The 224,664-nt window shown below is 68.6% G+C and carries 223 protein-coding genes, 1 tRNA gene and 1 pseudogene (1 of these 225 only partly in view); 151 read left to right on the top strand and 74 right to left on the bottom strand.

The window, feature by feature from the left end:
* A protein-coding gene (locus ACIBL3_RS17460) for an asparaginase (RefSeq protein ID WP_396354410.1) crosses the window boundary here: on the bottom strand, nt 1-72 show its 5' portion. It extends 885 nt beyond the left edge of the window; 72 of the gene's 957 nt are visible here — the first part of the coding sequence; its start codon is at nt 70-72; its stop codon lies beyond the left edge, outside the window.
* 35 nt (nt 73-107) lie between these two features.
* On the opposite strand from ACIBL3_RS17460, the gene pcaD reads away from it, so the two are divergent.
* The gene (pcaD, locus tag ACIBL3_RS17455; protein WP_396354409.1) at nt 108-851 is read left to right on the top strand and encodes a 3-oxoadipate enol-lactonase; all 744 of its coding nucleotides are present in this window, start codon (nt 108-110) and stop codon (nt 849-851) included.
* A 206-nt stretch (nt 852-1,057) separates the two neighbouring features.
* Here the strand turns inward: pcaD and ACIBL3_RS17450 are convergent, their stop codons facing one another.
* Together ACIBL3_RS17450 and ACIBL3_RS17445 are read right to left on the bottom strand one after the other, a co-directional pair.
* Nucleotides 1,058-1,408, bottom strand: a complete 351-nt coding sequence (locus ACIBL3_RS17450) for a hypothetical protein (protein ID WP_396354408.1) — start codon at nt 1,406-1,408, stop codon at nt 1,058-1,060.
* A gap of 24 nt (nt 1,409-1,432) precedes the next feature.
* The gene (locus ACIBL3_RS17445) at nt 1,433-1,603 is read right to left on the bottom strand and encodes a hypothetical protein (protein ID WP_396354407.1); all 171 of its coding nucleotides are present in this window, start codon (nt 1,601-1,603) and stop codon (nt 1,433-1,435) included.
* A 262-nt stretch (nt 1,604-1,865) separates the two neighbouring features.
* Between ACIBL3_RS17445 and ACIBL3_RS17440 the strand changes: the two genes are divergently transcribed.
* Genes ACIBL3_RS17440 through ACIBL3_RS17425 form a run of 4 tightly spaced genes read left to right on the top strand, consistent with a single transcriptional unit; the run spans nt 1,866 to nt 7,210 of the window.
* Entirely contained in the window at nt 1,866-4,211 is a 2,346-nt protein-coding gene (locus ACIBL3_RS17440; RefSeq protein ID WP_396354406.1) for a M43 family zinc metalloprotease, read from the top strand.
* Nucleotides 4,212-4,219: 8 nt separating this feature from the next.
* Nucleotides 4,220-4,498, top strand: a complete 279-nt coding sequence (locus tag ACIBL3_RS17435) for a hypothetical protein (RefSeq protein WP_396354405.1) — start codon at nt 4,220-4,222, stop codon at nt 4,496-4,498.
* A gap of 18 nt (nt 4,499-4,516) precedes the next feature.
* Nucleotides 4,517-5,848, top strand: coding sequence for a M20/M25/M40 family metallo-hydrolase (locus ACIBL3_RS17430; RefSeq protein ID WP_396354404.1), 1,332 nt, complete (start codon nt 4,517-4,519; stop codon nt 5,846-5,848).
* 6 nt (nt 5,849-5,854) lie between these two features.
* Nucleotides 5,855-7,210: an HAD-IA family hydrolase gene (locus tag ACIBL3_RS17425; protein ID WP_396354403.1), complete on the top strand. Its 1,356-nt coding sequence runs from the start codon at nt 5,855-5,857 to the stop codon at nt 7,208-7,210.
* Here ACIBL3_RS17425 and ACIBL3_RS17420 read toward each other — a convergent pair.
* From ACIBL3_RS17420 to ACIBL3_RS17405, 4 genes are all read right to left on the bottom strand, one after another.
* Entirely contained in the window at nt 7,199-9,130 is a 1,932-nt protein-coding gene (locus tag ACIBL3_RS17420) for a TIGR03960 family B12-binding radical SAM protein (RefSeq protein ID WP_396354402.1), read from the bottom strand. The two genes, ACIBL3_RS17425 and ACIBL3_RS17420, sit on opposite strands and share 12 nt — an antisense overlap.
* Before the next feature lie 36 nt (nt 9,131-9,166).
* Nucleotides 9,167-9,343, bottom strand: coding sequence for a hypothetical protein (locus tag ACIBL3_RS17415; RefSeq protein ID WP_396354401.1), 177 nt, complete (start codon nt 9,341-9,343; stop codon nt 9,167-9,169).
* Nucleotides 9,344-9,495: 152 nt separating this feature from the next.
* On the bottom strand, nt 9,496-10,482 hold the full coding sequence (locus ACIBL3_RS17410) for a GNAT family N-acetyltransferase (RefSeq protein ID WP_396354400.1): 987 nt from the start codon (nt 10,480-10,482) through the stop codon (nt 9,496-9,498).
* Between the two features lie 41 nt (nt 10,483-10,523).
* The gene (locus ACIBL3_RS17405) at nt 10,524-10,979 is read right to left on the bottom strand and encodes a YcxB family protein (protein ID WP_396354399.1); all 456 of its coding nucleotides are present in this window, start codon (nt 10,977-10,979) and stop codon (nt 10,524-10,526) included.
* Nucleotides 10,980-11,177: 198 nt separating this feature from the next.
* Here ACIBL3_RS17405 and ACIBL3_RS17400 point away from each other — a divergent pair, with 198 nt between their 5' ends.
* Nucleotides 11,178-11,801, top strand: a complete 624-nt coding sequence (locus ACIBL3_RS17400; RefSeq protein ID WP_396354544.1) for a hypothetical protein — start codon at nt 11,178-11,180, stop codon at nt 11,799-11,801.
* A 259-nt stretch (nt 11,802-12,060) separates the two neighbouring features.
* Here ACIBL3_RS17400 and ACIBL3_RS17395 read toward each other — a convergent pair whose 3' ends face one another.
* Both ACIBL3_RS17395 and ACIBL3_RS17390 read right to left on the bottom strand, forming a co-directional pair.
* Nucleotides 12,061-12,939: a prephenate dehydratase gene (locus ACIBL3_RS17395; protein WP_396354398.1), complete on the bottom strand. Its 879-nt coding sequence runs from the start codon at nt 12,937-12,939 to the stop codon at nt 12,061-12,063.
* A gap of 39 nt (nt 12,940-12,978) precedes the next feature.
* Nucleotides 12,979-13,794, bottom strand: coding sequence for a lysophospholipid acyltransferase family protein (locus ACIBL3_RS17390; RefSeq protein ID WP_396354397.1), 816 nt, complete (start codon nt 13,792-13,794; stop codon nt 12,979-12,981).
* 150 nt (nt 13,795-13,944) lie between these two features.
* On the opposite strand from ACIBL3_RS17390, the gene ACIBL3_RS17385 reads away from it, so the two are divergent.
* From ACIBL3_RS17385 to proB, 8 genes are all read left to right on the top strand, one after another.
* Entirely contained in the window at nt 13,945-16,206 is a 2,262-nt protein-coding gene (locus tag ACIBL3_RS17385) for a M64 family metallopeptidase (RefSeq protein ID WP_396354396.1), read from the top strand.
* Nucleotides 16,207-16,306: 100 nt separating this feature from the next.
* The gene (locus ACIBL3_RS17380) at nt 16,307-16,807 is read left to right on the top strand and encodes a DUF1772 domain-containing protein (RefSeq protein WP_396354395.1); all 501 of its coding nucleotides are present in this window, start codon (nt 16,307-16,309) and stop codon (nt 16,805-16,807) included.
* Between the two features lie 99 nt (nt 16,808-16,906).
* Nucleotides 16,907-17,734 carry a TIGR03936 family radical SAM-associated protein gene (locus ACIBL3_RS17375; RefSeq protein ID WP_396354394.1) on the top strand — a complete coding sequence of 276 codons (828 nt, stop codon included), beginning with the start codon at nt 16,907-16,909 and terminating at the stop codon, nt 17,732-17,734.
* Between the two features lie 145 nt (nt 17,735-17,879).
* A complete protein-coding gene (locus ACIBL3_RS17370) occupies nt 17,880-21,014 on the top strand; it encodes a ribonuclease E/G (RefSeq protein ID WP_396354393.1) in 3,135 nt (1,044 codons plus the stop codon).
* 158 nt (nt 21,015-21,172) lie between these two features.
* Nucleotides 21,173-21,514 (top strand): 50S ribosomal protein L21, encoded by a 342-nt coding sequence (gene rplU, locus ACIBL3_RS17365; RefSeq protein WP_396354392.1) that lies wholly within the window; start codon nt 21,173-21,175, stop codon nt 21,512-21,514.
* A gap of 6 nt (nt 21,515-21,520) precedes the next feature.
* Nucleotides 21,521-21,781, top strand: a complete 261-nt coding sequence (gene rpmA / locus ACIBL3_RS17360) for a 50S ribosomal protein L27 (protein ID WP_132405181.1) — start codon at nt 21,521-21,523, stop codon at nt 21,779-21,781.
* A gap of 135 nt (nt 21,782-21,916) precedes the next feature.
* Nucleotides 21,917-23,494 (top strand): GTPase ObgE, encoded by a 1,578-nt coding sequence (obgE, locus tag ACIBL3_RS17355; RefSeq protein WP_396354391.1) that lies wholly within the window; start codon nt 21,917-21,919, stop codon nt 23,492-23,494.
* Nucleotides 23,495-23,499: 5 nt separating this feature from the next.
* Nucleotides 23,500-24,612, top strand: coding sequence for a glutamate 5-kinase (gene proB / locus ACIBL3_RS17350; protein ID WP_396354390.1), 1,113 nt, complete (start codon nt 23,500-23,502; stop codon nt 24,610-24,612).
* On the opposite strand, the gene ACIBL3_RS17345 is transcribed toward proB, so the two are convergent.
* Genes ACIBL3_RS17345 through ACIBL3_RS17330 form a run of 4 tightly spaced genes read right to left on the bottom strand, consistent with a single transcriptional unit; the run spans nt 24,609 to nt 28,028 of the window.
* Entirely contained in the window at nt 24,609-24,998 is a 390-nt protein-coding gene (locus tag ACIBL3_RS17345) for a universal stress protein (RefSeq protein ID WP_396354389.1), read from the bottom strand. The two genes, proB and ACIBL3_RS17345, sit on opposite strands and share 4 nt — an antisense overlap.
* Before the next feature lie 2 nt (nt 24,999-25,000).
* Entirely contained in the window at nt 25,001-26,521 is a 1,521-nt protein-coding gene (locus tag ACIBL3_RS17340) for a tripartite tricarboxylate transporter permease (RefSeq protein WP_396354388.1), read from the bottom strand.
* The gene (locus ACIBL3_RS17335) at nt 26,521-27,024 is read right to left on the bottom strand and encodes a tripartite tricarboxylate transporter TctB family protein (RefSeq protein WP_396354387.1); all 504 of its coding nucleotides are present in this window, start codon (nt 27,022-27,024) and stop codon (nt 26,521-26,523) included. Before ACIBL3_RS17335 ends, ACIBL3_RS17340 begins: the two co-directional genes overlap by 1 nt.
* Entirely contained in the window at nt 27,024-28,028 is a 1,005-nt protein-coding gene (locus ACIBL3_RS17330; protein ID WP_396354386.1) for a Bug family tripartite tricarboxylate transporter substrate binding protein, read from the bottom strand. Before ACIBL3_RS17330 ends, ACIBL3_RS17335 begins: the two co-directional genes overlap by 1 nt.
* Nucleotides 28,029-28,177: 149 nt before the next feature.
* Here ACIBL3_RS17330 and ACIBL3_RS17325 point away from each other — a divergent pair, with 149 nt between their 5' ends.
* A complete protein-coding gene (locus ACIBL3_RS17325; protein WP_396354385.1) occupies nt 28,178-29,794 on the top strand; it encodes an ATP-binding protein in 1,617 nt (538 codons plus the stop codon).
* Entirely contained in the window at nt 29,791-30,480 is a 690-nt protein-coding gene (locus ACIBL3_RS17320) for a response regulator (RefSeq protein WP_396354384.1), read from the top strand. Before ACIBL3_RS17325 ends, ACIBL3_RS17320 begins: the two co-directional genes overlap by 4 nt.
* Here ACIBL3_RS17320 and ACIBL3_RS17315 read toward each other — a convergent pair.
* Nucleotides 30,466-31,128 (bottom strand): GntR family transcriptional regulator, encoded by a 663-nt coding sequence (locus tag ACIBL3_RS17315; RefSeq protein WP_396354383.1) that lies wholly within the window; start codon nt 31,126-31,128, stop codon nt 30,466-30,468. The genes ACIBL3_RS17320 and ACIBL3_RS17315 overlap by 15 nt on opposite strands.
* An 80-nt stretch (nt 31,129-31,208) precedes the next feature.
* Between ACIBL3_RS17315 and ACIBL3_RS17310 the strand changes: the two genes are divergently transcribed.
* The 5 genes from ACIBL3_RS17310 (at nt 31,209) to ACIBL3_RS17290 (ending at nt 35,738) form a co-directional block, all read left to right on the top strand.
* Nucleotides 31,209-32,276, top strand: a complete 1,068-nt coding sequence (locus ACIBL3_RS17310; RefSeq protein WP_396354382.1) for an Ldh family oxidoreductase — start codon at nt 31,209-31,211, stop codon at nt 32,274-32,276.
* Nucleotides 32,273-32,596 (top strand): putative quinol monooxygenase, encoded by a 324-nt coding sequence (locus ACIBL3_RS17305; protein WP_396354381.1) that lies wholly within the window; start codon nt 32,273-32,275, stop codon nt 32,594-32,596. The genes ACIBL3_RS17310 and ACIBL3_RS17305 overlap by 4 nt, the downstream gene beginning before the upstream one ends.
* Nucleotides 32,597-32,668: 72 nt before the next feature.
* A complete protein-coding gene (locus tag ACIBL3_RS17300) occupies nt 32,669-33,082 on the top strand; it encodes a cupin domain-containing protein (protein WP_396354380.1) in 414 nt (137 codons plus the stop codon).
* Entirely contained in the window at nt 33,079-34,449 is a 1,371-nt protein-coding gene (locus ACIBL3_RS17295; RefSeq protein WP_396354379.1) for an aldehyde dehydrogenase family protein, read from the top strand. Before ACIBL3_RS17300 ends, ACIBL3_RS17295 begins: the two co-directional genes overlap by 4 nt.
* A 44-nt stretch (nt 34,450-34,493) precedes the next feature.
* Nucleotides 34,494-35,738: a glutamate-5-semialdehyde dehydrogenase gene (locus ACIBL3_RS17290; protein ID WP_396354378.1), complete on the top strand. Its 1,245-nt coding sequence runs from the start codon at nt 34,494-34,496 to the stop codon at nt 35,736-35,738.
* On the opposite strand, the gene ACIBL3_RS17285 is transcribed toward ACIBL3_RS17290, so the two are convergent.
* Nucleotides 35,723-36,355 carry a 4'-phosphopantetheinyl transferase family protein gene (locus ACIBL3_RS17285; RefSeq protein WP_396354377.1) on the bottom strand — a complete coding sequence of 211 codons (633 nt, stop codon included), beginning with the start codon at nt 36,353-36,355 and terminating at the stop codon, nt 35,723-35,725. The two genes, ACIBL3_RS17290 and ACIBL3_RS17285, sit on opposite strands and share 16 nt — an antisense overlap.
* Nucleotides 36,352-36,930 (bottom strand): helix-turn-helix transcriptional regulator, encoded by a 579-nt coding sequence (locus tag ACIBL3_RS17280; protein WP_396354376.1) that lies wholly within the window; start codon nt 36,928-36,930, stop codon nt 36,352-36,354. The genes ACIBL3_RS17285 and ACIBL3_RS17280 overlap by 4 nt, the downstream gene beginning before the upstream one ends.
* 65 nt (nt 36,931-36,995) lie before the next feature.
* Here ACIBL3_RS17280 and ACIBL3_RS17275 point away from each other — a divergent pair, with 65 nt between their 5' ends.
* Nucleotides 36,996-37,883, top strand: a complete 888-nt coding sequence (locus ACIBL3_RS17275; protein ID WP_396354375.1) for an alpha/beta fold hydrolase — start codon at nt 36,996-36,998, stop codon at nt 37,881-37,883.
* Here the strand turns inward: ACIBL3_RS17275 and ACIBL3_RS17270 are convergent.
* A complete protein-coding gene (locus tag ACIBL3_RS17270) occupies nt 37,858-38,736 on the bottom strand; it encodes a winged helix-turn-helix transcriptional regulator (RefSeq protein WP_396354374.1) in 879 nt (292 codons plus the stop codon). The genes ACIBL3_RS17275 and ACIBL3_RS17270 overlap by 26 nt on opposite strands.
* A 66-nt stretch (nt 38,737-38,802) precedes the next feature.
* On the opposite strand from ACIBL3_RS17270, the gene ACIBL3_RS17265 reads away from it, so the two are divergent.
* Complete coding sequence (locus ACIBL3_RS17265) at nt 38,803-40,026, top strand: MFS transporter (RefSeq protein WP_396354373.1); 1,224 nt, start codon at nt 38,803-38,805, stop codon at nt 40,024-40,026.
* Here the strand turns inward: ACIBL3_RS17265 and ACIBL3_RS17260 are convergent.
* Nucleotides 39,928-40,383, bottom strand: a complete 456-nt coding sequence (locus ACIBL3_RS17260) for an Lrp/AsnC family transcriptional regulator (RefSeq protein WP_396354372.1) — start codon at nt 40,381-40,383, stop codon at nt 39,928-39,930. The two genes, ACIBL3_RS17265 and ACIBL3_RS17260, sit on opposite strands and share 99 nt — an antisense overlap.
* A 150-nt stretch (nt 40,384-40,533) precedes the next feature.
* On the opposite strand from ACIBL3_RS17260, the gene ACIBL3_RS17255 reads away from it, so the two are divergent.
* The 6 genes from ACIBL3_RS17255 to ACIBL3_RS17230 all read left to right on the top strand — a co-directional run bounded on the left by ACIBL3_RS17255 (nt 40,534) and on the right by ACIBL3_RS17230 (nt 43,151).
* Complete coding sequence (locus ACIBL3_RS17255; RefSeq protein WP_396354371.1) at nt 40,534-40,662, top strand: hypothetical protein; 129 nt, start codon at nt 40,534-40,536, stop codon at nt 40,660-40,662.
* Between the two features lie 79 nt (nt 40,663-40,741).
* The gene (locus ACIBL3_RS17250; RefSeq protein ID WP_396354370.1) at nt 40,742-40,900 is read left to right on the top strand and encodes a hypothetical protein; all 159 of its coding nucleotides are present in this window, start codon (nt 40,742-40,744) and stop codon (nt 40,898-40,900) included.
* Nucleotides 40,901-40,957: 57 nt separating this feature from the next.
* Nucleotides 40,958-41,533 (top strand): nicotinate-nucleotide adenylyltransferase, encoded by a 576-nt coding sequence (nadD, locus tag ACIBL3_RS17245; RefSeq protein WP_396354543.1) that lies wholly within the window; start codon nt 40,958-40,960, stop codon nt 41,531-41,533.
* Nucleotides 41,534-41,543: 10 nt separating this feature from the next.
* A complete protein-coding gene (gene rsfS / locus ACIBL3_RS17240) occupies nt 41,544-41,927 on the top strand; it encodes a ribosome silencing factor (RefSeq protein WP_396354369.1) in 384 nt (127 codons plus the stop codon).
* Complete coding sequence (locus tag ACIBL3_RS17235) at nt 41,924-42,571, top strand: histidine phosphatase family protein (protein ID WP_396354368.1); 648 nt, start codon at nt 41,924-41,926, stop codon at nt 42,569-42,571. The genes rsfS and ACIBL3_RS17235 overlap by 4 nt, the downstream gene beginning before the upstream one ends.
* A gap of 507 nt (nt 42,572-43,078) precedes the next feature.
* Nucleotides 43,079-43,151: transfer RNA gene (locus tag ACIBL3_RS17230), tRNA-Ala, on the top strand.
* 162 nt (nt 43,152-43,313) lie between these two features.
* On the opposite strand, the gene ACIBL3_RS17225 is transcribed toward ACIBL3_RS17230, so the two are convergent.
* On the bottom strand, nt 43,314-43,910 hold the full coding sequence (locus ACIBL3_RS17225; RefSeq protein WP_396354367.1) for a macro domain-containing protein: 597 nt from the start codon (nt 43,908-43,910) through the stop codon (nt 43,314-43,316).
* A gap of 327 nt (nt 43,911-44,237) precedes the next feature.
* Here ACIBL3_RS17225 and ACIBL3_RS17220 point away from each other — a divergent pair, with 327 nt between their 5' ends.
* The 6 genes from ACIBL3_RS17220 to ACIBL3_RS17195 all read left to right on the top strand — a co-directional run bounded on the left by ACIBL3_RS17220 (nt 44,238) and on the right by ACIBL3_RS17195 (nt 48,312).
* Nucleotides 44,238-44,777, top strand: coding sequence for a hypothetical protein (locus ACIBL3_RS17220; RefSeq protein WP_396354366.1), 540 nt, complete (start codon nt 44,238-44,240; stop codon nt 44,775-44,777).
* A 162-nt stretch (nt 44,778-44,939) separates the two neighbouring features.
* Nucleotides 44,940-45,305 (top strand): nuclear transport factor 2 family protein, encoded by a 366-nt coding sequence (locus ACIBL3_RS17215; RefSeq protein WP_396354365.1) that lies wholly within the window; start codon nt 44,940-44,942, stop codon nt 45,303-45,305.
* Nucleotides 45,306-45,316: 11 nt separating this feature from the next.
* On the top strand, nt 45,317-45,856 hold the full coding sequence (locus ACIBL3_RS17210) for an AAA family ATPase (RefSeq protein ID WP_396354364.1): 540 nt from the start codon (nt 45,317-45,319) through the stop codon (nt 45,854-45,856).
* A 367-nt stretch (nt 45,857-46,223) separates the two neighbouring features.
* Nucleotides 46,224-46,640, top strand: coding sequence for a YciI family protein (locus ACIBL3_RS17205; RefSeq protein ID WP_396354363.1), 417 nt, complete (start codon nt 46,224-46,226; stop codon nt 46,638-46,640).
* Complete coding sequence (locus ACIBL3_RS17200) at nt 46,640-47,854, top strand: RNA polymerase sigma factor (RefSeq protein ID WP_396354362.1); 1,215 nt, start codon at nt 46,640-46,642, stop codon at nt 47,852-47,854. Before ACIBL3_RS17205 ends, ACIBL3_RS17200 begins: the two co-directional genes overlap by 1 nt.
* A gap of 104 nt (nt 47,855-47,958) precedes the next feature.
* Complete coding sequence (locus ACIBL3_RS17195; RefSeq protein WP_396354361.1) at nt 47,959-48,312, top strand: YciI family protein; 354 nt, start codon at nt 47,959-47,961, stop codon at nt 48,310-48,312.
* Between the two features lie 52 nt (nt 48,313-48,364).
* Here the strand turns inward: ACIBL3_RS17195 and ACIBL3_RS17190 are convergent, their stop codons facing one another.
* Entirely contained in the window at nt 48,365-48,961 is a 597-nt protein-coding gene (locus ACIBL3_RS17190; RefSeq protein WP_396354360.1) for a dihydrofolate reductase family protein, read from the bottom strand.
* 70 nt (nt 48,962-49,031) lie between these two features.
* Nucleotides 49,032-49,862 (bottom strand): DUF4097 family beta strand repeat-containing protein, encoded by an 831-nt coding sequence (locus ACIBL3_RS17185; RefSeq protein ID WP_396354359.1) that lies wholly within the window; start codon nt 49,860-49,862, stop codon nt 49,032-49,034.
* 164 nt (nt 49,863-50,026) lie between these two features.
* Here ACIBL3_RS17185 and ACIBL3_RS17180 point away from each other — a divergent pair, with 164 nt between their 5' ends.
* Entirely contained in the window at nt 50,027-50,968 is a 942-nt protein-coding gene (locus ACIBL3_RS17180) for an ATP-binding cassette domain-containing protein (protein ID WP_396354358.1), read from the top strand.
* Nucleotides 50,965-51,708 carry an ABC transporter permease gene (locus tag ACIBL3_RS17175; RefSeq protein ID WP_396354357.1) on the top strand — a complete coding sequence of 248 codons (744 nt, stop codon included), beginning with the start codon at nt 50,965-50,967 and terminating at the stop codon, nt 51,706-51,708. Before ACIBL3_RS17180 ends, ACIBL3_RS17175 begins: the two co-directional genes overlap by 4 nt.
* Here the strand turns inward: ACIBL3_RS17175 and ACIBL3_RS17170 are convergent.
* From ACIBL3_RS17170 to ACIBL3_RS17160, 3 genes are all read right to left on the bottom strand, one after another.
* Nucleotides 51,692-54,823 (bottom strand): BTAD domain-containing putative transcriptional regulator, encoded by a 3,132-nt coding sequence (locus ACIBL3_RS17170; protein ID WP_396354356.1) that lies wholly within the window; start codon nt 54,821-54,823, stop codon nt 51,692-51,694. The genes ACIBL3_RS17175 and ACIBL3_RS17170 overlap by 17 nt on opposite strands.
* 87 nt (nt 54,824-54,910) lie before the next feature.
* Entirely contained in the window at nt 54,911-55,912 is a 1,002-nt protein-coding gene (locus ACIBL3_RS17165) for a serine hydrolase domain-containing protein (protein WP_396354355.1), read from the bottom strand.
* 36 nt (nt 55,913-55,948) lie between these two features.
* Nucleotides 55,949-56,392 (bottom strand): iron chaperone, encoded by a 444-nt coding sequence (locus ACIBL3_RS17160; RefSeq protein WP_396354354.1) that lies wholly within the window; start codon nt 56,390-56,392, stop codon nt 55,949-55,951.
* Nucleotides 56,393-56,495: 103 nt separating this feature from the next.
* On the opposite strand from ACIBL3_RS17160, the gene ACIBL3_RS17155 reads away from it, so the two are divergent.
* The 9 genes from ACIBL3_RS17155 (at nt 56,496) to ACIBL3_RS17115 (ending at nt 62,980) form a co-directional block, all read left to right on the top strand.
* Nucleotides 56,496-56,924 carry a YybH family protein gene (locus ACIBL3_RS17155; RefSeq protein WP_396354353.1) on the top strand — a complete coding sequence of 143 codons (429 nt, stop codon included), beginning with the start codon at nt 56,496-56,498 and terminating at the stop codon, nt 56,922-56,924.
* Between the two features lie 3 nt (nt 56,925-56,927).
* Nucleotides 56,928-57,371, top strand: coding sequence for an ester cyclase (locus ACIBL3_RS17150; RefSeq protein WP_396354352.1), 444 nt, complete (start codon nt 56,928-56,930; stop codon nt 57,369-57,371).
* Between the two features lie 60 nt (nt 57,372-57,431).
* Nucleotides 57,432-57,911 carry a GNAT family N-acetyltransferase gene (locus tag ACIBL3_RS17145; protein ID WP_396354542.1) on the top strand — a complete coding sequence of 160 codons (480 nt, stop codon included), beginning with the start codon at nt 57,432-57,434 and terminating at the stop codon, nt 57,909-57,911.
* 145 nt (nt 57,912-58,056) lie between these two features.
* Nucleotides 58,057-58,752, top strand: a complete 696-nt coding sequence (locus tag ACIBL3_RS17140; protein ID WP_396354351.1) for a metal-dependent transcriptional regulator — start codon at nt 58,057-58,059, stop codon at nt 58,750-58,752.
* Nucleotides 58,752-59,777: a multicopper oxidase domain-containing protein gene (locus ACIBL3_RS17135; RefSeq protein ID WP_396354350.1), complete on the top strand. Its 1,026-nt coding sequence runs from the start codon at nt 58,752-58,754 to the stop codon at nt 59,775-59,777. The genes ACIBL3_RS17140 and ACIBL3_RS17135 overlap by 1 nt, the downstream gene beginning before the upstream one ends.
* Nucleotides 59,774-60,958 carry a ZIP family metal transporter gene (locus ACIBL3_RS17130; RefSeq protein ID WP_396354349.1) on the top strand — a complete coding sequence of 395 codons (1,185 nt, stop codon included), beginning with the start codon at nt 59,774-59,776 and terminating at the stop codon, nt 60,956-60,958. The genes ACIBL3_RS17135 and ACIBL3_RS17130 overlap by 4 nt, the downstream gene beginning before the upstream one ends.
* A gap of 147 nt (nt 60,959-61,105) precedes the next feature.
* Nucleotides 61,106-61,627 (top strand): NUDIX domain-containing protein, encoded by a 522-nt coding sequence (locus ACIBL3_RS17125; protein ID WP_396354348.1) that lies wholly within the window; start codon nt 61,106-61,108, stop codon nt 61,625-61,627.
* Between the two features lie 46 nt (nt 61,628-61,673).
* Nucleotides 61,674-62,111, top strand: coding sequence for a MarR family winged helix-turn-helix transcriptional regulator (locus tag ACIBL3_RS17120; protein ID WP_396354347.1), 438 nt, complete (start codon nt 61,674-61,676; stop codon nt 62,109-62,111).
* Between the two features lie 11 nt (nt 62,112-62,122).
* Nucleotides 62,123-62,980 (top strand): haloalkane dehalogenase, encoded by an 858-nt coding sequence (locus ACIBL3_RS17115; RefSeq protein WP_396354346.1) that lies wholly within the window; start codon nt 62,123-62,125, stop codon nt 62,978-62,980.
* A 46-nt stretch (nt 62,981-63,026) separates the two neighbouring features.
* Here the strand turns inward: ACIBL3_RS17115 and ACIBL3_RS17110 are convergent, their stop codons facing one another.
* The 4 genes from ACIBL3_RS17110 to ACIBL3_RS17095 form a co-directional block, all read right to left on the bottom strand.
* On the bottom strand, nt 63,027-65,024 hold the full coding sequence (locus ACIBL3_RS17110; RefSeq protein ID WP_396354345.1) for a PQQ-dependent sugar dehydrogenase: 1,998 nt from the start codon (nt 65,022-65,024) through the stop codon (nt 63,027-63,029).
* 71 nt (nt 65,025-65,095) lie between these two features.
* Nucleotides 65,096-65,920 carry a MauE/DoxX family redox-associated membrane protein gene (locus tag ACIBL3_RS17105; protein WP_396354344.1) on the bottom strand — a complete coding sequence of 275 codons (825 nt, stop codon included), beginning with the start codon at nt 65,918-65,920 and terminating at the stop codon, nt 65,096-65,098.
* Nucleotides 65,921-65,933: 13 nt separating this feature from the next.
* The gene (locus ACIBL3_RS17100) at nt 65,934-66,536 is read right to left on the bottom strand and encodes a cell wall protein (protein WP_396354343.1); all 603 of its coding nucleotides are present in this window, start codon (nt 66,534-66,536) and stop codon (nt 65,934-65,936) included.
* A gap of 15 nt (nt 66,537-66,551) precedes the next feature.
* The gene (locus ACIBL3_RS17095) at nt 66,552-66,785 is read right to left on the bottom strand and encodes a septal ring lytic transglycosylase RlpA family protein (RefSeq protein WP_396354342.1); all 234 of its coding nucleotides are present in this window, start codon (nt 66,783-66,785) and stop codon (nt 66,552-66,554) included.
* A 470-nt stretch (nt 66,786-67,255) separates the two neighbouring features.
* Between ACIBL3_RS17095 and ACIBL3_RS17090 the strand changes: the two genes are divergently transcribed.
* The 7 genes from ACIBL3_RS17090 (at nt 67,256) to ACIBL3_RS17060 (ending at nt 72,142) form a co-directional block, all read left to right on the top strand.
* Nucleotides 67,256-67,678 (top strand): SRPBCC family protein, encoded by a 423-nt coding sequence (locus ACIBL3_RS17090; protein ID WP_396354341.1) that lies wholly within the window; start codon nt 67,256-67,258, stop codon nt 67,676-67,678.
* Nucleotides 67,679-67,754: 76 nt separating this feature from the next.
* Nucleotides 67,755-68,096, top strand: a complete 342-nt coding sequence (locus ACIBL3_RS17085) for an ArsR/SmtB family transcription factor (protein ID WP_396354340.1) — start codon at nt 67,755-67,757, stop codon at nt 68,094-68,096.
* Nucleotides 68,097-68,099: 3 nt separating this feature from the next.
* Nucleotides 68,100-68,606: an SRPBCC family protein gene (locus ACIBL3_RS17080; RefSeq protein WP_396354339.1), complete on the top strand. Its 507-nt coding sequence runs from the start codon at nt 68,100-68,102 to the stop codon at nt 68,604-68,606.
* A complete protein-coding gene (locus ACIBL3_RS17075; RefSeq protein ID WP_396354338.1) occupies nt 68,606-69,271 on the top strand; it encodes a dihydrofolate reductase family protein in 666 nt (221 codons plus the stop codon). Before ACIBL3_RS17080 ends, ACIBL3_RS17075 begins: the two co-directional genes overlap by 1 nt.
* Nucleotides 69,272-69,303: 32 nt before the next feature.
* A complete protein-coding gene (locus tag ACIBL3_RS17070) occupies nt 69,304-69,915 on the top strand; it encodes a hypothetical protein (protein ID WP_396354337.1) in 612 nt (203 codons plus the stop codon).
* A gap of 77 nt (nt 69,916-69,992) precedes the next feature.
* A complete protein-coding gene (locus tag ACIBL3_RS17065) occupies nt 69,993-70,430 on the top strand; it encodes a VOC family protein (protein WP_396354336.1) in 438 nt (145 codons plus the stop codon).
* 719 nt (nt 70,431-71,149) lie between these two features.
* On the top strand, nt 71,150-72,142 hold the full coding sequence (locus tag ACIBL3_RS17060) for a TerC/Alx family metal homeostasis membrane protein (protein WP_396354335.1): 993 nt from the start codon (nt 71,150-71,152) through the stop codon (nt 72,140-72,142).
* Here ACIBL3_RS17060 and ACIBL3_RS17055 read toward each other — a convergent pair.
* Nucleotides 72,126-73,370 (bottom strand): MFS transporter, encoded by a 1,245-nt coding sequence (locus tag ACIBL3_RS17055; protein WP_396354334.1) that lies wholly within the window; start codon nt 73,368-73,370, stop codon nt 72,126-72,128. The genes ACIBL3_RS17060 and ACIBL3_RS17055 overlap by 17 nt on opposite strands.
* A gap of 327 nt (nt 73,371-73,697) precedes the next feature.
* On the opposite strand from ACIBL3_RS17055, the gene ACIBL3_RS17050 reads away from it, so the two are divergent.
* From ACIBL3_RS17050 to ACIBL3_RS17025, 6 genes are all read left to right on the top strand, one after another.
* Complete coding sequence (locus ACIBL3_RS17050; RefSeq protein WP_396354333.1) at nt 73,698-74,435, top strand: SDR family NAD(P)-dependent oxidoreductase; 738 nt, start codon at nt 73,698-73,700, stop codon at nt 74,433-74,435.
* 357 nt (nt 74,436-74,792) lie between these two features.
* Nucleotides 74,793-75,788 (top strand): ABC transporter permease, encoded by a 996-nt coding sequence (locus ACIBL3_RS17045; RefSeq protein ID WP_396354332.1) that lies wholly within the window; start codon nt 74,793-74,795, stop codon nt 75,786-75,788.
* Nucleotides 75,785-76,726: a carbohydrate ABC transporter permease gene (locus ACIBL3_RS17040; protein ID WP_396354331.1), complete on the top strand. Its 942-nt coding sequence runs from the start codon at nt 75,785-75,787 to the stop codon at nt 76,724-76,726. Before ACIBL3_RS17045 ends, ACIBL3_RS17040 begins: the two co-directional genes overlap by 4 nt.
* Before the next feature lie 42 nt (nt 76,727-76,768).
* Complete coding sequence (locus tag ACIBL3_RS17035; RefSeq protein WP_396354330.1) at nt 76,769-78,409, top strand: ABC transporter substrate-binding protein; 1,641 nt, start codon at nt 76,769-76,771, stop codon at nt 78,407-78,409.
* Nucleotides 78,410-78,414: 5 nt separating this feature from the next.
* Nucleotides 78,415-80,712 carry a glycosyl hydrolase family 95 catalytic domain-containing protein gene (locus ACIBL3_RS17030; RefSeq protein WP_396354329.1) on the top strand — a complete coding sequence of 766 codons (2,298 nt, stop codon included), beginning with the start codon at nt 78,415-78,417 and terminating at the stop codon, nt 80,710-80,712.
* Nucleotides 80,713-80,743: 31 nt separating this feature from the next.
* Nucleotides 80,744-81,751 (top strand): ABC transporter substrate-binding protein, encoded by a 1,008-nt coding sequence (locus ACIBL3_RS17025; RefSeq protein ID WP_396354541.1) that lies wholly within the window; start codon nt 80,744-80,746, stop codon nt 81,749-81,751.
* Between the two features lie 50 nt (nt 81,752-81,801).
* Here ACIBL3_RS17025 and ACIBL3_RS17020 read toward each other — a convergent pair whose 3' ends face one another.
* Nucleotides 81,802-82,461: a hypothetical protein gene (locus ACIBL3_RS17020; RefSeq protein WP_396354328.1), complete on the bottom strand. Its 660-nt coding sequence runs from the start codon at nt 82,459-82,461 to the stop codon at nt 81,802-81,804.
* Between the two features lie 107 nt (nt 82,462-82,568).
* Between ACIBL3_RS17020 and ACIBL3_RS17015 the strand changes: the two genes are divergently transcribed.
* Nucleotides 82,569-83,564: an endonuclease/exonuclease/phosphatase family protein gene (locus ACIBL3_RS17015; RefSeq protein WP_396354327.1), complete on the top strand. Its 996-nt coding sequence runs from the start codon at nt 82,569-82,571 to the stop codon at nt 83,562-83,564.
* Here the strand turns inward: ACIBL3_RS17015 and ACIBL3_RS17010 are convergent.
* The gene (locus ACIBL3_RS17010; protein WP_396354326.1) at nt 83,561-84,202 is read right to left on the bottom strand and encodes a response regulator; all 642 of its coding nucleotides are present in this window, start codon (nt 84,200-84,202) and stop codon (nt 83,561-83,563) included. The two genes, ACIBL3_RS17015 and ACIBL3_RS17010, sit on opposite strands and share 4 nt — an antisense overlap.
* The gene (locus tag ACIBL3_RS17005) at nt 84,195-85,322 is read right to left on the bottom strand and encodes a sensor histidine kinase (protein ID WP_396354325.1); all 1,128 of its coding nucleotides are present in this window, start codon (nt 85,320-85,322) and stop codon (nt 84,195-84,197) included. The genes ACIBL3_RS17010 and ACIBL3_RS17005 overlap by 8 nt, the downstream gene beginning before the upstream one ends.
* A gap of 202 nt (nt 85,323-85,524) precedes the next feature.
* Here ACIBL3_RS17005 and ACIBL3_RS17000 point away from each other — a divergent pair, with 202 nt between their 5' ends.
* From ACIBL3_RS17000 to ACIBL3_RS16975, 6 genes and pseudogenes are all read left to right on the top strand, one after another.
* Nucleotides 85,525-86,868: a GMC oxidoreductase gene (locus ACIBL3_RS17000; RefSeq protein WP_396354324.1), complete on the top strand. Its 1,344-nt coding sequence runs from the start codon at nt 85,525-85,527 to the stop codon at nt 86,866-86,868.
* 97 nt (nt 86,869-86,965) lie between these two features.
* Entirely contained in the window at nt 86,966-87,733 is a 768-nt protein-coding gene (locus tag ACIBL3_RS16995) for a phytanoyl-CoA dioxygenase family protein (RefSeq protein WP_396354323.1), read from the top strand.
* A gap of 91 nt (nt 87,734-87,824) precedes the next feature.
* Nucleotides 87,825-88,103, top strand: a pseudogene (locus ACIBL3_RS16990) (AraC family ligand binding domain-containing protein); the annotation flags it as partial.
* A 69-nt stretch (nt 88,104-88,172) separates the two neighbouring features.
* Nucleotides 88,173-88,571, top strand: coding sequence for a helix-turn-helix domain-containing protein (locus ACIBL3_RS16985; RefSeq protein WP_396354540.1), 399 nt, complete (start codon nt 88,173-88,175; stop codon nt 88,569-88,571).
* 44 nt (nt 88,572-88,615) lie between these two features.
* A complete protein-coding gene (locus ACIBL3_RS16980; protein WP_396354322.1) occupies nt 88,616-89,497 on the top strand; it encodes an LLM class flavin-dependent oxidoreductase in 882 nt (293 codons plus the stop codon).
* Between the two features lie 301 nt (nt 89,498-89,798).
* Nucleotides 89,799-90,659: a trypsin-like serine protease gene (locus ACIBL3_RS16975; RefSeq protein ID WP_396354321.1), complete on the top strand. Its 861-nt coding sequence runs from the start codon at nt 89,799-89,801 to the stop codon at nt 90,657-90,659.
* 57 nt (nt 90,660-90,716) lie between these two features.
* Here ACIBL3_RS16975 and ACIBL3_RS16970 read toward each other — a convergent pair whose 3' ends face one another.
* Nucleotides 90,717-91,169 (bottom strand): hypothetical protein, encoded by a 453-nt coding sequence (locus ACIBL3_RS16970; protein ID WP_396354320.1) that lies wholly within the window; start codon nt 91,167-91,169, stop codon nt 90,717-90,719.
* 85 nt (nt 91,170-91,254) lie between these two features.
* Here ACIBL3_RS16970 and ACIBL3_RS16965 point away from each other — a divergent pair, with 85 nt between their 5' ends.
* From ACIBL3_RS16965 to ACIBL3_RS16945, 5 genes are all read left to right on the top strand, one after another.
* Nucleotides 91,255-91,884, top strand: a complete 630-nt coding sequence (locus tag ACIBL3_RS16965) for a TetR/AcrR family transcriptional regulator C-terminal domain-containing protein (RefSeq protein ID WP_396354319.1) — start codon at nt 91,255-91,257, stop codon at nt 91,882-91,884.
* 175 nt (nt 91,885-92,059) lie between these two features.
* Nucleotides 92,060-94,528: a leucine--tRNA ligase gene (gene leuS / locus ACIBL3_RS16960; RefSeq protein WP_396354539.1), complete on the top strand. Its 2,469-nt coding sequence runs from the start codon at nt 92,060-92,062 to the stop codon at nt 94,526-94,528.
* Nucleotides 94,528-94,932, top strand: a complete 405-nt coding sequence (locus tag ACIBL3_RS16955; protein WP_396354318.1) for a YjbQ family protein — start codon at nt 94,528-94,530, stop codon at nt 94,930-94,932. Before leuS ends, ACIBL3_RS16955 begins: the two co-directional genes overlap by 1 nt.
* A 101-nt stretch (nt 94,933-95,033) precedes the next feature.
* Complete coding sequence (locus tag ACIBL3_RS16950; RefSeq protein WP_396354317.1) at nt 95,034-95,261, top strand: hypothetical protein; 228 nt, start codon at nt 95,034-95,036, stop codon at nt 95,259-95,261.
* A gap of 171 nt (nt 95,262-95,432) precedes the next feature.
* Nucleotides 95,433-97,994 (top strand): ATP-binding protein, encoded by a 2,562-nt coding sequence (locus ACIBL3_RS16945; protein WP_396354316.1) that lies wholly within the window; start codon nt 95,433-95,435, stop codon nt 97,992-97,994.
* Between the two features lie 946 nt (nt 97,995-98,940).
* Here the strand turns inward: ACIBL3_RS16945 and ACIBL3_RS16940 are convergent.
* Nucleotides 98,941-99,480, bottom strand: a complete 540-nt coding sequence (locus ACIBL3_RS16940; protein WP_396354315.1) for a pyridoxamine 5'-phosphate oxidase family protein — start codon at nt 99,478-99,480, stop codon at nt 98,941-98,943.
* A 114-nt stretch (nt 99,481-99,594) separates the two neighbouring features.
* On the opposite strand from ACIBL3_RS16940, the gene ACIBL3_RS16935 reads away from it, so the two are divergent.
* The 3 genes from ACIBL3_RS16935 (at nt 99,595) to ACIBL3_RS16925 (ending at nt 103,729) form a co-directional block, all read left to right on the top strand.
* Nucleotides 99,595-100,437, top strand: coding sequence for a DegV family protein (locus tag ACIBL3_RS16935; protein WP_396354314.1), 843 nt, complete (start codon nt 99,595-99,597; stop codon nt 100,435-100,437).
* Between the two features lie 63 nt (nt 100,438-100,500).
* Complete coding sequence (locus ACIBL3_RS16930; RefSeq protein ID WP_396354313.1) at nt 100,501-101,349, top strand: helix-hairpin-helix domain-containing protein; 849 nt, start codon at nt 100,501-100,503, stop codon at nt 101,347-101,349.
* On the top strand, nt 101,336-103,729 hold the full coding sequence (locus ACIBL3_RS16925) for a ComEC/Rec2 family competence protein (protein WP_396354312.1): 2,394 nt from the start codon (nt 101,336-101,338) through the stop codon (nt 103,727-103,729). Before ACIBL3_RS16930 ends, ACIBL3_RS16925 begins: the two co-directional genes overlap by 14 nt.
* Here the strand turns inward: ACIBL3_RS16925 and ACIBL3_RS16920 are convergent.
* Entirely contained in the window at nt 103,721-104,296 is a 576-nt protein-coding gene (locus ACIBL3_RS16920) for an isochorismatase family protein (protein ID WP_396354311.1), read from the bottom strand. The genes ACIBL3_RS16925 and ACIBL3_RS16920 overlap by 9 nt on opposite strands.
* 164 nt (nt 104,297-104,460) lie before the next feature.
* On the opposite strand from ACIBL3_RS16920, the gene ACIBL3_RS16915 reads away from it, so the two are divergent.
* Nucleotides 104,461-105,945 carry an MFS transporter gene (locus tag ACIBL3_RS16915; protein ID WP_396354310.1) on the top strand — a complete coding sequence of 495 codons (1,485 nt, stop codon included), beginning with the start codon at nt 104,461-104,463 and terminating at the stop codon, nt 105,943-105,945.
* 91 nt (nt 105,946-106,036) lie between these two features.
* Nucleotides 106,037-107,020, top strand: a complete 984-nt coding sequence (gene holA / locus ACIBL3_RS16910; protein WP_396354309.1) for a DNA polymerase III subunit delta — start codon at nt 106,037-106,039, stop codon at nt 107,018-107,020.
* A 113-nt stretch (nt 107,021-107,133) separates the two neighbouring features.
* Here holA and rpsT read toward each other — a convergent pair whose 3' ends face one another.
* Nucleotides 107,134-107,394, bottom strand: a complete 261-nt coding sequence (gene rpsT / locus ACIBL3_RS16905) for a 30S ribosomal protein S20 (protein WP_360532297.1) — start codon at nt 107,392-107,394, stop codon at nt 107,134-107,136.
* 208 nt (nt 107,395-107,602) lie between these two features.
* Between rpsT and ACIBL3_RS16900 the strand changes: the two genes are divergently transcribed.
* Nucleotides 107,603-110,533, top strand: coding sequence for an AAA family ATPase (locus tag ACIBL3_RS16900; RefSeq protein WP_396354308.1), 2,931 nt, complete (start codon nt 107,603-107,605; stop codon nt 110,531-110,533).
* A gap of 16 nt (nt 110,534-110,549) precedes the next feature.
* On the opposite strand, the gene ACIBL3_RS16895 is transcribed toward ACIBL3_RS16900, so the two are convergent.
* Nucleotides 110,550-110,741 carry an SRPBCC family protein gene (locus ACIBL3_RS16895; RefSeq protein ID WP_396354307.1) on the bottom strand — a complete coding sequence of 64 codons (192 nt, stop codon included), beginning with the start codon at nt 110,739-110,741 and terminating at the stop codon, nt 110,550-110,552.
* A 174-nt stretch (nt 110,742-110,915) separates the two neighbouring features.
* Here ACIBL3_RS16895 and ACIBL3_RS16890 point away from each other — a divergent pair, with 174 nt between their 5' ends.
* The gene (locus tag ACIBL3_RS16890) at nt 110,916-113,906 is read left to right on the top strand and encodes a S8 family serine peptidase (RefSeq protein WP_396354306.1); all 2,991 of its coding nucleotides are present in this window, start codon (nt 110,916-110,918) and stop codon (nt 113,904-113,906) included.
* Nucleotides 113,907-113,960: 54 nt separating this feature from the next.
* Here the strand turns inward: ACIBL3_RS16890 and ACIBL3_RS16885 are convergent, their stop codons facing one another.
* Entirely contained in the window at nt 113,961-114,860 is a 900-nt protein-coding gene (locus ACIBL3_RS16885) for a hypothetical protein (RefSeq protein WP_396354305.1), read from the bottom strand.
* Nucleotides 114,861-114,978: 118 nt separating this feature from the next.
* Here ACIBL3_RS16885 and lepA point away from each other — a divergent pair, with 118 nt between their 5' ends.
* The 4 genes from lepA to ACIBL3_RS16865 all read left to right on the top strand — a co-directional run bounded on the left by lepA (nt 114,979) and on the right by ACIBL3_RS16865 (nt 119,494).
* Nucleotides 114,979-116,865, top strand: a complete 1,887-nt coding sequence (gene lepA, locus ACIBL3_RS16880) for a translation elongation factor 4 (RefSeq protein ID WP_396354304.1) — start codon at nt 114,979-114,981, stop codon at nt 116,863-116,865.
* The gene (locus tag ACIBL3_RS16875) at nt 116,865-117,764 is read left to right on the top strand and encodes an aminoglycoside phosphotransferase family protein (protein WP_396354303.1); all 900 of its coding nucleotides are present in this window, start codon (nt 116,865-116,867) and stop codon (nt 117,762-117,764) included. Before lepA ends, ACIBL3_RS16875 begins: the two co-directional genes overlap by 1 nt.
* Before the next feature lie 43 nt (nt 117,765-117,807).
* A complete protein-coding gene (locus ACIBL3_RS16870; RefSeq protein WP_396354302.1) occupies nt 117,808-118,434 on the top strand; it encodes an MOSC domain-containing protein in 627 nt (208 codons plus the stop codon).
* Between the two features lie 118 nt (nt 118,435-118,552).
* Nucleotides 118,553-119,494 (top strand): UDP-glucuronic acid decarboxylase family protein, encoded by a 942-nt coding sequence (locus tag ACIBL3_RS16865; RefSeq protein ID WP_396354301.1) that lies wholly within the window; start codon nt 118,553-118,555, stop codon nt 119,492-119,494.
* On the opposite strand, the gene ACIBL3_RS16860 is transcribed toward ACIBL3_RS16865, so the two are convergent.
* The 3 genes from ACIBL3_RS16860 to kduI are packed head-to-tail and all read right to left on the bottom strand — an operon-like array spanning nt 119,476 to nt 121,836.
* A complete protein-coding gene (locus tag ACIBL3_RS16860; RefSeq protein WP_396354300.1) occupies nt 119,476-120,228 on the bottom strand; it encodes an IclR family transcriptional regulator in 753 nt (250 codons plus the stop codon). The two genes, ACIBL3_RS16865 and ACIBL3_RS16860, sit on opposite strands and share 19 nt — an antisense overlap.
* 19 nt (nt 120,229-120,247) lie before the next feature.
* A complete protein-coding gene (locus ACIBL3_RS16855) occupies nt 120,248-121,009 on the bottom strand; it encodes an SDR family oxidoreductase (RefSeq protein WP_396354299.1) in 762 nt (253 codons plus the stop codon).
* Entirely contained in the window at nt 121,006-121,836 is an 831-nt protein-coding gene (gene kduI, locus ACIBL3_RS16850; RefSeq protein WP_396354298.1) for a 5-dehydro-4-deoxy-D-glucuronate isomerase, read from the bottom strand. Before kduI ends, ACIBL3_RS16855 begins: the two co-directional genes overlap by 4 nt.
* A gap of 159 nt (nt 121,837-121,995) precedes the next feature.
* On the opposite strand from kduI, the gene ACIBL3_RS16845 reads away from it, so the two are divergent.
* From ACIBL3_RS16845 to ACIBL3_RS16815, 7 genes are all read left to right on the top strand, one after another.
* Nucleotides 121,996-122,592 (top strand): hypothetical protein, encoded by a 597-nt coding sequence (locus tag ACIBL3_RS16845; protein WP_396354297.1) that lies wholly within the window; start codon nt 121,996-121,998, stop codon nt 122,590-122,592.
* Nucleotides 122,513-123,070 (top strand): hypothetical protein, encoded by a 558-nt coding sequence (locus ACIBL3_RS16840; protein WP_396354296.1) that lies wholly within the window; start codon nt 122,513-122,515, stop codon nt 123,068-123,070. The genes ACIBL3_RS16845 and ACIBL3_RS16840 overlap by 80 nt, the downstream gene beginning before the upstream one ends.
* A 51-nt stretch (nt 123,071-123,121) precedes the next feature.
* Entirely contained in the window at nt 123,122-123,307 is a 186-nt protein-coding gene (locus tag ACIBL3_RS16835; RefSeq protein ID WP_360470570.1) for a tautomerase family protein, read from the top strand.
* Between the two features lie 156 nt (nt 123,308-123,463).
* Nucleotides 123,464-124,489, top strand: a complete 1,026-nt coding sequence (locus ACIBL3_RS16830; RefSeq protein WP_396354295.1) for an aspartate-semialdehyde dehydrogenase — start codon at nt 123,464-123,466, stop codon at nt 124,487-124,489.
* A gap of 179 nt (nt 124,490-124,668) precedes the next feature.
* On the top strand, nt 124,669-127,428 hold the full coding sequence (locus ACIBL3_RS16825) for a BTAD domain-containing putative transcriptional regulator (RefSeq protein ID WP_396354294.1): 2,760 nt from the start codon (nt 124,669-124,671) through the stop codon (nt 127,426-127,428).
* Between the two features lie 171 nt (nt 127,429-127,599).
* Nucleotides 127,600-129,435: an AMP-dependent synthetase/ligase gene (locus ACIBL3_RS16820; RefSeq protein ID WP_396354293.1), complete on the top strand. Its 1,836-nt coding sequence runs from the start codon at nt 127,600-127,602 to the stop codon at nt 129,433-129,435.
* 312 nt (nt 129,436-129,747) lie between these two features.
* Nucleotides 129,748-130,668, top strand: a complete 921-nt coding sequence (locus tag ACIBL3_RS16815) for a phosphotransferase family protein (RefSeq protein ID WP_396354292.1) — start codon at nt 129,748-129,750, stop codon at nt 130,666-130,668.
* Nucleotides 130,669-130,885: 217 nt separating this feature from the next.
* On the opposite strand, the gene ACIBL3_RS16810 is transcribed toward ACIBL3_RS16815, so the two are convergent.
* Nucleotides 130,886-132,676 (bottom strand): glycoside hydrolase family 9 protein, encoded by a 1,791-nt coding sequence (locus ACIBL3_RS16810; protein ID WP_396354291.1) that lies wholly within the window; start codon nt 132,674-132,676, stop codon nt 130,886-130,888.
* A 45-nt stretch (nt 132,677-132,721) separates the two neighbouring features.
* Between ACIBL3_RS16810 and ACIBL3_RS16805 the strand changes: the two genes are divergently transcribed.
* The 4 genes from ACIBL3_RS16805 to ACIBL3_RS16790 all read left to right on the top strand — a co-directional run bounded on the left by ACIBL3_RS16805 (nt 132,722) and on the right by ACIBL3_RS16790 (nt 137,807).
* Nucleotides 132,722-133,420 carry a response regulator gene (locus ACIBL3_RS16805; RefSeq protein WP_396354290.1) on the top strand — a complete coding sequence of 233 codons (699 nt, stop codon included), beginning with the start codon at nt 132,722-132,724 and terminating at the stop codon, nt 133,418-133,420.
* On the top strand, nt 133,417-135,990 hold the full coding sequence (locus ACIBL3_RS16800; RefSeq protein WP_396354289.1) for a DUF4153 domain-containing protein: 2,574 nt from the start codon (nt 133,417-133,419) through the stop codon (nt 135,988-135,990). The genes ACIBL3_RS16805 and ACIBL3_RS16800 overlap by 4 nt, the downstream gene beginning before the upstream one ends.
* A 288-nt stretch (nt 135,991-136,278) precedes the next feature.
* Nucleotides 136,279-137,211 carry a GTP-binding protein LepA gene (locus ACIBL3_RS16795; protein WP_396354288.1) on the top strand — a complete coding sequence of 311 codons (933 nt, stop codon included), beginning with the start codon at nt 136,279-136,281 and terminating at the stop codon, nt 137,209-137,211.
* Nucleotides 137,208-137,807, top strand: coding sequence for a TetR/AcrR family transcriptional regulator (locus ACIBL3_RS16790; protein WP_396354287.1), 600 nt, complete (start codon nt 137,208-137,210; stop codon nt 137,805-137,807). The genes ACIBL3_RS16795 and ACIBL3_RS16790 overlap by 4 nt, the downstream gene beginning before the upstream one ends.
* A gap of 21 nt (nt 137,808-137,828) precedes the next feature.
* Here the strand turns inward: ACIBL3_RS16790 and ACIBL3_RS16785 are convergent, their stop codons facing one another.
* Complete coding sequence (locus ACIBL3_RS16785; protein WP_396354286.1) at nt 137,829-138,629, bottom strand: NPP1 family protein; 801 nt, start codon at nt 138,627-138,629, stop codon at nt 137,829-137,831.
* Nucleotides 138,630-138,922: 293 nt separating this feature from the next.
* Here ACIBL3_RS16785 and ACIBL3_RS16780 point away from each other — a divergent pair, with 293 nt between their 5' ends.
* The 7 genes from ACIBL3_RS16780 to ACIBL3_RS16750 all read left to right on the top strand — a co-directional run bounded on the left by ACIBL3_RS16780 (nt 138,923) and on the right by ACIBL3_RS16750 (nt 145,945).
* On the top strand, nt 138,923-139,972 hold the full coding sequence (locus ACIBL3_RS16780) for an LLM class flavin-dependent oxidoreductase (protein WP_396354285.1): 1,050 nt from the start codon (nt 138,923-138,925) through the stop codon (nt 139,970-139,972).
* Nucleotides 139,973-139,984: 12 nt separating this feature from the next.
* A complete protein-coding gene (locus tag ACIBL3_RS16775) occupies nt 139,985-141,190 on the top strand; it encodes a (Fe-S)-binding protein (RefSeq protein ID WP_396354284.1) in 1,206 nt (401 codons plus the stop codon).
* Complete coding sequence (locus ACIBL3_RS16770) at nt 141,187-142,689, top strand: FAD-binding oxidoreductase (protein ID WP_396354283.1); 1,503 nt, start codon at nt 141,187-141,189, stop codon at nt 142,687-142,689. The genes ACIBL3_RS16775 and ACIBL3_RS16770 overlap by 4 nt, the downstream gene beginning before the upstream one ends.
* A 1-nt stretch (nt 142,690) precedes the next feature.
* Nucleotides 142,691-142,951, top strand: a complete 261-nt coding sequence (locus ACIBL3_RS16765) for a hypothetical protein (RefSeq protein WP_396354282.1) — start codon at nt 142,691-142,693, stop codon at nt 142,949-142,951.
* A 268-nt stretch (nt 142,952-143,219) separates the two neighbouring features.
* Nucleotides 143,220-143,819 carry a cytidylate kinase family protein gene (locus ACIBL3_RS16760; protein ID WP_396354281.1) on the top strand — a complete coding sequence of 200 codons (600 nt, stop codon included), beginning with the start codon at nt 143,220-143,222 and terminating at the stop codon, nt 143,817-143,819.
* A 142-nt stretch (nt 143,820-143,961) separates the two neighbouring features.
* Complete coding sequence (locus tag ACIBL3_RS16755) at nt 143,962-144,939, top strand: Gfo/Idh/MocA family protein (protein ID WP_396354280.1); 978 nt, start codon at nt 143,962-143,964, stop codon at nt 144,937-144,939.
* 4 nt (nt 144,940-144,943) lie between these two features.
* Complete coding sequence (locus ACIBL3_RS16750; protein WP_396354279.1) at nt 144,944-145,945, top strand: Gfo/Idh/MocA family protein; 1,002 nt, start codon at nt 144,944-144,946, stop codon at nt 145,943-145,945.
* Between the two features lie 53 nt (nt 145,946-145,998).
* Here ACIBL3_RS16750 and ACIBL3_RS16745 read toward each other — a convergent pair whose 3' ends face one another.
* Nucleotides 145,999-146,283 (bottom strand): SelT/SelW/SelH family protein, encoded by a 285-nt coding sequence (locus ACIBL3_RS16745; RefSeq protein ID WP_396354278.1) that lies wholly within the window; start codon nt 146,281-146,283, stop codon nt 145,999-146,001.
* 190 nt (nt 146,284-146,473) lie between these two features.
* Here ACIBL3_RS16745 and ACIBL3_RS16740 point away from each other — a divergent pair, with 190 nt between their 5' ends.
* Complete coding sequence (locus tag ACIBL3_RS16740) at nt 146,474-147,367, top strand: LD-carboxypeptidase (protein WP_396354277.1); 894 nt, start codon at nt 146,474-146,476, stop codon at nt 147,365-147,367.
* On the opposite strand, the gene ACIBL3_RS16735 is transcribed toward ACIBL3_RS16740, so the two are convergent.
* On the bottom strand, nt 147,368-148,240 hold the full coding sequence (locus ACIBL3_RS16735; RefSeq protein ID WP_396354276.1) for an SDR family NAD(P)-dependent oxidoreductase: 873 nt from the start codon (nt 148,238-148,240) through the stop codon (nt 147,368-147,370).
* Nucleotides 148,241-148,386: 146 nt separating this feature from the next.
* Nucleotides 148,387-149,433, bottom strand: coding sequence for an Lrp/AsnC family transcriptional regulator (locus tag ACIBL3_RS16730; protein ID WP_396354275.1), 1,047 nt, complete (start codon nt 149,431-149,433; stop codon nt 148,387-148,389).
* Between the two features lie 107 nt (nt 149,434-149,540).
* Between ACIBL3_RS16730 and ACIBL3_RS16725 the strand changes: the two genes are divergently transcribed.
* Nucleotides 149,541-149,915, top strand: coding sequence for a VOC family protein (locus tag ACIBL3_RS16725; protein ID WP_396354274.1), 375 nt, complete (start codon nt 149,541-149,543; stop codon nt 149,913-149,915).
* A 9-nt stretch (nt 149,916-149,924) separates the two neighbouring features.
* On the opposite strand, the gene ACIBL3_RS16720 is transcribed toward ACIBL3_RS16725, so the two are convergent.
* A complete protein-coding gene (locus tag ACIBL3_RS16720; RefSeq protein ID WP_396354273.1) occupies nt 149,925-150,332 on the bottom strand; it encodes an Atu4866 domain-containing protein in 408 nt (135 codons plus the stop codon).
* A gap of 117 nt (nt 150,333-150,449) precedes the next feature.
* Here ACIBL3_RS16720 and ACIBL3_RS16715 point away from each other — a divergent pair, with 117 nt between their 5' ends.
* The 7 genes from ACIBL3_RS16715 to ACIBL3_RS16685 all read left to right on the top strand — a co-directional run bounded on the left by ACIBL3_RS16715 (nt 150,450) and on the right by ACIBL3_RS16685 (nt 160,091).
* Nucleotides 150,450-151,274 (top strand): helix-turn-helix domain-containing protein, encoded by an 825-nt coding sequence (locus tag ACIBL3_RS16715; RefSeq protein WP_396354272.1) that lies wholly within the window; start codon nt 150,450-150,452, stop codon nt 151,272-151,274.
* A 163-nt stretch (nt 151,275-151,437) separates the two neighbouring features.
* Nucleotides 151,438-152,598 carry a phospholipase D-like domain-containing protein gene (locus tag ACIBL3_RS16710; RefSeq protein ID WP_396354271.1) on the top strand — a complete coding sequence of 387 codons (1,161 nt, stop codon included), beginning with the start codon at nt 151,438-151,440 and terminating at the stop codon, nt 152,596-152,598.
* Between the two features lie 77 nt (nt 152,599-152,675).
* A complete protein-coding gene (locus tag ACIBL3_RS16705; protein ID WP_396354270.1) occupies nt 152,676-154,451 on the top strand; it encodes a S8 family peptidase in 1,776 nt (591 codons plus the stop codon).
* A 1-nt stretch (nt 154,452) separates the two neighbouring features.
* Entirely contained in the window at nt 154,453-154,797 is a 345-nt protein-coding gene (locus ACIBL3_RS16700; protein WP_396354269.1) for a hypothetical protein, read from the top strand.
* Between the two features lie 129 nt (nt 154,798-154,926).
* The gene (hemW, locus tag ACIBL3_RS16695; RefSeq protein ID WP_396354268.1) at nt 154,927-156,132 is read left to right on the top strand and encodes a radical SAM family heme chaperone HemW; all 1,206 of its coding nucleotides are present in this window, start codon (nt 154,927-154,929) and stop codon (nt 156,130-156,132) included.
* A 123-nt stretch (nt 156,133-156,255) separates the two neighbouring features.
* Nucleotides 156,256-158,631: a polysaccharide lyase 8 family protein gene (locus tag ACIBL3_RS16690; RefSeq protein ID WP_396354267.1), complete on the top strand. Its 2,376-nt coding sequence runs from the start codon at nt 156,256-156,258 to the stop codon at nt 158,629-158,631.
* A gap of 95 nt (nt 158,632-158,726) precedes the next feature.
* On the top strand, nt 158,727-160,091 hold the full coding sequence (locus ACIBL3_RS16685; protein ID WP_396354266.1) for a M60 family metallopeptidase: 1,365 nt from the start codon (nt 158,727-158,729) through the stop codon (nt 160,089-160,091).
* Nucleotides 160,092-160,156: 65 nt separating this feature from the next.
* Here the strand turns inward: ACIBL3_RS16685 and ACIBL3_RS16680 are convergent, their stop codons facing one another.
* Genes ACIBL3_RS16680 through ACIBL3_RS16670 form a run of 3 tightly spaced genes read right to left on the bottom strand, consistent with a single transcriptional unit; the run spans nt 160,157 to nt 163,973 of the window.
* Nucleotides 160,157-161,416 (bottom strand): alpha-L-fucosidase, encoded by a 1,260-nt coding sequence (locus tag ACIBL3_RS16680; RefSeq protein ID WP_396354265.1) that lies wholly within the window; start codon nt 161,414-161,416, stop codon nt 160,157-160,159.
* Complete coding sequence (locus ACIBL3_RS16675) at nt 161,413-163,071, bottom strand: hypothetical protein (RefSeq protein WP_396354264.1); 1,659 nt, start codon at nt 163,069-163,071, stop codon at nt 161,413-161,415. The genes ACIBL3_RS16680 and ACIBL3_RS16675 overlap by 4 nt, the downstream gene beginning before the upstream one ends.
* An 8-nt stretch (nt 163,072-163,079) precedes the next feature.
* On the bottom strand, nt 163,080-163,973 hold the full coding sequence (locus ACIBL3_RS16670) for a carbohydrate ABC transporter permease (RefSeq protein ID WP_396354263.1): 894 nt from the start codon (nt 163,971-163,973) through the stop codon (nt 163,080-163,082).
* A 74-nt stretch (nt 163,974-164,047) separates the two neighbouring features.
* Here ACIBL3_RS16670 and ACIBL3_RS16665 point away from each other — a divergent pair, with 74 nt between their 5' ends.
* A complete protein-coding gene (locus ACIBL3_RS16665; protein ID WP_396354538.1) occupies nt 164,048-165,229 on the top strand; it encodes an RNA-guided endonuclease InsQ/TnpB family protein in 1,182 nt (393 codons plus the stop codon).
* A 36-nt stretch (nt 165,230-165,265) separates the two neighbouring features.
* On the opposite strand, the gene ACIBL3_RS16660 is transcribed toward ACIBL3_RS16665, so the two are convergent.
* Entirely contained in the window at nt 165,266-166,273 is a 1,008-nt protein-coding gene (locus ACIBL3_RS16660) for an ABC transporter permease (RefSeq protein ID WP_396354262.1), read from the bottom strand.
* 151 nt (nt 166,274-166,424) lie between these two features.
* Here ACIBL3_RS16660 and ACIBL3_RS16655 point away from each other — a divergent pair, with 151 nt between their 5' ends.
* From ACIBL3_RS16655 to ACIBL3_RS16635, 5 genes are all read left to right on the top strand, one after another.
* Complete coding sequence (locus ACIBL3_RS16655; protein WP_396354261.1) at nt 166,425-167,456, top strand: hydroxyacid dehydrogenase; 1,032 nt, start codon at nt 166,425-166,427, stop codon at nt 167,454-167,456.
* Nucleotides 167,453-169,330: a DUF2264 domain-containing protein gene (locus ACIBL3_RS16650; protein WP_396354260.1), complete on the top strand. Its 1,878-nt coding sequence runs from the start codon at nt 167,453-167,455 to the stop codon at nt 169,328-169,330. Before ACIBL3_RS16655 ends, ACIBL3_RS16650 begins: the two co-directional genes overlap by 4 nt.
* A complete protein-coding gene (locus ACIBL3_RS16645; protein ID WP_396354259.1) occupies nt 169,290-170,390 on the top strand; it encodes a LacI family DNA-binding transcriptional regulator in 1,101 nt (366 codons plus the stop codon). The genes ACIBL3_RS16650 and ACIBL3_RS16645 overlap by 41 nt, the downstream gene beginning before the upstream one ends.
* Before the next feature lie 174 nt (nt 170,391-170,564).
* Nucleotides 170,565-171,884 carry an extracellular solute-binding protein gene (locus ACIBL3_RS16640; RefSeq protein ID WP_396354258.1) on the top strand — a complete coding sequence of 440 codons (1,320 nt, stop codon included), beginning with the start codon at nt 170,565-170,567 and terminating at the stop codon, nt 171,882-171,884.
* A 60-nt stretch (nt 171,885-171,944) separates the two neighbouring features.
* Nucleotides 171,945-172,952 carry a LacI family DNA-binding transcriptional regulator gene (locus tag ACIBL3_RS16635; protein WP_396354257.1) on the top strand — a complete coding sequence of 336 codons (1,008 nt, stop codon included), beginning with the start codon at nt 171,945-171,947 and terminating at the stop codon, nt 172,950-172,952.
* A gap of 3 nt (nt 172,953-172,955) precedes the next feature.
* On the opposite strand, the gene ACIBL3_RS16630 is transcribed toward ACIBL3_RS16635, so the two are convergent.
* Complete coding sequence (locus ACIBL3_RS16630; protein WP_396354256.1) at nt 172,956-173,792, bottom strand: hypothetical protein; 837 nt, start codon at nt 173,790-173,792, stop codon at nt 172,956-172,958.
* A 4-nt stretch (nt 173,793-173,796) separates the two neighbouring features.
* Nucleotides 173,797-174,396, bottom strand: coding sequence for a hypothetical protein (locus ACIBL3_RS16625; protein ID WP_396354255.1), 600 nt, complete (start codon nt 174,394-174,396; stop codon nt 173,797-173,799).
* A gap of 140 nt (nt 174,397-174,536) precedes the next feature.
* On the opposite strand from ACIBL3_RS16625, the gene ACIBL3_RS16620 reads away from it, so the two are divergent.
* Complete coding sequence (locus tag ACIBL3_RS16620) at nt 174,537-177,116, top strand: DUF3376 domain-containing protein (RefSeq protein ID WP_396354254.1); 2,580 nt, start codon at nt 174,537-174,539, stop codon at nt 177,114-177,116.
* On the opposite strand, the gene ACIBL3_RS16615 is transcribed toward ACIBL3_RS16620, so the two are convergent.
* The 4 genes from ACIBL3_RS16615 to ACIBL3_RS16600 form a co-directional block, all read right to left on the bottom strand.
* A complete protein-coding gene (locus ACIBL3_RS16615; protein ID WP_396354253.1) occupies nt 177,091-177,915 on the bottom strand; it encodes a DUF3097 domain-containing protein in 825 nt (274 codons plus the stop codon). The genes ACIBL3_RS16620 and ACIBL3_RS16615 overlap by 26 nt on opposite strands.
* A gap of 110 nt (nt 177,916-178,025) precedes the next feature.
* Nucleotides 178,026-179,561 carry an NCS1 family nucleobase:cation symporter-1 gene (locus ACIBL3_RS16610; protein ID WP_396354252.1) on the bottom strand — a complete coding sequence of 512 codons (1,536 nt, stop codon included), beginning with the start codon at nt 179,559-179,561 and terminating at the stop codon, nt 178,026-178,028.
* 104 nt (nt 179,562-179,665) lie between these two features.
* Nucleotides 179,666-180,436: an MBL fold metallo-hydrolase gene (locus tag ACIBL3_RS16605; protein ID WP_396354251.1), complete on the bottom strand. Its 771-nt coding sequence runs from the start codon at nt 180,434-180,436 to the stop codon at nt 179,666-179,668.
* A gap of 90 nt (nt 180,437-180,526) precedes the next feature.
* Nucleotides 180,527-180,871 (bottom strand): EF-Tu/IF-2/RF-3 family GTPase, encoded by a 345-nt coding sequence (locus ACIBL3_RS16600; RefSeq protein ID WP_396354250.1) that lies wholly within the window; start codon nt 180,869-180,871, stop codon nt 180,527-180,529.
* A gap of 139 nt (nt 180,872-181,010) precedes the next feature.
* On the opposite strand from ACIBL3_RS16600, the gene ACIBL3_RS16595 reads away from it, so the two are divergent.
* The 5 genes from ACIBL3_RS16595 (at nt 181,011) to ACIBL3_RS16575 (ending at nt 185,757) form a co-directional block, all read left to right on the top strand.
* Entirely contained in the window at nt 181,011-181,652 is a 642-nt protein-coding gene (locus ACIBL3_RS16595; RefSeq protein WP_396354249.1) for a ThuA domain-containing protein, read from the top strand.
* Nucleotides 181,649-182,740: a Gfo/Idh/MocA family protein gene (locus ACIBL3_RS16590; RefSeq protein WP_396354248.1), complete on the top strand. Its 1,092-nt coding sequence runs from the start codon at nt 181,649-181,651 to the stop codon at nt 182,738-182,740. Before ACIBL3_RS16595 ends, ACIBL3_RS16590 begins: the two co-directional genes overlap by 4 nt.
* A gap of 106 nt (nt 182,741-182,846) precedes the next feature.
* Entirely contained in the window at nt 182,847-183,869 is a 1,023-nt protein-coding gene (gene hrcA, locus ACIBL3_RS16585; RefSeq protein WP_396354247.1) for a heat-inducible transcriptional repressor HrcA, read from the top strand.
* Between the two features lie 25 nt (nt 183,870-183,894).
* The gene (gene dnaJ, locus ACIBL3_RS16580) at nt 183,895-185,037 is read left to right on the top strand and encodes a molecular chaperone DnaJ (protein ID WP_396354246.1); all 1,143 of its coding nucleotides are present in this window, start codon (nt 183,895-183,897) and stop codon (nt 185,035-185,037) included.
* A 3-nt stretch (nt 185,038-185,040) separates the two neighbouring features.
* Complete coding sequence (locus ACIBL3_RS16575; RefSeq protein ID WP_396354245.1) at nt 185,041-185,757, top strand: 16S rRNA (uracil(1498)-N(3))-methyltransferase; 717 nt, start codon at nt 185,041-185,043, stop codon at nt 185,755-185,757.
* A gap of 44 nt (nt 185,758-185,801) precedes the next feature.
* Here ACIBL3_RS16575 and ACIBL3_RS16570 read toward each other — a convergent pair whose 3' ends face one another.
* Both ACIBL3_RS16570 and ACIBL3_RS16565 read right to left on the bottom strand, forming a co-directional pair.
* Nucleotides 185,802-186,929 (bottom strand): Gmad2 immunoglobulin-like domain-containing protein, encoded by a 1,128-nt coding sequence (locus ACIBL3_RS16570; RefSeq protein WP_396354244.1) that lies wholly within the window; start codon nt 186,927-186,929, stop codon nt 185,802-185,804.
* Nucleotides 186,926-187,435: a SigE family RNA polymerase sigma factor gene (locus ACIBL3_RS16565; RefSeq protein ID WP_396354243.1), complete on the bottom strand. Its 510-nt coding sequence runs from the start codon at nt 187,433-187,435 to the stop codon at nt 186,926-186,928. The genes ACIBL3_RS16570 and ACIBL3_RS16565 overlap by 4 nt, the downstream gene beginning before the upstream one ends.
* 281 nt (nt 187,436-187,716) lie before the next feature.
* On the opposite strand from ACIBL3_RS16565, the gene ACIBL3_RS16560 reads away from it, so the two are divergent.
* The 9 genes from ACIBL3_RS16560 to ACIBL3_RS16520 all read left to right on the top strand — a co-directional run bounded on the left by ACIBL3_RS16560 (nt 187,717) and on the right by ACIBL3_RS16520 (nt 193,449).
* Nucleotides 187,717-188,640 (top strand): PhoH family protein, encoded by a 924-nt coding sequence (locus ACIBL3_RS16560; protein ID WP_396354537.1) that lies wholly within the window; start codon nt 187,717-187,719, stop codon nt 188,638-188,640.
* Nucleotides 188,637-189,110, top strand: a complete 474-nt coding sequence (ybeY, locus tag ACIBL3_RS16555) for an rRNA maturation RNase YbeY (protein ID WP_396354242.1) — start codon at nt 188,637-188,639, stop codon at nt 189,108-189,110. The genes ACIBL3_RS16560 and ybeY overlap by 4 nt, the downstream gene beginning before the upstream one ends.
* Before the next feature lie 30 nt (nt 189,111-189,140).
* Nucleotides 189,141-190,445, top strand: a complete 1,305-nt coding sequence (locus ACIBL3_RS16550; protein ID WP_396354241.1) for a hemolysin family protein — start codon at nt 189,141-189,143, stop codon at nt 190,443-190,445.
* Nucleotides 190,446-190,515: 70 nt separating this feature from the next.
* The gene (locus ACIBL3_RS16545) at nt 190,516-190,848 is read left to right on the top strand and encodes a cytidine deaminase (RefSeq protein ID WP_396354240.1); all 333 of its coding nucleotides are present in this window, start codon (nt 190,516-190,518) and stop codon (nt 190,846-190,848) included.
* The gene (gene era / locus ACIBL3_RS16540) at nt 190,832-191,761 is read left to right on the top strand and encodes a GTPase Era (RefSeq protein WP_396354239.1); all 930 of its coding nucleotides are present in this window, start codon (nt 190,832-190,834) and stop codon (nt 191,759-191,761) included. The genes ACIBL3_RS16545 and era overlap by 17 nt, the downstream gene beginning before the upstream one ends.
* On the top strand, nt 191,762-192,430 hold the full coding sequence (locus ACIBL3_RS16535; RefSeq protein WP_396354238.1) for a GNAT family N-acetyltransferase: 669 nt from the start codon (nt 191,762-191,764) through the stop codon (nt 192,428-192,430). It abuts the gene before it with no gap.
* Nucleotides 192,427-192,603 carry a hypothetical protein gene (locus tag ACIBL3_RS16530; RefSeq protein WP_396354237.1) on the top strand — a complete coding sequence of 59 codons (177 nt, stop codon included), beginning with the start codon at nt 192,427-192,429 and terminating at the stop codon, nt 192,601-192,603. The genes ACIBL3_RS16535 and ACIBL3_RS16530 overlap by 4 nt, the downstream gene beginning before the upstream one ends.
* Before the next feature lie 255 nt (nt 192,604-192,858).
* Nucleotides 192,859-193,164: a helix-turn-helix domain-containing protein gene (locus tag ACIBL3_RS16525; RefSeq protein ID WP_396354236.1), complete on the top strand. Its 306-nt coding sequence runs from the start codon at nt 192,859-192,861 to the stop codon at nt 193,162-193,164.
* 45 nt (nt 193,165-193,209) lie between these two features.
* Nucleotides 193,210-193,449, top strand: coding sequence for a hypothetical protein (locus tag ACIBL3_RS16520; RefSeq protein ID WP_396354235.1), 240 nt, complete (start codon nt 193,210-193,212; stop codon nt 193,447-193,449).
* 36 nt (nt 193,450-193,485) lie between these two features.
* Here the strand turns inward: ACIBL3_RS16520 and ACIBL3_RS16515 are convergent, their stop codons facing one another.
* The 3 genes from ACIBL3_RS16515 to ACIBL3_RS16505 are packed head-to-tail and all read right to left on the bottom strand — an operon-like array spanning nt 193,486 to nt 195,502.
* Nucleotides 193,486-194,475, bottom strand: a complete 990-nt coding sequence (locus tag ACIBL3_RS16515; protein ID WP_396354234.1) for a GNAT family N-acetyltransferase — start codon at nt 194,473-194,475, stop codon at nt 193,486-193,488.
* A gap of 57 nt (nt 194,476-194,532) precedes the next feature.
* Nucleotides 194,533-195,165, bottom strand: coding sequence for a hypothetical protein (locus ACIBL3_RS16510; protein ID WP_396354233.1), 633 nt, complete (start codon nt 195,163-195,165; stop codon nt 194,533-194,535).
* 52 nt (nt 195,166-195,217) lie between these two features.
* Nucleotides 195,218-195,502: a S8 family serine peptidase gene (locus tag ACIBL3_RS16505; protein ID WP_396354232.1), complete on the bottom strand. Its 285-nt coding sequence runs from the start codon at nt 195,500-195,502 to the stop codon at nt 195,218-195,220.
* Between the two features lie 65 nt (nt 195,503-195,567).
* On the opposite strand from ACIBL3_RS16505, the gene ACIBL3_RS16500 reads away from it, so the two are divergent.
* From ACIBL3_RS16500 to katG, 4 genes are all read left to right on the top strand, one after another.
* Nucleotides 195,568-195,798, top strand: coding sequence for a hypothetical protein (locus tag ACIBL3_RS16500; protein WP_396354231.1), 231 nt, complete (start codon nt 195,568-195,570; stop codon nt 195,796-195,798).
* A complete protein-coding gene (locus ACIBL3_RS16495) occupies nt 195,783-196,079 on the top strand; it encodes a hypothetical protein (protein WP_396354230.1) in 297 nt (98 codons plus the stop codon). Before ACIBL3_RS16500 ends, ACIBL3_RS16495 begins: the two co-directional genes overlap by 16 nt.
* 183 nt (nt 196,080-196,262) lie before the next feature.
* A complete protein-coding gene (locus ACIBL3_RS16490; protein WP_396354229.1) occupies nt 196,263-196,691 on the top strand; it encodes a Fur family transcriptional regulator in 429 nt (142 codons plus the stop codon).
* Between the two features lie 22 nt (nt 196,692-196,713).
* Nucleotides 196,714-198,900 (top strand): catalase/peroxidase HPI, encoded by a 2,187-nt coding sequence (katG, locus tag ACIBL3_RS16485; protein ID WP_396354228.1) that lies wholly within the window; start codon nt 196,714-196,716, stop codon nt 198,898-198,900.
* Here katG and ACIBL3_RS16480 read toward each other — a convergent pair.
* Entirely contained in the window at nt 198,890-199,306 is a 417-nt protein-coding gene (locus tag ACIBL3_RS16480) for a PPOX class F420-dependent oxidoreductase (protein WP_396354227.1), read from the bottom strand. The two genes, katG and ACIBL3_RS16480, sit on opposite strands and share 11 nt — an antisense overlap.
* A 112-nt stretch (nt 199,307-199,418) precedes the next feature.
* Here ACIBL3_RS16480 and ACIBL3_RS16475 point away from each other — a divergent pair, with 112 nt between their 5' ends.
* Entirely contained in the window at nt 199,419-200,699 is a 1,281-nt protein-coding gene (locus tag ACIBL3_RS16475; RefSeq protein WP_396354226.1) for a DUF1800 family protein, read from the top strand.
* Between the two features lie 9 nt (nt 200,700-200,708).
* The gene (locus ACIBL3_RS16470; RefSeq protein WP_396354225.1) at nt 200,709-201,959 is read left to right on the top strand and encodes a DUF1501 domain-containing protein; all 1,251 of its coding nucleotides are present in this window, start codon (nt 200,709-200,711) and stop codon (nt 201,957-201,959) included.
* A 95-nt stretch (nt 201,960-202,054) separates the two neighbouring features.
* Here the strand turns inward: ACIBL3_RS16470 and ACIBL3_RS16465 are convergent, their stop codons facing one another.
* Both ACIBL3_RS16465 and ACIBL3_RS16460 read right to left on the bottom strand, forming a co-directional pair.
* On the bottom strand, nt 202,055-203,347 hold the full coding sequence (locus tag ACIBL3_RS16465) for an ATP-binding protein (protein ID WP_396354224.1): 1,293 nt from the start codon (nt 203,345-203,347) through the stop codon (nt 202,055-202,057).
* Nucleotides 203,344-204,012, bottom strand: a complete 669-nt coding sequence (locus ACIBL3_RS16460) for a response regulator transcription factor (protein WP_396354223.1) — start codon at nt 204,010-204,012, stop codon at nt 203,344-203,346. The genes ACIBL3_RS16465 and ACIBL3_RS16460 overlap by 4 nt, the downstream gene beginning before the upstream one ends.
* A gap of 328 nt (nt 204,013-204,340) precedes the next feature.
* On the opposite strand from ACIBL3_RS16460, the gene leuA reads away from it, so the two are divergent.
* From leuA to ACIBL3_RS16405, 11 genes are all read left to right on the top strand, one after another.
* Nucleotides 204,341-206,014 carry a 2-isopropylmalate synthase gene (gene leuA, locus ACIBL3_RS16455; protein ID WP_396354536.1) on the top strand — a complete coding sequence of 558 codons (1,674 nt, stop codon included), beginning with the start codon at nt 204,341-204,343 and terminating at the stop codon, nt 206,012-206,014.
* Nucleotides 206,015-206,055: 41 nt separating this feature from the next.
* Nucleotides 206,056-207,519, top strand: a complete 1,464-nt coding sequence (locus tag ACIBL3_RS16450) for a GNAT family N-acetyltransferase (RefSeq protein ID WP_396354222.1) — start codon at nt 206,056-206,058, stop codon at nt 207,517-207,519.
* Nucleotides 207,516-207,974 carry an NUDIX hydrolase gene (locus ACIBL3_RS16445; protein ID WP_396354221.1) on the top strand — a complete coding sequence of 153 codons (459 nt, stop codon included), beginning with the start codon at nt 207,516-207,518 and terminating at the stop codon, nt 207,972-207,974. The genes ACIBL3_RS16450 and ACIBL3_RS16445 overlap by 4 nt, the downstream gene beginning before the upstream one ends.
* 64 nt (nt 207,975-208,038) lie before the next feature.
* A complete protein-coding gene (locus tag ACIBL3_RS16440; RefSeq protein WP_396354220.1) occupies nt 208,039-208,317 on the top strand; it encodes an SAV_915 family protein in 279 nt (92 codons plus the stop codon).
* A gap of 67 nt (nt 208,318-208,384) precedes the next feature.
* Nucleotides 208,385-209,374 carry an aldo/keto reductase gene (locus ACIBL3_RS16435; RefSeq protein ID WP_396354219.1) on the top strand — a complete coding sequence of 330 codons (990 nt, stop codon included), beginning with the start codon at nt 208,385-208,387 and terminating at the stop codon, nt 209,372-209,374.
* A complete protein-coding gene (locus tag ACIBL3_RS16430) occupies nt 209,371-210,195 on the top strand; it encodes an SDR family oxidoreductase (protein WP_396354218.1) in 825 nt (274 codons plus the stop codon). Before ACIBL3_RS16435 ends, ACIBL3_RS16430 begins: the two co-directional genes overlap by 4 nt.
* 12 nt (nt 210,196-210,207) lie before the next feature.
* On the top strand, nt 210,208-210,948 hold the full coding sequence (recO, locus tag ACIBL3_RS16425) for a DNA repair protein RecO (protein WP_396354217.1): 741 nt from the start codon (nt 210,208-210,210) through the stop codon (nt 210,946-210,948).
* Between the two features lie 407 nt (nt 210,949-211,355).
* Entirely contained in the window at nt 211,356-211,913 is a 558-nt protein-coding gene (locus tag ACIBL3_RS16420; RefSeq protein ID WP_396354216.1) for a hypothetical protein, read from the top strand.
* Nucleotides 211,914-212,395: 482 nt separating this feature from the next.
* Nucleotides 212,396-212,920, top strand: a complete 525-nt coding sequence (locus ACIBL3_RS16415; protein ID WP_396354215.1) for a hypothetical protein — start codon at nt 212,396-212,398, stop codon at nt 212,918-212,920.
* Between the two features lie 85 nt (nt 212,921-213,005).
* Complete coding sequence (locus tag ACIBL3_RS16410; RefSeq protein ID WP_396354214.1) at nt 213,006-213,404, top strand: hypothetical protein; 399 nt, start codon at nt 213,006-213,008, stop codon at nt 213,402-213,404.
* 254 nt (nt 213,405-213,658) lie between these two features.
* On the top strand, nt 213,659-214,207 hold the full coding sequence (locus ACIBL3_RS16405; RefSeq protein WP_396354213.1) for a hypothetical protein: 549 nt from the start codon (nt 213,659-213,661) through the stop codon (nt 214,205-214,207).
* 68 nt (nt 214,208-214,275) lie between these two features.
* Here the strand turns inward: ACIBL3_RS16405 and ACIBL3_RS16400 are convergent, their stop codons facing one another.
* Entirely contained in the window at nt 214,276-215,040 is a 765-nt protein-coding gene (locus tag ACIBL3_RS16400; protein ID WP_396354212.1) for a PIN domain-containing protein, read from the bottom strand.
* Nucleotides 215,037-215,465 (bottom strand): hypothetical protein, encoded by a 429-nt coding sequence (locus ACIBL3_RS16395; RefSeq protein WP_396354211.1) that lies wholly within the window; start codon nt 215,463-215,465, stop codon nt 215,037-215,039. Before ACIBL3_RS16395 ends, ACIBL3_RS16400 begins: the two co-directional genes overlap by 4 nt.
* 71 nt (nt 215,466-215,536) lie before the next feature.
* Between ACIBL3_RS16395 and ACIBL3_RS16390 the strand changes: the two genes are divergently transcribed.
* From ACIBL3_RS16390 to ACIBL3_RS16380, 3 genes are all read left to right on the top strand, one after another.
* On the top strand, nt 215,537-216,373 hold the full coding sequence (locus ACIBL3_RS16390; RefSeq protein WP_396354210.1) for an isoprenyl transferase: 837 nt from the start codon (nt 215,537-215,539) through the stop codon (nt 216,371-216,373).
* 152 nt (nt 216,374-216,525) lie between these two features.
* The gene (locus tag ACIBL3_RS16385; protein WP_396354209.1) at nt 216,526-216,681 is read left to right on the top strand and encodes a hypothetical protein; all 156 of its coding nucleotides are present in this window, start codon (nt 216,526-216,528) and stop codon (nt 216,679-216,681) included.
* Complete coding sequence (locus ACIBL3_RS16380) at nt 216,681-217,556, top strand: hypothetical protein (protein ID WP_396354208.1); 876 nt, start codon at nt 216,681-216,683, stop codon at nt 217,554-217,556. The genes ACIBL3_RS16385 and ACIBL3_RS16380 overlap by 1 nt, the downstream gene beginning before the upstream one ends.
* A 3-nt stretch (nt 217,557-217,559) precedes the next feature.
* Here ACIBL3_RS16380 and ACIBL3_RS16375 read toward each other — a convergent pair whose 3' ends face one another.
* Genes ACIBL3_RS16375 through ACIBL3_RS16360 form a run of 4 tightly spaced genes read right to left on the bottom strand, consistent with a single transcriptional unit; the run spans nt 217,560 to nt 221,158 of the window.
* Complete coding sequence (locus ACIBL3_RS16375) at nt 217,560-218,201, bottom strand: response regulator (protein ID WP_396354207.1); 642 nt, start codon at nt 218,199-218,201, stop codon at nt 217,560-217,562.
* Nucleotides 218,198-219,403, bottom strand: a complete 1,206-nt coding sequence (locus ACIBL3_RS16370) for a sensor histidine kinase (protein WP_396354206.1) — start codon at nt 219,401-219,403, stop codon at nt 218,198-218,200. Before ACIBL3_RS16370 ends, ACIBL3_RS16375 begins: the two co-directional genes overlap by 4 nt.
* 34 nt (nt 219,404-219,437) lie before the next feature.
* The gene (locus ACIBL3_RS16365; protein WP_396354205.1) at nt 219,438-220,283 is read right to left on the bottom strand and encodes an ABC transporter permease; all 846 of its coding nucleotides are present in this window, start codon (nt 220,281-220,283) and stop codon (nt 219,438-219,440) included.
* On the bottom strand, nt 220,280-221,158 hold the full coding sequence (locus ACIBL3_RS16360) for an ABC transporter ATP-binding protein (RefSeq protein ID WP_396354204.1): 879 nt from the start codon (nt 221,156-221,158) through the stop codon (nt 220,280-220,282). Before ACIBL3_RS16360 ends, ACIBL3_RS16365 begins: the two co-directional genes overlap by 4 nt.
* 135 nt (nt 221,159-221,293) lie before the next feature.
* On the opposite strand from ACIBL3_RS16360, the gene ACIBL3_RS16355 reads away from it, so the two are divergent.
* On the top strand, nt 221,294-222,388 hold the full coding sequence (locus ACIBL3_RS16355) for an S-(hydroxymethyl)mycothiol dehydrogenase (protein WP_396354203.1): 1,095 nt from the start codon (nt 221,294-221,296) through the stop codon (nt 222,386-222,388).
* Here the strand turns inward: ACIBL3_RS16355 and ACIBL3_RS16350 are convergent.
* From ACIBL3_RS16350 to ACIBL3_RS16340, 3 genes are all read right to left on the bottom strand, one after another.
* A complete protein-coding gene (locus tag ACIBL3_RS16350; RefSeq protein ID WP_396354202.1) occupies nt 222,385-222,873 on the bottom strand; it encodes a GNAT family N-acetyltransferase in 489 nt (162 codons plus the stop codon). The two genes, ACIBL3_RS16355 and ACIBL3_RS16350, sit on opposite strands and share 4 nt — an antisense overlap.
* 79 nt (nt 222,874-222,952) lie before the next feature.
* A complete protein-coding gene (locus ACIBL3_RS16345; RefSeq protein WP_396354201.1) occupies nt 222,953-223,933 on the bottom strand; it encodes an aldo/keto reductase in 981 nt (326 codons plus the stop codon).
* 73 nt (nt 223,934-224,006) lie between these two features.
* Nucleotides 224,007-224,495, bottom strand: a complete 489-nt coding sequence (locus ACIBL3_RS16340) for a MerR family transcriptional regulator (protein ID WP_396354200.1) — start codon at nt 224,493-224,495, stop codon at nt 224,007-224,009.
* Nucleotides 224,496-224,664: the final 169 nt, after the last annotated feature.

Raw genomic sequence — 224,664 nt, 5'->3', positions numbered from 1 at the left:
GACGAAGCCACCACGTACCACCGTCGCCAGCTCGCCCACAGAATTGATGCCCGGCACACCACCGTTGGTCATGCCGCGGAGAGTAGCAGCGTCCGTAGGGTGGGGGTATGCGACTCAACTATGCGGAGACCGGTCCCGCCGACGCGCCCGTGGTTCTGCTGGGCTCGTCGCTCGGGACGACGCACGCGATGTGGGCGCCGCAGGTCGGCGTACTGTCCGAGCGGTTCCGGGTGATCGCCTTCGACCACCGTGGGCACGGCGAGTCCGAGGTGCCGGCCGGGCCGTACACGATCGACGACCTGGGCGGCGACGTACTCGAACTGCTCGACACCCTCGGCGTCGAGCAGGCGTCGTACGTCGGGATCTCGCTCGGCGGCGCGGTCGGTCTGTGGCTGGCCGAGAACGCGCCCGACCGCTTCCACCGTTTCGCGCTCCTCTGCCCGCCGTGCAGCCCGGCCGACAACGCGCAGATGTGGACCGAGCGAGCCGCCACCGTGCGCGCCGAAGGAACCCAGGCGATCGCCGACGCCACGTTGAGCCGCTGGTTCCTCCCGGACTTCAACGACACCGACGACGTGCGGCAGCAAGTGCTCGATACACCCGACGAGGGGTACGCCGCCTGCTGCGAGGCTCTCGGTACGACGGACCTGCGCGCCAAGCTCGGCGACATCACCGCACCCGTCCTACTGATCACCGCGGAGCAGGACACCTCGATCCCACCCGAGACCGTCATCCCGTTGGCCTCGGCCATCCCCGGCGCCCACCTCGAAATCATCGAGCACGCCGCTCACCTCGTCACCTACTCCCACCCCGACACGATCAACCCGTTGTTGCTGGCCCACCTGAGCTAGTAAGCATCCACAGAGGCCGAGGCCAGCCGAGCCGGTTTGCGGATATTTGGTGCCTCCCAGTGGCAGCAAAGCTCCGGAAAGCACAGCCGAACGCCGCCGGCGGAAGGCGCTTCGGTGATCGACGAGTTGGGGGAAGTTGCTCGACGCCTACCGCGCCTGGCTCCGCAAGTCCACTCGACCCGATCAGCGACAGGGCGCGCGCTGACTTACTCGAAGGACCAGTCGGGGCAGGTTTTGTGGAGTACGGCGTGATGGCCGGACCAGTTGCTGTGGTCGAGGCGGGCCGGGTCGAGGACGTCGGGATGGCCGCCGACGAGGCGGTAGCCCCAGGTGAACGCGGCGACGGGCCGGACGGATCGCGTCCGGATGACGTCGGGCGCGATCACGAGGAAGGTGTCGGCACGCCAAGTGCCGTCAGGATGGCCAGGGTTGGCGGGTGCGTCGAAGAAGGTCGGCAGGTGGCCGTAGCTGTAGAGCGGTGTCCCGGCGAAGTACGGGAGTACGTCGACCGAGACGTCGCCGTCGAACTCGCGGGTGAGCACCTGGATCCAGCCCATGATCGCGTTGATGCCGTAGCCGTGCTACCGCAGCGTCGCCGTACAGACGGGGAATCCCCGGAACGCCTCGGCGTCGAGGTCCGGGACGACGAGTTGGTGTCCGGAAGCCCACGGGTCGTCGTTCGGGACGACGCGGATCGCGATCAGGCCGCGGTGGTCGCGGGCTTCGAACGGGACGGATAGTTCTCGGCGCATGCGCGTCTCCTCTTGATTGTTCAAGCAATTCTCCAACGGGGGTTGGGGATGGTGGGAAAGTTGACTGCCTCGGGGTGAAGGCTTGTGTGGGTGGGGTGATGGGTGGAAGGTGAACGCAGAGCAGTGACTTGGGGGCAGGCTGTTCGGTGGGGGAAGGCGGGCGGGACCGCCTTCGATCGAAGGGCTGGTCTGGGGAGACCTTTTCGGTCCGGGATCGCGCTGATCCCGACCTGCTCGTAGCCCCCGTTGGGAAGGGGGAGAGATGCCGAGAAAGGCGAACGGGCGGGCGGACAAGCACCGCGACGACGACTTTCGGATGCCCGGCGAGGCGCCGGCGGCCGGTTCGGGAGCGAACGGGATGCCGCAGGCCAACGGCATGCCGGGTGGCGACCGGATGTCGACGGGTGGGTCCGGTGGCGCCGGTGACATGCCGGCGGGGATGGGCGGGGGAGCAGGTGCAGGGGCAGGTGGTGGCGCGGCCGGGATGACTGGCGGCGGCCAGGCCGGTGGCGCCGGGATGAGCGGTGGTGGTCAAGCGGGCGGTGCCGGGATGGGTGGCGGAGCCGGAGCCGGTGGTGCAGGTATGAGCGGCACGGACGGGCGAACCGAGACTCCGAACCGGCGGCAGTGCGGCGTGATGGACGTGCACCGCAGGCTGCTGTCCACCTCACCCGAGTACGCGGCCGCCCGATCGGCACTCGAGAACGCGACGACGCAGTACGTGGCCCGCCAGGAACGTTTTGCCGGTATAGCGCGGATTCCCTGTGTCGTGCACGTGATCTGGAAGACCGCCGCGCAGAACATCTCGCAGGCCCAGATCGACAGCCAGATCGACGTGCTGAACCACGACTTCCGGGCCACCAACGGCGACCTCAACATCGTGCCGGCGGCGTTCACCGGGCTGATCGCGGACGCGCGGATCGAGTTCTCCCTGGCCACCAAGGACCCGGACGGCAACGCGACCACCGGCGTCACCCGGACCCAGACGACTGTCAACGGCTTCGGCTCCGACGACAAGGTCAAGTCGTCGGCGACCGGCGGGCACGACCCGTGGCCGACCGACCGGTACCTGAACATCTGGGTCTGCCAGCTCAGCGGCGGCCTGCTCGGGTACGCGCAGTTCCCCGGCGGCCCGGCCGACACCGACGGCGTCGTCATCCTGCACAGCGGGTTCGGCACCAACGGTACGGCGGCCGCGCCCTTCGACCTGGGTCGCACCACGACCCACGAGGTCGGGCACTACCTGAACCTGTTCCACATCTGGGGCGACGACGGCACCGGCTGCAGCGGCAGTGATGAAGTCGCCGACACACCGAACCAGGCCGGCCCGAACTTCGGCGTACCGACGTTCCCGCACGTGACCTGCAACAACGGGCCGAACGGCGACCTGTTCTACGACTACATGGACTACACCGACGACCGCGGCATGGTGATGTTCACCGACGACCAGGTGGCCCGGATGGAGGCCTGCCTGGACACCGTGCGATCGAGCCTGATCGCCGGCGCGGTCGGTGCCGGAGCGACACCGGAACCGGCCGGCTCGGTGGTGGCCTGGGGCGCGAACCGGCTGGACGCGTTCGTGCTCGGCACCGATCTGGCGATGTATCACAAGTGGTGGGACGGGTCGTCCTGGGGACCGTCCGTCGGCGGCTACGAATACATGGGTGGTATCTGCATGAGTGCTCCTGAAGTCGCGTCCTGGGGGCCGGACCGGCTGGACGCGTTCGTCCTCGGCACCGATCACGCGCTCTACCACAAGTGGTGGGACGGCTCGAACTGGGGGCCGTCGGTCACCGGGTACGAGTACATGGGCGGTGTCTGCATGAGCCCGCCGCGGCTGGCCACCTGGGGACCTGGCCGGCTGGACGCGTTCGTGCTCGGCACCGACCGTGCGCTGTACCACAAGTGGTGGGACGGCTCGAACTGGGGACCGTCGCTGACCGGGTACGAGTACATGGGCGGAATCTGCATGAGCCCGCCGGAAGTCGTTGCCTGGGGCGAGAACCGGCTCGACGTGTTCGTGCTCGGCACCGACAACGCGGTCTATCACAAGTGGTGGGACGGCTCGAACTGGGGACCGTCGCTCACCGGGTACGAGTACCTCGGCGGCGTCTGCGCTTCGCCGCCGCGGGTCGTTGCCTGGGGCGAGAACCGGCTGGACATGTTCGTCATCGGCACCGACTCCGCGCTGTACCACAAGTGGTGGGACGGCTCGGCCTGGTCGGGCTGGGAGTACATGGGCGGTGTCTGTACGACGGCCCCGACGGTCGTCTCGTGGGACTCCGACCGGCTCGACGTGTTCCTGCTCGGCACGGATTCCGCGCTGTACCACAAGTGGTGGGACGGGTCCGCCTGGGGACCGTCGGTCACCGGGTACGAGTACCTGGGCGGCATCTGCACCGACGAGCCGAGGGTCGTCTCGTGGGGCCCGAACCGGCTCGACGTGTTCGTCACCGGCACCGACAAGCAGCTGTACCACAAGTGGTGGGACGGCGCGGCGTGGGGACCGTCGGTCACCGGCTACGAGCCGCTCGGCGGCGTCATCAGCGACTTCAAGGTGACTGTGCCTGAGACCCCGGCCTCGATCGAACAGGTGGTGCTGAGCTGACCGGTCACGTGAAAGGGCGGTGGACGCATTCCTTCGAGGAGGACCATGACGGGATCAGCGTCTACCGTCCCGACGACTTCGCCTTCCCGCCGGCCCGAGGCCGGCGGGGGGTGGAGTTCCGCCCGGACGGCACGCTGGTGGAGTGGGCGATCGGCCGCGGGGACGCACCCGAGGCCCGCCCGGACGGCCGCTGGGACGCCAGCGGCCGGATCACCGGCGGCTTGCAGGGCGCCGGCCGCATCGTGACGGCCGAGCCCGGACGGCTCGAGATCATCTGGTCCGACTGACTCTTCTGGCAGGCACTCATGACTAAGACGACGACCCCAGTCCGCTATCTCGTGGTGCCGACCGCGGATGCGGCTGACGCCACGCAGTCCGCGCGCTTCGGCGATCGCACGATCCTGTGGGGCCCACAGGAAGAGCACCTCGGTCGCGCATCGCGGACCGCGCCCGGGCTGTTGCTGGTGACGCAGGTGGGCGGCAGCTTCCAGCACGACTACCCGGACGTGAAACCGCTGCTCGACCACGGCCGGCATCTCGTGATCTCGTCCGCCGACCGGCCGCGCCGTAGGTCCAACAACTGCTGGCGGGTCGAGACACTCCGCGCCGGTACGACGGTCGTCGACGTGGCGGCGCCGTCCGCGGCCCGAGTGGATCCCGCGGTCGCGGCGCTGGTGGCCGAGCTGTCGCCGACGTCGTACCAGGCCGATCTGACCTGGTTCGCGAGCCTGCCGACGCGGCACTCGCTGAGTACGGGGTTCACTACGGCGCTGGACTTTGCCGCCGCCCGGATGATTGCCCTCGGCTACGGAGTCACCCGGACGTCGGTCACGGTCGGGGCGGGCCAGTCGCAGAGCCTGATCGGCGACCGGCCGGGGACCGGAGGTGGGGGAGTCGTGCTCATCACCGCCCACCTCGATTCCGTGAACCTCTCGGGTGGACCGGCCGCGAACGCGCCCGGGGCGGACGACAACGGGAGCGGTTCGGCCGGCGTACTCGAGCTGGGCCGGTTGTTGTCGACGCGGTCCTGGCGGCACGACATCCGGCTGATCCTGTTCGGTGGCGAGGAGCAGGGACTGTTCGGCAGCAAGCAGTACGTCGCTTCGCTGCCGCAGGCGGAGCGGGCCCGGATTCGCGCCGTACTGAACATGGACATGATCGCGAGCAAGAACTCGGCGGCGCCGACGGTGCTGCTCGAAGGTGCGCAGGTGTCGTCGAGTCAGATGGCCGACCTGGCGACCGCGGCCGCGACGTACACCGGGCTGAAGGTGGAGACCTCGCTGAACCCGTTCGCGAGCGACCACGTGCCGTTCATCAACGCCGGGATCCCGGCGCTGCTGACGATCGAGGGCGCGGACAGCGCGAACGGGCACATCCACACCGCGACCGACACGCTGAACTTCCTCGACTGGGCGCTGGCCGCCGAGATCCTGCGGATGAACGTCGCCGCCCTGGCCGGCTGGCTCGAGCCGACCGTCACCATCCGTACCCGGCCGCGCCCCGCCGGCTCCGTGGTCGCCTGGGGACCGGGTCGCCTCGACGTCTTCGTGGTCGGCGTCGACTCGGCCATGCACCACAAGGCGTACGACGGAACCTGGCACGACTATGAGTCACTCGGAGGTGTTGTACTAACCTGACGCCCTGTGTGGAGCGGATGCCTGAATGCGCGTGACATCGGCGGACTTCCGACCAGGTACGGCGTACCTACCCGCCACCGGACCGTGTTCCGGACGGACTCACCGGACAACCTGGACACCGAGGGCCGAACCGCGTTTGTGGAGACCGGCGCCGGGCTGGTGCTCGACCTGCGCTCGGACTGGGAGCTGACGCAACCACATCTGCTCGACGGCTCGGCGTCGTACCAGCGGATTCCGTGGATCGACCCGGTGGCCGACGAGGCCCGGGATGCCTCGGCCGAGCGTGTGCTCGCCGACATCTACCGCGGCAGTCTGGACCGCAACAAGGCGCAGGTCGCCAAGGCGTTTCGCGCGCTGATCGACGCACCGGCGGATGCGCCGGTGGTGGTGCACTGCAAGTCGGGCAAGGACCGGACCGGGCTGCTGATCGCGCTGTGGCTCGACCTGGTCGGCGTACCTCGGGACGTGATCGCGGCCGACTACGCGGCGAGCGAGGAACGGCTCGGCCTGGTGGCCCGGCTCGCCGACCTGTCCGACGACGAGCGGCCGAGCGCCGAGATCCTCTGGCGGACACTGCCGTCGACGATCCTCGACTCGCTCGACCACGTCGACCGAACCTACGGCGGCGTCGGGTCCTACCTGGCGGCATGCGGGCTGACGGAGGTGGAGATCCATCGGCTGGCGTTTCGGCTCGTGCCGGTCGACGTGCGGGCAGTGGTGTTCGACTTCGATGGGTTGTTGATGGACACCGAGACGACGATGGTGGAGAGCTGGCGGGCGGAGTGGGCCCATCACGGGCTCGAGCTGGATCTCTCGGACTTCTGGCCCGGTCATGGTGGCGACATCACCGAGACGCGGTACGAGTTGCTGGCCGCGGCGGTCGGGGCCGGCTTCGACCGGGCGGCGAGCCATGCGCGGCGGACTGCTCACCGGGATGAGATGCACCGGGAGCTGGACTTCCGGCCCGGGATCCGGGCGTGGCTCTCGGCGGCGCGGGAGCTCGGGGTGCAGGTGGCGATCGCGAGCAGCTCGCCGCGGCCGTGGGTGCAGGGTCACCTGGAGCGGGTGGGTGCTCTCGGGTGGTTCGACGAGGTCGTCACCGGCGACGAGGTGGCGGCGCACAAGCCGGATCCGGCGATCTACGAGTTGGCGTTGCGGCGTCTCGGCGTACCTGGTTCGGCGGCGATCGCGCTCGAGGACACCGCCCACGGCGTCGCGGCCGCCCAGGCGACCGGCATGTTCGCGGTCGCCATCCCGAACCCCTACGTCACCCCCGCCGCAGTCGAATCCGCCGACCTGGTCCTGGGCAGCGCCGAGCAACTCTCCCTCAGCGAGCTACTTCTCCGGACGTCAGACCACTGACAGCGGGAGGAGTTTCTTGCCAGTGGGGCCGATTTGGATTTCGGTGCCCATCTGGGGGCAGACGCCGCAGTCGAAGCAGGGCGTCCAGCGGCAGTCCTCGACCTCGATGGCGCCGTCCTCCTCGAGCGAGTCCTGCCAGTCCTCCCACAGCCAGTCGCGGTCCAGACCGGAGTCGAGGTGGTCCCACGGCAGCACTTCGGCGTACTCGCGCTCGCGCGTCGTGTACCAGGCCAGGTCCACGGGCTCGTCGGCCAGCGCCTTCTCGGTCGCCTCGACCCAGCGGTCGTAGGAGAAATGCTCGCTCCACCCGTCGAACCGGCCGCCGTCGCGCCAGACCGCCTCGATCACCCGGCCGACCCGGCGGTCGCCGCGGGACAGCAGGCCCTCGATGATGCCGGGCTTGCCGTCGTGGTACCGGAATCCGATCGCCTTGGCGTAGTTCTTGTCCGAGCGGATCGCGGCGGCGAGCTTCGACAACCGCGCGTCGGTCTCCTCGGCGCCGAGCTGGGACGCCCACTGGAACGGCGTGTGCGGCTTCGGCACGAATCCGCCGATCGACACGGTGCAGCGGATGTCGCGCCGGCCGGCTGCCTCGCGACCGGTCGCGATCACCTTCTTGGCCAGGTCCGCGATCGCCAGCACGTCCTCGTCGGTCTCGGTCGGCAGGCCGCACATGAAGTACAGCTTCACCTGCCGCCAGCCGTGGCTGTAGGCCGCCGCGACGGTCCGGATCAGGTCTTCCTCGGTGACCATCTTGTTGATCACCTTGCGCATCCGGTCCGACCCGCCCTCCGGGGCGAAGGTCAGGCCGCTGCGCCGGCCGTTGCGGGAGAACTCGTTGGCCAGCGTGATGTTGAACGCGTCGACCCTTGTCGAGGGCAACGACAGTGAGACGTTGCTGCCCTCGTACCGGTCGCCGAGGCCTTTGGCCACGTCGGCGATCTCGCTGTGGTCGGCGGAGGACAGGCTGAGCAGCCCGACCTCCTCGAACCCGGACTGCTTCAGCCCGTTCTCGACCATGTCGCCGATCGTGGTGATGCTGCGCTCCCGCACCGGCCGGGTGATCATGCCCGCCTGGCAGAACCGGCAGCCGCGGGTGCAGCCGCGGAAGATCTCCACCGAGTACCGCTCATGCACCGTCTCGGCGAGCGGGACCAGCGGCTTCTTCGGGTACGGCCAGGCGTCGAGGTCCATCACCGTGTGCTTGGCGGTCCGCCACGGGACACCGGCACGGTTCGGCGCGACCCGCTTGATCCGGCCGTCGGCCAGGTACTCGACCGTGAAGAACTTCGGGATGTAGACGCCGCCGGACGCGGCCAGCCGCATCAGCACCTCGTCCCGCCCGCCCGGGCTGCCCTCGTCCTTCCACTCCCGGATCACCTCCGAGATGGCCAGCACGATCTCCTCGCCGTCACCGAGGACGGCGGCGTCGATGAAGTCGGCGATCGGCTCCGGGTTGAACGCGGCGTGCCCGCCGGCCAGCACGATCGGGTCCTCGTCGGTCCGGTCGGCGGCGTACAGCGGGATCCCGGCCAGGTCGAGCGCGGTCAGCATGTTGGTGTAGCCGAGCTCGGTGGAGAACGACAGCCCGAACACGTCGAACGCCCGGACCGGCCGGTGGCCGTCCAGGGTGAACTGCGGGATGCCGTTGTCGCGCATCACCTTCTCCATGTCCGGCCACACCGAGTAGGTGCGCTCGGCCAGGATGTGGTCGCGCTCGTTCAGCACCTCGTAGAGGATCTGCACGCCCTGGTTGGGCAGCCCGACCTCGTACGCGTCCGGGTACATCAGCGCCCACCGGACGCTCACCGAGTCCCAGTCCTTGCTCACCGAGTTCAGCTCACCGCCGACGTACTGGATCGGCTTCTGCACCTGCGGCAGCAACGCCTCCAGGCGCGGGAACAGCGATTCGACAGTCATCGGGCACTTCCGGTCGGGATCAGAGCGCCTACCAGACTAACGCTCGCCTGCCGATATCCCCGCATCGCTGCGTTCGCCGCGGCTCCACTCGCGGTACTCGGCCAGGACGGCCACGATCGCGCTGTCCAGCTCCTCCTCGGTGGTCGCGCCGCTGGTGTAGAGGGCGATCTCCGCATCCAGGTGGCCGATCAGGTGCGCGGGTACTTTGTCCACCTTGAGGTGCAGGAGCAGGGCCTGGGCCCGGGAGAGGGCGTCCCGCCGCGAGGCGAGCCGCTTCCTCCACCATCGTCGGGCGACTGGTCACCCATTGTCGCCGGTCGAGTACAGCGAAACCACTCGGGGCGAACTCGCGCCGGGTCCAAGCGCTAGAGGGGCAGTTCCCACAAGGTGCGCTGGGCGACTGGGCGGAAGCCGAGTTTGTCGTTGATTGCGATCATCGGGGCGTTCTCCGGAGCGTTCCAGGTGTGCAGCACGGCGGGCTCGGCCAGGTCCGCCTGGATGGCGCGGAGGTTGGGTGCCTTGACCGCCATGCCGAGGCTGCGGCCGCGGTGCGAGCGGCGGACGTAGGTGTCGTGCTGGTTCAAGCGGCCCGGTGTCGCCGGCGTCCCGCCCATCTGCGTGTACGCTGCGAGCTCGCCGGAGCCGGTGTGGATGGCGGCGGTCGTGTAGGTGAAGCGGCCTTGGGTGATCTGGCGCTCGTCGGCCTCCCGCACGAGCTCAGGCGTCCACCGGATCGCTTCGACCGTGCGGTCGCCGGTCGGGACGTCCTCGGCCATCCCGCTGAGCAGTCCGGCAAACTGCTCGATCCATTCCTCCGGTGTGTGCTCACGCCACACGACAAGCTCGTAGCCGGATGGGATGGAGATGGCGAGTTGGTCGTCCGGCACCGGCAGCTCCAGCACCTGGTGCAGCTCCGCGTGCTTGCGGACGAACCCGCGCGCGGCGGCGAACGCCGTACCCGCGCTCTCTCCGGTGACCGGGTCGCCGGTCAGGTCGAAGCCGGACAGGACGCGCCGCCCGTCAGCCCGGGCGCGATCGATCACCGCCTCCAGCAGCCGGGTCGCGACGCCACGACGCCGGTGCGCCCGGTCGATGGCGATCTCGACGTCGACCGTCTCGGTGTTGCTGAGCAACCACCAGTCGAGCCAGGCGATCCCGAGCCAGGTGTCGCCGTCGACCAGCCCGAGGCCGTCGGCGCGTACGTCGGAATGCTGCCCGGCCATCAGCACCCGGGCCTCCTCCAGCCCCATCCCGACCGGGAACTCGAGCTCCTCCCGCCGCACGGCTTCCCGCACCTCGAAGAACTGCTTGAAGACGTCGGGATCCTGCCCGTCAACCGTGACAATGCGCATCGGGCGACCCTACGCCGCCCGACCTGCCACCGCCTCCGAATTCAGGCTCGCGCTGGCGCGCGCCTGGCCAGGAACGCCTGCCACTCCTCGGCCTGTTCCGGCGTGAGGTCGTCCTTCAGGATCGCGAAACCACCGGCGCCGGGCAGCCGGATCGTCCAGACGTGCCCGCGCTGCCGGACCGACTTCACCGCCGACCAGGGGAGCTCGAGATTGGTGATCGCGGTCCGGATCGCGATCTGTTCCTCGGTGAAGGTGTACGTGTAGGTGGACCCGTACCTTCTGCCGAGCAGGTGCCGGATGATGCCCAGCAGCTCCGGCATGAACAGGTAGAACATCGCCAAGATGACGGACCCGAGGTCGATCGGCGAGTCTGCGACGGCCATTGCCAGGAAGACCAGGCCGGCCGCCCGGAGCAGCCAGGCGAACCACCGGAGCTGCACGCGGGTGTTCCGCAGCCGTCGTTCGAACGTCAGCTCGACCGGAACCACGATGTTCATTTCGATGTCCTCCCCAGTGCGCCGGCCCCCTCGACCGGCCGGTGCACTGTACAGCAGCCAGTCGGGCATCAACAGCCTCCAGCCGGGGCGTGGGCCGGCGCTGCCCCGGATCCGTACGGCCATCGCCTGCACTCCGGCAAGACGGTGATTCAGCACATCTACGACACGCACTGGCAAGGTCGCGACAACGCGTAGCGTCTGCGGGAGCTGTGGCGGTTGCTGCAGTCCCGAGTCGACCGCAGCCGCTACGCGACCACCCTGGAACGCTTCGACCAGCAGGCGATCCAGGCAACCCTGTGGCGAGACTCGATCGTCAGCTACTACTTCGAGGCGCGCCGCGTCCTGGATCAGTCACGGTCCTGGGCTCAGGTCAGGCAAGCCGGTGATGGACTGTTGCTGGGTGGGACGTCGAATCTGCTGCGGCTCACCGCCGGCAACGCGTCTCCACAGCCGGTGGAGATGACTGCGCGAGTGGCCGGTTGGACCAGCGAAGCGACCACGGTGTCTATACCGTCGCGGGAGTTCGTGTCCCTCGACGTACCGGTGACTCCGCCGCACGCCGCAGATCACCAGCATCGACATCGCTGCCGCTGCGGGAGGTCTGCCGGTGCTCGGCACGCGGACCCCGGTCATCGTCACGCCGGATGGCGCGCAGTGCAGACTCGCGCTGGACGCCGGCTCTCCCACAAGTCCGGTCCTCGCCGGCTACCGACGACTGTCGCCTTCGGACCGCTGGGATCCGGCGAAGGGCTTCGGCTGGGTCGGCACTGGGCCTCAGTCCCGCGATCGCGCCCGGCTCGACGTCCTACGCCGCGACTTTGACAACGACACCCGCGCCCGCACCCTCCGCCTCCAGGTCCCACCCGGCGGCGCCGACGCCTACCTGTTGATCGGCGACGCCAACGTAGACAGCTGGCCCACCTTCATCCACTCGCAGGCAAGCTCCTCGCCCAGAGCCAGTTCCTACTCGGCGGCCAGTACACCTGGCTCAAGCTCCCCCTCGCCGCCGGCGAGACCGACCTCGAGTTCACCAGCCTCCCCAACCAACACTGGCACCTAACCGCCCTGGTGCTGCTGTAGGTCAGTGGTGGGGGCGGAGGGCTCGGTTGGCGGCTGGTTCGGCTATTTGGGCGCGGAAGGGGTGGGCCGGGTAGACGCCGAGGAGGCGGACCTCGACCGAGAAGAAGGCGAGTTCTTCCAGGGCCAAAGCGACGTTCGGCTCGTCCGGGTGGCCTTCGATGTCGGCGTAGAACTGGGTGGCGAAGAACATGCCGCCCAGCTGGTACGACTCCAGCTTCGTCATGTTCACGCCATTGGTCGCGAACCCGCCGAGCGCCTTGTAGAGCGCGGCCGACACGTTGCGCACGCGGTACACGAAGCTGGTGATGATCGGGCCCGAGCCGACCGGAGGTACGTCGGGCTCCCGGGACAGCACCAGGAAGCGGGTGGTGTTGTGGTGCTCGTCCTCGACGTCGCTGGCCAGCGTCTCCAGGCCGTACAGGTCGGCAGCGGCCCGCGGCGACAGCGACGCGACGGTCGGGTCGCCGAGCTCGGCCACCTCGCGGGCCGACCCGGCCGTGTCGTCGGCGACCACGGTCGCCCAGCCGTGCTCGCGGATGATCTTGCGGCACTGTCCGAGCGCGTGGACATGGCTGCGGACGGTCCGGATCTGGTCGATCGACGTACCCGGAACGGCCAGCAGTTGGAAGTGGATCGGCAGGAAGTACTCGCCGACGATGTGCAGCCCGGACTCCGGCAGCAGGTGGTGGATGTCGGCCACCCGGCCGGCGATCGAGTTGTCCACCGGGATCATCGCCAGCCCGGCCCGGCCGCTGCTGACCGCCTCGAGCGCGTCCTCGAACGTCGTACAGGGCAGCTGCTCGCGGTCCGGGTACATGTCGGTGCACGCCATCGCCGAGTTGGCGCCTGGCTCACCCTGGTAAGCGATCGGTCCGTCCACGATCTCCCAGGGTAGACCCCGGCCGTCTCGGCAACCGGATCAGGTGTCCGACTTGCGGACCTTCTTCGGTGCCCCGGTGACCGCGCGACCCTCCAGCGCCTTGGCCTTCGTGGCGTACATGTCGATGTACTCCTGGCCGGACAGCTCCATGATCTTGTACATGATCTCGTCGGTGACCGCGCGCAGGATCAGCCGGTCGCCCTCCATCCCCTCGTACCGCGAGAAGTCCAGCGGCGCGCCGAACTTGATCGTCGGCGGCGCCATCGAGGCGACGATCTTGCCGGGTGGCGCGACCCTGTCGGTGCCGATCACGCCGCACGGGATGACCGGGACCTTGGCCTCCAGCGCCAGCCGGGCGACCCCGGTCCGGCCCTTGTACAGCCGGCCGTCGTGGGAGCGGGTGCCCTCGGGGTAGATGCCGAACAGTTCGCCGCGCTCCAGCACCTTCATCCCGGCCCGCATCGCGCCCTCGGACGCCGAGCCGCCGGACCGGTCGATCGGCACCTGGCCGGTGCCCTTGAAGAACCCGCGCTGGAACCGGCCCTTGATCCCGGCGCCGGTGAAGTAGTCGGACTTCGCCACGAAGGTGACCCGCCGGCGCAGCACCAGCGGCATGAAGATCCAGTCCGCGTAGGACAGATGGTTGCTGGCGATGATCGCCGGGCCCTCGGCGGGGATGTTCTCCGCGCCGACCACGTTCGGCCGGAAGATGCGCTTGACCGGCGGGCCGATCAGCACGTTCTTCAGCACCCAGTAGATGCCCTTGCCATCGCCGTCCCCGGCCCCGTCCACACCACGGTCCGCCGGTGGCACCCGGTCCTCCTCGGGCCGCGGTGGCTGCGCCGGTTCCGTCATCGATGTCCTTTCCTCACAGTTCCCCGAGTGCTCATGATGCCGCACGAGCGCCCCGATTGGCGTGTACCGCGGCACGCGTGAACTCCTGACACGAGTCGCCGTCGCTCCGTAAGCTGCTCACGCCAGTGTCGCCCGGCTGGGGGAGGTCTTGTGAGGACAAGAGGACTGACGGCAGTGCTCGGCGTGGTCGCGGCGGTGTTCGCCGGCCTTCCAGCGGTCGCCGGAGCCAGTACGACGACCGCCGTCGAGGCCAAGGTGGTCCCGCTCCAGGTCACCGGACCGGCGGCGTCGAGGTTCAACCTGGTGGTGATGGGCGACGGCTACACCGCCGCCGAGCTGCCGAAGTTCCGGGAGCAGGTCGACAAGCACCTGAACGTGCTCTGGAGCATCGAGCCGTTCAAGTCGTACCGGAACTACCTCAACGTCTACGCGGTCGAGATCCCGTCACCGCAGAGTGGCGTCGACTGTGATCCGGACCTCAGCTCGCCGAAGGTCGACACCCCGTTGCAGATGGGCTTCTGGGGCGGCTGCAACCCGAACAGCGTCCAGCGCCTGCTGACCGTCAGCTCGACCGCGGCGATCCAGTACGCCGACCTGGTCGCCGGGACCACGACGGCCAACCGCCAGATTCTTGCTATCGGCAACAGCGACACGTACGGCGGCGCCGGCGGGACGTACGCGACGGCCTCCGGCGGGAACGCCCTGTCCGCCCTGATCACCCCGCACGAGCTCGGTCACTCGCTCGGCGGCCTGCAGGACGAGTACGACTACTACGCCCGCGGCGAGCGTGGAGCGCCGTACCAGGGCGGTGAACCGTCGTCGATCCACCACACGTTGCTGACCGAGCAGCAAATGCGGGACCAGCAGCAGAAGTGGTTCCGCTGGCTGGGTGAGCCGTCCGAGTCCGGCGGCACCATCGGCCGCTACGAGGCCGGGATGTACGCCGGTTCCGGGGTTTGGCGGCCGAGCAGGCACTCGATGATGAAGACGCTCGGCTACTACTTCGACCAGGTGTCACGGGAGCGGATGACGCAACGCATCTCGTCCCGGGCATCGCTGTTCCAGGGCAGCACTCCGGTCGGCCAGGTCGCCGCGGACCAGGTGGTCTGGCTGCAGACGCTGCACCCGGTCAGCCACGAGCTTGACGTGACTTGGACCGTGGACGGTACGGCGCTCTCGACCGGCAACCGCCGTGCCGTCGACCTCTCCACGCTCGACCTGACACCTGGTCTGCACACGCTGACCGCGAAGATCGTCGATCCGACCACGTTCATCCGCGATCCCGCCGTACGGCCGACTGCTTCTCGCACGTGGACGATCAACACGTCGCTGACGGCTCAGGCATCGGCGGAGCCGGTCGAGTTCACCGGGTCGACGTCGACCGAGCATCCGGTGAGCGCGGACGAGGTCGTGTACGCCGAGACGACTCAGTCGGACACGGTGCAGCCGGCGATCGAGTGGAAGGTGGACGGCAAACCGGTCGCGAACCCGGGCAACGACCTGGACTTCGACCTCGAGCCGCTGAAGCTGACCGGACGGCACACGCTGACGGCGACGGCAGCCGGCCAGACGCTGACCTGGTCGGTCGACGGGACCGAGCCGGTGGTGACGTCGACGCTGTCGAAGCCCTTGCTGACGGTGCAGAAGCCGACTGGGCCGGAGTACGTCTTCAACGACGCGTTCACCATGCAGTTGGCGGCGACGGACGACAGCGACGGGTACGTCGTACCGGAGTTCCGGGTGAACGGGGACGGTTGGTACAACTACTACGGCTGGCCGACCGATGCGTCCGCGCCGTTCCGGTTCACCGCCGAGGGGACCGCGATCGACCAGCTGGTCTACGGCAAGCTCGGAGTGCCCCGGGTGGTGCCGTGGGACGATGTGCCGAGCGGGTATGGGCGCCATCAGGTCGAGTTCCGCGCCATCGATGCCTCCGGCAACATCGGGACCCCGCGCCGGTTCGCTGTCACGCTGCTGCGGCCGGCCCCGGCGTGTACGACCACGGTGACCGGAGTGCACGGGCCGCTGTACCTGCGGTCCGGCGTGACCTGCCTGACCGGCGCCACCATCAACGGCCCGGTCGTGGTCACCGCTGGCGCGTCCGTGGTCGCCACTGACAGCCGGGTGCTCGGTCCGGTCCGTGCGGACGGCGCGGCCGATGTACACCTGCTGCGTAGCCGGATCGACGGGCCAGTGAGCGCTGACGGAGTGACCAGGAGCCTGGTCGCGGTCGGGACCACGGTCGACGGGCCGGTGTCCGTGACCGGATCGCGTACGACGGAGGCCGCCGTACTGGCTGGGAACACGGTCGACGGACCGCTGAGCTGCTCGGGCAACACACCGGCTCCGGTCAACCTGGAGGCCCTCAACCAGGTCGCCGGGCCGCGGTCCGGCCAGTGTGCGCGGTTGTGAGTCCCGCAGACATGGAGATGAGTTTCGGCGACATGTCCGTGGCCTGTCCGGTGCCCTAGCTTTTCGGTGCGGGATGGTCCCGCCGTATCGGAGGGATGAAATGAACGGACTGCGGGTGGCGTCGTTGCTGGCGGCGACGATGACGACCGGGCTGATGGCGGGCGTGTACGGGATCTACTCGAACGCCTTCATGCCCGGGCTGGCGAAGACCGACGACAAGACGTTCGTCGGCGCGTTCCAGGCGACCGATCGAGCCATCACGAACCCGCTGTTCCTGCTGGTCGGGTTCCTCGGCGCGGCGGTGTTCACGGCGGTCGCCGGTCTGCTCAGCCTGCGCGAGGACGCGCTGCCCTGGATCGCGGTGGCGTTCGTGCTGTACCTGGTCACGATCATCCTCACGATGGCGGTGAACGTGCCGCTGAACGACGCGCTCAAGGCAGCCGGCGACCCGAACACGATCGACGTCGCCGCCGCCCGAGCCGCCTTCGACGAGACCAAGTGGCGAGCCTTCAACCTGGTCCGCGTCGTCCTCAGCACCGTCGCCTTCGGTCTCCTCGCCTGGTCCCTCTACCTGACCGGCAAATCAGCCGCCCAACCCTGACACGCCCCGGCGCAACCCCAGCGGAGCCGCCGATCGACCGGAAACCGCTTCCCGTCGCACCGTGTGCTACCGGGCGGGGGTGCCTGAGAGGATGGGCGGGTGGCACCAGTTCAAGCTCCGCCGTCGCAGCAGTTGCCCGCGATCCAGAAGTTGCGGGTCCGGTTCGCCAAGCGCGGGCGGCTGCGATTCACCTCACACCGCGACTTCCAGCGGGCCTTCGAGCGCGCCGTCCGGCGGGCCGAGTTGCCGGTGGCGTTCTCGCACGGCTTCAGCCCGCACCCGAAGATCTCGTACGCCGGTGCCGCGCCGACCGGAGCCGCTTCCGAAGCGGAGTATCTGGAGATTTCGCTCACACACGAGCGGGACGCCGAGCAGGTCCGCGCCGCCCTGGACGAGGCGCTGCCGCCCGGCCTGGACGTCCTCGAAGTAGTCGTCGCCGGTCCTGGGTCGCTGGCCGAGCGGCTGGAGGCCAGCGAGTGGCAGATCGCCCTGCCTGGCGCGGATGCGGCCGCCGCGGAGGTCGCGGTGGCGGCGTTCCTGGCCCGGGACGAAATCTTGGTCGAGCGCATGACCAAACGGGGAGTTCGCTCGTTCGACTGTCGGGACGCCGTTCTCCGACTCACCGTCGCGAGTGAACCGGCCCAGGTTGCGACGTGTGCGATACTGCAAGTGGTGTTACGGCACGGAACCCCGGCCGTGAGACCCGACGACGTTCTCGCCGGCGTGCTCGAAGTAGCGACGCTCCCGGTGACGGGCCCGGCTCTTTTGACCAGGCTCGCCCAGGGCCCGCTCATCGCGGCCGCAGGCACGGTGGACGACCCGCTCGCTCGTGACCGCGACGCCACCCAGGCGACCGCGACCGGCCAGGCGGACGACCACCAGACGCACACAGCGGAGGGCGACGCCGCCGCTCCCTCCGAGCCCTGAGCACGGGCGGAGCGGATCCAGCAGGCTTCCGCCCGTGCCGGCACCGACGCCGGCGCGTGGCGAACCGTGACCGCCTTGTGGCTGCGTCCGGACCCGTGACAGGGGTCGCAGGATGCGCCAGAGGGCTTGAGGAGACCCGCACCACATGCTCGACAACGAGCCGACCACCGAGGCAGCCGACACGGCTGCACCAGCCCAGCAGCCACCCGCTCGCAAGACAGCGAAGAAGGCGCCTGCTGCGAAGAAGACCACGACCACCCGCAAGCGGACGGCCAAGAAGGTTGCCGCCGAGGAGGTCCCCACCCAGTCGGACGGCGAGACCGCCGACCCGGCTCCGGTGAAGAAGGCGGCCGCCAAGAAGGCAGCCGCCGCCAAGAAGACGACGGCCAAGAAGGCCGCCCCGGCGAAGAAGGCAGCGGCCAAGAAGACCGCCACCAAGCGGCCCGCGAAGAAGGCCGCCGCCCAGGACGCGTTCCCGGAGCTGAGCGAGGCGGAGACCTCCACCGCTGACGCCGGTCCGGTCGTCGAGAACGCCCCGGCGCCCGCCAAGAAGACCACGCGGAAGCGTACGGCGAAGAAGGCGGCCACCCCTCCGGTGGACGACCTGGTCGCCGAGCAGTCCCCGGTCACCGACGGCCCGGTCGTCGACGCCGAGGTGGAGACCGACGAGGCTGACGCCGGTGCTCCGGCCGAGGTCGCCGTACAGGAGGAGGCTCCGCAGCGGCGGACCCGGCGACGGGCTCCGGCTGCGGCCGCGGTGCTGTTCCAGGCGCCGACCGACGTACCGAAGCAGGCGCCTGCGCAGGCCGCGGCGACCAGCCCGGTCGAGGCGACGCCGGAGACCACTGAGACCACTGAGCCGGGTGCCGACGAGCAGCCGACCACCACGCGGCGCCGCCGCAGCCGTCGCGGCCGCGACACCGAGGCCCGCGAGCCCGAGGCGCGCGACGCCGAGGAGGTCGCTGCCGACCGCGCCGAGCCGGTCAAGGAGGCGGCCGCGGCCGTCGCCGAGACCACCGAGGATGCCAAGGCTGCCGAGGCCGACGCCGAGTCCGAGGACGGCGACGACAGCGGTGAGGGCACGCGCCGCCGTCGCCGGCGCCGTGGTGGCCGTCGCCGCCGCAAGTCCGGTGACGCCGACGGCGCCGAGGACAGCTCGGACGAGCAGTCCGACGACGACGAGCACGACGAGCAGGACAGCGCGGCCGGCTCGGACGACGAGCAGGACGCCGCGGACGGTGACGACGACGAGGGCTCGGGCAGCTCCTCCCGCCGTCGGCGCCGGCGTCGCCGCCGCCGTGGCGAGGACAGCGGCGCCTCGCCCGACGACCCGGACGAGACCGTCGTCCGCGTCCGCGAGCCGCGCAGCAAGAACACCGCCAACGAGATCACCGCGGTCGAGGGCTCGACCCGGCTGGAGGCGAAGAAGCAGCGCCGCCGCGAGGGCCGCGCCGCCGGTCGCCGCCGGGCGCCGATCGTCACCGAGGCCGAGTTCCTGGCCCGGCGCGAGTCGGTCGAGCGGACCATGGTGATCCGGTCCCGCGAGGACCTGACCCAGATCGCCGTGTCCGAGGACAACGTCCTGGTCGAGCACTACGTCGCCCAGGCCGAGCAGACCTCGCTGATCGGCAACGTGTACCTCGGCCGGGTGCAGAACGTGCTGCCCAGCATGGAGGCCGCGTTCATCGACATCGGCAAGGGCCGCAACGCCGTCCTGTACGCCGGTGAGGTCGACTGGGCCACGCTCGGCGGGGCCAACGGGCCGCGCAAGATCGAGCAGGTGCTGAAGTCCGGCCAGTCGGTGCTGGTCCAGGTGACCAAGGACCCGATCGGCCACAAGGGCGCCCGGCTGACCAACCAGATCAGCCTGCCCGGCCGGTACGTCGTCTACGTCCCACGCGGCGGCAACGGCGGAATCAGCCGCAAGCTGCCCGACACCGAGCGGAACCGGCTCAAGACGATCCTCAAGGACATCGTCCCGGACGAGGCCGGCGTGATCGTCCGGACCGCGGCCGAGGGCGCCTCGGAGGAGGAGCTGACCGCCGACGTCAGCCGCCTGCAGTCGTTCTGGGACGACATCGACAAGAAGTCCAAGAACGGCCAGGCCCCGAACCTGCTGTACGGCGAGCCGGACCTGCTGATCCGCGTCGTCCGGGACCTGTTCACCGAGGACTTCGCCAAGCTGGTGATCTCCGGCGACCGGGCCTACGACCAGGTTCGCGACTACGTGAGCAGCGTCGCGCCGCACCTGGCCGACCGGGTCGAGAAGTGGTCCGGCGAGGGCGACGTGTTCGCCAACTACCGGATCGACGAGCAGATCAAGAAGGCGCTCGACCGCAAGGTCTGGCTGCCGTCCGGCGGCTCGCTGATCATCGACCGGACCGAGGCGATGACCGTCGTCGACGTGAACACCGGCAAGTTCACCGGCTCCGGCGGCAACCTCGAGGAGACCGTCACCAAGAACAACCTGGAGGCGGCCGAGGAGATCGTCCGGCAGCTCCGGCTCCGCGACATCGGCGGCATCATCGTGATCGACTTCATCGACATGGTGCTGGAGTCGAACCGCGACCTGGTGCTGCGCCGGCTGGTCGAGTGCCTGGGCCGGGACCGGACCAAGCACCAGGTGGCCGAGGTCACCTCGCTCGGCCTGGTCCAGATGACCCGGAAGCGGATCGGCACCGGGCTGCTCGAGGCCTTCAGCGAGAACTGCGACCACTGCGGCGGCCGCGGCCTGATCCTGCATGACGAGCCGAAGGAGTCCCGCCGGCGCGACAGCCGCGGCGGTGGCGGTGGCGGCCAGGAGCAGAAGCCGGCCGCCCAGGCCGACGAAGGCGGGCGCAAGAGCTCCCGTCGTCGCCGCGGCAAGGGCCGCGCCGAAGAGGAGCAGGCCGAGCCGGAGGCGTCGCAGCACAACGGCGACGCCGCCCAGCGCCTGGCCCAGATTGCTGCGGCTTCGTCGAAGAAGGAGCACGGCGACGACGGCGCTGAGGTGACCGCGGACACGTCCGGTACGCCGGAGCCGACCGGCTACCCGGTCTCCGCCGAGGCCGCCGAGCAGGTCAGCCCGGAGGCCACCGGCTTCCCGGAGCCGGCCGAGACCGCTGCGGCGACGACCGCGGTCGATGCATCGGACGCGGCGCAGGACGAGGCGACGCCGAACGGCGCAGCGAAGACCACCCGGCGCCGGCGTAGCAGCCGGAGCCGGAGCAAGACAGCTACCGAGGGTGATGCGGCCAAGGGCGAAACCGAGGCCGCAGAGCTCGTCACAACCGGCAGTTGAGTGGCGTGTCCCCGAGCAGATGACCCGGTTTGACCCGTCTGTGAGGGGACCCGTAAACTTGAGCGTCGGCGCGCGTTCCGCGTGCCATGTTTGTGTGGGCCGCCAGGTCTGTGCAGGCCCCCGTTAGTTTCCCGAACCAGCAGAGAGTGAGATCCACGGTGTACGCGATCGTGCGCAGTGGCGGCACCCAGCAGAAGGTCGCCGTCGGCGATGTCATCGAGATCGACAGCCTGACGGACAAGGTGGGCGACACCGTGTCCCTGCCGGCGGTCCTGGTCGTCGATGGCGACACCGTGACGACCGACGCCGAGGCGCTCGCCAAGGTGGCCGTGTCGGCCGAGGTCCTGGGCCGCACCAAGGGCCCCAAGATCAACATCCTCAAGTACAAGAACAAGACCGGTTACCGCAAGCGCCAGGGGCACCGTCAGCACTACACCCAGGTCAAGGTCACCGCGATCGACGCTAAGAAACTGTCTTCCTCTGAGAAGAGTGGGAGCTGATCTGAGATGGCACACAAAAAGGGAGCTGCGTCGACCCGTAACGGTCGCGACTCCAACGCGCAGCGACTCGGCGTGAAGCGGTACGGCGGCCAGCTGGTCAACGCCGGCGAGATCATCGTCCGGCAGCGCGGCACCCACTTCCACCCGGGCAACCTGGTCGGCCGTGGCGGCGACGACACCCTGTTCGCGCTCGCCGAGGGCAAGGTCGAGTTCGGCACCCGGCGCGGTCGCCGCGTCGTCAACATCGTCCCGGCCCCGGCGGAGTAACACCGCCACCCGGACGTATTTCAAGCTCTGTCGAAGGGCGGGTCGCGGAATACCGCGGACCCGCCCTTCGGCTGTGTAAGAGGCACAGGTCTGCTGTGCCGGACAGCAACTCCTGCAGGAAGTAGAGAACCACCGATGGCGATTCCCAGCTTTGTCGATCGGGTCACGGTGCAGGTTGCCGCGGGCCGCGGCGGAAACGGGTGCGCCTCGGTGCACCGGGAGAAGTTCAAGCCGCTCGGCGGCCCGGACGGCGGCAACGGCGGTGACGGCGGCAGCGTGATCCTGCGCGTCGACCCGGACGTGACCACGCTGGTCGACTACCACCGCTCCAGCCACCGCACCGCCACGAACGGTGCCCAGGGCAAGGGTGACCACCAGGCCGGCAGCAACGGCGCCGACGTCGTCCTCCCCGTCCCGGACGGCACCGTCATCAGTACGGCGAGCGGCGAAGTCCTCGCCGACCTCGTCGGAACCGGCGCGGAGTTCGTCGCGGCCCAAGGCGGCAAGGGCGGCCTCGGGAACGCCGCACTCGCCAGCAGCAGCCGCAAGGCGCCAGGCTTCGCGCTGCTCGGTGAGGACGGCGACGAGCGCACCCTGGTCCTCGAGCTCAAGGTCGTCGCCGACGTCGGCCTGGTCGGGTTCCCGAGCGCCGGGAAGTCCTCGCTGGTCGCGTCGATCAGCCGGGCCCGGCCGAAGATCGCCGACTACCCGTTCACCACGCTGATCCCGAACCTCGGGGTGGTCGTTGCCGGTGACATCACCTTCACCGTGGCCGACGTACCCGGGCTGATCGAGGGTGCGAGCGAAGGGCGCGGGCTCGGGCACGACTTCCTGCGGCACGTCGAGCGGTGCGCGGCGCTGGTCCACGTGATCGACTGTGCGACGTACGAGCCGGGCCGTGACCCGTTGAGCGACCTCGACACGATCGAGGCCGAGCTGGAGGCGCACGGTGGGCTGGAGGACCGGCCGCGACTCGTTGCCCTGAACAAGATCGACGTACCGGACGCGCGAGAGATCGCGGAGATGGTGCAGGCCGAGCTGGAGCAGCGCGGGCTGCGGGTGTTCCCGATCTCGACCGCGAGCCACGAAGGTCTGGAAGCGCTGAAGTACGCCATGGCCGAGATCGTCGGCCAGCGGCGGGCCGCGGCGGAGAAGCCCGACACCACGCGGATCGTGATCCGGCCGCAGGCGCAGGGTGGTCCCGAGTTCAAGGTGAAGAAGCTGCCGGAGGACGGCGGCTGGCTGGTGCAGGGCGACAAGCCCGAGCGCTGGGTGAAGCAGACCGACTTCGCGAACGCGGAGGCGACCGGCTACCTGGCCGACCGGCTGAACCGGCTCGGGGTCGAGGAGGAGCTGCTCAAGCTGGGCGCGAACGCGGGTGACGCGGTGATGATCGGCGACGGGCCGAACGCGATCGTGTTCGACTTCGCGCCAGACGTCCAGGCCGGCGCCGAGATCCTGGCCCGGCGCGGTGAGGACCACCGGCTCGAGGAGGTCCGCCCGGCCGCGCAACGGCGCCGGCAGAAGGACACCGACTACCACGCCCACCGGTCCGGCGAGGTCGTGACGGACCGGTCCGAGTACGGGCAGGGCTGGGTCGAGGACGAGGTCGACATGTCCCCGGCCGAGGCCAAGCGAGCGGCAGAGAAGGCGGAGAAGCTGGCGCGCAAAGAGGCGCGGGAGCTCGAAGCCAAAAGCACAGAAGACGGTTGAACCTGATGAAACATCGCGCGGAGGCCGTGAAGGCCACGCGGATCGTGGTGAAGATCGGCTCGTCGTCCCTGACCCAGCGCGGCAAGATCGATGTGGCACGCCTGCGGCTGCTGGTCGATGCCATAGCCGCGCGCCGGGTCGAGGGGACCGAGGTCGTGCTCGTCTCCTCCGGCGCGATCGCGGCCGGGCTGGATCCGATGGGCCTGCGCACGCGACCGCGTGACCTGGCCACGCAGCAGGCGGCGGCGTCGGTCGGGCAGGGCCTGTTGATGGCTCGCTACAGCGATGCGTTCGCGGCGCACGGGCTGAAGGTCGGTCAGGTGTTGCTGACCGTCGACGACGTGACCCGGCGAAGCCACTACCGCAACGCGTACCGGACGTTCGCGCGGTTGCTCGAGCTGGGCGTCGTACCGATCGTGAACGAGAACGACACGGTGGCGACGACCGAGATCCGGTTCGGTGACAACGACCGGCTCGCTGCGCTGACCAGTCACCTGGTGCACGCCGACTTGCTGCTCCTGCTGTCCGACGTCGACGGCCTGTACGACGGAGATCCGCGCAAACCTGGTACGTCGATGGTCGCCGACGTCCGCGGACCGGCGGATCTCGAGAGGCTGAAGATCGGCCGCTCCGGTGCGTCGGGGGTCGGCACCGGCGGCATGCAGACGAAGGTGGAAGCGGCCGCAATCGCCACGGAGGCAGGGATTCCGGTCGTCCTGACGTCGGCCGCGCGGGTCGGCGACGCCTTGAAGGGCCTGCCGGTCGGCACGCTCTTCCACCCGACCGGCCGCCGCCGCAAGACCCGCCTGCTCTGGCTGGCGCACGCTACCTCGGGCCAAGGCCGCCTCCGCCTCGACGAAGGCGCGGTCCGCGCGGTGACGGAACGGCGTACGTCGCTCCTGCCCGCCGGAATCTCCGGAGTCGAAGGGACCTTCTCCGCGGGGGATCCCGTCGACCTGGTCTCACCCGCGGGAGTCGTCGTCGCCCGCGGTCTGGTCAACTACGACGCCACCGAGCTCCCTGACCTGCTGGGCCGATCGACCCGCGACCTGGCCAGGGAACTCGGAGCGGCGTACGAGCGCGAGGTAGTCCACCGCGACGATCTCGTCCTGCTTTAGGGCTTGACCGCCAGGACTGGGCAGTCGGACTGCAGCAGGATGGTTTGGGCCTGGCTGCCCATCAGGAGTTTGCCGACGGGGGAGCGGCGGCGCAGGCCGATGACGATGAGTTCGGCGTTCAGTTCGTGCGCCAGGCTGAGGATCTGCTCGGCGGCGTCCTTGCCGTCGACGAGTTGCTTGAGCTCGTGCTCGACGCCGGAATCGGCGAGCCGATGCTCGACCGAGTCCCACTGGTCGTGACTCGCGTACCGTTTGTCGACCAGGGCCTCGCCGCGGCTGGAGTTCACCACGACGAGCCGCTGGTCGCGCAGCCTGGCCTCCTCAATGGCGCTGTCGAGAGCGGCCACGCCCTCCTGGGTCGGCACGTATCCGACGATGATCGCCACGGCTACTCTCCCTTCTCGGCAGGCTGGGGTACGGCGGCTTCCTTGCGGGGCCGCAGCCGGCCGACCAGCGGCGGAACCACGAGCACCAGCAGGATGACGACGTACACGGTCTTGGAGAACCAGGTGTTGTAGAGACCGCTGACGGCGCCGTCGCTGATCTGCAGCGCGCGCCGCATCTGCTCCTCCGCGGTCGGGCCCAGGATGATGCCGATGATCGCCGGCACCACCGGCAGCCCGTAGCGGCGCATCCCGAAGCCGAGCGCGCCGAGTACGAACAGCAGCCACAGGTCGAAGGTGGACAGGTTCGCGGCGTAGGCGCCGATGCTGGCGAAGAACAGGATGCCGGCGTACAGATACGGCCGGGGGATCCGGAGCAGCTTGGCCCACACTGGCGCCAGCGGCAGGTTCAGCGCGAGCAGGATCGCGTTGCCGATGAACAGGCTGGCGACCAGGCCCCAGACCAGCTCCGGCTGCGTGTCCAGCAACCGGGGGCCGGGCTGGATGCCGTACACCCCGAAGGCGCCGAGCATCACCGCGGCGGTCGCGGTGGTGGGGATCCCCAGCGTGAGCAGCGGAACCAGACCGCCCGCGGCCGACGCGTTGTTCGTCGCCTCGGGACCGGCGACGCCCTCGATCGCACCCTTGCCGAACTCCTCGGGGTGCTTGGTCAGCTTCTTCTCGGTCACGTAGGACAGGAAGGTCGGGATCTCCGCGCCACCGGCCGGTACGGCGCCGAACGGGAAGCCGATCGCGGTCCCGCGCAGCCAGGGCTTCCAGGATCGGCGCCAGTCGTCCCGGTCCATCCGGGCGGCGCCGACCGGGATGATCTCGGCCGGGGCACGACGTAGGTGCGCGGCGATCCACAACGCTTCGCCGACCGCGAACAGGCCGACCGCGACCACCACGACATCGATGCCGTCGGCAAGTTCCGGGATGCCCAGCGTGAGCCGCTGCTGCCCCGAGGTCGGGTCGATCCCGATCAGGCCGATCAGCAGTCCGATCGCCAGCGAAGCCAGGCCGCGGATCTTCGACGAGCCGAGCACCGTGGTGACGGCGACGAACGCCAACACCATCACAGCGAGGTAGTCCGGCGCACCCATCTTGATGGCCAGCTTGACCACCGTCGGGGCCAGCAACGCGAGGCAGAGCGTGCCGATGGTGCCGGCCACGAACGACCCGATCGCCGCGGTTGCCAGGGCGGCGGCCGCGCGGCCTCTTCGGGCCATCTTGTTGCCTTCGATCGCGGTGATGACCGAGGCACTCTCACCTGGTGTGTTCAGCAGGATCGAGGTGGTCGAGCCGCCGTACATGCCGCCGTAGTAGATGCCCGCGAACATGATGAAGGCCTGAGTCGGCTCGAGCGCGTAGGTCAGCGGCAGCAGCAGCGCGATCGTCATCGCCGGGCCGATGCCGGGGAGGACGCCGATCGCGGTGCCGAGCAGGACGCCGACGAAGGCGTACAGCAGGTTGGTCGGTTGGGCCGCGGTGGCGAATCCGTTCAGCAGTTCGGAGAATGCGTCCATCACAGGATTCCCTTGAGGATGCCGACCGGCAGGGCGATGCCCAGCGCGAGGTTGAACAGGTACCAGGTGCCGACCGACAGCGCGATCGAGATGATCGCGTTGCGGATCAGGTGCCGGCTGCCGAGCGCGTACGTCGTACCGAAGAACAGCACCGCGCCCGAGACCGGCCAGCCGAGGCGCTCGATCAGCAGGATGTTGGCCAGGAACGCCGCGGCCAGCAGGCCGAGCGTCTTCCAGTCGCTGCCGTGCCCGAGGTCGACGTCCTCGCCGGCCTCCTGCTCACCCCGCCCGCCGCGCAGGATGTTGATCGCGAGCAGTACGGCAGTCAGGATCAGCAACCCGCCGACTGCCAGCGGGATCGTCTTGGCGTCGACCGGTCCGCGCGCCTGCAGCTCGGGGAGCCGCAGCGCGTCGACCACGGCCCAGGCGCCGAGGATCAGGAGCAGGAGGGCCACTCCGAGTTCGGAGCGGCCCTGCTGCGCGCTCGTGGCCGGGGTGCTCATCAGGCCACGAGACCCAGTTCCCGCAGGACGCCGGCGACCCGGTCGTTCTCCGCGGTCAGGAAGGTCTTGAACTCGTCACCGGTCTGGAACGCGTCGGTCCAACCCTGGTCGGCCAGCGTCTTCTTCCACTGCTCGGAGGCGTGCATCTTGGTCAGCAGGTCGACGTACTGCTGCTTCTTCGCGTCCGACAGCTCCGGTGGCGCGACGATCCCGCGCCAGTTGGTGAAGACCAGGTCGACGCCCAGGCTCTTCAGCGTCGGGGCGTCGACGCCCTCCACCGGGGTCTCGGTGGTGACCGCGAGGATCTTCACGTCACCGGTCTTGGCCTGCTCGGCGACCTCGCCGATCCCGGTCGCCGCGAACGCGACCTTCTTGCCGAGCACCGCGGTCAGCAGCTCGCCGCCGCCGTCGTACGGCACGTAGTTCACGTCCTTCGGCTGCACGCCGACCGCCTTGGCCAGCAGCATCGGGGTCAGGTGGTCCGGGCCGCCCTGGTTCGACGCGCCGCCCACCGGCACCTTGCCCGGATCGGCCTTCCAGGCCGCGACCAACTGGTCCAGGCTGGTGTACGGCGATCCCTTCGGCACCACGATCGCCTCGGCCTCCTCGATCAGCTTGGCGATCGGGACGGTGTCCTGCAGGGTGGCCTTCGACTTGTTGGTGTAGACGGCCCCGACCACGCCGAGACCCATCTGCATCAGGATGTCTTCCTTGCCTTTCTCGTTCACCAGCCGCTGCAGGCCGACGGTGCCACCGGCGCCGGCGGTGTTGAACACCTCGACGGTGTCGGTCAGCTTGGCGTCCTGCATCGCCTTCCCGGCGGCGCGGGCGGTGGTGTCGTAGCCGCTGCCGGCGGAGTTCGGCACCAGGACGCGCAGGCCCTTCACCGGGCCGCTGTCGGTGCCGCCGGAGGCGTTGTCGTCGGCGCTGACGCCACAGCCGGTGGCCGCGACGGCGAGCGCCACCACGGTGGCGATGCTGGTGAACCAGGTCCGTGCTTTCACGGCGGTCTCCTTGGTTGCAGGGGGTCCGGTCGCCGTCAGCGTCCCGCGCACCTGCTGAGGGTGTCACCGTTGTGAACGCAATGTGCGTTGTGTTCATTGTGCTCACGCCAAAGATGGCGCGATCCGGCGCTCCCGAGCACAATCGAGCCGTGAAACCGAGGTGGCGAGCACTCCTTGGCCGGCGTCGCTGGACGCTGGCCGGGCGGATGCTGGCCATGCAGCTGCTGATCGTGCTGGTCGTGCTGTTCGGCGTCGCCGCGGCCTCGGTGGCCCAGTCCAACGCGCGGTTCCGCGACACCGAGGGCCGACGCGCGCTCGCCGTCGCCGACTATCTGGCCGTGACGTCGGGCGTGCGGAAGGCAGCTGCTTCGAACGGCACCGAATCCGTCGGCCAGGCGCAGGCCCAGGTCGATTCCGTCCGGACGTACTCCGGTTCGACGTACGTCATGGTCGCGCTGCGCGACCGGCGCGTCATCGCCTCCACCGATCCGTTGCCAAAGAATTCGGTGGTTCGGGTGCAGGCGACCGACGCGTTCCTCGGCCGCGGCTGGGTGGGGCAGGACGAGACGACCGGTGCCGCGCTCGCGATGGCGCCGATCCTCAACGACCCGAGCGGAGCAACTGATGGTGTGGTGGTGGTCGGCCGGCAGTATCCGTCCCTGCTGGACAACCTGCGTGAGGCAATTCCCAATCTGCTGACGTATCTGGGCATCGCGAGCCTGCTCGGCGTAGTGGGCTCGTTGCTGCTGGCAAGAACCGTCAAACGGCAGACGCTGGGCCTGGAGCCGCGGGAGATCACCGGGCTGGTCGAGCAGCGGGAGGCCCTCCTGCACGGCATCAAGGAGGGCGTGCTCGCGGTCGACCTGCAGTGGCGGATCACGATGGTGAACGACCAGGCCGCCCACCTGCTCGGCATCCCGGTGGCCTCCGCCGGGCAGGCGCTCGGCGACGTCGACGACACCGGCCGGCTGGTGGAGATCTTCGACGGGCCGCAACCCGTGACCGACCGGATCCTGCCGCTGCACGGGCGGGTGCTCACCTCGAGCCGGATGCCGGTCCGCAGTCACGGCCGGCAGATCGGCTGGGTCGCGACGTTCCGGGACCGGACGGAGCTGCTCGAGTTGCAGCGTGAGCTCGACCTGACCCGCAACACCACCGACACACTGCGTGCCCAGGCTCACGAGTTCAGCAACCGGATGCACATCGTCAGCGGTCTCGTCGAGCTCGGCGAGTACGACGAGGTACTGCGCTACATCCAGCAGGTCGCCGCCGATCAGACCGAGCTGACGGCCGGTGTCACCGCCCGGGTCGCGGACGCGGCAGTTGCTGCCCTCCTGATCGCCAAGTCATCGCAGGCCGGCGAGCGTGGAGTGACCTTCGTGATCGAGCCGAGCAGCCTGCTGCCACGGCTGGACGAGCGGCTCGCGACCGACGTCTCGACGGTGCTCGGCAACCTGGTCGACAACGCGCTCGAAGCCGCCGCCGGAGCACCGGATCCCTTCGTGTCCGTCGAGGTGCTCGAGCGCGATGGCGCCGTACGGATCCAAGTGCGGGACTCTGGGCCGGGGGTCGACAGTGCGATGCAGCATCGGGTCTTCGCGCATGGGTACAGCACGAAGAACAGCGAGCCCGGCGACCACGGGATCGGGCTGGCGCTGGTCCGGGTGATCTGCCGCAAGCGGGGTGGCGACGTGACCGTGCACAACGATGCGGGTGCCGTGTTCGTGGCGACCCTGCCGATGCTGGCCCCGGTGGTGCGGACATGATCCAGGTGCTCGTCGTCGACGACGACTTCATGGTGGCGCGGCTGCACTCCAGCGTGGTGTCCCGGCAGCCCGGGTTCGAGGTGATCGGTGCCGCGCGCAACGGTCATGAGGCGCTGGCCGCCGTACGCTCGCTGCGTCCGGACCTCGTCCTGCTCGACATCCATCTGCCGGACATGAGCGGTCTCGAGGTGCTGCGGCGGTTTCGCGAGTCGTCGGGCGACTACCCGGTCGACGTCATCGTGATCAGTGCGGCGCGTGATCTGGAGAGCGTGCGTACGGCGTTGCGCGGCGGCGTGTTCCAGTACCTGGTGAAGCCGTTCGAGATCGAGTCGCTGCGCGGGAAACTGACGGAGTACGCCGAGCACCGGGAGGAGCTCCAGCGGTTGACCGACGTCGATCAGGCGGAGGTCGATCGGGTGTTCCGCGCGCAGGGGAGTCGTCCGGTGGCGCCGAAGGGGATCAGCCCGGAGACCACGGATCTGGTGATCCAGGCGCTCGGGGACGCTGCGGACGACGGTATGTCGGCCAGCGACTGTGCGTCGGTGACCGGGCTGTCCCGTAGCAGCACGCGGCGGTATCTCGAGCATCTGGTGACGATCGGGCGCGCAGAGATGCGGCCGCGGTACGGCGTCGCCGGTCGGCCGGAACGTCGATACCGGCTACTCAAGCGCTCAGGCGCTGGGTAGGCGCTCGCCGATTGCAGACAAGGCGGTGTCGCGGGCGGTCAGGACGTGCTGCTCAGCGAGCTGACGGGCTCGGGCGGCGTCGCGAGTCACCAACGCGTCGAGGATGCCGCGGTGCTCCTCCAGCGCGGCGGTCCGGCGGAGCTGCGACTGGTTCGTGAACGCCCGGTACCGCGCCATCTGACCGTCGACCTGCTGGTGCAGCCGGGCCGCCCAGCCGTGCGCGGCGATCTCGGCGATCTCCAGGTGGAAGTCGTGACCGGCGTTCATCGCGTCCTCGGCGAACTCGACCAGCCGCTCGTTCCGCGCCACCAGGCGGGTGAGCGCCTCGGCCCCCTCGTCGGTCATCCGCTCGGCCGCCTCCGCCGCCATCAGCCCCTCCAGCGCGGCTCGGACTGTGTAGAGCTCGTCGATTTCTTGGGCCGACAGCGACCGCACGACCATCCCGCCGGTCGGCAGCTGGTCGACCAGGTCCTCGGCCAGCAACAACCGGAGGGCTTCGCGTAGCGGCGTACGGCTCACCTGCAGCTGCTGGGAGAGCTCTGGCTCGAACAGCCGCCGACCGGGCGGCAGCTCGAGCGAGAGGATCTGCCGCTTCAGCTCGGCGTACACGACCTGGCCGCCGGAGGCGCGCCGCAGTTTGTCCGTCATCTGGTCTCTCCCTTTGCACACTTGTATACAAGTATGCTTCCGTAGTCTCAGTCATCGTAACCGCCAGATCGGAGCAACGGATGGCGTCAGCCCAGCGGACGCGCCCGGAGGCGCTGCTGTCGTTCACCGAGGCCGTGTTGCGCGCGGAAGGTGTGCCCGGGCCCGACGCGCACCTCCTGGCGGACACCCTGGTCATGGCCGAGCTGTGGGGGCACGCGTCCCACGGCATGCTCCGACTGCCCTGGTACGTCGCCCGCCTCCGCAGCGGCGCGATGGAGCGAGTCACCCGGACCGAGCGCGTCCGTGACACCGGCGCGCTGGCGGTGCTCGACGGCGGCAACGGCATCGGCCAGGTGATCACCGACCAGGCTGTGGACCTCGGCATCCAACGGGCCCGCGAGTACGGCGTGAGCGCGATCGGCATCCGGAATTCGGGCCACTTCGGCACCGCGGCGTACTTCACCCGCAAGGCCGCCCACGAGGGCTGTGTCGCCTTCCTCTGCACGAACGCCAGCCCGGCGATGGCGCCGTGGGGCGGCCGGCAGAAGAGCGTGGGCACCAATCCGTGGTCGATCGCAGCGCCCGCCGGACGGCACGGGACGGTCGTGATGGACCTGGCCAACACCGCGGTTGCCCGCGGCAAGGTCTATCTCGCCGCCGAGCGCGGGACCGAGATCCCCGAGGGCTGGGCGGCCGACTCGGACGGCAACCCGACCACCGACCCACGGAGCGCGATCGAGGGCCTGATCCTGCCGATGGCCGGGCCGAAGGGCTACGTGATCTCGTTCATGTTCGACGTACTCGCGGGCGTCCTGACCGGCAGCGCCTTCGGCGGCGACGTCGCCGGGCCGTATCAGCCGGATGCACCCAGCGGAGTCGGGCACCTGCTGCTCACGATCGACGTCGCCGCAATGGGTGATCCGGCGGCGTACGCCGAACGGGTCGAGGCCCTGGTCGACGCGACCCGATCGGCCGAGACCGCCGCTTGGGCGGACCGGATCCTGGTCCCGGGCGAGCTCGAAGACCAGAACCTGGCCGCCAACGCCGTCGCCGGCATCGCCTTGACCGCCACCACCTGGACCAGCCTGGTCACCCTCGCCGCCGAGACCCAGGTCGACCTGCCACCCACGGAGGAACTCGCAGCATGATCAGCCTCACCGTCTCCCTCCAGGTGGTTCCTGGACATCTCGACAAGTTCGTCGACGCGATCCGGACCCAGGCCGAGCGCTCGTTCAGCGACGAGCCGGGTTGTCTGTACTTCGACGTCAGCCAGGACCAGGCCGACGACCACCACTTCACGCTGTACGAGGTGTACGTCGACGACGCCGCCGTCGAGGCACATCGCGCGGCCCCGCACTTCAAGGTCTGGCGGGAGGCCGTCGCCGCGCACGTCGTACCGGGCAGCCAGGCCAACACCCTGGCCAACCGCCTCATTCACCACTCTTCTGAGGACAACCACAATGAATGAGCGAAGCGAATTCATCATCAAGCACAGCACCGTTCGCGCCTCATCCGCGCCCGGAGCGAAGCGAGGACGTGGATGAGCTTGCTGATCCGTCCGGGCGAGGTCGAGCCGTTCGACCGTGGCAACGGGGTCGTCACGCTGCCCTACGTCGGCCGCTGGAACTCCGAGACCAACCGGATCACCACCGGGCAGACCGTGTTCGCGCCGGGCACCGGGCTGCCGCTGCACAGCCACAACGTCGAGGAGTCGGTGCTCATCCTCGAAGGGGACGCGGTCGCGGTGATCGACGGCGAGGAGTTCGACCTGGTCGCCGGTGACGCGACCTGGGTCCCAGCTGGCGTCCCGCACCGGTTCTACAACCGCAGCACCACCCCGATGCGGATCTACTGGGTGTACGGCGGCCGCGAAGTGACCCGGACGATGACCGCGACCGGCGAGACGTTCGAGCACCTGTCGGAGAACGACCGCGGTGGGTTGAGCGCCCGATGATCACGACGATCAATCCCGCCAACGGGAAGACACTGGCGACGTACGGCGCGATGACGCCGACCGAGCTCGAGCAGGTCGTCGTACAGGCCGCCGCGGCTGCTGCCGAGTGGGGAGCTGTGCCGGTCTCTGATCGCTTGGCAGTGTTGACGCGGCTTGCTGCCGAGCTTCGGGCGGCTGACGGCTTGGCGGACCTGATCACCGCCGAGATGGGCAAGCCGATCCGCGAGGCTGAGGGGGAGATCGAGAAGTCGGCCGTCACCGCGGAGTACTACGCGGCGCACGGTACGGCGATCCTCGCCGACGAACCGGTGTCGATCGACGGCGTGCGGGCGTGGGTGTCGTACGAGCCGATCGGGCTGGTGCTCGCGGTGATGCCGTGGAACTTCCCGGTCTGGCAGGTGCTGCGGTTCGCCGTACCGACGCTTGCCGCTGGCAACGGTGTGCTGCTGAAGCACTCGCCGAACGTGACCGGGTCCGCGCTGGCGATCGAGGCGGTCTTCCGCGCGGCCGGGTTCCCGGAGCACTTGGTCCGCACGTTGGTGGTGGAGGAGGCCGACGTACCGGAGACGATCGAGCGGCTGATCGCGGACGACCGGATCGCGGCGGTCACGTTGACGGGCAGCAACCGGGCGGGAGCCGCGGTGGGTGCGGCCGCCGGGCGGGTGTCGAAAAAGTCCGTGCTCGAGTTGGGTGGCTCGGACGCGTTCGTCGTACTGGCTGATGCGGATATCGGAGCAGCCGCCGCCGCGGCCGTGCGGGCTCGGTTCACGAACTCTGGCCAGAGCTGCGTGTGCGCGAAGCGGTTCATCGTCGAGGCGGCGGTGGCGGACGAGTTCATCGAGCGGTTCGTGGTCGGGGTGAAAGGGCTCGCGGTCGGGGATCCGACGGATCGCTCGGTCGCAGTCGGGCCGTTGGCGCGCGACGATCTGCGGGCCGCGTTGCAGCGGCAGGTGGAGGCGTCGGTCGCGGCTGGGGCAGTGCTGGTTGCGGGTGGCCGGAGCGTTGTCGGGCCTGGGTACTTCTTCGAGCCGACGGTGCTGACGGGGACTGCGCCGGGCATGCCGGCGTTCGACGAGGAGACGTTCGGTCCGGTCGCCGCGGTGACAGTGGCTCGCGACGCCGATCATGCGGCCGAGTTGGCCGGGGCGACGCAGTACGGGCTGGGGTTGAGCATCTGGACGGGCGACCCCGAGCGCGGCGTCTGGCTTGCGAAGCGGATCACCTCTGGCGCCGCCTTCGTCAACGCGGTCGTGGCCTCCGACCCGCGGGTGCCGTTCGGCGGGACCAAGCGGAGCGGGTACGGGCGTGAACTGGCCGCGGTCGGCCTTCGCGAGTTCACCAACACCCGCACGTACTGGGTGGCTTGAGACGGGGAGGCGGGCCCGCTCGCGGGCACCCTACGATAGGAAGGGTGAGCGAGATCATCGAGCTGGCCCGCCGGGCGCGCGAGGCGTCGTACGCGCTGGCGGAGGCCTCCCGGGCGACCAAGGACGCGGCGCTGCACGCGATGGCGGCGGCGTTGCGCGCGAATACGGACACGATCGTCGCGGCGAACGCGAAGGACGTGGCGGCCGCCCGCGAGGCCGGTACGCCGGAGTCCACGGTCGACCGCCTGGCGCTGAACCCGGCACGCGTGGACGGGATGGCCGCCGGGCTCGAGCAGCTCGCCGGGCTGACCGACCCGGTCGGTGAGGTCGTCCGCGGCTACATGCTGCCGAACGGGCTCGAGCTCCGTCAGGTTCGGGTGCCGTTCGGCGTGGTCGGGATCATCTACGAGGCCCGCCCGAACGTGACCGCCGACGCGGCCGGCATCTGTCTGAAGTCGGGCAACGCGGTGCTGCTGCGCGGTTCGTCGTCGGCCGCCGCGTCCAACGAGGCGATCGTCGCCGTACTGCGGGAGGCTGCCTCGGAAGCCGGTCTGCCGGCCGATGTGGTGCAGGGCGTGCCGACGGACCGGGCAGCGGTGAAGGAGCTCATGCAGGCGCGCGGACTGGTCGACGTACTGATCCCTCGTGGCGGCGCCGGCCTGATCCAGACCGTGGTGTCCGAGTCGACCGTGCCGGTGATCGAGACCGGGGTCGGCAACTGCCATGTCTACGTGGATTCCGAGGCAGATCTCGATCTCGCGTTGACGATCCTGCTGAACGCCAAGACCCAGCGGCCGAGTGTGTGCAACGCGGCTGAGTCGTTGCTGGTGCACTCTTCGGTGGCCCCTGAGTTCTTGGCGCGGGCGCTGCCGGCGCTGGCCGAGGCGGGCGTGACCGTGCACGGTGATCCGGCGGTGGTTGCTGCTGGCAAGGATGTGGTCGCGGCGACCGAGGAGGACTTCGGAGTCGAGTACAACTCGCTCGACCTGTCGGCCGCCGTGGTCGACTCGCTGGAGGCGGCGGTGCAGCACATCCGCCGGTACAGCTCCGGCCACACCGACGCCATCATCACCCGCTCGCAGGCCGCGGCCCGCCGGTTCGTCGCCGCGGTCGACTCGGCGGCGGTGGTGGTCAACGCCAGCACCCGCTTCACCGACGGCGGGGAGTTCGGGTTCGGCGCCGAGATCGGCATCTCCACCCAGAAACTGCACGCCCGCGGCCCGATGGGTCTCCCGGAGATGACGTCGACCAAGTACGTCGTCATCGGCGAGGGTCAGATCAGGACCTGAACCGACCGGCTGCGGATGACGGGCGGCTCGGGCGAGACGATCGCCAGAGCCGCCGAGTAGCCAGGATCCACGGTCAGCTCGATCACCTGCATCCCCGTCGGGACACCGGTGATCGTTCGTAGATCCTCGCGGAGCCCGGCGCCGGTCGCCTTCACGACCGCCTCCTTCCGCGTCCAGTACGTGGTGAACGCCCGGGCGCGGTCGTCGTGGCGCGACAGCGCCTCGAGCTCCTCCTCCGCGAGGCTCAGCCTCGCGACCCCGTCGACGTCGAGCGCCGGGTCGATCTTCTCCACATCGAGGCCGACCGGGCGATCGCTCACCGCGACCCCGACCAGGTCGCCGGAGTGCGTCACGGACAACTCGACGCCGTCGGCCCGCACCTTGCCATGCGGCTTCCCGCAGTCCGGGCAGGTCCGGTCGAGGGAGATGCTTGCTGCCGGCAACGCGAGCCGGCGCGCGAGCACCCGCCGTACGATCGTGCACCCGAGCAGGAACCGCGCCTTGTCCTGTGGCTGCACGTAAGCCTGGTGGCGTTGACGTTCGACCGGATCCAGATCGCCGATGAACTCCGCTCGCACCTGCCCGATCCGCCCCCACCAGACCTCGACCTCCGTCATACCGGCCCGGGTTTCCACGTCAGGGCGCCGTTGTGCAGATCGTCGACGATCGACACGATCCAGCGCACCTCGGCCTCGGCGATCGCCTTCAGGTACTCGGTTTCCAGCAACGCCCAGCGCGGCACCGGCTCCCCGTCGTTCTCGGCGCCCAGATCCGCGTCGTAGTCCCGGATCCGTTGCTGCAGCCGCTCCCGGCGTTCGGCGAGCAATTCGCCGGCTGTCTCCGGCGGCAGCAGCATCACGAACGACAGGGCCGCCGGGAACTCGGGGAACTCGTTGCGTGGCGTGGTGATGATCTCGGTCAGCCACTGCCGGCAGACAGTCCGCCCTTCCTCGGTCAGGTGGTACGTCGTCCGCTCCGGATAGCGCTCGTCCCGCTCGGTCGCGCCGACCGCGATCAGTCCGCCGTCCTCGAGTCGGTCGATCATCCGGTACAGGCTGGTCCGCTGGCCGACGTTCACGACCTGGTCCTTGCCCCACTGCTTGATCAGCCGCTGCATTCCGTACGGGTGCAGCGGGCCGTTCTCGAGCAGACCGAGGATCGCGAGCGCGAGCGGGGAACGGCGGTGGGTCATGGACTCAGCCTACGTGTTCCAGATACTAGTTGCAATGTAACTAGATCCTGTGTGACTATCGAGCCATGATGACAACTGAGCTGACACAGGGCGCGGTGGAATCCCGCGACGGCACCCGGATCGGGTACTGGAAGACCGGCCGCGGTCCCGCGGTCGTGCTGGTGCACGGCAGCATGGAGTCCGGACGCAGCCACACGCTGCTGGCTGAGGCGCTGGCCGACGACTTCACCGTGTACCTGCCGGACCGGCGTGGGCGCGGGTTGTCCGGTCCACACCGGGCTGACCACTCCGCGCGTACCGAGGTGGAAGACCTCGATGCGGTGCTGGCCGAGGCCGACGCCACGATGGCGTTCGGTGTGAGCGCCGGGGGAGCGGTGGTGATGGAGGCGGCGCGGACCTCGCCGGCGCTGCACAAGGTGGCGGTCTACGAGCCTGCGCTGGTCGCGGACGGCGCTGCGCATCGGGTCTGGCTGGCTCGCTTCGATGAGGAGATCGCCCGCGGCGACCTCCCGGGCGCGATGGTGACGAGCATGTTCGGGCTGCAGATGGCGCCGGCGTTCCTGAAGGTGTTCCCGCGGCGGATGCTGGTGCGGATGACCGAGAAGATGCTGCTCAAGGAGGAGCGAGGCGCCGCTGCCGACACGGTCACCATGCGCCAGCTGGCTCCGACGATCCACCAGGAAGGCGTGATCATCGCCGAGCTGGCCGGCAGCTTCGACAAGATGCGGGCGGTCGACGCGGACGTCCTGCTGATGGGTGGCAGCAAGGGACTGCCGATACTCAGGCCGGGTCGAGACACGCTGGAGAAGGTGCTGCCGCACTGCCGGCGGCTCGAGTTCGACGGCCTCGACCACGGTTCGTCCAGCGATCCCGGCGGGGTCAATCCGCGCGGAAGTGCTCAGGCGGTCGGCAGGATTGCGGCCGAGGTCAAGGCGTTCTTCGAGCAGTCGTGAAGGCCCACTCGACGGCTCCGGCGATGTCGGTGACCGGGTACTTCACTGCCTGTACGACGCGATCCGGCCCGACTACGAGGACGACACGCTTCAACCGCTCGTACCCGCCGGCGCGGAAGGTCGGCAACCGGAGCGCGGCGGCCAACTCCAGGTCCTGGTCGGACAGCAGTGCGTGCGGGATCTCCTCCGATGCCGCGAACGCGCGCTGTTCGTCCGGGCGCTGGGTGCTGACGCCGCGGATCGCGATCCGTTGTGCGGCGAAGTCGTCGTACCGGGCTCCGAAGAGGCGGTTCTCCAGGGTGCAGCCGCTGGCGCCGGCGATCTCGCTCCAGCCGTCCGGCAACGGGGTCGGGCGGCCGGTCGCGGGGTAGCCGAAGAGCACGGTTGCGTGGGTGTCTGCGTCGACCACGTCGAGCGTCGTACCGGATGTGGAGGGCAACTCGATCTTGGGGATGCGTTGGCCCTCGAGTTGATGGATCCGGTGCGCGGGCGGCTCGTCGTCCTGGTTGGTGCCGGTGAGTGAGCCGTCGCCGAGCAGCCAGCGGTCTCCCCAGTCCTGGAGCGCGACCAGCACCGGGAGCAGGGCGCGGCCGCGTGGGGTGAGCCGGTAGGCGTAGCGGGTGGGGCGGTCCTGGTACGGCGACCGCTCGACGATCCCGCTGTCGAGCAGGCCGGTCAGTCGCTCGGTCAGCACCTTGCGGGAGATGTGCAGCGACTCCGCGAGCTGGTCGAAGCGATCGACACCGCGGGCCAGGTCGCGGACGATCAGCAGCTCCCAGCCGTCGCCGATCACGCGGAGGGACTGCGCGATCGCACAGTCCGCCTCGGGTTCGAAACTGCTTCGACGCACCACGAGCTCCAGGTTAGAGTAAGTTCCTGTCGGGAACTCACTCTACCTGTGTTCGTACCTGGGGGTGTCATGTACTGGCGACGGATCGCGGACCTGCCGGGCTGGCTCAAGGCGGTGATGGTCGGGCAGTTGGTGAGCTCGGCGGGGGCGCTGGCCTGGATCTACCTGACGCTCTACCTGGTCGAGGATCGCGGGATGTCCGCGCAGGAGGCCGGCTTCGCGGCGGCGGCGTACGGGGTCGGTCTGCTCGGTGGGAACCTGGGCGGCGGCTGGTTCGGCGACCGCTTCGGATTGCGAAGCGCAGCCGTGGCCAGTCAACTCCTGTGGGCCGTCAGTTGTGCGGCGATGCCCCTCGTCCCGACTGCGGCGCTCGCTCTGGTCGCTGTGTTGGCCGGGCTGTTCGGCGGAGCGAGCCGGCCCAACCTCAGTGCGCTGGTCGCGACCGCGCTGCCTGACGATCGACGGCGGGAGGGCATCGCTCTCTCGCGTACGGCGAGCAACGCGGGCTTCACCATCGGACCGCCGTTGGGCGGGCTGCTGGCGGCGTACGACTTCTCGCTGGTCTTCGTGCTCGATGCGGTGTCGAGTCTGGTGCTGGCCGCGGTCGTCTGGCGGTTCGTCCCGGGTGGTCGGCGTACGGCGGGGGTCACGTCGTCCGGGATGTGGCGGGTGCTGCTGCGGGATCGCGCGGTGTTGGTGCTGTTGGCAACGATCGTGGTGGTCGACACGGTGTATCGGCAAGTGTTCGCCACCATGCCGCTGCTGTTGCGGGACGCCGGTTCGCCTGCGGTCGCTTACGGCGTGCTGATCGGCCTGAGTTCGGTCGTGATCGTGTGCTGTGAGGCGCCGCTCGCCGTACGGCTGCGCGGTCATCGGGCGCTGCGTGTGATCGCGGTCGGGTTCGGGTTGGTGGGAGTCGGTCTGGCGGTGCTCGGGGTGTGGCCGGCGCTGGGCGGGGCGACTGTCGCGATCGTGGTGATAACGGCGGGGGAGATGCTCTACAAGCCGACTGCCACCGCGCATGTCGCCGACGCCGCGCCGGACGGGATGGTCGGGCGGTATTCGAGTCTGTACGCCGCCGCGTCGATCAGTGGGATGTTTCTCGCGCCGGCGCTCGGTGGGTCGGCGTACGAGCATGCACCGGGGCTGCTCTTCCCGGTCGCAGCCGCGCTGGCGCTCGCGGCGGGCGCCGTACTAGTCCTGCTCGGGGAGCGGCGCGGGGCGGCCCTCCCAGCGGGTCGAGAGGACGACCGTCGTGCGGGTGCGGACCACGCCGTTGACGCGGCGCAGTGAGCCGACCACCGCCTCCAGGTGGGTGACGTCGGGCACCCGGACCTTCACGACGAGCTCCTGATCGCCGGCGACGAACCAGCAGTCCTCGACCGCGGCGATCTCGCGGACCTGGTCGACGATGTCGTCGGTCTCCACGTCGTCGCGCTGGAACAGGCCGATCAGCGCGCTGGTGCCGAGCCCGACCTGCTCCGGCGCGACCATGGCGCGGTAGCCGAGCAGCACGCCGCGTTCCTCGAGCCGGCGGACCCGTTCCTGGACGCTCGGGCCGGACAGACCGACCACGCGACCGAGCTCGGCCCAGCTGGAGCGGCCGTTCGCCCGGAGTGCCTCGAGCAGCTGCCGGTCGATTGCGTCCATCGGCGTCAACCTCCCCCTTTGCCACAGATTCGTAGGTCTGCGGCCTAGCCTACCTTTAATTCGTTTGTACGCCCTGGGTTAACGGCATAGAATGTGTGGTATCGGGATTCGTTCGTCCCGCTACCGTCCTACCTACCCAGTGAAGGAATCATGATCACCCCCGAAGTTGCTCGTGCCCACATCGACGAGCTGCACCGCGTCGCCGCGCAGCGCCGGCGCGCCGCCGCCGTACCGTCTGCCTGGCGCCGGCGACTGACCCGTTACATCCGCCACAGCTGACCCTCCCTCCGCGCGACCGGTGCCCCGCCCGGGTGCCCGGTCGCGCTCGTCTGTGCGATCACGAGATAGGCTCTGCGTCATGCAAACGCACCTCCTGCCGCTGCTGGCGGCCGTCGAAGAGGCCGCTCCCGAGGCTTCGCACATCTCGCCGTGGTGGTACGGCGGGTTCTCGCTGTTCGTCCTGCTCCTGCTGCTCGCGATCACGGTCATCATGGGCAAGGGCCGGCCGCACAGCTGAGCGGCTGGACGAAGGGCTGACGTGGCTTCTGCGGAGCGGGTACGGCGCCTCGGGGTGATGGGCGGCACGTTCGACCCGATCCACCACGGGCACCTGGTCGCGGCCAGCGAGGTGCAGTCGTACTTCGACCTGGACGAGGTGATCTTCGTCCCGACCGGCCAGCCGTGGCAGAAGTCCGAGCGGAAGGTCTCGCCCGCCGAGGACCGCTACCTGATGACGGTGATCGCCACCGCCTCGAACCCACGGTTCTCGGTCAGCCGGGTCGACATCGACCGGCCGGGACCGACGTACACGATCGACACCCTGCGCGACCTGTCCAAGCTGTACCCGGACGCCGAGCTGTTCTTCATCACCGGCGCCGACGCGCTCGCCCAGATCCTCACCTGGCGCGACGTGGACGAGACGTTCAAGCTGGCCCAGTTCGTCGGCTGCACCCGGCCCGGGACCGAGAGCCTCGAGCTGCCGCTGGACAAGCTGCCGATGGACCGGATCACGCTGCTCGAAGTGCCGGCGCTGGCGATCTCGTCGACCGAGTGCCGGCAACGGGTCGCGAAGGGGAACCCGACCTGGTACCTGGTGCCGGACGGGATCGTGCAGTACATCGCCAAGCGTGAGCTCTACACCAACCGTTAGAAGGAACCAGATGCCAGCCAGCGAACGTGCCATCGAGCTGCTCACCGCAGCCGCCGAGGCGGCCCACGACAAGAAGGCCGAGAACGTGCTCGCCTTCGACGTCTCCGAACAGCTCGCCATCACTGACGCCTTCCTGGTCGCGTCCGCCTCCAACGACCGCCAGGTCCGCGCCATCGTCGACGCCGTCGAGGAGAAGCTCCGGGTCGACTTCGACGCCAAGCCGGTCCGCCGCGAGGGCGCCCGCGAAGGCCGCTGGGTGCTGCTCGACTACCTCGAGATCGTCATCCACGTCCAGCACTCCGAGGAGCGCAGCTTCTACTCCCTCGAGCGACTCTGGCGCGACTGCCCCACGATCCCGCTGCCCGCGCCCGTTCCGGGACCCGCCGCCGAATGACCGCCGGTCGACTGATCGTCTGGCGCCACGGCCGGACCGAGTGGAACCTGCAGGACAAGATCCAGGGCCAGGCCGACATCCCCCTCGACGAGGTCGGCATCTCCCAGGCCCGCTCCGCCGCCGCCCGCCTGGCCTCGCTCGCCCCGACCCGGCTCTTCGCCAGCGACCTCCAGCGCGCCGCCGAAACCGCCGGCGAACTCGCCGCGCTGACCGGCCTCAAAATCGAGTACGACGAGGCCCTCCGCGAGATCGACGTCGACGACTGGGCCGGCATGACGATGGCCGAGCTCGCCGCCATCCACCCCGAAGCCGCCGCCCGCATCCGCGCTGGCGAACCCCAGCGCCGCGGCACCGCCGGCGAAACCGTCGAAGAAGTCGCGCTGCGCTTCTCCGAGGCCCTGGGTCGGATCGCCGCGCAGGGCTTCTCCGAAGACACCGTCGTCGTCGCCACCCACGGCCTCGCCGCCCGCGTCGGCATCTGCGTCTTCCTCGGCATCCCACCCGCCCACTGGCCCGCCTTCGGCGGCCTCGCCAACTGCAACTGGGTCTCCCTGCTCCCGAGCCGCAACCAGCGCTGGCGCATCGAAGAATGGAACGCCGGCTCCCTCCCCGAACCAGTAATGAGCGACGACCCCCAACGCTGAACGACCTGCAGACGCCCAAAGGACACCGCTCCGCGGCGGCTGTTCCTTTGGCCGGCTCCGCCGGCGTGCGCGAACTGGTGACCCGGACCAGCGCAATCGGCGAGGGCCCGATGCGCGGCTTGCGGCGTCGCCGAGTCGTCGAATTCGGTTCGCTGGCGAGTGGATCTGCAACCAAGATCGACGACTCGGCGAACTGACCTCCGGTCGGATGGCGCCGTGGCCGGGACGGGGACGCGGGAGGTGGCTGCTCGCCGGAGAGGTCTGTGGATGGTGGGGCGGGTGTGGTCAAGGACACGTCGCGGCGGTGTGCCTCGCTGCCGTTGAGTGGCTGACGCAGACTGGCGTCCGCCGTACCCCAGCAGGGCTTGCGAGGCGTGCTGGGGAACGGTGACTGAAGGCAACATTGATGCTTCGGCGGCCGCCTCCGGAGCCTGCGCGCGCAGGGGCTTATCCGATTTTTCTTTGGAGGCACTCATCCGCTAAACTTCCGGAGTCGCAAGACACCGCGGGGCTTTGGCGCAGTTGGTAGCGCGCTTCCATGGCATGGAAGAGGTCAGGGGTTCGAATCCCCTAAGCTCCACCGCAGGTCAGAGGCCGGTTTCCCCTCGGGAGACCGGCCTGTTGCACTACCTGAGTGTCTATCGATTCGGGCGGCAATTCGTCTATCGGGCCGAGTCGGTTCTGGGCCGATCATGTCAACCGACCCCGACCCGCGGCCGTCGCATGACCGCCCAAGCGGCGTTCAGCTGGCATTCCTCGACTCAGCTCGGTGAAGCAGTTCCTCGCGTTGTGAGATGCGTGTGGCGGCCGGCAGACGCCACATGGTGTAGGCGGCGGCCATGAGCTGTGCGGCCCGGCTGGGTAGCACGCGGCCGTATCCCGTACCGAAGCCCGGCGCGGCGAGCCTCGTGACTGTGTTGGTCGCCGGATGACGGCCGATGGCCAAGAGGGCGGCCCAGAAAGCGTCGTGCACGGCGATGTCCATCCCGCCTGACAGCGGCATCGGCACGCGCATGGTCGGTGCATAGATGAGCCAACGGCAGGGCTCATCGCCAGTGGGGACGACACTCGCTGCCCCGACCGGTTGGTAGCCGTGATATTCGTCAGCCACCGCTGCCCAGACCGACCTCTGAACATCGGGCCAGTACCCGGCGAGTGCTCGATCGACCCCGCCGTCCATCTGTCCGTAGCTGTTTCCTGCCGTCAGTACGGCGTCGACGTCGGGTAGCACGTCCAGCAACGATCCTTGCTGCACCTCGATGACACCCTCGTCGATCTGCGTGGCGAAGACATCGTGCCAGGCTGAGACGAGATCGGCGTCGAGGTCGACAAGGAGCAAGTGAGGCGGCGTCATGCCGACGTCTCGCGGGTGGAATCGTGCCTCGCTTGCGTTGATGATGTGCCGGGACTCGCGTCAGGGTCTCGGCTGGTGTTGACGACTCCGATGCGTACTTCATAGAACATGCGCCGACGTTACGACAGGCCTCCACTCTCCGGTTGCGTGGTGTTGCCGTCAACGGGTGTTGCGAGATGTTGCGACAGCTTCCCCGGGTTGCTTGTTCGAACGATGTTCCCTTTGGCCTGCGGGGTCCTGCACACCAGGACTGGCTACTCTTCAGGCGTGCGTATGTGCATCGGGTACTGAATGAGTCCCAACAACTGGACCATGGGCACGGACAGCTCCTCCGCGGAGCTGTCCGTGCCGCCTGGCCGCACGGTCGTCGCCGAGATCGCCTCGACGGGCGCCATCGCCTACGCGCCAAGGACACTTCGACTGCTTCTGAGTCAATCTGGTCTTGCGGTACGCGAGTTTGACCGTCTGCTTTGGCTGGAGACTGATCGGTTATCCGCGTTCACGGGCGCCGATGGCCAAGTCATGGTCGTTCGGCACGAGGGCGAAACCACCCTCGTGCCTCGTGATACCGGCACGGAGGCGAGAGCGCTCGCGAGTCTCGGTGCACTCCGTGCCTGGCTTGACGCTCGCAGCCAGTCGGATTCACCGGTTCCGACAGCGCCCTATCTTGGTCGCCCCTCGGACTCACTCACGCTGCACACACAAGACGGACGGTCGACAACCATCACCCGCGACCGTGAAACAGGCATCATCCTGGCGGCCCGTGGCCGGTCACTCCAGGGAACCTTTGAACTGCGGATGACGTCGGTCGAGATCACTCAATCGACGCCTGAGCAGTTCGCCCCAATCTGACCTCGGGGACCCGATACCTTCGGCTGGACGTAGGGGCCCGGGCGGGCACTACTCGTCCCGCACCATCGGCCAAATCGGGCCGTGACGCTGCGGCCCACTCAGACTGAGAGGGCCAGACTAGGGGGTTGGGGCAGTCGCCTTGGCTGCTGAAGGGGGATCGTTGTGGACGAGGACGCAGGTCTTATCGTCGCCGTGGTTCATGACTACTTTGAGGGCTGGTTTGACGGGGATGTTGCGCGGATGGGGCGGGCGTTGCACCGGGATCTGGTCAAGCGGTCGGCTGGGGAGGATCGGGGGGCCGCGCTTTCGTTTGTGACGGCTGAGCAGATGATTGGGTGGACGGGGGAGGGCGAGGGAGTGCAGGTCGCCAGTGGGCTTGCTGACCGGGCGATTGAGGTCGAGGTGCTCGACGTGAGGCGCGATATCGCTTCGGTGGTTGTGCGTTCTGAGCCGTACTACGAGTACCTTCACCTGGTCCGTACCCGCGATGGTTGGAAGATTGCGAACGCGCTCTGGTGCACACCTTGATGCTGGTTCAGATGTCTGGGGTTCCTGGTGCTGGGAAGTCGACGATTGCGCGGGCGATGGCGCGTAGCAAGCAGTTCTCGGTTCTCGATGTCGACGTGGTCAAGAGCGCATTGCTGGACACCGGGATCAGCCTCGACCAGATCGGTCCGGCGAGTTATCGGACCACCCTGGCTCTTGCCGGGGAGCTGCTCGGCATGTCCCGCTCGGTGATCATCGACAGTCCCTGCCAGTACGACGAGTTGCTCGAGAGCGGTCAGCGTCTGGCCGAACGGCACCAGGCCGCGTACCGCTACGTCGAATGCTTCGCCGACGACTTTCCGCTCCTGGATCGGCGGCTCCGAGAGCGGCGACCCATGCGCAGCCAGCGGCCATCCATTGGTACGCCGCCAGTCGACTTTCCCGATCACGGCGACGACGGCGCAGTCGGTTTCCGGGACTGGAAGAACCGGGCGAAGCGCCCGGAGAACGGCTACCTGCGCTTGGACACCTCACGGCCGGTCGACCTCTGCATCCAGGAAGCGATCGCCTTCCTCGACGGCGGCAGCGCGTGACGAGGTCCGCTCTCACTGGCGGCTTGTTGTGCCGCTGGCGTGCTGTAGAGCCTGTTGCAAAATGGATTTGGGGCTCTCTGTCCACACCAACACGCCGCGACTTTTCTCGCCGATCGGCCGTCCGCGCTCCACTCAGACAGTGAATTCGGGGTCGATCGGCGCACTGTCCCCACTGAGCTCGATCGGTCGGTGATTCTGCAACAGGCTCTGTAACCCGGCAGTGGTGACGTAACCCGCTAGCGAGGCGGGCCTGGCCAGGGAGGGCGGCGGTGGGAGATTCTTACCGGGGGTTGTCGATCTGGGGGCCGCTCGTTCGACCTGTGGGTGCGCGGGCCGAGAGGCGGTCCCGCCGGACGAGGAGAGCGCGATGTCGAAGTACATGCTGATCATGCGGGGCACCGACGAGTCGAACGCAGCCATGATGGCTTCGATCGACGAGATGATGGCCACGACCCGCCAGTACATCGAGGACCTGTTCAAGGCCGGCGTCTACGTCGCGGCCGAAGGACTGGACGATCCGAGCCAGAGCGTCGTGGTCGACTTCAGCGGCGAGGTCCCGGTCGTCACGGACGGGCCGTACGGCGAGACCAAGGAACTGTTCGGGGGCTACTTCCTGATCGATGTCGCCTCGAAGCAGGAGGCGGTCGAGTGGGCCAAGCGGGTGCCGGCAGCCCCCGGGTCCAAGATCGAGGTCCGCCGGGTGCCCGAGGAGGACGAGGTCCCGCAGGTCGACGGGACGTTCGTCAAGGAAGGGGACGTGCGCGAGAGCACCGGCCAGATCTGATGGATGCGGCCGACGTCGAAGCCGTCTGGCGGATCGAGTCGGCGCGGATCGTCGCCACGTTGACCCGGTTCACCGGCGATTTCGGGCTGGCCGAGGATGCCGCCCAGGAGGCGGTGGCCGAGGCGCTGGTGTCGTGGCCGCGCATTGCTCCGAACGATCCGGCCGGCTGGCTGATGGCCACGGCGCGGCGGCGGGCGATCGACGCGATCCGCCGCCGTACCGCTCTGCGGGACCGGTACGCCCTGCTGGCGGCCGACCCGGTGGTCGACGAGGACGTCGACCCGGACCGGATCGACGACGACATTCTGGCGCTGATGTTCGTCAGCTGCCACCCGGTGCTGTCGCCCGAGGCCCGGGTGGCGCTGACGCTGCGCGTGGTCGGCGGCCTGTCCAGCGAACAGATCGCCCGCGCGTTCCTGGTACCCGTACCGACCGTGCAGGCCCGCATCACCCGGGCGAAGAAGACGATCGCGGCGGCCGGGGTGCCGTTCGAGCTGCCGCCGGCCGACGAGCGCCGGCAACGGCTGGGCGGCGTGCTCAGCGTCATCTACGTGATCTTCACCGAGGGGTCGACGGCCACGTCGGGCGACCTGCTGGTGCGCACCGGCGTCGCGTACGAAGCGATCCGGCTGGCCCGCACGCTGGCCGCGCTGCAGCCGGACGAGCCGGAGGTGCACGGTCTGCTTGCGCTGTGCGAGCTGACAGCTGCGCGCTTCCCGGCCCGGACCGGCCCGGACGGTTCGCCGATCCTGCTGGAGGACCAGGACCGGCAGCGGTGGGACTACTCGGCGGTCCACCGTGGGCTGGCCGCCCTGACCAAGGCATCGGCTCGCGGGCTCGGCCCGTACGGTCTGCAGGCTGCGATCGCCGCCGTACATGCAACGGCGCCGTCGGTGGATGCTACGAACTGGGACCGGATCGTGGTGCTCTACGAGGCGCTCGGCCGGGTCGCGCCCTCGCCGGTGGTCGAGCTCAACCGCGCCGTCGCCGTCGCCATGGCCTCGGGACCTGCACAGGCCCTGGCGATTGTCGACGAGCTGATCGCCTTGGACCGGCTTCCCGGTTCGCACTTGGTCCCGACCGTACGCGGAGAGCTGCTCGCCCGCCTCGGTCGCCGACCCGAGGCCCGCGCCGAGCTGGAACTGGCCGCCCGCCTATGCGCCAACCAACGCGAACGCTCAGTCCTCCTACGCAAGGCAGCCGCCCTGGACTGACGGATCTGGAGAATTCTGGCGGTGGGGTGTCGGAATCGGGGGATGGGGTTCGTTGCGGGGGTGAGAGGCGGTCGGTGCAGACCGTCGGGATGAGGAGTGATTCGATGTCGAAGTACTTGATCTCGTTTGAGAAGGGGGCGATGGATCACATCGCCGAGGAGGACTTCCAGCAGGTGTGGGACGACTCGCATGCGGTGGTTCGGGCGGCCAAGGACGCCGGCGTGTACGTCTTCGCCGGCGGGTTCCGGTACGACGACGGCGACGCGGACCCGGCCGTGGTTGCCGTCGACGGGATGGTCACCGACGGTCCGTACCCGGAGAGCAAGGAGCTCATCGGCGGCGTCATGATCGTCGACGTACCCACCCGCGATGAGGCCTTGGCCTGGGCCGCGAAGATCGGAGCCGCCTGCCGCTGCGCCCAAGACGTCCGCAAGTTCTTGGACAACCCGGAGTCCTGATGCGAGTGGCGCCCATTCCCTTGCCAGGAAGGGAATGGGCGCCGGCCAGCGGTCAAGCCGGGGCGTAGTGGGGGCGACCGGCGGGGTGGTAGGTGTGGATGGTGATGCCCTGGGGGGTGGGGTGGGTGTTGACGAGGGTCAGGGCTGTGTCGGGGCCGGTGGTGGGGAAGAGGCGGGTGCCTTGGCCTACGACGACGGGGTAGGTGAGGAGGGTCAGTTCGTCGACCAGGTTGTTGGCGAGCAGCCAGCGGACGAGGTTGCCGCTGCCGTGGACCTGGACCTCGCCGCTCAGGTCGCGAATCGCGGTGGCGAGGTCTCCGGAGAGGACGGTCGTACCGGCCCACTGCGGGTCGGTGAGGGTGGTCGAGGCGACGTACTTGGGGCGGGAGTTCAGCGCCGAGCCGATCGGGCTGGTGCTCGGGTCGTCCATCACGCCCCAGGACCCGGCGAAGATCTCGTAGGTGCGGCGGCCGAACAGGAACGCGTCGGCGCGCTGGTAGACCTCGCCGAGGTACTCCTCGGCCTCGCCTTCGAACAGCGGCAGCGCCCAGCCGCCGCGCTCGAATCCACCGCGGCGGTCCTCGTTCGGCCCGCCGAGGCCCTGGATCACGCCATCGACGGAGACGTTGGTGACGGTCGTCAGTCTCATGGTCGTAGTTCCCTTCGAGTTGAGCTTGTCAACTCTGCTACGAACCCGAGTACCCCAATCCGACATCAGGTCAGGCGCTGCGGACGATGATGTCGCCGCCGTGGCTGCGGGCGCGGAGCTTGACAGTACGGCGCGACTCCGCAGGGGCCTCCACATAGTCGAACACCCGGCCGGCGGTGGTCCGCGCGTCCAGCTGGACGGCGGTGCCCTGCGGGACGGTCACCTCGACCTCGCCGGTGGCGGTGTACAGGTCGACGACCCCGCTGCCGACCTCGCGGACCCGGACGTCGCCGATGGCGGTCCGGGCGTCGACCGCGGCCCGCGCCACGTCGACGGTGATGTGGCCGTTGGCCGAGCTCACTCGCAGTTCGCCGGCCACCTCGCCGACCCAGCTGTCACCGCCGATGTTCTTGAGTACGGCGCCACCGTCGACCCTGCGGATCCGGATCTCCCGGTTCCCCCGGACTTCGGCCCGGCCGCGCACGTGGTCCACGACGACCCGGCCACCGCTGGTCTTGAGCTCCACGCTGCCGGCCTGCTCGACCCGGATGTCGCCGGTCGGCGTCTTCAGCCGGCACGAGCCGACCACGCCCTCGACGACATAGTCGCCCTTCGCGGTGTCACCTTGTACGTCGGACCCGGCCGGCAGTTCCACCACGACCTCCACGGAGCCGTACCTCTTGGCCAGCACCGTCCGCAGCTTCGGGTGCTTGACCACGAGCTTCCCGTCGGCGTACTCGATGACGGCCTGCTCGGCGGCCTTGACGTCCAGCTCCCAGGTCGGGTCGACCGGGCGGACCTCGACCACGGTGTCGGCGCGGTCGCCGGCGGTGAACCGGATGTTGCCGAAGATGATGTCGACGGTCGCGGAGATCGGTGCGGGAGTCTCGAACGTAGCCATGGCAGTACCTTCCTGAGGCGTCGGGTGGATGTCGTCCACGGCACCTACGGTCGCCCGCCGTACTGACACCGCCCAGCCACTGCCCTGACGCGGCCCAGCGCGTGTCAGACCCCGTGTCAGGACGGTGTCAGCGGGGTGTCTGGGCGGCCGCTGACAGTACTCACATGACAAGTTCAGCGATCACGGCCTCCGGTCTCCGGAAGGCTTACCAAGACAAAGTCGTGCTCGACGGCATCGACCTGGAGGTCCCCGCGGGGACGATCTTCTCGCTCCTCGGCCCGAACGGCGCCGGCAAGACCACGACCGTGAACGTGCTGACCACGCTGCTGAAGGCCGACGGCGGGGCGGTCAAGGTCGCCGGGTACGACGTCGCGACCGACGCCAAGGCGGTCCGCGCGGCGATCGGCGTCACCGGTCAGTTCGCGGCAGTGGACGAGCTGCTGACCGGCCAGGAGAACCTGCAGTTGATGGTCGACCTGAGCCCGGTGCCGACCAAGGACGGCAAGCGGATCGTCGCCGAGCTGCTGGAGCGCTTCGACCTGGTCGAGTCGGCCCAGAAGCCCGCGTCGACGTACTCCGGCGGTATGCGCCGCAAGCTCGACCTGGCGATGACCCTGGTCGGCAACCCCCGGATCATCTTCCTGGACGAGCCGACGACCGGTCTGGACCCGCGCAGCCGGCGCACGATGTGGACGATCATCCGCGAGCTCGTGGCCGACGGCGTCACCATTTTCCTCACCACGCAGTACCTGGACGAGGCCGATCAGCTCGCCGACAAGGTCGCGGTGCTCGACCAGGGCCGGATTGTTGCCCAGGGCACCCCTGACGAGCTCAAGCGGCAGATCCCCGGGACGCACGTCCGGTTCCGGTTCACCACGCTCGAGGAGCTCGACAAGGCCGCGGTGATCTTCGCCGACTCCACCCGCGACGACGACGCGCTGACCCTGCGGGTGCCCAGCGACGGCGGCACGAAGTCGGTGCGCGGGCTGCTCGACCGGCTCGACGAGTACGCGCTCAGCGCCGAAGAGTTCTCCGTCCACACTCCTGATCTCGATGACGTCTTCCTCGCCCTGACGGGCCACACCACGGAGGTGGTAGCGAAATGAAGTCCAAGTCGACGGTGATGTTGCGCCGCAACCTCAAGCACATCGCCCGGAACCCGACCACGGTGTTCAACGCGGTCCTGATGCCGATCGTGGTCATGCTGATGTTCGTGTACGTGTTCGGTGACGCGTTCAGCGTCGGGGTCGACTACGTCGACTACGCGACACCGGGCCTGCTCCTGCTGGCCGTTTGCTACGGGCTCGGGTCCGTGGCGGTGTCGGTGAACTCCGACGCGACCAAGGGCATCATCAACCGGTTCAAGGTGATGGACGTCCCGCGCAGCGCGGTGCTGACCGGCCACGTGGTCGCCAGCGTGCTGACCAACCTGCTTGCCGTCGCGGCCCTGATCGGAGTCGCCTTCCTGCTCGGATTCAGCCCGTCGGCGAGCTTCCTCGACTGGCTGGGCGTGATCGGTCTCGTCGTACTGCTCAGCTTCGCGGCCGGTTGGCTCACGATCGCCATGGGGCTGTCTGCGAAGTCGCCGGAGACGGCGGGTCTGGCCTCGCTGCCGCTGGTGATGCTGCCGTTCTTCAGCAGCGCGATCTCACCGACGGACAAGATGGGTCCGGGTGTCCGGCAGTTCGCCGAGTACCAGCCCTTCACGCCGATCATCGAGACCCTGCGCGGGCTGTTGAACGGCGCCACGGCTGCCGGTGACGTGATCCCCGCCCTCGCCTGGTGCGTCGGCATCGCGCTGGTCGGCTACCTGTGGGCGAACTCCACGTTCACGAAGCGAGCGTGACCTCCGCCAGCTCCGGCCAGCTCGCCTGTGTCCCTTCCCGCGTCGCCTCGGTGAACCCCACGTCACCGAGGCGACGTCGCGTTTCCTCCTCGATCCGGGACGCGTCCGGATGGGACCGATCCGGCAGGCCCCGTACGCCGGCGCTCGCCGCGAGCAGCCGGGCGGCCTGCTCGTACTGTTCGTTGCGCAGGGCAAGGTCCGCGATCCCGACGAGCATCGTGGCGATCCCGGTCGGGTGCCCCGACTCGGAGGCCGCCTGAAAAGCGGCGACGCGGTGCTCGCGGGACTCGGCCGGATCTTCGGCCAAGTAGCCGAGCAGGTCGTGCCGCATCGCGCGGAGGTTGGGTCGCTCGGCCTCGTTGCCCAGCAACGCTGTCGCGACGCCGAGCTGTCGGCGGGCCTCCTCGCGGTCGCCGCTCCAGCGCGCGAGTTCTGCTTTGCACAACGCCAGCTCGATCAGCGCTTCAGGCCAGGCGACCCGTTCGGCGCACCGCTGCGCCTCGGCGATCGCGTCCGCGCTCGACTTCTCGTCGCCCAGCAGCCAGTACAGCTGCGCCTGCCGCGACCGCATCCGTACGACGTCCTCGATGGCGCCGGCCTCTGTCACGACCTTGATCGCCTGGTCGTAGTACTCGCACGCGGCCGCGAACTGACCACGTACGGCGATCCGGTCAGCCAGCTCGGTGAGGGCGAACGACATCCCCCACCGTTCGCCGAGCGCACGGAACTCGGCGAGGGCCTCCTCGAGATAGATGTCCGCCTGCCGCTCGCCGGAGCCGAGCAAGATCCGCATCTTGCCGAGCTGCAGCCGGGCCAGCGCCCGGACCCAGGGGTCCTCGTCGGCGAGCAACGGCTCGAACGCGGTCAGGAACGCGTCCGGTCCTTGCAAGAGCTGCTCGAGGGTGGCGGACATGCGCACTGCCGGGTGCGAGATCTTGGCACGCTGGCTGAGCGCGTGCGCCTTCCGGATCCACTCCTCGGCCTGGAACTGGTCCCGTCCCCGCCCCGAGGTCATGAACCCCGTGATGAACGTGTACACCAGGGCCTGGATGTCTTCGGGCACCTCACCGGGTACGGCGGTGGCCGCCATGAGCAGCTCGTTGCCCTCCACCTTGTGCCCAGCGAGCCACCAGTACCAGCCGGACCACGCGGCGAGCCCCATCGCCCCGGCCGCGTCCTCGGCCGCGAGTGCAGCGCGCATCGCAGCAGCGATGTTGTCGTGCTCGACCTCGAGCGCCGCAAGCCATTCCAGTTGCTCGGCGCGGCGCAGGTGCGGCTCCGCCGTCTTCGCGAGCTCGGTGAAGTAGGCGAGATGGGTACGGCGGGTCAGCTCCGACTCACCCGCCTCCTCCAGACGCTGCTCGGCGTACTCCTTGATTGTGCCGAGCATCCGGTAGCGCGGCGCCCCCTGGCCCACGGTGACCACCAGCGACTTCTCGGTCAACGCGGTCAGGAACTCCAGCACCTCCCACGACTCGACCGCACCGCCCGCGCAGACCTGCTCGGCCGCCTCCAGGCTGGCGCCGCCGGCGAACACCGAGAGCCTGCGCAGGACCATCCGCTCGGGCTCGCTGAGCAGCTCCCAGCTCCAGTCGACCACTGCACGCAGCGTGCGGTGGCGCGGCAACGCCGTACGACTGCCACCGGTCAGCAACCGGAAGCGGTCGTCGAGCCGATGGGCGAGCTGATCGAGCGACATGGTGCGCAGCCTGGCCGCGGCGAGCTCGATCGCGAGCGGCATCCCGTCCAGCGCCCGGCAGATGCGGGCCATGGTCGCCATCGTGGCGGCGTCGGATGTGAGGTCGTTGCGCACTGCGGCGGCTCGGTCCTGCAGCAGCCGGACCGCCGGCGAGTCGCCGGGATCGGCGCCCTCGGCGGGCAGGACCAGCGGGGCGACGGGCCAGAGCGCCTCGCCGGTGATGCCGAGCGGTTCGCGGCTTGTTGCGAGGATCCGTAGCCGCCGGCACTCGCCGAGCACCCGGTGGGCGAAGGCCGCGGCCGACTCGACCACGTGCTCGCAGTTGTCCAGGACCAGCAGCATCTCCCGCTCGCGGACTGCGGCGATGAACCGATCCACCGGCTCTGCGTCCGGGGCCTCGCCGACCAGCGCATCGCGCAGCCGGAGTGCGTCGAGCGCCGCCTGCGCCACGTCACCGTCGGCGCCGATCGCCGCGAGCTCGACCAGCCAGACTCCGTCAGGCAGGTCGCCGAGCAGTTGGCGCGCGGTCTCAGTGGCCATCCTGGTCTTGCCCGAGCCGCCAGGCCCGATCAGGGTGGTGAGCCGGTGTTCGGACATGAGGTCGCGGACCGCGGCGACATCGCTTTCCTTGCCGATGTAGGAGGTCAGCTCCTCGCGGAGGTTGGTCTGTCGCTTCTCCTCCCGGCGTACCAACTCGCCTCGCAGCAGCGCAACGTGCAGAGCGGACAGCTCCGGGGAGGGGTCGACACCCAGCTCGTCGGCCAGGGTCTCTCTCGTACGCTCGTACACCAGCAGCGCCTCGGTGTCGCGGCCGCTTGCGACGAGGGCACGCATCAACGCGGCAACGAGCCGCTCCCGGACCGGATGCGCGGCGACCAGGTCGGTCAACTCGGTGACCAGCTCTGCACCGTGGCCGAGGCTGACCTCCGCGTCGTACCGATCCTCCATGGCGGCCAGGCGGAGCCGCTCGAGCCGGGTGACCGCCGCGTCGAACGCCGCACTCTCCTCGAGACCGACGTCCTGCAGGGCCGTGCCACGCCACAAGGCGAGCGCCTCGCGCAGCCGCCGTACCCCTTGGGAATCCTCGTCGTTGCGGGCCTGGGTGACCAGGCGCTCGAACCGGACCGCGTCGACGGCGTCGGGCTCCACCTTCAAGCGGTAGCCGTCCGGAAGCCCCTCGACCACACCCGGCGGGAGCACCTTCCGCAGTCGGGAAACCAGGCGTTGCAGGGCATTCGCCGCGTCCGAGGGCGGCTGCTCGCCCCAGATCCAGTCGACGAGCGTCGCCTTCGGGACCACCCGGCCCGGCTCGAGCGCGAGGGCGGCCAGCAGCCCACGGAGCCGCGCGCCCGGCACGTCGGCGAGAACGCCGTCGTCCGTGCGAACCTCGAACGATCCCAGCATCCCGATCTGCACCCGGCTGATTGTGCCATCAGGGTTGGCGCACCCGGCACGGCACGTGGAACGGCCACGCCGAGCTCGGCGGCTCGGCGTGGCCGGGGATTACTTGCAGAAGGCCGCCTTCAGGAGCTTGGTGAGTGCGGGAGGGAACGCCGTCGCCGGGTCGATCGGTGCGTCGCCCATCGTGATGCCGGCGGTCAGGGTCCGGCTGCCGTCGGCGTTGCTGTACATCAGCGCGCCGTACCCGGCGGGCGGGCTGCCGTTGTGCTGGTACACGACGCCGCCGCAGTCCGGACCCAGATCCTGCACCCACAGTCCGAAGCCGTAACCGTACGGACCGTACGGCGTGCGCATCTCGGTCAGCAGCGGCTCCGGCACGAGCTTGCCGCGCATCAGCGCGCTGATGAAGGTCTGCAGATCCTGCGTGGTCGAGAGCATGTCACCGGCACCCGCCAGCAGGGAGAGGTTCTGCCGGCTGACGTCGACGACCTTCCACTCGCCGTCGACCTGGTAGCGGTAGTAGCCGTGGGCGTGCGGACCGGGGAGCTGCGACCGGTTGCCTGGTACGACGGTGTGCTTCAGCCCGAGTGGTCGGATGATCCGCCGCTGCACCTCGTTGGCGTAGGAGTGGCCCGTGACCTTCTCGATCACCAACAGCGCGAGCGTGTAGTTGGTGTTGGCGTAGCGCTGTTCCGCGCCCGGCGCGAACACCGGCGGCTTCGACAACGCCAGCCGCACCAGTTCCTCGGGCTGGTAGTTGTGGAACCGGTTGTCCACCCACTCCTGGCCCTGGATCGGGATCCCTGGCGAGAAGGTCCCGTCGTAGTAGTCGCCGGTGTAGTTGAACAACCCGCTGGTGTGCTGCAGCAGCATCCGCGTGGTGATCCGCCGGTCGACTCCGAGCTTGGGCAGGTAGTCGGCCACCGGGTGCTCGTCGTGCAGCCGCAACTGGATCCCACCGAACCCGGCATCCACGAACTCCTGCAGAGCCTGCTGCAGCTCAGGAGCCTGAGACGCCGCGGCTTTCTGCGTCGCCGTACTGTCGGCGGTCGCCACCCCGGGCGCGGCCACTCCGACCAGCACCGTGGCTGCCAGCGCAGCCACTGCCAATCAGTCACCGCCCCCGACACGGCGGTTGGATCAGCTGACGGCCTTCTTCACCAGGGCGGTGATCCGCTTCTCGACGGCCGGGGTCAGCTTGGTGAGGGCGTAGGCGGTGGGCCACATGTCGCCGTCGTCGAGGTTGGCGGGGTCGTTGAAGCCGAACGTGGAGTAGCGCGACTTGAACTTGCCGGCGCTTTGGAAGAAGCACACGTTCTTGCCGTCCTTGTAGTACGCGGGCATCCCGTACCAGAGCTTCGGCGACAACTCGGGCGCCGCGTCCTTGATCAGCTCATGGATCCGCTCCGCCATCGCCTGCTCGTGCTCCGGCAGCTCGGCGATCTTCTCCCGTACGGCGGCCTCCTCGTTCGCCTTGCCGCGGGCGGCCTTGAGCTCCCGGGCGCGCTGCTTCATCGCGTCCCGCTCGTCTTCGGTGAACCCGTCGTACGACTTGGCCTTGGAGGTCGAGCGTTTGGTCGCCATCAGAGTGCTCCTTGATCGGATCGAAACGAACACCTTCAGCCTAAGAATCCAGCTGCCACCGGCGCTTCTCGAAAACTGATCGATCCGGTCGCCGGCGGGCTTAGTGTGGAGGTGGGGCCTGGGGGAGGTCTACGGGGAGGGGTTGGTTGCCGTGGGTGCGCTGGAGGCTACGGTCCGGGACGTCATGGGGGCTTTCGACCGGCAGGAGTACGACGGGATCCTGCGGCTCGCGATGCCGGACGCGCAGGGGGTGGACGAGATCGCGCGGCGGTGGTTGCGGGACGCGGACGAGGTCGAGGCGTACTTCAAGCAGTTGGAGGGCGCGGTCGACGATGTGAGCTCGACGCTGTCCGACGTACGGGAGGACGACTGGGGTGACGTCGGGCTGGTGACGTGCTGGCTCGAGCAGGACTACACCCTGAACGGCGAACCGCAACACGTCTCGGCCCCGTCGTCATTCGTCCTGCGCCGCCTCGACGGCGAGTGGCGAATCGCCCTGATCCACACAGTCCCACTACCCGAGGAGGGGTGAACCATGTCCAAGGACGACGTGGCGAGGGTCGACGATCGGACAATCGCGGCCTGGAGTGATCACGATCTGGACGGAATCCTGGCGATGCTGGGCGAGAAGTTCGTCTGGTCCGACGTCAGCCTGCCGGAGCCGATGCACAGCCTGGACGAGGTGCGGGCTTACGTGCGGGGCTGGTTCGAGGCGTTTCCGGACCTGGGATTGCGGCAGACCAATCGGGTACTGGCCGACGACGCGGTGGCGGGGGAGCTGGTGTTCACCGGAACGAACACTGGGCCGCTCGTTGCGGCCGGCAATCAGATTCCAGCGACCGGCCGAAGCGTGATCGGCCGCGGCGCGTACTTCGCCCGGTTCCAAGGGGACAAGGTGATCGAGTTCAGCGCCTACCCCGACCTGGCCGGCATGATGACACAACTCGGCCTGATGCCGGGCGCGGAGGGCTCGGCATAGGGTTTGGGCGTGGTGGAGTTTGGGGTGTTTCCGGAGAGGCTTGAGACTGAGCGGTTGTGGATGCGGTTGTGGCAGCCCGCGGATGCTGAGGTTTATCGGGGGTTGTGGTTGGAGCGGGACCACCGGGCGGTTCGGCGGGTTGGTGCTGACGGGCGGCCGAGGCTCGAGGAGATGCGGGGGTGGCTGACGGAGAATCCGCGGGCGGCCGTCGAGGGGTTGGGGTTGCTGCCGATCGTGCGGCGGCGGGAGGGGGACGTGATCGGGTACTGCGGGCTCACGGTCGGGCAGGCGAGCTTCGAGGAGCCCGAGATCGCGTACGAGTTGGCCAAGCACGCCCACGGATTCGGCTACGCGACGGAGGCGGCGCAAGCCGTGCTCGAGGCGGCGGTCGCGACCGGGCGGAAGCGGTTGTGGGCGACGGTCAGAGAGTGGAACGCGCCTTCGTTCCGCGTCCTGGAGAAGCTGGGGTTCCACAACAGCGGTCGCGTCACCCCGGACCCACACCGAGGCGACTCGATCTGGATGACCTATGAGTGCTGAAGAGACAGAACTGGCAGGACTTGGGTACGACGCGGTTGGCGTCAGCGGTCTCGTCGTTCAGGTCGACCACAGGCCGTAGTGGTCTCCGGCGCCGGGGGGTTAGTGCCGGCTGGCGGTGAAGGTTAGATGGCTCTAACCTGGCTGTGTGAAACCTCAAACCGGCCGGTCGGACAGGTGCTGCGAGATTCCGCATACGGAGGCGGTCGAGGACTGTCTGCGGACGATCTTCAAGCTGGCCGGGCGCGGGTTGCCGGTGACCACCTCAGGGCTCGCCGAGTTGCTCGGGGTCGCGCCACCGACCGTGTCGGCGATGCTCAAGCGCCTCGAGGCGGGGGAGTTGGTGACGCGGTCGGCGACGCACGAGATCAGGTTGACGGCGCACGGCGAACGGCACGCCATGGGAGTGACACGGCGGCACCGCCTTGTCGAGACGTTCTTGGTCCAGGTGCTCGGGCTGAGCTGGGACGAGGTCCACGAGGAGGCCGACGTCCTGGAGCATGCGATCAGCGAGCGGCTCGAGGACCGGATCGACAGTGTGCTCCGGCATCCGACCCACGACCCGCACGGGGACCCGATCCCGCCGCGCAACGGCAGTCATGTCGAGTCGTGGGCCGCTCCGCTCGCCGGCGTCGAGGCAGGCAGCCGGTTCCGGGTGCAGCGGGTGTCGGACGACGACAGCGGGGCGCTGCGGTACCTCGCCGAGCGCGGGATCACGCCGGGGGCGACACTCGAGGTGGTCGGCCGTGAGCCCTTCGGTGGTCCGGTCTGGGTGAAAGTCGGTCCGAAACGGCACGCCCTCGGGCCGATGCTCGCCGAGGTCGTGCACGGGGAGATCGCCTGATGCCGGGCGCGTCCCGCCGCGGTTTCCTGCTCGGTGGCGCTGGGGCCGCCCTCGGCGCCGTGCCCGGCAGCGCCGCGGCTGCTGGTAGGGCGGACCCGAACCCGCACGCGAACCACACCGGCGCTGTGCACGGTGGCGGCGTGAACGGTCCGACGTTCCGTGGCACCGTCGATCACGCCGCGAACGGCTTCAACCCGACCGAGACCCTCCGCACCTTCGACTACGGCAAGACCTCGAAGCTCCCGGACGGCCGGACGCTACGGGAGTGGACGATCTCGGCGATCGACCGCGAGATCGAGGTCGCGCCCGGCGTGAAGTTCCCGGCCTGGACGTTCAACGGGAGCGTGCCGGGGCCGACGCTGCGCTGCCGGGCCGGGGACCGGCTGCGGGTGCGGTTCGTGAACGGCTCGGAGCACCCGCACACGATGCACTTCCACGGCATCCACCCGGCCGAGATGGACGGCGTACCGGGGATCGGGCGGGGAGTCATCGAGCCGGGCGGTGACTTCGTGTACGAGTTCGACGCGGAGCCGTTCGGGATCCACCTGTACCACTGCCACGTCGGCCCGCTCGCCGAGCACATCGCCCGCGGTCTGTACGGCACGTTCATCATCGACCCTCCCGAGCCGCGGCCGAAGGCCGATGAACTGGTGATGGTGATGCACGGCTACAACACCACCTTCGATGCTGAAGGCAACCAGTTGTACGCCGTCAACGGCATCCCGTTCCACTACATGCACGAGCCGGTACGGGTGAAGCGCGGCGAGCTGGTCCGGATCTACCTGGTGAACGTGCTGGAGTACGACCCGATCAACAGCTTCCACCTGCATGGGAACTTCTTCGACTACTTCCCGACCGGCACCCGGAGGGAGCCGTCGGAGTACACCGACACCGTGGTTCAGGCCCAGGGACAACGGGGCATCTGCGAGCTGCGGTTCCCGTACCCGGGCCGGTACATGTTCCATGCGCACAAGAGCGAGTTCGCCGATCTCGGCTGGATGGGCTTCTTCGAGGTGACCGAATGAGCACCGCCGGACTTCGTGGCCGCGCGCAGGTTTGGCTCCTGATGATCGTGACGGTCGCCGTGGCTGCGGTCGTTCTGACGGCACTCGCCGTACTGGGTGGTCGCAGTCTGCCTGAGCGGACCGGACCGCCGGTGGAGGAGTTGGCGGTCGAGCGAGTCGTGTTGTCTCCGGGCACGATCGAGCTCACTCTGCGCAACACCGGTCCCGACCCGGTGCAGGTCGCGCAGATCTCGGTCAACGATGTGTACGTTGCCTTCACCGGCGCGACCGAGCCCCTCAGCCGGCTCGCCGACGAGACCGTGCGCCTCGACTACCCATGGTCGGCCGGCCAGCCGTACACGGTGTCGATGCTGACCTCGACCGGCGCGGTCGTCGAGCACGAGATCCCGGTTGCGGTGCAGACACCCTCAGCCGATGCCGGGCTGCTCGCACTGATGGTCCTGCTCGGCACCTACGTCGGCATCATCCCGGTCGCAGTCGGGATGGCGTTCCTGCCCGTACTGCGACGCGCCCGGCCCGCCGTGATCCGCGGACTGCTGGCGCTGACGGTCGGCCTGCTGGGATTCCTGGCCGTCGATGCGTCGCTCGAAGGCCTCGAACTGGCTGAGCTGTCCGGCGGCGCCTTCGGTGGCCCGGTTCTCGTCGTCCTGGGTGCCGTCCTCGCATTCCTCTTGCTCACCGCGGTCGACCGGTTCTTGAAGAGCCGCCGAGACCGGGGCGAAGCAGGCCCGGATGGTGGTCGGCTGGCCTTGATGATCGCCATCGGCATCGGGTTGCACAACCTCGGCGAGGGCCTGGCCATCGGCTCGGCGTACGCGGTCGGCGAACTCGCCCTCGGTACGGCGCTGGTGGTGGGATTCGCCCTGCACAACACGACGGAGGGTCTCGCGATCGTCGCGCCGATTGCGCACCATCGTCCCTCGGTGCTCCGGCTGCTCATGCTCGGCCTGGTGGCCGGCGGCCCGGCGATCGTCGGTGCGTCGGTGGGTGCGTCGGTGAATGACGCTGCACTCGCCGCGGTGCTGTTCGGCGTCGGTGTCGGCGCCATCGTCCAGGTGATTGTCCAGCTCGTCCCGAGCCTGCGGGATCAGGCCGGCAAGGTCCTCGATCCGACGGTCGCGGGCGGCATGTCGGCCGGCCTCGTGATCATGTACACCACCGGCCTGCTGGTCGCAGGCTGAGCTGCTCGGCGCGGAATCCTGGAGTTCTGGGCAGACCTCGTGGCGCATTCAGCGCCGGGCGTCACTTCAGGAGTGGTTCGGCGCCGACCACTGCGACCTGGCGGCCCGGATTGCGGATCGCCGGACCCGCTGGGAGGGTGCTGAACCGTGGACGACGACATCCGCCGCGGTGATCTGGTCGCCGAGGGCGAGCCGGAGCAGGAGTTCAATCCCGGGATCGCGGCCCGGTTGCCCCGCAAGACCGTGGCCGGCGGCGCCCTCGTGCGCGACGAGGCCGGCCGGATCCTGTTCCTCGAGCCGACCTACAAACCCACCCTCGACATCCCCGGCGGCATCGCCGAGTACGACGAGTCGCCGTACGAGGCCTGTGTCCGCGAGGTCCAAGAGGAGATCGGCCTCGCGCTGCCCATCGGCCCGCTGCTCGTCGTCGACTGGGTCCCGGCGCTCGGCGTCTGGTCCGACGCGCTCGCTTTCGTCTTCGACGGCGGCATCCTCGACCAGCCCACGATCGACCGCCTGGTGCTCGACCCCAGCGAAGCCCGGGCCCACTACTTCCTCACGCTCGAGGAGGCCGCTCCCCGTCTCCGCCCCTCGATGGCCCGCCGCCTGGCCCGCGCCCTCCAAGCTCTCACCACAAGCCGCCCGACCTACACGGACTTCGGTCGCTGAGGTCAGATAGTAGCCATGTACTTAATAGCCATGTACAGTATTTGGCATGAACGAACCGACTCCTGGTCACCTCGTCTGGCGGCTGTCGATGAAGTGGCGAGTGGCCGTCGATCGGGCGCTGGCGCCGCGCGGCCTCACGCACGCGCAGTACGTCATGCTCTCCTCCCTCTACGGCATGGAGCGCGCCGGTCAGTCGCCGAGTCAGCGTGAGCTGGCCGACCACACCGGTCTCGAGGCGCTGTACGTCTCCAAGCTCGCGCGCAGTCTCGACGCCGACGGGCTGATCCAGCGCGCCCGCGACACCCGTGACACCCGGACGGTGCGGCTGCAGCTCACCGACAAGGGACGTACGACGGTCGAGCCGGCGATCGCGGAGGTCGCCGGACTGCTGGACCGGTTGCTGGAGCCGCTCGGTGGTCGCCGCGGAGACCGCACGAAGGCGTTCGTTCGTGACCTCAGCGAACTGCTCGACACTCCACTCTGAAGGGGTCCGCCATGCCTACGATCGACGTACTCGACTCCACCATCCACTACGAAGACACCGGCAGCGGGACGCCGATCGTCTTCCTGCACGGCAATCCGGCCTCGTCGCGGATCTGGCGCAACGTCATCCCGTACGTCGGCAAGGGCCGGTTCCTCGCCCCCGACCTGATCGGCATGGGGCAGTCCGGCAAGCCGGAGGTCGGCTACGCGTTCGCCGACCATGCCCGCTACCTCGATGCCTGGTTCGACGCGTTGGGGCTCGACCGGGTGATTCTGGTCGGTCACGACTGGGGTGGCGCGCTCGCGTTCGACTGGGCGGCGCGGCATCCCGAACGGGTCCTCGGGATCGCGTTCTTCGAGAGCATCGTGAAGCCGATGGCGTGGGAGGACCTGACTCCGCAGGCGCGAGAGCGGTCCGAGCGGATCCGCACACCCGGCATCGGTGAGGACCTGGTGCTCGAGCAGAACCTGTTCGTCCGGCAGGCGTTCACCGCCGGCGTGCTCCACCCGGTCGGCGACGACGAGCTCGCGTCGTACCTGGCGCCGTACCCGACCCCGCAGAGCCGGCGTCCGATTCTCGCGTGGGCGCGCCAGCTCCCGCTGGGTGGTGATCCGGCCGAGTTGGTGACCCGGATCGAGGCGTACGACGGCTGGCTCGCGGCCAGTGCCGACGTACCGAAGCTGTTGCTGACGTTCGAGGGATCGCCCACGTTGCTGATCGGGCCCGCGGTGGCCGAGTGGTGTGCTTCGAATATCGCAGCGCTCGAAACCGTCCACTGCGGGGAGGCCGGTCACCACGCGCAGGAGGATCGTCCCAAGGAGATCGGCACTGAGATCGCGTCCTGGATCGACCGGCACGCACTGCGGTGAACGGCGCCGGCTCCCCGCCCAGGGCTGGGAGCCGGCGGCCGCGCGGTCAGGAGAACTTCAGCCGGACGATGACGTTGTCGATGACGGTCGGGGTGCCGCCGTTCTTGTCGTTGTTGGTGGACGTGAGCCAGAGGCCGCCGTCGGGCGTCCGGGTGATGCTGCGCAGGCGACCCCACCGGCCGGAGAAGACGGCTTGCGGGGTGCCGACGCCGGTGCCGGACGAGTTGATCTGCGTCACCCACAACTGCTGGCCGGTGACACCGGCGATGTAGATCCAGTCGTTGACGATCTCGACTCCGCTCGGTCCGGCTTGGGCGGTGGACCAGGTGCGCTTCGGCGGGATGTAGCCGCCGCAGTCGCCGATGGTCCCCTCGCAGGCGGGCCAGCCGTAGTTGCCGCCCTTCTGGATCAGGTTGAGCTCGTCCTGGCTGTTCTCACCGAACTCGGCGGCCCACAGCTGCCCGCGCGAGTCCCAGGCGAGGCCTTGCGGGTTGCGGTGCCCGAGGCTCCACACGTAGCGGGCGTTGCCGCCGGTGCTGAAGAACGGGTTGTCGCCCGGCGGGGTGCCGTCCGGGTTCAGCCGCAGGATCTTGCCGTTGAGCGAGCTCCGGTTCTGCGAGTTGGCGGAGTTCTTCGCGTCGCCGACGGTCGCGTAGAGCTTGCCGTCCGGACCGAACCGGATCCGCCCGCCGTTGTGGTAGCGGTTCTTCGCCAGCCCGGTCAGCACCGGCTCCGACGTCGTACCGAGGAGGCCGTTCTCGTACTTCATCCGCACGATCCGGTTGTCGTTCGCGGCGGTGTGGAAGAAGTACACCCAGTGGTCGGTCGCGAAGTTCGGTGACAGCGCGAGGCCGAGCAGCCCGCCTTCGCCGGTCGTCGTGACGGCGCCGGGCACCTTGCCGAGCGTGGTCTTCTGCCCGGTCGACGTCACCCGCAGGACCTCGAACCGATCTCGCTCGGTGACCAGAGCGGACCCGTCCGGCAGGAACGCGACACTCCAGCCGAGGTCCACCTTGGCGATGTCCCGGTCGTACGCCGGGATGCCGCCGGCGCCGCCGGTCGACGTACGAACCGTCACGGCGTTGCTCGCCGCGGACGCGTTGCCGTCTGGATCACGTGCCTTCACGGTGAACGTGTACTCCGTGTTCGGCGCCAAGTTGGTCACTGTCGCGGTCAATGAGTTGGTGGACGAGACCTTGGTCGCGCCTTGGTAGACGTCGTACCCGGCGATGCTGCCGCTGTTGTCGGTGGACGCGTTCCAGGCAAGCGAGACGCTGTTCGCGGTGACGCCGGTGGAGCGCAGGTTGCCCGGCGCGGTCGGCGGTTGCGTGTCGCCGCTAGGGGGAGTGGTGAAGGTGACCACGTTGCTCTGCTGCGAAGCGTTGCCCGCGGCATCGAACGCGCCGACCGAGATGTCGTAGGCCGTGTTGGCCGTCAGCGTGTCCACGGTCGCCGTCAGCGTGTTGCCGTCGACCACCTTCAGGACGTTGCCGCCGCGGTTGATCTCGTACCGGACGACGCCGACGTTGTCGGTCGCGGCCGACCAGGTGAACGTCGCCGCGTTCGACTTGATGTTGCTGACGGCAAGGTTGCTCGGCGGCGCCGGCGGCTCGGTGTCGTCGGTGGTGAGGGAGACGGTCAGCTTGTCCGCGTTCGGGCAGCCGTCCGCGGTGGTGGCGCGAGCCCGGATCGTGTTGGTCCCGGCAACGAGTTGGAGCCGGACGGTCTTGGTCTGCCAGGTGGTCCAGGCGCCGGTGCCCGGGAAGGTGATCCCGACCGCGCCGGCGACCCCGTTGACCGTGAAGTCCATCGGGCGGGCGGCCGTCGTACCGGTGGCATATCGCAGCGTGACGTCGGCTGGGCCCGCCGGTGCGGACACGGTCCACTCGACGTAGCTGCCGACGACGTTGTCGTAGTTGATGAAGCCGGTGCCGGTGTAGCCGGCGTGGTTGGACTCGACCACGCCTTGCGAGATCGTTGCGTTCTCGGCCTGGTAGTCGGTCGGCGCCGCGGTGGCGGGCGGTGGTGATGCGGCGGCGAGCACCGGCGCGCACCGGGTGTCAACAGCACGAAGCCCTCGCGGATCCGATCCGCGAGGGCTTCCTGGGTTGTTGCTCAGCCGGTTGTGGCCAAGTCCGTCGGCCGGTAGAGGGTCAAACCGGACGTCTCGTCGACGACCGCGACCCGGATCGACTCCGGCGTGGAGTCGTGATGTGGTACGGCGAACACGGCAGTCGCCGGCCGGCCGTCGTACCTGGCGGAATAACTGACGAACCGCCAGTCCTCGTCGTCCCAGTAGTCGCGGATGTCGGACCGCAGCAGCCCGTTGACCGAACGGTACGCCGGACTGAGGATCAGCCGCCGCTGAGTCGCCGCCAGCGGTACGCCGTCCGTCGCGGTGCCGCTGAGCGGATGCGTGATCCGCAGCCGCAGCCGGCGCAACGGCAGCAGCCAGTACCGATCCAGCTCGGCAGACAGCATCACGAACAGCGCCGCCTCCGGGATCAGGATCAGTGCTCCTGCTGACCACCATCCGGTGCTTGCCGTCGTCGCCGCCACGGCGGTTGCCAGTAGCAACAACGCTCGGGCGATCGCTCTGTAGCCGATGGGTTTCGCCGACGCGCCCATGCAACCGCAGGACGCCTCCGGGACGACGATCTTGGCGTAGATCAGGTACCCGGTGAAGCCGGTCGCCAGCGTCGCGGCCGCGATTGCCTCGACGGTCGCTACGGGCGGCGCGAGCAAGGCTAGTGCGATCACCGCCTCGACGACTCCGACCGCGCGATACGCCGTCGCCGTACGGTCCTCGCCGACGAGTTGCGGCAACGCCGTACGCTTCGCCTGCTCTGCGCTGTCCTTGCCGAACTTGCTGTACGACGACCAGAGCAGGAGCAACCCGATGAGCAGCGGCTGGGCAGCCGCCACCTGTTGTGCGAACATCGCGGCCTCCCGGTCAGTTCGACGCGTAGATGGTCGCGATGTCGATCTCGTTGGTCCCCGGCCGCCAGGCGCCGATCACCTGCGCGTGCCGGCCAGCCTTGAGCATCGACAGGTCCGACACCGCCGGCGTCCCGTTGTAGACGGCTGCGGTGAGTCCCGGCTGCACGTGCCCCACGACCTTCTGTCCATGGTGGTCGAGGTGCAGCGCGCTACGCCCGATCGAGTTGATGCTCACGGTCAGGTTGACGATGTTGACCCACACCGACTCGGCGGCGAGAACCCCGTCCGGCATCAGCACGCCGCGGGCGTACAGGCCGTCCCCGACCTGAACCTGGTCCAGGGTGGTCGGCCTCAGCTTCCAGACGCTGGTGACGCCGGTGAGCTGGATCCGGTGGAGCCTGCCGTCAGATCCCTGCACCTGCAGGAGATCCTGGTTGCGGCCCATGATCAGGCCTTCGGCGAAGTTCGGGTCCGGCTGACCGGAGTCCGGGTACTGCGTGGCCGCGGCGAACGCGGTCTCCGGGGCCAGTGAACCCATGGCGCTGGCGGCGACCAGGCCGGTAGCGCCGAGCGCGGCGCGAGTGAGCAGGGACCGGCGGTCCATCGTGGTAGCCATTTCAGCTCACTCCTCTCAGCCGACGTCGACGGTGCAAGGGACCAGACCGGCGCTCAGGCTCGCGATCGCGGAGAACGCGGCCGGAGTGAGGTCGATGATCCGGTTGGAGGCGCACGTCCCACCGCAGCAGGCACGCTCACCACAGAACAGGTCGGTCTGCGGACCACAGTCCGCGATCGACGTGACCACCCGCTTGCCGTTGCACAGGTTGGTCGTGGAATGCCGGAACCCGCAGGTACGCCGGGACATCCCGGTGATCCCGCACCGATCCGGCCGGGTGATGGAGTAGCACGCGTCCGACGTGTTCGGCCACGCATGCTGGAAGTTCCCCGAGTGACAGGTTCCGCAAGCACCACGTCCGGTGCTCGCACAGGGTCCCCACGCGTTTCCGCAACAGAACCATGAGACTTCGCCGTTGATTCCGGCCATGACAAATTCCTCCAGGTCTAGGGGCGGACAGACCTTCTGAATTCTTTGTACCGCGATCGCCCGGAATCTCACAGACTTCAAACCCGAAACGGAAACTTTTTCACCCCGATCGAAAGGCTCACCCGTTGGAGGTTGATCTGCCGGATGGGGCGCAAGTGCGGGGCCTTGGGCAACTTGGTCAGCCGGTGACGCTTCTGACCAACCGGTGACCGGCAAGGAGTCACGCGAGCGTGCCGCGTGCGACGGTTCCGTGCACGGGCGGCTCTCGCAGCGCGTCGTACGCTGGGTGGATGCCGGGACTGCGGCGCAGCGTTGCTATTGCGGCCCCGCCTGGGCGGGTGTGGGCGGTGGTTGTTGAGGTCGAGCGTTGGCCTGAGCGCATTCCGACGGTTGATGCCGTCGAGCGTCTCGATGCCGGGCCGCTGGCCGTCGGCTCCCGGACTCGGTTGCAGCAGCCGCGGCTGCCCACGGCGGTGTGGACGGTGACCGAACTGGTCGACGGGTCGTCGTACACCTGGGAGTCGAAGTCGCCCGGCGTCACGGTCACTGCCGCGCATGTCGTCGAGCCGCACCCCGACGGGAGCCGGCTCACCCTCTCCGTGAGCGTGTCCGGTCCGCTGTCCAGGGTCGGTTGGCTGATGACGCGGTCGCTGACCAAGCAGTACGTCGAAACAGAGGCCACCTCGATCAAGTCGGCAGCCGAGGCGGCGTAGCCACCCAGTGAAGCGAACTCGGATCCGGCCCTCCGCCTGGCTTGACGCATGCCGATATGGGCATATGATGGCTGGCATGGCGCGAGCAGCAACAACGTCGGACGTCTTCAACGCGATCGCCGAGCCGCAGCGCCGGGACATCCTGGTGCTGCTGCGGGCGGGGGAGCGGCCGGTGACCGAGGTGGCCCGGGAGTTGGGGATGACCCAACCGGGGGCGTCCAAACACCTGCGGGTGCTCAGGGAGGTCGGGTTGGTGCGGGATCGCAAGGCAGGCAAGCAGCGTCTGTACGGCCTGGATGCCCGCGAGCTGCGACTGGTCCATGAGTGGACCGGCGGGTTCGAGCGGTTCTGGAACGAGAGCTTCGACCGGCTCGACGCGTTCGTGCAGGACCTCAAGCAGGCAAGACAAGAGGAGTGATCGATGGCAGGGGCAAGGCAGGAAATGCGGGCGGAGCCGGCGACGGCCGACCGGGAGATAGTGATCTCGCGGGTCATCGACGCTCCGCGGGAGTTGGTGTTCGAGGCGTTCACTGAGGTCAGGCATCTGTCGCAGTGGTGGGGGCCGGAGGGGTTCACCACCAGCACGCGGGCGTTCGAGTTCCGCGTCGGCGGGGAGTGGGACTTCGTGATGCACGGACCGGACGGGACGGACTACCAGGAGTGGATCTCCTGGACCGAGCTCGCCCCGCCGGAGCGGATCGCGCTGCGGCACGGTGAGTCCCGCGACGACCCGAACGCGTTCGAGTCGGTCCTCACGTTCGAGTACGACGGCGCGGCGACCCGGATCGAGATGCGCACGGTGTTCCCCTCCAAGGAGCTGCGCGACGAGGCGGTCGAGAAGTACCACGCGATCGAGGGTGGCCGGCAGACCCTGAACAACCTGGCTGCCTATGTCACCGAGAACGTTCGGAAGGGAGTTGACGGCTGATGGCCGGAAAGGTGTTCTTCAGCGTGTCGATGTCGCTGGACGGCTACGTCGCGCCCGAGCCCGTGCCCGTTGAGGACCTCTTCGTGCCCGGGAAGCAGGATGACCCGGGCGTGCAGCGCTGGATGGCGCAGTGGATGGAGCTGCAGCAGTGGGTTTTCCCGTTGCGGTTCTTCCGGGAGAACCTGAAGCTCGGCGAGGGCGGCGAGGAAGGGCGCGACAACGACATCGCGCGGGAGACGTTCGAGCGCACCGGCGCGAGTGTGATGGGCAAGCGGATGTTCGAGGGCGGCGCGCTGGCGTGGCCGGAAGAGGCGCCGTTCCACACGCCGGTGTTCGTCGTGACGCACGAGAAGCGTGACCCCTGGGAGCGGCCCGGCGGCACGACCTTCCACTTCGTCAACGACGGCATTGAGACCGCGCTCGACCAGGCCCGCGTGGCCGCCGGCGACCGGGACGTCCGCATCGCGGGCGGCGGTGCGACGATTCTGGAGTACGTGAATGCCGGCCTGGTCGACGAGTTCTCGATCGCGCTCTCACCCGTGCTGTTCGGCTCCGGGGTCCGCCTGTTCGAGGGCGTGGACGCGAGCCGCGTGGCCCTGGAGCCGGTACGCGCGGAGCCGACCCCGAGGGTGACGCACCTGACCTACGCGGTCCGGGAGCGGTAACTACCTCGACCTCAGTGCGTAGATGGAGGCAGATGCGGATCATCGGGGCGAGCTCGGACGACGAGATGGTTGCGACGTTTCTGCTCGGCGAACTGAGCTCGGAGCGGTTCGGGGCGGACCTTGCGCGAGTACTGGCGGAACTGGGGCAATCGGCGACGCTTCTCACGGAAGCGAACCTGGCTGACGCTGACGAGAACGATGTGCGGCGTCAGGTTCTCGGGGACTTCCGCGGCTACCGGCAGGATCGCGAGCTGTTCACGGGCTTCCCGGACGGGGTCAGCTGGCGGTGGGTAGCTCTCTCGCCGGCCGAGCTGCTCGACGTGCGCTACATCGACTACGGCTACTGGACCGCGCTGACCGATGGAACCCGGCTACCAACCGACGCTGCCCGGTTCATCCGCAGCGGGGGTTTGGTCTTCGGTCGCATGTCCACCGGGCACTTTCTCGCTCTCGCGGATGCCCTCCGTCGAGGAGTCACGTGGCAGCCGATCATCTGCGTGCGGGCGGGTGGTCAGCAGCCGATCGTCGTACTCGAAGGGCACGCCAGACTCACCGCGATGGCGCTGGCCGCCGACTGTCTGCCTGACGAGGTGCAGGTTCTGCTGGGAACGGCGGTGGGAATGTCCGAGTGGTCTTGCTACTAGCGCCAGTGGATGTCGAGGGACGGCTCGCGGCTTCGTCTCAACGGTAGATGCGACTGAACCTGACGAGGAGTAGCACTGTGACGATCAAGCGAATGGACCACGTCGGCGTCATCGTCGACGACCTTGCGGCCGCCATCGCGTTCTTCCTCGAGCTGGGGATGGAGTTGGTGGGCGAAGGTGCGATCGAAGGATCCTGGCTGGATGACGTGGTCGGGCTCGACGAGGTCCGGTGCGAGGTCGCCTTCCTGCGAACTCCGGGCGGCCACGGGCAGCTCGAGCTGACGAAGTTCAACAACCCAGTCGCCACCACGGCCGAACCGAGCGCGCCGGCGAACGCACTCGGCCTCCGCCGCATCATGTTCACCGTCGACGACATCGAGGAGGTTGTCGCCCGCCTCCGCCCCCACGGCGCCGAGCTCGTTGGCCAGATCGCCGAGTACGAGAACACCTACCGCCTCTGCTACCTCCGTGGCCCCGAAAACATCATCATCTCCCTCTCCGAAGAACTCACCTGAGAGCCAGCACGAATGGGATGGGACGGCAACCACATCCCGTCGGCAGACCGAGAGGCAGGCCGAGTGGGGTGGCCTCGGCGCGGTGGTGACCACCCCACGCCGGCACCGCCGCATTCGATGGCAAGCATCCAAACGCAACCACCTCCACCTTGACCATCCACGCCAGACCGCAACCACCTCGCGGTCGATCGCGAGCAGTGCGAGCGTGCTAGCGAGCGGTGCGAGCGCAGGGAGGGTGGGTGGGGCTGGCGGCGTAGCTCGCGACGCAGGAGCGGGCGTAGCAGGCGGCGAGGGGGCGACTGAGCGCGTGTGGTGGCGGTGGAGGCTGTATGCGGTATACGATGCGGAGGATCCATTGGTGCTGGATATAGTTGAAGAGTTTGTGGAGGGGAGTATTCCTCTCGGGCCGCGGGGCGGTCCGTAGCGGCAGTGTCGTCATCACGGGAGGCCTGGGCGGCCGAACCGGTGCTGCCGGCCTGGACACCTGTCCGGGCGGAAGAGACCTCCGGACCAGGGCCGTGTCTCCTGGTCCCGTGCGTGCTGCGCGGCACTCGGCACGGCACCTCGCTGCACTGGCGCGAAGGCCACGATGCTCCGCATCGAGACCTCCGCTCCAGCACACCGAGGCACCGCACCGAGCACCTGCTCGCGACTGCACGGGACCAGGAGACACGGCCAAGCTGCACGCCGTCGTCCGGAGGTTCGTCGTGGTTTCTGTCATGCCCCCTGTCGTCTGGGTACTCACGATCGCCGGGTTGCTGGCGATCGTCGCGTTCGACCTGATCGTCATCGCGAGGCGCGATCACACCGTGACGATCAAGGACGCGACCCGGTGGGTGCTGTTCTACGTGGGGCTGGCGGCGTTGTTCGCGGTCGGGCTGTTCCTGTTCAGTCCGGGCGCGGGGACGACCGGTGGCGAGTTCGTGGCCGGGTACATCACCGAGTACAGCCTGAGCGTCGACAACCTGTTCGTGTTCGTCATCATCATGGCGCGGTTCGCCGTACCGGGGCTGGCGCAGGACAAGGTGCTGTACATCGGCATCGTGGTGTCGATGGTGCTGCGGGCGGTGTTCATCCTGGCCGGGGCGGCGGCGATCGCGGCGGCGAGCTGGGTGTTCTACCTCTTCGGCGCGTTCCTGGTGTACACCGCGGTCCGGCTGGCGCTCGAGGGTGACGGCGACGAGTCTGACTTCCAGGAGAACGCCGTACTGCGGGGGATGCGCCGGATCCTCCCGCTGTCGCACGAATACGACGGCGCCAAGCTGACGACCCGCGTCGACGGCCGCCGGATGGTGACGCCGCTGGTGATCGTGATCTCCGCGATCGGGATGGCGAACGTGATCTTCGCACTCGACTCGATCCCGGCGATCTTCGGGCTCACCCAGGACGCCTACATCGTGCTGACCGCCAACGCGTTCGCGCTGATGGGGCTGCGTCAGCTGTACTTCCTGATCGGCGGGCTGCTGGAGCGGGTCATCTACCTGAATGTCGGCCTGTCGGTGATTCTCGCGTTCATCGGCGTGAAGCTGATCATCGAGGCGCTGCACGGCTCGCACATCGACGACATCGGCGCGATCCACCTGCCGCACATCGGCATCCTCACCTCGCTCGGCTTCATCGCCGGCACCCTGTTCGTCACCACGGTCGCAAGCCTGGTCAAGTCGTCGTACGACCGCCGCCGCGTCGAGGTCAAGATCAGGATCGACGAGTGACCTCGGTACGGCGGTCCGCGCGCAGCCGGAGGTAAAGCGCCGGGATCGGGGTGAGGAGCAGGCCGGACGCGAGGAGGGCGGAGCGCAACGACGTACGGCCCACGGCGCCGAGCGGCGGACCGCCGACGACCTGGCCGATCGCGTTGGCCTGAGACACCATCGAGATCACCGTCGCCCGGGACCGGGAGTCGACGTGGCGGTTCAGCCAGGCGGCCTCGATCGGGGCGGCGAGCGTGTCGGTGATGGTGCGCAACCACATCGCGGCCAGCGCCAGCCAGAGGTGATCGAGCAGCGCGAAGGCGATCACGCCGACGACCTGCAGGAGCGCGAGCAACGCGAGTACGCCGTTCGGGTGCGTGGCGCTCAACCGCTGCGGCGTGAGCCTGTTCAACGTCACCGACGTGACGAGCGACAGCAAGGTGCCGACCAGGGCGAGTACCGTGAACCAGAACGCCGGATCCGACGTGCCGAAGACCGTCGGGAAGCTGAACTCCAGGATCTTCACCGACCACAATCGGTCGAACGCCTCGCTGGACAGCCCGGAGATCAGGCTGATCAGGACCAGCGTGCGTACGACGGGTCGCCGCCGAGCCACCCCGAGTCCGTGCTTGAGCGTCTCGGCCAGCTGCCGAAACGTCTCGCGCTCGGCCTTCGGTGTCCGGTGGAAGTTGTCCTCACGCATGAACACCGCCAGCGACAGCGCGAGCAGAATCATCCCGACGCCGGACAGCGTCATCGGCAACGGCAGACTGATCAGGCCGAGCGCGCCGGCGCTGACCGTGCCGGCGATGGTCGCGACCAGGCCGACCTGCTGGCCGCGGACGAACACGTGGGCGGTCCGGTCGGCGCCGATCTCGTCGGTGATCCAGGCCTGGTCCGCGCCGGAAGTGAAGGTGTAGCCGACACCCCAGAGCACCTGGGCGGCCAGGATCGCGAGGAACGACGGCACCAGCCCCTGCAACAGGAAGCCGGACCCGATCAGGACGAAACCGATGATGATCGACAGCCGGCGGCTGTACAGGTCGGCGACGATGCCGGTCGGCACCTCGAAAAGGAAGCAGGCGAGCTCCAGAGTGGTCCCGACCAGAACCATCTGGAGCGGGTTCAGGCCGGCGTCGCGGACGTAGTACACCATGCTGAGCGTGAACGTGAGCGCGCCGAAGAACGCCCAGGCTCCGTTGTACGCGTAGTACGTCCGGACCGGGTCGGCCGAGCGGTAGGCAGGCATCGCGGGTGACTCCCGAAAGCGTGTGCGGGCATGACGAAGCGTGACGCTGATAGGTCAAACGCTTGACGTGACGCACGACGGCGGCCCACCCGGTGGGCGAGCGGCGGAGGTGCGCTTTCAGGAGCGACGTTGCATGGTGCCAGGGTAGGGAAGATCCGGCGAGTCCGCCCGTGAATTATCCGGCCACCGCTGGTGATCGGAGGTACCATCGAAGTGCCTGGCCCGGCCGTTCCCCCGTGATGGTCGGGTCAGGTTTTTTCGCGCCCGATGTCGAGAATCCGGTGCTGGCTCCGTCGCTGGTGTAGACCCCGACGAGAGGAAGTCACCATGTTGCTCGAGAACAAGACCGCGATCGTGTACGGCGGTGGCGGCGCGATGGGCGGCGCGATCGCCCGGGCCTTCGCCGCCGAGGGTGCCGGCGTGCACCTGGCCGGGCGGACCCTGGACAAGCTGGAGAAGGTCGCCGCCGAGATCGACGCCGCCTCGGTCAGCGTCGTCGACGCGTACGACGCGGACGCGGTCAACGAGCACGTCGCGTCGATCGAGGGCCGGATCGACATCGTGTTCAACGCGGTCAGTGTCCGGGAGAAGCAGGACGTACCGCTCGTCGACCTCTCGGTGGACGACTTCGTCCGCCCGGTCGAGGATGCCGCGCGGACCAACTTCATCACCGCGACCGCGGCCGCCCGCCGGATGATCGCGCAGCGCGGCGGCGTGATCATGATGCTGTCGTCGTCGGCCGCCCGCGAGTCCGGCGCCGACTTCGAGATGGGCGGCTTCAGCCTGGCCTGCGCGTCCATCGAGTGCCTCACCCGGGCAATGGCCGGCGAGGTCGGCCAGTACGGCGTCCGCGTCGTCGCCCTCCGCCCGAACTTCACGCCGGACACGCATCCGGAGTGGAACATCCCCGAGGGCGGCCTCGACCACCTGCTCAAGGGCACCGCACTGCGCCGCCTGCCCCGGATGGCCGAAGTCGGCGCCACCGCCGCCTTCGCCGCCTCGGACCACGCCGGGCCGATGACCGGCGCCGTACTCAACCTCTCCTGCGGCGCAATCGTGGACTAGCCCACTTGCCGCCGCCGGCCGGGGCTTGACAGCACCGGCCGGCGGCGGGTTGACTGCGACATAGTTCACAGAGGAAATAAAATAGGAACCGGTCCGAAGTCGGTGGCTCAGAGCGACTTCGGGCTGGACTGTGGTGTGCCCGGATCCGGTGGCGAGGCCATCGGATCAGTTCGCGTTTCCCGGCTATTGGTTGCTAGGAGCAACTCGCGGAATCCCTTATGAACAAGGGGTTTCAGGGGTTCGGTCAACATCTGGTCTCGGGCCGGGCGAGGCTCTTCCGCTGCACCGGGTTCTGTGTCATCCTCCCGGAAGTAGAGCCCGGGATCCTATCGGATATCGGGTTGGAAAGGATGGGGAGTGAGCACAACACTGAAGCCGGCGGCGCCGTCCAGGCCGGTCCGCCCCGAGGCGGTGAAACCCGCCCGGTTACCACGCGCGAGCCGCCGCACCCAGGCCCGGCGCAGCCTGCGCCGGCACTGGCAGCTGTACCTGCTGGTGATCGTCCCGCTCGCGTACTTCGTCATCTTCAAGTACATCCCGATCGCGAACGCGGTGATCGCGTTCAAGAACTACAGCCCGGTCAAGGGCCCGTGGGGCAGCGAGTGGGTCGGGTTCCGCAACTTCGAGCTGTTCTTCGCCAACCCGGTGTTCTGGACGCTGGTGAAGAACACCTTCATCCTGGCCGCCTACACGGTGCTGGCCAGCTTCCCGATCCCGATCATCCTGGCCATCGCGCTGAACGAGATCCGCAACGGCCGGTTCAAGAAGACCGTCCAGCTGGTCACCTACGCGCCGTACTTCATCTCCACCGTCGTGGTCGTCTCGATGACGATCCTGGTGCTGTCGCCGCGGCTCGGTTTCGTCAACGACGCGATCGGCTTGTTCGGGGTCCCGGCGGTCGACTTCCTCGGCAACCCGGACTACTTCCGGCACATCTACGTCTGGTCCGACGTCTGGCAGACCACCGGGTACTCGGCCGTCATCTACCTGGCCGCGCTGGCCGGCATCGATCCGGCGCTGCACGAGTCGGCCAAGATCGACGGCGCCAGCCGGCTGCAGCGGATCTGGCACGTGGACCTGCCCGGCATCATGCCGACCGCGGTGATCATCTTGGTGCTCGGCGTCGGCAACATCATGTCGATCGGGTTCGAGAAGGCGTTCCTGCTGCAGAACCCGCTGAACCTGGCCCAGTCCGAGATCATCGCCACCTACGTCTACAAGACCGGCCTGCTGAACGCCGACTTCAGCATGGCGACCGCGATCGGGCTGTTCAACTCGGTGATCAACCTGTTCCTGCTGCTCGGCGTGAACTTCGCCGCAAAGCGCATCACCGGAAACGGACTCTGGTCATGACGATCTCCCTGCAAGGATTCCGCCGTACGACGGAACGCCCCGAGTCGACCGTGATCGCGGAGACCCGGACCGACAAGATCTTCCTGGCCGGCGTCAGGGTGATGCTCTGGATCGCGCTGATCCTGGTGCTGGTGCCGATCGTCTACATCGTCGCGAACTCGTTCAGCAGCGCGTCCGCGGTCAGCGCCGGACGGGTGCTGCTGTGGCCGGTCGAGCCGAGCCTGCAGGCGTACAAGGTGGCGTTCGGCGACCCGCAGATCATGCAGGGCTACCTGAACTCGTTCATCTACGCGGCCGGCGGCACGCTGATCAGCGTCACCCTGACGATCGCGATCGCCTACCCGTTGTCGCGCCGTACCTTCTTCGGCCGCAACGTGATCATGAGCCTGCTGATCTTCACCATGCTGTTCTCCGGCGGCCTGATCCCGACCTACCTGGTGGTGCAGGACCTGGGCATGCTGAACACCCGGTGGGCGATGGTGATCCCGAGCGCGATCGGGGTCTGGCAGGTGATCATCGCGCGTACCTTCTTCCGCTCGACCATCCCGGACGAGCTGTACGAGGCGGCCACCATCGACGGCGCCAGTGACCTGCGGTTCCTGTGGTCGATCGTGCTGCCGCTGTCGAAGCCGGTGATCGCGGTGATCGCGCTGATGTACGCGATCTTCCAGTGGAACAGCTACTTCGACGCCCTGGTCTACCTGAAGGACCCGAGCCTGTACCCGCTGCAGATCGTGCTGCGGAACGTGCTGATCCTGAACACCGTCACCGGTGGCTCGACCACCCAGAACCTGGCCCAGCAGCTCGAACAGCAACAGCTGGCCAATGTCCTCAAGTACGCGCTCATCGTCATCTCGAGCCTGCCCGTACTGATCATCTACCCGTTCGTCGCCCGCCACTTCACCAAGGGCGTGATGGTCGGCGCGGTCAAGGGATAACCAACGAAAGGGAACACAGCAATGCGCTCAACCATGAGCAGGATGGCCGCTCTGGCAGTGGCCGGCACGCTCGCCCTGGCGGCGTGCAGCTCGGACAAGTCGGCGCAGGGGGCGGCGAACGAGACGAGTGCCGACGGCAAGGTCGTCATCGACACCTTCACCCCGGCCGACCAGAACACCAACCTGGACACCAACCAGGTCACCAAGATCATGAGCGACAAGTTCAAGATCCAGTTCCGCTGGCAGAACACGACGTACGACGCCGGTCCGGCCAAGGAGAAGCGGCAGATCGCGCTGGCCTCCGGTGACTACCCGGACCTGTTCTTCCTGATCCCGTGGGTCGACGCGTTCACCCAGGCCGAGGTGCTCAAGCTCGGCCAGCAGGGCGTCGCCGTACCGCTGGAGGACCTGATCAAGGAGAACGCGCCGAACATCCAGAAGGCGCTGGACTCCAACAAGACCTACAAGGAGATGTCGACCGCGCCGGACGGCCACATCTACGCGCTGCCGCAGTGGGCCGACTGCTACCACTGCACGTACCCGGACAAGCTGTGGATCAACGGCGCCTGGCTGAAGAAGCTCGGCCTGCAGGTGCCGAAGACGACCGAGGACCTGCGCAAGGTGCTCACCGCCTTCAAGACCCAGGACCCGAACGGCAACGGCAAGGCTGACGAGATCCCGATGACCACCGACGTCCAGGACAGCAGCCTGATCGCGTACCTGATGAACGCGTTCGCCTACGACCCGGTCGGCGCGAACAACGGCGTCCGGTCGCTGGTCACGCTCGACGGTGACAAGGTCGTGACGCCGGTGACGTCGGCGGCGTGGAAGGAGGGACTGAAGTACATCAACTCCCTCTACAAGGAAGGCCTGATCGACCAGGCTGCGTTCACCCAGAACGCGCAGGCGCTGCAGGCCCAGGGCAACAACCCGAAGGCGGTCGTGCTCGGCTCGGTGCCGGTGCTCTGGCCGGGCATCTTCGTCCAGCTCGACTCCAAGGACGGCCGGGACAAGCAGTACGACGCGGTGCCGCCGCTGACCGGTCCCGAGGGCAAGAGCTACACCGGCCTGAACTACCCGACGTCCACCGGCTACACCTTCATGCTGACCAACAAGGCCAGCAAGGAGGCGCAGGTCGCGGCGATCAAGATGCTGGACTGGATCTACACCGACGAGGGCCAGATGATCACCAACATGGGCCCTGAGAACGTCGGCTGGACCAAGCCCGGCCCCGGTGACATCGCGCTCGACGACAAGGTCAAGCCGATGTACAAGCCGAAGCAGGACGCGCCGAAGAACATCAACTGGGGCGCGCTCGGGCAGTACAACAACACGCTGGCCTACCGCAACGCCCAGGTCGTACCGGCCGACATCTACACCGGCGCCGGTCTCGAGCGGCGGCTGTTCCAGGCGACCAAGCTGTACGAGGGTCACGAGGACAAGGCGCAGTGGTTCCCGCAGACCTCGGTCTGGCCGGACCCGAGCCTGAGCGGTGAGCTCGCCACCCTGCAGACGAACCTGAACAGCTACGTGAACCAGAACCAGCTGGCCTTCATCACCGGGTCGAAGAACATCGACGCCGAGTGGGACGCCTACGTGAAGGGTCTGGACAGCACCGGGATGACCAGGTACCTGCAGATCCAGCAAGAGGCCTACGACAAGTACAAGTCCGGGAGCAAGTAACTCCTATGTCCCACGCACTGTGGTTCACCGCCGCCGCGCCGGACTGGTTCGAGGCGTTGCCGCTCGGCAACGGTCACCTCGGCGCCAAGGTGTTCGGCCGGATCGGGGCGGAGCGGATCGCGCTCAACCTCGACGACGTCTGGTCCGGCGACGGCCCGCGCACGCTGACCGTGACGGACGGTCCGCAGGCGTTGGCCGACGTACGGCGGCTGTTGCTGGTGGACCGTGATCAGCTGGCGGCGACGGAACGGACTCGAGCCCTGCAGGGGCCGCTGGTCGAGTCGTACCAACCGCTCGCCGACCTGCTGATCCGGGCAGCGGGTGCACCACAGGACGGGGAACCACAGGACTACCGGCGGAGCCTGGACCTCCGCACGGGGACCGCCGCCGTCGACTACACGGTCGACGGCGTGCGGTTCCGCCGGGAGGCGTACGTCTCCACACCGGACCAGGTGCTGGTGTGGACGATCACTGCCGACCGGCCGGGCTCGATCGACCTCGACCTGGAGCTGACCAGTCCGCACCCGATCCGGGCGGAGGTTGCCGACGGCACCTATGGGGTGGTCGGGCACGCGCCGTCGGATCTCACCATCGAGTACCGGCAGAGCCCGGACCCGATCCGTTACGAGGAGGGGCGCGGGATCGGTTTCGGTGTCGCGCTGCGGGTGCACAACGCCGGCGGCTTCGTCGCTGTGAGCGAGGAGGGCGTCCAGGTCCGAGCGGCCGACAGCTTGACGGTGTTGTTGTCGGCGGCAAGCACGTTCGCCGGGTGGAAAGTGCCGCCGGGGCGGGATCCGCTCGTGGCGTTGCGTGAGGCAACCGACGTACTCGATCGCGTCAACCTGGAGAAGGTGCGGGAGCGGCACGTCGACGATCACACTGCGCTCTATGAGCGAGCTGAGCTTCAGCTGGGCGAGTCGAGCGATCTCCCCACGGATCAGCGGATCCGGGCGGTCGCGGCCGGTGGGAACGATCCGGATCTGGTCGCGCTGACGTTCAACTTCGGCCGGTACCTGCTGATGGCGTCGTCCCGCCCCGGGACGCAGGCGGCCAACCTGCAAGGGATCTGGAACCAGGACCGCCGGCCGATGTGGGCCAGCGACTGGACCAACAACATCAACACCCAGATGAACTACTGGCCCGCCGATCTCACCGGTCTGGGGGAGTGCTTCGACCCGCTGACCGACCTGATCGAGGGCCTCGCCGAGTCGGGCGCGGAGACGGCCCGCATCCTGTACGACGCACCGGGCTGGGTGTCGCACCACAACGCCGACATCTGGCGCGCGACCTGGCCGGTCGGCGAAGGCGGCGACGACCCGGTGTGGGCGATGTGCGCGACCTGTGGTGTCTGGCTGACTGCGCACCTGATGGAGCACTACCGCTTCCAGCTGGATCGGGACTTCTTGCGTGATCGCGCGTACCCGCTGATCGCGGGTGCGGCCGAGTTCGTGCTGTCGATGCTGGTCGAGGATTCCGACGGGCGGCTGCAGTTCATCCCGTCGACGGCGCCGGAACACCATTTCGTTCTGCCGTCCGGCGACAAGGCGTCGGTCGATCTCACGTCGACGTACGACATCTGGCTCATCCGCGAACTGTTCGCCAACCTCGTGGAAGCCGAAGCGGCGCTCGGGCTAGGCAGCGACCTCGCAACCCGCGCGCGAGAAGCCCGCGAACGCCTTCCGGAGATCGGAACGACGCCCGACGGTCGGCTGCTCGAATGGCCGACGGACTGGCAACCGTCCGAGACCGACCACCGCCATCAGTCGCACCTCTATGGCCTCTATCCGGGCGCGGAGATCGACCCGGCGCGTACGCCGGAGTGGGCCGCGGCGGCACGTGCTTCGTTGGAGTTGCGGACCAAGGGGGCGACGAACGGCGGTTGGACAGCCGCCTGGTTGGTGGCGCTGTGGGCGCGGCTGCTCGAGCCGGAGAAGGCGTCGGCGGTGATCCAGGACTATCTGAGCCGGCTGGTCTCGGACAACCTGTTGCACCGTGACGGCGACATCTTCCAGATCGACGCGAACTTCGGCATGACCGGCTGCATCCCTGAGTTGCTCATCCAGAGCCACACCGACACCGTCCGGCTGCTGCCGGCGCTTCCGGCGGACTGGCCGGACGGCTCGTTCAGCGGTCTGCGGGCTCGTGGTGGGCTGGTGTTCGACGTCAGCTGGCAAGGCGGGGTTCTGACCGCTGCGTCGGTGTGTGCTTCGCAGTCCGGTACGTACCGGATCGCCTTGCCGTCCGGGGAGCGGACGGTCTCGCTGGAAGCCGGTCAGAAGGTGGACCTGGTAAGGGCTGCCTAACCAAAGTTGTTGTATCCTCACGTCCGTGAAAATGCGCATCGTAATAGCCGTTACGACGACCCTGCTCGTGCTGGCCGGGTGCGGCAGCAACGACACCGCGAGTACGGACACCGGGCCGGGTGACACCGAGGTGGCGACCGGCGGGCGGTTGTTCAAGACCGCGGACGAGGAGACCGCCAAGCTGGGGTCGGACGCGCAGCCGGGCGCCTTTCCGCGGACGGTGAAGCACGCGCTCGGTGAGACCAAGCTCGAGAAGAAGCCCGAGCGAATCGTCGTCCTGGACAGCGGTGAGCTCGACGACGTGCTCGCGCTCGGCATCACGCCGGTCGGGATGGCGACGACCGCGGGCCAGGCGGGGGTTCCGTCGTACCTGGCGGACAAGGCGCAGGGGATCAAGACCGTCGGCGGGATCAGCGAGCTGAACCTGGAGGCGATCGCGGCGCTGAAGCCGGACCTGATCCTGGGCAGCAAACTGCGGGCCAACGACCTGTACGACCAGCTCAGCGCGATCGCGCCGACGGTGTTCAGCATCCGGCCCGGGTTCCCGTGGAAGGAGAACTTCCTGCTGGTCGCGGACGCGGTCGGCGAGGAGGACAAGGCCACCGGGATCCTGAACGACTACCAGAAGCGCGCCGACGAGGTGAAGTCGAAGGTGCAGGGCACGCCGACGATCTCGCTGGTCCGGTTCCGGCCGGGGGAGATCCGGCTGTACGGCAACCTGTCGTTCATCGGCGTGATCCTGAAGGACATCGGCCTGCCGCGGCCGAAGATCCAGGACGTGCAGGACCTCGCGGTCGAGGTGTCGCAGGAGAACATCTCGCAGGCCGCCGGCGACTGGATCTTCTACTCCAGCTACGGCAAGCCGGCAACCACAGCCGAGAACACCGTTGTCAACGGCAACCTCTGGAAGGCCCTGCCGGCAGTCCAGAAGGGCCAGGTAGCCCGAGTCGACGACGAAGTCTGGTTCCTGGGTCTCGGCCCGCTGGGAGCCATGGACGTCCTCACAGACCTCGAGAAATTGTTGGGGCCCAAGGGGTAAGAACAGAAACCCGCCCCTCCGCTCCGCTCCGGGGCGAACCCGTTGAGTGGTCAGTCTTGGACTCGGCCTCGGTCGGTTACCTGGATGTTGGGGGCGTGGTGGGAGACGGCTTTGGCTAGGTCGTCGTACGGGAGTTCTCGGCCGAGGACTTCGGTGGTGCCGGGCCAGGGGCGGGAGGGGCCCCAGGACTTGGAGTTGTGGGGCAGGGGGTCGTCGTCGTGCAGGAGGACGACCAGGTACGGCGCCCACCACTCGCCGCCGTCGGGGTTCACCTCGTGTCGTTCGATCCGGCAGACGCCGCGGACGTCCGCCCACGGAATTGTCCGCGGCTGCTCGCCACCCAGGTAGATCCCGGCCTCGTCGATCGTCAGCAATACGTCCTCGTCGTCGGCCTCGCGCGACTCCTCGAACGCCGTCACGGCGCCGACCAGGAGCAGCACCGGCAACCCGACCGCGAAGATCAGCGGCATCCCGCCCCAGGACAGCCAGACGGACTCGAGCGGCTCGCGGACCGACTCGCCCTTGATCAGCTGGACCACCACGAGCAGCGCGGTGAGCAGCACCATCAGCCCGAACAACAGCGTGCCGAGGTACAGCGCAGTCTTCGTCGTGCCGAGTCCGCGGCGCTTCACGACGAACGGCTGCGTGGTCTGCTCGGGCGGCATACCGGCATTGTCGGGCGCATCCGCCGTACGCACCAGCACCCTCACGCAACCCTAATCATTTCGGTCCGTACCACTCGTCCGTAGGGATGAAATGGCCCCTCCTGAGCGGACGCGGACTTTGGTAGGACGCGGCCGTCCGCAACAATCACTGCATGCCGGACCGCCAGACCGCCGTCGCTTCCCCGAAGCCGCCGACGCGCAGCCCAGTCCGCCGGCGCCGGAAGGGCAGTATGTGGCGCCGCGGCTGGCTGATCGCGTTCCTCGCCGTGCTGTCCGCTCTGCCGCTGCTGTTCCACCGCTGGGTGCCGAACTCGATCGGCAACCTCGGCAGTCTGCTCGACACGTTCCTGCCCTGGGTCGGCCTCGCCGTACCGATCCTGGCCGTCGCCGCGCTGGTACGCCGTTCCGCCACAGCCGGCGTCGCGCTGCTACTGCCGACGATCGTCTGGGGCCTGATGTTCGGCAACCTGCTGATTCCCGGCAAGGGTGGCGGCGCCTACGACCTGCGGGTGCTGTCGCACAACGTCGACGCGGCCAACCCGGATCCGCAGAAGACCGCGCAGGACCTGCTGCAGGCCGACGCCGACGTGATGGCGCTGGAGGAGATCACCGCGGCGGACATGAAGATCTACAAGGCCGCGTTCGCCGAGGAGTACCCGTACGAGGTGTCCCGGGACACGGTCGCGCTCTGGTCGAAGTTCCCGGTGGAGGAGAGCAAGTCGGTGGACGTCGGGTTCAAGTGGACCCGGGCGTTGCGTGCCGAGGTCAGCACGCCGGAGGGCAAGGTCGCGGTGTACGTCGCGCACCTCGCGTCCGTCCGGGTCGGCGCCAGCGGCTTCACGTCGGACCAGCGCAACGACACGATCAAGGCGCTCGGCCGGCAGATCGCCGACGAGAAGCTGGCCGGCGTGGTCGTGATGGGTGACTTCAACGGTACGGCGACCGACCGCAGCCTGGCCCCGCTCACCGCCGGACTGCGTTCGGCGCAGGGTGCGGCGGGCTACGGGTTCGGGTTCACCTGGCCGGCCAAGTTCCCGATGGCGCGGATCGACCACATCATGGTGCGCGGCGTCACCCCGACAAAGGCCTGGGTGATGGGCGACACCGGCAGCGACCACCGCCCCGTCATCGCCGAGCTCCGCATCTAGTTGTCCGCGATGCCCTTGCGGTACGCGTAGCGGACGGCTTCGGCGCGGTGCCGGGCGCCGATCTTGGCGAAGGTGTTGTTGATGTGCGTCTTCACGGTCGCCTCGCTGATGTAGAGCCGCCCGGCGATCTCCGGGTTGCTCAGTCCCTGCGCGATCAACCGCAGTACTTCGGTCTCCCGCGCGGTCAACCCGTCGGTGTCCTTGGCCCGGCCGGGGCTCAGCCCGGCGACCAGCCGGCGGGACACCTCGGGGTCGAACGTGGACTGACCGGCCGCGGTGGACCGGAGCGCGGCCCCGATCTCGGCCCGGCCCGCGTCCTTGGTGAGGTACCCACGGGCTCCGGCGCGCAACGCGGTCGCGATCGAGTCGTCGTCGGCGTACGTCGTCAGCACCAGGACGGCGACGTCCGGGAAGCCGGCCGTGATCCGGGCCGTCGCCTGGACCCCGTCCAGGACCGGCATCTTCAGGTCCATCAGCACGACATCAACCGCGCCCTGAGCTACAAGGTCGACGGCCTCGACCCCGTTCGCGGCCGCGCCAGTGACCACGATCCCGTCGAGCAGGCCGAGCAGGGCGACCAGTCCCTCCCGCACGACCTGCTGGTCGTCGGCCACGACCACCCGGATCACCTCACTCATCAGGCACCTCCGCGACCACCAGCCAGTCGTCCCCGTCCGGACCCGCCGTCAGCGTCCCACCGACCAGGGCCAGCCGCTCCCGCATCCCCGCCAGCCCGAACCCCTTCCCTGTCGTCACACCCTTGTTCCGCACTGTCAGCCGTACGCCGTTCTGAAACCCGAGGTCGACGTCCACGCGCTGCCCCGGCGAGTGTTTCGCCGCATTCGTCAGCGCCTCCCGCGCAGCGTTCAACAGTGCGACCGTGACACCGGACTCGGTCTGTGCCTCGCCTCGCACGGCCAGCCGGACCGCCACTCCGTGATCCGCCTCGTGCTGCTCGGCCAGGGCCGCCAGCGCCTGCGGCAGTTCGGGTACGTCGTCCGCCCGCAACGCAGCCACAGCGTTCCGCGCCTCACTCAACCCTTGTACGGCGAGTCGTCGCGAACGGCGGATGTGGTCCAGGGCGGCGGCTCGGTCGTCGCGTTCGTCGAGCAGCGCCTCGGCCAGTTCGAGCTGCACGCTGAGTGCGCCGAGCGAGTGGGCCAGGACGTCATGGAGATCACGCGCGATCCGCCCGCGTTCCTCGAGCGCGGCCGCGCGGGACTGCTGACTCTGTGCGCGACGCGTCTGTTCCAGCAGTTGCTCGGTCTGCCGGACCTGGATCTCGTACTGCCGCCGGTTCAGGCCGAACGCGGCCAGGACCGCGGTCCACAGCAGTTGGCCGAAGTACCAACTGTCAGGTTGGTCGAACCACCAGGCCGAGAACGCGAGCGCCACCGCCAAACCGATGCCGGTAGCAACGATCGGCCGGTTCCCGTACCGCTGGAAATCCATCACCGCGATGTCGGCGATGGAGACCAGGACCAGCACGAGCGCGTTCGAGCCCTCCATGCCGGCGATCAGCGCGTTGCCGACCGCAACCGACGCCAGCAGACCGAGCGCGATGGTTGGGCGAGCCGTCATCAGCACGGTGCCGGCGAGGAACACGGCGAGGCCGCCGCCGAGCACGAACCAGGCCCACGCCTCGACCGGACGCGAGGTCGACAGCACGGCGACCGCGACCACGGTGGTCAGGCCACGCCCCAGCCAGCCACTCTCCCCGTGCAAGGTCAGGGTGTGCCTCAGCTTCCGTGACGTCACAGCGGCACCCTACGCAGCCCGGCCGCGCGGCCGCACCGGCCACGGGTGGAGATCCGGGTGGAGATTCTGATTGAAAGCACAACCGACCTGTGCGGTGGCTGTGTCACCACAGGAGTACCGGTCGATGACGGTACGGGGGAGTAACCGCGGGCCGTGCGGCTCGTTGTGAGACCAGTAACCAACTGGTCCCACCGGAGGACGCATGACCCGTGCTCAAGTCCTGTCCAGACGAGCCCTCTTCCGCGGCGCCGAGACGCTCGGGCTGCCCGTGCAGACCACGAAGACCACCCACCGGCCGTCGTACCGGCCGCAGGAGAACGCGATTCTGCAACCGGGCGGGACGGCGGGGAAGACATCGTCGTCGGACCTGCTGGTCTATCCGAAGGCGACCGGGTGCACCTTCTGCGGCTACTGCTTCCAGGGCTGCATGCGGCCGAACGGTGCCCCACGCAACCAGTTCGCGAAGCGGTCGACGGACAACAGCTACGTGCCGATGGCGCTGACCGCCGAGGTGTGGGCGCGCGGCGGTCGTCCGGCCGAGCTGATCACGGACGCGTTCGTCACCCGGATCCACGCCGAGAAGCGGAACGGCGTACTGACCGCGACCGGGGTGACGTGGCGGTCCGGGGGAGCGGAGCATCGGGAGGACGCTCGCGTCGTGGTCATGTCCGGCGGCTGCACGGAGAACCCGCGGCTGTGGTTCAACAGCGGGCTGCCGAACCCGAACGGCTGGGTCGGACGCGGCTACACCGACCACTTCTTCGACTGGGTGTTCGGGGTCTTCGACGACTACACCGGCAACCCGAAGGGCGTCGGTTCGAGTGCCCGGCTCGACTATCCGCCGTACGGCGGTCTGGAGAACGTCGGCCTGCCACCCGCGCTGATGGCCTTCTCCGCAACGCTGTCCGACAGCGGGATCCGCGGGCAGTACAAGAACGGGCGCGGACGCAGCGGACCGTGGGACGGACCGGCCGGGCGGGTGATGGGTCCGGAGCTCAAGGAGGTCCTGTCGCACGGGCTGGACCGGCTGCTCAGCGTGCTGGTGATCACCGACGACGACGTCGAGGCGCAGAACCGGGTCACCCTCTCGGCACTGCCCGCGGACGAGAACGGGCCGATCCCGAAGGTCACCTTCAAACAACGGCAGCGGACCGCGCGGACCCTCCGGAACCGGGAGTTCATGGCCCGCAAGGCGGCCGAGCTACTGCGCGGGGCCGGCGCTCGTAAGGTCTACCGGATTGATTGGGCGCCGCTGATCCTGCACGTCCAGTCGTCGATGCGGATGGGGTCGTCGGAGCGGAACTCGGTGCTCGATCCGCGCGGTGAGACGCGGGCGGTGAAGCGGCTGTTCGTGGCCGACAACTCCGCTCTGTCGAACGGGCTCGGCGGGCCGAACCCGACGCTGACCTCGCAGGCGCTGGCGACCCGGACGGCGGAGAAGATCTTCCAGACCTACTTCGACGGCGACCCATGGGTGAGTTCGGGCTCCCCGGTGGTGTCCACGGACCCGCGGATCAGCGTCCGACTGGGGCAGCTCGGTCTGTAGCGTGTCCGTTTGACGAACATCGGCGTCCGGGGCGGTCCTGCCGTCCCGGCGCCGATTTTCTTACGCTCGAAGGACCCGATCAGGAGGAAACTTCGAGATGACGATCACCTCGAGCGGCGCCGATCTCTCGACGCTCGCCCAGCAGTACGCCGAGGACGGGTTCGTGCTCGTCAAAGGCCTGCTCAGCAAGGAGGAAGCGGCCTACTACCGGCAGCGCAGCCACGACCTGCTGGCCCAGCTGAACCGCAAGGACGACCCGACCTGGAAGTCCGCGATGGGCCTGTCCGGAGGTGCCACGCGGTTGCAGCACCTGCACGACGCGCAGTTCTACGACGCGGCCTTCTCGCGGCTGATGGTGGACCCGCGCTTCACCGACGTGGCCGCCGCGGTGATGGGTGTGGAGGGTGTGCAGCTGCACCACACCAAGCTGTTCGTGAAGCCGCCGGAGAACGGGTCGCCGTTCCCGCTGCACCAGGACTACCCGTTCTTCCCGCACAAGTACCACCGGGTCGGCGCGGCGATCTTCCATTTCGACGACGCACCTGAGGAGAAGGGGTGCGTGCGGGTCATCCCCGGCAGTCACAAGGCCGGGCCGCGGGAGCACGACCCCGAGGGCTCTTTCCACCTGCCCGACGTACCGTTCGAGTCGGCGACACCACAGCCGGCCGAGGCGGGCGACGTACTGTTCTTCACCTACCTGACCGTGCACGGGTCCGGGGTGAACGTGAGCGACGAGGCGCGGACCACCTGGCTGATCCAGTACCGCGACCCGGGCGACCCGCCGACGGTCAAGACCCACGACCACTCGCTCGGCCAGGGCATGATGCTGCGAGGAGTCGACCCGACCGGCAGGAGCGCTTCTTGACGCTGGAGTCCGTTGCTTCGACGGCTTCCGCGCGGACTTCCTCAGCTGGGGGCACTACCGGCCGGAGTACTGGCGCAACTACTGGCACACTCACTCCTTCCACGAGGTCTGCCTCGCCTACTCCGGCTCCGGGCGCTTCAACTCCGGCGTCGTACAGCACGACATCCACCCAGGCTCGGTCTTCCTCGCCCGTCCCGGCGATGTCCACGAAATCGAGTCCAGCCACACCGAACCCCTGGGCATTGCCTTCTGGGGCTTCACCTTCCGCCCGGGCTCGGACCAGCCAGGGTGGTGGTCGGGCCTCACTCGACAAGACGGGCCGGTCATGTCCGACCGGGTGGGCTCGTTGCCGGCACTCATCACTGCGCTGGCGGCTGAAGCTGCGGCGCCCGTGTCTGGCTACAGCACTGCTCTTGCTGCACTGGGGTCCACGCTGGTCATGGAGACGGCCAGAGCGTTCGCCCTGGACGACGACCTCGCGGTAGAACCCGTACGGCGCGACCGCGGACCGCTCGTGGTCGAAGCCATGCAACGCCATCTGCGCGACAACCTCTCCCGCCCGATCACCGTCCGGGACGTAGCAGCCGTGGCCCACCTCTCCGAACGCCACGCCGAACGCCTCTTCCACCAGCAGACCGGCGCCTCGATCATGTCCACCCTCCGCCGCCTGCGCCTCGAACTAGCCGCCCAACTCCTGCTCGACCCCTCCCTCACCGTCACCGAGGTAGCAAGAGCCTGCGGCTACTCCGACGTACGCCCCTTCTCCACCGCCTTCCGCCGCCACTACGGCCGCACACCGGGAGAGCACCGCAGGGCGGGCGGCACCGAGTTCGTCTGATCGAGCTTGACCTCAACTTATGTAGAGGTCCCAGGATGGCGGGCATGATCGAGATCGGCGTCATCCTCCCGTCCGTGGCCGTCCAGCACAGCGAGAAGCTCGACCTGCGGGACGCCGCGCGCTACGCCGAGGAGGCCGGCCTCGACAGTGTGTGGATGGGCGACCACTTGGCTACCGGTGCGGCCGTTCTGGAGGTGACGATCGGATTGGCGACCGCTGCGGCCGTCACCGATCGGATCGCCATCGGCGCCAGCGTCTTTGTCCCGGCGATCCGCCCGCTCGCCTGGGCCGCCAAGCAGATCGCGTCGCTGCAGTACGTCTCCGGTGATCGGTTGATCCTCGGACTCGGATCAGGTGGTGGGGAAGCCCAGTTCCAAGCGGCCGAAGTGCCGTACGCCGACCGTGGCCGGCGAACCGATCGAGCGCTCGAAGCCCTCCCGGCCCTGCTGGCCGGCGAACCGACGGAGCTCGGCGCCGGTCTTGCGGTGCAACTGCTTCCGGCTGTCCCGCGGCCGCGGCTCTGGGTGGGCAACCACTCGGCGGTTGCCAGGAAGCGGGCGGCGCGGCTCGGCGATGGCTGGTTTCCATCGCTCGTACCCGTCGAGGACGTGGCAGCCGGCCGGCAGCACCTGGTCCGGCTCGCGGAAGGTTTGGAGCGCCCGGTGCCCGCGATCGCCATCGGTGGGGTGTCAGCCATCGGTGCCGGAACCAACCAGGTCCGGGAGCTGGCGAGCGGGATCACCGCCGGGTACGGCATGCCCTTCGACCGTGCGCTGTCGCTGCCACTGGCTGGTGGCGTCGAGCAGGTCGCCGACCGGTTGGGCCAGTACGCCGACGCCGGCGCGAGTCACGCAGTACTAGGACTCGGCGGCACGGACTGGCGGACACAGGTTGATCGTTTGGCCGCTGTTCGCGCGCTGGTCTGAGAGCCGTCTCAGAAGGGCGACCGCGGTGGGTGCCGCCAGCGCGGTCATCACCAGCGCAGCCGTTGCGGTCGTCTGGCCCAGGTGCATCATGCGGTTGCTCCCCCAGGAAGTCGTGGTGTGGCTGGAACGCTAAACCGCGCGATCACGGTGAAAAGCGGATGCCGCCGAGGTCTGCCTCCTTGACCTGGCAACTGTGCTCGAAGGATGTGTGACTCAGAGTAGTGAAGCGACACTCTGGACAGGGCAGACGGTGACTGCTCAAATGCACCCAGGTATTCCGCCGTACTCCTGGAGGAGACATATGAGGAGTCGCCTGAGCCGTATCGCCGGCGTCATCGCGCTGGCACTCGGCCTCGCTGCCACATCCCTGGTTCCCGCGTCCGCCATCACCGGAGGCGAGCCGGACGGAAACGGCCATCCGAACGTCGGCCTGATCCTCTTCTACATGCCGGACGGGCGCTTCCGCTGTACGGCGACCCTGGTGTCGCCGACGGTGCTGGTGACCGCCGCGCACTGTACGAAGGGCACGCTGGGCAAGACGCTGGTCACGTTCGACTCGGTGATCGCCGAGCAGCCGCCGTCGCCGTTCCCCGTCGCCGCGGACCCGTCGAAGGGCTACACCCAGGCCGAGCTGGAGATGGCCGGCTACAAGTCCGGTACGGCGGCCACGCACCCGCAGTACTCCGATTTCACCGATCTGAACAACTGGAACGACGTCGGCGTCATCGTGCTCGACCGGCCGGTGACGAACATCGCGCCGGCCAAGATCGCGCCGGCCAACTACCTGAACGCGTACCAGCAGCCGAAGCTGAACAGCACCATCTTCCGTTCGGTCGGCTACGGCACCGAGGTCCGCAAGGCCGACTCCGGCCCGCAGAAGCCGACGCCGATGTCGTACCCGCTGCTGCGCCGCTGGGCCGACGAGCCCGGCCAGAAGCTCACCCCGCAGATCCTGCAGGTGAACGGCAACGAGAACGACAACCGCGGCACCGGCGGCACCTGCTTCGGTGACTCCGGCGGCCCGACGTACCACGGTGGCTACGTGGTGACCGTGACCAGCTACGGCTACACGCAGAACTGCCGCTACCTCGACGGTCTGCAGCGGATCGACATCAAGGTCGTCCAGGACTGGCTGAAGACGTTCGGCGTACCGATCGGCTGACGCCTGTTGTTACTGGTGCCGCGACCCGTCGCATTGGGGTCGCGGCACCAGTGCTGTCTACCGACGTCTCCACACACCGACAACTGCCACGAGTCCTGCCAACGACGGCAGGAAGCCGATCACGCCGTGCAGCGGCGGCACGATCGTCGTGTACGCCTCCCCGCCGACGGACAGCCCGATCAGCTGAACCGTCGCCCCGACGACGAACAGCGTGGTGCAGATCGCCCGGACTCGACGCGAGCCCCGAGCCACAGCCACGATCGACCACACCCAGCCGACCAGCCCGAGTACGCCCACGGCGACCAGGTAGATCGCGATCGCGTTCCGGTCCTTGGCCACCAGATCAGCCGACCAGTCCGGGTATGCGGCCCGCACGTGATCCCCGATGGTGTCGACCGTCATGAGGTCGACCACCGGGGCAAGTGTGGCGACCACGGTCAGCAGCAGTCCGCCGTACAGCGCTCGCCGGACGTACGACGCCGTCCGCGGCGGCGCGGTGATGGTGCTCATCCGAACCTTCCTCCCCAAGTCATTCTTACAACGTAAGATTGACTCTATACTTACGCCGTAAGAATCTTCAAGCGAGGAGCCTCGAGTGGGCGGTCGCCGTACCCCTGGTCAACGCGTCGGCCTCACCCGTGAGGCGGTGCTGCGAGCCGCCCTGGCGCTCGCCGATCGCGAAGGGCTGAAGGCGCTCTCGATGCGCCGGCTGGGAGCAGAGCTGGACGTGGAGGCGATGACGCTCTACCACCACGTGCCGAGCAAAGACGCGCTGCTGGACGGTCTGGTGGAGCTGCTGGTCGCGCCCATCGCCCCACCGGCGTTCGAGACGGTGTCATGGCAGGAAGGCCTGCGTGCGTACGCGAGCCAGCTCCGCACGACCCTGCTGGCGCATCCGAACGTCATCTCTCTGGTCGCAACTCGGCCCGCTGTCACCGCACAGAACCTGCAGGTGATGGAAGACGCACTGGAGAGCATGCGAGCCGCCGGACTGCAGCCGGCCGACGCTCTCGACGTGCTGTACGCAGTGACCGGCTTCGTCCTCGGTCACGTCGTCACGTCCCCGGACGGCGACCCTGTGGATCAGTTGGACGGACTAGACCCCGCTGAGTACCCGCTGCTGGCCGAGGCGGTGAGCAAGACGTCTCCGAGAGGCACTGAAGCGCGCTTCGAGTTCGCCCTGGACGCCTTGCTGTCCGGACTGGAACCGAACGCGCTAGACTGACTACATGCGAGTGAGCCTGCTCCTTAGTTAGCCGTACTGGCATCCAGGCGCCTGAGCGCCGGTCAGTGCGGCATCCCCTCCTGCAGTGAGGGGCTTTTTCATTTCTAGGTATGCCTTCTGGCAGATTTAGGCTCAACCAACACACGAAGCATGGAGTAGGACCGTGAGCGAGCAGGTGGAGGACGCCCCGATCGACCGGGGTGGGTACGACTTCAATACCCTGCAGGCCAAGTGGCGGCCGGTGTGGGAGAAGCTGGACCCGTTCAAGACGCGCGACGACGGCTCGGCGGAGCGTCGGTACGCGCTCACGATGTTCTCCTACCCCTCCGGCGACCTGCACATGGGCCACGCCGAGGTGTTCGCGCTGCACGACGTGCTGGCGCGCTACTGGTTCCAGCAGGGGTACGACGTCCTGAACCCGATCGGCTGGGACTCGTTCGGGTTGCCGGCGGAGAACGCTGCGATCAAGCGCAACGAGCACCCCGCGACGTACACCTACGGCAACATCGAGACCCAGGCGGAGTCGATCCGGCGCTACGGCCTGAGCTTCGACTGGTCGCGTCGGCTGCACACGTCCGACCCGGAGTACTACCGGTGGACGCAGTGGCTGTTCCTGCGCTTCTACGAGCGCGGTCTGGCCTACCGCAAGGCGTCGTACGTGAACTGGTGCCCGAACGACCAGACCGTGCTGGCCAACGAGCAGGTGGTGCAGGGCCGGTGCGAGCGGTGCGGGCACGAGGTCACCAAGCGCGAGCTGACCCAGTGGTATTTCAAGATCACCGACTACGCACAGCGGCTGCTGGACGACATGGAGCTGCTGCAGTGGCCGGAAGAGATCCTGCTGATGCAGCGCAACTGGATCGGCCGGTCCGAGGGCGCGTTCGCGGACTTCCAGGTCGAGGGCCGCGACGAGCCGATCCGGGTGTTCACCACCCGTCCGGACACGCTGTTCGGGGCCACGTTCATGGTGGTCGCGCCGGACGCGAAGCTGGCCGCCGAGCTGGTCACGCCGGAGCAGCAGGAGGCCTTCGACACCTACCTGGCGAAGGTCAAGGGTGAGACCGAGATCGAGCGGCTGAGCACCGAGCGCGAGAAGACCGGTGTCTTCCTGGGCTCGTACGCGATCAACCCGGTGACCGGTGAGCGCATCCCGGTCTGGGCCGCCGACTACGTGCTGGCCGACTACGGCACCGGCGCGATCATGGCGGTGCCCGGCCAGGACACCCGGGACTGGGAGTTCGCGGAGAAGTTCGGCCTGCCGATCGTGCGGACCGTGCAGCCGGACGACGGATTCGAGGGCAAGGCGTACACCGGCGAGGGCCCGGCGATCAACAGCGCGAACGACGAGATCAGCCTGAACGGGCTGGGGGTCGTCGAGGCCAAGGCGCGGATCAGCGAGTGGCTGCAGAGCAAGGGGCTGGGCGAGAGCACCATCAACTACCGGCTGCGCGACTGGCTGCTGAGCCGGCAGCGGTACTGGGGCTGCCCGATCCCGATCATCCACTGCCCGTCCTGTGGCGAGGTGCCGGTCCCGGACGACCAGCTGCCGATGGAGCTGCCCGACCTGCGTGGCGCCGACCTGGCGCCGAAGGGCGTGTCGCCGCTGGCGGCCGACCGCGAGTGGGTCGAGGTCGACTGCCCGAAGTGCGGTGGCAAGGCCGAGCGGGACACCGACACCATGGACACCTTCGTGGACTCGTCCTGGTACTTCCTGCGCTACCTGTCGCCGGACTACACCGACGGCCCGTTCGACCCGGAGGCGGCCGAGCGCTGGATGCCGGTCTACCAGTACGTCGGCGGCAAGGAGCACGCCGTACTGCATCTCCTGTACGCGCGGTTCTTCGTCAAGGCACTGCACGACATGGGCCTGCTGACCGCGGTCGAGCCGTTCACCCGGCTGCTGAACCAGGGCCAGGTGATCAACCAGGGCAAGGCGATGAGCAAGTCGCTGGGCAACGGCGTGAACCTGGGCGACCAGATCGACGAGTACGGCGTCGACGCGATCCGGCTGACCATGGTCTTCGCCGGCCCGCCGGCGGACGACATCGACTGGGCCGACATGTCGCCGGGAGGCTCGCTGAAGTTCCTGCAGCGGGCCTGGCGGTTGGCGCACGGGGTCGAGGCGCCGGTTGGTGTGGACCCGTCGACCGGTGACGTGGAGCTGCGGAAGATCACTCACCGGACGATCGCGGACGCGGCCGAGCTGGTCGACTCGCACCGGTTCAACGTGATGGTCGCGCGGATCATGGAGCTGGTGAACGCGACCCGGAAGGCGGTCGACTCCGGCCCGGGTGCGGCTGACCCGGCGGTCCGCGAGGCGGTCGAGACGGTGGCGGTGCTGCTGAGCCTGGTCGCGCCGTACACGGCCGAGGACATGTGGGAGGCGCTGGGCCACGAGCCGACAGTCGCCAAGGCCGGCTGGCCGGAGGTCGACCCGGCGCTGCTGGTCCAGGACACGGTCACCTGCGTGGTCCAGATCGCCGGCAAGGTGAAGGACCGGCTGGAGGTGTCCCCGGACATCGCCGAGGCCGACCTGGAGCAGCTGGCGCTGGCCTCCGAGGCGGTCCAGAAGGCACTGGACGGCCGTGGTGTCCGCAAGGTCATCGTCCGGGCGCCCAAGCTGGTCAACATCGTTCCGGCCTGATGGACTCCGAGCTCGTCCACGTCAGCACCGGTTCCCGTGAGGTCGTCCACGACCTCACGGACCGGTGCGGCGAGTTCGTTTCCGGCCGCGGCGACGGCCTGCTGCACGTCTTCGTGCCGCACGCCACGGCCGGCGTCGCGGTGCTGGAGACCGGAGCTGCCAGCGACACCGATCTGCTTGCGGTGCTGGAGGACCTGCTGCCGCGCGACTTCGGCTGGCGACACCGCCACGGCAGCCCCGGCCATGGTCGCGACCACGTGCTGCCGGCGCTGATCGCGCCGTACGCCACCATTCCGGTGCTCGCCGGGCAGTTGATGCTCGGCACCTGGCAGTCCATCTGCCTGGTCGACACCAACGTCGACAATCCGCAGCGCCAGGTCCGGCTGTCGTTCCTGGCCGGTTAGCGGACTACCCGGTAACAAGCGGTTCCGGAATTCTTGTGACTTATCGTGATGTTGCGGGTTGCGTTACGCATGCGAAACACGATTCCGGTTGAATTGCGGTCATGGCAGCGCTTGACACTCTTCGGGCCCAGTGGGCGGGGCTAGGCACCGATCTCCTGATCCGCGCCACGCGCGGTATTTGTGACGGGAGCCTGCTGAATGCCGATTCCGGTCGCGCCGACACCAGCGCGCGACTCGAGGACTGGGCCGGAGTGCTTTCTCTCTACTCCGGTGAAACGGCGCTGTTCGCCGCGGAAAATGAGAGCGGCTCGGTTCGCGCGACTGCTTGAAACGACTATTTTCTGCGCGCGCAATGATTTCACCCTGAATCAACTCGTTGCCCATATCAACGGATTCGTGTGATCCAGGCCGCGTTCCGCACGCCGGTCAGACCCGCCAAGTTCACTCCCGTCACGCTATGTTGTGTCAGGAACGTGAGGCCTCAAGAGGGGTGACGGGCTGTGGCGGACGCGGAGAGCCGGGCTGACGGCGGGCGGAGTTTCGCCGGTCTGCTGCTCGACTTGAGGGTCCACGCCGGGCTGTCCCAGGAGGAGCTGGCCGAGCGAGCGGGGCTGAGTGTGCGCTCCATCCGCGAGATGGAGGCCGGCCGGGTCGCGCGACCCCGGAAGGACTCGGTCCGCCTGCTCGTGACCGCCCTCGCGCTGGAGGGTGCGGACGCCGACCACTTCCTGGCCGCCGCCGGCCACGGTGGTCCCCGGCCGGTCATCTCAGTGGCCGCCCCTGCCCCGACCGGACTGCGCTGGCGCGGCACCAGGCCCATCCCCGACGGCCTGGTCGGGCGTGAGCAGGAGCTCGTCGAGTTGGAGGGCCTGCTGCGGCAGAACCGGCTCGTCACCCTGGTCGGCCCTGGTGGTGTCGGCAAGACCGAGCTCGCGCTCGCCGCGGCCGACCGGTTCTCCGGCGACGACACGACCGTCGTGGTCGTCGACCTGACGACCGTCCAGCGCGATGCCGCCGTACCGTCGGCCATCCTGGACGCCTTCGGCACAGCCCCGGGGACGTCGGACCTGGACGACGTACTGTCCGGACGCGAGCCGGGCGACCTGGTCATCGTGGAGGACAACGCGGAGCACGTGCTCGACGGTGTGGCGACGGTCGCGAACCGGATGGTGCGCAGCTTCCCGGGGGTCGGCGTACTGGTGACGTCGCGGATCCCGCTCGGGCTGCCGGACGAGGTGGTGCGACGGGTCGCCGTGCTCGACGTGCCGGGCAACGACAAGGACTTCGCGGAGATCAAGTCCAGCCCCGCGGTGGAGATGTTCTGCCGGCGGGTGGCTCGAGTGCGGCCGGGCTTCAGCCTCACCGAGGAGAATGCCCCGACGGTGGCGCGTCTGTGCCGTCGGCTGGACGGCCTGCCGCTCGCGCTGGAGCTGGCCGCCGCGCGGGCGGGCTCGCTGTCGGTCGAGGCCATCCTGGCCGCGCTGGACGACCGGTTCCGGCTGCTGTCGGGGCCGAGGCGGTTCGGTGCGCCACACCAGCGCACGCTGGCCGACACGATCGCGTGGAGCGTCGATGCGCTCTCCGACGCGGCTCGGCAGTTGCTCTACCGGGCGTCCGTGCTCGGGTCGCCGTTCACGCTGGACGCGGTCGCGGGCGTGTGCACGGGCGATCCGATCGACGCGTTCGACGTACCGATGCTGCTGGCAGAGCTGGTGGAGAAGTCGCTGCTGCAGCCGGTGCACGAGTTCGAGCAGTTGTACGGCGCCCGCTACAAGCTGCTGGAGACGATCCGGGAGCACGCGTACGCCGGTCTGTCGTCGCAGGGGGACGACCTGACCGAGTTCCGGGACCGGGCGGTCGCGTGGTGCTCGACGTACGTGCAGGGGCTCGACGGCGCGTGGTCGTCGCCGGATCGGGATCGACGCTACCGGGCAGCCCATGCGAACAGTGCGGTGTTCGAGGTCGCGCTGGAGCGAGCGGCTGAACTGGGGCAGTGGGACGTCGCCGCGCGGATCGTGCTCGGGTTCCGGATCGCGTGGCAGTACCAGGCGAGTGTGGCCGAGAGCGGCATCAGCTGGGCGACGCTGTGCGCCGAGAACGTCGCGGACAACGAGGTGAGCGGCAGGCTGCTGACGATCGCCGGGCGGCTGTCCAGCCTGACCGGTGATGTGCGCGGCGCCCGTCGGTACTACGGTCAGGCGCGGCAGCTCATGCCAGGCGAGACAGAGATGGGTCTGCTCGCCCGCAGCGGCTGGGTGTCGTCCGGCTCGCACCTACTCGACACGCAGAGCCTGGCCGAGATTCCGGGGCTGGTCGAGGACGCCCGCAAGCACGGTGACATCCAGCGGTCCGCGACCGTCCAGGGCACCTGCGCCATCGCACTGATGCGTTGGGGCCGCCTGACCGAGGCCAAGGAGCTGTTGCTCTCGTGGGAGGGCGAGCTGGTCAACCCGGGCGTCTACCCGGACGAGATCGCGTACATGGCGCTCAGCCGGCTGGAGGTCGAGCTGGGCAACCTCACGGAGGCGCGCCGGCGGGCATTGCAGGCCCGGGAGGTCCAGGCGTCCGACGACCCGGAGCGGACGAAAGTGGCCGGCTGCCTCGCCATGGTCGAGTACCACGAGGGCCGGTACGACGAGGCACAGGCGCTACTCGACGACGCGGCCGCCGACATCCGCGGCCACCGTGGGTACTTCGACTACCTGGTGATGCTCTACCGGTCCCGACTGGCTCGTGAGGCTGGTGACCCTGAGCAGGCGAGGGTCTGCATCCGGGATGCGGTGAACCGGCTCCTTGCCGAAGGGCGGGTCGTGTACCTGCTCGACGTACTCCCGGAGGCCGTGGCCGTGCTGCACGCGCTGGGGAAGTCAGCTGCCGGTGACCTGCTGTGCGGTCAGCTGCTGGCCTGGCAGCAGACGATGGACCCACCGATGGCCCCGACCGCGTGGGCGGTGCTGCAGGAGTCGTGCGACAGCGCATCGGTCGCCGACGGCTGGCCCGAGCCCGACCCGGCGGCTGCTCTGCAGCGGCTGGCGAACGACGTACTCATCGCGCTTTCGTGACGCGGATCCGCTGAAGCTGCCGGGTAACTGCCGGTTGTTCTGCCTCGTCCTGACATGCCCGCCGGCCGAAGAATTACAGCCGTAGGACAGGTTCCACGAAGCAGAGACCGAAGTCGGGCAGGCAGGGAATGGGCGGTGAACCGTGTGAGGCCATGGTGCTGCGCTGGACTGCTGATCAGCTCGGGGGAGGCGACGCGGAGGGCATCCGGCGGCCGGACGGTGGGGGCGCCGATCGGCTGTCGAGAGCTCCGGAGTGCTGTGGAGTGTGGATCTGTCCTGCCTGAACCGGGTGCCGTGCACCGACAGGGCACCACACCCGGGGCGGGGTCCCAGCACTGGACCAGGCACACGACACAGGGGACGAGTGTCGGTCCGGCTGACACCGGGAAGCCGGCGGGTTTGGTCACCCGCCGGCGGGGTCAGCCGCTGGGGCCTCCCGGGACCTCGGCGGGCTCGCGGTCAAACCGGTCTTTCGGGGTACCGGTACGGGGAGTAGCTCGACGAGGACTGAACTCGGCTGACAACGAGGGGGAGTCAGCTCGGCACCACGCGCCGGCCACAGGGGAGCCGGCGTGGAGAGGTCAGCGCCGGCCATCGGGGGGCCGGTGCATGGCGTCGGGCACAGGGGAGCCGGCGCCGGTGAGGTGAGCATCGGCAAGTCGGCGCTGGGGATGCGCCGACTTGCCGATGTGAGTGCGGCGGCGAGGCGGCGCTGGTGAGGTGAGCGCCGGCTGGCCGGTGCGAGACAGCAGTGCCAACGGGGCGGCGCGAGGGGTACGCGCCGACGGCACCCGCACGGCCGCGAACGCGGCGGCGGGACATATGAGTGCCGGCGACAGGGGAGCCGGTGAGACGGCTCGGCGTGAGGCAGAAAGCTGACGCACAGGGGAAGTCAGCACAGCGAGGTGAAGGCCCCGGAGGGGTAGGCCTTCACCTCGCTAGCCCGCTACTTCTTCCGCTTCTTGGCGCCCTTCTCCTCGGCCTCCGCGAGCAGCGTCGCGCGGTCGCCGTACCCGACCATCCAGGACGGCTGGAGCCGGCAGTACACGATGTCCGGACCCCAGCTCGACGGGGAGCTCCCGTAGAACTTGGTCAGGTATGCCTCGATCTCGGCGAAGTCCGGGTGCTCCGCGGTCAGGAACTCGACGTCCCCGTGGCTGAACACGCCGATCCGCTCGCCGTCGACATACGAGATGCTCGCGGCCGGTCTGGCCCTCAGCTGCCGCGCCTTCGCCGCCGTTCCGGCCGTGCTGAACACCCAGCGAGCGTGCAGGAAGTGCCCGTCGACCGCGCTGATCCGCGGCTCGCCCCGCGCGGTGACGGTGGCCAGGTTGAGCGTGCACATGCCGGTCAGAACCCGCACCAGCGCCTCGGCGTCCAGCCGGCGGGGGCCCGTGATGATGCTGCGCAGATGCTCCGTCGAGCGCTCGTAGGCGGCGTCGAGAAGCTGCTGCAGTTCCTTCACTTCCGCTGCTGTCTCCTTCACCTAGTCGAGTCTCACACCGCGCGCCGACAAAAGGCGTGTCTCCCGCTCCCACGTCTACTGCGCGGCGACGTGGGAGCGGGAGACACGCCTTAAACCGTCCGGTAACCTCGCTTCATGTCAGCCCGCGTGCACGTCGTCACCGACTCCACGGCCGGTCTGTCCACGCATGAGGTGCTCCGCCTGCCGCTGACCGTCGTACCGGTGCAGGTCGTCATCGGCGGGACGTCGTACGACGACGGCGCCACGTCCGCCGACGCGGTCGCGGAGGCGCTCAAGACGTTCACACCGGTCTCTACCAGTCGGCCGGCGCCGCAGACGTTCGCCGACACGTACGCCGCCTGTGCCGCGGCCGGAGCCGAGTCGGTCGTGTCCATCCACCTGTCGGGCGACATGTCGGGCACCGTCGAGGCGGCCATGATCGGGGCGAAGGAGTCGCCGATCCCGGTCCGGGTGATCGACTCCCGGTCGATCGCGATGGGCCTCGGCTTCCCGGTCCTGGCCGCGGCCGCAGCAGCCGCCACCGGGGCCGACCAGGCCGCCGTCGAGGCCGCCGCCCGGGTCCGGATGTCGTCGATCTCGGCGTACTTCTACGTCGACACCCTCGAGTACCTCCGCCGCGGCGGCCGCATCGGCGCCGCCCAAGCCCTCCTCGGTACGGCGCTCGCAGTCAAGCCACTGCTGACGATCAGCAGCGGCCGGATCGTCCCGCTCGAGAAGGTCCGCACGTCCAGCCGGGCCATCGCCCGCCTCGCCGACATCGCCGTCCAGCGAGCCGGCGACGGCCCGGTCCAGGTCGCTGTCCATCATCTGGCCAACCTCGAAAAGGCCCACACCCTCGCCGACGGCCTGGCCGACCGTCTCCCGAACGCCGACGAAATAGTCCTGCGGGAGGTCGGCGCCGTCATCGGCGCTCACGTCGGCCCCGGGCTCCTTGCCGTGGTCATCGCCCCGCGCTGAGGCCTTTTCCACAGGTTTGAACTCGGCGTTCCAGGGCGTCCGCAGACTCGTACTTTCTCTGGCGTGAAGGTCTTCCGCCGTGCCGCCGCTCCCGACCCGGGTGCGCGCGAGCGTGCGCTGGCACGTCTTGCCGCCAGTGCACCTCAGGACGGCGCAACCGACAGAGAACTGGAGGAGCGTGATGAGGAGGTGCGAGGTGGATGGATCCCCGAAACCGTCCGGCCGGAGCGACTACGTGATGCGCGCTGGACCCTGTCCCCGCGGCATGTCGTGGTCTTGGCCGCCGTACTGGTCATTGGATTGGCCTGGGCCGGGTGGTCAGTGGTCCGCGCCCGCCCCGAGACCGTCCCCGACGCTCGCCCGCCAACCGCGCTCACTCCCGGCTCCGCACCATCCGGCCAGCCGCCCGGAGCTCAGCTGTCACCCGGAGCCCAGCCATCGCCCGGAGCCCAGGGATCTCCAGGTGTTGCGGGACAGGCTGCCGGCACGGTCGTCGTTCATGTCGCCGGCAAGGTCCGCCGTCCCGGCTTGGTCCGCGCGCCCACCGGCTCTCGCGTCGCCGACGTACTCACCCTCGCAGGCGGCCCACTCCCGGGCATCGACCTCACGACGCTCAACCTCGCCCGCCAGGTCACCGACGGCGAGCAGATCGTCGTCGGCCAGCCGGGTGCGCCCGGACCCACGTCCACCACGCCTTCAACCACCCCCGCCCCGGCGGGCTCACCCGTCAACCTCAACTCCGCCACCCTCGACCAACTCGACGCCCTCCCCGGCGTCGGCCCCGTGCTGGCCCAGCGCATCCTCGACTACCGCGCCCAGCACGGTCCGTTCACCACCGTCGACCAACTCCAGGAGGTTCCCGGCGTAGGCCCCAAGAAGTTCGACTCCCTCAAACCCCATGTCCGCGTCTGACCAGGCGGGCGACGGCAACCGCGAACCGCTGGACGTACGCCTGCTGGCACCTGCCGCGGCGGGCTGGCTGGCAGCGATCCTGCTGATCGCGCACCGACCGCTCATCGGTCTGTTCACCGCAGCCGTCGCCCTCACCTTTGCCTGCGCGCTAGCTCTTCTGGTACGCCGTACCAGTCGAGCGACCCTCGGTTGGGCAGCAGTCGGTGTGCTGGTCGTGGTGGCCGGGATGGGTGTGGCTGCAGCGCTTCAGGTCGAGGGCGTGCGTGCCGGTCCGGTGATGGGTTTGGCGGCGGACAACGCGACCGTCGGCGTCAAGCTGAAGATCGACAGTGATCCCGCCGTACGACGAAGTCCGGGCAGCCGGCGGCCGCCGTACGTGGTGGTGAAGGCAACGATCGAGGAGGTGCGTGCACGTGGGACCGTGACTCGGGTGAGCACGCCGGTGCTCGTGATCGGTTCGGAGCAGTGGCGACAAGTCCGGTACGGCCAACGGGTCGACGCCGGTGGTCGGCTCGAGGCGGTTGAGCAGGGATCCGATGTCGCCGCGATGCTCTCGGCTCGCTCGGCTCCACGGTTCGTGGACCAACCGCCGTGGTGGTTGCGTGCTGCCGAGGAGGTTCGCGCCGGCCTACGCGAGTCCGTCGCCGACCAGCCGGATGACGTGCGCGGTCTCGTGCCTGCGCTCGTCATGGGCGACGAGTCCGGCTTGCCCACCGAGCTGACCGAGGACTTCCAGACCACTGGGCTGACCCATCTCTCCGCGGTGTCGGGGACCAACCTGACGCTGCTGCTGGCGTTCGTGCTGCCGCTGGCGAGGCTGGTCGGCGTACGTGCTCGGGGTCTGACGGCGATCGGCCTGATGACGGTCGTCGTGTTCGTGATCCTCGCGCGACCGCAGCCCAGCGTCTTGCGGGCTGCCGCGATGGGGTTGATCGCGCTGGCGGCGATGACGGGAGGTGGGTCGCGTCGTCGGGCGGTGCGGAGCTTGTCGGTCGCGGTGATTGCCCTGCTGCTCCTGGACACGTCGCTTGCGAGATCGGCCGGGTTCGCGTTGTCCGTGCTCGCCACGGCGGGGATCGTGCTGCTTGGACCGGGCTGGCGGGATTCGCTCGCCAGGTGGATGCCGACCTGGCTGGCGGACGCGATCTCGTGCCCGTTGGCTGCGCAGCTCGCCTGTACGCCGGTCGTTGCCTGGTTGTCCGGCGAGGTCTCGGTAGTTGCCGTAGGCGCCAATCTGCTCGCGGGCCCGGCGGTTGGTCCCGCGACGATCCTCGGGTTCACCGCCGCCGGTGTCGCGCTGCTGAGCACGGAGGCGGCCCAGTTGGTCGGCTGGGCAGCGGGTTGGCCGGCTCGTTGGATCATCCTCATCGCACGCGAAGGCGCCGACCTTCCCGGCGCCGCCAACGCCTGGCCCGCGACCACGGTCGGCGTCGCCGTACTGGCTCTGCTCTGCATCGCCCTCGTGGTCGGCCTGCACCGAATCCTGGCCCGCCCGATCGCGATGGTGCTCGCGGTCGTCTTGCTGGCGGTCGCCGTACTGCGTCCTGTCGGCTCACTGGGTTGGCCGCCCGACGACTGGCTCTTCGTGATGTGTGACGTGGGACAAGGGGATGGCCTGGTACTGCGAGCAGGCGACAAAGCAGCGGTTGTCGTCGACACCGGGCCCGACCCGGCTGCGATGGATCGATGTTTGCGCGAGCTCGGTGTCGAGTACGTGCCGGTCCTGGTGCTAAGTCATTTCCATGCCGATCACGCCGGCGGGTTGGCCGGTGTACTCGAGGATCGGAGGGTCGACGAGATCGAAGTGACGCCGTACTTCTCGCCACCTGCCGAGTACCAGCGAGTCGTCGACCTCGCGTCGCATCACGGCATTGCGCTGCGGACAGTCACCTTCCAGGAGAAGCGCGTGGTCGGATCGCTCAGTTGGACCACGCTGTGGCCGGCGCGCGTCCCTGCCCTCCCGCCAACCGGCAGGTCGTCAGCGACCGCCACCGACGAGGGATCACCGGAGAACAACGCCAGCATCACCATGATGGCCGAGCTGTCCGGCCTCCGGATCCTGCTCACCGGCGATCTCGAACCCGAGTCCCAGCGCGCCATCCTGGCGACCGGCGCCGACGTCCGCGCCGACGTCCTCAAAGTCCCGCACCACGGGTCCGCCCAGCAAGACCCCGCCTTCATAGCCGCCACCAACGCCCGTCTGGCCCTGATCTCCGCCGGCCGGGACAACGACTACGGCCACCCGGCCCCGAGAACCCTCACCCTCCTGTCCCACCAATCCACCAGGACGGCCACGACTCTCACCAACGGCGCGCTGACCATCACCAATCCCAACAACCACCTGACTCTCACTCCCGGCCAGGCGGCCCCGTCACGTTGAGGAGGCGGTGAAGGTGACTGAGTCGGTGGAGACGGTGTTTGCGGGTTGGTCGCCGAGGGCCCAGGCGGCGACTCGGGAGACGACGTGCGCGGGGACGACCTCGCTGACGCCGGGTACCGCGGGGATGTCGTAGGTCGCGTGGGCGTCGTACGGGAGGACGACTCGGTAGCCGCGTGCGAGGGCGGTCCGGGCGGTCGCCTGTACGCACATCTCCGACATCAAGCCGCAGATCGCGACCGACCGCACCCCGGCGCCTACGAGCACCTCGCCAAGCGGCGTGCCGTCGAATCCGTCGTCGCGCGGCTTCCGAATCACGCGCTCACGCGGCCCGTCCTTCACGGGCAGGTACAACTCCCACCCCGGCGTATCCGGCTCATCATCCGCTCCCGGCGCCCCGTCGTTCTGCAGATGCACGACGACCGCGCCCGCCTCCCGCGCCCGCTCCAGCAGCTCGCTCACCCGCCCAAGCAGCCGCTCCGCACCAGGTACGGCGTCCGCCCCCGAAACGAACGCGGTCTGCACATCCACCACAACAAGCGCATCCACAGGCGCCACCAAGTCAGTCACCCGACCATCCTCACCACTCAACCCCAAGGCTTCCAGCGAGTTTCCGGCTGCCACGGGTGGCCTGGCGTCTCAGGTGCCGTGGCTCATCCGGAGCAGATGAGGTCGGCGCCCGGCGGCCGCCACTACCATCTGGATCGAGTCAGAGACTCTGCGAGAGGAATCTGATGACTATTCCGGACAAGGCTGTTGCGACAGGTGGGGTGCTTGCGGCCACCTGCTTGTCCACGCTCGTCGTGAATGCGAACACCTCCGCGGTCAGCATCCTGCTGCCCGCGATCAGCGAGGACACCGGCACGTCGGTGGACACCTTGCAGTGGGCCGTCACCGGCTATTCGCTTGTCGGGGCGGCCGTGATCGTCACGGCGGGGTCGCTCGGCGACGTGTTCGGACGCAGGCGGGTGTTCCAGCTCGGCCTGCTGCTGTTCGTCGTGTCCTGTGTCCTCATCGCATTGTCGACCACGGGCGGCATGGTCATCGCCGGGCGCGCGGTGCAAGGCGCCGCCGGCTCCACGATCCTGGCCTGCGGGCTCAGCCTGCTCTCGGTGGCGAGCAGCGGTGCGGAGCAACTGCGCTCGGTGTCGTTGTGGGGCGCAGCGGCCGCCGTGGGCGCTGCGGCCGGGCCGTTGCTCGGTGGGGTGCTCGTCGACTCCACCGGCTGGCAGGGGTTGTTCTGGATCGACGCCGGTGTGGCTGTCGTGTGCATGGTGCTTACCTACTTCAAGGTCGCCGAGTCACGGGACCCGAATCGGTCGCGGTCGATCGACTTCGGCGGTGCTGTGCTGGTGGCGTTGACCCTCAGCCCACTGGTTCTTGCCTTGAGCAAGGGTGGCGACTGGGGGTGGGTGTCGTTCGGCACGGTCGCGTGCCTGGCGGTGGCGATCGGTTCAGGTTTCGGATTCGTCGCGGTCGAGCGCCGGGTCGCCGTACCGCTGCTCGACCTGGCCTTGCTGCGGAACCGGATCCTGGTCGGCTCCACGATCGCGATCCTGATCGGCGCGGGCACCATCAACGGTCTGATGTACCTGCTCAGCCTGTACTTCCAGAACCCGCAGGCACTGGGCTTCAGCCCGCTCGAAGCCGGGCTCGCGACGCTCCCGGCGACCGCCGGCCTGGTCGCGATCGCCCCGCTCGTACCGCGGCTGGCCGCGAAACTGGGCGGCCGGCAGGTTGTCGGCCTGGGCTTCCTGATCACCGCCGCGGGATTCGCCGTGATCGGGTTCACCCAGTCGTCGTGGCAGTACCTGGCCTTCCTGCTGCCGCTGGTCGCGATCGCGGTGGGGATGGGAATGTCGAACGGCCCGGCATCGTCCGCCGCGACCGCGTCGGTTTCAGCGGACGAGGTCGGTGCGGCGTCAGGGGTCTCGAACATGGCACGGTACGTCGGAGCCGCCGTTGCGACCGCACTGGCCGCGACGATCTACAGCACCGTGATCGCCAACCGCACCGCCTCGGGCCATCCGGAGCCGGATGCGCTCGCCGCCGGCCTGGCGGCTGCGTCCTGGGTGATGGCCGTGTTCAGCATCGCCGGGGTGTTGATGGCTGTGGTGATGGGTAGGCATCGTGCCGCCCAGGGCACCGTGCACGACGCTGCCGCGTCCGCCGCCGCGGTGAGCCACACCTTGCCGACATCCGCCGCCGCAGAACGCTGACCGGAGGCTTGTCCTGCCGTAACGCCGTCCGCAACGCACACCGCTGGCCCGGGGTTTCGGGTGTGTCGGTGGCGTGTGGGAAGGTGGGCTCGTGGCTGCTCGTAGGGGTTCTGCGCCGAAGCTGGGCGATGTTCTGCTGGTGACCGGGGCCGAGGCGTTCCTGGCAGATCGGGCGGTGCGGTCGGCGATCGCGGCGGTGTCCAAGGGCAGCGCTGAGGTCGAGGTGACCGAGGTGGATGCTTCGACGCTGGACATCGGCGTGTTCGCGGAGCTGACCGGGCCCTCGTTGTTCGCCAGTGAGCGGGTGCTCGTGCTGCGTGCGCTGGAGAACCTGCCGTCCGAGATGGCGCCACACCTGATCGAGTACGCCGGCTCCCCGTCGGACGACGTACTGGTCGTGCTGGTGCACTCCGGCGGGCAGAAGGGCAAGGCGGTCCTCGACAAGTTGCGCAAGGCATCGGTCAACGAGGTGGTCGCGACCGCGCCGAAGACATGGGAGCTGCCGCAGTTCGTGGCCGGAGAGATCCGGCTGCTCGGCGGGACCGTGGACGAGCGGGCGGCGTCCGCGCTGGTGGACGCGGTCGGTCACGATCTGCGGGCGCTTGCCGGGGCTTGTTCGCAGTTGGTGTCGGACTCGGGCGGCCAGGCGGTCACCCCGGAGCTGATCGGTCAGTACTTCGGTGGTCGCGCGGAGGTCACGAGTTTCGCAGTCGCGGACGCGGCCATCGCGGGGCGGACCGAGCCCGCGCTGGAGCAGCTGCGCTGGGCGCTGGACTGCGGGGTCGCGCCGGTGCTCGTCACGAGTGCGATGGCGGGCGGGTTGCGCGGGCTCGCGAAGTACGCGAGCGCACCCAGCGGTCTGCGCGAGGCGGATCTGGCTCGCGAGGTCGGCGTACCCCCGTGGAAACTCAAGCAACTGAAGCAGCAGTCCCGCGGCTGGACGCCCGGCGGACTGGCGACCGCAATCAAGGCCGTCGCCCAAGCCGACGCCGACGTCAAGGGGGCCTCAGGCGACGCCGGCTACGCCCTCGAGCGCATGGTCATCACCGTAAGCCGCTCCCACGGCCGCCGCTGACAGCCCGGGCACCGGGGACGCGAAAACCCAGCTGGTCCCGGTGGGGCAGCTGGGTTTGGGAACGCAAAAACGATCGGCCTGCCCTGGGTGGGTGGCCGATCGTTTGGCGTTGCCTAGAGGGAGGCGGCCTTCTTGAAGATGGACGACTTCCGGTTGGCGGCCTGGTTGGCGTGGATGACGCCCTTGCTGGCAGCCTTGTCGAGCAGGCGGCCCGCCACCTTGGCGTGCTCCTGCGCCTTCGCGGCGTCGCCGGCGTCGGCGGCCTCACGGAAGCGGCGAACAGCCGTCTTGAGGGTCGACTTCACCGACTTGTTGCGAAGTCGCGCAGCCTCGTTCTGGCGGTTGCGCTTGATCTGGGACTTGATGTTCGCCACGGAGCAGAGCCTCGATCAGGTGTATGCGGTCAGTACAGGAAAGTGTCGCGCGCACAAGTGAGCATCACCCGTGGGGGCGCGAAGAGCCAGATTACCAACAACCCACACCCATCACCAAACCGGCGCAGCCTGCGCGACCACCGGCCGCAGCATCCGGTTAACGGACGGTTCCCGCGACCTGGGGGCCTGCCAGGACGATACTGGCGCCGTGGGGGCGGCGGTACAGCACGATCCTGGGCTCGCCGGCCGAGCGGAGGAGCAGGAGCTTCTCGCGAGGGCTTTAGAGGGGGCGGCGAGCGGGACCCCGTGCGCGCTGGTCGTCGAGGGCGAGGCCGGCGTCGGCAAGACGTGCTTGGTCCGCGATGCCTGCGGTCAGAGCCGGCGAGGGCCGCGGCACGGCGCTGACAGGCATCCTCACGACCTGCAGGTCCTCTGGGGCACCTGCGTGAACTTCGGGGCGTCCTCCGTCCCGTTCGCGCCAATCATCGGCGCGCTCCGGACCTCTGCCGAGGATGGCATCGCCCAACTGGCCCAGGCCCTCGGAGGCGCGCACCCGACGGAGCCGGGGCAGTTGCTTCCCCGGATTGACGACGCCTTCAACCGCCTCGCGCAGCGGGCGCCGACAGTCCTGGTGATCGACGACCTCCAGTGGGCCGACCGTACGTCGCTCGACGTGCTGGCCTACCTGATTGCCGGCTTCCGCAACCAGCGCCTGGCCCTGCTGATGACGTGCCGGGACGAGCACCGTGGCGAGGGCCACCCGCTCCACGGCTGGTTCGCGGACATGCGTCGGATGCCGTCGTTCGAGGAGATACATCTGGACCGGCTCACGGCCGCCGGCACCGAGGAGCAATTGGAGACGATCCTGGGCCGCACGGTGGACGACGGGTTCGCAGCCGAGGTGTACGGGCGCTCGGACGGCAACCCATATCTCACCGAGCTCCTCGTCCGCAGTCACGACGCCGCGCCGACCGCTCTCCGTGACGCCCTGCTCGCTACCTGGCACGGACTGTCGCCAGGAGCCCGGCAGGTCACGCGCGTCCTCGCCGTTGGCGGCCGGCCGATCGAACTCGACGTACTCGCGGCCGTCGCGAGCGACTGCGACATCGATCCCGGCCAGGTGCCTGCCTACCTCGTCGAGGCGGCGGACGAAGGTGTCGTACGGAACGACGGGGACGGCCGCGTGTGGTTCCGGCATCCGCTGCTCGCGGAGGTCCTGTACGACGCCCTGCCGCACGGTGACGCAGTCCGGATCCACGCGGCGTTCGTGGGAGTCCTCGAACCTCACGGCGACGACGCCGCCGCCGACCTCGCGGTCCACAACCATCGAGCGGGCAGGGCGGACGAGGCCTACCGCTGGTCCCTCGTCGCGGCAGACCGCGCAGCCGAACTCCACGCCTCCACAGTCGCGTCGCTACACCTGGAGCGAGCCTGCTCCCTCTGGGACCAGCTCTCACCAAACGTCCGCGGCTCCCGCCACAACCACATCGACCTGCTCCACCGAACCTGGGACATGTGTGAGGCGGCCGGTCGCTACACCGTCGGCATCGAGTACGCACGGCAGGCGATGGAGCTGGTCGACCGAGGCTCCGAACCGCTGCTGGCGAGCCACCTGCTGCTCGCCTCACACGACTACGCGCATCCACAGTCTGCAGGCAGGAAGGCGGTCAACGATCAGCTGCTCGAGGCGTTGCGATTGACCGATGGGTCTCCGGACTCTGCTGAGCGCGCCTTCGCCTTGGAGGCCCTGGCGTTCGCTGAGGGCTGGGACGCGTTGAGCGATGCCTCGGCCGGCCGGAGCGGGCTGAACCACGTCGAGGAAGCGATTCGCGTGGCGCGTCGATCCGGGAACGAGGTCGCGCTCGCCGCGGCGTTCGCGACCCGGGCTCTGCTCTACCTGAACACCGGTACGGGCGATCCGCTCCCTGCGGCAGAGGAAGCGGAGCGAGCCGGTCGCCGGTCCGGGGACCCGCTCCGGGTCGGGGTCGCGGTGACCTGGCGGGTGCGTGCCCTGGGGAACGAGGGCCGTTTCACCGAGGCGGCAGAGGTGGCCCTCCGGGCCGCGGACGAACTCCATGCGCTAGGGGCGTCATGGGAACACTTCGTCGGCCAGCAGGCAGCAGACTGGTTGTTCGTCGTCGGACGCTGGCGCGAGTGCCGCGAGGTGCTTAGACGCGGCCTGGCAGCCAGGTGTGACGGCATCATCGGCGCTGCGGTCAGACTCTGCTCGTCACAGCTCGCACTGCACAGCGGACGGCTGACGGAGGCCAGGCTCCACCTCGACCGCGCGCTGGAGATGGCCTCGGAGGACTACGCGGGGCTGCGATCCGAGTTCAGCTTCATGACGGCGGAGCTTCTGGCGGCCGAAGGCGAGGCCGAACGGGCGTTCGACTGGCTGGTCAGCCGTGAAGCAGAGATGGTGGGCGCCGATAACCAGCAAGAACCCCTGGGCATTGCTCATGCCGCCGCTGCGGCTGCCTGCGCAGCGCGGGACGCCGGGGATCTCGCCGGTGCGGATCGCGTCGTCGGCGTACTGGACGATCTCGTGGAGCGGCTGCCTCGGGCTCCGTTCAGCACGGCACACATCGACCCCCTCAGTAGGGCAAGGCACCAGGCAGTGTTCGAGGCGCAGGTCGCGCGGGCGCACGACGACGAGGGCCAGGCAGCGTTGTGGCGTCTGGCGGCGGACAGGTGTCAGGAAAGCGGCATGCCCTGGCATGAAGCGAGATCCCGCGTGCGTGCTGCGGAGGCGATGATCGTGGATGGGTCGCCCCGGTCCGCCGTGCGGGATGAGCTGCGGAGGGCGCACATGATTGCAGCCGATCTGGGTGCCGCTCCGCTGGTGAGTGAGCTTGAGGGTCTGGCTCGGGTGGCGCGGATCGATTTGCGGGAGCCGGTGGTCGAGGTTGCGGATGCGCCGGAGCGGTCGGATGCGCTCTCAGGGTTGACTAGTCGGGAGCGGGAGGTGCTGGCGCATCTGGTGGCTGGGCGGTCCAACCGGGAGATCGGCAAGGCGTTGTTCATCAGTGGGAAGACGGTGAGCGTGCACGTGTCCAGCATTTTGCGGAAGACGGGTACGGCGAGCCGGACCGAGGCGGCCGTGCTGGCTGAGCGGTTGGCCGGCCGGGAGAGAACCTAGGCCTCGGCGGCTGCTTTCAAGCTCGGATCGCGCCGACCCGGTTGTGGCCGACGAATCGGGCTCCCGCTGCGGGGCCCGGCGTACGGGTGGACCAGGTCACGCGGGTGCACTCCGGGCTCCACTCGCCCATCCGTGGCAGGTCGCTGACCAGGGCGTATACCGACTCGGCCGAGGCTGACATGGTGATCGACTCACTCAGGTCGGGCATCGGACCCCCTCGGTAGCCGGCTGACAAGTTGTGTGCTGAGCGTGACATCGGTCGTCGCCACCGGCATACTCGGGCGCGCGTGACGCTGATCACCGCAAGGGGGGATGCGGCGTCACAGGTCCAGTTGCGAGACCAAGCTCCACCATCGCGCCGTCCAAGCCCTGGAGGAACTCAGTGCCCCGCCGTACCCCGATCATCGTCGCCAGCGCGCTCGTCGCGTCGCTGGCCGGCCTCCCGCTCGCGGCGCGTGCCGCCGACGCGCTGGTGGCCGACGAGCCGCAGCGGACTCCGCTCGTCAAGGAGTCCACGACCGGTGCCTACATCGTTCAACTCGACGACGCCCCTGTGGCCGAGTACGGCGGCGGCATCGCCGGCCTGCCGTCCACCCGCGTCGCGCCCGGGGGGAAGCTGCTCAAAACCGCAGCGCCGGTGCTCGAGTACGTACAGCACCTCACCCGCGAGCGTCAGGAAGTCCTCGCCAAGGTCCCCGGTGTGGAGAAGCTGTACGACTACAGCTACACGTACGCCGGTTTCGCCGCCCAGATGTCGTACGACGAAGCCGTCAAGCTGGCCAAGCAGTCCGGCGTGAAGAGCGTCGAGCCGAGCGAGCTGCAGCGCCAGGACACCGTGGACACTCCGCGGTTCCTCGGCCTGTCCGGCAAGGGCGGCGCCTGGCAGCAGGCGGGTGGTGTCGACAAGGCCGGTGACGGCGTCATCATCGGCGTCATCGACACCGGCTTCGTCCCGGAGCGGGCCAGCTTCGCGCCGATCAAGACCACCAAGCAATCCGACGCGATCGTCGCGGCGAAGTGGAAGGGCACCTGCCAGGCCGGCGAGGAGGCGCCCGTCACCTGCAACAACAAGGTCATCGGCGCCCGGTACTTCGACAAGGGCATCGGCACCCGCCCGATCCCGGAGGAGTTCAAGTCGCCGCGTGACTACGGCGGCCACGGCACCCACACCGCCAGCACGGCGGGCGGCAACTTCGGTGTCGACATGAGCGTCATGGGCCGCTACTACGGCAAGGGCTCCGGCATCGCGCCGCACGCCCGGCTGGCGATCTACAAGGTGCTGTGGGCCGTCGACCAGACCGGTGGCGGCAGTGGCACCGACGCGGACATCGTGGCCGGAATCGACGCCGCGGTCGCCGACGGCGTGGACGTGATCAACTACTCGATCTCCGGCAGCGGGTCGACGTACGTGAACTCCGTCGGCCTCGCCTTCCTGCGGGCTGCCCGGGCGGGCGTGTTCGTCGCCACCAGCGCCGGGAACACCGGCCCCGGTGTGAGCACGGTCGGCAAGACCTACCCGTGGGTGACGACGGTTGCCAACGGCACCCACGACCGCGACGTCCAGACCACGGTGACGCTGGGCGACGGCAAGTCCTACACCGGCGCCGGCATCGGCTCCGGGGTGCCGTCGAGCCCGGTCGTGCTCGCCAAGGATGCCGGTCTCGCCGGTGCGAACCCGGCGAACCTGCTGCTCTGCATGCCGGGCACGCTGGACCCGGCCAAGGTCCAGGGCAAGATCGTCGTGTGTGACCGCGGCGGCAACGCTCGCGTCGACAAGAGCCTGCAGGTCAAGAACGCCGGCGGCATCGGCATGATCCTGCTCAACATCACCCCGGGCACGCTCGACTCCGACCTGCACTCGGTGCCGACCGTCCACCTCGACGACAAGGCGGCGCCCGAGGTCAAGGCGTACGTCGGCGGCACCGCGAACCCGACCGCCACGATCAGCGCCGGTACGCCGGTACGCGTCACGGCGCCGAAGGTCGCCAGCTCGTCCAGCCGCGGCCCGTCCCTGGCCGGCAACGGCGACCTGCTGAAGCCCGACGTGATGGCACCGGGCACGAACGTCCTGGCCGCGACCTCCGCTTTCAGCGCGGCGGGTGGCGAGTACGCGTTCATGAGCGGCACCTCGATGTCGTCGCCGCACATTGCCGGCGCGGCGGCTGTGCTCAAGGGCAAGTACCCGCACTGGTCTCCGATGGCGATCAAGTCCGCGCTGCTCACCACGACCACCGACAAGGACACCAGCGGCCAGCCGATCCAGAACGACTCCGGCTCGCCCGCCACCCCGTTCGGGTACGGCGCCGGTCTGGTCCAGCCGAAGACTGCGATGGACCCCGGTCTGGTCTACGACTCGACGTACGAGGACTGGACCAGGTTCGTCTGCGGCTCCGGTCAGGTGCCGGCCACCCACGAGCTGTGCGCGAACGGCAAGATCGACCCGAGCGACCTGAACTACCCGACCATCGCGATCGGCGACCTGGCCGGCAAGCAGACCGTCACCCGGACCGTCCGCAACGTCGGCAAGCTGCCGGAGGTCTACTTCCCGAAGGTCGAGGGCCTGAAGGGCTTCAAGGTGACGGTGTCGCCGCGGATCCTGGTCACACTGCCCGGCCAGACGGCGACGTACAAGGTCACCATCGAGAACGCGGGTGCACCGCTGGAGCAGTACTCGTTCGGCAAGCTCACCTGGAAGTCGAACGAGCACTCGGTGTCCAGCACGGTCGCGATCAAGCCGCTGACCGTCAAGGCGCCGGTGCAGGTCATCGGGACCGGGGCCGCGGGGTCCGTCCAGGTGCCGATCACCGCCGGGTACACGGGCACGCTCAACACCAGCGCAGTCGGTCTGACGGCGGCGACTGTTGCGGAGACGACGATCAAGAGCCCGGGCGGTACGTCGTTTCCGACCACCAACCCGGCGGTCAACGACCACGTCGCCAAGATCACCGTGAACCTGCCGGTCGGCGCGAAGCACGCCCGGTTCTCGACCTTCGACGCGGACTACCCGGCGGGCACCGACGTCGACCTGTACGTCTACAAGACCGGCACGACGACGCTGCTCGGCAACAGCGGTGGTGGGTCGTCCGAGGAGGAGGTCAACCTCGCGGCGCCGGCAGGCGGGTCGTACGACGTGTACGTCGACCTGTTCGCGGGCGGCAGTAACCAGCTGGTGAAGCTCAACCACTGGTCACTGCAGAACGTCGAGGGCAACCTCACGGTCACACCGGCCGCCCAACAGGTCCAGGCGGGGGCGCAGACGAGTGTCACCGCGTCCTGGACCGGCCTGACCGCCGGCACCCGGTACTTGGGCCGCCTGCAGTACACCGACGGCGCGGACGGCTCCGGCTCGACGCTCGTCCGGGTAGACAGCTAGCAAGACACGCAGCGAGGGCGGTCCCCAGGCCTGGGGACCGCCCTCGCTGCATGCTCACCCCAGTCGCTCCCGCACCCAGTCGAGGTGAGCGATCGCGTGCCGGCGCTGCCACCGACGGATTGTCGGTAGGCCGGGCGGGGCAGGCTGGGCAGCGCCCCACCAGAAACCGCCCGCGAGGGCGGCCAGGAAGCCGGTGATCGCCTCGTCGTCAGGGAGCTCCGGCAGCGCTACTGACTCCCGTATCTCCGCGTGCAGGATGACGGTGTCCGCCCACCGCGGTGCGCGGGCCGCGTGCGCCCAGTCGATGAACACCACCCGGTCGTCCGTCAGGATGACGTTGTCCGCCCGCAGGTCCCAGTGCGCGAGCGCCTTCCCTTCCCCCAGCGCCCGCAGACCGGTCCGAGCCAGCTCTGCCAGCTCCTCCTCGCGCCCAGCAACCCACTCCGGTACGGCGAGACCGTCAGCGATCACGTTGTCCCACCGGCTGAGGAACTCGACGCTGCGTACGGCGGCCACCGGAGCACCCCGCCACGGTGACGGGTCCAGGGCGTCAGTGAGCTCCTCCAACGCCCCTAGCACCCGGTCGGCGTCGGCCTGCTCCCATGGGTGGGCAGGGAGCCGGCCGTGGATGTCTTCGAGCAGGATCCCGACCCAGTCGCCGTCGTCGTACACGTCGTACAGCTCGGGCGTGGTCGGCAGCGGGCCGACGCCCTGGATGGCGGCGATCTCCTTGCGGAACAACTCGGGCGTCTTTGGGTTGAGCTCCGGACCGACCGCCTTGACGAAGGCGCGGCGGCCGGAGGCGGTCACCAGGCGGGCGGCGACGCCGGGGGAGAAGCCGCCCTGCTGGGTCATGGCGGAGACCACCACCGACCCCAACGCCCGTTCCACCCAGGCCCGCACGGCGGCGGGCACCTCCCCGAAGGGCAACCGGACCCCAGCAGCGTGCGCCATGCGTCCCAACGGTAGGTCCCCCAGGCGCGAGCCGCCTGGGATTTTCAGTTCGGTTGGGTCGCCATGGGATGATTGACCGGTTGACCAGGCAGTACCCGAGACGAACTGGATCCCCTCCGTGCCCGTTGGCCCCACGAATGTGCCGCAGCCGGGTCGTACCGACCCGTCGCTGATCCGGAACTTCTGCATCATCGCCCACATCGACCACGGCAAGTCGACGTTGGCCGACCGGATGCTGCAGATCACCGGGGTGGTCGACGACCGCTCGATGCGGGCGCAGTACCTGGACCGGATGGACATCGAGCGGGAACGCGGCATCACGATCAAGTCGCAGGCGGTCCGGCTGCCGTTCACGCCCGGTCCGGACACCCCGGGCGGCCTGCTGGCGCCGGACGGGACGACGTACATCCTGAACATGATCGACACCCCCGGCCACGTCGACTTCACCTACGAGGTGTCGCGGTCGCTGGAGGCGTGTGAGGGTGCGGTGCTGCTGGTCGACGCGGCGCAGGGCATCGAGGCGCAGACGCTGGCCAACCTCTACCTCGCGCTGAACGCCGACCTGCACATCATCCCGGTGCTGAACAAGATCGACCTGCCCAGCGCCCAGCCGGAGAAGTACGCCGCCGAGCTCGCCCACATCATCGGCTGCGACCCGTCCGACGTGCTCAAGGTGTCGGCCAAGACCGGCGCCGGCGTGGAGGACCTGCTGAGCGAGATCGTCGCCCAGGTCGAGCCGCCGGAGGGCGTCAAGGACGCGCCGCCGCGGGCGCTGATCTTCGACTCGGTCTACGACACCTACCGCGGCGTGGTCACCTACGTCCGGGTGGTCGACGGCGAGCTGAACCACCGGGACCGGATCAAGATGATGTCGACCGGCGCGGTGCACGAGATGCTCGAGGTCGGCGTGATCTCGCCCGAGCCGGTGAAGACGCAGAGCATCGGCGTCGGCGAGGTCGGCTACCTGATCACCGGCGTGAAGGACGTCCGCCAGTCCCGGGTCGGTGACACCGTCACCTCGAACCAGCACGGCGCGACCGAGGCGCTCGGCGGCTACAAGCACCCGAAGCCGATGGTGTACGCCGGTCTCTACCCGATCGACGGCGACGACTACCCGACGCTGCGTGACGCCCTGGACAAGCTGCAGCTGAACGACGCCGCCCTGCAGTACGAGCCGGAGACCTCGGGCGCGCTCGGGTTCGGCTTCCGCTGCGGGTTCCTCGGTCTGCTGCACATGGAGATCGTCCGGGAGCGACTCGAGCGCGAGTTCAACCTGGACCTGATCTCGACCGCGCCGAACGTGGTGTACCGGGTGGTGATGGAGGACCTGACCGAGCACGTCGTCACCAACCCGAGCGAGTTCCCCGAGGGCAAGGTCGACGAGGTCTTCGAGCCGGTGGTGAAGGCGACCGTGCTCAGCCCGAGCGACTACATCGGCGCGATCATGGAGCTCTGCCAGACCAAGCGCGGCCAGCTGCAGGGCATGGACTACCTGTCCGAGGACCGGGTCGAGCTGCGCTACACGCTGCCGCTGGCCGAGATCGTGTTCGACTTCTTCGACCAGCTGAAGTCGAAGACCAAGGGGTACGCATCGCTCGACTACGAGCCGACCGGTGAGCAGTCCGCCCAGCTGGTCAAGGTGGACATCCTGCTGCACGGCGAGACGGTGGACGCGTTCTCCGCGATCGTGCACCGCGACAGCGCCTACGGGTACGGCGTCGCGCTGGCCGGCAAGCTGAAGGAGCTGATCCCGAGGCAGCAGTTCGAGGTGCCGATCCAGGCCGCGATCGGGTCCCGGGTGATCGCCCGGGAGACGATCCGGGCGATCCGCAAGGACGTGCTGGCCAAGTGCTACGGAGGTGACATCACCCGGAAGCGCAAGCTGCTGGAGAAGCAGAAGGAAGGCAAGAAGCGGATGAAGATGGTCGGCCGGGTCGAGGTCCCGCAGGAGGCCTTCATCGCTGCGCTGCGGACCTCGGATACTCCGGAGAAGGCCAAGAAGTAGTGGAGATCCCCGCGGATTTCCTGGTGGTGGCGTCGCGGGGGCAGGACTGGGCGGACTGGCTGGACCGGTTGCCGCGACTGAACCGGGAACTGCTCGGCGAGTGGAGCCTCCGGGTCGACGGTACGACGTCGTACGGCAACTGTGCTCTCGTCGTGCCGGTGCTGACCGCCGACAACCAGCCGGCAGTGCTGAAGGTGCAGTTCCCGCACTGGGAGGCGGAGACCGAGCACCTCGCGTTGCGCGACTGGGGTGGGAACGGTGCGGTGCAGCTGCTGCGTGCGGACCCGCGCCGATTCGCCTTGCTGCTGGAGCGGTTGGAGTCGCGGGACCTGACCACCGTCGACGCAATCGAGGCGTGCGAGCTCGTTGGAACCACCTACAAGCGGCTGCACATTCCCGCCGGTCCGCAGTACCGGACGTTGTCCGGCGAGCTGAAGCGATGGGTCGAGCGCTTCCGGCAGCTGCCCGCGTCGGCTCCGGTCCCGCACCGGTACGTCGAGCAGGCCATCTCGCTCGCCGAGGACTTCAGCACCGACCCTGACTGTGACGGCAAGCTGATCCACACCGACCTGCACTACTTCAACGTGCTCGCCGGCGCTCGCGAACCCTGGCTGGTGATCGACCCCAAGCCGCTGTCCGGCGACCCGCACTACGAGGTCGCGCCGCTGATCTGGAACCGCTGGGACGAGATCGTCGGCGACCTTCGGTTCGCGGTCCGGCAGCGCTTCTACGCCGCGATCGACGCCGCCGGGCTCGACGAGGACCGGGCCCGCGACTGGGTGATCGTCCGGCAGATGCTCAACGTGCTGTGGACGCTGGAAGACGCCGGCGCCGACGAATCGCTGCCGCGGGACTGGCTCACCCGCAACATCGCGATCGTGAAGGCCATCCAGGACTGAAACCCAGTAGAGCCGCGGGCCTGCGCGACGGATGATGGTCGGTATGCGGCTGCTGACGGTCAACGTGGTGGAGAAGCTGATCCCGGGTCCGAAGGAGTCGGGTCTCACGGCTATCGACAAGCGACCGCAGGCCGGGCGAGTCCAGGTGTCCGAGCTCGGTCTGGCCGGCGACTCGGTCTGCGACACCAAGCACCACGGCGGTCCGGACCAGGCGCTGTACGCGTACGCCGAGGAGGACGCGGCCTGGTGGGCGGCCGAGTTGGGGCGAGAGATCCCGACCGGGTTGTTCGGCGAGAATCTCCGCACCGAAGGCCTCGACATCACTGGTGCGCTGCTGGGTGAGGTGTGGCGGATCGGGCCGGAGGTCGAAGTGATGGTGCGGGCGCCGCGGATCCCGTGCATCACGTTCCAGCACCGGATGCAGGAACCGCAGTGGGTGAAGCGGTTCCACCGAGCGCGCCGTCCAGGCGCCTACCTGAAGGTGCTACGCACCGGGACGGTCGGCGCGGGCGATCCGGTCCAGATCGTGAGCCGGCCGGCGCACGAGGTCACCATCGGGCACATGTTCGGCGCCCAGGATCCCGCGAAGATGCAGCGAATGCTGGACTCTGGCGTCGACCTGATGGACGAGCTCCGCGAGATCGCCCAGCGCGTCGTGGCGCGGGTCTGAGCGGCTTGCCACCAGCACCTGGACCGCTTCGGCCGCTGGTGCTTGGTAGCCAAGTTACGGTGCGCGGTGCATAATCGGGGACTCATTGCTTGGGGGGCATTGAGCAAGGGGGAACCACATGCGTCGCGCTGTCGTGACCGGGGGAGCTGGGTTCATCGGTAGTCATCTGTGCGAACGACTACTTGCCGAAGACTATGAAGTGCTCTGCCTGGACAACTTTCTGACCGGTCGCCCGGACAACGTCGCCCACCTGATCGACCATCCCGGATTCCGGCTCGTCCGCTGTGACGTCACCGACTACGTGCACGTGGCCGGGCGCGTCGACGCCGTACTGCACTTCGCGTCGCCGGCCTCGCCGATCGACTATCTCCGGATGCCGATCCAGACCCTCGAGGTCGGCTCGGCCGGCACCCACCACGCGCTCGGGCTGGCGCGCGAGAAGGGCGCCCGGTTCGTGCTGGCCTCGACGTCCGAGGTGTACGGCGACCCGCTCGTGCACCCGCAGCAGGAGAACTACTGGGGCAACGTCAACCCGATCGGACCTCGAGCCGTGTACGACGAGGCGAAACGGTTCGCCGAGGCGATCACGACGGCATACCGGACCGCGCACGGTGTGGACACCGCGATCGTGCGGATCTTCAACACCTACGGGCCGCGGCTGCGGGCGAACGACGGGCGGGCGGTGCCGACGTTCATCCGGCAGGCGCTCGAGCAGGTGCCGATCGTGGTCGCGGGCGACGGCAGCCAGACGCGGTCGATCTGCTACGTGGACGACACCGTCGAGGGCATCATCCGGATGGTGCACGCGGACCATCCAGGGCCGATGAACCTGGGCAACCCGCACGAGTTGTCGGCGCTCGAGCTCGCCCGGTGGATCAAGGAGTTGGTCGGCTCACCGTCGGAGATCGCGTTCGGGCCATTGCCGAAGGACGATCCGCGCGTGCGCCAACCGGACATCGGCCGGGCCCGGGACGTGCTGGCCTGGGAGCCCAAGATCCACGCTGAGGAAGGACTTCAGCGCACCATCGACTGGTTTCGGACTCAGGTCGGCTCGCGGTAGCCGAGGGCGGCGGAGATCTTGCGCGCGGCCTCGATCGCCGCGGGAGCCATCAGCGCGACCTGGGCGATCGACTGCTCCAGGGACAGCGTGGAGATGCTGACCGCGGCGATCGCGGCGCCGGTGTGGTCGTGGATGACGGCGGCGACGCACCGGATGCCCGGCTCGTTCTCCTCGTCGTCCAGCGCGTAGCCGCGCGCCCGCACCTGGGCGAGGTCCGCCTTCAGCGCGGCCGCGGTCGTGTGGGTCAGCGGAGTGCGGGCCGGCAGACCGGTCCGGGTGATGTGCGCGTCGAGCGCGTCGTCGTCCTTTTCCGCGAGCAGTGCCTTGCCGATGCCGGTGCAGTGCAGCCAGAACGCCTTGCCCACGCGGGACGGCATCCGGTACGGCTTCGGTCCGTCGAGCCGGGCGACGTAGATCGCCTCGTCGCCGTTGAGTAGGCCGACATGCACAGTGCACCGGGTCTGCGCGACCAGGTCGGCCAGTACTGGTTGGGCGACCGTGGCGAGGTCGACGTTGGTGAGGGCATGACCGGCCAGCCGCAGTGCCTTCGGGCCCGGGTGGTACGACCCGTCCTCGGCCTGGGCGACGAACTCGTGCTCGACCAGCGATGCCATGATCCGGTGCACGGTCGACTTGGCCAGGCCGGTCGCGTTGACCACGTCGGTGAACCGCGAGTGCTCCAGGACGGCGTCCAGCACCATCAGCGTCTTGTCGATGGCCGAGGGCGAGCTCATGTCGGTCATCCTGCCACTCCTATCTGGCCAGCCAGCCACCGTCGACCGCGAGCACGTGGCCGTTCACGTACCCGGCCGCCGCCGAGGCCAGGAAGACCGCGGCGCCGACCACGTCCTCCGGCCGGCCCCAGCGGCCGGCCGGGATGCGTTCCCGGATGGCCGCTTCGCGATCGGGGTCCGCGCGCAGGTCGGTGGTGTTGTCGGTGCTGATGTATCCGGGCGCGATCGCGTTCACCCGGACTCCGGCCGGACCCCACTCGTTGGCCAGCGCCTTGGTCAGTCCCGCGACCGCGTGCTTGCTCGCAGTGTAGGCGGGAACGGTGATCCCGCCCTGGAAGCTGAGCAGCGAGGCGATCGTGACAACGGTTCCGGAACCACGCTCGGCCATCGCGGCGCCGATCGGCCGGGTCACCGCCCAGGTGGAGTTGAGGTTCACGTCGATCACGTGCCGCCAGTCCGCTGTCGCCGTACTGGCCGCCGGTGCCCGCCGGATCGTGCCGGCGTTGTTGACCAGGATGTCGATCCGCCGGGTCCGGGCCAGCTTGGTCGCGGCTGCCTCGACCGCGGCGGGGTCGGCGAAGTCTGCGGTGACCACGGTCGCCTCCCCGCCGCCGTTCGCCTTGATCGCTTCCAGCGTGTCCTCTAGGGCGGCGTCCCGCGCCATCAGGACCAGCTCGGCGCCGGCGGCGGCGTACCCGGCGGCGATGGCCGCGCCGATACCCCGCCGGGCTCCCGTGACGAGCGCCGTACGGCCGCGGAGGCTGAACGGATCAGCCGTCACCGCAGGTCCCGTACGTCGACGCCGTCCATGTCCCCGAAGGCCTGGTTCTCGCCGGCCATCGCCCAGACGAAGCTGTACGACGACGTGCCGGCGCCACTGTGGATCGACCAGCTCGGGGAGATGACGGCCTGGCGGTCGGCGACCAGCAGGTGCCTGGTCTCGTCGGGTTCGCCGAGCAGGTGGACGATCCGCTCGGTCTCGGGCAGGCCGAAGTACAGGTAGCACTCGGTACGGCGGTCGTGCGTGTGCGCAGGCATGGTGTTCCAGGTGCTGCCCGCGTGCAGCGTGGTCACGCCGAGGACGATCTGGCAGCTGCGTACGCCGTCCGCGTGGATGTACTGATCGATCGTGCGGCGGTTGGCGGTCTGCTGGTCGCCGAGCTCGAGCCGGTTGCCCTCGCCCGGGTTGACGAGTGCGGTGGGGAAGGCGGTGTGGGCCGCTGCGGAGAAGACGTAGAACGCTGCGTCCGGGCCGTCGAAGACCACTTCGCGGACGCCGCGGCCGACGTACAGACAGGCTCCGGTGCTCAGCTCGTACTTGGTGCCGTCGGCGGTGACGGTGCCTGGTCCGCCGACGTTGACGATGCCGGCCTCACGGCGTTCGAGGAAGTAGTCGCTGCGCAGCTCCGGCCAGGTGGGGAGGCTGAGCGGCCCACTCGTGGGGCGTGCGCCGGCGAGCACGATCCGGTCGTGGTGGGTGAGCACCGCGGTCACCGCGCCGGGGACGAAGAGGTCGTCGACCAGGTAGTGCCGGCGCAGCGCGGCCGTGTCGAACCCGGGGACCTGGTCGGGATGGGTGGCGTGCCTGATCTGCAGAGGGGCGTTCACAGAACTAGGTTCTACTCCACGGAACATCGTGTCAAACCTCTGGGGTGGAACATCGGCCGGAGTTGTTCCGGGTTCCGCCACTTGACACTGAGTTCTGGTGAATGGAACCTTCCACTCAACGCCCATCGCCCCTGGGAGGTTTCACGATGACCGCACCACATGTCCGGCTACAGCGCCGTCATGTTCGTCGCCTTCGCCGCGGTCGCCTACACCTACGGCATCACCGTCTACGTCTGGTGGGCGGTGTCGATCGGTGTCGGTGTCGGCATCGGCGCGTTCGTGTTCGCCGCCCGCTGGAACCGGCTGCGCGCCAAACATGGCGTCGTCTCACCACTGGAGTACCTGGCCCGCCGCTACAACCTGCCGACACAGCAGGCGCTGGCGTACTCCGGGGCTGCCCTGAAAGTCGTCGACATCGCGTCGAAGTGGGTCGCGATCGCCGTACTGCTGAACGGATTCACCGGCGTGCCGATCCGGTGGGGGATCCTGATCACCGGCGTGGTCACGATGGCCTACGCGACGCTCGGTGGCCTGTGGGCCGACGTACTGACCGACTTCGGGCAGTTCGTGATCCAGTCCGCGGCCGGGATCGCCATGTTCGTAGGGGTGCTCGCGCAACTGGACGGCGTACGTCGAGTTCGCCCAGCTGCTGCTTCCGACCGGACTGATCGGGCTGGTGCTGGCCGGGTTCTTCTCGCACACGATGGCGATGGTGGCCTTGGACGCGAACGTGATCTCGTCCGTCATCACCCGTGACCTGGCGCCGGTGCTGGTGCCTCGGATCCGCCGGCTGAGTGGTGCCGCCGTACTGAAGTTCGCCCGGATCACCACCTTCACCTTAGTGACGATCAGCATGCTGATCGCGATCCTGACCAACGGGCAGGGCGTCGTACTGAAGATCGTCGTGGACCTGGTGGCCGCGACGATGGGCCCGATCTCGATCCCGCTGGTGCTCGGCCTGCTGCCGTGGTTCAAGCGCAGCGGGGCGCGGGCCGCGATCGCGTCCTGGGCGATCGGCCTGGTGGTCTGGGCGATCGTCAAGTGGGGGATCGAGTCCACCGACACCACCCTGGTCGTGGCGTTGCCACTGGCAACTTCCCTGGTGGTGTACGTCGGCCTCGGCCTGCTGCGGCCGGAACGCCGCCCGGACGTCGACGACCTGGTCGACTCGCTGAACACCGACCCGGAGGAGACCGACGAGGTCGCCGCGAGACGGGCCGCGCTGGCCGGCTGATTCCTGGAACACTGTCCCGTGACACAGAACTAACGACTTGGAGAGATCCGAATGCCGAACATCACCGTCGAGCTCCTGTCCGGCCGCACCCTCGACCAGCGCCGCGAGTTCGTCGCCGCAGTCACCGAGTCCGCCATCTCCATCCTGAACGCCAAGCGCGAGTCCGTCCGCATCGTCTTCACCGAAATAGAAACCACCGACGTAGCCAACGGCGGAGTCCTGGTCGCCGACGCCTGACCACCTCCCGCGGCCGGGGAAGCCCCTCGCCAGCGACTTTGTGCACCCAGCGAGTGTTTCCCCCGCGGGAGGGCGCTCGCTGGGTGCACAAAGTGCGGATTGCCGCATGGTGAAACTCGCGAGCTGGGTGGCGGGCGAGCTATTAGGGTGCTGGGCATGCGTGTTGGTGTGTTTGGGGCTACGGGTCAGGTTGGCAGTGTGATGCGGGAGCTGCTCGTGGAGCGGAAGTTCCCGGTGGAGGAGGTGCGGTACTTCGCGTCCGCGCGGTCCGCGGGGACGAAGCTGCCGTTCGGGGACGCCGAGGTCACCGTCGAGGACTCCGCCACGGCCGACTTCACGGGCCTGGACCTGGCGCTGTTCTCGAACGGGAAGACCGCGTCGAAGGAGTTCGCGCCTAAGGTCGCCGCCGCCGGGGCCGTGGTGGTGGACAACTCGTCCGCGTGGCGGATGGATCCCGACGTACCGCTGGTCGTGTCCGAGGTGAACCCGGGCGACCTGGAGAACCTGCCGAAGGGCATCGTCGCCAACCCGAACTGCACCACCATGGCCGCGATGCCGGTGCTCGCCCCGCTGCACCGCGAGGCGACCCTGACCCGGCTGATCACCGCCACCTACCAGGCCGTCTCCGGCTCCGGCGGCGTCGGCGTCGCCGAGCTGGAGGACCAGGCGCGCGCCCTCGTCGAGCCCGGTGGCCGGCTCGCCCGCGGGACGCAGGGCATCACGCTGCCCGAGCCCAAGGTGTACGCCGGGCCGATCGCGTTCAACGTGCTCCCGCTGGCCGGATCGATCGTTGCCGACGGCACCGGTGAGACCGACGAGGAGCAGAAGCTCCGGAACGAGAGTCGCAAGATCCTGCACATCCCGGACCTGCTGGTGGCCGGGACCTGTGTCCGGGTGCCGGTCTTCACCGGGCACTCGCTGAGCATCCACGCCGAGTTCGCCGAGCCGATCACGCCGGAGCGCGCGACCGAGCTGCTCGCCGCCGCTCCGGGTGTCGCGCTCGCCGACCTCCCGACGCCGCTGCTCGCCGCCGGCCAGGATCCGTCGTACGTCGGCCGCATCCGCCAGGACCAGTCCGTCCCGGGCGACCGCGGTCTCGCCCTGTTCGTCTCCAACGACAACCTCCGCAAGGGCGCCGCCCTGAACGCCGTCCAGATCGCCGAGCTCCTCGCCGCCCGCTGAGCCCGCCTTTGCCTGGCTAGCCACCGAGAGTGGGGGTTCTGCACCCTGGATACGGGTGCAGAACCCATCACGTGCTGGGTCAGCCAGCCAAATGTCGGTGGGACGTGGGGCCGGGGCGGGGATAAGGTAAGCCTTCCTGCTGATTGCGGCGAGGGCGTTGTCGGCCGCCTGCAGTGGAGGTGACCGAGCTGGAGCGGCGTGGGGTGAGCGGGTCCGAGCTGCGGTTCCGCCTGCTCGGGACCGTGGAGGTGGGGACGGCCGCCGGCGATGCGGTCCCGCTGCCGTCGCACCGCCCCGCCGTACTGCTGGCCGCTCTGCTGCTGCGCCTCAACCGCACCGTCCGGGCTGAGGACCTGGTCGAGGTCCTCTGGGACGACGACGACCTGCCGGACAGCCCGCGGTCCGCGCTGCAGATCTACGTCTCCCGGCTCCGCGCCGCGCTGGGCGACACGAGCCGGACGATGATCACCACCGGCGACGGCGGCTATGCGCTGCACGCCGACCCGGCCCAGCTCGACCTCGAGACGTTCCGTTCCTCGGTACGGCGAGCAACCGTCGCAACCGACCCCGCTGGCCGAGTGGCTCTGCTCACGGAGGGCCTCGCGCTCTGGCGCGGCGAACCACTGGCCGGACTCGACACCAGCGCACTGACCCGCGAAATGATCCCGCGGCTCGTCGAGGAACATCTCCAGGCACAGGAGCTCGCCTTCGACGCCCGCCTGGCCCTCGGCGACGCGGCAGCCGTGATCCCGCAGCTGACCGAACTCGTCGAGCGCCACCCGACCAGGGAACGGTTCTGGGCCCAGTTGATGCGCGCGCATCACGCGTCCGGACGGCAGGCGCTCGCGTTGTCGACGTACGCCGAAGTCTCCCGCCGGCTTCGCGAGATCCTCGGAGTCGGTCCCGGGCCGGAGCTGCAGCAGGTACACGCCGAGCTGCTGCAGGCGACCGATGCCGAGAGCATGGTGGTCCCGCGCCAGCTGCCAAGCGCCGTACGGGGATTCGCCGGCCGAACCGAACATCTCGAGCAGCTCAACCGCCTGCTCCCCGGCGCGCACCTCGGACTCATCATCGGCGCCGCGGGCGTCGGCAAGACCTCGCTGGCGATCCACTGGGCCCGGCAGGTCGCGGACACCTTCCCCGACGGCATCCTGTACGCCGACCTGCTCGGCTTCTCGCCCGCCACCGAGCCCGCGGATCCACTCACGGTCGTACCGCGGTTCCTCGCCGGACTGGGGATTCCGGCTGACCGGCTTCCAATCGCCGAAGACGCGCAGATCGCCCTGTATCGCAGTCTGCTCGCCGAGCGCTCGGTGCTCGTCGTGCTGGACAACGCGCGGAACGCCGACCAAGTGCGACCGTTGGCGGCGACCGGTTCGAACTGCCTGACTCTGGTCACCAGCCGCAACGAGCTCGCCGGCCTCGTCGCGACGGACCAGGCCGAGCCGATCCAGCTGGACGTGCTCGACCCCGCGCAGTCGAGGCAGTTGCTGGCGGCAAGGGTTGGCGAGCCGCGGTTGCGAGAGGATGCCCAGAGCACCGAAGCGCTGATCGCCCACTGTGCTGGGCTTCCGCTCGCCCTTTCGTTGCTCGGGGCACAGATCGCGTTGCGGCCGCGGCGGGAGCTTGACTCGTTCGTCGAGGCGCTGAGCCAGGCGCCGCTCGACGCACTCGCGACCACCGACGGGATCGACGTACGCACGATCTTCTCCTCGTCCTACCGGCAGTTGCGGCCCGAGCTGGCCCGGATGTTCCGGTTGCTGTCGCAGCATCCCGGCGCGGAGATCACGGTGGGCGCTGGCGCGGCGCTGGCCGGGGTACCGATCCGTGAGGCTCGCGGGATGCTCGCCGTACTGGTGGCCAACCATCAACTGGTGGAGCTCGGGCCGGATCGGTATGCCTTGCACGACTTGCTGCGCACCTACGCCCGTGAGCTGTGTGGGGAGCAGGAGGCCGACGAGGCGTTCGAGCGCTTGCTCGGGTATCTCGTGCACACCGGGAGTGCGGCGGCGTTGTTGCTCGCGCCGAGGCGGGATCCGGTCGAGCTGCCGGGGCTGGATCCGGGCGTCGAAGTCGTGTTGCCGGCGACGCGGGAGGAGGCGTTCCGGTGGTTCGACTCCGAGCAGCCGAACAGTCTCGCCGTACTGCGGGCTGCCGTCGGCCGTGCTGATGGGTTGCTGTGGTTGTACGTGTGGGCGATTGCGGACTATCTCGACTTCCGTGGGCGGCCCGGGTACATGGAGTCGGAGGTGCTGGCGCTCGACGCGGCAGTCCGGCTCGGTGACCTGCGCAAGCAGGCCCAGAGCCGCCGCGACCTTGCGCGCGGTCATATGGCGCTGCGGCAGTGGGACGACGCGATCCGGCAGCACGAACTCGCGCTCGGGATCGCCGAGGAACTCGGTGACGACGCCGGCGTCGCGCACGGCTCGCTGAGCCGGGCGCGGGTGCTGAGCCGGATGGGGGAGCACCGGCAGGCGATCGAGCGGACCATGCGCGCGCTCCGGATCTACGAGCGGACCGGTCATGTCGACGCACGGGCGAATGCGCTCAACAACCTCGGCTGGTACTACGGGCAGCTCGGCGAGTTCGACACCGCGGTGGACTACGCACAGCAGGCGCTGAAGCTCTACCAGGAGCAGGACTCCGAGTACGGGCGTGCAGTCGTGAGCGACACCATGGCGTACGCGCTGGCCGGATCCGGGCGCCTCGGCGAGGCCATCACCAGCTACGCGACCGCGGTCGACATCCTGCGCAATCAGGGACGGCGGCACGAGACCGCCGAGTGCCTGATGTCGATGGCCGAGGTGCAGAAGCAAGCCGACCGGGTGGAGGATGCTGCTATGAGCTGGACCGAGGCGCTCGGAATCCTCGAGGCGCTGGAGCACCCCGATGCCGACGTTGTCCGGCAGGCGCTGGCGGAACTGCGGCGCGGCGGTTGACGGGGGCCTTGCACGGAGCGGTAGAACTGACAGTGAGACCTAGGCCACTGGCCGTGGTGCGCGTTGCGGAAACGTGATGGAGAAGGTGGGGGCAGGCGAGCGAGGGGCATAGTCAGCTGTGCCCGCTAGCCATTACCCTCCGGTTACTTGACCCCCGATGGAGGCCAGACAATGAAGCCAGTCGCCGATGAGGGCCAGCTCGCGCTGCTCAGCAACCGCAAAGACACGATGGCCACGATGTTTCTCGACCGGGTCGCCGCGACCCCGTCCCGTGAGGCCTTCCGGTACCCGTCCGGGGACCAGTGGAAGTCCGCCAGTTGGCGAGAGCTCGACGAACTGGCCCGCCGCCGCGCCGCCGGCCTGATCGCGCTCGGCGTCGAGCCCGAGCAGCGGGTCGCGATCGCCGCGAGCACCCGGATGGAGTGGGTCGAGTGCTACCTGGCCGCCGTCCTCGCGGCCGCCGCGACCACCACGATCTACCCGACCACGATCGCCGGCGACGTCGCGTTCATCGTGGCCGACGCCGACGTCCAGGTGGTGTTCGCCGAGGACGCGGCCCAGCTGGACAAGCTGCGGGAGCACCGTTCGGAGACGCCGTCGCTGCGCAAGGTGGTGCTGATCGACGGCGAGGCCCCGGCCGAGGACGGCGACTGGGTGATCTCGTTGTCAACGCTGGACGAGCTCGGTACGTCGTACCTCGCCGAGAACCCGTCGTCGATCGACGACCGGCTGGCGCAGATCAAGCCCGACCACCTGTGCACGCTCATCTATACCTCCGGCACCACCGGCCGCCCGAAGGGGGTGCGGCTGCCGCACTCCGTGTGGACGTACGAGGGCGCCGCGGTCGAGGGGATCCGGGTGCTCAGCCCGGACGACCTGCAGTTCCTGTGGCTGCCGTTGTCGCACGTGTTCGGCCAGGTGCTGCTCGCCGTACAGTTCCAGATCGGGTTCGCCACCGCGATCGACGGCCGGATCGACAAGATCGTCGAGAACGCCGCCGTCGTCCAGCCGACCTTCATGGCCGCGGCGCCCCGCATCTTCGAGAAGGCGCACGCCCGGATCGTCACCATGATCGAGGGTGAGGGCGGGGTCAAGGCCAAGCTCTTCCACTGGGCCTTCGGGGTCGGCGCAAAGGTCTCCGCGCGGCGCCAGGCCGGCAAGGAGCCCGGCGGTGCGCTGGGTGCGCAGTACGCGCTCGCCGACAAGCTCGTGCTGTCCAAGATTCGCGCCCGGTTCGGCGGCCGGATCCGCTTCTTCGTCTCCGGCTCCGCCGCCCTGGACAAGCAACTGGCCGAGTGGTTCCACTCCGCCGGCCTGCTGATCCTGGAGGGCTACGGCCTGTCCGAGACCGCGGCCGGCTCGTCGCTGAACCGCCCCGGCCAGTACCGCCTCGGCAGCGTCGGCCCGATCTTCCCCGGCACCGAGGCGAAGATCGCCGAGGACGGCGAGATCCTGATCAAGGGCCCCGGTGTGATGAGCGGCTACCACAACCAGCCCGAGCAGACCGCCGAGGTGATCGACACCGACGGCTGGTTCCACACCGGCGACATCGGCCACTTCGAGGACGAGTACCTCTTCATCACCGACCGGAAGAAGGACCTCTTCAAGACCTCCGGCGGCAAGTACGTCGCCCCGCAGGTGATCGAGGGCCGGTTCAAGATGATCTGCCCGTACGTCGGCCAGTTCGTTGTGCACGGCAACAAGCGCAACTTCGTCAGCGCCCTGGTCACGCTCGACCCCGACGCGATCAAGGGCTGGGCCGCCTCCAACGGCCTGGGCGACAAGCCGTACGCCGACATCGTCACCTCGGACGCGGCCCGCACCATGGTCCAGGGGTACGTCGACGAGCTCAACGCCGGCCTGAACCGCTGGGAAACCATCAAGAAGTTCACCATCCTGGACCGCGATCTGACCGTCGAGTCCGGCGAGATGACCCCTAGCCTGAAACTCAAGCGCAAGTACGTAGAAACCCAATACGCCCCCCTCCTCGACAAGATGTACGACTAACAACTGGGGTCAACCCACGCGCCCGCACGCGCGGCTCCTTCGTCGCCGTGCTCGTGGTCGCTACCACCCGCCCATGGGCGCGTGCTGCCGCCCGCTTGGGTTGAAAGCCTCGTGGAGTCGTCTGCCGGTGGATCGTGAGACGACGCCCCGTCGGGTGTGCCGTGCGGCTTTCGGGCAGCTCCGGGTTGCCACTGCTGGTCGTCCGTTGCGACCGCGGCGTCAGTTCTTGGTGCGACGTTCAGGGCGAGCCGCCTGCGTGGCTTCCACCTAAACTCTCGCGCTTCGGGTTTCGGTGGGACGTAGCCTTGTTCGATGCACAGCGATGTTTCGCAGTTCGTGGGGCTGGGGCTGCCCGGGTATGTCGTTGAGAGCGTGACACCTCTCGGTGCGGGGCTGGACAACGAGGCCTATGAAGTGAATGGCGAGCTTGTCGTGCGGCTAGCTCGCGAATCCGGAGTCGTGCAGCGTGAGGCGGAGTTGCTGGAGTGGGTCGGCAAGGTGAGCACTTTGCCGGTGCCTCAGCCGGTGTTCGTCCTGCCCGAGGACGGCTGTCTGGCCTACCGGAAGCTCGACGGGACTCCGCTGATCAACCTCCCGCCCGACGTACGATCGCGCTGCGCCTTGAGCGTCGCGGCCGACCTCGCCGGCCTTCTCGCGGTACTGCACGCTGTGGACGTCGACCAGATCACCGACCTGGTGGACACCGACGACGAACCACTAGACGCCTGGCGCGACGAGGCTGCCGAGACCTTCGCCGCCGTGGCACCGGAACTGACGCCCGACCTCCAACGCGCAGTCGAGGCCTTCCTGGATCACCCGCTACCAGCACCCACGCCCCGCCTCGTCTTCTCCCACAACGACCTCGGCATCGAACACGTCCTGGTCAACGGCCCGACGTACGCCGTCTCCGGCATCATCGACTGGACCGACGCCGCGATCTGCGACCCAGCCCGCGACCTCGGCCTCATCCTCCGCGACCTCGGCCCAACCGCGTACGACGAGGCAGCGAGCCGACTCTCGGCCGCGTACGACGCAGCCGCGAGGCAACTCTCAGCCGCGGATCGCGCAGCGAGCCGTCGACCCGCCGACGAAGGCCTCGCGGAGCGCGCCTGGTTCTACGCGCGGTGCTCATGGCTCGAGGACCTGCAGTACGGCCTTGAAGCCGACCGCCCGGCCTACGTTCAGAAGTCCCGGCTGGCAGCAGATTGGTTGTTCACCAGCCCGACCCATTGAGGCCCCAGGGCGGCCGATCGCGCCGCCGGTCGGGAGCTTGCACACCCGCCAGGGGCCGTGAACACGTCATTTCCTGTTCACGGCCTCCACTGCCCTGGTTCAGCCCCGGGAGTAGACGGTGGCGGTTCGTTGCGCGGCTGGCGGGTTGCAGCACGCCAGCGGTGAAACAACCGGCTAGCGAGGGCGGGTGGCGGTGGCAGCCGGTGGGCGTCGAGGGTCAGTCGGCGGTGGCTGTGGCTAGGAGGTACCAGGCGGTGTGGGGGATCCATTGTTCGGACCAGCGCCAGGTGTCGGAATCTGGGGCATCTGGTGGGAGGAAGGCTAGGTCGGATTCGTTGGTGTAGCCGGAGGTGATGCCGTTGAGGATGCCGCCGGGGAGGTTGGGGTAGTCGGGGGAGTAGTCGGCGTTGTTGCGGCCTCGGCCTTGGAGCATGCAGGTGTCGAAGGGGTTGCGGCCGGTGATCCAGGCGAGCTGGTCGGTGGCGAACGTGCGCAGGCGGGTGCGGTCGGTCGCGGTGAGGCCGGGCAGTTGGGCGCAGGTGCTGGCGGCGGCGGAGAGGGAGGCGATGCCGGCGTTCTCGCCCTGCCACCAGTAGCCGGTTTCGTTGGCGTGCGGGAAGAAGAAGGCGTCGCGTGGGGCTTCGTCGAGTGGTTGGACGAAGGAACGCGGGTAGCCGAAGGGATTGGGGACGGCCGCTGTGCGGTCCAGTACGTCGACCATCGCTTGGACAGCTGTGGTCAGCGCAGCCTCGGCCTCAGGAGCATCCGCCAGGACCTCGGCGAAGCGAAGCAGGGCGAGGATCGGGAGCCCGGGTTCGGCCGCATGGAAGAACGGCCGACCGAGGTCGTCGGCGCGGAACCAACCCGGGCCTTCATCAGGCCGGATGTACCGCTCGACAAGGGATCTGGCCCGTCGACAGGCGGCTTCCCGGGCAATAACGAAGTCGGCGGCGACGAGTTCCGTTGCGGCCAGCAGGGCGGTGTAGTCGTCGATGACCGACTCCTTGCCATCGAACAGATAGGCAAGGTTGTAGTCCTCCAGGTGGATGAAGGCGGCACGGGCGGCGGCAAGGTATTCGGCGCGGCTGTAGTCGCCGTCGTCGTCGACCGTCGACGCACGGGCGAGGGCGGCGATCGCCAGACCGCCGCCCTGGCGGTAGCCGGCTTGGTAGCGACTGGTGCGGACGCTGTTCTGCAAGGGAGCGGTGATCACGCGCTCCTCCAACCGCTTCGTCAGCGCGTCGAAGATGCCCGTGTAGAAGTAGCCGTCCGGCGACCGGAAGCGGACGAGAAAGTCGGCGCCCCACAGCGCCTCGTCGCGTAGCCGCGCGCCCAGCGGTCGCACCAGCGACGGATGGTGCGCGACAAGCTGGTCGCGGGCGGCGAGCATTGCCCAAGCACACAAGGGGATCTGCTGCGGGCTCATGGTCGACGTGTACGTCAGGTGCGACAGGAACTTGCTGGTGTCCCCGCTCGCATCCAGCCAGCCACCTCGCGCGTCGACAGTCGTCCCAGACTGGTCGTCCCACAACTTGGCGGACCGGTCCTTACGGTCGATCTCGCCACTGGAACGCATCGCCTTGAAATACGCGAGTACGTCGGACATGGTCTGGCGCTGCAGTCGCTCCGGACCGATCTCAATGTCCTCAGACCGAAGCTCCCGCCCGTCGACGATCACCCGGACCGTGTAGGAGCCGGGCGCAAGACCGTCAGGCAGCGGGATGCGGCAGTACGGCCCAGCCGACCAGCCGGGCACACGCTCAACCGGACCGGGCTGCAGCACCACGGTCCCGCCGGGGCCGATCAGCTCAGCAACGAGGGACTGGTCCGGCACGTCGACGGCAGGCCGAGCGGGGTCGGCTGGGAGTGGCCGGTCGGGGACGACGGCGATCACGGCGCGACCGGGCGTTTCGCCGTACCCGAGGTGGGAGAGCAGGATTCCCTCGTCCAGCGGCTGCACGAACCCATCCAACAGCACGTCGAGGGCAGACCTGCACAGAACCTTCACGAGTCGGGCTGCACTCCTGACCAGGTCGGCTCCTACGCTCGAACCGTGGCAGTCGACGGAGCAAACCGCAGGATCCTCGTGGTCGAGGACGAGCCGGTGATCAACCAGGCGGTGACCGACCGGTTGCGCGGGTCGGGGTACGACGTCGTGCAGGCGTGGGACGGGCCGGGTGCGGTAGAGCGGTTCGCCGCGACCGCGCCGGATCTCGTGCTGCTCGACGTGATGCTGCCCGGGTACGACGGCCACGAGGTGTGCCGGCGTATTCAGGCCGAGCGGCCCGTGCCCGTGCTGATGCTGACCGCCCGCGACGACGAGGCGGACATCCTGACCGGGCTCGGCGTCGGCGCCGACGACTACCTCACGAAGCCGTTCCGGATGCGCGAGTTGGTCGCTCGCGTGGCCGCCCTGCTGCGCCGCGTCGACCGTGCCGCCGAGTTGGCCGCCCGCCCAGCCACCGAGGTCGGCGACCTGCGGATCGACGCTGCCGCCCGACGCGTGATGGTCGCCGGCACCGAGGTCCACCTGACGCCGACCGAGTTCGATCTGCTGCTCTGTCTGGCGGCCAAGCCGGGCATCGTCCTGCCCAGGGAGAACCTGTATGCCGAAGTGTGGGGCTGGCCCGGTGCGTCCGGAACACGCACGGTCGACAGCCACGTGAAAGCGCTGCGCGCCAAGATCGGCGCCGACCGCGTGCGCACGGTGCACGGCGTCGGCTACGCCCTCGAGGCGGGGAGCACGGCGTGAGCGGCCCAATCATGGATCAGGTCACGTCGGTCAAGGTCAAGCTCGGCCTGCTCGTCGCCGTCAGCGTGACCCTGGCGTCAATCGTCGCGGCCGTCGGCGCTGTCGCCAACGTGCCCGCCTGGCTCAGCATCCCGGTGACGGTCGCCTTGGCCCTCGGCGTGACCCAGCTCCTCGCGGTCGGTATGACCTCGCCGCTGCGCGCGATGACCGCGGCCGCGCGACGAATGGCGCGTGGCGACTACTCCGCCCGCGTCACGGCGACGTCCAGCGACGAGGTGGGGCAGCTGGCCCGGGCCTTCAACCGGATGGCCGAGGACCTGGCTGCCGTCGACCGCCAGCGCCGGGAACTCGTGGCCAACGTGAGTCATGAGCTGCGTACGCCGCTCGCCGCGTTGTGCGCCGTACTCGAGAATCTGGTGGACGGTGTCGCGGAGCCGGACCCGGTGGCTTTGCGGACGGCGCTCGACCAGGCCGAGCGGCTCTCGGCCCTCGCGTCCGACCTGCTCGATCTGGCCCGCGTCGACGCCGGCGAGGCCAAACTCCGCAGCACGCAGGTGTCCGTCGCGGAGTTGCTGGACCGGGCCGTGGCCGAGGCGCGGGTGGCGGGTCGCGAGGTGCGGTACGACGTACGCGTCAAGCCGGCCGAGTTGACGGTCAAGGCAGACGCCGCGCGACTCCACCAGCTGATCGCCAACCTGCTCGACAATGCGTCGCGGCACAGTCCCACAGGTGGCGTCGTCAGGATGACCGCCGAGGCCACGGCCGCGGGTTGGCGGTTGGAGGTCACCGACGAAGGACCGGGTGTCCCGGTCGCCGACCGGGATCGCGTCTTCGAACGCTTCGGCACCTTGACGGAAGCCGAGGGCGGCGGCGGGACCGGGCTCGGTCTCGCGATCGCCCGTTGGGTGACCGACCTGCACGGCGGCGCCATCCACTTCGTCGATCCCGCGCCGGGCAGCACCGGCGCGCGGGTCCGCGCCGACCTACCGCGTGAACCACGGCAACACACCCCTGCAGTCACGAGGAAACCACAGGAGCCAGTGATGACGAAGCCAGTCGACACTCCCAAGCCTGCGCCCGCGCCACCGCCCACACCCGGGCCCGCGAGGCCGGCGCCGGAGTCCGGGATGGACATGCTGTTCGGCAAGTTCTGGCCGGAGGCAGGCGTTCCCGGCAACGTGCGCGCGGTCCTGTACTGCGTGGGAGTCGGCGTCCTGGCCGCCATCATCCTGCCGTTCCGCGATCTCGGCATCGGCACCTTCGTCGTACTGCTGGCAGCCGGTGCGGTCATCCTCGGCTTCAGCGTCAACCGCAGGTCCCGGTTCACGCAGGCCTGTGCTGCGCTCTGTGTGCTGCTGGCCGGAACAACCGTTGTCCGGGACGCCGAGTGGATCGCGGTCCTGTGCCTACTGGCGGGCGGAGCGGTCTGTATGGCCGGCCTGGTGAACGGCCGCACACTGCCGGCCTTCGTCCTGGCCGGCATCAGCTGGCCACTCGCCGGACTGCGCGGACTGCCGTGGCTCGGTCGCTCAGCACAGGCTGTCAGGGGTCTGCGCACGAGTGCGGCGGCGCTACGGACGATCCTGTGGTCGTTGCTCGCAGTCGTGGTCTTCGGATTGCTGTTCGCCTCGGCTGATGCGGTCTTCGCGGAGTGGGCCGGTGCCGTCGTTCCGGACCTGAAGCTCGACTCGTTCGTACTGCGTGCGTTCGTGACGGTGGCCGTGGGTGGCGTCGTACTGGCGGCGACATACCTCGGACTGAATCCGCCCAACGTCGAGACCGGGGGCGGACCGGTGCGGCCGGTCGCACGTCGGTACGAGTGGCTCGTGCCGGTGCTGCTCGTGGACGCGGTCTTCCTGGTCTTCCTGGCTGCACAAGCCACTGCGAACTTCGGCGGGCACAAGTACCTCGAGCGCATCACCGGCCTCACCTACGCGGAGTACGTGCACCAAGGCTTCGGCCAGCTCACTGTGGCAACCGCGCTCACCCTGCTCGTGGTGTGGGCCGCCGCAAGGAAGGCACCGCGTGCCACGGCAGCGGACGTCGTGTGGTTGCGCGTGTCACTCGGCCTGCTGTGCCTGCTGACGCTGGTCGTGGTCGCGTCGGCGCTCTACCGCATGCACGTCTACCAGGAGGCCTACGGCTTCACCGAGCTCCGCCTGCTCGTGGACGTCTTCGAGGGTTGGCTCGGCCTGCTCGTACTCGCGGTGATGGTGGCCGGCGTGACCATGAAGGCGAGCTGGCTGCCGCGAGCCGCGCTGCTCAGCGGCGCCAGCCTCCTGCTCGGGCTGGCGATGCTCAACCCGGATGCCTGGATCGCCCAGCGCAACATCGACCGGTACGCCGAAACCGGCAAGGTGGACTGGGTTCACCTGCAAGGGCTGTCCGACGACGCCGTACCGGTGCTGGCCACGCTTCCGGACGACGTGGTCGGCTGCGCAATCGGTGATCGGCAGCCCAGCGATGACGACTGGCTCGAGTGGAACCTGGGTCGCCACCGTGCGAACCCACTGATCCGCACCGAACCCACATCCTCTGTCACTATCTGCACCAGCAAATCCGCCGGCTAGCCCGGCAGTTGCCGACAGCACGCTTCGGCACCAGCGAGGGCCGTGAACAGGTGAACGCCTGTTCACGGCCCTCGCTGTCTGTTCTTGCCGCGGAACCGGACCCATCCGTTGGCCGGACGGCTTCGAATTAGCCCTATCCCCGCGCCGGGTGAGTGCCGCATCATCGAGGCTGGGCTGGTTTTGTCATCGATGTCACAGCACAGAAACTGACTGATCAGTCAGTCACTTTGTTACGATCGTCGTGGGATCAACAGGACATCCCTTTCGATGGGGGAGCGAGGTGCCGCGATGGCGCTGGCTGGTGTGAAAGGCATTCGTCGGGGACGCCGACGGGAAGACTCGAGGCTGGCCGACCATGTCGATCGGCTGGGGGAGGAGCATCCGCCGATCCCCCTGGACAGCGTCGACTACACGATGAAGGACCCGGACCTGATCGTCGAGCGCTACAGCTCGGTGCTGTCGTACATGTCACGGGTCGAGCTCGAGGTCGAGCGGAACGTGCTGGAGCTGAACATCCTGCTGCCGGATCCACCGGAGGTCGACCGGCACTTCTACGCCGACGTCTGGCTGCCGCAGGAGACGCACCACGGGCTGATCCTCGACCGCGTCCAGGTGCTGGCCGGTCTCGACGCGTCCGAACCGAACCTGACCGACGTGTCGTTCAGGCTCAAGGTGCTCGGCGCCCTCGGCCGGGTGAGCGCCGTACAGGACGTCAGCCGGATGCTCTACTACCTGACCGGGCTGGCGACCGAGCGGTCGGCAGTGCTTGCCTACAACAAGCTTCACTCCGGCTTGGTGGAGCTCGGCGAGCGGGCCATCGCGGCCACCGTCGTGGCGCCGATCAAGCGTCAGGAGCCGGGACACTTCGCCTACTACCAGATCGCGGCTCGGCAGCTCTGGTCGCAGCTGGGGACCTGGCAGAAGTGGCTGGTCCGCACGTTGCGGAAGAAGACGTTCGGCCCGGTCGGTGCCGACACCGGCGAGCAGCGGGTGGAGTTCGGCCACGTGATGCGCGGGCTGGACATCGTCCGGCCAGGTGACGACACCGAGCTGCGGCACTACGCGACCCAGATCGGACGGGTCGAGCACGAGTTGCTCTGGGCGCACCGGCAAGGACTGCGGGTGCCGGACTACGTCTTCAAGGCCCTCCGGCGCGCAGCCGGGGCGGCCGTGGACCTGAAAGGGGATCGCCGGTCCGCCGTTGGACGGAGCAGACCATGACCGCGCCGGTTGCCGCCCGCAACAGCAAGCGCCAGGTCATCATCGAGACGGCTGAGCGCCTCTTCGCCGAACACGGGTACGACGCCACGTCGACCGCGCGGATCGCTCACGAGGCCGGCGTACCGACGGGTCTGGTGTTCTACCACTTCGCGACCAAGCTGGATCTGCTGCTGGCGATCGTCAACGAGCGGCCGACGCCCAGCGTCGTACTGCGTTCTGCCTCGCGTGGCCGATCGGTTCGCGGGCGGCTGCGGGCCGTGGTCACGACGATGGCCGACGAGCTGGAGCACAACCGCGCGGCCCGGATCATCGTCTTCCGGGAGGCGCACGCGCGTCCCGAGATCGCTGCCCGTGGTGCGGAACTGTTCGCCGAGGCGACCGCGACGGTGGCCGACGTACTCAGCGGAGCCGACGACATCGTCGCCGACCCGGCCCGGGTGCGTACGGCGGCCGAGCTCGTCGTCAGCCGGGTGTTCCTGGACATCATCGCGCTCGGCCAACCCGACACCGCGGCGAAGCGGCACGCGGCGATGATCGACCTGGTCGCTGCCTCGCTGACCAAGCCGGAGGTGCCGGCGGCGCGAGGCTCGGTCTGACCGAGCCTCGCGCGCCTTGGGTCAGGCCCAGGGATTGAACGGGATCCCGGCGGGCTTGGAGGCGTTCAGCAGCGAGCGGAACCGGTCGTCCTTGTCGGTGATCTTGATCGTGGCCGAGCCGAAGTCGGCGTTCATGAGCTGCTCACGCAGCGAGGTGCTGGGCCAGCCGTTCCAGCCGACCAGCGGCGGGTAGCGCCAGTTGTGGTAGTGGTTCTCCGGCGGCTCGTCGTTGCTGTTGGCGAGCCGGAAGAAGTGCGTGCTGGCGCCGTCCTTGTGGTAGACGATCTTCGGGTGGGTGCCGTCGAAGCGCACCTGGGACCGTGCGTAGGTCACCTGGCTGGCGTGCTGCGTGGTGGTCACGTACTCGACCTGGTTCGAGGCCTGGTTGATCCACGAGATGACGTGCTCGAAGTCGTGCCGGTGGCCGCCGAGGCTGCTGCCCGGTAGCGCCTGGTCCTTCTCGAAGTAGCTGGCGTACACCACCGCGCACCAGCCGTTGTTGCACCTCGAGCGGGCGTAGGTCTGGGAGTTGTCGAGGTCGGACTGGTCGCGGCAGTTGCCGTTGACCGCTCCGGTCGGGTTGAGGCCGGGGTTCAGCGTGCCGTTCGCGCCGATCGCGGGAGTCGCGTAGCAGCCGTCGGTGTCGTAGTCGTAGGCCGGCGAGAACGACTGCTCGTACCCGTCGGCGTTCTGCGGGAGGCTCGGCGGCGGGACGGCGTACGCGGCTGTGGCAGACGTGACCAGCAGTGCGGCGGTGCCGAGTACGACGCCGAGCGTACGGCGGACCCGCCGGCGTCGAGGAGGTGGGGCGGACTCGGACATGCTTCGCTCCTTCAGGAACGTGCGGATCCCGCCGGCGTACGGCGGGATCCCGGGGCGGAGACAACGACTCGACGATGACAGGTCAGCCCCACCGGCGCACATACGTCACGTGCCTACAGATTGACGTTCCGTGAACAGCCGGGCGCCCCGGAAGGGTGCTTTCGAGGCAGAGACAAACTCGCGATCGGCTGCGTACAGTAAAAAGATTCGGAGATGGGGTCCGAGCCCACGCAGTCCGCCCGTCAGTCGCTGCCGCCCCCGTGTGCTCGGTGGTCACAGGGAGGAGCAGCGCCATGGTGCGTTTCAGTTACGTCCAGCTCCCCGACTATCCGCTCGCGGACTGTATCGACATGATCAAGACCGCGGACGAGTTGGGCTTCTACGCCGCGTACAGCGTGGACGAGACCTGGCACAAGGACATGTGGCTGCTGTTCGCGGCAGCCGCCGACAAGACGAAGAACATTCGTCTCGGCCCCAACGTCACCCACGTGATCCTGCGCGAGCCGACACACATCTGCCAGATGCTCGCCACCCTCGACGAGCTGTCCGGTGGCCGCGCCGAGGCGGTGGTCAGCTTCGGCAACCTCGGCATGCTCGAGCAGTACCACATCGACTGGAAGACGATGAAGCCGTTGTCGCGGGTGCGCGAGGGCATGGACGTGATGCGCCGCTTCCTGGCCGACGGCGCGATCACGTACGACGGCGAGTTCTTCAAGTACACCGGGATGTTCACCTTCGCTCGGCCGGTGCAGGAGAAGATCCCGCTGAAGATGGGCGCGATGGGCGGTCCGCGCTCGTTCGAGGTCGCCGGCGAGATCGCCGACGGCATGCACCACGCACTCGGCTACTCCCGGGAGAACTACGAGTACGTCGCCGAGCACGTGAAACTCGGCCTGGACAAGTCGGGCCGGTCGCTGGACGACTTCGACCTGGGCGCCTGGGTGGTGTTCGCGGTCGCCGAGGACTCCGAGGCGGCCAAGCGGGCGGCCCGGATCATGGTCGGCTTCTACATCTCGTCGATGCCCGCCAGCCAGCTCGCCCGGCACGGCCTGAACCGCGACGACCTGCAGCCGATCATCGACGCGCTCGGCGCCGGCGAGATCGACCGGGCCATCGAGCTGACCTCGCCGGAGCTGGCCGCGACGCTGTCGGTGTCCGGGACGCCGGAGGAGTGCGTCGCGAAGCTGAAGAACGACATCCTGCCGACCGGGGTCAACCACATCATCGCCGCCGTGACCGACCCGATGATGGTGAAAGCCTTTAGCGGCAAGGAGATCGAGGGCGTCCCCGACGTACAGGGACAGCTACGCCTGATCCACGACAAGGTGATGCCGGAACTCTGACCGGGAGGCCCCATGACCACCGAAGCCGAGGACCAGCAGCGGGACTTCGTCAAGCAGTGGCGTGACCCGGCGTACAACTGTTTCAGCTCGGGACACAAGTTCTGCCGCAACGTCTGCCCGGTCATGCAGGTCACCCAGAACGAGAACTACTCGCCGACCGCGTTCCACGCGAACATCGTCGCGATGGAACAGGGCGCGCTGACCGTGGCCGACGTCGCCGAAGACTACGTGCACTGCACCCAGTGCGGTGCCTGCGAGCTGCGGTGCCCGAACACCTTGATGGCCGGCGAGTTCTACCGTGCCCGGACGCGGACGGTGGACGTCGTCAAGGCGATGCGGGCGCTCGCCGTCGACTCCGGGGTCGAGCAACCGAACTGGAAGCGCTGGGTCGAGGCGACCGTGGACCGGAAGAACGAACCCGTGCTCGACGTCCCGGTCTCGCAGGAGAACGTCGCTCGATGGGCGGACGGCCTGGGCCTCGGAGTCGGTGGCGAGACCGTGCTGTTCGTCGACTGCGAGGCAGCGTTCTACCGGACGGCGCTGCCTCGCAGTGTGGCCCAGATCCTGCAGCTGGGCGGGGTCGAGTTCGGGCTGATGCAGGAGCAGTGGTGCTGCGGTGGTCCGGCGGCCGAGATGGGTTATGTGGCGCGGTCGCGCGAGTTCGCCGAGCACAACGTGGCCGACTGGCGCAGCATCGGCGCGACCCGGATCATCACGCTCGATCCGCACGACTACATCACGTTCACCGAGGACTATCCGCGGTACTTCGGCGCGGACTACGAGTTCGAGATCGTGCACATCACCGAGCTCGTGGCTTCGTTGATCCGGGACGGGAAGCTGACGTTGACGGTGCCGATCGAACGGGTGGCGACGTACCACGACCCCTGCCGGCTGAACAAGCGCAAGGGGATCCACAAGTCGCCACGCGAGATCCTGCGGGCGATCCCGGGCCTGGACTTCCGCGACGTCGACCATGTCACGCAGTGGTCGTACTGCTCCGGCGCGGGCGGCGGGCTGGCGATCGAGAAGCCGGAGATCACCGCCGCGATCAGCGCTTCCCGGCTCGACCGGGCAGCCGCGTTGGACGTCGACCTCCTCGTCAGCGCGTGTGTCTGGTCGGAACGTCCGCTGACCGCGGCCGGCTCGTCGCTGGAGCCGCAGATCGAGGTCCGCGACCTGATGGAGTTGGTGGCCGAGTCGGCGGGGGTGAAGCCATGACGACGACGGCGATCTCCGACGGCCTGTACGACGAACTGGTCGGGATCCTCGGCGAGGACGGCGTACTGACGGACAAGCCGGCGCGGTGGAACCGGACTCGGACGCCGGCGCCGTTCCCCGTGCACCGGTGGGCTGAGTACGTGCCCGATGTCGTCGTACTGCCTCGCACCACCGCGGAGGTCGCGGAGATTGTCCGGCTCGCGAACCGCACCGGCATCCCGGTGGTGCCTCGCGCGGCCGGGACCGGGCTGACCGACGGTGCCACGCCGCTGAAGGGCGGGATCCTGCTCGACGTGAAGCGGATGAACTCGGTCCTCGAGATCGACCTCGAGGACCGCACGGTCACCGTGCAACCCGGCATCAACATGCTGAAGCTCAACGAGGTGCTCCAGCCGTACGGCGTGATGTACCCGGACGACCCGGCCAGCTATCCGTGCTCGATGGTCGGCGGGCGGATCGGGACCAGCGGGTGGTCGCTGATCGGCGCCCGCTACGGTCACACGCGCGACCTGGTCTGCTCCATGGAAGTGGTGCTGCCGACCGGTGACGTAGTACGGGTCGGCGAGGGCGGCGGTCGGAAGTTGCGCAAGGCATCGACCGGGTTCACGCTGAAGCCGCTGTTCATCGGTCAAGAGGGGACGCTCGGCGTGGTGACCGAGGCGACCCTCGAACTCGTGCCGCGGCCGCAGGTCGAGTTCGCGGCCTTCTTCGGGTATCGCGACTATCAGACCGCCTGGGAGAGCACGGGCGCGCTGGCGAAGTCCGGTTTCGCGACGCTGGCCGGGGTCGTGCTGTTCGACGAGTGGAAGCTAGCCTATCTGCGGCGCGACGACGAGGCGTACATCGAGCAGCCCGATTGGTTGAAGAGCGTCGTCGCGGTCGCGATGTACGGGAACGAGGTCGAGGTCGTCCCGGCCGCGCGGGAGATCATGCGGATCGGCCGGTCGTCGGGCGGCACGTACCTCGGCGACGAGGTCAGCCAGGGCGACTGGGCCGCACGGCATGACCGGTACGCGATCCCGTTGCACGGCCGGCTCCGTACGGGCGAGGTCGTGCCGATGTCGTGGCACTGCGAGGACGCGGCGTTGAACTACAGCGTCCTGCCGCGGGTGCGCGAGGAGTGGCACGCGATCGCGGACCACTACATCCGGCGGTACGGCATCTTCGACGACTGGGGGATGTTCGCCTACACGAACGGGGCGTACAAACCCTGGGGCGACTACCTCGTCGAGATCGACATCGGGATCTGGGAACAGCGACTCGACGACGAGATGTGGGAAGCCTGGCTGAACTGCAAACGCGAGATCACCGAGGTGACCCTGAAGTACGGCGGCTCGATCAGCGCCTGCCACGGCGCCAGCCGAGCCGGGGACGTGGAGTACGTGCCGCAGGAACTCGGCGGCTCCTTCGAGGTGATGAAGAAGATCAAGCGGGCGCTGGACCCACGCAACGTGATGAACCCCGGCAAGTACCTGCTCGACCAGGCCTACGAGGACTGACATGTTCGGCTTCCGGCTCTCCGCCCAGAAACCACCCGACGCCCGCCGCATCACCGACGACGTCGTGATGCGCTACGACCACGTGTACGAGGTCGACCCCGCCAAGATGTCCATCTTCCTCCAGCAGGACCTCCCCGCCTGGGACACCCACCGCATCATCGACAGCCGCTGGGACCACCTCACCTGGATGCACCAACACTTCGCCGACAAACTCCTCGGCATGTCAGACCTGGGCCTCAACGAAGACGGCACCGAAAAATAATCCTCCCCACGCGCCGGCGGGCACGCTGTCGTCGGATGGGTGTTCGTCGAGTTGTGGAATTCTGCTTCTACATCGCCCCGAATTCGACCAGAAGTCACAAATCGACGGTGGCGTGGCCGTTCCCGCGTGGTGGCAGCACCTGGTCGTAGGGTGTGGTGAGGGCGCGGAAGAGGAGCTGGGGGCAGGCGTGGACAGCGGGACTCGTGGGGAGCTGCTGGGGTGGCTGGCTGGGGCGGTGGGGGGTGTTGCGAACGGGCACCCTACTCGGGTGGCGTTCGATGGGGTGCCTGCTGCTGGGAAGACCACGTTGGCTGATGAGTTGGCCGTTGTGCTGCGGGCGCAAGGGCGGGACGTAATTCGGGCGACGATCGAGGACTTTCTTACTCCGCGGGCGGTGCGTTATCGGCGTGGGGAGGACTCGGCCGAGGGGTGTTATCACGACAGTTTCGACTTCGAGGCTATGCATCGGGTCCTGCTTGATCCGTTGGGGCCGGGTGGGGATCGGAGGGTTCGGAGGGCGGTCTACGACAAGGTCGCGGACGCCGCGTTGGACGCGCCGGTCGTGACGGCGTCTGTTGATGCCGTGTTGCTCTTCGACGGGGTGTTTCTGATGCGGCCGGAGCTGGTTGATCGGTGGGATCTGCGGGTGTTCGTGTCGGCCGCGTTCGACAGGACGCTGGATCGGGCTCGGGTGCGGGACAGGACCGCGTCGAAGTCCGCCGGCGAGGTCGAGCGGCGGTATCGCAGCCGGTACATGCCGTCGCAGCAGTTCTACTTCGACACGGTCCGGCCGACCGAGTGCGTCGACATCATCGTGCACAACGACAACCCGCAGCAGCCCGCCTGGGAAACGCGGCCACTCAGCTGAGGTGCTGCTTCCCCGTGGGAGGCAGTTGGCGGGGTGGTCCAGGTGGTGGGACGAATCGCCGGTGGGGGTGTACGGGGGTTCCGGGGTTGGCAAGGTATGTCGGGAACGTTTCCACTTACTGGTGTTCAGCGAGGAGGCACGGATGTCGACGCCGCTGAAGGTTGCGGTTCTGGGGTTTTGGCATGTTCATGCGGGGGACTACGCGCGGCAGGCTCAGGCGCATCCTGGGACCGAGCTCGTCGCGGTGTGGGACGAGGACGTGGAGCTCGGGCAGGCGGGGGCCGATCGGTTCGGGGTGCCGTTCAGCACGGACCTCGACGCGGTGCTGGCGGATGTCGACGCGGTGGTGATCACCACGGCGACGAACGAGCACCGCGACATCATGGTCAAGGCGGCGAACGCGGGCAAGCACATCTTCGCCGAGAAGTTGCTGGCGCCAACCGTCGCCGAGGCCGAGGAGATCCTCGCGGCGGCGGACGCGAACGGGGTCAAGGTGGTGGTCTCGTTGCCGCGGCTCGCGCACGGGTACACGCAGGCGATCAGCGAGGTGCTCGCGAGCGGTGAGCTCGGGGAGCTGACCTATGCACGAGTACGGCTGTCGCACGACGGCGCCGTACCGAGTGAGGGATCCGACGGCTGGCTGCCGCAGCGGTTCTTCGACCAGAAGGCCGCGATCGGGGGAGCGCTCACCGACCTCGGCTGCCACCCGGTCTACCTTGTGCAGTTGTTCCTCGGCACCGATCCCGACAGCGTCGACGCGACGTACCGCTCGGTGAACGGCCGTGGGCTCGAGGACAACGCCGTCGTCACGGTCGGTTACCGGGACCAGAAGATCGGGGTGATCGAGGCCGGCTTCACCAGCCGGAACCCGTTCACGATCGAGATCTTCGGTACGGCGAGCAGCCTGACGTACACCGACGCCGGCAACGAGCTCCGGGTCGGGGACCGGCAGGTACCGGTGCCCGAGCACAACCCGGACCCGTTCGCCCAGTGGGTCGACCACATCACCAACGGCACCCGCGCCGACGAGAACCTGCACCGCGCGGTCGAGCTGACCCGCCTGGTCGTCGCCGCCAACGAAGCGGCCGAACAGGGCCGAACCATCTCCTACGGAGGCTGAGTCCATGCCCGAAATCAAGGTCGGACTGATCGGCGGCGGCGGGATCGCGGGCGCCCACATCCGCGGGTACCTCGACCACGCCGACCGGATCGGCATCACCGCCGTCGCCGACGCGGTGGAGGGGACGGCTGTTGCGCGAGGCAAGGAGCTGGGCGCGACGCCGTACGTCGACTATCGCAAGCTGCTCGAGACCGAGAACGTCGACGCGGTCGACATCTGCCTGCCGCACCACCTGCACCGGGACGCGATCGTCGCCGCTGCCGAGGCGGGCAAGCACATCCTGTGCGAGAAGCCGCTGTGTCTGACGGCCGACGAGGCCGCGGACGTCCGGAAGGCGGTGACGGACAACGGCGTGACGCTGATGTGTGCGCACAACCAGCTGTTCATGCCGGCCGTGGCGAAGGCGAAGGAGCTGCTCGAGGCCGGGACGATCGGGACCGTCTACGAGGTGCGTACGACGGACAGCTTCTACAACAACTTCGATCCGAGCTCGATGGGGTGGCGGGCGAGCAGCAAGACGAGTGGTGGTGGCGAGCTGATCGACACCGGGTACCACCCGACGTACCTGATGCTGCACCTCGCCGGCGGCATGCCGGTCGAGGCGACCGCGATGCTGTCGACGCACCGGCTGAAGTTCATGGAGGGTGAGGACTCGGCTCAGGTCCTGATCCGGTTCGACAACGGCGTCGTCGGGCAGATGGTGACGAGCTGGGCGTACCAGCCGGCTGCGTCCACCGAGCGGTTCTCCGCGGTTGGTGAGCTCGGAGCACTGCACAGTGACGGGAACTCGGTGACGTACCGGCTGCGCTCCGGCGAGACCGAGACGATCACGCTGGAGCCGGTGGACACCTTCGCCGCGGAGATCGGGCACTTCGCCGACTCGCTCCTCGGAAAGACCCGGCCGATCCACACCGAGGAAGAGGGCATCGCCGTACTGGGAATCCTGCTGGCTGCCTACGAGGGCGCCCGTACGAAGACCATCGCACCTGTCCTGCACATCCCCTAGCCGCTGACTGCCGCCGTCGACTTCGCGCCTCGGGGTCGGCGGCGGTACGGCGGTTATCCGCTGCGGTCGGAGTGGCCGAGGGAGCGGTCGGGGGCGACTCGGTCGCGGACGAGTTGCTTGAGGTGGGGGATCTCGGGGAAGCCGTTCTCGGCCTTGCGGGACCAGAGGGTCTCGCCGTCGAGGCGGACCTCGAAGATGCCGCCGGTGCCGGGGATCAGCGCCACCTCGCCGAGCTCGGTGGTGAACGTGGTCAGCAGCTCCTGCGCGGTCCAGGCTGCGCGCAACAACCACCGGCACTGCGTGCAGTACTCGACTTCCAGCCGCGGCTCTCTCGTCACGCCGACCAGTATCGCCGCCGGCCTCCGGGTCCCGTCGATCGATCCAGATCAGGTGTGATGTGGGTCACTCAAGACCGTTGGTTACGTTGAGGTGCCGGGTTACCGGCGCTTGACTCCACGTCTTGTTGCCGCCACCAACCAACAACCCGCGCGAGGCAAACTGTCGGTGCATGCTGGCAGTGTCCGGGGCATGACTGTGCTCATCCCGCCCCGGCTCGTGCCTGGTGATCGGGTTCGCGTGGTGTCTCCGGCTAGCACGCCTGAGCGTGAGTTCGTGGCGCGTGGGGTCGAGATGCTGACGGACTGGGGCCTGAAGGTGGAGCTCGGGCGGCACGTGTTCGACAGGGTTGGCTACCTCGCGGGCACCGATGGGGATCGGCTTGCTGATCTCAACGATGCCTTTCGGGATCCGGGAGTGCGGGCCGTGTTCGCGACCAGGGGTGGCAAGGGCGCCTACCGGATCAGCGATCAGCTCGACTTCGGCGCCGTACGGCGGGATCCGAAGCCACTGATCGGGTTCAGCGACATCACCGCCGTACACCTCTCGCTCTGGAAGGAATGCCGGCTGGCGGCGATCCACGGGCCGTTCGCGGACGAGTCCGTCCGGCAGTTGCTGCTGACCACCGACGAGATCGTCATCAAGCAGGAGCCCAAGGAACTGACAGCCGGGGTGACCGCCGGTGAGCCGGCGACCGGATTCCTGATGGGCGGCAATCTCAACACGATTGCGCACGCCGTCGGCAGCGACCTGGCCGGCCTCGACGGCGGCATCCTCCTGATCGAGGACAACCTCACGACCGGCCTGGGCGCAATCGACCGCCAACTGACCCAACTGATCAAATCCGGCCGCCTCGACGGCCTGCGCGGAATCGCAGTCGGCCGGTTCAACGGCTTCGAAGACACCCACGCCAACGGCTGGTCCCTGATCGACGTACTGCGAGACCGCTTAGACCTCCTCGCCGTACCCGTGCTGGGCGGACTCCCGATCGGCCACGGGCCCGAGCCCACCCCAGTCCCGCTGGGCACCCTCGCCACCATCGACCCGGTCAGCGGGACCCTCACCGTCACGGCTGGTGTGCGTTGATCAGAAGGCGCGGACCGCCGGGGGTAGGCCTGGGAAGTCCGCTGACTCGCTGACCGGAGCCCAGGTTCGGACGTCGTCGAGGGCGCGCTGGTAGACGCGGGTGAGGTTGCGGACGGCTTCGGCTCCGAGGGGCAAGCGCAGTGGCGCGTCCGCGATTCCGAGTACGTCGCGGATCACGATGGCGGCGCGGGCGGGGTCGCCCTCCTGGATCCCGTCGGCCTCGGCCATGTTCGCCCGTACGGCGCCGATCACCTCGGTGTAGGTCGGATCCTGATCGGCGGTGTTGATCACGTCGGCCGCGTTGAACTCGGTGCGAAATCGGCTCGGCTCGGCGATCAGCACCTGGATGCCGAACGGCGCGACCTCGCCGGCTAGGGCTTCGGACCACCCTTCCAGTGCGAACTTGCCGGCCGAGTAGCTGCCGACCGCCGGGAACGACATCCGCCCTCCCTGGCTGCTCATCTGCACGATCGCGCCCGAACCCCGCTCCCTCATGTGCGGGAGGACGGCACGCACGTAGGCGGCCGGGCCGAGCAGGTGCTGGTCGATCATGTCGCGCAGCGCGGCGTCCGAGACCTCCTCGGCTGCTCCAACCTGTCCGGCGCCGGCGTTGTTGACGAGTACGTCGACCCGCCCGAACGCATCGAGGGCGCTCTGCACGACCGCCGCAGCCGCTGAGGTGTTCCGGACGTCGTGTTCCATTGCCAGCAGCCGATCGCCGTACTTGGCCTTGAGCACGTCGAACCGGTCGGCCCGCCGCGCCGTCCCGACCACCTGCTCGCCGGCCGCCAGCGCCGCCTCGGCCAGGCCCAGTCCGAGGCCGGAGCTCGCGCCGGTGATGATCCATGTCTTGATGTCGGTGTTCGAAGTCATGTGCCTGACGCTAGAGATTCGAGCGCGCTCAAACGCAAACCCCAGCGCGAGATCCACCAGCACCAGTCCGCGAAGCCGACCAGTACTTCGATCCCGCCCGACGACGCCCCGCCCGGCAACGGCCCGCCCGGCGACGCCCCGCTCGGTCACGGCCGGGTCGTCGTGGGAAGCCCGGCCCGTCGCGGGCCGGGGCGTGGGATTACGAGTGGGCCGGCGCGCTTGATCCACCGGGTGACGATTTCGGTCTGGACGCGGTGGATGCCAGGGAGGGCGCCGAGTTGCTCGGCGAGGTAGCGATGCAGGTCGTCGGCGTCGGCGAGTTCGAGGATCGCGAGGATCGCGGTGCTTCCGGTGGTCGTCGACGCGAAGGCGACCTCGGAGTGAGAGCCGAGGCCGGCCGCGACGTCGCCGAGCGCGTCCGGCCGGACGTCCATCCAGCAGAGAACCTCGAGTTGTCGCCCGTAGAGTCTCGGGTCGACCTCGATCTCGAACATCAGCGCGCCACTGCCGGCGAGTTGCGCGATCCGGCGGCGGACGGTCGATTCGGGGATGCCGGACTCGCGGCCCAGGCGGGAGATGCTCATGCGCCCGTCGGTGGCGAGGAGGTGGAGCAGGCGTACGTCGTCCTCCGAGCGCGATCCGCCGGCGCTTGAGGAGTCCGTGTGCCGGGGCGGAGCAAGGGCGGTGCGCTCGCTCGCGGTGAGTGCCTCCAGCCGCCCCGGCCATCCGCCGACGCCGGCAATCGGTGTGAGCAGCCGTTGCGCAGTCACCGTCGCGATGCCGGCGGCGCGCCGGAACTGCTCAAGAGGTCCTGGCTGGTCGCCACCCGGCGTCGGCGTCCGGAGGATGCAGCCGAGGCCCCCGTCACCTGCCAGTAAGCCGATCCAGGAGGTGTCGTCGCGGTCGGCGAGCGCGCGGGCGAGGGCGTCGATGGACATGCGCACAGCGGTGATGCGGAGGAACCAGTCCTCGTGCTCGCGCGGGTCGCGACCGGCGATCCCGACCACCCGCAACGCGAGCTGGGACCGCAAGCGGTGGTAGCGCCGCGAGACCGCGCGCTCGGACATCCCGAGCACCGCCCCGAGTTGGGCGAACGACGCCCGTCCGTCAAGCTGCAGCGCGTGCAGCACGCGCCGGTCGTCTCCATCGAGGCTGACTGTTTCCGCCACATCGACCGACTCTAGCTGCATCATCCGCCACATTGCGCGGCGCAGAGCGACAGTCATCGACGGACCAGGCAGGTTGAGCACGCGAAACGCCGTACGGGGTCTCGCGCTATTCCCACCTTGAGGAGATGACCATGCTCACCGTTCTTCCTATCCGGTACGTCGCCGACGTCGAGGCCTCTCGCACGTTCTACGAAGGTCTGGGCCTGACCTATCGCGCCGACGTCAGCGTCCCGGTCTGGGCGCACCTCGACGCCCCTGCCGGCGCGGTCGGCATCCACGACTTCACCGTGTCGAAGGGAAAGCCGATCGGTACGGTCGAACTCGGCTTCGCCACCGACGAGCGACTGGAGGATGTTTCCGCCCGGCTCACCGATCGCGGCTACGAGCACACCCTGTTCGACGAGGACTTCGGCCGCAGCATTCGCGTCACCGATCCGGACGGGGTCGTCATCCAGATCCAGGAGATCGACCCCGACACCATGCGCCGCTCGCAGTCTCAGCTGTGAGCGTGGAGCCTACGATGCGCGCCGAAGTTCGTAGCTGCTGATCTGGATGCGGTCGGAGGCGATCGTGCCGTTCGTGGTGATTCCCGAACTCGTGCTCAGGGTCAAGGTCGATCCTTGAACGGTGTATCGGCCGTCGTACGCAGTCCCGTTGAGGTCCTCGACGAACGTCCCGTCGGCGCGCAGTTCTATCCGCAGTTGCCCATCGGCCGTGGCCCATGTTCCGGTCACGGCAGTCGCGCCGCGGGGCGACATCGAGGAGATTGAGGGAGTGGCCGGCGAGGAAGGCGATTGGCTGCTGGGTGATGAAGAAGTCGCCTGGCTGGTTGGAGGAGCGGTGGTGTCAGTTGACGAGCATGCGGTCAGACCGAGCAACATGCCGAGCAGCGCAACGGGCCGGTTGACGTGAGTCGCGTTCATGCCGGCGACGATGCCACGGGCGCTCGTTCGTACCGAGAGCTCTGCTTTTCCTAGGCATGCTCAACCTAGGGCTGCCAGAACCACCTTGCGTCATCCGCGCCGTTCATACTGTCCCGCATGCACAGCCGCACTGAACTCACCGAGTTCCTCCGCAGTCGCCGAGCGCGGCTGAAGCCCGAGGACGTCGGGCTGACGCGAGTCGGCGGCCGCAGGCGGGTCGCCGGCCTTCGGCGCGAGGAGCTCGCCCAGCTCGCCGGGATCAGCGTGGACTACTACGTCAGGCTGGAGCAGGGCCGAACCCAGAACGTCTCCGCCGAGGTGCTCGATGCGGTCGCGGGCGTGCTGCGGCTCGACCACCACGAGCGGAACTACCTTCGCAATCTGGCCAGGCCATCACGGCCACGGAGTACTGTCCGGCAGGAGCAGGTGCGCCCCGGAGTACGGCGCCTGGTCGAGATGGCCGACTCGTCTCCGGCGTACGTCGTGGGGCGAACGCTCGACGTCCTGGCCTGGAACCGGCTCGCATGCGCACTGTTCACCGACTTCGGGCGACTGCCGGTGGCGGAACGAAACTGGGCCCGCCTGATCTTTCTCGACGAGGACATGAGGACTCTGTTCGCCGACTGGAGCGGCAAGGCGCGCGACACCCTCGCCCACTTGCGAGTCAACGCCGGCCAGCATCCCGACGATCCGGAGATCGCCGCGCTGGTCGGCGAACTCTCCGTGAAGAACGAGGCGTTCCGCCGGTGGTGGGCGGACCACGAGGTGCGCGAGCGAAGTCACGGCCGCAAGACCTTCAACCATCCCCAGGTAGGCCAACTGACCCTCGACTTCGAATCCCTGCGACTCCCCGACGACCCCGACCAAACAGTGATCATCTACACCGTCGAGCCCGACTCCCCCTCCGAAACCGCCCTCCACCACCTGAACCGCGCGCGTTAGCGCCGTACGGCGGGATCCCGGTCCGATGGACAATTCTCGAGGTTGGGAGGACATTTGGTGTCGGGGGAGGGGATGCAATTGGACGTTACTGCTGATCTGGGCGTCTGAGGCGCAGAGTTGTGCCTCTCCAGCAAGACAGTACGCCAGTCGTATCCGAGATGAAGTGACCGAGTTCGCAGCTGGAAAGATCCACGTTTACCTCGGGCCGACCGAACTGGGTGCGCCTGACGATCTCGAGTCGGTGATCATCGACTTTCTGCACGGCGCGAAGCGTTCGCTGGATATCGCAGTGCAGGAGTTGGACAACCCGAGGATCGCCCAGGCGATTCTGGACGCACGATGGCGTGGGGTCGACGTCGAGTTGTTCCTCGAGCAGGACTACTTGCGCAGCCCGCTCCAGGGACAGCCTCCCAAGCGACCGATGCCCAGGAACGGCGAGACTCCCGAACAGGCACTGTTCCGGGCGCAATGGCTGGATGACGAGACCCAACTGGCGGAGAATCGCCGGATCCTGTCCGCACTGCTGCGGTCCGACGTCCAGGTGCGCGGAGACTACAACCCGAAGCTGTTCCATCAGAAGTTCATGCTGCGGGACTACCGTGGCGGCAAGGCCCGGCCGACCGCCGCTCTACTCACTGGATCCGCGAACTTCACCGACACCGATACGCACCGCAACCTGAACCACGTGGTGGTGTTCGACAACGCCTACATCTGCCGGCAGTACGAGACAGAGGTCGAGCAGTTGCGGCGCGGATCGTTCGGCCGCGGAATGCACGGCGACGTACCCAGGGTGTACGACCTGGCGGGTGTCCCGGTGAAAATACTGTTCGCGCCCGATCACGCTCCCGAGCTCGAGATCATAAAACAGATGCTCAAGGGCGAAGAGGAGATCCTGTTCGCGATCTTCACTTTTGCGGGATCGTCGGGGATCGACGATGCGATGCTCGCGCTGGCCCGCGGCGGGGTGAAGGTCAAGGGAGTCTTCGACCCCGGCCAAGTGCGGCAAAGGTGGGCAGCGCCCGCTTGGCTTGTCCATCCCAACATCGAGCTTTTCGTTCCCGAGCGAACCGGAGCGTTCAGCAATCTCCGCAAGCTCCATCACAAACTGATGGTCATCGACGAGCGAATCGTCATTGCAGGCAGCTTCAACTACACCCTCCCGGCGAACGATTACAACGACGAGAACATCTTCGTGCTCGGCTCGGTGCACGATGAGGTGGAAGGGATCGCGGTCGACGCTGACACCTGCCGAAAACTCGGTCGGCACCTGAAGGCGGAGATCGAGCGCATCATCGACGGCAGTGTGCCCTACAGCCCTGCCTGAGCACGACCGGCTGAGGAACGGTCCGAAGATCAAGGGGGATCGGGATGTACCTGGAAACTACCGACATCTACGCTCAGATGGATCCAAGGCTGCAGCGGGCGGTCGAGCGCCGACAGCGCGGTCTGAGGACACTTGCTACTGCTTCGAGCGACGAGGCCGAGATCGGCGTACTGGTCACGGTGGACGACGCCGACCGATTCTACGAGCGGACTGACGTTCGGCGGGGTGCGGTCATAGGCGAGGTCGACGGCGGCTGGCTGGTCACTGCACGGGTGCCACTGAGCAGGATCGAAGTCATCCGCCAGGCGGACGGCGTTCGCAGTATGAAGTCGGCGCAACGGCTGCGGCCGCTGCTGGACGCCACGGTCCCCGAGATCGAGGCCGACCCAGCCTCCCTTCCTTCGGGCTCACTCGCAGGCGGCGGCGAGGGGGTCATGGTCGGGGTCATCGACTCCGGCGCCGACTTCGTCCATGGCAACTTCCGCCGGTCGGACGGTTCGACTCGATTGGTGGCGCTGTGGCACCAGGACGGCCCTTCGACTTCCGCCAGTCCGTTCGGCTATGGCAAGCGCTACAGCCCACAGGACATCGATCAGGCTCTTGGTCAGCCGAATCCGTACGGAGCGCTTCGCTACGGCCCCGAGCCTGACGCCCCCGGGCGTCCCAAAGGCACCCATGGCACGCACGTGGCGGACATTGCGGCAGGTAACGGCCTCGGATCGGGTGTCCCTGGGGTAGCGCCCAAGGCCGACATCGCCTTCGTGGAGCCGGCGGTCTCGGACATCGCGTGGGAGGGCGAGGAGGTGGTCGGCTCCTCCTTCGGCGACTCCGTGCAGCAACTCGAGGCCGCACGCTTCCTGTTCGACGAGGCCGGCGACCGGCCGTGCGTGATCAACATCAGTCTTGGCACGAACGGCGGGCCGCACGACGGTACAAGCCTCGTCGAGAAGGGGATGGACGCCCTCGTCTCGGAGAAGCCGAACCGGGCCGTGGTGATCGCGGCGGGAAACGCCTTCGACGACGGAGTTCACCTCGCGGGCTCGGTGCCCGCCGGCGGTTCTGTCGATGTCAGCCTGTCGATCCCGGACACTCTGGTCTCGCAGTGCGAAATGGAGCTCTGGTACGGCGGCAGCGACCGCTTCAGCGTGGAACTAATCACCCCATCGGGGAACAGCCTTGGCACGGTGCCGCTGGGGTCGAATGCGCGGATCCGGGCCGACGACGGAACCACGCTGCTGTTCGTCAGCCATCGTGACGCCGATCCGAACAACGGCGACAACATGTTCGGCCTCTTCCTCGAAGAGCGGGTGCCTGCGGGGGTGTGGCGAGTCCGGCTGCACGGTGACCAGGTCGCCAACGGCGGTTTCCATGCGTGGATCGAGCGCAACGACCGGTCTCAGGCGTCATTCGTCGACGCGGACGGAAGCCGCACGCTGGGTTCCCTCTCCTGTGGCCAGCTCAGCTTGGCGGTCGGTTCGTACGACGCGCACACGCCGACCAAGCCGCTGTCGTTCTTCTCCAGCGCCGGACCTACCCGGGACGGCCGGCAGAAGCCGGAGATCAGCGCGCCGGGGCACGCCGTTTTCGCGGCTCATTCGAGGACCGGAACCGGGGTGGTGCGCAAGTCAGGCACCAGCATGGCCGCACCGGCTGTCACCGGGGTCGTGGCGCTGATCCTGGCGGAGGCCAAGGCTCATGGCGTCGCGCTCGACGCTGCTACGCTCCGACGTATCGTGATGGACAGCGCCCGCTCCAACCCGCCGGCCAACGGCGGATGGGACGACCGGTACGGTCACGGCCGGATCGACGCCGCAGAGGCGTTGCGGGCAGTGGAGAAACTGGCTGGACCCTAGGTTGAGCTCTGACGGATCCGAATCCGACCTGCCAGATCGCGACGCGCACGACCGCGACGCGCCAGGTCCGCTGGAGTTCGAACAGCCCACGGGCCCCGACCGCTTCCGGAAGGTGCGCGCGCGAGCGAGTTGGCCGCTCGACGCGGAAGCGGCCGGCGACCAGCTGCTGACCGCCGTCGTCGAGGTCACCGAACCGGGCTATACCCCGCCCGGTCTGGATGTCCGAGGCTTCATCACCGACACCTTGCTGACCTGCAGAGTGCGGCTGTCCGCCCTCGCCGAGCTCGACCAAGACCCCCGCATCGCCTCGATCGAGCTCGGCAACCGCACAGACCAGATCGATTGACCGACGCAGATAGGTGACCACAGAGCTGTCTGAGCGTCGGTGTCCGTGAGTCGAATGTAGTCTGCCCGACACGCTCCGCTACCACGAACCCCGGCGATCACGTCTCGAGCCGCCTCGTACTCTTGAGGGGTGCCGTCGACATTGCCCGAGGGGGAGGTTGCGCCCCGGGACGGGGTGCTGCCGGAGTCTGCCGTAGTCGAAGCTGCGTCGCGGCCGTTCGGGTTCTACCTGCATGTGCCGTTCTGTGCGGCGCGGTGCGGGTACTGCGACTTCAACACCTACACCGCGAAGGAGCTCGGCGGCGGTGCGTCGCAGGCGTCGTACGCGGACACGGCGGTCGCCGAGGTCCGGATGGCGCGGCGGGTGCTCGACGGGCTGGACCGGCCGGTCGAGACGGTGTTCTTCGGCGGCGGTACGCCGACGTTGCTGCCGGCAACCGATCTCGGCCGGATGCTGGCCGCGGTCCGCGACGAGTTCGGGCTGGCGCCGGGCGCCGAGGTGACGACCGAGGCGAACCCGGAGTCCGTCGATCCGGCGTACCTCGAGGCCCTGCTCGAGGCCGGGTTCACGCGGGTCAGCTTCGGAATGCAAAGCGCGTCGTCGCACGTGCTGAAGATCCTCGACCGGCAGCACACACCGGGGCGGGCGCTGCAGGCGGTGAAGGAAGCCACGGCGGCCGGGTTCGAACACGTGAACCTGGACCTGATCTACGGGACGCCGGGGGAGTCGCTCGACGACTGGCGGGCGTCGCTGGAGTCGGCGTTATCGGCGGATCCCGACCATGTCAGCGCGTACGCGTTGATCGTCGAGGACGGCACGCAGCTCGCGCGCCGGATCCGCCGCGGCGAGCTGCCGATGCCGGACGACGACGACCTCGCGGACAAGTACGTGCTGGCCGACGAGATGCTCTCCGCCCACGGCCTCAACTGGTACGAGGTCTCCAACTGGGCCCGCACCGAGGACGCGCGCTGCCGGCACAACGAGCTCTACTGGCGCGGCGACACGTGGTGGGGGATCGGGCCCGGCGCACACAGCCACGTCGGCGGCGTTCGCTGGTGGAACGTGAAGCACCCCAGCGCGTACGCCGGACGCCTCGACGCCGGCGACAGCCCGGCCCATGCCCGCGAGATCCTCGACGACGAAACCCGCCGGGTCGAACGCGTGCTCCTCGAGATCCGGCTGTCCGCCGGGCTCCCGGTCGACGTGCTCGACGACGAAGGCCGTGCCGCGGCGGACGGGATGCCCGACCTCGTCACGCGGACCGGCGACCGCTTGGTGCTGACCGACCGCGGCCGCCTTCTCGCCGACGCCGTGGTCCGCGACCTGCTGCCGTAGCCACGTCCAAGTCAGGACAAGAAGTGATCAAAAGTGATCACTTCAAGCTGTTGACGACCATTGCGCGCATTGTGAATGCTGTCCGGTAAGCGTTTACTGCCCCGCCGTCCAGAGGAGCTCGCGATGTCGCCTTCCGTCAGCCGACGCCTGTTGATCCAGGCCGGACTCGCCGCCGGCGCCCTGACCGCCGCCGGTCTGCACGGCACCGGGACCGCGTCCGCCGCGGACGAGTTCGACGTACTGCGTGACCGCTGGAGCGCCCTGAACACCGGTGGCGCGATCGACCCCAGCGACCCCGCGTACGCCGATGCCCTCGCCAAGCTCAGTGCGCAGGCGCAGGAGTTCGTCGACAATCTGATCGTCGACGCCGACCGGACCGCGCTCTGGGCGGACCTCCCGCTCAGCTCGACCTCGGGCAACTTCTCCATCAGCTACACCAGGCTGAAGACCATCGCTCTCGCCCGGGCGACGCCCGGGACCACGCTCAGCACCGACTCGGCCGAGCAACTCACGAGCGCTCTCGACTTCCTCTACGCGCGGGCCTACAACGAGACGCTCCCGGAGACCGGCAACTGGTGGTTCTGGGAGATCGGCTCGCCGCGCGCCCTGCTCGACACCTGCATCCTCGCGTACGACGCACTGTCCGCCGAGCAACTGGCGTCGTACCTGAAGGCCGTCGACCGGTTCGTGCCCAACCCGAACCGCCGGACCAACTCGCCCAACCTGCGGGAGACCGGCGCCAACCGCGTCGACAAGGCGCTGATCGTCGCGCTGCGCGGCATCGTCGGCAAGTCGGCCGACAAGCTCGCTGCCGCCCGCGACGCGCTGAGCGACGTGGCGGAAGCCGGTAAGAACAGCGTCTTCACCTATGTCACCAGCGGCGACGGCTTCTACCGCGACGGCTCGTTCGTCCAGCACGGCAACCTCGCGTACGTCGGCACCTACGGCAACGTCGCGCTCGGCGGAGTGGCCAACCTGTTCTCGTTGCTCGGCGGCTCGAGCTGGCAGATCAGCGACCCGAACCGCGCGGTGATCCTGGACGCGGTCGAAGCCAGCTTCGCCCCGTTTATTGTCAACAATCTGATGATGGACTGTGTGTCCGGCCGGGCCATCTCGCGTGAACGCGCCGGTGACCACCGCAACGGACACGGCACCACGTCGACCGTGCTGCTACTCGCGGGCGGGGTCGCCGAGCCGTACGCCAGCCGCTACAAGGCACTGGCCAAGGGCTGGATCACCCGCGACCGCCTCAACGACTACCTGAGCGGTGCCTCGATCCCCGAGATCTCCCGCGCCAAGGCGGTCCTCGACGACGCACGCATCGCTCCGGCGCCGGCAACCCCTGCGCATTTCCAGTTCCACAACCAGGACCGCGTCGTCCACCGCCGCCCGGGCTGGACGTTCGCGATCGCCATGTCCTCCAAGCGGATGGCCCGCTACGAGTGGGGCAACGGCGAGAACCTCCGCGGCTGGTACGTCGGCGACGGCATGACCTACCTCTACAACGACGACCACGCCCAGTTCTACGACGCCTTCTGGCCGACCGTCGACGCTCAGCGCCTGCCCGGTACGACGGTCAGCACGAAGCCACGGCAGCCGCACGGCACCGGCGGCGGCACCGGGACGATCGCCGCGTACGCCGAGTGGGCCGGCGGAGCGTCGTACCGGAACAAGGCTGGTGCGGTCGGCATGCATTTGATCAACCACGACAAGACGTTGCAGGCAAGGAAGTCCTGGTTCTGCCTGTCCGACTCGATCGTTGCCCTGGGCGCCGGCATCGCCGGAACCGACGGCTATCCGGTGGAGACCGTGGTCGAGAACCGCAACCTGCACGAGGACGGTACAGCGTCCCTCCTGGTCGACGGTCGCACGCAGGAGGCCAACGAGTCGTACGACGATCCGCGTTGGGCGCACCTCGAAGGCGTCGGCGGCTACGTCTTCCCACAAGGTGGCCGGCTTCGCGCGCAGCGGGTGAATCGCACCGGCACCTGGCGGGAGATCAACACCGGCAACGACACGGCCGGCTCGACGACGCCGTACACCCGTCGCTACCAGTCGCTCGTGCTCGAGCACGGCACGGTAGCAGGTGAGTACGCCTACATCCTGTTGCCCGGTGCAAGCGCTTGGCGGACAGCGGAACGGGCGGCGGATCCCGGCGTCACCGTGCTGTCCAACACCGCCGAGGTACAGGCGATCCGCTCGGGTCGCGATCACTTGATGCTCGCCAACTTCTGGACAGTGGGCACCGCGGGCGGGATCAGCGCATCCGGACCGGCATCCGTCGTCCTGGGCATGGAGGGCGACACGATCCACCTGGCCGTGTCCGACCCCAGCCGTACCGTCCAGACGCTTCGTTTGATTGTCGACAATCGGATTGCTCGCGTGCTGACAAAGGACGACACCGTGACCATCGTTGCCACGGGCAAACAGATCGTCCTCGACATCACCGTCGGCGGTAGCCGCGGCGCGACGCACGCCGCCAGCTTCAGCCGGAGCTGAAGCCCCGGGCTGAACGAACAGATTTCGCAAGCAACCGGGGTCGGCGGACAGAGCCGGCCGGGTCGCCGGGTGCTGGCAGCAACCAGGAGGTTCTGATGCCGCACGTCCGACGACCCCTCCACACGAGGCGCCGGATCCTGTCCGCCGCCGCGGTCGGCGCAGCGATGACCGCAGTACCCACGGCGACCGCCGTAGCCGCAAGCCGAGCGGCGACGACGGAAGAGCCGAGCTACACCTTCGTGATCCAAGCACTCCCATCGGCCCGGACCACGGAGCTCGAGCGCACCCAGAACAGTCTGAGCAACACCGAGCTCCGCACCACCGGCTTCTACCTACCGGCCGACACCCCGCTGAACGTGATCGTCCACCAGGGCAGCCTCGCCCCGACCCTGGTTGTCGGCGCGCCGGACGCAGACGCCCGAAAGGAGTTCAAGGCATCACGTCAGTACCCGCTTCAGCTCGGCCGCAACACGATCACAGACGCCGGCGGCGGAGTCGTCTACGTGAAGCTGATCGGTGACACCGGTGAGGCGAAGGTGAGCCTCGGTGACACGGTCCAGCCGATGCCGTACTTCGTCCTCGGCCGGACCTCGGAGTCCGAGTTCCAACGTCAGCTCGACGAACGCACCACGCCGTACGCCGAACTCGTCGCACCGCACACGCTGATCACCATCGAGCGGAACTCGGCGCTCACCTATCGCACCGAGAACCACACCACGCTGCTGTCGACGTATGAGGAGATCGTGCGGATCGAGGACCAGGTCAGCGGGTTCGACGGCTCGTCGCCGCTGCACGCCAGGCAGCCGCATCCGTACCACTTCGTCGGCTACCCGTCGGCGATCACCGGCGTCGGCGCGTACGCGACGCACGGCCACATGTCGTTCCCGCCGCCGATCCAGGACCGGATGCTCACCGTGGAAGGACTGCGGACGCGCGGCTGGGGCGTCTACCACGAGCTCGGGCACCAGCATCAGCAGATCACCTACAAGCCGAGTTCGCTGACCGAGGTGACGGTCAACATCTACTCGCTGGCCGCCAACGCGGTCTTCTCGACCAAGTACGGTCAGCAGCCGCGGCTGCATGCACCGGACGCGAAGACCGGGCTGACGCCGTGGCAGAGCGCGCCGGGCAAGCTGCGGCAGCCGGGTGTGGACTACGGCAAGACCTTCGATGCCTACGAGAAGCTGGTGATGTTCGAGCAGCTCCGACTGGCGTTTGGCGACAGCTTCTGGCCGAACCTGCACAAGGTGGTGCGGGTCGAGCGCCCGTACGCCGGGAGCTACACAGATGAAGCGTTGCGGCTGCGGAACCTCGTGGTGTTGTCGAGCCGCACGGCTGGGTACGACCTGCGCGACTTCTTCCGTGCGTGGGGCGTCCCGGTCGACGCCGAGGCGGTTGCCCAGCTCGACGCGCTCGATCTGAACCTGCCGCCCACCGACCCGACCACGATCCGCCAGTAGCGCACCAAGACGAAGGCACCCACCGGGTCGAGGTGGGTGCCTTCGCCGTTCCAGGAGGGGCGAGCTCAGTCGCGGAGAAAGAGCTCTATGACCGGGACATCGGGGGACGGGGCGTGGTTGGGGAGTTTGAGGGTGAGGGTGTTGTCGGGGAGGCCGGCCAGGTAGGTGTGCCCAGGCGCCGAAGGGTCGACAGTCACCCGCTGAACCTCCGAGGCGTCGTGCAGGAACTGGGCGTAGACCACCTTGTCGCCCAGCCCGGGAAGATGCAGGTGCCCCATCGGCCAGGCGAACACATGCAAGTAGAGGCGATTGCCGTTCTGGGTGTACCGGCAGTCGGCCGGCGCGACGTACGCACTCGGACCACACCCGCGCACTGACCGCTCGTGCAGCCGCATCCAGTCGCCGATGCCGGACAGGACGGACAGCGCCCGAGGCTCCCACGCGCCGCGTCCGTTGGGCCCGACGTTGAGCAGCATGTTGCCGCCCTTCGAGACCGAGTCGACCAGCATCCGGATGAGCAGTGCCGGCGACTTCCAGTCGTGGTTGTCGCGGTGGTACCCCCAACTGCCGTTCAGCGTCTGGCACGCCTCCCACGGCACCTGCGTACCGTTGCCAGCGGCAACCTCGTTCCCCGGCGGCTGCACCTGCTCCGGCGTGGTGAAGTCACCGTTCCCGAGTCCCAGTCGATTGTTGACAAGGATCCCGGGCTGCAGCTCCCGGACCATCGCGAGCAGTTCCTCGGACCGCCACTCGTCCGGCCCCTTCGCGTTGAACCCGCGCCCGGCGTACGAGAAGTCGAACCACATCACGTCGATCTGCCCGTACCCCGTGAGGAGCTCACGGACCTGACCGTGCAGGTAGTCGGCGTACTCGCGAACGTCCCGGTCGGCGGTCCGGTCGATGAAGTCCACATCCCCGCGCTGCGGGTGGTAGAGATCCACCGGGAACGACGGATGGTGCCAGTCGAGCAGCGAGTGGTACAGCCCGATCCGGAACCCACGCGCCCGGAAGGCGTCGACCATCGGCGCGAGCAGATCCTTTCCCCACGGCGTGTGTGGCGCGGAGTACGACGTCAGCTTCGAGTCCCACAGGCAGAACCCGTCGTGATGCTTGGTGGTGATGACGAGGTACCGCATGCCCGCGTTCCACGCGTCCTCCGCCCACTGCACAGGGTCGTAGAGGTCGGGCGAGAAGTGGTCGAAGTACGGCTGGTAGTCCTCGTCGGTCAGCCGCTCGTACGACTTCACCCACTCGTGCCGGGCGGCCGCCGCGTAGATTCCCCAATGGACGAACAGCCCGAAGCGTGCCTCCGTCAGCCAGCTCATCGCGGGGTGGCGCCGCCCAGCGCCGACTCGAACTCGCCGCGGATCTTGTCCCCGCCGTCCTTGGCCCACTTCTTCACCGCCGCGTCGAACGCGCTGATCGGCTTCCGCCCGGCGATCACATCGTTGCGTACGTCGGTCAGCGCCTGACCCAGATCGCCACCGGACTTGTCGTTGGCCGGCGAGATCAGCGAGGCCGTCGGATCCTTCACGACCATGCCGATCAGCTTGGTCAGATCGGCGTGCGCCTTGTCGACGTACGTCGGGTCGGACGCGTTGAAGAGCGCCTGCGGGGGACCGGCGATGTATTTCCACGGCACGGTCAGCTCGGCCTCACCCTTGGTTGTCTGCTTCGGGTTGCCGCTCGCGTCCCGCGTGAAGTCGACGCCCTCGACGCCGTACGTGAGCAGCAGGTTCTCGGTGCTTCCGAACGGCGCGGCGAAGAAGTTGGCCACGCCGAGCAGTTCGCGCGCCCGGGCCTCGTCGGCCTTCTTCATCAGCGTGTAGGCGAACAGGATGTTGTCCGACCAGGTGTTCGCCTTGCCGCCCGCCGGGGCCATCGGCACGAACGCCCGCGGGTCGTTGGCCGGGTCGAGCCGCTTCATGTCCTTGAGGTAGTCCGGGTACGCCGGGAAGCCGTCGTACACGAAGGCGCCCTTGCCGGCCTTGAACGCGTTCTTCCGGGCCTGGCCGTCGATCCCGTCCGAGCCCGGTACGACGACGCCGGCCTTGACCAACCCGACCGCGAACTCGAGCGCCGCCTTGTACTCCGGGGTCTCGAAGCTGCGGACCAGTTTCCCGCTCTCGAGCCGCCAGCCGTTCGGGACGCCGAACATCTGCTGGATCATCGTGAAGAACGTGTTGCCCTTCGAGTTGACGATCGCCCAGCGGCCTTGCTGCGGCTTGGTCAGCGCCTTGCACGCCGCCAGGAACTCCTCGGCGGAGGTGGGGTACGCGACACCGGCCTGGTCGAGGCGGCGCTGGTTGTAGAAGCCGGCGCCGCCGGTGATACTGCGCGGGATCGGCAGTCCGTACAGCTTGTCGTCGACCACGCAGGCCTGCCAGATGACGGCCGGGATGTTGGCCAGGTTCGGGTAGTCCTTCACCTTGTCCCCGGACAGGTACGGCGTCAGGTCGGTGCACTTGGCAGCCAGGAACGCCGGTAGATTGTTGACAACCGACGGATCGGACAACAGGACCAGATCCGGCAGCTCGTTCGCCGCGAGCACGGTCTGGAACTTCGTTTCCCAGTCGCTGGCCGGAACGATGGTCAGATCCAGGCTGCCGCCGAGCGCACGCTCGACTTCCTGCCAGGCGGTGTTCCTGTCCTTCGACGGCGGCAGCGGGTCGAAGATGTTCGTCATCACCGACACCTTGCCGCCCTTCAGCGGCGGCTGCGCGACGGTCTTGACCAGGTCCTTCGGGTAGCTGCGGAACGCCGGCGGCACGCCGTCCGCGGTGCCCGGCAGATCCGGCTTCGGACCGGCGAAGGCGACGTACGACGGCAGCGTCAGTGACGACGCCCGCGCGGTGCCGGCCGCCGTACCGCCATTGCTGCAGGCAACCAGCGTGGGGACGCCGGCGGCGCTCATCACGGCGACGCCGACCGCACTGCGCAGGAAGCTCCGGCGGCTGAGGCCGGCCGATGAGGTGGTCACGGTTTCTCCTAACCCTTGATGGCGCCGGTGAGGACGCCTTTGGTGAAATAGCGCTGAAGGAACGGGTAGACGCAGAGGATCGGAACGAGCGCCACGACGACGACCGCCATCTGCACGGCCTGGATCGACGCCACCGCCTCGCCGGGCGACTCGGCGCCCGCGCCGACCGGCTGCCCCTGCAGGACGTAGAGCCGCAGGACGAGCGGCAGCGGCCATTTGTCGGTGTCGCTGAGATAGAGCAACGCGTTGAAGAACGCATTCCAGTGGCCGACCGCGTAGAACAACGCGACCACGGCCAGCACCGCCTTCGACAGCGGCAGCACGATCCGCAGCAGGATCGCCAGGTCGCCCGCGCCGTCGATCCGGGCGCTGTCGATGAGTTCGGCAGGGATGTTCTGGAAGAAGTTGCGCAGGACCAGGAAGTTGAAGGCGCTGACCAGGCCGGGCACGATCAGGGCGGCGTACGTGTCGTAGAGGCCGAGCTGTTTGACCAGCAGGAAGTTCGGGATGATGCCGGCGCCGAACAGCATCGTGAACAGGACGGCGGTCAGCACGAACCGTCCGCCGACGATCGGCCGGCTCAGTCCGTACGCGAGTCCGATGGTGACGACGAGGTTGAGTGCTGTACCGATCACTGTGATGGCGGCGCTGACCAGGAGCGCATGGCTGACGACGCCACCGGCGAAGATGGTCCGGTACGCCGCCAGCGTCGGGTCGGTGGGGAACAGCGGGATGATCCCGCCCCGGCGCACGATCTCCGGCTCACTCGCGAAGCTGGTCGCGATGATGTTCACGAACGGATAGAGCACCAGCAGGCAGACGACCACGATCGCCAGCGCCTTGACCGCCAGCCCCACCCGCGACGGCGCCTCCATCCACGGCGGCCGATTCGACGTCTTCATCTCGACTCCTCTCGCGCGACGAGCGAGGACTGTCGGTTCCGTCTGATTGGGTATGCGGCGTGTCCCGATTCCGCATGTACCCGACGCCCGCGCAGCACGCCGCGTTGCTGACGCAGTGCAGGCATGCCCGCTGTGTGTGGAACCTTGCACTCGAGCAGTGGTCGATGTGGACCCGCGACAAAGGAGCGACACCCGGGTACATCGAGCAGGCACGCCAACTGACCGAGGCGCGAGCCACGTTCGAATGGCTGCGGGCCGGGTCGCAGACAGTCCAGCAACAAGCGCTGCGAGACTTCGACCAGGCCGTCAGGAACTTCTACGCAGGTACCCATCGCCGGCCGACCTGGCGCAAAGCCGGTCTGCACGAGGGGTTTCGCATCGTTGGGTCCCAGGCATCCCGAATTGTCAATCTGAACCGGAGATGGGCAGCGGTCAATGTGCCCAAGATCGGGTGGGTGCGGTTCCGGCTCTCTCGTGCCGTTCCCGACGCAAGGTCGTACCGGGTCACGTTCGACAGAGCGGGCCGTTGGCACCTTGCGTTTGCCGTCGTCCCACCGCTCATCCCCGCACCAGGCACCGGGGAGGTCGTCGGCGTCGACCGCGGCGTCACTGTCTCGGCTGCTCTCTCTACCGCTGAGCTTCTGATCTGTCCTGGGTTGTCGGAACGCGAACAGGTCCGGCTGCTGCAACTGCAGTGCCGCCTGTCCCGCTGCCGTCGTGGCTCTAACCGGCGTCAGCGGGTAAAGGCCGCGATCGCGAACCTGCATGCACGTGCCGCCGACCGTCGCAAGGACTGGGTGGAGAAGACCAGCACTGATCTCGCCCGCCGGTTCGACGTGATCCGGGTCGAGGACCTGCGGATCGCGCAGATGACGAGGCGACCCAAGCCGAGACCCGACCTCGCTCGACCAGGTAGCTATCTCGCGAATCGGCGCCGCTCCAAAGCTGCGCTGAACCGCGGCATCTTGGCCAACAGTGGGGGACTTCTCGTCCAGCGCCTCAAAGACAAGGCCCTGGGACGGCTCGAAGAGGTTAGCCCGGCATACACGTCGCAGACCTGCAGTGCCTGTGGGCACCGCGCAGCGGAGAACCGTGAGAGCCAAGCGGTCTTCCGGTGCGTGGCCTGTGGGCATCGGGCCAACGCGGATGTGAACGCAGCAGTCAACATCGCGGCCGGACAGGCCGTCAGTGCACGCCGAGAGATGCCTGGTCGGGTTTCGCGGAAGCGTGAACCTCAACTCACTGCCTCTCTGTAGTGGGTTGGAATCCCGTCCCCAGGGGCTGGGAGGATGTCAACGGCGGTAGATCCCTTCGTGGCCGAAGCGGTGGGCGAGTTTGTTGGCGCCGAGGATGAGGACGAGGCCGATCAGGCCTTTCACCAGGCCGACGGCGGCGGCTGGGCCCCACTGGCCGTCGAGGACGCCGTGGAAGTAGACGTAGGTGTCGAGCACCTCGGCGGCGTCCGCGCCGACCGCGTCGCGTTGCAGCAGGATCTGCTCGAAGCCGACCGAGAGGATGCTGCCGAGGTTGAGGATCAGCAGCAGCAAGGTGACCGGGACGATGCCGGGCAGGGTGACGTGCCAGAGTCGGCGCCAGCGGTTCGCGCCGTCGATCGCGGCTGCTTCGTAGTGGTCGGTGTCGATGTTCAGCAAGGCGGCGAGGTAGATGATCGTGCCCCAGCCGGCGTCCTTCCAGATCAGCTGCATGGTGACCAGCCAGGGGAAGAACTCCGGGCTGGTCATCAGGTCGACTCGGGGTAGGCCGAGTTCGCCGAGCACCTGCGGGAGCAGCCCGGTGCCGCCGATCAGTTGCTGGCTGATCGAGATCAGGATGACCCAGCCGATGAAGTGCGGCAGGTAGACGACGCTCTGCACGAACCGGCGGACCTTCGAGCTCAGGATGCTGTTCAGCAACAGCGCGAGCCCGATCGGCGCCGGGAAGAACAGGACGAGTTGCAACAGCGCGAACTTCAGGGTGTTCAGCAGGGCCCGGTAGAAGTCCGGCTCGGCAAAGACGGCAAAGTTCCCCAGCCCGACCCACGGACTACCCCGAAACCCGAGATACGGCTGGTAGTCCTGAAACACGATCACGTTGCCCAACAGCGGCACGTAGTGAAACACCACGAAAAACAGAAACCCAGGCAGCACCAGCAACAACATCGTGCGGTCGCGCCGCAACCGAAGCCGCAACGGCACCCGGCCCGAGGCCGGCGTGGAGCGAGCAGCGGCGCGGCGGGCCGAGGTGGGCGCGGAGAGAGCCGGGGCACGCGTACGGCCGGGGCGTCGGCTGAGGCGATGCATGGTCCTCCTCGGTAGTAACCGTTTGCTGTCCGGATGAGGACACAACCTAGGGATGGGTTTCGCGTTGTGTCAAGGCTTTCGAGCGGATCGGCCTTGACCGGCCCGTCAGTCCATGTTTACGGTTTCTGTAACCGTTTACTAGGAGTGATTCGTGCTGAATCGTCAAGCCGGCGCCCGGATACCGACCCTCGTGGCGATGCCGGAAGCGACCTGGGCGCAAGTCGTCACGCCGCCGGTGCGGGACCGTCTCGAACGGGTCGCCGAGCCGCTCGGTCTGCGGGACGGTGTTCCAGTACTGCGTGAGTCGTTCGAGGCCGTGCGTGCGGAGCTGGCCGAGGCCGAGGTGCTGCTGACCGGGTGGGGTTGTCCGCCGATCACCGCGGATCTCCTGGACGCTGCGCCGAAGTTGCGTGCTGTCGTGCACGCGGCCGGGACGATCAAGACCTTCGTCGACCCGGTCGTGTTCGAGCGCGGGATCGCGGTGAGCTCGGCGGCAGCCGCCAACGCGATCCCGGTCGCGGAGTTCGCGCTGGCTGCGATCGTGCTGGCGGGCAAGCGCGCCTTCCGCCTGCGCGATTGGTACCGGACGGTCGACCACAGCCGCCCGTTGCCGGGTGCACCGATTGTCGGCAACCTCGGTACGACGATCGGCGTATTGGGGGCATCGCGGACCGGCAGGCTCGTGCTCGAGCGGCTGCGTGGACTCGACGTCGACGTACTCGTGAACGATCCCTACCTGAGCGAGTCCGAGGCGTCCGCGTTCGGGGCGACCTGGTGTGACCTGAAGACGTTGTTCAGCGCCAGCGACATCGTGAGTCTGCACGCGCCGCTGCTCCCGGAGACGCGGGGCATGGTGTCGGCTGAGTTGCTGGCCGCGATGCCGGATGGCGCCGTCGTGATCAACACGGCACGGGGCGGGTTGATCGACCATGACGCGCTCGAGCGAGAGTGTGCGTCGGGGCGGATTGATGCGGTGCTCGACGTCTCCGATCCCGAACCGCTGCCGACAAGCTCAGCGCTCCTCCAGTTGCCCAACGTGTTCGTCACCCCGCACCTGGCCGGTGCCATGGGCAACGAAGTGGTCAGGCTGGGCGAGGCCGCGGTCGCGGAGATCGAGCGACTGGCCGCCGGCCTCGACCTGGCCCACGGGATCGACTGGGCCGACCTCGGACGGATCGCATGACACCCGACCCCCGAAGCCTGCCGCCGTCGCCGAACGGGCTGCGGTTGCCGGCGCCGGATCGGCTGTTGTCCTCGCGGACCGGCTACACCCGGGAGACCTGGCTCGCGGTGGCCGATCACTTGCTCGACTCGCTCGTCCCGTGGTTCTCGCCGAGTGGTGCGCGGATCCGGTTGCCGGGGCGGGGGAGTTGGTCGGGGGCGGATTGCGATGGGTTGGAGGGCTTTGCGCGAAGCTTCCTGCTCGCGTCGTTCCGGATCGCCGCCACCCAAGGAGACGAGCGGCTCGTCGAGCGGTACGCCCGAGGTCTGGGCGCAGCCGGGGAGTGGCCGCGGTTGACGCCGTGTTCGCAGCAGATGGTGGAGGCTGCCGCGATCGCGGTCGGGCTGCACGAGTCGCGTGCCTGGTTGTGGGACCGGCTGGACGGACCGGATCAGCAGAAGGTGGTCGACTGGCTGTCCGCGTTCGTCGGCTCCAGGACCTGGGACAACAACTGGCGCCTGTTCCAGGTCGTCGGAGAGCAGTTCCTCGCATCCGTCGGAGCGCCGTACTCGCAGGACGACATCGACAGCGGCCTCGACCGGATCGAGGACTGGTACGTGGGCGACGGCTGGTACACCGACGGCGACGGCCAGAACTTCGACCACTACATCGGCTGGGCGATGCACCTCTACCCAGGACTCTGGGCCCGGATGGCAGGTACGGCGGCCGACGACCGGCTGACTGTCTATCGTGAGCGCCTCCGGCGGTTCCTGGAGGACGCGGTCCACCTTGTCGGAGCCGATGGCGCGCCGGTCCACCAGGGCAGGTCGTTGTGCTACCGGATGGCCGCGGCGGCGCCGTACTGGATGGGGATGCTGCTCGACGCTTCGCCGCTGACACCGGGCCAGACGCGGCGGCTCTGCTCGGGCATGTTGCGGCACTTCGTGGACCACGGTGTGCCGGACGAGCGTGGGCTGTTGTCGCTCGGGTGGCACCACCACTTCCTGCCCATGACGCAGCCGTACTCCGGACCGGGGTCGCCGTACTGGGCCTCCAAAGGCTTCCTTGGGCTGTTGCTGCCGGCCGAGCATCCGGTGTGGACCGACCGCGAGGCCGCCCTGCCGATCGACGAGGACGACCAGGTACGGGCGATGCCGGCGCCGGGCTTTCTGGTGCAGGGCACGCGGCATGACGGCATCGTGCGGTTGCTCAACCACGGCAGCGACCATGCTGCCCCCGGTGAGACCGCCGACCACCACTACGACCGCCTCGCGTACTCGAGCCGCACCGGACCGGAGCTCTCGGCCGACCGGATCGACAACCACGTCGCGCTGGATGGGACAAGCCGGCGTGGAAGGATCGAGCGGATCGCGGTGGACGGCCGTCGCGCAGCCTCCTGGTGGAAGGCGGGCGCCTGGCGGATCGAGGTGGCATCGGTCGTCCTCGGCCGAGTGGAGGTGCGCTGCGTCCTGGTCGATGGACCTGGGGGAGTCACCATTCGCCACGGCGGTTACGCAATCGCCGACCAGCACCGGCCCGACCTGACAACAGGCGAGACGTGGGCTCAGGCGATCCGGACCGATCGCCTGAGCTCGGTTGTGGTCGGACTCCATGGGTACGACGAGGCCGGCGTACGGCGGGGCCTGGACACGAACGCGTTCGGTCCGCACTCGGCGACGCCGTACCTGGTTCGCCGGGAGCATCCCGGTGGTCCGGTGCTGCTGGTGTCGGCGGTGGTACTGTCCGGCGACACGGTGTGGCCCGAGGCGCTGGCCGAGGCGATCGAGGTCGAGGTGGACGGGCTGCGCTGCGTCATCCGGATGGCGGGAGGACACGAGGAGGAGGTGGTGATGGATGGCGGCGGAACCCCCGCGGCCGCGGGCGAAACGTCGTGACCCCGACGCGGCCCGGACCATCCGCGACGTGGCCGAACGCGCCGGCGTCTCCACGGCCACCGTGTCCAGGGTTGTCAACGGCAACTATCCGGTCGCGGCCGCGACCCGGGCCGCGGTCGAGCGCGCGATGCGTGAGCTGGGCTATGTGGTGAACGCGCACGCCCGGGCACTGGCCGGGTCGACGACCCGGGTGGTCGGCATCGTGGTGAACGAGATCGTCGACCCGTTCTTCGCCTACATCGCCCGCGGCGTCCAGTCCGAGGCCGTGGCCTCCGGCCGGCTCTGCCTGGTCTGCTCGACCCAGGGCGACCAGTCGGCCGAGCTGCGGTTCGTCGACCTGCTGCTGGAGCAGCGCGCGGACGCGGTGATCCTCGTCGGCGGTGCGGTCGAGGACAAGGAGTACTTCGCCGCGGTCAGCCAGCGGGCCCGGCAGCTCAAGGCAGCCGGCTCGAGCCTGGTGCTCTGCGGGCGACCGGGGCTGTCGTCGGACTCGTCGGCGTACGCGGTCGAGTACGACAACGCCGGGGGAGCGGCGGCGATCACCGACCACCTGCTGAACGCCGGACACACCCGGATCCTCTACCTCGGCGGTCCGACCGCGCTGTCCACGACGACCGCGCGGCTGCGTGGGTTCGAGCAGGCGCTCGCCGCGCGCAAGATCCCGTTCGACCCGGAGCTGGTCCGCACTGGCGCCTTCGGACGGCAGTGGTCCTACGAGCAGACGCTGCGCGCGCTGGACGACGGCCTCGACTTCACCGCGGTCTTCGCAGCCAACGACATCGTCGCCGCCGGCGTCTACGCGGCCCTGCGCGACCGCGGGCTCTCGGTCCCGGACGACGTCTCGGTGGTCGGGTACGACGACGTCCCGGTGGCGACCGAGTTGCAGCCGGCCCTGACGACCGTCCGCGTGCCGCTGGAGGAGCTCGGCCGGGCAGCAGTCCGGGCCGGGCTGTCCGGACAGGACAAGAACGCGGACCCGTTCGCCCGCCAGCAGCCGGTGGTCACCCTGGGCACCGTCGTAGTGGTCCGCGACTCGGTCGCCCCGCCTCACTCTCCGTGAGTGATCAGCATGGTTCGTTCTGTAACCAGGCGGCCTGTTATGTCCTGACTGATCGCGCCGGTGTCTCAGCGTGACGACGTGGTGCTTGACACAACAGGTTGGGACGCTCGAAACTCAGCACACTTTCGCGATCCGAGAGCGCTCTCAACTCCGTCCAGTTCCAGGGAGCTTTCCATGCGGCCCCGTGCCGGCTGCCGCCCCCTCGCGGCACTCCTCGCCTGTGGTGTCGTCCTGCTCGCCACCGCCTGCGGTGGAACCGGCAAGACGGATGCCTCGGGCAACGAAACCGATGGTCCGCGGATCGAGCTGACCATCGCCACCTTCAACGAGTTCGGGTACGACGACCTGTATCGCGAGTACGAGGCCATGCACCCGAACATCAAGATCGTGCAGCGCAAGGCGCCCACCGTCGACGCCCACGTCAAGAACCTGAACACCAACCTGACCGCCGGGTCCGGCCTGGCCGACATCGAGGCGATGGAGGTCAGCTGGATCTACAACTACCTGGCCAAGGCGGACAAGTTCGTCGACCTGCGCGAGTACGGCGCGGAGGACCTGAAGGAACGCTGGCTGGACTGGAAGGTGTCCGGCGCCACCACCCCGGACGGCAAGATCATCGGTTACGGCACCGACATCGGGCCGGAGGCGATCTGCTACCGCAAGGACCTGTTCGCCAAGGCCGGGCTGCCGACCGACCGGGCCCAGGTGGCCAAGCTTTTCCCGGACTGGGCGTCGTACTTCGCCACCGGGCGGAAGTTCAAGCAGCGGGTGCCGGGCTCGGCCTGGTACGACTCCGCCGTCCTCACCTGGGAGGCGATGCGCAACCAGCTGATCCAGGCCTACTACTCGAACCAGGACCGCTACCTCGGCGCGGAGAATCCGCTGCTGAAGCGGACCTGGGACCAGATCGTCCAGGGCAGCTCGGACGGCCTGTCGGCCAAGCTGCCGGCCTGGAGCGACGCGTGGAACAAGGCGTTCCGGACCGACGCGTTCGCGACCATGGCGTGCCCGGGCTGGATGCTCGGCGTGATCCAGGACAACGCGGGCACGTACGGCACGGGCAAGTGGGACGTCGCCGACGTGTTCCCCGGCGGTGGCGGCAACTGGGGCGGCTCGTACCTCACCGTGCCGAAGCAGTCGCCGCAACCCGAGGAGGCGGCCCGGCTGGCCGCCTGGCTGACCGCGCCGGAGCAGCAGGTCAAGGTGTTCAAGAAGATCGGCTCGTTCCCGTCCACGCTGGACGCGTACGACGACCAGCAGGTGAAGAGCCAGGTCAACGCGTACTTCAACAACGCGCCGGTCGGGCAGATCTTCGTCAACCGGGCCAAGAACGTCTTCCTGAAGCAGCACAAGGGCCCGCGCGAGGGTGAGATCAACCAGATCTTCAGCGCCGCGCTGGCCCGGGTCGACGAGGGCAAACAGGCCCCGGACGCGGCCTGGAAACAGGCCCTCGACCTGGCCGACAAAGCCGCCAACACGAGAACGAAAGGCTGAGCGGTTACACCGGGAAAGTAATACGGTGTGAAGGTCAGTCCGTCGTCCAGAGGAGGACCGATGAAGGACTCTGGTTCTCCGACGTTGGAGCAGGTCGCGGCGCTCGCGGGAGTGTCCCGCGCCACGGTGTCGCGGGTGGTCAACGGGTCGCCGAAGGTGCTGCCGGACACGGTGGCCGCGGTCGAGCGGGCGATCGGGCAGCTCGGCTACGTGCCCAACCGGGCCGCGCGCGCCCTCGTCACCCGCCGGACCGACTCGGTGGCGATCGTCGTACCGGAACCGGACAGCCGGGTCTTCTCGGATCCGTTCTTCGCCGGCATCCTGCGCGGCGTGAGCCTGACGCTCGCGCCGACGTCGTCGCAGCTCGTGTTGCTGATCGAGCCCGCCGAGGGTGACGACCAGCGCTTGTTGCGTTACCTGCGCGGCGGGCACGTCGACGGCGCGATCATCGTCAGCCACCACGGCCGCGACAACGTGCTGCAGGAGCTGGCGCAGTTGCCGTTGCCGATCGTGTTCAGCGCCCGGCCGCTGGGAGTCGACGTACCGGTGGCAAGTGTGGACGTGGACAACGTCGCCGGCGCCCGGACCGCGGTGGAGTACCTGCTCTCGATCGGGCGCCGCAAGATCGGGACGATCGCCGGACCGCTGGACATGACCGCTGGACTGGACCGGTTGACCGGGTACCAGGAGGTGGTGAAGGAGGCTGGGCTGACCGAGGCCGTTGCCTTCGGCGACTTCACCGCGGACGGCGGTGAGCAGGCCGCGCTCCGGCTGCTCGACGAGTTCCCCGACCTGGACGGCCTGTTCGTCGCGAACGACCTGATGGCGACGACCGCCCTGCGGGTGCTGTCGCAGCGTGGCCGGCGGGTTCCGGACGACGTCGCGGTGGTCGGGTTCGACGACTCGGTGATGGCGACCACCACGACGCCGAAGCTAACCACGGTCCGCCAGCCGGTGGAGAAGCTCGGCGCCCGGCTGGCCGAGCTCCTGCTCGCCAAGATCGGCGGCGCCGACCTGACCAGCCCGGAGATCTACGGCACCGAGCTGATCATCCGCGACAGCGCCTGAGGGCTACGGCGGATCGTTCTGGAACTGGAACTGCACCCGGACGGAGTTGTCCAGCGGTACGACGACGGTCGTGTCGGACGCGCTCCACTGCTGCGGCACCAGGAACAGCCGGTCGTCGCCGACCACGAGCAGCCGTAGCCCGTGGTACCGGTAGTTGAAGGTCTGGCCCTCGCCCGGCCGCAAGGCGGTCTCCTCGATCCCCGGGGATCGCAGCGCGAGCTTCTCCTTCGTGTCGAGGATGACGACCGGGAACTGGTCCAGGTTCTCCGCGTCCGCCTTGGCCAGCCCGCGACCGGAGTACTGCGCAGTCGTCGCCGTCGCCCAGAACGCGCAGGTGACGGTGACGACGATGAGCAGCGCGATCAACGACCGCTGGCCGCTGTGGGGTGGGCTCAGCTTGCGCCGGACGTAGGTGAGGTACGCCAGGGTGGCCGCCGCCAGGCCGATCACGCTGGGCACGACCAGGGCGTAGTACGGAAGCTGTCCGATCAACGGGAAGGCGAGCAGACCGGCGATCCCGATCAGCAGGAGTACGACGGTCGCGCGCGAGGCACGCCGTACGCCGGTCTCGGTCGGGTGGATCGCGTTGTGCACGAGCAGTCCCGCGACCGCGAGCAGGGTGATGACCAGCAGCGGGACGAGCAGCGGCTGCGGGCTGCGCATCACGTACTCCTGCGTGCTCAGGCCGATCGTGTCGACGTCGATCCCGAAGTACTCGTACTGCGATCGCGCCGAGACGTAGCCGAAGTAGAACAGCAGCGCGGTGATCAGGGTGACCGGCGTGACGAACTTCGCCGCGAAGGTCACCCACCGCTCGAGCTGGGAATCCTGCTCCGCCATCCGGTCAGCCACCCGACGGTGTGCCGGTAGAGGGTCCGGTAGTGGGATCAGTGGGGGTCTCGAGGGTGTCGGGCTCGAAGACGACCTTGTCCTGGTCGTCCTCGACCAGGTGGTCGCAGTCGTCCTGGGTCGCGCAGGTCGCCTCGATCGGGATGATCAGGCGGACCTCGCCGGTGCCGTTCGCGATCTGCCGGGCGCCGACGTAGCAGGTGTCGAGGTTGCTGGTCTGCCACTCGAGGTTTGCACAGGACTGCCGGTCGCTGGGGCAGGCAGACTGGTCGAGCTCGAAGACTCCGGTGGGCTCGAGCGCCGCCGCGCCGAGCTTCAGCTTCGTGCCCTCGGGCAGTGGGTTCCGGCCGAGCCAGTTGACCTGCGCACAGTGCTCGACGCCGTCGTTGTCGGTGCCGCCGCCGATCGGTGCGGTGGCGATCGAGATCGCCGGTTGCCGGCGGGTGGGTTGCGTGGTCTCCGGAGTGGTCGGCTCGTACGACGGCTCACCGGTGGTCTCCGGCGCGGGGGACGGCGTACCTCCGCCGTTGGGCGTGTCCGCACAGCCGCCGATCAGCAGGGCGACGACTGCGACCGCCAAAGCAGTCCTGCCCATGACGACCACCCCCAGCAACAGAATGACGCCACCAGGTGCCCTCGACAACGGTTGATGGCACCCTTTTGTTCACTCTCTGCTGCGACGACTGTCCTTGCTCGTCACCATTTGGTATCCCTGTCACAAGCGAGGGGGGTTGGATGACCGATCATGAGATCCGGATCGCGTTGGTGCTGAACGGCGGGGTCAGCCTGGCGGTGTGGATGGGTGGGGTGACGCACGAGCTGGACCTGATCCGGCGGGCGTCCGGACCGGAGGGGTCCCCGGCGCCGCAGGCGTACGACGAGGTGCTTGCGCAGCGGTGGCGGGAGCTGTGCCATCAGGGCGAGGAACGGCGACGGGTCGTGGTCGACGTGATCGCCGGGACGAGTGCCGGCGGGCTGAACGGGTCGTTGCTGGCGACAGCGATCTCGAACGGGTCGACGCTCGATCCCGACGGCGAGCACGGGCCCTGGCTGCGGCAGAAGTGGGTCGGGCTCGGGTCGCTCGAGGTCGGGAAGCTGGTGCCGTCGGTCGACAAGCCGAGCTCGGTGCTGGACGGCGAGTACTTCCTGGATGAGCTCGACGAGCTGATCAAGGGGGTCGCGGAAGCCGGCGAGTCGACCGCCGAGGGCGCGGTCACGCTCTTCGTCACCGCGTCCGGCCTCGGGGTGCAGCAGTTCGAGGCGACCGACGCGGCCGGGCAGTGCTTCGTCGTACCGGACCATCGGTACCTCTTCCGGTTCACCAGTGAGCAGACCGCGACGTACGACGGCCAGACCCGGACGTTCTCGGTCGCGGACAAGAACGAGCTGACCAACACCAAGCTGCTCGCCCTCGCCGCTCGGGCCTCCGCGTCGTTCCCGGCTGCGTTCGCGCCGGTCCAGGAGACGCCCAAGCTGGCCGGTTCACCACCGCGGCTTCAGCCCAAGATGGCCGACTCCGGCGCCTGGATGGTGGATGGCGGCGTACTCGACAACGCGCCGTTCGGGCCGGTGCTCGACGTCGTCGCGCGGCGTCCGGTCGGCGGTCGCGCGAGCCGCTACGTGCTGTACGTCGTACCGTCCGCAGGCGTCGGCCATGCGGCGACACAGCTGGTCGGTACCGACGCGCCGAGTTGGCGCAAGGCGGCGCTGTCGGCCGTGCAGTTCCCGCGTGAGGTGGACTTCCGGTCCGACGTCGAGCAACTCGAGCGGCTGCTGCTGGAGGCGGACGCGTCCTGGTCGGACACTCAGCGGCTGTTCGACCGTTGCATGGAGCAACCAGTCGAGCGGGCCCGGCTGTCGGAGGCGGCGAAGGCCCTCCAGCCGACGTACTCGCGGGGCCGGGCGGCCGGTGAGGTGTGGGAGGCGGTGACGATCGCGAGCCAGGACCAGACCACCGTGCTGGACGCCGCGACCTCGTTGTCGGAGCAGGACATCGACGAGATCCTGGCGACCGAGCACCCCTGGGTCCCGGATCCGGATGGTTCGACGAAGCCGCTGCGCACCGATGCCGAGGGCAAGCCGAGTTGGCTGTGGGGGACCGGCGCGGCGGAGCGCGTCGTACGGCTCGTGCTGCGCTCGTTGCGAACCAAGCTGGACAGCGCCGGTGCGCCGCAGCGGGAGGAGTTGGAGCATCGGCTGCAGGCGACGAGCGACTGCCTCCAGAAGACGCAGGCGGTGCGGGACGCGTTGTCGGGGCAATTGGCCAACGCCGAGCTCGAGTTGAAAGTGCCAGGTGGGGCCGAGACGGTCGCGGTCGCGCTGAGCGACATCTTCGAGGACCTTCAGGTGCAGCGGGCGCTCGGGGAGGCGTTCGCCGACCTGGTCGTGGCCGTCGGCTGGGAACTGGTCGAGACCGCACTCGAGGTGGAGATCGTGTCGCGGTGTACTTCGGCCCGGACGCCGCAGCAGCGCAGTGCGCCGTTCCAGTTCGTCCGGCTCGGCCCGGACATCCCGCTGACCCTGCTGGACGACCTGCAGGAGGGCTCGGTCGCGAACCTGCTGAAGGACCGGATCCTGTACGGCACCCAGGTCGGGCACTTCGGCGCCTTCGGTGCGGCGGACTGGCGGCGGTGGGACTGGCTGATGGGCCGGCTGCACTGCGTCGCGCACCTCGGCGCCCTGCTCGGCGCCGATCCGGACTGGATCCGCGAGACCCAGCGGCAGGTGCTGTTGGCCGAGGACTGGAAGGTCGAGAAGGTCGCCGAGCGGGTGCAGCGGCTGGCCGACGACTTCCGCGAGGCGACCGTGCTGTCCGCGCTCACTACGATGCGCGACGAGCTGAACCAGTCCGCCGAGGGTCGCGCGACGACGAAGGGCCTGGCCGACCGGATGGTCCAGGTCTCCGTCGCGCTCGGCGAGCAGCCGAGCAGTTGGGTCAAGGCCATGGCGGACCGCAAGTATCAGCCGAAGTCATGGCTGCTGCGGTCCGCGCGGTGGTTCACCGAGCCGGCCCGGACCACGCTGTGGGAACGGCTGATCCGGAATCCCAAGCTGACGCCGGCCAAGCAGCCGCTGCTCTTCCAGCGGTGGTTGCCGCTGGCAGCGATCGGGCTGAGCATCGTCCTCCTGATCGTCGCCGGGGTCGTCGACGTGGCCGCCGTACGCATCATCGCGGCACTGCTCGCCGGACTCGTCCTGGCTGCGGGTACGGCGCTCGGAGTGGTGAGCTTGTACGTCGGCAGGGTCCGCAGCCGGATCCAGGCGTGGATCGCGGCGAAGATCCCGAAGATCAGTCCAGAGTCACGAAGTCGATGAGCTCCTCGACCCGGCCGAGCAGGGCCGGGTCGAGATCGGCGTAGCTGGTCACCTTCGACAGGATGTGCTTCCAGGCCGCGGCCACGTCGGCCTGGTCGGTCGCGGGCCAGCCGAACGCCTGCAGCACACCCTTCTTCCAGTCCTGCCCGTGCGGGATCTTCGGCCAGGCCTTGATCCCGACCGAGGACGGCTTGACCGCTTCCCAGATGTCGATGAACGGGTGGCCGACGACCAGGACATGCTTGTTCGTCACCTGCGCGGCGATCTTCGACTCCTTGGAGCCCTCGACGAGGTGGTCGACCAGGACGCCGAGCCGGCGACCGGGGCCGGGCTGGAAGCGGTTGACGATCCCGGGCAGGTCGTCGACGCCTTCGAGGTACTCGACCACGACGCCCTCGATGCGTAGGTCGTCACCCCACACCTTCTCGACCAGCTCGGCGTCGTGCCGGCCCTCGACGTAGATCCGGCTGGCCCGGGCGACCTTCGCCCGGACGTTGTCGACCGCCACCGAGCCGGACGCCGTACGCGTCTTCTTGGCCGGTCCGGCCTTCTTCGGCGCCTTCAGGCTGACCGGCTTGCCGTCCAGCCAGAACCCGGGCCCGAGCGGGTAGGTCTTGATCTTGCCGTGCCGGTCCTCGAGGTCGACCACGCCGTGCTCCCAGCGCACGACGGCCCCGACGAACCCCGAGCTCGGCTCCTCGACGACCATCCCCTTCTCGAGCTCCACCTCGACGGTCCGCCCGTTCTTGGGCTTCCGCCAGTCCCCAGCCAGCACGTCGTTCCCATACCGATCAGCCACCGCCCAACCGTATGCCGTGCCCGGCCTCTGACCGCTCAACCACACACCCCTGCGGGGGGTGCGTCGGAGTGAAGCGAGTGGACCTGGGGCTGCGGGACGTCGGTGGGCGGTTAGAACATGGGAGCGGTGTGGTTTTGGGTTGGTTGGCGGGTGGGGGAGAGTCTGGTCAGGAGGAGGTAGGTGAGGAAGCCGGCGACGATGCCGACGGCCCAGGAGTAGTCGTAGAGCGGTTGGAGGAAGGGGATCAGGCCGTCCTCGGGGAACGGGCCGGCGCCTGGGTTCGAGTACGCGCCGCCGACTGCGAGGAGTGAGCCGAACAGGGTCGCGACCACGGCACGCCAGTTCCAGCCGGCGGAGTACCAGTAGCGGCCGCCGGCCTGATAGAGGTCGGCGAGGTGCAGTTGCGTGCGGTCGATCAGCCAGTAACCCGCGATCAGCACGCCCGCCACCGACGCCAGCAGGCCGCCGTAGAAGGACAGCCAGACGAAGATGTAGATCGACGGGTCGGAGATCAGCCGCCACGGCTGGATCACGATCCCGATCACGCCGGTGACCAGGCCCGCGGTCCGGAAGTTCAGCCACCGCGGTACGGCGTTCGCGAAGTCGTACGACGGACTGACCACGTTCGCGGCCACGTTGCACGACATCGTCGCCAGGATCGCCATCACCAGGCCGATCGTCACCACTACCGGGTTCTCGAACCGCCGGGTCAGCTCGACCGGGTCCCAGATCGCTTCGCCGTACAGCAGCACGGTGCCGGACGTGGTGATGATCGAGACCAGCGCGATGAACGACATCGTGGTCGGCAGGCCGATGATCTGGCCCCAGACCTGCTGGCGCTGGCCCTTCCCGAACCGGGTGAAGTCCGGCATGTTCAGGCTCAGCGTGGCCCAGAACGCGATCATGCCCATCAGCGCCGGCGCGAAGATCTTCCAGAAGTCGGCGTCCCAGCCGAGTTTCGACGGCTGGTCCAGGATCGGGCCGAGGCCGCCGGCCTTGACCAGGATCGCGATCATCAGCGCGAGGAACGCGACCGTGACCAGCGGCGCGGCCCAGTTCTCGAACCGGCGCAGGCCTTCGATCCCGCGCCAGATCAGCACCATCTGGATCCCCCAGAAGAACGCGAAGCTCAGCCACTGCGTCCACGGGTGCCCGCCGGCCGCGGCGGCGTTGGTCCAGCTGTCGCCGGCCAGCTCGCCGACGATCACGTAGATCGCCTGGCCGCCGATCCAGGTCTGGATGCCGAACCAGCCGCAGGCGATGAAGGCCCGGAGCAACGCCGGGAAGTTGGCGCCGCGGACGCCGTAGAAGGCGCGCGCGAAGACCGGGAACGGGATGCCGTACTTCGTGCCCGCGTGGCTGTTCAGCAGCAGCGGGACCAGCACGATCAGGTTGCCGAGGGTGATGGTGATGAACGCCTGCAGCCAGTTCATCCCGAGCGCGACCAGGCCGGCCGCGAGCAGGTAGCTGGGGATGTTGTGCGCCATCCCCATCCACAGCGCCGCGTAGTTGTACGTCGTCCAGTGCCGCTCGGGCAATCGGGTCGGCGCGAGCTCCGCGTTCCCGTACGGGCTGTCGGCAACCGCCTCCGGATCGGTCAGCTCGACCCGTCCGTCCGGGTGCACCGTCTGCTCAACCGTCGCCATGAACCCCACCACCCGATCCGCTCGAGGACGCACTTCGCAACAAGTTGCGCCCTCAGGTGACGTGCTGTCAACGGACAACTACAAAGGTTGTGTTTTGAGGCAGGTCAGCTGGGGCCGAGCAAGGGGAGTGTTGGTCTGCGGGGAGTACCGAGGGCTTCGTAGCCGCGCTTGATGGCGTCTTGCAGGTGCTCGAGCGGCCACGGCCAGTCGTCGGTGTGCTTGAGCGCGTCGTCCAGGGACGTGCCGGCGTGGTGGAGGCCGGAGATCGTGTTGGCGACCGTGCCGAGGTCGCCGGCCTGGTCGCGGACGAACTCGGCGTCGACCACGGCCCCATGACCAGGGACGACCTTCGCGGTGTCGGACAGCATCCCGATCACCCGGTCGATCGTGTCGGGCCACTCGAGCGGGAAGGAGTCCTGGCCGTACGACGGTGGCGCCGACTCCTCGACCAGGTCGCCGACGAAGAACACCTCGGCATCCGGTACGACGACCACCGTGTCGCCGGACGTGTGCGCGTTGCCGAGGTGCAGCAGCTCGACCCGGCGGTCGCCGAGATCGATCACCTTCGCGACGGCGAACGTCGTACCGGCGAGGTTCTCCTCGGCGGCAGCGTTCTCGTGCAGGTAGACGGTGGCGTCGGCGAAGACGCTGTTGCCGACCACGTGGTCGAAGTGGGCGTGGGTGTTCACCACCCAGCGGACCGGTACGTCGGTGAGCTCGCGGATGTGGTCGAGCAACTCAGCAGCTTGTTCGGCGGTCGCGCGGGTGTCGACCACCAGTGCGCCGTCCGCGCCGACGACCAGGCCGACGTTGAGGTCCCACTCGTCGTACCGGCGGACCCAGCAACGATCCCCGACCTCGGTCCACCTGCTCATCCACGTCCTCGCTTCGCTCCGGGCGCGGATGAGGCACAAGGCACACTGCGCTCAATGATGAACTCGCTCCGCTCGTTCATGACGCCGAGGTTACTTGCTCAGCACGTCGCCCCTGACCACCTGCTTCCGCTCGACACCGCGGAGCAGCACGCCGACGTTGTCGCCGGCGTTCGCGACCTTCACCGTCTTGCGAAACATCTCCAGGCCGGTCACCTCGGTCTGGAGCAGCGGCGAACCGGCGCGGCTGAGCAGCACCTGGTCGCCGACCGCGACCGTGCCGGCGATCACCCGGCCGGTGACGATCGTGCCGCGGCCCGTGATCGAGAACACGTCCTCGACGGTCAGCTCGAACCCACCCGGCGGCACGCTGTCCTGCGGTCGCGTCCCCGGGAAGGTGTTCGCCTCGCCGGCACTCTTCCAGAACTTCCATCCCATACACCGACCCTAGCGATCGGGAAGCTCCATCCAGGGGGCGGAATCGCACTTGAAGGGTGGTCGGGGGGCGCTTAGTGTCACGGTGGCGATTCCGCAAATTTTCCGAGCCTGGAACCGAAACTTTCGAAGGGCGGACGGCGTGACGACACGACGTGCACTGGTGGTCCGGGGCGGGTGGGAAGGACACTCCCCGGTCGAGGCGACCGACCTGTTCATTCCCAATCTGCGCGAGAACGGGTACGAGGTGACCGTCTCCGACACGACCGAGAGCTACCTCGACCTGGACGGCACCGACCTGGTCCTGCAGTGCGTCACCATGAGCCAGATCGAGCCCGAACACTTCAAGGGCCTGGACGCGGCGATCCGCAAGGGCACCGGCTTCGCTGGCTGGCACGGTGGGATCGCGGACTCGTTCCGGAACAACTCCGACTACAGCTTCATCACCGGCGGCCAGTTCATCGCGCACCCGCACGGGTTCACCGACTACCGGGTCGACATCGTCGCCGAGCACCCGATCGTCGAGGGCATCACGCACTTCGACGTGCACACCGAGCAGTACTACGTGCACTACGACCCGACGAACACCGTGCTGGCCACCACCACGTTCCGCTCGCACCCGGACTACCCGTGGATCGAGGGCACCGTGATGCCGGCCGTCTGGACCCGGACCTGGGGCCTGGGCAAGGTCTTCGTCTGCACCGTCGGCCACAAGCTGGACGACCTCGAAGTGCCGGAGGTCCGGACCATCATCGAGCGGGGGCTGCTGTGGGCGAGCAAGTGACACGCGTCGGCATCGTCGGCACCGGGGTCATCTCCGGCACGTACCTGGAGCACCTGGGCATGCTGCCCGGCGTCGAGGTCGTCGCCGTGGCCGACCTGGACGTCAGCCGCGCCCAGGCGATCGCAGACAAGAACCAGGGCATCCGCGCCCTGTCGCCCGACGACCTATACGCCGCGGACGACGTCGACATCGTGCTCAACCTGACCATCCCGGCCGCGCACGCAGCGGTGCACCAGGCCGCGATGGAAGCCGGCAAGCACGTGTACGGCGAGAAGCCGCTGGCCGTGGACCGCGCCGAGGCCGAGCCGCTGCTGAAGTACGCCGCGGCCAACAACCTGCGCATCGGCTGCGCGCCCGACACCGTGCTCGGCACTGGCACCCAGACCGCTCGGGCCGCGATCGACCGTGGCGACATCGGCGTACCGACTGCTGCGACTGCTTCGTTCGTCACGCCCGGCCACGAGCTGTGGCACCCGGCGCCGGAGTTCTACTACCAGCCCGGCGGCGGCCCGGTCCTCGACATGGGCCCGTACTACGTGACGAGCCTCATCACCCTGCTCGGTCCGGTACGGCGAGTGGTCGCCCGCGCCGGCCAGTCGCAGCAGGAGCGGAAGATCCACACCGGTCCGCGAGCCGGCACGACCTTCGGCGTCCAGGTGCCGACGCACGTGACCGGCGTACTCGAGCACGAGTCGGGTGCGCTGACCACGCTGCTGATGTCGTTCGACGTGTGGGCCGCCCGGTTGCCTCGGATCGAGGTGCACGGGACCGAGGGGAGCCTGTCGGTGCCGGACCCGAACGGCTTCGACGGCAAGGTCGAGATCGCCACCGCCACGAACCGGGACTGGATCGAGCTTCCGGTCGCGGGAGGGTACGCCGGAGCCGGCCGTGGGGTCGGGGTCGCGGACATGGCCCGGGCGATCCGCAACGGCGAGCCGCACCGGGCCGACGGCGCGCTGGCCTACCACGTGCTCGACGTCCTCGAGTCGGTGCTCGAGGCGGCCGCGCAGGACCAGCCCGTGGACGTCGCGAGTACGGTCGAGCGTCCGGCCGCCGTACCGTTGGGGGCATCTCCCGAAGTCGCCTGAGACCCGCCCCACGCCGCAAGCCGGCGTCGGCGGCTACTACGGCTCGGTAGACTGGCACTCGAATCGTCTGAGTGCCAGGGGTCGACGCTGAGAGAGGGTGGTGCGCGTGCTGGACGAACGCAAGCTCGATGTTCTCCGCGCCATCGTCGAGGACTACGTGGCGACCCACGAGCCGGTCGGCTCGAAAACGTTGGTGGACCGGCACAACCTCGGAGTGTCGCCGGCCACCGTGCGTAACGACATGGCTGCGCTGGAGGAGGAGGGGTACATCACCCAGCCGCACACCAGCGCCGGCCGGATCCCGACCGACGCTGGCTACCGGCTGTTCGTGGACAAGCTGAGCACGGTCAAGACGCTGTCCGTGGCGGAGAAGAAGGCGATCACCTCCTTCCTGGCCGGTGCGGTCGATCTGGACGACGTCGTCCGCCGGACCGTGCGGCTGCTCGCCCAGATCACCCGCCAGGTCGCGATCGTGCAGTACCCGTCGCTGAACCGGTCGAGCGTCCGGCACATCGAGGTCGTCACGATGACCCCGCGCCGGCTGCTGCTCGTGCTGATCACCAGCACCGGCCGGGTCGAGCAACGGATCGTCGAGCACCCGAACGACGTCGACGAGCAACTGATCGCGGACCTGCGGTACCGGCTCAACACAGTCCTCGCCGGGCAACGGCTGACGGAGGCGACCACGTCGCTGGCCGCCGTACCGGAGCTGTTCGCTCCGGGGGACCGGCACCTGGTCGCGTCGATCGTCACCACGCTGCTGGAGGCGTTCACCGACGAGGTCGGCGAGCAGCGGATCGCGGTCGGCGGCGCCGCCAACCTGACCCGGTACGGCGACGACTTCGAGCGCAACGTGAAGCCGGTGCTGGAGGCGCTGGAGGAGCACGTCATCCTGCTCAAGCTGCTCGGTGAGGCGACCAACCCGCAGACCCTGACGGTCCGCATCGGGCACGAGAACCCGTTCGAGGAACTGGCCACCACTTCGGTGGTCGCGACCGCGTACGGGTCCAAGTCGGAGGCGCTGGCCACGCTCGGCATCGTCGGCCCGACCCATATGGACTATCCGAGCACGATGGGCGCAGTCCGGGCCGTCGCGCGCTACGTCAGCCAGATCCTGGCCGACTCCTAACGAATTCAACCCCCTGGTCTGGAGTATGAGCACCGATTACTACGCCGTCCTGGGTGTCAGCCGCGATGCGACACCGGACGAGATCAAGAAGGCGTACCGCAAGCTGGCCCGCCAGTACCACCCGGACGTGAACGACTCCGAGGACGCGCACCACAAGTTCCAGGAGATCGGCCGCGCCTTCCAGGTGCTGAGCGACCCGCAGAAGCGGCAGATGCACGATCTCGGTGGTGACCCGTTCGCGGCCGCCGGCGCGGGCGGCGGGCCCGGCGGGTTCGGCCAGGCCTTCACGTTCACCGACATCATGGACGCCTTCTTCGGCCAGACCGGCGGGGCGACCCGCGGGCCGCGGCCGCGGACCCGGCGCGGCCAGGACGCGCTGATCCCGCTGCGGATCGACCTGGGCGAGGCCGCGTTCGGCACCACCCGGGAGCTGAAGGTGGACACCGCCGTACTGTGCCCGACCTGTTCGGGGTCCGGCGCGGCGGCCGGGTCCGAGCCGGTCACCTGCGACATCTGCCACGGTCGCGGCGAGGTCACCCACACCCAGCGGTCGTTCCTCGGTGAGGTGCGGACGATGCGGCCGTGCCCGAACTGCCGCGGCTTCGGCACGATCATCCCGAACCCGTGCGTCGAGTGCTCCGGCGACGGCCGGGTCCGGTCCCGGCGGACCGTCACCGTGAAGATCCCGGGCGGCGTCGACACCGGCACCCGGGTGCAGCTGTCCGGCCAGGGCGAGGTCGGCCCCGGCGGCGGCCCGGCAGGCGACCTGTACGTCGAGATCGAGGTCGAGCCGCACGACATCTTCACCCGTAACGGCGACGACCTGCACTGCACGGTCACGCTGCCGATGACGGCGGCAGCGCTCGGCACGACGATCGACTTGCCGACGCTGGAGGGCGAGACGACCCCGCTGGAGATCCGCCCGGGCACCCAGTCCGGTACGGCGATGACGCTGACGGCTCGCGGTGTCCCGCGGTTGCGGCACGCCGGTCGTGGTGACCTGATCGTCCAGGTCGTGGTCGAGACCCCGACCAAGCTCGACGACTCGCAGGCCGACCTGCTCCGGCAGTTGGCCGGCATCCGCGGCGAGGAGCGCCCCCAGGGCCAGGTCCAAGCCACCCACAAGAGCGTCTTCGGCCGCCTCCGTGACGCCTTCGGCGCCCACTAGGAGATGGGCGTCGCGGTCTTCTTCTGCAAGGACCTGTCCGGTGCCGAGCTGACACTGGATGGTGCGGAAGGTCGGCATGCTGCCGTCGTACGGCGGATCGCGCCGGGGGAGCGGATCCGGCTGACCGACGGGCGTGGGGCGTGGGCTGAGGGTGTGGTCACGGATGCCTCGAAGTCGGGGGTGACGGTTGCCGTTGACAACCGTGGGGCTGTGCCGGCGAGTCGGCCGCGGTTGGTCGTCGTACAGGCGCTGCCCAAGGGGGAGCGGGCCGAGCTGGCGGTGGAGATGCTGACCGAGGTCGGCGTGGACGTGATCGTGCCGTGGAACGCGGAGCGGAGTCAGTTCCGCAGCAACCCGGAGCGGTCCGCGAAGACGCTGGCCAAGTGGCGGGCGTGGGCCTTCGAGGCGAGCAAGCAGTCCCGGCGAGCGTGGTTCGCCGAGGTGGCTCCGATCGCGACCACCGCCGAGGTCGCCCGACTGATCGCAGCCGCCGCGCTGCCCGTCGTACTGCACGAGGAGGCCAAGATCCCACTCGCCTCGCTCCACGTCCCCACCGACGGCGACATCGTCATCGTGATCGGCCCCGAAGGCGGCATCTCGCCGTCCGAGCTGGCGACCTTCGCCGCCGACCCGATCCGCCTCGGCGACACCGTCCTCCGTACGTCGACCGCCGGCGTCGCCGCCGCGTCCGCCCTACTCGCCCGCTCGCGCTGGACCTGACGACGCCCTAGCGCCGTCGCGATTCCCGCGCCGGACCTGAGGCGCTACTTGACATAGATCGTCTTGGAGTCGGTGTCTGTCATGGCGCCGGTGTCGGCGGAGAGCAGGTAGGCCTCGATGCGCCACTCGCCGGGCGTGAGTTTGAGCGGGATGGCGAAGGGCGAGAAGGTCTGGCCCTCCTTGGTGTTGACGTAGTGCGCCTGCGTCGCGCGGGTCTTCAGGTTGGTGGCTCGCCAGTTGACCGTGGCCTCGTAGGCGGCCGCGATCCCGGTGACCGTGACCGGGCTCTTGGTGACCTGGCCGTCGGCGAGGTTGTCGATCCACACCAGCGCCTGGACCTTGCTCTGCTGGGCGCGGCTGATCGGCCGGCTGGTGTCGACGTGACCGAAGAGCGGGCCGCCGGGCCGGCCCTGCTGGGTGATCCGGATCGGGACAGTGTCGTCGCCCAGCGCGCCTTGGACCGTGTAGACGAGTTGCTGGGTCGCGACGTTGGCCGCGGCTCCGTCCAGCTTCGTCTGCGGGAACTGCTTGAAGTCGACCGTGACGATCCCGTTGGCCCGGGTCACGGAGCTCACCAGGGCGCCGCGCCAGGGGGAGTAGTAGTCCGGGTCGCCGGCATCCTTCGACGTCATCATCCGGACCGCCTCGAGCGTGGGCTGCCGGTCGGCGACCCTGATCCAGGTGCGGTACAGCCGGACTGTCGGCTCGGCACTGGTCGAGCCGACCTTCTCACCGAGCCAGTACACCGGTACGGCGTCCGACGTCGTCGGCTCCGCCGTACCCCGGAAGGTCGGCGGGGTCTTCTTCTCGGGTGCGGTGGTCGGCGCGCTCGGCAGCGTGCTCGGGGTCGGGACCGGGCTCTCGGGTGCGACCGTCGGGCCTGGTGTCATCGGGCCGGTCGCGCTCGTCGCCGTACCGGGGCCGGCGACCTGGTCGTTGTCCGCGGTGGTGGCGCCGTCGTCGAGGACGGTGAAGGCGCCGATCGCCGCGGCGGTGCCGATCGCGGCCGCGCCGGCGGTCAGCACCCATGGCCGCCGGGTGGCCGGGCGGCGCTGGTTGCGGACCCGGGCCTGGATCTCGGGCAGGGCGTCGGACGGCTCGATCCGGTCGGCCTCGTCGGCCAGCGCCCGCCGCATCAGGTCGTCGAACGAGTCGTTGGTCTGGTCGTTCATGGCTTCTGCTCCAGGAGCTGGCGGAGCGACTTGCTCGCCCGCGCGGCGTGGCTCTTCACCGAGCCCCGGCTGATCCCCATCGCGTCGGCGATCTCCGCCTCGGACAGGTCTCCGTAGTACCTCAGCACCATCACGGTGCGTTGTTTCTCCGGCAGGGTGCGCATCGCGTCGATCACCCGGTCGGTCTCGATGGTTCGCAGTACGGCGTGCTCGGCGCTCGGCTCGTCCGGGAGCGAGCGGGGCGTGTGCTTGTCCACCACCACCAGGTGGCGCTGGCGGGAGCGGCAGCGGTTTACCACCGTGGTGCGAAGGTAGGCGAGCGCCTTGTGCGGGTCGCGCAGCCGGTTCCAGCGGCCGTGCATCGCGACGAACGCGTCCTGCACGATCTCCTCCGCCGTACCGGTGTCACGCAGCAACAAGGCGCCGAGGCGGACCAGCGACGTGTAGTGCGCCGTGTAGACAGCCGTCAGCGCCTCGTCGGCATCCCACGAGGACTCATGTGTCACGCCCTCTTCGTACACCACCGCCGGTTGCGCCACGAAAAGACGACGCAAAGACCCTGTCCCAGGTTGACAACGGCGCGCAAGAAGATCACGGCTCGGGCGTGTTCCGGGGAATTACAAGTGAGGGTGTCGGACGGGCGGGCTAGCATGGGTGGGGTCATATCACCGGCATCAGGAGGAAGAGCCTGTCCAGGCCACGCAGTATCGAACCGGAGGCGCGCGCGAACGGCGCTGCCACCGCCACGCAGGCGTCGCACAAGATCGTCGTGCCGAACAGCATCGACATGGTGGCCCTGCTCGGAGCCCGGGACGAGTTCCTCCGCATCGTCGAGAAGGAGTTCGCCGCCGACATCCTGGTCCGCGGCAACGAGATCACGCTCACCGGTGAGCCCGCCGAGCTGGCGCTGGCCGAACGGCTGATCGACGAGCTGATCGCGGTGGTGCGGACCGGCCACGGGCTGACCGCGGACTCGGTCGAGCGCAGCATCGCGATGATCAAGGCGGCCACCGCCGAGAGCCCGCGCGACGTGCTCACCCAGAACATCCTGTCCAGCCGCGGCCGCACCATCCGGCCCAAGACGCTGAACCAGAAGCGGTACGTCGACGCCATCGACAAGAACACCATCGTGTTCGGGATCGGCCCGGCCGGCACCGGCAAGACCTACCTGGCAGTGGCCAAGGCGGTCCAGGCGCTGCAGGCCAAGGAGGTCAACCGGATCATCCTGACCCGGCCAGCCGTCGAGGCCGGCGAGCGGCTCGGGTTCCTGCCCGGCACCCTGTCGGAGAAGATCGACCCGTACCTGCGGCCGCTGTACGACGCCCTGCACGACATGCTGGACCCGGAGTCGATCCCGCGGCTGATGACGGCCGGCACGATCGAGATCGCGCCGCTGGCCTACATGCGCGGCCGGACCCTGAACGACGCCTACATCATCCTGGACGAGGCGCAGAACACCTCGCCGGAGCAGATGAAGATGTTCCTCACCCGGCTCGGCTTCGGCTCCAAGATGGTGGTCACCGGCGACGTCACCCAGGTCGATCTGCCGACCGGGACGAACTCGGGCCTGCGGGTGGTCCAGGAGATCCTCGACGGCGTCCAGGACCTGACCTTCTGCCGGCTGACCTCGCACGACGTCGTCCGGCACAAGCTGGTCGGCCGGATCGTCTCGGCGTACGAGAACTACGAAGGCCCTGACGGCAAGAGATGAACGTCGAGGTCAACAACGAGTCCGGGGTCGAGATCGACGCGAACGGACTGATGCGGCTCAGCCGGTTCGTGATGTCGTCGCTGCGGCTGCACCCGGAGTGTGAGCTGTCGATCAAGCTGGTCGACGAGGACACCATGGCGCGCTATCACGTCGAGTTCCTGGATCTGCCGGGTCCGACCGACGTGATGTCGTGGCCGATGGACGAGCTGCGGCCCGGCGCCGAGGACGATGGCGAGCCGCCGCTCGGCCACCTCGGCGACATCGCGCTGTGCCCGACCGTCGCGGCCGCGCAGGGCGCCAAGGCCGGTCACGGCACCTGGGCCGAGCTGGAGCTGCTGACGGTGCACGGCATCCTGCACCTGCTCGGGTACGACCACGCCGAACCCGCCGAGAAGGCGGAGATGTGGGACGTCCAGGGCCGCCTTCTGGAAGCATGGCGAGCCCCCGGCAACCGGCTGGAGGGCGCCTGATGGCGCCCCACGGACAGGAGTGACGTTGCGGTGACCTCCCACGACCTCGTTCTGCTGGTTGTGGCTGCGGTGCTCGTCCTGCTCGCCGGTCTGTTCGCCGGCGCCGAGGCGGCACTGTCGTCGTACTCGAAGGTGCGGGCGAACGAGCAGGTCGAGCAGGGCAACCTGCGCGCGGTCCGGCTGCGCGACCTGCTCTCGGACGCGCCGCGCTACCTGAACTCGCTGCTGCTGGTCCGGCTGATGTGTGAGATCACCGCGATCGTGCTGGTCACCCAGGCGCTGTCGGAGGTGTTCCCGGTCACCTGGGAGCACATCCTGATCACCGCGGTGGTGATGGTGCTGGTGTCGTACGTGATCATCGGGGTCGCGCCGCGCACGCTGGGCCGGCAGCACTCGGACCGGTTCGCGATCATCTCGGCCGGTCCGGTGATGGCGCTGACCCGGGTGCTCGGGCCGCTGCCGAAGTTCCTGATCATGATCGGCAACGCGCTGACCCCGGGCAAGGGGTTCGCCGAGGGCCCGTTCGCCACCGAGGCCGAGCTGCGGGCGCTGGTCGACTACGCCGAGAAGTCGGCGGTGATCGAGTCCGGCGAGCGGCAGATGATCCACTCGGTGTTCGAGCTCGGAGACACCATCGTCCGCGAGGTGATGGTGCCGCGGACCGACATGGTCTACATCGAGAAGCACAAGAAGCTGCGCCAGCTCACCTCGCTGGCGCTGCGCTCGGGCTACTCGCGGATCCCGGTGATCGGGGAGTCGCTGGACGACATCCTCGGCGTCGTCTACCTCAAGGACGTGATGCGCCGGGTGTACGACAACGCGCAGGCCGAGTCGACCGAGCGGGTCGAGTCGGTGATGCGGCCGTGCATGTACATCCCGGACTCCAAGCCGATCGACGAGCTGCTGCGCGAGATGCAGGCGGCCCGGATGCACGTCGCGATCGTCGTCGACGAGTACGGCGGAACCGCCGGCCTGGTCACCATCGAGGACATCCTGGAGGAGATCGTCGGCGAGATCACCGACGAGTACGACGAGGTGCCCGACTCGGTGCAGGAGCTGTCCGACGGCGCCTACCGGGTGTCGAGCCGGCTGCCGATCGATGAGTTGGGCGAGCTGTTCGGGGTCCCGCTGGACGACGACGACGTCGACACCGTCGGCGGCCTGATGGCGAAGCTGCTCGGCAAGGTGCCGATCCCTGGTGCCGAGGTGGAGATCGCCGGCCTGTCCCTGACCGCGGAGCGCCCGTCCGGCCGCCGCAACCAGGTCGGTACTGTGCTGGTACGGCGGGAGGAGACCGCCAACCCGTCACCCGACCAGAACCACCAGCACGCCTGATCGCCCGCAGCACCCCCGGATCCCCATCCATCCCGCCAGCTGTCGCAGTTCGAGTTCTTTGGAGTTTTTCTTGTCAGACCTGTCCGCCGAGGACGCCAAACTCGTCACCCTCGCCCGCGCGGCCCGCGCCCGGACCCGGGCCGCCGAGGGCGCCGCCGTACGGGACACCGACGGCCGGACGTACTCCGCCTGTACGGTCGCGCTCGACACCGTCGAGCTGACCGCGCTGCAGTTGGCGGTCGCGATGGCGCTGTCCTCGGGGGTGAAGGGCCTGGAGGCCGCCGCGGTGGTGACCGAGTCGGGGTCGGTCGACGTCAACGTCGTCCGGCACTTCGCCGGCGCCGCCATTCCCGTAGTCGTTGCCAATGGCACCGGAGAGGTCCGCGATGTCGTCCACACCTGAGCCCTTCAAGTCCGGGTTCGCCTGCTTCGTCGGCCGTCCCAACGCGGGCAAGTCCACCCTCACCAACGCCCTGGTGGGCAAGAAGATCGTCATCACCTCGTCGAAACCGCAGACCACGCGGCACGCGGTCCGCGGGATCGTGCACCGGCCGGACGCCCAGCTGGTGCTGGTCGACACGCCCGGTCTGCACAAGCCGCGGACGCTGCTCGGGGAGCGGCTGAACGACCTGGTCAAGACCACCTGGGCCGAGGTCGACGTGATCGCGGTGTGCCTGCCGGCCAGCGACAAGATCGGCCCGGGTGACCGGTTCCTGGCCGGTGAGGCGGCCAAGGTCGCGAAGACGCCGAAGGTCGCGCTGGCCACCAAGGCCGACCTGGTCGAACCGGACCGGATGGTCGGGCACCTGGCCGAGATCCAGGCGCTCGGGGAGTCGGTCGGGATCGAGTGGGCCGCGATCGTGCCGGTCTCGGCGACGTCCGGGTACCAGGTCGACGTGGTCGCTGACGAGCTGGTGAAGCTGCTGCCGGAGGGCTTCGCGCTCTACCCGGACGGCGACATCACCGACGAGCCCGAGGAGACGCTGGTCGCCGAGCTGATCCGCGAGGCGGCGCTGGAGGGGGTGCGTGACGAACTGCCGCACTCGATCGCGGTCACCATCGACGAGATGGGCCTGCGCGAGGGGCGTCCGGAGGACAAGCCGCTGCTCGACGTGTACGCGAACATCTTCCTCGAGCGGGACAGCCAGAAGGGCATTGTGATCGGCCACAAGGGCGCCCGCCTGCGTGAGGTCGGCGCGGCCGCCCGGCGCCAGATCGAGGCGCTGCTCGGGACGCCGGTCTACCTCGACCTGCACGTCAAGATCGCCAAGAACTGGCAGACCGACGCGAAGCACCTCCGCAAGCTGGGCTTCTGAGTGACCCTGCAGAACCCGGTGTACGCCGCCCTGACCGGCCCGCACACCACCTTCGCCGAGATCCGTGGCAACGCCCGCTGCTATCCCAAGCCCGTCGCGCCGTTCCTGGGTCTCCCGGACGACCCGACACCTCAGGACTGGTCGGATGCCGCCGCCCTCCTCGGCGCCGGCACCACCGCCGCCATGATGCGCCCGGACCTCCCGATCCCGGAGAGCTTCAAGCTCGACCGCCAGTTCGACCTGGTCCAGTTCGTCGCCCCGCCGACCCTGGCAGCGGTCGACGACGAGGCGGTCCTGCTCACGCTGGACGACGTACCCGAGATGCTCGCCCTCGTGGCGCTCACCGATCCAGGGCCGTTCCGGGCACGCACGATCGAGCTCGGCACCTACCTCGGGATCCGCCGGGGTGGTGAGCTGATCGCGATGGCCGGCACCCGGTTCGCGCTACCGGAGTACACCGAGATCAGCGCGGTCTGCACGCATCCGTCGTACCGCGGGGAAGGCCTGGCCACGCGGCTGATCCGCGCGGTGGCTGCCCACATCGAGTCGACGGGCAGCCACCCCTTCCTGCACACCGGCGGCACCAACACCACCGCCATCCACCTCTACGAGTCCCTCGGCTTCACCCTCTCCAACCGCATGAAGGTCACCGTCGTCGAGGCCGTATGAACGAGCTGCAGTCTCTTGGCAAGCTGCTGGAACGCGACCGAATGTTCACCGAGCGCCTCACCCGAGAGACAGCAGGACTCCACCTCACCGGCCTCGCGGTCGACGCCGACACTAAGGAGGACGGACAGGCCGACCGGGTAACCGATCTGCTCGGCCTCGGACACCACCGCTGACGCCTGCACAGTCCGGGATTGCGCACGGTCGCAGCCATTGCCGGTTGCGTTTATTGCGCCTGTTGCGGATAATTCGATTATCGATCGAGGAGGTGCCTGGTGGTCCGGCCGAACCTTGCCGCAGCTCACCCAGATCCGGCAGAGGTCCGCACAGCAGACGTCGCGCTGCGTCACGTGCGAAACTATCTGGCCCATCACAGGGAGGCTCGCGATGTCCGTGTCTTGGTGGACGAGGACCCGACCCAAGAAGCGCTCGTGGTGCCCCGCAGTGCGGTTGAGTTGCTGGCCCGGATCCTTGCGCACATGGCTGCCGGGCAGGGAGTCTCCGTCGTACCTGCCGACGCCGAGCTGACCACGCAGCAGGCGGCAGATCTGCTGAACGTGTCGCGCCCGTTCCTGATCGGCCTGTTGGACGCCGGAGAGATCGAGTACCGGAAGGTCGGCAAGCACCGACGGATTCGGGCTGACTCCCTGCTCGACTACAAGCGCACGGACGATCAGCGCCGCCGCGAAGCAGCCGACGAGTTGACTGCACTCGGCCAGGAGATGGGCCTGCAGTAGCTGTGGCTTTCCGAGTGATCTACGACGCGAACGTTCCACGCGTAGTTGATCGTCACCGACAATCTGAAGGACTTTCCCGATGACGCTCTGGCCGGCTGGAACGTCGAAGCACGGAGCCCGGACGAGTTTCTGCACGATCTCATCGACCTCGACCGGCAAGCCGTGTACGGAGCTGTCCAGAGGATCGCCGACTCGATGCGGAATCCCCCAGGCACGGTTGACGACGTACTGGCCTCACTCGAGCGGGAAGGGCTCGTCGAGACCGTGGCAGCTCTGAGGCATTGACGGTTTTGTTGCGTCCGTCGTATGCCCCGACTCGGTCTAAAGCGCCTTCTGGAAGTCCGGGATTCGGGTGATGATGCGGTAGTTGAGGGCCTCGTTGATGGCGATCATGTGGTCGTTGGACTCGGCGTTCCAGGTGTCGAGCTGGGTGAGGGTGGGCTCCTGTTCGCGCATCCACAGCAGCATGGCCGACTTGACCAGCGCGCCGAGGCGATGGCCGCGGTGGGCACGGGCGACGGCTGTGTCGTTCTGCTCGGCGATGTGCGGGCGTTCGCGCTCGACCGTGATCGTGGTGTGGCCGGCCAGCTCGCCGGTCGCCTTCTCCCGGGCGATCACCCGGTAGAGGGTCCGGTCGCTCTTCAGCTGCGCCTGCTCGTAGGCCCGCAACCGCTCCGGGCTGTAGACGTCGTCCTCGATGTCGAGGTCGTCCTTCGGCGCGTCGTTGATCGACTCGGTCACCGCGACCATGCCCTCGAGCAGCTCGTCCGGCAGCTCACCGGTGATCTTCACCAGCTCGTACGCCGAGGAGGCGGGCACCGAGTCGTCGTACAGCTTCTGGACGACGGCCCAGTCCAGCCCGACGATGTCCTGGCGCCGGTTCACCTCCATCGACTTGCGCTCGAACCCGTGCCGGCGGGCGAACGCGTCCGCCTTCGGCAGGTCGAACGTGCTCATCCCGATCGAGTCCCGGCCCAGCTCGGCGGCCAGCCGCTCGGCGTACGCGACCAGCTCCGACCCGATGCCGCGACCGCGATGGTCGGGATGGACCTGGATGTCGGTCCACACCAGGTTCGTGTTGTCGTACGTCGGCATCTGGGTCTCGAGGATGCCGACCGCCGTGCCGTCCTCGTCCCGGGCCAGGAAAGCCTGGCCCGGGTTGAGGTCCCAGCCGTACCGCAGTCCGTTCGCGTAGCCGCGCGGTGTCGGCAGCAGCACTTCCGGACAGTCCACCTTGGCGCCGGCGCTCAGCACCGCCACTGCGTCGGCGCACCCGACCTCGTCGTCGGGAAGCAGTCTCGTGATCTCCACGACCACAGCTTCCACACCGGCGCCGTTTACCGCGAGTGATTTTTCGCGGTGGGGAAGTCACCGCACGTGCCAGGCCTGGTCGATTCGCTGCACGATCCGGTTGCCCGCCCGGTCCGTCGACGTCACCCGGAGCGTGGCGTCGGTCCCGGCGGTCGCCGCCGGCAGCTTGGCGCCGACCGTGCCATGACCCCGGTACACCAACGACAGCGGCTGCCAGGTCTTGCCGTCGTACGACACCTCTGCGGTCGTCTGGAAGCGACCCGGTCCGTTGGCGCCCGGCTGGTACCCAGGCGTCAGCTCGAGCCAGGCACCACCAGCGGCCGGTACGGCGTTGTCGCTGCCCGCCTGCAGTGCGTACTTCAGCTGGACCAACGGCAGCACCGTCTTCGACTTCGCCGTACCGGACCTGAACGACCATTGCGTGCTCGTGCTGGTCGACGTGTCCGCCCAGGTGCCCGGTGTGCGCGAGACATCCAGGCTGAGCTCGTACGACGCCGTGCCCGGAGCCACCGGGAAGTCGGCGACGGACCAGTTCTTCCGCCCGACCTCGACGCCGTTACGACGCAGTACCAGCATGGTCTGCTCGCGCCAGTCGTCACTCCAGCCGTACGTGCTCAGGTCACCGCTCACGTACTGCGGGATGGTCATCCGGATCGCATCCTCGTACCGCGCGACCGCGAAGCCGTCCACCGCGGGAACTGCCGGGCGGCTGATGGCCCGCCACCACTGCTGGGTCGCGTGCTCACCCCTCCGGTAGGTGCGGGGGAGGCTGTACTCCTGCCCGGTCGCGTTCTCGAACCCACCGATCCCGGCCGCTGTCGCCGGCCGGGACCACGAACAGCACACCCTTCGACTTCGACAGCCTGTCGATGGTCTGGCTGAGCGGGTCGGTGCCGTCGGACGGGATCGAGCTGCTCAGGCCGAGGGTGATGACGCGGGCGCCCTGCTCGACCGCCCACTCGATGCCGGCGATGGCTTCGGACTCCGTGCCGCTGCCGGTGTTGTTGGCCGTCCTGGATCGACTCACCGGGGAAGAAGCTGGCCTCGGCGACGACCTGGTTCGCCAGGTCGGGATGGCCGGCGTCGTACCCCGTGCTGAGTACGGCGACTTTCACGCCGCTGCCGTCGTACTGGCTGCCCTTGGCCTGCGCTGCCTTCGCTTGGGCACCTGTTGGGGTCGTGGTCGCGGCGCGGGTCCGGGCGTCGAGCCACAGCTTGCCGGGCGACCGCTTGGCGGCGAACGACTTCCAGAACCCGCGCGCCTGGGACTTGTCGGCGTCCGCGTTGATGACCGGCAGGCGCTTGGTGTGCGCGTCGTCGTAGCCCTGGGCAACGAGTTGGCTCAGGTTGAAGAGCCGCGGGTCGACCGTCCCGGACTGGACGTGCCGGTAGGCCGCCGCCGGTACGACGGTCAGCTCGCCGCCGTGCTCGCTGGTGAAGTAGCCGGCGTTGCCGAGCAGCCTGGCGGAGTGCCGTCCGTCCGGCTGGGTGGTGTACTCGGCGACGTCGCCGGTGACCAGCGTGATGCGGTGGGTCTGGGCGTTCTTCCCGGCGCGGCGCTGAGACGTGATCGGGGCACGATGTGTAACCTTCCGAGGCCCTGACGGGCGCAGGACACTCGGTGCAAAACCCTGACAGTTGCCTCCGGCCCGTTCCATGGCGCGGCCTGACCAACACCCGTCATGACCGGATCCGGTCAACAGACAAGATCCTGCCATTCTCGACGGATATCCGGCATCCGTGCAGAGATCTTGACCGGTTCCAGACCGGGGAGAAGACTGCGAAGCGTGGACGTCGACGGCGATCTCCACCAGTCGTTGCGCAGCGTTGCGCTACGGGTCACCCGGCCGCGGGTGGCCGTACTCGCCGCTGTGCACGCGCACCCGCACGCCGACACCGACGCGATCATCCGGGCCGCCCGGGAGGATCTTCCGGACGTGTCCCACCAGGCGGTGTACGACGTACTGCGTGCCCTCACCGACGTCGGCCTGGTACGGCGGATCCAGCCGGCCGGATCGGTGGCGCGCTACGAGGCCCGGGTGGGCGACAACCACCACCACCTGGTCTGCCGGTCGTGCGGCGCCGTCGTCGACGTGGACTGCGCGGTCGGTCATGCGCCGTGCCTGACCGCGTCCGACGACCACGACTACCTGATCGACGAGGCCGAGGTCGTCTACTGGGGCCTGTGCCCCTCCTGTGCCGCCCCCGATTCCTGACCTGAGCACCGAAAGGCTGAGCATGTCCGACACGTCCGGTGTAACCCACCACGGCAGCGAGAGCGAGAATCCGGTCATCGACGCCCCGACTCCGCGGGCGACCCGGCCGAGGACGAACCAGGACTGGTGGCCGAACCAGCTGGATCTGTCCATCCTGCATCCGCACGCGACCAAGTCGAACCCGATGGAGGACGGTTTCGACTACGCCGCGGAGTTCGGGAAACTCGACGTCGACGCCCTGAAGGCCGACATCGTCGAGGTGATGCGGACGTCGCAGGACTGGTGGCCGGCCGACTTCGGCCACTACGGACCACTGTTCATCCGGATGAGCTGGCACGCGGCCGGCACCTACCGGATCGAGGACGGCCGCGGCGGAGGTGGCGACGGGTCCCAGCGGTTCGCGCCGCTGAACAGCTGGCCCGACAACGCCAACCTCGACAAGGCCCGCCGGCTGCTGTGGCCGGTGAAGCAGAAGTACGGCCGGAAGATCTCGTGGGCCGACCTGCTGGTGCTGGCCGGCAACGTGGCCCTGGACGACATGGGCTTCCGCACGTTCGGGTTCGGGTTCGGCCGCGAAGACATCTGGGAGCCGGAGGAGATCTACTGGGGCCCGGAGGACACCTGGCTCGGCGACGAGCGCTACAGCGGTGACCGCGAACTGCACGGCGCGCTCGGCGCCGTCCAGATGGGCCTGATCTACGTCAATCCCGAGGGGCCCAACGGCAACCCGGACCCGCTCGCCGCGGCCCGCGACATCCGCGAGACGTTCCGCCGGATGGCGATGAACGACGAGGAGACGGTCGCGCTGATCGCCGGCGGCCACTCGTTCGGCAAGACGCACGGCGCCGGTCCGGCCGAGCAGGTCGGTCCCGAGCCCGAGGCCGCGCCGCTCGAGGCGCAGGGCCTCGGCTGGCACAGCGACTACGGCACCGGCAAGGGCAAGGACACCATCACCAGCGGGCTCGAGGTGACCTGGACGAGTACGCCGACCCAGTTCGGGAACGGCTTCTTCGAGAACCTCTTCGGCTACGAGTACGAGCTCACCAAGAGCCCGGCCGGAGCCCACCAGTGGGTCGCCAAGGACGCCGAGGAGAACGTGCCGGACGCGCACGTGCCGGACCTCAAGCACCGCCCGACGATGCTCACGACCGACTTGGCCCTGCGCCTCGACCCGGTCTACGGGCCGATCTCGCGGCGCTTCTACGAGAACCCGGACGAGTTCGCGCTGGCCTTCGCCAAGGCCTGGTACAAGCTGCTGCACCGCGACATGGGCCCGGTCTCGCGCTTCCTCGGCCCGTGGATCCCGGAGCCGCAGCTCTGGCAGGACCCGGTCCCGGCAGTCGACCACGAGCTGATCGGCGACGAGGACGTGGCCGCGCTCAAGGAGCGGATCCTCGCGTCCGGTCTGTCGGTCGCGCAGTTGGCGTCCACCGCCTGGGCGGCCGCGACCAGCTTCCGCGGCACCGACAAACGCGGTGGTGCGAACGGCGGCCGGATCCGGCTCGAGCCGCAGCGCAGCTGGGAGGTCAACGAGCCGGCCGAGCTGTCGAAGGTGCTGCAGACCCTGGAGCAGATCCAGCAGGAGTTCGGGAAACCGGTGTCGCTGGCCGACCTGATCGTGCTCGCCGGTGGCGTTGCGGTGGAGCAGGCGGCGCGGACCGCGGGTCACGAGATCACCGTCCCGTTCCATCCGGGCCGCACCGACGCTTCGCAGGAACAGACCGACGTCGAGTCGTTCGCCGTACTCGAGCCGCGGGCGGACGGGTTCCGCAACTACCTCCGGGCGGGGGAGAAGCTATCACCCGAGACGCTGCTGCTCGACCGCGCGTACATGCTGACCCTGACTGCTCCGGAGCTGACCGTCCTGGTCGGTGGCCTGCGCGCGATGGGGATCGGTCGTGGGCAGCACGGATTCTTCACCGACCGGCCCGGCGCGCTGACCAACGACTTCTTCCGGAACTTGCTCGCTCCCGGGGCGGAGTGGAGGACTTCGGAGTCGGAGGAGAACGTCTTCGAGATCCGCGACGGCGCGACGGGCGAAACCAAGTGGACGGCGACTCCGGTCGACCTGGTCTTCGGCGCCAACTCGCAACTCCGGTCCCTGTCGGAGGTCTACGCGAGCGCGGACGCGGAGGACAAGTTCCTGGCCGACTTCGTCGCCGCCTGGGTCAAGGTGATGGAGCTGGACCGCTTCGACCTCAAGGGGTAGGCATTCCGTAGGCGTGGTCGATGGTCATCGAGAAGACCAAGCGCTTGTCGGTGACCATCGCCCGGCGGTACTCGTCCCAGTCCGGGTGCTCGCCGGAGGCGGTTCGGTAGTAGTCCACGAGGTCCTCGACCACGTCGTCGTACGGGTCCGCGGCGACCGGGCTGAGCTCGGCCTTTCCTTCGAGGACGACGTACGAGCGGCCGCCGGGACCGTCGACGTACAGGCTGGCGCGCGGGTCGCGGCGCAGGTTCTTCGTCTTGGCCCGGCCGTCGGTGAGCGACACCCGGATCCGCTCGCCGTCGAAGACATACGTGACGTTCGACAGTTGCGGCCTGCCGTCGCGCTTCAGCGTGACCAGCACACCGAGGCCGTGGGTGCCGATCCGGTCCGCGAGATTTCGAGTCATGGCGTAAAGCTTAAGAATTCAAGCACGCTTGAAGGCAACTCGACCTGTGGGTTGGCTGAAGAAAGCCGGCCGAAGCTGGTCCGGGTGCGTGCGGCCGGAAACGATCGAGGGCATGAGCGAGATCAGCGAGCGGGCCGCGGTGCGGCGGCTGAACGATCGGCTCGGGTTCGGGCCGGCGCCCGGTGAGCTGAGCGCCGGGTACGACGAGACCGTGCGGCGGCTGCTGGGACCGGGACCGGATGCGGCTGCCAACGCGTTCGCGCCACCGACCGGGCTCGAGCCACCGGCCAAGGCTGCATCGAAGTCGAACGGCTTGTCGAAGGAGGAGCGGAAGGCGGCGGCGCGGCAGCGGGTGGGGCAGGAGCGGAAGCTGGACGTCTGGTGGCTCGACCGGATGGTGGCGAGCCGGACGGCGTCGGAGCGACTGACCTGGTTGTGGCACGGGCACTTCGCGACCAGCAACCAGAAGGTCCGCAACGCCGCCTGGATGCTGGCCCAGAACCAGACCCAGCGGACGCACGCGCTCGGCCGGTTCGGTGATCTGGCGCAGGCGATGGTCGTGGACACCGCGATGATCCGCTGGCTCGACGGCCAGCGGAACCGGCGCGGGACGCCGAACGAGAACCTGGCCCGCGAGTTCCTCGAGCTCTTCACCCTCGGCATCGGCCACTACACCGAGAAGGACGTGGCCGAGGGAGCGCGCTGCCTGACCGGCTGGGTGCTCAGGCCGAAGGCGACACTGCAGCGGCGGCGCTTCGACGCCGGCGCCAAGACGTTGTTCGGTACGACGGGAAACTTCGATGCCAAGGGGTTCGCCGTACTGGCCTTGAGTCAGCCGGCGTCGGCAGGGTTCGTGATCGGGCGGCTGTGGTTCCGGCTGGTGTCGGCGACGCCGCCGGACGCGGTGACGGTCGAGCGGCTGACGAAAGCCTACGGTCCGTCGCGCGACGTGCGGTCGTTGCTGATGGCAATGGTTGCGGAGGCCGCGTTTCGGGATGCGGAGTCGGCGTTGGTGAAGCAGCCGGTGGAGTGGGCGGTCGGTCTGATGCGGGCGTTGCGCATCCAGCCGGGGAAGCTGGCCGAGAAGGAGCAGACGAAGCTGCTGGCCGGGCTTCGCGGTATGGGGCAGTTGCCGTTCCGGCCGCCGAGTGTTGGCGGCTGGCCGTCCGGTGCGAGCTGGTTGACGACGTCGGCAGGTCTTACCCGGCTGCAACTCGCGCAGCATCTGGTGAAGCAGGCCGAGTTGCCCGCCCCGTCTGTGGACAAGGTGGGCGAGTTGCTCGGCGTTGATGGTTGGTCCGCCCGGACGAAGGCGGCGCTGGCCGGTGTGAAGGATCCCGCGCAGCTGACGGCTGTCGCCGCCTGCGCACCCGAGTACGTGGTCAGCGGATAAGGAGGACCGATGGACAACCTGACCAGACGGCGATTTCTGACCCTGAGCGGCGTCACTGCTGCCGGAGCGCTGGCCGCAGGGGCGACCCAGGTGAACTGGTCCGATCTGATGGCCGCAGCGGTCGACGATCCGTTGCCGAGTGACCAGTCCGTGTTGGTAGTGATCACGCTGTACGGCGGCAATGACGGACTCAACACGGTTGTGCCTGCGGGCGATCCGGCGTACCAGAAGGCACGACCGGAACTCGCGTACGAGCCGGACGAGGTGCTCGACCTGGGCGACGGACTCGGGCTCAACCCGGGGATGAGCGGGCTCAAGGGGCTGTGGGACGACAAGCGGCTCGCGATCGTGCGCGGTGTCGGCTACCCGGAGCCCGACCGCAGCCACTTCCGGTCGATGGCGATCTGGCAGACGGCGGCGCCGAAGTCGCCGGTGCCGTCCGGGTGGCTCGGGCGGTGGCTGGACGCGACCGGTGCCGACCCGCTGCGAGCCGTCTCAGTCGAGCCGACGCTGCCGCCTTTGCTGGCTGGGGAGACGACTGCGGCTGCGTCGCTGCCGTTGCGTGGCTTGGCTCTGCCGAAGGGTGCGGTCGGTACGGCGTACGCCGCGCTGGGCGAGCCCAGTCCGGGGGAGGGGCGCTGGCAGGCGCGGGCTGCGAAGGCGGTGCAGGACCTGCAAGAGGCGACTCGGGTGCTGGGTCAGGCAGTCCGCACCGGGCACGAGCAAGAGGAAGAGGAGGACGAGCAACGCACGCAGGGCGCTTCCGCCGGCGGCATGTCCCAGCTAGGCGCGCAACTCGACCTGATCGCCGGCCTGATCGAGGCCGGCGTACCCACCCGCGCCTACTCGGCTTCCTTGGGCGGCTTCGACACCCACGCCGATGAACGCGGCACCCAGCAACGCCTCCTGACCGAGCTGGACAAGGCCCTGACCCCCTTCGCCCAACGCCTCCGCAAGTCCGACCGCGGTCGCAACGCCGTCGTCCTCGTCTACTCCGAATTCGGCCGCCGAGTCCAAGCCAACGGCAGCGACGGCACCGACCACGGCACCGCCGGCCCCGTCTTCCTCCTCGGCGACAAAGTCACGGGCGGCTTCTACGGCGACCAACCCAGCCTCACCGACCTGTCCAACGGCGACCTGAAAGCCTCAACCGACTTCCGGGACGTCTACGCCACCGTCCTCCGAGACGTCCTCGGTGCCGAGCCGGGCAAGGTGCTGGCCGGCCACCAGACGACCATCGACGGACTGTTGCGGGCGTGACATGTACGAGAGAACAGGATGTAGTGCCCGGCATCGGGCCCCGACGGGTTGCCGTGAGCGTGGCCGTGCTCGGTGGCGTCGGACACCTCCTGTCCTCAGGTACGCATCGGGAGGTGGAGGCGGAAGGCGGCGCCGCGCCTGCCGTCCGGCCGATCGGTGACCGTGAGCTCCCCGCCGTGCGCCCGGGCGACGCCGCGGGCGATCGACAGGCCCAGGCCGGCCCCCTTGCTCTGCGGGCCGTGAACCAGGCGGTGGAAAATCCGCTCCCGCAACTCCGCCGGAACACCCGGGCCGTCGTCTGCCACGACCAGGCCGGTCGGGCCGACCTCGATCCGCACGGTTCGGGCGCCCACCTGGCGGGAGTTGTCCAGGAGGTTGGCCAGGACTTGGGCCAGGCGTTCGGGGTCTGCGGTGACCGTGGCGGAGCCGGTGACGTTGACGGTGAGGTCGGGGGCGACCAGGCGGAGGCGGGATGCTTGGGTGTCGGCCAGGTGACGGAGGTCGACCTGGGCGAGGTGGAGTTGGAGGCCGGCGTCGATTCGGCTGAGCTCGAGGAGATCCGCGACCAGGGTTCCGGCTCGGCGGGATTCGCGGACCAGGAGGAGCTCGAGCTCCTCGCGGCGGGAAGCCGGAGCATCCGGGCCTAGTTGGATCAGCGTCTCGGCCGCGGTCTGCAGGCCGGCGACCGGCGTCCGCAGCTCATGTGCGGCGTCCGCGACGAACTCGCGCATCCGGTCCTCCGACCGGCGGGCCGTCCGTTCCGCGCCCTCCAACGCGTCCAGCATCTCGTCGAAGGCGGCCGCCGTACGCCCAAGCTCGGTGTCAGCCCGTTCCGGCTGCAACCGCCCACCACGCCGACCCGCGGCGATCGACCGAGCGAGACCGGTCATCGCATCCAGCGGCGCGAGGGCGAACCGCATGCCGATCACGAGCGCGAGCGCAGTGATCAGAATCGCCGCAGCCCCAGACACCAACAGCACATTGAGCAACCGCGCACTCGCATCCGCCAGCAACGCAGTGTCCGCCGACAACAGCAACGTCGCACCACGGGTCCGCTGCCCGGCCTGCAACGTCGCCCGCACCTGGCGCACCGTCCCACCCGGATCCACCGGCGGCGCACCAAGCTGCTGCCCCGACCGCAAGATCAACGTGACCCGGACCCCGTCCGCGTCGATCCGCCGAACCAAGTTGCCTGGCGCAACGTTCTGCCGCGCGAGCTGCTGCGCCAGCTGAGCCCGCCCGGTCAGCAACGAGTCCAGGCTGCGCTCAGCCTGCGCATCAAACACAGCCTTCACCGTCAACCCAGTCACCGGCAGCACCACCAGCAGTACGGCGATCGCCGTCAACGTGACCCGCACGCGCAGGGACGCCGTACGCAGCGGCCTCATGTGGGCGGCCGCAGGACGTAGCCCGAGCCCCGGACCGTGTGCAGCAACCGTGGACCGTGTGCCTCCAGCTTCCGGCGCAAGGCGCTCACGTGGACCTCGACCAGGTTGGCCGCGTAATCGTCGTACCCCCAGACCGCCGTCAGCAGCTGGGTCTTGCCGACGACCTTGCCGCTGCGCCCGGCGAGAAACGCGAGCAGCTTGTACTCCGTCGCCGTCAGCTCGATCGCCTCCCCAGCACGCCGCACAGCTCCCGCCTCGACGTCGACCGACAGGTCGCCAACCTCCAGCACAGTCCGGAGCCGACCCATCCGCCGGAGCAGCGCCTCCACGCGCGCGATCAGTTCGGCCAGCACGAACGGCTTCACCACATAGTCGTCGGCGCCGGTCCGCAAACCGTGCAAGCGGTCCTCGACACCGTCACGCGCGGTCAGCAGGATCACCCCGGCGTTGGACGTCTCCCGGGTGACGGTCAGCAGCTCGAACCCGTCCCGCCCGGGCAGCATCACGTCGAGCAGCACGAGGTCCGGCCGGAACTCGGCCAGCTCCCGCTCGAACCCGTCGCCATCCGCCCGGGTCCGGACCGTGTGACCGGCCTCGGTCAGCGCGATCCCGACGCCGGTCCGGATCGGTTCCGCGTCCTCGATCACCAGCACCCGCGCCGCCATCCGGCCATCCTCGCACTGCCCGGGGCCCGGTCCGCAGCGGCTCCGCAGGGTTCTTCAGCACATCTTCAGCCGGGCCCCCGTCACTCTGCGTGTCTCGCCCGGCGGACCCCGGGTTCGACGGGCCAGGGGGTTTGTGCTTAGACTCACTGGCATCATGCGGCACCAGCTTCTCCTCCTTCGCTGCCGCGGCGAGGCCTGACAAGGCCGGTTCCCTCGCCGCGGAGTCTTGACGTACGCCGGTCGTCCTCACGACCCCGCAGTACACCTCCCGAGGAGAACCCCCGTGGCACCGAAGAATCAGCCCAAGCCCGTCCAGCAGCCGTCCGGGATGCCGATCCAGCGCTACCGCGCGTTTCCCCCGATCGACCTGCCGGACCGCACCTGGCCCACGAAGTCGGTCGACAAGACCCCGCGCTGGCTGTCCACCGACCTCCGTGACGGCAACCAGGCCCTGGTCGAGCCGATGTCGCCGGCCCGCAAGCGGCGGATGTTCGACCTGCTGGTGAAGATGGGCTACAAGGAGATCGAGGTCGGTTTCCCGAGCGCCAGCCAGTACGACTTCGACTTCGTCCGCAGCCTGATCGAAGAGGACGTCATCCCCGACGACGTCACCATCTCGGTGCTGACCCAGGCCCGCGACGAGCTGATCGAGCGCACCGTGCAGTCGCTGCAGGGCTCGCCGAAGGCGACCATCCACCTCTACAACGCGACCGCGCCGCTGTTCCGCCGGGTCGTCTTCAACGTCGACAAGGCCGAGTGCCTGAACATCGCGGTCCGCGGCACCGAGACGGTGATGAAGTACGCCGACGACATGCTGGGCGACTGTGAGTTCGGGTACCAGTACAGTCCGGAGATCTTCACCGGGACCGAGCTGGAGTTCGCGCTCGAGGTGTGCGAGGCGGTCAGCGACCAGTGGCAGCCGGCCGAGGGCCGCGAGATCATCCTGAACCTGCCGGCCACGGTCGAGATGTCGACGCCGAACGTGTACGCCGACCAGATCGAGTGGTTCGCCCGCAACCTGACCCGGCGCGAGCACAGCACGATCAGCCTGCACCCGCACAACGACCGCGGCACCGCGGTGGCCGCGACCGAGCTTGCGCTGATGGCCGGCGCCGACCGGGTCGAGGGCTGCCTGTTCGGCCACGGCGAGCGCACCGGCAACGTCGACCTGGTCACGCTCGGGATGAACCTGTTCAGCCAGGGCATCGACCCGCAGATCGACTTCGCCGACATCGACGAGATCCGCCGTACGGTCGAGTACTGCACCCAGATGCGGGTGCCCGAGCGGCAGCCGTACGCCGGTGACCTGGTCTACACCGCCTTCTCCGGATCCCACCAGGACGCGATCAAGAAGGGCCTGGAGGCGCTCGACAAGCAGGCCGCGGCCGAGGGCCGGCACGTCTCGGAGATCGCCTGGGAGGCGCCGTACCTGCCGATCGACCCGAAGGACGTCGGCCGGTCGTACGAGGCGGTCATCCGGGTGAACTCGCAGTCCGGCAAGGGCGGCGTCGCCTACATCATGAAGTCGGAGCACCGGCTCGACCTGCCGCGCCGGCTGCAGATCGAGTTCAGCCGGGTGATCCAGCAGCACACCGACTCCGAGGGCGGCGAGGTGAACCCGCAGCACATGTGGGACATCTTCGCGGCCGAGTACCTGGCGCCGGGCAAGCTGTCGCTGCTCACGGTCAACTCGTCGTCCGGCGAGGGCCAGGGCGACCAGCTCCGCGTGCAGGTGTACTCGAACGGCGTGCCGCACGAGCTGGTCGGCGAGGGCAACGGCCCGGTCTCGGCGTTCGTGGACGCGATCAAGCCGCTCAAGTACGACGTCCGGGTGCTGGACTACCACGAGCACGCGCTGTCGGCCGGCGGTGACGCACTGGCCGCGGCGTACGTCGAGTGCGAGGTCGGCGACGAGGTCTACTGGGGCGTCGGCCGCGACGCCAACATCCTCACCGCGTCGCTGAAGGCGGTCGTCTCCGCAATCAACCGCGCAACTCGCTGATCGGGTAGCGGTTGGCCCTTTCGTTTGGTTGGGTCGGCCGGGTGATCAGCGTTCGCGAGATCGACCCGGCCGACCTGGCCCTGTTCGACGAGTGGTACGACGCGCTGCGGGCCGGCGTGGTCGCGGGACGCGAGGCCGCGATCGTGGTCGGCCGGGACGCGCTCGGGTTCTCGCTGCGCAACCCGGGACCGCTGAAGCGGCGGCTCGCGGTCGGCGCGTTCGAGGACGACCGGGTGCTCGGCGCGATGCTGTTCGAGTACCGGCTGACCGACAACCTGGACACGGTCGAGGTCGAGATCGACGTCCCGCCGGAGCATCGGCGCCGTGGCATCGGTACGGCGCTGTGGCACTGGGCGGTCACGCGGGCGGCGCAGCTCGGGCGGACCATCTTCCAGACCGAGATCGGCGTTCCGTCGTCGTCGGAGGTCTGGCCCGGTGCCGCGTTCGCAGCGAAGCTCGGGTTCTCCGTCGAGCATGTCGAAGACCACTTCGTCGTACCGTTGCCGTACGACGACGTCCGTCTCGACGACTTGCGTCGTACGGCGGGGGTCCTGGACGGGTATCGCCTGACCTCATGGGCCGGTGTGTGCCCGCCGGAACACCAGCAGGCGTACGCCGATCTGCACACCGCGATGGATCACGACGTACCCACCGGCGGGATGACCCGCGAGGTCGTGCCGTGGACGGTGGAGAAGCTGCAGGCGAGCGAGCAGCGGATCGACCGGAACTACCTCGCGCTCGTCACGATGGCGCACACGCTGTCGGGCGAACCTGCCGGCTACACGTTGATGTATCTGCCACGGGCCGACGCGTCGCATGCGCAACAGGACGACACCTTGGTACTGCGGGAGCACCGCGGACACAACCTGGGCACGCATCTCAAGCTCGCCAACCTCGATCAGCTGGCGAAGCACCGGACCAAGCAGCGCTACCTGCACACCTGGACGGCGCAGTCGAATGTCGCCATGCAGATTGTCAACAATCGCTTCGGTTTCCGCGCGGTCGAGGAACATCGTGAGCTCGAGCTCACCTACCCGCGGCTGCGTCCGGCCGCTCGCGCGATCGTCCTGGATCCCGACGACCGGGTGCTTCTGGTCCGCTTCGAGTTCGCCGACGGACCGCTCTGGGCGACGCCGGGCGGCGGTCTGGAGGCGGGGGAGTCGCTGCGGGACGGACTGCATCGTGAGCTGCAGGAGGAGATCGGCCTCGACGCGCCGGCCAACCCACCGCACCTTTGGCACCAGGAAGTAGTTGCCGAGGGGCACGCCTCCGGCTACGACGGCGTCATCAACGACATCTTCCTCGTCCGCACCGATCCGTTCGCGGTTGGTGGCACCCTCACTGCCGAGGAGTTGCAGGCCGAGCACGTCCACGGTCACCGGTGGTGGACCTTGTCCGAGCTGCAGTCCCATGAGGGCCGCTTCGCCCCTCGCGACCTTTCCACTCTGATCGAAGAACTGCTGCGCTCCGGCCCACCCACCACCCCGACGCGGCTGGGCCTGTGAAGCTCCGCCACGGCGCCCGAGCGCTCATCCTGGATCCCGCCAACCGGCTCCTACTCCTACACGTCGTACTCTCGGACCGCTCGTTCTGGCTCGCGCCCGGCGGCGGCATCGAAGCCGGTGAGACCGCCCAGGAATGCCTCACTCGCGAGCTTCGCGAGGAGCTGGGATTGTCGACCGCGGACGTCCGGGAGCACGTCTGGCGTCAGGAGGCGATCGGCCCGTACGCCGCCGGCCACGACGGGGTGCGCAGCGACTACTACCTCGTGCGTACTGCGCATTTCACACCTGAGCCCACGCCCGAGTGGGAGCGGGAGCTCGTCGCCGAGTGCCGATGGTGGAGCGTCGACGAACTGCTGGCGGCTGATGCCGTCTTCGCACCTCGTGAATTGCCGGAGCTGATCCGCGCCTTGCTGACCGACGGTGTGCCTGCTCACCCACTCCCCGTGGGGCTGTGAGAAGTGTGTGCGAAGTCCGTGAGGAAACGGCTGTGGGGGAGGAACGCGGCCTAGCGTCGGTGGTGTGAGACCTCGACATTGTGCTGGCTGGTTCGTCCCCGTTCGATCCACCGACGGCATCGCCGTACTGCAGACCGGGCGGCTGCCCGACGGTCCTCGGGTCGGCATCGCATTCACCACCCTCGCACTGCTCCGCGCCGCGACCGGGCCGCGCCAGGAGTTCGTCCGGCAGTCCGAGGAGGCGCTGCGCGACCTGTTGGCGCCGCGTGGGATCACCAGGATTCAGCTCGACCCGGTGCTCGTCGGTCCCGACGTACGGTCCGAGGCGGCGCTGGTCCACTGAGGTCACTCCCCGTGACTGCCGGAGGGGTCTTGCCCACAGCAACGGCTGGCGACGGTAGGTTCGGGGCATGCGTGAATCGAAGCTCGGTGACCTGCACGTCTCCTGCCTCGGCCTCGGCTGCATGGGGATGTCCCAGTCCTACGGCGTGACGACGGACGAGACCGAGTCCATCGCCACCCTGCACGCCGCCATCGACGCCGGCTGCACCTTCATCGACACCGCCGACGTGTACGGCGACGGCGCCAATGAGGAGCTGGTCGGCCGGGCGCTGGCCGGCCGCCGCGACCAGGTGGTCCTCGCCACCAAGTTCGGCTTCAAGAAGCCCACCAGCCCGAACGACCCGCCCACGGTGGTCGACGGCAGCCCGGCGTACGCGCGTCAGGCGCTGGACGCCTCGCTGCGGCGGCTCGGCGTGGACCACGTCGACCTGTGGTACCTGCACCGCAAGGACCCGCAGATCCCGATCGAGGAGACCGTCGGCGCGATGGCCGAGCTGGTCCAGGCGGGCAAGGTGCGCTACCTCGGGCTGTCCGAGGTGAACGGCGACACGGTTCGCGCCGCGCACGCCGTACACCCGATCAGCGCTGTTCAGAGCGAGTGGTCGCTGTGGACGCGGGACCCGGAGACCGTCGTACTGCCGACCCTGCGGGAGCTCGGCGTCGGCTTCGTCCCGTTCAGCCCGCTCGGCCGCGGTTTCCTGACCGGGCAGCTGAAGTCGCCGGACGATTTCGAGCCCGACGACATGCGGCGCGGGTTGCCCCGGTTCAGCGGGGAGAACTTCCAGCGCAACCTCGATCTGGTCGAGAAGGTCCGCGAGCTGGCCGCCTCGAAGGGTGTCACGGCCGGACAGCTGGCCCTCGCGTGGCTGCTTGCTCAGGGCAATGACATTGCGCCGATCCCGGGCACCAAGCGGCGCAAGTACCTCGCCGAGAACCTCGGCGCCGTGGACGTCCAGCTGACCGCGGAGGAGCTGGCGGCGCTGGACGAGGCGTTCCCGCCGGACGCGGTGTCCGGTCAGCGTTACACCCAAGGCGGGATGGACCTGGTGGGCAAGTGATCGGCGTCACCGGCTCCACCGGTCAGCTCGGTTCCCGGATCGCGCGCCTGCTCGCGGGTTCCGGCGTACCGCAGCGGCTGATCGTGCGCGACCCGGGCCGGGCTCCTTCGTTGCCCGGTGCCGAGGTCGCGCAGGCGGCGTACGGCGAGCAGGCGTTCGCCGACGCGCTGGACGGGGTCGACACCTTGATGTTGCTGAGTGCAACGGAATCCGCGGACCGGGTTGCGTTGCACAAGGCAACGGTCGACGCCGCGGTGGCGGCCGGTGTACGGCGGATCGTCTACACGTCGTTCCTGGGGGCATCCCCGGGGGCGACGTTCACCTTCGCGCGGGACCACTGGCACACCGAGGAACACATCCGGTCGTTGGGTGTCGACTTCACGTTCCTGCGGGACAACCTGTACCTCGACTTCGTGACCGGGTTCGTCGGTGAGGACGGCGTGATCCGCGGGCCCGCGGGCGATGGTCGGGTGGCGGCGGTCAGCCGTGACGACGTGGCAGCGGTGGCGGCCCGGGTGCTGGTGGACCCCGGGCACGCCGGGATGACGTACGACCTGACCGGTCCGGCGTCGTTCACGCTGGCCGAGGCGGCCGCCGTACTGTCGTCTGCTTGGGGTCGGCGGGTCCGGTACGAGGCGGAGACGCTGGACGAGGCCTACCGGTCGCGGGAGGTGTACGGCGCTCCCGCGTGGGAGGTCGCCGGCTGGGTCACGTCGTACGCGGCCATCGCGAGCGGCGAGCTGAGCGGGGTCTCGTCGGCCGTCGAGGACATCACCGGCCGTCCGCCGACCAGCCTCGAGGAGTATGTCGCCCGCGGGTGAGAGACTGAACGGGTGCCGCTCTACCGTGATGAGGCGATCGTGCTGCGCACCCAGAAGCTGGGTGAGGCGGACCGGATCGCCACGCTGCTGACCCGCGGTCGCGGCAAGATCCGCGCCGTCGCGAAGGGCGTCCGCCGTACGTCGTCCCGCTTCGGAGCCCGCCTCGAGCCGTTCAGCCACGTCGACCTGCAACTCGCCACCGGCCGCACCCTCGACGTGGTCACCCAGGCCGAGTCGATCGCGGCGTACGGCGAAGGGATCGTCAACGACTACGCGCGGTACACGACCGGCACGGTCCTGCTAGAGACCGCCGACCGTCTCGTCGTCGAGGAGAAGGAACCCGCGACCCAGCAGCACCTCCTGCTGGCCGGCGCCCTCCGAGTCCTGTCCACCGGCGAACGCGAACCCGCCATGGTCCTCGACTCCTTCCTCCTCCGCTCCCTGGCCATCAGCGGCTACGCCCCCTCCTTCGCCGACTGCGCCCGCTGCGGCGAACCAGGCCCCCACCGAGCCTTCAACCCCGCCGCCGGCGGCATGGTCTGCACCACCTGCCGGCCCCCAGCCTCAGCCATGCCTTCCCCCACCACCGTCACCCACCTGGCCGCCCTCCTGACCGGCGACTGGCCCACCGCCCTCCAAGCAGACCCAAGAACCCGCCGAGAAGCCACCGGCCTGATAGCCGCCTTCTTCACCTACCACCAAGACCACCAACTCCGCTCCTTACCCCACCTGGACCTGAGCACAGGCTCTTAGATCCGGACGCGGTCACGCTCCCCCCGCTCGCCGCAGCCCCGCTGATGTCCGCCGGCCGTGCCGGCCTCCCCGCCACTGGCGGCTTCCTCAACCGCTGGCGCCCTGCAGAGCCTGTTGCAAAATGGATTTGGGGCTCTCTGTCCACACCAACACGCCGCGACTTTTCTCGCCGATCGGCCGTCCGCGCTCCACTCAGACAGTGAATTCGGGGTCGATCGGCGCACTGTCCCCACTGAGCTCGATCGGTCGGTGATTCTGCAACAGGCTCTGCAACCCGCCAGCCGCACAACAAGCCGCCACCCCGCACCGGGCCCTCCAGAACCCTGTGGATAACTCCATCCGCAGGAACCGAACGTATGAAACAGTTACACCCTCAGTAGTCCCACCCTGTTTCCGGAGGCCCCCGCATGCCCAGGCGACTAGCCACCGCAGCCCTCATCACCACAGTCGCCACCCTCCCCGCCTGCACCCCCGAAAACCCCAAACCCCCACCCTTCACCCCCACAACCCCAGCCACCAGCACCACACCAACCCCCGCCAACCCGTCCCAACAGGCCGGCACCGCCGCCGTCGCCGCCTACCGCCGCTACATCGAGGTGACCGACGCGATGATGGCCAGCGGCGGAACCGACGTGAAAGACCTCCCGGCGGTCTCGACTGGCGTTGACCTCCGAGCCTCCCAGGTCGAAGCCGAGAACTTTCGCGGCCGGAAGATCAAGGCCATAGGGACCACGGACGTGATCTGGGCCAAGCCGGTGAAGTTGGGCGCGGTGACGGCCGGAAAGGTCACCACAGCGACCGTTCAGGCCTGCTACGACACGTCGAAAACTCAGGTCGTGGACTCGACTGGGAAGAGCGTGAGGGTGCCTGGTACTCCGACTCGTTGGTTGGACAACCGAGATCTGCAGCTCATTGAAGGAAGCTGGAAGGTCGTCAAGGGCATGAATCAAGGTGCACAGTGCTGACCACCGCAATCGCTACGGCTGGACTGCTCGCCAGCCTGCCTGCTGTAGCGGTGACTCCTGAGGTGCCAACTCCAAGTCCGGCAGCTCCGCGATGCGAGAACAACCGTTATCTCGGGCAGTGCCGAATCTCGGTGACTGGAGAAACGTCATCCCCGACCAAGGAGACCAGCCGGACTCCAGGAGCGACGAAGGTCGGACAGCCGGGCTGTTCGTTCGAGGGACAGGCAATTCCGTGTCGGACGGAGAATGGGTTCTGGGATGCGGCGTCTGGGTGCTATCTGACGCAGACGCCCACGCTGGTCTCGATGTTTCACTCTGCTAGCGACTACCCACCAGGAACGAAGTTCTATCGGTGCTGGGTCGTGCTGGGTGTGGTGGAGGGCAGGCCGCAGGGGATTGAGCGGTTTGAGCCGGTTGTTCGGCCGCCGGGGGAGGTGGTGGCTGCCGATCCTCGGGTGGTGGCTCGGCGGGTGGTAGAGAGTATGGCGTTCAGGGCGCCGCAGTTGGGGTTGTCGCCGTACGTGCAGAGTGCGGCGGGGGACGGTGTTGTAAATGTGCCGATTTGGATGTGGGTGACGGATCCGGGGGAGAGCACCACCGGTCCGCTGACCAAGCAGGCGACGCTTGATGGGGTCACGATTGTCGCGACCGGCACGGTGGACCGGATCGAGTGGGCGATGGGCGCTGGCGACAAGGTGACTTGCAAGGGTGCGGGTACGCCGTTCACTCGGGCGTACGCCGAAGGTAAGTCCCTGAAGGAGATTCCGGCGTCGCCGACGTGCGGTCATAAGTACCGCAAGACCTCTCGTTGCGAGGCGACCGGGAAGTTCCAAGTCACTGCCACCGCCTACTGGAACGTCAACTGGACCGGTGGCGGCATGCAGGGGATTATCCCGCTGAACTTCAGCCGGTCTATTCCTCTCCGGGTGACGGATCTCCGGCCGGTGCTGGTGGCACCGGAAGGCGGGACGGTCACGGACCCGCCGACAACAAGGCCTTGCTCGTGAGCGGTCAGCAGAGTGGGTCGGCGTACCGACTCTGGCGGGTTGTGCGACGTCTCAAACGTCCGAGCAGGTGATGAGGGGGCAGTTGATGGCGGCAACGTGCGGTTTCGCGGCTCTGGCGTTGCTGTCCGCTTGCGGCTCGATCGGCAGTGCTTCGCCGCCAGGCATCGCGGAGTCGACTGTCACCAACTCGCCGACGACGACGCCGACGCCGACGCCCGCGGAGTCGGCCGAGAGCAAGGCGGTCGCAGGGGCCTCCAGCGCCTACCGACAGTTCATCGCGGCGACCGACACCGCGTATGCGTCCGGCGGTGTCAACGTCGCAGATCTCAAGATGCACGCCAGTGGAGTGATGCTGGCGGCCGAGCTCAACCAGGCAGCGACCTTCAGGGGCAAGAGATGGCACAGCGTCGGCCGCCAAGTGGTCGTCTGGATCAAGCCGTTGACCGTCGCAAGCCGGACGCGAGCGGGCAGATCAACGACCTGATCCTGCAAGCCTGCGTTGATGCTTCCAATGCCACCGCTGTCGATGCCAACGGAAAGAGCGTGAAGAAGCCCGGAACGCCACTCCAAGCCATCGACGAGATGCGCATGCGCCGCATACAAGGTGCCTGGAAGGCCGACTACCCACAAAGCCGAAAAGGCGGGCACTGCTGATAGCCCCTGCCGGTCGCCCCCCGGAACCGAACGTATGAGTAGCTGCACCCTCAGTAGTCCCACACCCGGTCCGGAGGTCCTCCAATGCCTAGGCGACTAGCCACCGTTGCCCTCATCACTACGGTCGCCACCCTCCCCGCCTGCACCACCGAGAGTCCCAAACCCCCGCCCGTCATCCCCACCACCAGCACCACACCAAGCCCCGTCAATCCGTCCCAACAGGCCGGCGACGCCGCCGTGACTGCCTACCGCCGCTACATCCAGGTCATCAATGGGATGACGGCGAGCGGGGGCACCGAGGTGAAGAACCTGCCGTCAGTGGCGGCCGGCGTAGAACTCCGCGTCTCGGAGATCCAGGCCGAGAACTATCGAGGCCGGAAGATCAAGACCATCGGACTCCCGGACATCATCTGGGCCAAACCGACCAAGCTGGGCGGAGCCACCGCTGGAAAGTTCACGACAGCGTCCGTCCAGGCCTGTCTGGACACGTCGAAGACCTATGCCGTCGATGCCGCCGGCAAGAACATCAAGCCACCCGGTACGCCGACCCGCTGGCTCGACAACCGAGACCTGCAACTCGTCCAAGGATCGTGGAAGGTCGTCAGGGGTCTGAACCAGGGGGCGCAGTGCTGACCCGCGTCACTCGCACGGTGGATTGCATCGAGCGGACGATCGGTGCCGGTGACAAGGTGGGCCCGGGGTCAGAGTTCGTGGCCTCGGTCGCGGTCGCGGTCGCGGTCGGCGGGCCTGGGTGAATGTGCCTGCTCGCCGGGACTGGTCCCGGGACGGACCTGATCCTTGGCGTCGGGCGTGCCGTCGAAGGCGACGGTCTTGGCGGAGCGCCGCTGATTGGCGGTCAGCCGTTCGTCCGTGCCGCGTTGCCCGGGAGGCACGATCGCGTTCAGCTTCTGCGCGAAGGGCCGAAGCTCTGGCTGCTGTGCCATTTTGTCGAGCAGTTCGGGCAGAGTCCGCGGAGCGTACTTGTTGCGATCGACCATCTCCTGCAAGGCGGCCAGCAGCCGGTCCGGGCGTTCCTCGAGTTTGCGGCGGAGGAACTGCGACAACTTCTCGACACGCATCGCGTGCGGGCCGGTCGACGGAGGGTCGAAGTCCTTGACATTGTCGGTCACCAGCACGTCCGAACCACTCTGAACCGCGGCCGCGAGCACATGCCTGTCCTTGAGGTCGGCCCGCATCTGTGGCTCGAGATCTTCGTAGCCGCTGGTCAGCGCGTCCGGAAAGACCTCGTTCATCCTCGCGATGCGCCGGTCGATCTTCGCTTCGGGGACACCCGGCGGCCGGTTGCGGCGCATCTCCTCGAGGACATGCGCCGACCAGCGAGGATCGAACACATCCCGGTGCGCCATAGACATCAGTACGTCGTTGGCCAGTTGTCCGCGAATCACATTGGCGTCGAGGAACCCACGCTCCGGCCTGGTCTGATTCGGTGAGACCGACTCGGTCACGATTGTTGTTCGCCGGGCCCGGGCTCGTCCCAGGGCTCCTCGTCCAGCAAGTCCTGGAGTGCGGCATTCCGCTTCTCACGGCGCTTGTTGTCCCAGGCGATGACGTCAGCCAGTCGCACCCAGTCGACGTACTCCGTCGACCTGAACGGAAGGGCGCCGTCGGCAACAGACGCCCGCAGGTCGTCGCGGCCGATTCCGATCGCATCGGCGGCCTCGTCGATCGGGAGCTCGAGCCGCAACGGCGTCACCTTGACCGCCAGCCCCGCCCGCATTGCCTCGATCACGTGCTGAATGGCCCGGTAGACACCCGGCGGCAGCTCTTCGCGCGACCCGTCTGGCCCGACCACCGCGGGGCCACCGACAGAAACCTGCCGCTCAGCCGGATCCAGCAGATAGATCCGCGAATCACTTGTTGGCCCAGGCATGGCCAGAGTCTAGTCCGCCGTGCACTGACCCCGAGGCCGGTTATCCACAGGCGTGGGGGAGACTGCTGGGTATGTCGCCTATTGGTCGTCGTCGGGGTCGGGGGATTGAGGCTCGGGGTGCGGAGAAGGTGGTGGTGGCGCCGGAGAGGCATCCTTCGGGGGCTCGGGCGCCGGTGATTCCGGCGGAGTTGGTGCCGAAGCATGTGGCGATCGTGATGGACGGGAACGGGCGGTGGGCCAAGCAGCGGGGGCTGCCGCGGACCGAGGGGCACAAGGCGGGCGAGGCGTCGCTGCTGGACGTGATCAAGGGCGGCATCGAGATCGGGGTGAAGTACATCTCGGCGTACGCGTTCTCGACCGAGAACTGGGCCCGCTCGCCCGAGGAGGTGCGCTTCCTGATGGGGTTCAACCGGGAGGTGATCCACCGCCGGCGCGACGAGCTGGACGCGATGGGCGTGCGGGTGGTCTGGTCCGGGCGGCGGCCGCGGTTGTGGAAGAGCGTGATCGACGAGCTCGAGTACGCCCAGGAGCGGACCAAGCACAACGACACGATCACGCTGCAGTTCTGCGTGAACTACGGCGGCCGCGCGGAGATCGCGGACGCGATGCGGTCGATCGCGCGAGATGTTGCCGACGGCAAGCTCAAGCCGGACCGGATCACCGAGCAGACGGTCGCCCGGCACCTGTACGCGCCCGACATCCCCGAGGTTGACCTGTTCGTCCGCTCGTCGGGTGAGCAGCGGACGTCGAACTTCCTGGTCTGGCAGCTCGCGTACGCCGAGATGGTCTTCTTGGACACGCTCTGGCCGGACTTCGACCGCCGTGACCTGTGGCGCGCGATCGAGCTGTACGCCCAACGCGACCGCCGCTACGGCGGCGCCATCCCGAACCCGGTCGCTCCGGCCTGACCGGCGTGCCAATTCTGCCCGTACGGCGACGCCGCCGAACACACCGCGTCGAAGGCGGTCCCGCGATCAGACCGTGATCGGGACGTGGAACGGCGGTGGACTGGGGTGCGTCTAGGCTCGTTGGACGACTGACCGAGGACAAGGAGTACGACGTGCCGGACCAGCCGACGGATGAGACGCCGCAGCAGTCGGTGGAGCGGGAACTGCGGGCCGCCCAGGAGGAGGTCCGCCGGGTCGGCGACGTCCTGCGCGCTGCCCTGGCCGAGGACGACCGGCTGGCACGCGAGGCCGGGGAGGCCGAGCGCTGATGGCCGACGAGGCGGAGGTCGCCATCCGGACCGAGCAGATCGCGACCGCACTCAGCAAGGCGCGCACGACGCTGGAGTCCGTGGCCCTGGCGACGAGCCAGACCGGTTTGGACCGCGTGCTGGAGCGTCGGCTGGACGACGTCGAGTCGCTGCGCACCGGCGCCGGCTGGGTGCGTGAGAACGAGGCCGAGGCGCGGGCGGTCAACAACAACCCGGAGAGCGAGGACGTGCAGCGCTTCCGCGCCGAGGAAAGCGTGCGTGGCGCGTTCCGGGGAGTCCAGCACACGGCCGGCGTGCTGGTCGAGCGAATCAACGGCACACGCGAGGAGCTGGGCGAGCTCAGTGACCAGCTGGCCTACGCTTCGCACGAGCTCGACCGAGGGATCGACCAGCTGGACAAGCTGGAGCAGTTACCTGGACGTCGTACGGCGGACACCGAGCTCATGCGATCCCGGCTGCAGAATCTTCAGGGTGCCGTCGGCGTCGCCAGTGAAAGCCTCGGGCGGGCAACGGCTCGGCTCGAGTCGGCTCGTGACGCTGCGTGGAAGCTCGAGACCTCCGCGCTGGAAGTGGATGGCAGCGGGCAGCACTCGTTGCTGGTCGACCGGACGAGTTCCCAGCTCGAGACCGACCTCAGTGTGGCTCGCGAGGGACTCACAGGTCTGAGCGGGCAGCTCACCATCGCCGAGCCCGGCGCAAACGAGGCAACCAGTCAGAGCATCAAGATGGCCATTGAGAGCGAGCGGCTGGCACGAGAGGTCCAGGCAGGACTCAATCCGCAGCCGACGGATCCGCGCCAGGCCTCCAGCATGGGCGAGCAGGACCGCCGGCACGGAACGAGCGGCCCGTCCCGCGGCAAGGACCTCAACCTGTAGCCCTCAGCGGCCGGGCGAGGGGAGTAGTCCTCGTTCGATGGCCACGGTCACAGCTCGGGTCCGGTCGTCGACGTCCAGCTTGGTGAAGAGGCGTTGCAGGTGGGTCTTCACGGTGGCTTCGCCGATGAAGAGTTCGCGGCCGATCTCGGCGTTGCTCAGACCGCGCGCGACCGCGGCGAGCACCTCGAGCTCCCGAGGCGAGGGCTGAGCGCTGGCCGGCGCGGACGGCGTACGCAGCCGAGACATCAGCCGCGCAGCGACCGGTGGCGCGAGGACCGTCTCGCCACGCGCCGCGGCGCGGATCCCGTCGAGCAGGTCCGCATGGGGCGTGTCCTTCAGCAGGTAGCCCGCGGCGCCGGCCTCGACCGCGTGCAGGATGTCGGTGTCCGTGTCGTACGTCGTAAGAACGAGCACCCGAGTCGACGGATACCCGGACACGATCGCACCGGTCGCCGCCACCCCGTCCATCCGGGGCATCCGCAGATCCATCAGTACGACGTCCGGCTTGGTCGACTCCACCAGCGCCAGGGCCTCCGCACCGTCGCCTGCCTCGCCGACGACCGAGATGTCCTCGGTCACCGCGAGCATCCCGGCCAGCCCCGACCGCACCACCGGATGGTCGTCAACCACCACTACCCGAATCACGCGTCCTCCGCTGGGATCAACACCTGCACCCGGGTGCCCTGCCCCGGCGCGCTTTCGACCTGTACCGAACCACCCGACTCCTCGACGCGTCCGCGCATCGCCGCCAGCCCGTAACCGAACTCGGCAGCCGACGGCGTGAACCCGGTCCCGTCGTCGCGGATCTCGATCCATACGCCGTCGTCCGAGATGCCCAGTGTGATCAGCACCTGCGTCGCGGCCGCGTGCTTCCGCACGTTGGCCAGCGCTTCCTGGGCCGATCGCAGCAGCACGACCTGCTGAGCCTGAGGCAACGCGGCGACCTCTTCGTCCGGCAGGTCGAGCGACACCCGGACGTCGACGCCCGTCTCGGCCGCGAACCGCTCGGCCTGCCGCCGCAGCACCTCGGTCAACGTCGCCTCGGACAACGCAACCGGGGTGAACGCGGCAACCAACGCCCGCGCTTCGGCCAGGTTCTCCCGGGCAGTGTCCTCGATCGCCGCCAGCCGGGCCGCGGCGCCGTCGGTCCCGCCGCGCTGCAGCTCGACCGCGGCGGTCTGGGCGAGCATCACGATGCTGGTCATGCCTTGCGCGAGCGTGTCGTGGATCTCGCGCGCCATCCGCTCCCGCTCGGCCATCACGCCGGCGCTGTGGTGCGCCTCGGCGAGCTCGTCCCGGGCCGACTGGAGCTCCCTGATCAGCTCGGCACGCTGCTCACTCTGGGTGATCACCCGCTCGATCCAGATCCCGAACAGCAGGCTCACCACCAGGCTGACCGCCATCCACGGCAGGATCGACCAGAACGCGTCCCAGCCCCAGCCGGCGCTCCACAACTGCGCGGTGCCGACGCCCACCACCAGCAGCACGCTGAACGCCGCCGCCTCCCGGATCCGCTCGCAGAGCAGCCACATCTGCGCCGACGCGATGAACATCAGGAACACCGACTGCGGGTACAGCGCGACCAGCACCATCAGGCACGCGATCAGCACGATCCGGTAGCTGTACGACTGAGACCGCCGCCGGGACGTGATCGCGGGCAACCCGACGAACTGGTACGTCGCCCCGGCCACCACGATCGCAATTGTGTAGACAATCCGACGACCGGTGCTGAAGTCGGCCGAGAAGGAGACGGCGAACGTCATCGCGAGCAGCACCCAGAACACGATGTGCCAGCCGATCAGCGTCCGCATCCAGATCGGCTCGTCCACCACCCGGGGCTGTTCCACGATGTCTATCTTCCTCTCAGCTGATTGTCGACAATCAACCCGCGTCCCGGCGGGTCCAGCGGAACACCCGCTGGGCGACGATCAGGCCGGCGACCAGCCACACCGACAGCACCACGGCGCCCAGACCGAGCTGCCAGGACCCGCCCGGCTCGTTCACCTCGAAACCGTCCGGCAGGAACACCGACCGCATCCCCTGCGCGAGCCACTTCAGCGGGAAGATCTCCGCGACCGTCCGCATCCAGGCCGGCAGGCTGCTGTAGACGAAGTACACCCCGGAGATGAACTGCAGCAGCAGGACGACCGGGGTCACCACCGCCGACGCCGCCTTGCCCGACTTCGGTACGACGGAAAACGCGATCCCGAGCACCGATCCGGACGCCGTACCGAGGACGAAGATCCACAGGAAGTGCAGCCACTTCACCGGCTCGGTCGGAATGTCGACACCGAGCAGTAGACCGGCGATCGTGAGCAGCAGTCCGAACTGCAGGATCGAGGTGACCAGGACCAGCCCGATCTTGCCGATGAAGTACGACTGCGGCGACATCGGCGTACCGCGAAGACGCTTCAGCAGGTCCTCGTCGCGCTCCATCGCGATCGTGATGGACAGCGACTGGAAGCTGGTCAGGAAGATGCCGGAGGCAATCATTCCGGGGGTGAAGTAGGTGGCGGCGTCGACGCCGCCGGAGAAGTCGGTGCCGCTGAACACGGCGGAGAAGATGGCCAGGAAGATGATCGGGAAGAAGAAGGTGAAGATCAGCTGCTCGCGTTCGCGGAAGAACTGCTTCACCTCCAGCCCGGTGCGCGACAGCCCGACCCTCAGCGGCGACGGCAGCACGGTGCTCACCGTGCTCACCGTGTGGCTCCGTTCGGCGATGCTCACTGCACTGCTCCTTCCAGCACCGGAGCGGCCGCGACCGATCCGATCAGTTCCAGATAGATGTCTTCCAGGCTCGGCCGCCGTACCTCCAGCTCGGGCACCTCGCCGCCGTACTCCGCCATCAGCCGCGCGACCTCGGCGGTCGGCCGGTCGGTGCGGATCTCGCGCATCCCGTCCGCGGACAGCCAGGCGACCCGCGCGGTCCGGGCGCCACGCCCGCCGAGGGTCTCCGGTGTCGCGACCTCGACCATGCGGCCGTCGGCGATCACGCCGACCCGGTCGGCCAGGTGCTCGGCCTCGTCCAGGTAGTGGGTGGTGAGCAGGACCGTGGTCCCGGCGGTCCGCAGGTTCTCGATCAGGGTCCAGAACTGGCGGCGTGCTTCGGGATCGAAACCGGTCGTCGGCTCGTCCAGGAACAGCAGCTCCGGGTTGCCGATCACGCCGAGCGCGACGTCGAGGCGGCGACGCTGCCCGCCGGAGAGCTTGCGGGTCCGGGTACGGCGCTTCTCCTCGAGGCCGACCGCGGCGATCACGTCGTCGGGGTCTCGCGGGTTCGGGTAGTAGCCGGCGTAATGCCTCACGAGCTCGGCGACGGACAGCTCGGCCTCGTCGCGGGATGTCTGGGTGACGATCCCGAGCCGTGCCCGCCAGGTCCGGTCGCCGCGCGCCGGGTCGACGCCGAGCACGCTGACCTCGCCGGCGTCCGCGTGGCGATACCCCTCCAGGACCTCCACGGACGTCGTCTTGCCGGCGCCGTTCGGGCCGAGCAGCGCGAACACCTCACCCCGGTGGATGTCCAGGTCGACCCCGTCCACCGCCACCTTGTCCGGGTACCGCTTGACCAGCCCCCGCACCCGTACAGCTGTGTCTGTCTCCATGCCTCCAACCCTCCCGCCCAAGCACCCCACCGTGGGAGCACCGCCCGGGTGACGCTCTGTCCCCCGACCGGTGGACATGCTGCGCCACGCCCGGGAGGGCTGACGGGACGGGGTGGTTGCGGCTAGCGTCGGGGAATGGCTCAGACGGTGCGTGGTGTGGTGGCGGCGGGTAAGGGTCAACCGGTCTCGATCGAGGAGATCACGATCCCGGATCCCGGGCCGGGGGAGGCAGTCGTCAAGGTGCAGGCGTGCGGCGTCTGCCATACCGACCTGCACTACCGCGAGGGCGGTATCAACGACGACTTCCCGTTCCTGCTCGGCCACGAGGCCGCGGGCGTGGTCGAGTCGGTCGGCGCCGGTGTGACCGACGTCCAGCCAGGCGACTTCGTCGTACTGAACTGGCGGGCCGTCTGCGGCAACTGCCGCGCCTGCCTGCGCGGCCGCCCGTGGTACTGCTTCAACACGTACAACGCCGAGCAGAAGATGACCCTTGCCGACGGCACCGAACTCTCACCGGCGCTCGGCATCGGAGCCTTCGCCGAGAAGACCCTGGTCGCGGCCGGACAGTGCACCAAGGTCGACCCGGCCGCCAAGCCGGAGGTCGCCGGCCTGCTCGGCTGCGGCGTGATGGCCGGCCTCGGCGCCGCCATCAACACCGGCAACGTCGGCCGCGGTGACTCGGTGGCCGTGATCGGCTGCGGCGGCGTCGGTACGGCGGCCGTCGTCGGAGCCCGCCTGGCCGGCGCGGCGCGGGTCATCGCCGTCGACATCGACGAGCGCAAGCTCAACGTCGCCCAGGAACTCGGCGCCACCCACACGATCAACTCCAAGGGCCTCGACCACGACGGCGTGGTCACGCAGGTCCAGGAGCTGACCGGTGGGTTCGGCGCGGACGTGGTGATCGACGCGGTTGGCCGCCCCGAGACGTGGAAGCAGGCCTTCTACGCCCGCGACCTGGCCGGCACCGTCGTCCTGGTCGGTGTGCCGACGCCCGAGATGACCCTGGAGATGCCGCTGCTCGACTTCTTCGGCCGCGGCGGTTCGCTCAAGTCCAGCTGGTACGGCGACTGCCTGCCGTCCCGCGACTTCCCGCTGCTGATCGACCTGCACCTGCAGGGCCGGCTGCCGCTGGACCGGTTCGTCTCGGAGACCATCGCGCTGGGCGAGGTCGAGGCCGCATTCACCAAGATGCACCACGGCGACGTCCTGCGCTCGGTAGTCCTGTTCTAGAAGGAGATCCAGACATCCGGGGGCGTGCTCGGATCACCCGGAACCGGCCGCCTCTCCTCCGACCACGCCTGCCCGGACACGGACTCGGCAACGCGCCGCCAGAAGCGCACCGCCGTCGCGTTGCTCTCCTGGAACGCCACCTCCCACGGCCCAGGATGCTGCGCGACGACCTCCTGTACGGCGTGCAGCCCCACGCCGTGCCGTCGCATCGGCCGCACGATGAAGAACGCGTTCAGCACCCGCGCCGGCTGCGTCAACGCCCGGACGAAGGCGAACCCGACCGGATTCTCGCCGGTGTGGAAGACGTACCCTGCCCAGTTCGGATCACCGTTCAGCACCGACTCGAGCCACTCACTGCGGTAGCTGCCATCGGGTCGCGGCAACTGCCCCTGGAACTCGGACAGGTCGTGCCGGAACATCAGCCACAACCGCTCCAGCACAACTCGATCACCCGAGCCGGCGCGCCGTACGACAAGATCAGACATCGGACTCCTCACTCGACCTGCATCAGAACGCACGAAAGCCTCCCGCGGGAAGCGGGAGGCCTTGATGCGAAGCAGTTTATCACCCGAGCGGTGCGGTGCTCCGGTCGACCCAGGTCATGTCCGGGTACCGGGTGCCCACCGGCGTCAGCTTGGACAACGCCGCCAGATCGTCGTCGGACAACGTCAGCTCCAGCGCCCGCGCGTTCTCCTCCAGGTACTTGCGTCGCTTCGTCCCCGGGATCGGCGCCACGTCGTTGCCCTGCGCAAGCACCCAGGCGAGCGCGACCTGGCCGGGTGTCGCGTCGTACCTTGCCGCGACTGCCTTGATCTCCTCCACCAGGGCTGCGTTGGCCTCGAAGTTCTCGTCGGAGAACCGCGGTAGCGTCCGCCGGTAGTCGTCGGCCGCCAGGTCGTCCTTCCGCGGCAGCGTGCCGGTGAGCATGCCGCGCCCGAGCGGCGAGTAGGGCACGATCCCGATGCCGAGCTCGCGGCAGGTCGGCAGCACCGACTCCTCGATGTCCCGGCTGAACAGCGACCACTCGGTCTGTACCGCGGTGATCGGGTGGACGGCGTGCGCCCGCCGGATCGTCTCCGCCGACGCCTCGGACAGCCCGAGGTACTGCACCTTTCCCGCCTCGACCAGCGAGGCCATCACGCCGACTGTCTCCTCGATCGGTACGGCGGGATCGGCGCGGTGCTGGTAGTACAGGTCGACGTGGTCGACGCCCAGCCGCCCGAGGGACGCGTCGATCGCGGACCGGACGTACGCCGGTGATCCGTTGGCGCCCTGCTGTCCCGGGATCGTCGGATTGCCGACAATCCCGAACTTGGTCGCCAGGAACACCTCGTCCCGGCGCTCCTTGATGGTCCGGCCGACCAGCTCCTCGTTCTTGCCGAAGCCGTAGATGTCGGCGGTGTCCAGGAACGTGATGCCGAGATCGAGCGCCCGGTGCAGGGTCGCGACCGACTCGGCGTCGTCGGTCGCGCCGTACGCGTAGCTCATTCCCATGCAGCCCAGCCCCAGCCGGCTGACTTCGGCTCCAGCGCTGCCCAGTTTCATCGTCGATCTCCTCGAAGAAGGCATGGCTCCGCAGGGCAGACCGTCAGGCCCGCCCGAGGTACGGAGAGTTCGGTCAGGGTTTGGCGTGACCGCCGTACGTGGTGATCTTGTAGTCGGTCACCGCGAGCGCCGCCTGCAGTTCGCGCAGCCGCCGCTGGATCGTCGCCCGGTGCTCCTCCATCAGGGCGAGCCGCTGCGGTGCGGTCTCCTCGCCCTGCGCGACCAGCTCCAGGTAGTGGCTGATCGTGCTGATCGGCATGTCCGACAGCCGCAGCCTGGTGACGAACACGATCCGGGCCAGCGCCAGCCGGTCGTAGCACCGGTAGCCGGAGCTGTCGCGACCGACGCGGATCAGCCCGATCCGCTCGTAGTACCGCAGCGTGTGCGCGGTGAGCCCGGTGACCTCGGCCGCCTCGGCGATGCTCAACTGCTCCGGGAGGCCGTCCGGGAGATCCAGGAGCTTCAGCAGCTCGGGGTCGAGCGGGGACAGCGGCGGTACCTCGTAGCGGTCGACGAAGGCCTGTCGCCGTTCGGGAGTGGTGAGGACACCGGTCGTGTTCATGTTTTCGACCGTACGCCTTAGAGCGCGCTCAAAGGCAAACGTGACCTAATACTCCAGCCGTAGTTCGTGATCAGGCGAGTTGGACCGCCTGACGGTGGAAGTGGCAATCGCGGGCGCGGGCTTGGTGGCGGCGTCGCCAGCGGGACCAGTGCAGCAGGTGCCGGATGCC

This window comes from Kribbella sp. NPDC050124 (genome assembly GCF_044460355.1).
Lineage (GTDB): Bacteria > Actinomycetota > Actinomycetes > Propionibacteriales > Kribbellaceae > Kribbella.
Note: the sequence above shows the minus strand (reverse complement) of the source record. Positions and strands in the feature narration are given on the sequence as shown.

What these genes read in the sequence shown, in the direction of transcription:
- pcaD (WP_396354409.1), top strand. Translation starts at nt 108, where the DNA reads ATGCGACTCAACTATGCGGAGACCGGTCCCGCCGACGCGCCCGTGGTT.
- ACIBL3_RS17450 (WP_396354408.1), bottom strand. Translation starts at nt 1,408, where the DNA reads ATGGGCTGGATCCAGGTGCTCACCCGCGAGTTCGACGGCGACGTCTCG.
- ACIBL3_RS17445 (WP_396354407.1), bottom strand. Translation starts at nt 1,603, where the DNA reads ATGCGCCGAGAACTATCCGTCCCGTTCGAAGCCCGCGACCACCGCGGC.
- ACIBL3_RS17440 (WP_396354406.1), top strand. Translation starts at nt 1,866, where the DNA reads ATGCCGAGAAAGGCGAACGGGCGGGCGGACAAGCACCGCGACGACGAC.
- ACIBL3_RS17430 (WP_396354404.1), top strand. Translation starts at nt 4,517, where the DNA reads ATGACTAAGACGACGACCCCAGTCCGCTATCTCGTGGTGCCGACCGCG.
- ACIBL3_RS17420 (WP_396354402.1), bottom strand. Translation starts at nt 9,130, where the DNA reads ATGACTGTCGAATCGCTGTTCCCGCGCCTGGAGGCGTTGCTGCCGCAG.
- ACIBL3_RS17410 (WP_396354400.1), bottom strand. Translation starts at nt 10,482, where the DNA reads ATGCGCATTGTCACGGTTGACGGGCAGGATCCCGACGTCTTCAAGCAG.
- ACIBL3_RS17405 (WP_396354399.1), bottom strand. Translation starts at nt 10,979, where the DNA reads ATGAACATCGTGGTTCCGGTCGAGCTGACGTTCGAACGACGGCTGCGG.
- ACIBL3_RS17390 (WP_396354397.1), bottom strand. Translation starts at nt 13,794, where the DNA reads ATGACGGAACCGGCGCAGCCACCGCGGCCCGAGGAGGACCGGGTGCCA.
- ACIBL3_RS17380 (WP_396354395.1), top strand. Translation starts at nt 16,307, where the DNA reads ATGAACGGACTGCGGGTGGCGTCGTTGCTGGCGGCGACGATGACGACC.
- ACIBL3_RS17370 (WP_396354393.1), top strand. Translation starts at nt 17,880, where the DNA reads ATGCTCGACAACGAGCCGACCACCGAGGCAGCCGACACGGCTGCACCA.
- rpmA (WP_132405181.1), top strand. Translation starts at nt 21,521, where the DNA reads ATGGCACACAAAAAGGGAGCTGCGTCGACCCGTAACGGTCGCGACTCC.
- obgE (WP_396354391.1), top strand. Translation starts at nt 21,917, where the DNA reads ATGGCGATTCCCAGCTTTGTCGATCGGGTCACGGTGCAGGTTGCCGCG.
- proB (WP_396354390.1), top strand. Translation starts at nt 23,500, where the DNA reads ATGAAACATCGCGCGGAGGCCGTGAAGGCCACGCGGATCGTGGTGAAG.
- ACIBL3_RS17340 (WP_396354388.1), bottom strand. Translation starts at nt 26,521, where the DNA reads ATGGACGCATTCTCCGAACTGCTGAACGGATTCGCCACCGCGGCCCAA.
- ACIBL3_RS17335 (WP_396354387.1), bottom strand. Translation starts at nt 27,024, where the DNA reads ATGAGCACCCCGGCCACGAGCGCGCAGCAGGGCCGCTCCGAACTCGGA.
- ACIBL3_RS17320 (WP_396354384.1), top strand. Translation starts at nt 29,791, where the DNA reads ATGATCCAGGTGCTCGTCGTCGACGACGACTTCATGGTGGCGCGGCTG.
- ACIBL3_RS17315 (WP_396354383.1), bottom strand. Translation starts at nt 31,128, where the DNA reads ATGACGGACAAACTGCGGCGCGCCTCCGGCGGCCAGGTCGTGTACGCC.
- ACIBL3_RS17310 (WP_396354382.1), top strand. Translation starts at nt 31,209, where the DNA reads ATGGCGTCAGCCCAGCGGACGCGCCCGGAGGCGCTGCTGTCGTTCACC.
- ACIBL3_RS17305 (WP_396354381.1), top strand. Translation starts at nt 32,273, where the DNA reads ATGATCAGCCTCACCGTCTCCCTCCAGGTGGTTCCTGGACATCTCGAC.
- ACIBL3_RS17300 (WP_396354380.1), top strand. Translation starts at nt 32,669, where the DNA reads ATGAGCTTGCTGATCCGTCCGGGCGAGGTCGAGCCGTTCGACCGTGGC.
- ACIBL3_RS17295 (WP_396354379.1), top strand. Translation starts at nt 33,079, where the DNA reads ATGATCACGACGATCAATCCCGCCAACGGGAAGACACTGGCGACGTAC.
- ACIBL3_RS17285 (WP_396354377.1), bottom strand. Translation starts at nt 36,355, where the DNA reads ATGACGGAGGTCGAGGTCTGGTGGGGGCGGATCGGGCAGGTGCGAGCG.
- ACIBL3_RS17280 (WP_396354376.1), bottom strand. Translation starts at nt 36,930, where the DNA reads ATGACCCACCGCCGTTCCCCGCTCGCGCTCGCGATCCTCGGTCTGCTC.
- ACIBL3_RS17275 (WP_396354375.1), top strand. Translation starts at nt 36,996, where the DNA reads ATGATGACAACTGAGCTGACACAGGGCGCGGTGGAATCCCGCGACGGC.
- ACIBL3_RS17265 (WP_396354373.1), top strand. Translation starts at nt 38,803, where the DNA reads ATGTACTGGCGACGGATCGCGGACCTGCCGGGCTGGCTCAAGGCGGTG.
- ACIBL3_RS17260 (WP_396354372.1), bottom strand. Translation starts at nt 40,383, where the DNA reads ATGGACGCAATCGACCGGCAGCTGCTCGAGGCACTCCGGGCGAACGGC.
- ACIBL3_RS17255 (WP_396354371.1), top strand. Translation starts at nt 40,534, where the DNA reads ATGATCACCCCCGAAGTTGCTCGTGCCCACATCGACGAGCTGCACCGC.
- ACIBL3_RS17250 (WP_396354370.1), top strand. Translation starts at nt 40,742, where the DNA reads ATGCAAACGCACCTCCTGCCGCTGCTGGCGGCCGTCGAAGAGGCCGCT.
- nadD (WP_396354543.1), top strand. Translation starts at nt 40,958, where the DNA reads ATGGGCGGCACGTTCGACCCGATCCACCACGGGCACCTGGTCGCGGCC.
- rsfS (WP_396354369.1), top strand. Translation starts at nt 41,544, where the DNA reads ATGCCAGCCAGCGAACGTGCCATCGAGCTGCTCACCGCAGCCGCCGAG.
- ACIBL3_RS17235 (WP_396354368.1), top strand. Translation starts at nt 41,924, where the DNA reads ATGACCGCCGGTCGACTGATCGTCTGGCGCCACGGCCGGACCGAGTGG.
- ACIBL3_RS17220 (WP_396354366.1), top strand. Translation starts at nt 44,238, where the DNA reads ATGGGCACGGACAGCTCCTCCGCGGAGCTGTCCGTGCCGCCTGGCCGC.
- ACIBL3_RS17210 (WP_396354364.1), top strand. Translation starts at nt 45,317, where the DNA reads ATGTCTGGGGTTCCTGGTGCTGGGAAGTCGACGATTGCGCGGGCGATG.
- ACIBL3_RS17205 (WP_396354363.1), top strand. Translation starts at nt 46,224, where the DNA reads ATGTCGAAGTACATGCTGATCATGCGGGGCACCGACGAGTCGAACGCA.
- ACIBL3_RS17200 (WP_396354362.1), top strand. Translation starts at nt 46,640, where the DNA reads ATGGATGCGGCCGACGTCGAAGCCGTCTGGCGGATCGAGTCGGCGCGG.
- ACIBL3_RS17195 (WP_396354361.1), top strand. Translation starts at nt 47,959, where the DNA reads ATGTCGAAGTACTTGATCTCGTTTGAGAAGGGGGCGATGGATCACATC.
- ACIBL3_RS17190 (WP_396354360.1), bottom strand. Translation starts at nt 48,961, where the DNA reads ATGAGACTGACGACCGTCACCAACGTCTCCGTCGATGGCGTGATCCAG.
- ACIBL3_RS17185 (WP_396354359.1), bottom strand. Translation starts at nt 49,862, where the DNA reads ATGGCTACGTTCGAGACTCCCGCACCGATCTCCGCGACCGTCGACATC.
- ACIBL3_RS17180 (WP_396354358.1), top strand. Translation starts at nt 50,027, where the DNA reads ATGACAAGTTCAGCGATCACGGCCTCCGGTCTCCGGAAGGCTTACCAA.
- ACIBL3_RS17175 (WP_396354357.1), top strand. Translation starts at nt 50,965, where the DNA reads ATGAAGTCCAAGTCGACGGTGATGTTGCGCCGCAACCTCAAGCACATC.
- ACIBL3_RS17160 (WP_396354354.1), bottom strand. Translation starts at nt 56,392, where the DNA reads ATGGCGACCAAACGCTCGACCTCCAAGGCCAAGTCGTACGACGGGTTC.
- ACIBL3_RS17150 (WP_396354352.1), top strand. Translation starts at nt 56,928, where the DNA reads ATGTCCAAGGACGACGTGGCGAGGGTCGACGATCGGACAATCGCGGCC.
- ACIBL3_RS17145 (WP_396354542.1), top strand. Translation starts at nt 57,432, where the DNA reads ATGCGGTTGTGGCAGCCCGCGGATGCTGAGGTTTATCGGGGGTTGTGG.
- ACIBL3_RS17135 (WP_396354350.1), top strand. Translation starts at nt 58,752, where the DNA reads ATGCCGGGCGCGTCCCGCCGCGGTTTCCTGCTCGGTGGCGCTGGGGCC.
- ACIBL3_RS17130 (WP_396354349.1), top strand. Translation starts at nt 59,774, where the DNA reads ATGAGCACCGCCGGACTTCGTGGCCGCGCGCAGGTTTGGCTCCTGATG.
- ACIBL3_RS17120 (WP_396354347.1), top strand. Translation starts at nt 61,674, where the DNA reads ATGAACGAACCGACTCCTGGTCACCTCGTCTGGCGGCTGTCGATGAAG.
- ACIBL3_RS17115 (WP_396354346.1), top strand. Translation starts at nt 62,123, where the DNA reads ATGCCTACGATCGACGTACTCGACTCCACCATCCACTACGAAGACACC.
- ACIBL3_RS17105 (WP_396354344.1), bottom strand. Translation starts at nt 65,920, where the DNA reads ATGTTCGCACAACAGGTGGCGGCTGCCCAGCCGCTGCTCATCGGGTTG.
- ACIBL3_RS17100 (WP_396354343.1), bottom strand. Translation starts at nt 66,536, where the DNA reads ATGGCTACCACGATGGACCGCCGGTCCCTGCTCACTCGCGCCGCGCTC.
- ACIBL3_RS17095 (WP_396354342.1), bottom strand. Translation starts at nt 66,785, where the DNA reads ATGTCCCGGCGTACCTGCGGGTTCCGGCATTCCACGACCAACCTGTGC.
- ACIBL3_RS17090 (WP_396354341.1), top strand. Translation starts at nt 67,256, where the DNA reads ATGCCGGGACTGCGGCGCAGCGTTGCTATTGCGGCCCCGCCTGGGCGG.
- ACIBL3_RS17085 (WP_396354340.1), top strand. Translation starts at nt 67,755, where the DNA reads ATGGCGCGAGCAGCAACAACGTCGGACGTCTTCAACGCGATCGCCGAG.
- ACIBL3_RS17080 (WP_396354339.1), top strand. Translation starts at nt 68,100, where the DNA reads ATGGCAGGGGCAAGGCAGGAAATGCGGGCGGAGCCGGCGACGGCCGAC.
- ACIBL3_RS17075 (WP_396354338.1), top strand. Translation starts at nt 68,606, where the DNA reads ATGGCCGGAAAGGTGTTCTTCAGCGTGTCGATGTCGCTGGACGGCTAC.
- ACIBL3_RS17070 (WP_396354337.1), top strand. Translation starts at nt 69,304, where the DNA reads ATGCGGATCATCGGGGCGAGCTCGGACGACGAGATGGTTGCGACGTTT.
- ACIBL3_RS17060 (WP_396354335.1), top strand. Translation starts at nt 71,150, where the DNA reads ATGCCCCCTGTCGTCTGGGTACTCACGATCGCCGGGTTGCTGGCGATC.
- ACIBL3_RS17055 (WP_396354334.1), bottom strand. Translation starts at nt 73,370, where the DNA reads ATGCCTGCCTACCGCTCGGCCGACCCGGTCCGGACGTACTACGCGTAC.
- ACIBL3_RS17050 (WP_396354333.1), top strand. Translation starts at nt 73,698, where the DNA reads ATGTTGCTCGAGAACAAGACCGCGATCGTGTACGGCGGTGGCGGCGCG.
- ACIBL3_RS17040 (WP_396354331.1), top strand. Translation starts at nt 75,785, where the DNA reads ATGACGATCTCCCTGCAAGGATTCCGCCGTACGACGGAACGCCCCGAG.
- ACIBL3_RS17035 (WP_396354330.1), top strand. Translation starts at nt 76,769, where the DNA reads ATGGCCGCTCTGGCAGTGGCCGGCACGCTCGCCCTGGCGGCGTGCAGC.
- ACIBL3_RS17030 (WP_396354329.1), top strand. Translation starts at nt 78,415, where the DNA reads ATGTCCCACGCACTGTGGTTCACCGCCGCCGCGCCGGACTGGTTCGAG.
- ACIBL3_RS17025 (WP_396354541.1), top strand. Translation starts at nt 80,744, where the DNA reads ATGCGCATCGTAATAGCCGTTACGACGACCCTGCTCGTGCTGGCCGGG.
- ACIBL3_RS17015 (WP_396354327.1), top strand. Translation starts at nt 82,569, where the DNA reads ATGCCGGACCGCCAGACCGCCGTCGCTTCCCCGAAGCCGCCGACGCGC.
- ACIBL3_RS17010 (WP_396354326.1), bottom strand. Translation starts at nt 84,202, where the DNA reads ATGAGTGAGGTGATCCGGGTGGTCGTGGCCGACGACCAGCAGGTCGTG.
- ACIBL3_RS17000 (WP_396354324.1), top strand. Translation starts at nt 85,525, where the DNA reads ATGACCCGTGCTCAAGTCCTGTCCAGACGAGCCCTCTTCCGCGGCGCC.
- ACIBL3_RS16995 (WP_396354323.1), top strand. Translation starts at nt 86,966, where the DNA reads ATGACGATCACCTCGAGCGGCGCCGATCTCTCGACGCTCGCCCAGCAG.
- ACIBL3_RS16985 (WP_396354540.1), top strand. Translation starts at nt 88,173, where the DNA reads ATGGAGACGGCCAGAGCGTTCGCCCTGGACGACGACCTCGCGGTAGAA.
- ACIBL3_RS16980 (WP_396354322.1), top strand. Translation starts at nt 88,616, where the DNA reads ATGATCGAGATCGGCGTCATCCTCCCGTCCGTGGCCGTCCAGCACAGC.
- ACIBL3_RS16975 (WP_396354321.1), top strand. Translation starts at nt 89,799, where the DNA reads ATGAGGAGTCGCCTGAGCCGTATCGCCGGCGTCATCGCGCTGGCACTC.
- ACIBL3_RS16970 (WP_396354320.1), bottom strand. Translation starts at nt 91,169, where the DNA reads ATGAGCACCATCACCGCGCCGCCGCGGACGGCGTCGTACGTCCGGCGA.
- ACIBL3_RS16955 (WP_396354318.1), top strand. Translation starts at nt 94,528, where the DNA reads ATGGACTCCGAGCTCGTCCACGTCAGCACCGGTTCCCGTGAGGTCGTC.
- ACIBL3_RS16950 (WP_396354317.1), top strand. Translation starts at nt 95,034, where the DNA reads ATGGCAGCGCTTGACACTCTTCGGGCCCAGTGGGCGGGGCTAGGCACC.
- ACIBL3_RS16935 (WP_396354314.1), top strand. Translation starts at nt 99,595, where the DNA reads ATGTCAGCCCGCGTGCACGTCGTCACCGACTCCACGGCCGGTCTGTCC.
- ACIBL3_RS16925 (WP_396354312.1), top strand. Translation starts at nt 101,336, where the DNA reads ATGTCCGCGTCTGACCAGGCGGGCGACGGCAACCGCGAACCGCTGGAC.
- ACIBL3_RS16915 (WP_396354310.1), top strand. Translation starts at nt 104,461, where the DNA reads ATGACTATTCCGGACAAGGCTGTTGCGACAGGTGGGGTGCTTGCGGCC.
- ACIBL3_RS16895 (WP_396354307.1), bottom strand. Translation starts at nt 110,741, where the DNA reads ATGCCCGACCTGAGTGAGTCGATCACCATGTCAGCCTCGGCCGAGTCG.
- ACIBL3_RS16885 (WP_396354305.1), bottom strand. Translation starts at nt 114,860, where the DNA reads ATGGCGCACGCTGCTGGGGTCCGGTTGCCCTTCGGGGAGGTGCCCGCC.
- ACIBL3_RS16870 (WP_396354302.1), top strand. Translation starts at nt 117,808, where the DNA reads ATGCGGCTGCTGACGGTCAACGTGGTGGAGAAGCTGATCCCGGGTCCG.
- ACIBL3_RS16865 (WP_396354301.1), top strand. Translation starts at nt 118,553, where the DNA reads ATGCGTCGCGCTGTCGTGACCGGGGGAGCTGGGTTCATCGGTAGTCAT.
- ACIBL3_RS16860 (WP_396354300.1), bottom strand. Translation starts at nt 120,228, where the DNA reads ATGAGCTCGCCCTCGGCCATCGACAAGACGCTGATGGTGCTGGACGCC.
- ACIBL3_RS16845 (WP_396354297.1), top strand. Translation starts at nt 121,996, where the DNA reads ATGTCCGGCTACAGCGCCGTCATGTTCGTCGCCTTCGCCGCGGTCGCC.
- ACIBL3_RS16835 (WP_360470570.1), top strand. Translation starts at nt 123,122, where the DNA reads ATGCCGAACATCACCGTCGAGCTCCTGTCCGGCCGCACCCTCGACCAG.
- ACIBL3_RS16830 (WP_396354295.1), top strand. Translation starts at nt 123,464, where the DNA reads ATGCGTGTTGGTGTGTTTGGGGCTACGGGTCAGGTTGGCAGTGTGATG.
- ACIBL3_RS16820 (WP_396354293.1), top strand. Translation starts at nt 127,600, where the DNA reads ATGAAGCCAGTCGCCGATGAGGGCCAGCTCGCGCTGCTCAGCAACCGC.
- ACIBL3_RS16815 (WP_396354292.1), top strand. Translation starts at nt 129,748, where the DNA reads ATGCACAGCGATGTTTCGCAGTTCGTGGGGCTGGGGCTGCCCGGGTAT.
- ACIBL3_RS16795 (WP_396354288.1), top strand. Translation starts at nt 136,279, where the DNA reads ATGGCGCTGGCTGGTGTGAAAGGCATTCGTCGGGGACGCCGACGGGAA.
- ACIBL3_RS16790 (WP_396354287.1), top strand. Translation starts at nt 137,208, where the DNA reads ATGACCGCGCCGGTTGCCGCCCGCAACAGCAAGCGCCAGGTCATCATC.
- ACIBL3_RS16785 (WP_396354286.1), bottom strand. Translation starts at nt 138,629, where the DNA reads ATGTCCGAGTCCGCCCCACCTCCTCGACGCCGGCGGGTCCGCCGTACG.
- ACIBL3_RS16780 (WP_396354285.1), top strand. Translation starts at nt 138,923, where the DNA reads ATGGTGCGTTTCAGTTACGTCCAGCTCCCCGACTATCCGCTCGCGGAC.
- ACIBL3_RS16775 (WP_396354284.1), top strand. Translation starts at nt 139,985, where the DNA reads ATGACCACCGAAGCCGAGGACCAGCAGCGGGACTTCGTCAAGCAGTGG.
- ACIBL3_RS16770 (WP_396354283.1), top strand. Translation starts at nt 141,187, where the DNA reads ATGACGACGACGGCGATCTCCGACGGCCTGTACGACGAACTGGTCGGG.
- ACIBL3_RS16765 (WP_396354282.1), top strand. Translation starts at nt 142,691, where the DNA reads ATGTTCGGCTTCCGGCTCTCCGCCCAGAAACCACCCGACGCCCGCCGC.
- ACIBL3_RS16755 (WP_396354280.1), top strand. Translation starts at nt 143,962, where the DNA reads ATGTCGACGCCGCTGAAGGTTGCGGTTCTGGGGTTTTGGCATGTTCAT.
- ACIBL3_RS16750 (WP_396354279.1), top strand. Translation starts at nt 144,944, where the DNA reads ATGCCCGAAATCAAGGTCGGACTGATCGGCGGCGGCGGGATCGCGGGC.
- ACIBL3_RS16740 (WP_396354277.1), top strand. Translation starts at nt 146,474, where the DNA reads ATGACTGTGCTCATCCCGCCCCGGCTCGTGCCTGGTGATCGGGTTCGC.
- ACIBL3_RS16735 (WP_396354276.1), bottom strand. Translation starts at nt 148,240, where the DNA reads ATGACTTCGAACACCGACATCAAGACATGGATCATCACCGGCGCGAGC.
- ACIBL3_RS16730 (WP_396354275.1), bottom strand. Translation starts at nt 149,433, where the DNA reads ATGATGCAGCTAGAGTCGGTCGATGTGGCGGAAACAGTCAGCCTCGAT.
- ACIBL3_RS16725 (WP_396354274.1), top strand. Translation starts at nt 149,541, where the DNA reads ATGCTCACCGTTCTTCCTATCCGGTACGTCGCCGACGTCGAGGCCTCT.
- ACIBL3_RS16720 (WP_396354273.1), bottom strand. Translation starts at nt 150,332, where the DNA reads ATGAACGCGACTCACGTCAACCGGCCCGTTGCGCTGCTCGGCATGTTG.
- ACIBL3_RS16715 (WP_396354272.1), top strand. Translation starts at nt 150,450, where the DNA reads ATGCACAGCCGCACTGAACTCACCGAGTTCCTCCGCAGTCGCCGAGCG.
- ACIBL3_RS16705 (WP_396354270.1), top strand. Translation starts at nt 152,676, where the DNA reads ATGGATCCAAGGCTGCAGCGGGCGGTCGAGCGCCGACAGCGCGGTCTG.
- ACIBL3_RS16690 (WP_396354267.1), top strand. Translation starts at nt 156,256, where the DNA reads ATGTCGCCTTCCGTCAGCCGACGCCTGTTGATCCAGGCCGGACTCGCC.
- ACIBL3_RS16685 (WP_396354266.1), top strand. Translation starts at nt 158,727, where the DNA reads ATGCCGCACGTCCGACGACCCCTCCACACGAGGCGCCGGATCCTGTCC.
- ACIBL3_RS16680 (WP_396354265.1), bottom strand. Translation starts at nt 161,416, where the DNA reads ATGAGCTGGCTGACGGAGGCACGCTTCGGGCTGTTCGTCCATTGGGGA.
- ACIBL3_RS16670 (WP_396354263.1), bottom strand. Translation starts at nt 163,973, where the DNA reads ATGAAGACGTCGAATCGGCCGCCGTGGATGGAGGCGCCGTCGCGGGTG.
- ACIBL3_RS16665 (WP_396354538.1), top strand. Translation starts at nt 164,048, where the DNA reads ATGTACCCGACGCCCGCGCAGCACGCCGCGTTGCTGACGCAGTGCAGG.
- ACIBL3_RS16660 (WP_396354262.1), bottom strand. Translation starts at nt 166,273, where the DNA reads ATGCATCGCCTCAGCCGACGCCCCGGCCGTACGCGTGCCCCGGCTCTC.
- ACIBL3_RS16650 (WP_396354260.1), top strand. Translation starts at nt 167,453, where the DNA reads ATGACACCCGACCCCCGAAGCCTGCCGCCGTCGCCGAACGGGCTGCGG.
- ACIBL3_RS16645 (WP_396354259.1), top strand. Translation starts at nt 169,290, where the DNA reads ATGGCGGCGGAACCCCCGCGGCCGCGGGCGAAACGTCGTGACCCCGAC.
- ACIBL3_RS16640 (WP_396354258.1), top strand. Translation starts at nt 170,565, where the DNA reads ATGCGGCCCCGTGCCGGCTGCCGCCCCCTCGCGGCACTCCTCGCCTGT.
- ACIBL3_RS16635 (WP_396354257.1), top strand. Translation starts at nt 171,945, where the DNA reads ATGAAGGACTCTGGTTCTCCGACGTTGGAGCAGGTCGCGGCGCTCGCG.
- ACIBL3_RS16630 (WP_396354256.1), bottom strand. Translation starts at nt 173,792, where the DNA reads ATGGCGGAGCAGGATTCCCAGCTCGAGCGGTGGGTGACCTTCGCGGCG.
- ACIBL3_RS16625 (WP_396354255.1), bottom strand. Translation starts at nt 174,396, where the DNA reads ATGGGCAGGACTGCTTTGGCGGTCGCAGTCGTCGCCCTGCTGATCGGC.
- ACIBL3_RS16620 (WP_396354254.1), top strand. Translation starts at nt 174,537, where the DNA reads ATGACCGATCATGAGATCCGGATCGCGTTGGTGCTGAACGGCGGGGTC.
- ACIBL3_RS16610 (WP_396354252.1), bottom strand. Translation starts at nt 179,561, where the DNA reads ATGGCGACGGTTGAGCAGACGGTGCACCCGGACGGACGGGTCGAGCTG.
- ACIBL3_RS16605 (WP_396354251.1), bottom strand. Translation starts at nt 180,436, where the DNA reads ATGAGCAGGTGGACCGAGGTCGGGGATCGTTGCTGGGTCCGCCGGTAC.
- ACIBL3_RS16600 (WP_396354250.1), bottom strand. Translation starts at nt 180,871, where the DNA reads ATGGGATGGAAGTTCTGGAAGAGTGCCGGCGAGGCGAACACCTTCCCG.
- dnaJ (WP_396354246.1), top strand. Translation starts at nt 183,895, where the DNA reads ATGAGCACCGATTACTACGCCGTCCTGGGTGTCAGCCGCGATGCGACA.
- ACIBL3_RS16575 (WP_396354245.1), top strand. Translation starts at nt 185,041, where the DNA reads ATGGGCGTCGCGGTCTTCTTCTGCAAGGACCTGTCCGGTGCCGAGCTG.
- ACIBL3_RS16570 (WP_396354244.1), bottom strand. Translation starts at nt 186,929, where the DNA reads ATGAACGACCAGACCAACGACTCGTTCGACGACCTGATGCGGCGGGCG.
- ACIBL3_RS16560 (WP_396354537.1), top strand. Translation starts at nt 187,717, where the DNA reads ATGGTGGCCCTGCTCGGAGCCCGGGACGAGTTCCTCCGCATCGTCGAG.
- ybeY (WP_396354242.1), top strand. Translation starts at nt 188,637, where the DNA reads ATGAACGTCGAGGTCAACAACGAGTCCGGGGTCGAGATCGACGCGAAC.
- era (WP_396354239.1), top strand. Translation starts at nt 190,832, where the DNA reads ATGTCGTCCACACCTGAGCCCTTCAAGTCCGGGTTCGCCTGCTTCGTC.
- ACIBL3_RS16530 (WP_396354237.1), top strand. Translation starts at nt 192,427, where the DNA reads ATGAACGAGCTGCAGTCTCTTGGCAAGCTGCTGGAACGCGACCGAATG.
- katG (WP_396354228.1), top strand. Translation starts at nt 196,714, where the DNA reads ATGTCCGACACGTCCGGTGTAACCCACCACGGCAGCGAGAGCGAGAAT.
- ACIBL3_RS16480 (WP_396354227.1), bottom strand. Translation starts at nt 199,306, where the DNA reads ATGACTCGAAATCTCGCGGACCGGATCGGCACCCACGGCCTCGGTGTG.
- ACIBL3_RS16475 (WP_396354226.1), top strand. Translation starts at nt 199,419, where the DNA reads ATGAGCGAGATCAGCGAGCGGGCCGCGGTGCGGCGGCTGAACGATCGG.
- ACIBL3_RS16470 (WP_396354225.1), top strand. Translation starts at nt 200,709, where the DNA reads ATGGACAACCTGACCAGACGGCGATTTCTGACCCTGAGCGGCGTCACT.
- ACIBL3_RS16465 (WP_396354224.1), bottom strand. Translation starts at nt 203,347, where the DNA reads ATGAGGCCGCTGCGTACGGCGTCCCTGCGCGTGCGGGTCACGTTGACG.
- ACIBL3_RS16460 (WP_396354223.1), bottom strand. Translation starts at nt 204,012, where the DNA reads ATGGCGGCGCGGGTGCTGGTGATCGAGGACGCGGAACCGATCCGGACC.
- leuA (WP_396354536.1), top strand. Translation starts at nt 204,341, where the DNA reads ATGCCGATCCAGCGCTACCGCGCGTTTCCCCCGATCGACCTGCCGGAC.
- ACIBL3_RS16435 (WP_396354219.1), top strand. Translation starts at nt 208,385, where the DNA reads ATGCGTGAATCGAAGCTCGGTGACCTGCACGTCTCCTGCCTCGGCCTC.
- ACIBL3_RS16420 (WP_396354216.1), top strand. Translation starts at nt 211,356, where the DNA reads ATGCCCAGGCGACTAGCCACCGCAGCCCTCATCACCACAGTCGCCACC.
- ACIBL3_RS16415 (WP_396354215.1), top strand. Translation starts at nt 212,396, where the DNA reads ATGGCGTTCAGGGCGCCGCAGTTGGGGTTGTCGCCGTACGTGCAGAGT.
- ACIBL3_RS16410 (WP_396354214.1), top strand. Translation starts at nt 213,006, where the DNA reads ATGGCGGCAACGTGCGGTTTCGCGGCTCTGGCGTTGCTGTCCGCTTGC.
- ACIBL3_RS16405 (WP_396354213.1), top strand. Translation starts at nt 213,659, where the DNA reads ATGCCTAGGCGACTAGCCACCGTTGCCCTCATCACTACGGTCGCCACC.
- ACIBL3_RS16395 (WP_396354211.1), bottom strand. Translation starts at nt 215,465, where the DNA reads ATGCCTGGGCCAACAAGTGATTCGCGGATCTATCTGCTGGATCCGGCT.
- ACIBL3_RS16390 (WP_396354210.1), top strand. Translation starts at nt 215,537, where the DNA reads ATGTCGCCTATTGGTCGTCGTCGGGGTCGGGGGATTGAGGCTCGGGGT.
- ACIBL3_RS16380 (WP_396354208.1), top strand. Translation starts at nt 216,681, where the DNA reads ATGGCCGACGAGGCGGAGGTCGCCATCCGGACCGAGCAGATCGCGACC.
- ACIBL3_RS16360 (WP_396354204.1), bottom strand. Translation starts at nt 221,158, where the DNA reads ATGGAGACAGACACAGCTGTACGGGTGCGGGGGCTGGTCAAGCGGTAC.
- ACIBL3_RS16355 (WP_396354203.1), top strand. Translation starts at nt 221,294, where the DNA reads ATGGCTCAGACGGTGCGTGGTGTGGTGGCGGCGGGTAAGGGTCAACCG.
- ACIBL3_RS16350 (WP_396354202.1), bottom strand. Translation starts at nt 222,873, where the DNA reads ATGTCTGATCTTGTCGTACGGCGCGCCGGCTCGGGTGATCGAGTTGTG.
- ACIBL3_RS16345 (WP_396354201.1), bottom strand. Translation starts at nt 223,933, where the DNA reads ATGAAACTGGGCAGCGCTGGAGCCGAAGTCAGCCGGCTGGGGCTGGGC.
- ACIBL3_RS16340 (WP_396354200.1), bottom strand. Translation starts at nt 224,495, where the DNA reads ATGAACACGACCGGTGTCCTCACCACTCCCGAACGGCGACAGGCCTTC.